The 221726-nt window shown below is 73.2% G+C and carries 215 protein-coding genes, 1 tRNA gene and 5 pseudogenes (1 of these 221 cut by a window edge); 103 read left to right on the top strand and 118 right to left on the bottom strand.

Annotation, left to right across the window (positions count from 1 at the left end; genetic code table 11):
- The 3 genes from ACFZAU_RS21410 to ACFZAU_RS21400 form a co-directional block, all read left to right on the top strand.
- Positions 1-58: the final stretch of a MarR family winged helix-turn-helix transcriptional regulator gene (locus ACFZAU_RS21410; protein WP_500553505.1), read on the top strand. 419 nt of this gene lie to the left of the window's left edge; only the last 58 of its 477 coding nucleotides appear in the window; its start codon lies beyond the left edge, outside the window; its stop codon occupies positions 56-58.
- Between the two features lie 114 nt (positions 59-172).
- Complete coding sequence (locus ACFZAU_RS21405) at positions 173-730, top strand: hypothetical protein (RefSeq protein ID WP_499610356.1); 558 nt, start codon at positions 173-175, stop codon at positions 728-730.
- A gap of 45 nt (positions 731-775) precedes the next feature.
- Entirely contained in the window at positions 776-1252 is a 477-nt protein-coding gene (locus ACFZAU_RS21400) for a hypothetical protein (protein WP_500553504.1), read from the top strand.
- 70 nt (positions 1253-1322) lie between these two features.
- Here the strand turns inward: ACFZAU_RS21400 and ACFZAU_RS21395 are convergent, their stop codons facing one another.
- The gene (locus tag ACFZAU_RS21395) at positions 1323-1490 is read right to left on the bottom strand and encodes a hypothetical protein (RefSeq protein WP_500553503.1); all 168 of its coding nucleotides are present in this window, start codon (positions 1488-1490) and stop codon (positions 1323-1325) included.
- Positions 1491-1601: 111 nt separating this feature from the next.
- On the opposite strand from ACFZAU_RS21395, the gene ACFZAU_RS21390 reads away from it, so the two are divergent.
- On the top strand, positions 1602-1904 hold the full coding sequence (locus tag ACFZAU_RS21390; RefSeq protein WP_500553502.1) for a hypothetical protein: 303 nt from the start codon (positions 1602-1604) through the stop codon (positions 1902-1904).
- A gap of 203 nt (positions 1905-2107) precedes the next feature.
- Here ACFZAU_RS21390 and ACFZAU_RS21385 read toward each other — a convergent pair whose 3' ends face one another.
- Positions 2108-3247, bottom strand: a complete 1140-nt coding sequence (locus ACFZAU_RS21385) for a winged helix DNA-binding domain-containing protein (RefSeq protein WP_500553501.1) — start codon at positions 3245-3247, stop codon at positions 2108-2110.
- 109 nt (positions 3248-3356) lie between these two features.
- Here ACFZAU_RS21385 and ACFZAU_RS21380 point away from each other — a divergent pair, with 109 nt between their 5' ends.
- Positions 3357-3524 carry a hydrophobic protein gene (locus ACFZAU_RS21380; RefSeq protein ID WP_245939318.1) on the top strand — a complete coding sequence of 56 codons (168 nt, stop codon included), beginning with the start codon at positions 3357-3359 and terminating at the stop codon, positions 3522-3524.
- Between the two features lie 190 nt (positions 3525-3714).
- A complete protein-coding gene (locus tag ACFZAU_RS21375) occupies positions 3715-4053 on the top strand; it encodes a DUF3040 domain-containing protein (protein ID WP_500553500.1) in 339 nt (112 codons plus the stop codon).
- 7 nt (positions 4054-4060) lie between these two features.
- Here the strand turns inward: ACFZAU_RS21375 and ACFZAU_RS21370 are convergent, their stop codons facing one another.
- Both ACFZAU_RS21370 and ACFZAU_RS21365 read right to left on the bottom strand, forming a co-directional pair.
- Positions 4061-8581: a cation-translocating P-type ATPase gene (locus ACFZAU_RS21370; RefSeq protein WP_500553499.1), complete on the bottom strand. Its 4521-nt coding sequence runs from the start codon at positions 8579-8581 to the stop codon at positions 4061-4063.
- A complete protein-coding gene (locus ACFZAU_RS21365) occupies positions 8578-9087 on the bottom strand; it encodes a hypothetical protein (protein ID WP_500553498.1) in 510 nt (169 codons plus the stop codon). Before ACFZAU_RS21365 ends, ACFZAU_RS21370 begins: the two co-directional genes overlap by 4 nt.
- A 210-nt stretch (positions 9088-9297) precedes the next feature.
- Here ACFZAU_RS21365 and ACFZAU_RS21360 point away from each other — a divergent pair, with 210 nt between their 5' ends.
- Positions 9298-9966, top strand: a complete 669-nt coding sequence (locus tag ACFZAU_RS21360; protein ID WP_500553497.1) for a haloacid dehalogenase type II — start codon at positions 9298-9300, stop codon at positions 9964-9966.
- 16 nt (positions 9967-9982) lie between these two features.
- On the opposite strand, the gene ACFZAU_RS21355 is transcribed toward ACFZAU_RS21360, so the two are convergent.
- Genes ACFZAU_RS21355 through ACFZAU_RS21340 form a run of 4 tightly spaced genes read right to left on the bottom strand, consistent with a single transcriptional unit; the run spans position 9983 to position 12364 of the window.
- A complete protein-coding gene (locus tag ACFZAU_RS21355) occupies positions 9983-10657 on the bottom strand; it encodes an endonuclease (protein WP_500553496.1) in 675 nt (224 codons plus the stop codon).
- 44 nt (positions 10658-10701) lie between these two features.
- Positions 10702-11427 (bottom strand): metallophosphoesterase family protein, encoded by a 726-nt coding sequence (locus ACFZAU_RS21350; RefSeq protein WP_500553495.1) that lies wholly within the window; start codon positions 11425-11427, stop codon positions 10702-10704.
- Positions 11424-11672, bottom strand: coding sequence for a BON domain-containing protein (locus ACFZAU_RS21345; protein WP_500553494.1), 249 nt, complete (start codon positions 11670-11672; stop codon positions 11424-11426). The genes ACFZAU_RS21350 and ACFZAU_RS21345 overlap by 4 nt, the downstream gene beginning before the upstream one ends.
- Entirely contained in the window at positions 11669-12364 is a 696-nt protein-coding gene (locus ACFZAU_RS21340) for a hypothetical protein (RefSeq protein WP_500553493.1), read from the bottom strand. Before ACFZAU_RS21340 ends, ACFZAU_RS21345 begins: the two co-directional genes overlap by 4 nt.
- Before the next feature lie 191 nt (positions 12365-12555).
- Between ACFZAU_RS21340 and ACFZAU_RS21335 the strand changes: the two genes are divergently transcribed.
- Entirely contained in the window at positions 12556-12744 is a 189-nt protein-coding gene (locus tag ACFZAU_RS21335) for a DUF2795 domain-containing protein (RefSeq protein WP_500553492.1), read from the top strand.
- A 68-nt stretch (positions 12745-12812) separates the two neighbouring features.
- Here ACFZAU_RS21335 and ACFZAU_RS21330 read toward each other — a convergent pair whose 3' ends face one another.
- Together ACFZAU_RS21330 and ACFZAU_RS21325 are read right to left on the bottom strand one after the other, a co-directional pair.
- On the bottom strand, positions 12813-13847 hold the full coding sequence (locus ACFZAU_RS21330) for a DNA topoisomerase IB (protein WP_500553491.1): 1035 nt from the start codon (positions 13845-13847) through the stop codon (positions 12813-12815).
- A gap of 246 nt (positions 13848-14093) precedes the next feature.
- A complete protein-coding gene (locus ACFZAU_RS21325; RefSeq protein ID WP_500553490.1) occupies positions 14094-14318 on the bottom strand; it encodes a hypothetical protein in 225 nt (74 codons plus the stop codon).
- Positions 14319-14683: 365 nt separating this feature from the next.
- Between ACFZAU_RS21325 and ACFZAU_RS21320 the strand changes: the two genes are divergently transcribed.
- Positions 14684-15133: a hypothetical protein gene (locus ACFZAU_RS21320; protein ID WP_500553489.1), complete on the top strand. Its 450-nt coding sequence runs from the start codon at positions 14684-14686 to the stop codon at positions 15131-15133.
- A gap of 47 nt (positions 15134-15180) precedes the next feature.
- Here ACFZAU_RS21320 and ACFZAU_RS21315 read toward each other — a convergent pair whose 3' ends face one another.
- Both ACFZAU_RS21315 and ACFZAU_RS21310 read right to left on the bottom strand, forming a co-directional pair.
- The gene (locus ACFZAU_RS21315) at positions 15181-15402 is read right to left on the bottom strand and encodes a DUF5133 domain-containing protein (protein ID WP_500553488.1); all 222 of its coding nucleotides are present in this window, start codon (positions 15400-15402) and stop codon (positions 15181-15183) included.
- A 100-nt stretch (positions 15403-15502) separates the two neighbouring features.
- Positions 15503-15988, bottom strand: coding sequence for a transposase (locus ACFZAU_RS21310; protein WP_500553487.1), 486 nt, complete (start codon positions 15986-15988; stop codon positions 15503-15505).
- A gap of 348 nt (positions 15989-16336) precedes the next feature.
- On the opposite strand from ACFZAU_RS21310, the gene ACFZAU_RS21305 reads away from it, so the two are divergent.
- Positions 16337-16807 (top strand): VOC family protein, encoded by a 471-nt coding sequence (locus ACFZAU_RS21305; RefSeq protein WP_500553486.1) that lies wholly within the window; start codon positions 16337-16339, stop codon positions 16805-16807.
- 519 nt (positions 16808-17326) lie between these two features.
- Here ACFZAU_RS21305 and ACFZAU_RS21300 read toward each other — a convergent pair.
- The 6 genes from ACFZAU_RS21300 to ACFZAU_RS21275 all read right to left on the bottom strand — a co-directional run bounded on the left by ACFZAU_RS21300 (position 17327) and on the right by ACFZAU_RS21275 (position 21674).
- Positions 17327-17527: a hypothetical protein gene (locus tag ACFZAU_RS21300; RefSeq protein ID WP_500553485.1), complete on the bottom strand. Its 201-nt coding sequence runs from the start codon at positions 17525-17527 to the stop codon at positions 17327-17329.
- A gap of 26 nt (positions 17528-17553) precedes the next feature.
- A complete protein-coding gene (locus ACFZAU_RS21295) occupies positions 17554-17733 on the bottom strand; it encodes a hypothetical protein (protein WP_500553519.1) in 180 nt (59 codons plus the stop codon).
- 308 nt (positions 17734-18041) lie between these two features.
- Positions 18042-18782, bottom strand: coding sequence for a class I SAM-dependent methyltransferase (locus ACFZAU_RS21290; RefSeq protein WP_500553484.1), 741 nt, complete (start codon positions 18780-18782; stop codon positions 18042-18044).
- Between the two features lie 91 nt (positions 18783-18873).
- Positions 18874-19755 carry an SDR family oxidoreductase gene (locus ACFZAU_RS21285; RefSeq protein ID WP_500553483.1) on the bottom strand — a complete coding sequence of 294 codons (882 nt, stop codon included), beginning with the start codon at positions 19753-19755 and terminating at the stop codon, positions 18874-18876.
- A gap of 16 nt (positions 19756-19771) precedes the next feature.
- Positions 19772-21238, bottom strand: coding sequence for an aminotransferase class I/II-fold pyridoxal phosphate-dependent enzyme (locus tag ACFZAU_RS21280; protein WP_500553482.1), 1467 nt, complete (start codon positions 21236-21238; stop codon positions 19772-19774).
- Between the two features lie 55 nt (positions 21239-21293).
- Positions 21294-21674, bottom strand: a complete 381-nt coding sequence (locus tag ACFZAU_RS21275; protein ID WP_500553481.1) for a hypothetical protein — start codon at positions 21672-21674, stop codon at positions 21294-21296.
- A 138-nt stretch (positions 21675-21812) separates the two neighbouring features.
- Here ACFZAU_RS21275 and ACFZAU_RS21270 point away from each other — a divergent pair, with 138 nt between their 5' ends.
- Positions 21813-22997, top strand: coding sequence for an amidohydrolase (locus ACFZAU_RS21270; RefSeq protein ID WP_500553480.1), 1185 nt, complete (start codon positions 21813-21815; stop codon positions 22995-22997).
- Between the two features lie 85 nt (positions 22998-23082).
- Entirely contained in the window at positions 23083-23643 is a 561-nt protein-coding gene (locus ACFZAU_RS21265) for a hemerythrin domain-containing protein (protein WP_500553479.1), read from the top strand.
- A 301-nt stretch (positions 23644-23944) separates the two neighbouring features.
- Here ACFZAU_RS21265 and ACFZAU_RS21260 read toward each other — a convergent pair whose 3' ends face one another.
- The 4 genes from ACFZAU_RS21260 to ACFZAU_RS21245 form a co-directional block, all read right to left on the bottom strand.
- The gene (locus ACFZAU_RS21260; RefSeq protein ID WP_500553478.1) at positions 23945-24910 is read right to left on the bottom strand and encodes an LLM class F420-dependent oxidoreductase; all 966 of its coding nucleotides are present in this window, start codon (positions 24908-24910) and stop codon (positions 23945-23947) included.
- A gap of 167 nt (positions 24911-25077) precedes the next feature.
- Entirely contained in the window at positions 25078-25251 is a 174-nt protein-coding gene (locus ACFZAU_RS21255) for a hypothetical protein (RefSeq protein WP_500553477.1), read from the bottom strand.
- Between the two features lie 21 nt (positions 25252-25272).
- Positions 25273-25476: a hypothetical protein gene (locus tag ACFZAU_RS21250; protein ID WP_500553476.1), complete on the bottom strand. Its 204-nt coding sequence runs from the start codon at positions 25474-25476 to the stop codon at positions 25273-25275.
- 91 nt (positions 25477-25567) lie between these two features.
- Positions 25568-26587 (bottom strand): NAD-dependent epimerase/dehydratase family protein, encoded by a 1020-nt coding sequence (locus ACFZAU_RS21245; RefSeq protein WP_500553475.1) that lies wholly within the window; start codon positions 26585-26587, stop codon positions 25568-25570.
- Positions 26588-26917: 330 nt separating this feature from the next.
- On the opposite strand from ACFZAU_RS21245, the gene ACFZAU_RS21240 reads away from it, so the two are divergent.
- The 10 genes from ACFZAU_RS21240 to ACFZAU_RS21195 are packed head-to-tail and all read left to right on the top strand — an operon-like array spanning position 26918 to position 37599.
- Positions 26918-27883 carry an NAD-dependent epimerase/dehydratase family protein gene (locus tag ACFZAU_RS21240; protein ID WP_500553474.1) on the top strand — a complete coding sequence of 322 codons (966 nt, stop codon included), beginning with the start codon at positions 26918-26920 and terminating at the stop codon, positions 27881-27883.
- Positions 27884-27939: 56 nt separating this feature from the next.
- A complete protein-coding gene (locus tag ACFZAU_RS21235) occupies positions 27940-29601 on the top strand; it encodes a carbamoyltransferase family protein (RefSeq protein ID WP_500553473.1) in 1662 nt (553 codons plus the stop codon).
- Entirely contained in the window at positions 29598-30656 is a 1059-nt protein-coding gene (locus ACFZAU_RS21230; protein WP_500553472.1) for a glycosyltransferase family 2 protein, read from the top strand. The genes ACFZAU_RS21235 and ACFZAU_RS21230 overlap by 4 nt, the downstream gene beginning before the upstream one ends.
- Positions 30653-31270, top strand: coding sequence for an HAD-IIIA family hydrolase (locus ACFZAU_RS21225; protein ID WP_500553471.1), 618 nt, complete (start codon positions 30653-30655; stop codon positions 31268-31270). The genes ACFZAU_RS21230 and ACFZAU_RS21225 overlap by 4 nt, the downstream gene beginning before the upstream one ends.
- Positions 31267-32298 carry a glycosyltransferase family 9 protein gene (locus tag ACFZAU_RS21220; RefSeq protein WP_500553470.1) on the top strand — a complete coding sequence of 344 codons (1032 nt, stop codon included), beginning with the start codon at positions 31267-31269 and terminating at the stop codon, positions 32296-32298. The genes ACFZAU_RS21225 and ACFZAU_RS21220 overlap by 4 nt, the downstream gene beginning before the upstream one ends.
- Positions 32295-33260: a glycosyltransferase gene (locus ACFZAU_RS21215; RefSeq protein WP_500553469.1), complete on the top strand. Its 966-nt coding sequence runs from the start codon at positions 32295-32297 to the stop codon at positions 33258-33260. The genes ACFZAU_RS21220 and ACFZAU_RS21215 overlap by 4 nt, the downstream gene beginning before the upstream one ends.
- The gene (locus tag ACFZAU_RS21210) at positions 33257-34504 is read left to right on the top strand and encodes a glycosyltransferase (protein WP_500553468.1); all 1248 of its coding nucleotides are present in this window, start codon (positions 33257-33259) and stop codon (positions 34502-34504) included. The genes ACFZAU_RS21215 and ACFZAU_RS21210 overlap by 4 nt, the downstream gene beginning before the upstream one ends.
- A 43-nt stretch (positions 34505-34547) precedes the next feature.
- Entirely contained in the window at positions 34548-35180 is a 633-nt protein-coding gene (locus ACFZAU_RS21205) for a D-sedoheptulose-7-phosphate isomerase (protein ID WP_500553467.1), read from the top strand.
- Positions 35177-36577, top strand: coding sequence for a PfkB family carbohydrate kinase (locus tag ACFZAU_RS21200; protein WP_500553466.1), 1401 nt, complete (start codon positions 35177-35179; stop codon positions 36575-36577). Before ACFZAU_RS21205 ends, ACFZAU_RS21200 begins: the two co-directional genes overlap by 4 nt.
- Entirely contained in the window at positions 36574-37599 is a 1026-nt protein-coding gene (locus ACFZAU_RS21195; RefSeq protein WP_500553465.1) for a glycosyltransferase family 9 protein, read from the top strand. Before ACFZAU_RS21200 ends, ACFZAU_RS21195 begins: the two co-directional genes overlap by 4 nt.
- A gap of 6 nt (positions 37600-37605) precedes the next feature.
- Here ACFZAU_RS21195 and ACFZAU_RS21190 read toward each other — a convergent pair whose 3' ends face one another.
- The 3 genes from ACFZAU_RS21190 to ACFZAU_RS21180 all read right to left on the bottom strand — a co-directional run bounded on the left by ACFZAU_RS21190 (position 37606) and on the right by ACFZAU_RS21180 (position 40698).
- Positions 37606-38808 carry a PP2C family protein-serine/threonine phosphatase gene (locus ACFZAU_RS21190; protein ID WP_500553464.1) on the bottom strand — a complete coding sequence of 401 codons (1203 nt, stop codon included), beginning with the start codon at positions 38806-38808 and terminating at the stop codon, positions 37606-37608.
- Positions 38809-39113: 305 nt separating this feature from the next.
- A complete protein-coding gene (locus ACFZAU_RS21185) occupies positions 39114-39329 on the bottom strand; it encodes a hypothetical protein (protein WP_500553463.1) in 216 nt (71 codons plus the stop codon).
- Positions 39330-39435: 106 nt separating this feature from the next.
- A complete protein-coding gene (locus ACFZAU_RS21180) occupies positions 39436-40698 on the bottom strand; it encodes an MFS transporter (RefSeq protein WP_500553518.1) in 1263 nt (420 codons plus the stop codon).
- A gap of 480 nt (positions 40699-41178) precedes the next feature.
- Here ACFZAU_RS21180 and ACFZAU_RS21175 point away from each other — a divergent pair, with 480 nt between their 5' ends.
- The 3 genes from ACFZAU_RS21175 (at position 41179) to ACFZAU_RS21165 (ending at position 45482) form a co-directional block, all read left to right on the top strand.
- Entirely contained in the window at positions 41179-41925 is a 747-nt protein-coding gene (locus ACFZAU_RS21175) for an SDR family oxidoreductase (protein ID WP_500553462.1), read from the top strand.
- The gene (locus ACFZAU_RS21170; RefSeq protein ID WP_500553461.1) at positions 41916-42725 is read left to right on the top strand and encodes an SDR family oxidoreductase; all 810 of its coding nucleotides are present in this window, start codon (positions 41916-41918) and stop codon (positions 42723-42725) included. The genes ACFZAU_RS21175 and ACFZAU_RS21170 overlap by 10 nt, the downstream gene beginning before the upstream one ends.
- Positions 42726-43226: 501 nt before the next feature.
- A complete protein-coding gene (locus ACFZAU_RS21165; protein WP_500553517.1) occupies positions 43227-45482 on the top strand; it encodes a catalase in 2256 nt (751 codons plus the stop codon).
- Between the two features lie 69 nt (positions 45483-45551).
- Here ACFZAU_RS21165 and ACFZAU_RS21160 read toward each other — a convergent pair whose 3' ends face one another.
- Both ACFZAU_RS21160 and ACFZAU_RS21155 read right to left on the bottom strand, forming a co-directional pair.
- Positions 45552-45893, bottom strand: coding sequence for a DUF3140 domain-containing protein (locus ACFZAU_RS21160; protein WP_500553460.1), 342 nt, complete (start codon positions 45891-45893; stop codon positions 45552-45554).
- 3 nt (positions 45894-45896) lie between these two features.
- Positions 45897-46112 carry a hypervirulence associated TUDOR domain-containing protein gene (locus tag ACFZAU_RS21155; RefSeq protein ID WP_500553459.1) on the bottom strand — a complete coding sequence of 72 codons (216 nt, stop codon included), beginning with the start codon at positions 46110-46112 and terminating at the stop codon, positions 45897-45899.
- A gap of 597 nt (positions 46113-46709) precedes the next feature.
- Here ACFZAU_RS21155 and ctaD point away from each other — a divergent pair.
- On the top strand, positions 46710-48434 hold the full coding sequence (gene ctaD / locus ACFZAU_RS21150) for an aa3-type cytochrome oxidase subunit I (protein WP_500553458.1): 1725 nt from the start codon (positions 46710-46712) through the stop codon (positions 48432-48434).
- Positions 48431-48802 (top strand): hypothetical protein, encoded by a 372-nt coding sequence (locus ACFZAU_RS21145; RefSeq protein ID WP_500553457.1) that lies wholly within the window; start codon positions 48431-48433, stop codon positions 48800-48802. Before ctaD ends, ACFZAU_RS21145 begins: the two co-directional genes overlap by 4 nt.
- 358 nt (positions 48803-49160) lie before the next feature.
- On the opposite strand, the gene ACFZAU_RS21140 is transcribed toward ACFZAU_RS21145, so the two are convergent.
- Both ACFZAU_RS21140 and ACFZAU_RS21135 read right to left on the bottom strand, forming a co-directional pair.
- Positions 49161-49916, bottom strand: coding sequence for a GNAT family N-acetyltransferase (locus ACFZAU_RS21140; protein ID WP_500553456.1), 756 nt, complete (start codon positions 49914-49916; stop codon positions 49161-49163).
- An 88-nt stretch (positions 49917-50004) separates the two neighbouring features.
- Positions 50005-51411 carry an amidase gene (locus tag ACFZAU_RS21135; RefSeq protein WP_500553455.1) on the bottom strand — a complete coding sequence of 469 codons (1407 nt, stop codon included), beginning with the start codon at positions 51409-51411 and terminating at the stop codon, positions 50005-50007.
- A gap of 451 nt (positions 51412-51862) precedes the next feature.
- Between ACFZAU_RS21135 and ACFZAU_RS21130 the strand changes: the two genes are divergently transcribed.
- The 6 genes from ACFZAU_RS21130 (at position 51863) to ACFZAU_RS21105 (ending at position 57097) form a co-directional block, all read left to right on the top strand.
- Positions 51863-52468, top strand: a complete 606-nt coding sequence (locus tag ACFZAU_RS21130) for a TetR/AcrR family transcriptional regulator (RefSeq protein WP_500553453.1) — start codon at positions 51863-51865, stop codon at positions 52466-52468.
- A gap of 686 nt (positions 52469-53154) precedes the next feature.
- On the top strand, positions 53155-53562 hold the full coding sequence (locus ACFZAU_RS21125) for a hypothetical protein (RefSeq protein WP_500553452.1): 408 nt from the start codon (positions 53155-53157) through the stop codon (positions 53560-53562).
- An 85-nt stretch (positions 53563-53647) separates the two neighbouring features.
- Positions 53648-54373 carry a DUF6766 family protein gene (locus tag ACFZAU_RS21120; RefSeq protein ID WP_500553451.1) on the top strand — a complete coding sequence of 242 codons (726 nt, stop codon included), beginning with the start codon at positions 53648-53650 and terminating at the stop codon, positions 54371-54373.
- Between the two features lie 208 nt (positions 54374-54581).
- Positions 54582-54824: an acyl carrier protein gene (locus ACFZAU_RS21115; RefSeq protein WP_499600300.1), complete on the top strand. Its 243-nt coding sequence runs from the start codon at positions 54582-54584 to the stop codon at positions 54822-54824.
- A gap of 508 nt (positions 54825-55332) precedes the next feature.
- A complete protein-coding gene (locus tag ACFZAU_RS21110) occupies positions 55333-55947 on the top strand; it encodes a flavodoxin family protein (RefSeq protein ID WP_500553450.1) in 615 nt (204 codons plus the stop codon).
- 193 nt (positions 55948-56140) lie between these two features.
- Positions 56141-57097 carry a TIGR03557 family F420-dependent LLM class oxidoreductase gene (locus ACFZAU_RS21105; RefSeq protein WP_500553449.1) on the top strand — a complete coding sequence of 319 codons (957 nt, stop codon included), beginning with the start codon at positions 56141-56143 and terminating at the stop codon, positions 57095-57097.
- 136 nt (positions 57098-57233) lie between these two features.
- Here the strand turns inward: ACFZAU_RS21105 and ACFZAU_RS21100 are convergent, their stop codons facing one another.
- The 3 genes from ACFZAU_RS21100 to ACFZAU_RS21090 all read right to left on the bottom strand — a co-directional run bounded on the left by ACFZAU_RS21100 (position 57234) and on the right by ACFZAU_RS21090 (position 58818).
- Complete coding sequence (locus tag ACFZAU_RS21100) at positions 57234-57455, bottom strand: hypothetical protein (protein ID WP_500553448.1); 222 nt, start codon at positions 57453-57455, stop codon at positions 57234-57236.
- Positions 57456-57854: 399 nt separating this feature from the next.
- Positions 57855-58085, bottom strand: a complete 231-nt coding sequence (locus ACFZAU_RS21095; protein WP_500553447.1) for a DUF6480 family protein — start codon at positions 58083-58085, stop codon at positions 57855-57857.
- 94 nt (positions 58086-58179) lie between these two features.
- Positions 58180-58818 carry a UdgX family uracil-DNA binding protein gene (locus ACFZAU_RS21090; RefSeq protein WP_500553446.1) on the bottom strand — a complete coding sequence of 213 codons (639 nt, stop codon included), beginning with the start codon at positions 58816-58818 and terminating at the stop codon, positions 58180-58182.
- Between the two features lie 58 nt (positions 58819-58876).
- Here ACFZAU_RS21090 and ACFZAU_RS21085 point away from each other — a divergent pair, with 58 nt between their 5' ends.
- Together ACFZAU_RS21085 and ACFZAU_RS21080 are read left to right on the top strand one after the other, a co-directional pair.
- Positions 58877-59107 carry an SDR family NAD(P)-dependent oxidoreductase gene (locus tag ACFZAU_RS21085; protein ID WP_500553445.1) on the top strand — a complete coding sequence of 77 codons (231 nt, stop codon included), beginning with the start codon at positions 58877-58879 and terminating at the stop codon, positions 59105-59107.
- On the top strand, positions 59104-59292 hold the full coding sequence (locus ACFZAU_RS21080) for a hypothetical protein (protein WP_500553444.1): 189 nt from the start codon (positions 59104-59106) through the stop codon (positions 59290-59292). The genes ACFZAU_RS21085 and ACFZAU_RS21080 overlap by 4 nt, the downstream gene beginning before the upstream one ends.
- A gap of 19 nt (positions 59293-59311) precedes the next feature.
- Here ACFZAU_RS21080 and ACFZAU_RS21075 read toward each other — a convergent pair whose 3' ends face one another.
- The 6 genes from ACFZAU_RS21075 to ACFZAU_RS21050 form a co-directional block, all read right to left on the bottom strand.
- The gene (locus tag ACFZAU_RS21075; RefSeq protein ID WP_499600307.1) at positions 59312-59467 is read right to left on the bottom strand and encodes a DUF6131 family protein; all 156 of its coding nucleotides are present in this window, start codon (positions 59465-59467) and stop codon (positions 59312-59314) included.
- A 50-nt stretch (positions 59468-59517) separates the two neighbouring features.
- Positions 59518-59844, bottom strand: coding sequence for a plasmid stabilization protein (locus tag ACFZAU_RS21070; protein WP_500553443.1), 327 nt, complete (start codon positions 59842-59844; stop codon positions 59518-59520).
- A 92-nt stretch (positions 59845-59936) separates the two neighbouring features.
- Positions 59937-60413 (bottom strand): hypothetical protein, encoded by a 477-nt coding sequence (locus ACFZAU_RS21065; protein WP_500553442.1) that lies wholly within the window; start codon positions 60411-60413, stop codon positions 59937-59939.
- A gap of 19 nt (positions 60414-60432) precedes the next feature.
- Positions 60433-61323 (bottom strand): Rieske (2Fe-2S) protein, encoded by an 891-nt coding sequence (locus tag ACFZAU_RS21060; protein ID WP_500553441.1) that lies wholly within the window; start codon positions 61321-61323, stop codon positions 60433-60435.
- A gap of 76 nt (positions 61324-61399) precedes the next feature.
- Entirely contained in the window at positions 61400-62557 is a 1158-nt protein-coding gene (locus ACFZAU_RS21055; protein WP_500553440.1) for a PP2C family protein-serine/threonine phosphatase, read from the bottom strand.
- A gap of 73 nt (positions 62558-62630) precedes the next feature.
- Positions 62631-64358: a SpoIIE family protein phosphatase gene (locus tag ACFZAU_RS21050; RefSeq protein WP_500553439.1), complete on the bottom strand. Its 1728-nt coding sequence runs from the start codon at positions 64356-64358 to the stop codon at positions 62631-62633.
- 176 nt (positions 64359-64534) lie between these two features.
- Between ACFZAU_RS21050 and ACFZAU_RS21045 the strand changes: the two genes are divergently transcribed.
- Both ACFZAU_RS21045 and ACFZAU_RS21040 read left to right on the top strand, forming a co-directional pair.
- On the top strand, positions 64535-65191 hold the full coding sequence (locus ACFZAU_RS21045) for a HemK2/MTQ2 family protein methyltransferase (RefSeq protein WP_500553438.1): 657 nt from the start codon (positions 64535-64537) through the stop codon (positions 65189-65191).
- Positions 65172-65396, top strand: coding sequence for a CDGSH iron-sulfur domain-containing protein (locus tag ACFZAU_RS21040; protein WP_500553437.1), 225 nt, complete (start codon positions 65172-65174; stop codon positions 65394-65396). Before ACFZAU_RS21045 ends, ACFZAU_RS21040 begins: the two co-directional genes overlap by 20 nt.
- A gap of 26 nt (positions 65397-65422) precedes the next feature.
- Here ACFZAU_RS21040 and ACFZAU_RS21035 read toward each other — a convergent pair whose 3' ends face one another.
- The 3 genes from ACFZAU_RS21035 to ACFZAU_RS21025 all read right to left on the bottom strand — a co-directional run bounded on the left by ACFZAU_RS21035 (position 65423) and on the right by ACFZAU_RS21025 (position 67078).
- A complete protein-coding gene (locus ACFZAU_RS21035) occupies positions 65423-66169 on the bottom strand; it encodes a phosphotransferase family protein (RefSeq protein WP_500553436.1) in 747 nt (248 codons plus the stop codon).
- A 125-nt stretch (positions 66170-66294) separates the two neighbouring features.
- Positions 66295-66444, bottom strand: coding sequence for a hypothetical protein (locus tag ACFZAU_RS21030; protein ID WP_500553434.1), 150 nt, complete (start codon positions 66442-66444; stop codon positions 66295-66297).
- Positions 66445-66586: 142 nt separating this feature from the next.
- Positions 66587-67078, bottom strand: coding sequence for a DUF6328 family protein (locus ACFZAU_RS21025; protein ID WP_500553433.1), 492 nt, complete (start codon positions 67076-67078; stop codon positions 66587-66589).
- Positions 67079-67339: 261 nt separating this feature from the next.
- Between ACFZAU_RS21025 and ACFZAU_RS21020 the strand changes: the two genes are divergently transcribed.
- On the top strand, positions 67340-67945 hold the full coding sequence (locus ACFZAU_RS21020; protein WP_500553432.1) for a flavodoxin family protein: 606 nt from the start codon (positions 67340-67342) through the stop codon (positions 67943-67945).
- 9 nt (positions 67946-67954) lie between these two features.
- Here the strand turns inward: ACFZAU_RS21020 and ACFZAU_RS21015 are convergent, their stop codons facing one another.
- The gene (locus ACFZAU_RS21015) at positions 67955-69145 is read right to left on the bottom strand and encodes a zinc-dependent alcohol dehydrogenase (RefSeq protein ID WP_500553431.1); all 1191 of its coding nucleotides are present in this window, start codon (positions 69143-69145) and stop codon (positions 67955-67957) included.
- A 409-nt stretch (positions 69146-69554) separates the two neighbouring features.
- On the opposite strand from ACFZAU_RS21015, the gene ACFZAU_RS21010 reads away from it, so the two are divergent.
- On the top strand, positions 69555-71363 hold the full coding sequence (locus ACFZAU_RS21010) for a thiamine pyrophosphate-requiring protein (protein WP_500553430.1): 1809 nt from the start codon (positions 69555-69557) through the stop codon (positions 71361-71363).
- An 85-nt stretch (positions 71364-71448) separates the two neighbouring features.
- Here the strand turns inward: ACFZAU_RS21010 and ACFZAU_RS21005 are convergent, their stop codons facing one another.
- The 6 genes from ACFZAU_RS21005 to ACFZAU_RS20980 all read right to left on the bottom strand — a co-directional run bounded on the left by ACFZAU_RS21005 (position 71449) and on the right by ACFZAU_RS20980 (position 76528).
- A complete protein-coding gene (locus ACFZAU_RS21005) occupies positions 71449-72288 on the bottom strand; it encodes a helix-turn-helix transcriptional regulator (protein WP_500553429.1) in 840 nt (279 codons plus the stop codon).
- Between the two features lie 199 nt (positions 72289-72487).
- Complete coding sequence (locus ACFZAU_RS21000; RefSeq protein WP_500553516.1) at positions 72488-73243, bottom strand: SDR family NAD(P)-dependent oxidoreductase; 756 nt, start codon at positions 73241-73243, stop codon at positions 72488-72490.
- Positions 73244-73426: 183 nt separating this feature from the next.
- On the bottom strand, positions 73427-74434 hold the full coding sequence (locus ACFZAU_RS20995) for an ABC-2 membrane transporter-related protein (RefSeq protein ID WP_500553428.1): 1008 nt from the start codon (positions 74432-74434) through the stop codon (positions 73427-73429).
- Complete coding sequence (locus ACFZAU_RS20990; protein WP_500553427.1) at positions 74431-75357, bottom strand: ABC transporter ATP-binding protein; 927 nt, start codon at positions 75355-75357, stop codon at positions 74431-74433. The genes ACFZAU_RS20995 and ACFZAU_RS20990 overlap by 4 nt, the downstream gene beginning before the upstream one ends.
- 41 nt (positions 75358-75398) lie before the next feature.
- Complete coding sequence (locus ACFZAU_RS20985) at positions 75399-75659, bottom strand: hypothetical protein (RefSeq protein ID WP_500553426.1); 261 nt, start codon at positions 75657-75659, stop codon at positions 75399-75401.
- A 227-nt stretch (positions 75660-75886) separates the two neighbouring features.
- Positions 75887-76528 (bottom strand): hemerythrin domain-containing protein, encoded by a 642-nt coding sequence (locus ACFZAU_RS20980; protein ID WP_500553425.1) that lies wholly within the window; start codon positions 76526-76528, stop codon positions 75887-75889.
- A gap of 72 nt (positions 76529-76600) precedes the next feature.
- Here ACFZAU_RS20980 and ACFZAU_RS20975 point away from each other — a divergent pair, with 72 nt between their 5' ends.
- The gene (locus ACFZAU_RS20975; protein ID WP_500553424.1) at positions 76601-77224 is read left to right on the top strand and encodes a TetR/AcrR family transcriptional regulator; all 624 of its coding nucleotides are present in this window, start codon (positions 76601-76603) and stop codon (positions 77222-77224) included.
- A gap of 17 nt (positions 77225-77241) precedes the next feature.
- On the opposite strand, the gene ACFZAU_RS20970 is transcribed toward ACFZAU_RS20975, so the two are convergent.
- The 3 genes from ACFZAU_RS20970 to ACFZAU_RS20960 all read right to left on the bottom strand — a co-directional run bounded on the left by ACFZAU_RS20970 (position 77242) and on the right by ACFZAU_RS20960 (position 80661).
- Complete coding sequence (locus tag ACFZAU_RS20970) at positions 77242-78108, bottom strand: helix-turn-helix domain-containing protein (protein ID WP_500553423.1); 867 nt, start codon at positions 78106-78108, stop codon at positions 77242-77244.
- A 594-nt stretch (positions 78109-78702) separates the two neighbouring features.
- Positions 78703-79677 carry an NAD(P)H-dependent flavin oxidoreductase gene (locus ACFZAU_RS20965; protein WP_500553422.1) on the bottom strand — a complete coding sequence of 325 codons (975 nt, stop codon included), beginning with the start codon at positions 79675-79677 and terminating at the stop codon, positions 78703-78705.
- Positions 79678-79776: 99 nt separating this feature from the next.
- Positions 79777-80661 carry a helix-turn-helix transcriptional regulator gene (locus ACFZAU_RS20960; RefSeq protein ID WP_500553421.1) on the bottom strand — a complete coding sequence of 295 codons (885 nt, stop codon included), beginning with the start codon at positions 80659-80661 and terminating at the stop codon, positions 79777-79779.
- Between the two features lie 197 nt (positions 80662-80858).
- Between ACFZAU_RS20960 and ACFZAU_RS20955 the strand changes: the two genes are divergently transcribed.
- Both ACFZAU_RS20955 and ACFZAU_RS20950 read left to right on the top strand, forming a co-directional pair.
- On the top strand, positions 80859-81911 hold the full coding sequence (locus tag ACFZAU_RS20955; protein ID WP_500553420.1) for an NAD(P)-dependent alcohol dehydrogenase: 1053 nt from the start codon (positions 80859-80861) through the stop codon (positions 81909-81911).
- Positions 81912-82033: 122 nt separating this feature from the next.
- Complete coding sequence (locus ACFZAU_RS20950) at positions 82034-83008, top strand: helix-turn-helix domain-containing protein (protein ID WP_500553418.1); 975 nt, start codon at positions 82034-82036, stop codon at positions 83006-83008.
- Between the two features lie 16 nt (positions 83009-83024).
- On the opposite strand, the pseudogene ACFZAU_RS20945 reads toward ACFZAU_RS20950, so the two are convergent.
- Positions 83025-84059 (bottom strand): annotated as a pseudogene (locus ACFZAU_RS20945) (alanine racemase); the annotation flags it as partial.
- Positions 84060-84156: 97 nt separating this feature from the next.
- A complete protein-coding gene (locus tag ACFZAU_RS20940) occupies positions 84157-84843 on the bottom strand; it encodes a helix-turn-helix transcriptional regulator (RefSeq protein WP_500553417.1) in 687 nt (228 codons plus the stop codon).
- Positions 84844-85138: 295 nt separating this feature from the next.
- On the opposite strand from ACFZAU_RS20940, the gene ACFZAU_RS20935 reads away from it, so the two are divergent.
- Positions 85139-85342: a hypothetical protein gene (locus ACFZAU_RS20935; RefSeq protein WP_500553416.1), complete on the top strand. Its 204-nt coding sequence runs from the start codon at positions 85139-85141 to the stop codon at positions 85340-85342.
- A gap of 24 nt (positions 85343-85366) precedes the next feature.
- Here the strand turns inward: ACFZAU_RS20935 and ACFZAU_RS20930 are convergent, their stop codons facing one another.
- Together ACFZAU_RS20930 and ACFZAU_RS20925 are read right to left on the bottom strand one after the other, a co-directional pair.
- Entirely contained in the window at positions 85367-85582 is a 216-nt protein-coding gene (locus ACFZAU_RS20930) for a hypothetical protein (protein WP_500553415.1), read from the bottom strand.
- 91 nt (positions 85583-85673) lie between these two features.
- A complete protein-coding gene (locus ACFZAU_RS20925) occupies positions 85674-86063 on the bottom strand; it encodes a winged helix-turn-helix transcriptional regulator (RefSeq protein ID WP_500553414.1) in 390 nt (129 codons plus the stop codon).
- 439 nt (positions 86064-86502) lie between these two features.
- Here ACFZAU_RS20925 and ACFZAU_RS20920 point away from each other — a divergent pair, with 439 nt between their 5' ends.
- A complete protein-coding gene (locus ACFZAU_RS20920) occupies positions 86503-88200 on the top strand; it encodes a SpoIIE family protein phosphatase (RefSeq protein ID WP_500553413.1) in 1698 nt (565 codons plus the stop codon).
- Between the two features lie 191 nt (positions 88201-88391).
- Positions 88392-88955: a hypothetical protein gene (locus tag ACFZAU_RS20915; protein WP_499600341.1), complete on the top strand. Its 564-nt coding sequence runs from the start codon at positions 88392-88394 to the stop codon at positions 88953-88955.
- 152 nt (positions 88956-89107) lie between these two features.
- Here ACFZAU_RS20915 and ACFZAU_RS20910 read toward each other — a convergent pair whose 3' ends face one another.
- Positions 89108-89599, bottom strand: coding sequence for an SPW repeat protein (locus tag ACFZAU_RS20910; protein WP_500553412.1), 492 nt, complete (start codon positions 89597-89599; stop codon positions 89108-89110).
- Between the two features lie 327 nt (positions 89600-89926).
- On the opposite strand from ACFZAU_RS20910, the gene ACFZAU_RS20905 reads away from it, so the two are divergent.
- Entirely contained in the window at positions 89927-93298 is a 3372-nt protein-coding gene (locus tag ACFZAU_RS20905; protein ID WP_500553411.1) for a S8 family peptidase, read from the top strand.
- Positions 93299-93365: 67 nt separating this feature from the next.
- Here ACFZAU_RS20905 and ACFZAU_RS20900 read toward each other — a convergent pair whose 3' ends face one another.
- The 6 genes from ACFZAU_RS20900 to ACFZAU_RS20875 all read right to left on the bottom strand — a co-directional run bounded on the left by ACFZAU_RS20900 (position 93366) and on the right by ACFZAU_RS20875 (position 99109).
- The gene (locus ACFZAU_RS20900) at positions 93366-93605 is read right to left on the bottom strand and encodes a hypothetical protein (RefSeq protein WP_500553410.1); all 240 of its coding nucleotides are present in this window, start codon (positions 93603-93605) and stop codon (positions 93366-93368) included.
- 196 nt (positions 93606-93801) lie between these two features.
- Positions 93802-94758 carry an endonuclease/exonuclease/phosphatase family protein gene (locus ACFZAU_RS20895; RefSeq protein ID WP_500553515.1) on the bottom strand — a complete coding sequence of 319 codons (957 nt, stop codon included), beginning with the start codon at positions 94756-94758 and terminating at the stop codon, positions 93802-93804.
- Between the two features lie 37 nt (positions 94759-94795).
- Positions 94796-95887 (bottom strand): D-alanyl-D-alanine carboxypeptidase family protein, encoded by a 1092-nt coding sequence (locus ACFZAU_RS20890; RefSeq protein ID WP_500553409.1) that lies wholly within the window; start codon positions 95885-95887, stop codon positions 94796-94798.
- 172 nt (positions 95888-96059) lie between these two features.
- The gene (locus tag ACFZAU_RS20885; protein WP_500553408.1) at positions 96060-97325 is read right to left on the bottom strand and encodes an ATP-binding protein; all 1266 of its coding nucleotides are present in this window, start codon (positions 97323-97325) and stop codon (positions 96060-96062) included.
- Position 97326: 1 nt separating this feature from the next.
- Entirely contained in the window at positions 97327-98091 is a 765-nt protein-coding gene (gene cseB / locus ACFZAU_RS20880) for a two-component system response regulator CseB (protein WP_500553407.1), read from the bottom strand.
- A gap of 148 nt (positions 98092-98239) precedes the next feature.
- Entirely contained in the window at positions 98240-99109 is an 870-nt protein-coding gene (locus ACFZAU_RS20875; RefSeq protein ID WP_500553406.1) for a DUF3152 domain-containing protein, read from the bottom strand.
- A 196-nt stretch (positions 99110-99305) separates the two neighbouring features.
- On the opposite strand from ACFZAU_RS20875, the gene ACFZAU_RS20870 reads away from it, so the two are divergent.
- From ACFZAU_RS20870 to ACFZAU_RS20860, 3 genes are read left to right on the top strand one after another with little or no spacing between them, the layout of a single operon-like run.
- Positions 99306-99995, top strand: coding sequence for a response regulator (locus tag ACFZAU_RS20870; protein WP_500459883.1), 690 nt, complete (start codon positions 99306-99308; stop codon positions 99993-99995).
- On the top strand, positions 99992-101677 hold the full coding sequence (locus tag ACFZAU_RS20865) for a sensor histidine kinase (RefSeq protein WP_500553405.1): 1686 nt from the start codon (positions 99992-99994) through the stop codon (positions 101675-101677). The genes ACFZAU_RS20870 and ACFZAU_RS20865 overlap by 4 nt, the downstream gene beginning before the upstream one ends.
- On the top strand, positions 101674-102264 hold the full coding sequence (locus ACFZAU_RS20860; RefSeq protein ID WP_500553404.1) for a hypothetical protein: 591 nt from the start codon (positions 101674-101676) through the stop codon (positions 102262-102264). Before ACFZAU_RS20865 ends, ACFZAU_RS20860 begins: the two co-directional genes overlap by 4 nt.
- 174 nt (positions 102265-102438) lie before the next feature.
- Here ACFZAU_RS20860 and ACFZAU_RS20855 read toward each other — a convergent pair whose 3' ends face one another.
- Positions 102439-102765: an XRE family transcriptional regulator gene (locus tag ACFZAU_RS20855; protein WP_500553403.1), complete on the bottom strand. Its 327-nt coding sequence runs from the start codon at positions 102763-102765 to the stop codon at positions 102439-102441.
- 507 nt (positions 102766-103272) lie between these two features.
- Here ACFZAU_RS20855 and ACFZAU_RS20850 point away from each other — a divergent pair.
- Positions 103273-106863: a S8 family serine peptidase gene (locus tag ACFZAU_RS20850; protein WP_500553402.1), complete on the top strand. Its 3591-nt coding sequence runs from the start codon at positions 103273-103275 to the stop codon at positions 106861-106863.
- A 117-nt stretch (positions 106864-106980) separates the two neighbouring features.
- Here ACFZAU_RS20850 and ACFZAU_RS20845 read toward each other — a convergent pair whose 3' ends face one another.
- The 5 genes from ACFZAU_RS20845 to ACFZAU_RS20825 all read right to left on the bottom strand — a co-directional run bounded on the left by ACFZAU_RS20845 (position 106981) and on the right by ACFZAU_RS20825 (position 112575).
- On the bottom strand, positions 106981-107892 hold the full coding sequence (locus ACFZAU_RS20845) for an NAD-dependent protein deacetylase (RefSeq protein ID WP_500553401.1): 912 nt from the start codon (positions 107890-107892) through the stop codon (positions 106981-106983).
- A gap of 122 nt (positions 107893-108014) precedes the next feature.
- Positions 108015-108803, bottom strand: a complete 789-nt coding sequence (locus ACFZAU_RS20840) for an alpha/beta fold hydrolase (protein WP_500553400.1) — start codon at positions 108801-108803, stop codon at positions 108015-108017.
- A 79-nt stretch (positions 108804-108882) separates the two neighbouring features.
- Positions 108883-111210 (bottom strand): AAA family ATPase, encoded by a 2328-nt coding sequence (locus ACFZAU_RS20835; RefSeq protein WP_500553399.1) that lies wholly within the window; start codon positions 111208-111210, stop codon positions 108883-108885.
- Between the two features lie 79 nt (positions 111211-111289).
- Positions 111290-112042 (bottom strand): SDR family NAD(P)-dependent oxidoreductase, encoded by a 753-nt coding sequence (locus tag ACFZAU_RS20830; protein WP_500553398.1) that lies wholly within the window; start codon positions 112040-112042, stop codon positions 111290-111292.
- 95 nt (positions 112043-112137) lie between these two features.
- The gene (locus ACFZAU_RS20825; protein ID WP_500459870.1) at positions 112138-112575 is read right to left on the bottom strand and encodes a TIGR03618 family F420-dependent PPOX class oxidoreductase; all 438 of its coding nucleotides are present in this window, start codon (positions 112573-112575) and stop codon (positions 112138-112140) included.
- Between the two features lie 389 nt (positions 112576-112964).
- Here ACFZAU_RS20825 and ACFZAU_RS20820 point away from each other — a divergent pair, with 389 nt between their 5' ends.
- The 4 genes and pseudogenes from ACFZAU_RS20820 (at position 112965) to ACFZAU_RS20805 (ending at position 116708) form a co-directional block, all read left to right on the top strand.
- Complete coding sequence (locus ACFZAU_RS20820) at positions 112965-114293, top strand: epoxide hydrolase family protein (protein ID WP_500553397.1); 1329 nt, start codon at positions 112965-112967, stop codon at positions 114291-114293.
- A gap of 222 nt (positions 114294-114515) precedes the next feature.
- Positions 114516-114884 (top strand): annotated as a pseudogene (locus ACFZAU_RS20815) (YbhB/YbcL family Raf kinase inhibitor-like protein); the annotation flags it as partial.
- A gap of 305 nt (positions 114885-115189) precedes the next feature.
- Positions 115190-116011: an MBL fold metallo-hydrolase gene (locus tag ACFZAU_RS20810; protein WP_500553396.1), complete on the top strand. Its 822-nt coding sequence runs from the start codon at positions 115190-115192 to the stop codon at positions 116009-116011.
- Between the two features lie 289 nt (positions 116012-116300).
- Entirely contained in the window at positions 116301-116708 is a 408-nt protein-coding gene (locus ACFZAU_RS20805) for a YciI family protein (RefSeq protein WP_500553395.1), read from the top strand.
- A 352-nt stretch (positions 116709-117060) separates the two neighbouring features.
- Here ACFZAU_RS20805 and ACFZAU_RS20800 read toward each other — a convergent pair whose 3' ends face one another.
- The 5 genes from ACFZAU_RS20800 to ACFZAU_RS20780 all read right to left on the bottom strand — a co-directional run bounded on the left by ACFZAU_RS20800 (position 117061) and on the right by ACFZAU_RS20780 (position 120043).
- The gene (locus ACFZAU_RS20800) at positions 117061-117954 is read right to left on the bottom strand and encodes an IS982 family transposase (RefSeq protein WP_500553394.1); all 894 of its coding nucleotides are present in this window, start codon (positions 117952-117954) and stop codon (positions 117061-117063) included.
- Positions 117955-118221: 267 nt separating this feature from the next.
- Positions 118222-118986, bottom strand: coding sequence for a PIG-L deacetylase family protein (locus ACFZAU_RS20795; protein WP_500553393.1), 765 nt, complete (start codon positions 118984-118986; stop codon positions 118222-118224).
- 112 nt (positions 118987-119098) lie between these two features.
- The gene (locus ACFZAU_RS20790; RefSeq protein ID WP_500553514.1) at positions 119099-119389 is read right to left on the bottom strand and encodes a hypothetical protein; all 291 of its coding nucleotides are present in this window, start codon (positions 119387-119389) and stop codon (positions 119099-119101) included.
- Positions 119349-119735: a hypothetical protein gene (locus ACFZAU_RS20785; RefSeq protein WP_500553392.1), complete on the bottom strand. Its 387-nt coding sequence runs from the start codon at positions 119733-119735 to the stop codon at positions 119349-119351. The genes ACFZAU_RS20790 and ACFZAU_RS20785 overlap by 41 nt, the downstream gene beginning before the upstream one ends.
- A gap of 74 nt (positions 119736-119809) precedes the next feature.
- A complete protein-coding gene (locus ACFZAU_RS20780; protein WP_500553390.1) occupies positions 119810-120043 on the bottom strand; it encodes a hypothetical protein in 234 nt (77 codons plus the stop codon).
- A 239-nt stretch (positions 120044-120282) separates the two neighbouring features.
- Here ACFZAU_RS20780 and ACFZAU_RS20775 point away from each other — a divergent pair, with 239 nt between their 5' ends.
- Complete coding sequence (locus ACFZAU_RS20775) at positions 120283-123669, top strand: S8 family peptidase (RefSeq protein ID WP_500553389.1); 3387 nt, start codon at positions 120283-120285, stop codon at positions 123667-123669.
- 87 nt (positions 123670-123756) lie between these two features.
- On the opposite strand, the gene ACFZAU_RS20770 is transcribed toward ACFZAU_RS20775, so the two are convergent.
- Complete coding sequence (locus ACFZAU_RS20770; protein WP_500553388.1) at positions 123757-124257, bottom strand: SMI1/KNR4 family protein; 501 nt, start codon at positions 124255-124257, stop codon at positions 123757-123759.
- A 76-nt stretch (positions 124258-124333) separates the two neighbouring features.
- Between ACFZAU_RS20770 and ACFZAU_RS20765 the strand changes: the two genes are divergently transcribed.
- The 4 genes from ACFZAU_RS20765 to ACFZAU_RS20750 all read left to right on the top strand — a co-directional run bounded on the left by ACFZAU_RS20765 (position 124334) and on the right by ACFZAU_RS20750 (position 126107).
- Positions 124334-124723, top strand: coding sequence for a hypothetical protein (locus tag ACFZAU_RS20765; RefSeq protein WP_500459851.1), 390 nt, complete (start codon positions 124334-124336; stop codon positions 124721-124723).
- Between the two features lie 172 nt (positions 124724-124895).
- Positions 124896-125294 carry a hypothetical protein gene (locus ACFZAU_RS20760; RefSeq protein ID WP_500553387.1) on the top strand — a complete coding sequence of 133 codons (399 nt, stop codon included), beginning with the start codon at positions 124896-124898 and terminating at the stop codon, positions 125292-125294.
- Positions 125291-125428: a hypothetical protein gene (locus ACFZAU_RS20755; protein WP_500553386.1), complete on the top strand. Its 138-nt coding sequence runs from the start codon at positions 125291-125293 to the stop codon at positions 125426-125428. Before ACFZAU_RS20760 ends, ACFZAU_RS20755 begins: the two co-directional genes overlap by 4 nt.
- 100 nt (positions 125429-125528) lie before the next feature.
- Positions 125529-126107, top strand: a complete 579-nt coding sequence (locus ACFZAU_RS20750; RefSeq protein WP_500553385.1) for a GNAT family N-acetyltransferase — start codon at positions 125529-125531, stop codon at positions 126105-126107.
- A 278-nt stretch (positions 126108-126385) separates the two neighbouring features.
- Here the strand turns inward: ACFZAU_RS20750 and ACFZAU_RS20745 are convergent, their stop codons facing one another.
- The 4 genes from ACFZAU_RS20745 to ACFZAU_RS20730 all read right to left on the bottom strand — a co-directional run bounded on the left by ACFZAU_RS20745 (position 126386) and on the right by ACFZAU_RS20730 (position 134014).
- A complete protein-coding gene (locus ACFZAU_RS20745; RefSeq protein WP_500553384.1) occupies positions 126386-127027 on the bottom strand; it encodes a hypothetical protein in 642 nt (213 codons plus the stop codon).
- A complete protein-coding gene (locus tag ACFZAU_RS20740) occupies positions 127027-130644 on the bottom strand; it encodes a S8 family peptidase (protein WP_500553383.1) in 3618 nt (1205 codons plus the stop codon). The genes ACFZAU_RS20745 and ACFZAU_RS20740 overlap by 1 nt, the downstream gene beginning before the upstream one ends.
- Before the next feature lie 155 nt (positions 130645-130799).
- Positions 130800-130970 (bottom strand): hypothetical protein, encoded by a 171-nt coding sequence (locus tag ACFZAU_RS20735; RefSeq protein WP_500553382.1) that lies wholly within the window; start codon positions 130968-130970, stop codon positions 130800-130802.
- Between the two features lie 110 nt (positions 130971-131080).
- Positions 131081-134014, bottom strand: a complete 2934-nt coding sequence (locus ACFZAU_RS20730) for a helix-turn-helix transcriptional regulator (RefSeq protein WP_500553381.1) — start codon at positions 134012-134014, stop codon at positions 131081-131083.
- A 331-nt stretch (positions 134015-134345) separates the two neighbouring features.
- Between ACFZAU_RS20730 and ACFZAU_RS20725 the strand changes: the two genes are divergently transcribed.
- From ACFZAU_RS20725 to ACFZAU_RS20710, 4 genes are all read left to right on the top strand, one after another.
- Positions 134346-134723, top strand: a complete 378-nt coding sequence (locus tag ACFZAU_RS20725; protein WP_500459844.1) for a YidB family protein — start codon at positions 134346-134348, stop codon at positions 134721-134723.
- 451 nt (positions 134724-135174) lie between these two features.
- Positions 135175-135579 (top strand): VOC family protein, encoded by a 405-nt coding sequence (locus tag ACFZAU_RS20720; protein ID WP_500553379.1) that lies wholly within the window; start codon positions 135175-135177, stop codon positions 135577-135579.
- Between the two features lie 88 nt (positions 135580-135667).
- Positions 135668-135805 (top strand): hypothetical protein, encoded by a 138-nt coding sequence (locus ACFZAU_RS20715; RefSeq protein WP_500553378.1) that lies wholly within the window; start codon positions 135668-135670, stop codon positions 135803-135805.
- A 397-nt stretch (positions 135806-136202) separates the two neighbouring features.
- A complete protein-coding gene (locus ACFZAU_RS20710) occupies positions 136203-136559 on the top strand; it encodes an STAS domain-containing protein (protein WP_500553377.1) in 357 nt (118 codons plus the stop codon).
- Between the two features lie 422 nt (positions 136560-136981).
- On the opposite strand, the gene ACFZAU_RS20705 is transcribed toward ACFZAU_RS20710, so the two are convergent.
- Positions 136982-137647 (bottom strand): nitroreductase, encoded by a 666-nt coding sequence (locus ACFZAU_RS20705; RefSeq protein WP_500553376.1) that lies wholly within the window; start codon positions 137645-137647, stop codon positions 136982-136984.
- A gap of 156 nt (positions 137648-137803) precedes the next feature.
- On the opposite strand from ACFZAU_RS20705, the gene ACFZAU_RS20700 reads away from it, so the two are divergent.
- Positions 137804-138457 (top strand): FMN-dependent NADH-azoreductase, encoded by a 654-nt coding sequence (locus ACFZAU_RS20700; protein WP_500553375.1) that lies wholly within the window; start codon positions 137804-137806, stop codon positions 138455-138457.
- 139 nt (positions 138458-138596) lie between these two features.
- Here the strand turns inward: ACFZAU_RS20700 and ACFZAU_RS20695 are convergent, their stop codons facing one another.
- From ACFZAU_RS20695 to ACFZAU_RS20685, 3 genes are all read right to left on the bottom strand, one after another.
- Positions 138597-138902: a MarR family winged helix-turn-helix transcriptional regulator gene (locus tag ACFZAU_RS20695; protein ID WP_500553513.1), complete on the bottom strand. Its 306-nt coding sequence runs from the start codon at positions 138900-138902 to the stop codon at positions 138597-138599.
- Between the two features lie 54 nt (positions 138903-138956).
- Positions 138957-139664 (bottom strand): B3/B4 domain-containing protein, encoded by a 708-nt coding sequence (locus tag ACFZAU_RS20690; RefSeq protein WP_500553374.1) that lies wholly within the window; start codon positions 139662-139664, stop codon positions 138957-138959.
- A gap of 130 nt (positions 139665-139794) precedes the next feature.
- A complete protein-coding gene (locus tag ACFZAU_RS20685; RefSeq protein WP_500553373.1) occupies positions 139795-140631 on the bottom strand; it encodes an EamA family transporter in 837 nt (278 codons plus the stop codon).
- 133 nt (positions 140632-140764) lie between these two features.
- Between ACFZAU_RS20685 and ACFZAU_RS20680 the strand changes: the two genes are divergently transcribed.
- A complete protein-coding gene (locus ACFZAU_RS20680; protein WP_500553372.1) occupies positions 140765-141349 on the top strand; it encodes a helix-turn-helix domain-containing protein in 585 nt (194 codons plus the stop codon).
- A gap of 37 nt (positions 141350-141386) precedes the next feature.
- Here ACFZAU_RS20680 and ACFZAU_RS20675 read toward each other — a convergent pair whose 3' ends face one another.
- Complete coding sequence (locus ACFZAU_RS20675; protein WP_500553371.1) at positions 141387-142448, bottom strand: hypothetical protein; 1062 nt, start codon at positions 142446-142448, stop codon at positions 141387-141389.
- Between the two features lie 148 nt (positions 142449-142596).
- On the opposite strand from ACFZAU_RS20675, the gene ACFZAU_RS20670 reads away from it, so the two are divergent.
- Positions 142597-143025: a pyridoxamine 5'-phosphate oxidase family protein gene (locus ACFZAU_RS20670; protein WP_500553370.1), complete on the top strand. Its 429-nt coding sequence runs from the start codon at positions 142597-142599 to the stop codon at positions 143023-143025.
- Between the two features lie 113 nt (positions 143026-143138).
- Here ACFZAU_RS20670 and ACFZAU_RS20665 read toward each other — a convergent pair whose 3' ends face one another.
- Together ACFZAU_RS20665 and ACFZAU_RS20660 are read right to left on the bottom strand one after the other, a co-directional pair.
- Positions 143139-144062 (bottom strand): NADP-dependent oxidoreductase, encoded by a 924-nt coding sequence (locus ACFZAU_RS20665; protein WP_500553369.1) that lies wholly within the window; start codon positions 144060-144062, stop codon positions 143139-143141.
- Between the two features lie 237 nt (positions 144063-144299).
- Positions 144300-144938, bottom strand: coding sequence for an HD domain-containing protein (locus ACFZAU_RS20660; protein WP_500553368.1), 639 nt, complete (start codon positions 144936-144938; stop codon positions 144300-144302).
- A 134-nt stretch (positions 144939-145072) separates the two neighbouring features.
- Between ACFZAU_RS20660 and ACFZAU_RS20655 the strand changes: the two genes are divergently transcribed.
- The 3 genes from ACFZAU_RS20655 to ACFZAU_RS20645 all read left to right on the top strand — a co-directional run bounded on the left by ACFZAU_RS20655 (position 145073) and on the right by ACFZAU_RS20645 (position 147834).
- Entirely contained in the window at positions 145073-146044 is a 972-nt protein-coding gene (locus ACFZAU_RS20655; RefSeq protein WP_500553367.1) for a GlxA family transcriptional regulator, read from the top strand.
- A 238-nt stretch (positions 146045-146282) separates the two neighbouring features.
- On the top strand, positions 146283-147155 hold the full coding sequence (locus ACFZAU_RS20650; protein ID WP_500553366.1) for an NAD-dependent epimerase/dehydratase family protein: 873 nt from the start codon (positions 146283-146285) through the stop codon (positions 147153-147155).
- Positions 147156-147261: 106 nt separating this feature from the next.
- Positions 147262-147834: an LOG family protein gene (locus ACFZAU_RS20645; protein ID WP_500553512.1), complete on the top strand. Its 573-nt coding sequence runs from the start codon at positions 147262-147264 to the stop codon at positions 147832-147834.
- Between the two features lie 12 nt (positions 147835-147846).
- Here ACFZAU_RS20645 and pdxR read toward each other — a convergent pair whose 3' ends face one another.
- Positions 147847-149298 (bottom strand): MocR-like pyridoxine biosynthesis transcription factor PdxR, encoded by a 1452-nt coding sequence (pdxR, locus tag ACFZAU_RS20640; protein WP_500553365.1) that lies wholly within the window; start codon positions 149296-149298, stop codon positions 147847-147849.
- Between the two features lie 47 nt (positions 149299-149345).
- Between pdxR and ACFZAU_RS20635 the strand changes: the two genes are divergently transcribed.
- The 3 genes from ACFZAU_RS20635 (at position 149346) to ACFZAU_RS20625 (ending at position 151913) form a co-directional block, all read left to right on the top strand.
- Positions 149346-149846, top strand: coding sequence for a carboxymuconolactone decarboxylase family protein (locus ACFZAU_RS20635; RefSeq protein ID WP_500553364.1), 501 nt, complete (start codon positions 149346-149348; stop codon positions 149844-149846).
- A gap of 187 nt (positions 149847-150033) precedes the next feature.
- Positions 150034-150915, top strand: coding sequence for an MIP/aquaporin family protein (locus ACFZAU_RS20630; RefSeq protein WP_500553363.1), 882 nt, complete (start codon positions 150034-150036; stop codon positions 150913-150915).
- Positions 150916-150926: 11 nt separating this feature from the next.
- The gene (locus ACFZAU_RS20625) at positions 150927-151913 is read left to right on the top strand and encodes an SLAC1 family transporter (protein ID WP_500553362.1); all 987 of its coding nucleotides are present in this window, start codon (positions 150927-150929) and stop codon (positions 151911-151913) included.
- A gap of 19 nt (positions 151914-151932) precedes the next feature.
- On the opposite strand, the gene ACFZAU_RS20620 is transcribed toward ACFZAU_RS20625, so the two are convergent.
- Positions 151933-152973, bottom strand: coding sequence for an alpha/beta fold hydrolase (locus tag ACFZAU_RS20620; RefSeq protein ID WP_500553361.1), 1041 nt, complete (start codon positions 152971-152973; stop codon positions 151933-151935).
- Positions 152974-153456: 483 nt separating this feature from the next.
- Positions 153457-154632, bottom strand: a complete 1176-nt coding sequence (locus tag ACFZAU_RS20615) for a TDT family transporter (RefSeq protein WP_500553360.1) — start codon at positions 154630-154632, stop codon at positions 153457-153459.
- A gap of 311 nt (positions 154633-154943) precedes the next feature.
- On the opposite strand from ACFZAU_RS20615, the gene ACFZAU_RS20610 reads away from it, so the two are divergent.
- The gene (locus ACFZAU_RS20610) at positions 154944-157889 is read left to right on the top strand and encodes a multifunctional oxoglutarate decarboxylase/oxoglutarate dehydrogenase thiamine pyrophosphate-binding subunit/dihydrolipoyllysine-residue succinyltransferase subunit (protein ID WP_500553359.1); all 2946 of its coding nucleotides are present in this window, start codon (positions 154944-154946) and stop codon (positions 157887-157889) included.
- A 96-nt stretch (positions 157890-157985) separates the two neighbouring features.
- Positions 157986-158060 (top strand) — tRNA-Trp (locus ACFZAU_RS20605).
- Between the two features lie 632 nt (positions 158061-158692).
- On the opposite strand, the gene ACFZAU_RS20600 is transcribed toward ACFZAU_RS20605, so the two are convergent.
- A complete protein-coding gene (locus ACFZAU_RS20600; protein WP_499600400.1) occupies positions 158693-159709 on the bottom strand; it encodes a GlxA family transcriptional regulator in 1017 nt (338 codons plus the stop codon).
- A 186-nt stretch (positions 159710-159895) separates the two neighbouring features.
- The gene (locus ACFZAU_RS20595) at positions 159896-160537 is read right to left on the bottom strand and encodes a TetR/AcrR family transcriptional regulator (RefSeq protein ID WP_500553358.1); all 642 of its coding nucleotides are present in this window, start codon (positions 160535-160537) and stop codon (positions 159896-159898) included.
- Positions 160538-160685: 148 nt separating this feature from the next.
- On the opposite strand from ACFZAU_RS20595, the gene ACFZAU_RS20590 reads away from it, so the two are divergent.
- Positions 160686-161219 carry a DUF6884 domain-containing protein gene (locus ACFZAU_RS20590; protein ID WP_500553357.1) on the top strand — a complete coding sequence of 178 codons (534 nt, stop codon included), beginning with the start codon at positions 160686-160688 and terminating at the stop codon, positions 161217-161219.
- Positions 161220-161268: 49 nt separating this feature from the next.
- Here ACFZAU_RS20590 and ACFZAU_RS20585 read toward each other — a convergent pair whose 3' ends face one another.
- Complete coding sequence (locus ACFZAU_RS20585) at positions 161269-161688, bottom strand: cupin domain-containing protein (protein WP_500553356.1); 420 nt, start codon at positions 161686-161688, stop codon at positions 161269-161271.
- Positions 161689-161854: 166 nt separating this feature from the next.
- On the opposite strand from ACFZAU_RS20585, the gene ACFZAU_RS20580 reads away from it, so the two are divergent.
- Entirely contained in the window at positions 161855-162598 is a 744-nt protein-coding gene (locus tag ACFZAU_RS20580) for an acetate uptake transporter (RefSeq protein ID WP_500553355.1), read from the top strand.
- A gap of 31 nt (positions 162599-162629) precedes the next feature.
- Here ACFZAU_RS20580 and ACFZAU_RS20575 read toward each other — a convergent pair whose 3' ends face one another.
- On the bottom strand, positions 162630-163583 hold the full coding sequence (locus tag ACFZAU_RS20575; protein ID WP_500553354.1) for an oxidoreductase: 954 nt from the start codon (positions 163581-163583) through the stop codon (positions 162630-162632).
- Positions 163584-163736: 153 nt separating this feature from the next.
- Here ACFZAU_RS20575 and ACFZAU_RS20570 point away from each other — a divergent pair, with 153 nt between their 5' ends.
- Complete coding sequence (locus ACFZAU_RS20570; protein WP_499600404.1) at positions 163737-164117, top strand: MerR family transcriptional regulator; 381 nt, start codon at positions 163737-163739, stop codon at positions 164115-164117.
- Between the two features lie 233 nt (positions 164118-164350).
- On the opposite strand, the gene ACFZAU_RS20565 is transcribed toward ACFZAU_RS20570, so the two are convergent.
- The 3 genes from ACFZAU_RS20565 to ACFZAU_RS20555 all read right to left on the bottom strand — a co-directional run bounded on the left by ACFZAU_RS20565 (position 164351) and on the right by ACFZAU_RS20555 (position 168701).
- Entirely contained in the window at positions 164351-164554 is a 204-nt protein-coding gene (locus ACFZAU_RS20565) for a cold-shock protein (protein ID WP_319133361.1), read from the bottom strand.
- Positions 164555-164859: 305 nt separating this feature from the next.
- A complete protein-coding gene (locus ACFZAU_RS20560) occupies positions 164860-165780 on the bottom strand; it encodes a LysR family transcriptional regulator (RefSeq protein ID WP_500553353.1) in 921 nt (306 codons plus the stop codon).
- 389 nt (positions 165781-166169) lie between these two features.
- Positions 166170-168701 (bottom strand): SpoIIE family protein phosphatase, encoded by a 2532-nt coding sequence (locus ACFZAU_RS20555; RefSeq protein ID WP_500553352.1) that lies wholly within the window; start codon positions 168699-168701, stop codon positions 166170-166172.
- Positions 168702-168939: 238 nt separating this feature from the next.
- On the opposite strand from ACFZAU_RS20555, the gene ACFZAU_RS20550 reads away from it, so the two are divergent.
- The 4 genes and pseudogenes from ACFZAU_RS20550 to ACFZAU_RS20535 all read left to right on the top strand — a co-directional run bounded on the left by ACFZAU_RS20550 (position 168940) and on the right by ACFZAU_RS20535 (position 172766).
- Positions 168940-169122 carry an aldo/keto reductase gene (locus ACFZAU_RS20550; RefSeq protein WP_500553351.1) on the top strand — a complete coding sequence of 61 codons (183 nt, stop codon included), beginning with the start codon at positions 168940-168942 and terminating at the stop codon, positions 169120-169122.
- Between the two features lie 55 nt (positions 169123-169177).
- Positions 169178-169957, top strand: a complete 780-nt coding sequence (locus ACFZAU_RS20545; protein ID WP_500553350.1) for an aldo/keto reductase — start codon at positions 169178-169180, stop codon at positions 169955-169957.
- Between the two features lie 23 nt (positions 169958-169980).
- A pseudogene (locus ACFZAU_RS20540) lies at positions 169981-171747 on the top strand (GMC family oxidoreductase); the annotation flags it as partial.
- 89 nt (positions 171748-171836) lie between these two features.
- Positions 171837-172766, top strand: a complete 930-nt coding sequence (locus tag ACFZAU_RS20535; protein WP_500553349.1) for an SDR family NAD(P)-dependent oxidoreductase — start codon at positions 171837-171839, stop codon at positions 172764-172766.
- Between the two features lie 41 nt (positions 172767-172807).
- Here the strand turns inward: ACFZAU_RS20535 and ACFZAU_RS20530 are convergent, their stop codons facing one another.
- A complete protein-coding gene (locus ACFZAU_RS20530) occupies positions 172808-173404 on the bottom strand; it encodes a TetR/AcrR family transcriptional regulator (RefSeq protein WP_500553348.1) in 597 nt (198 codons plus the stop codon).
- A gap of 377 nt (positions 173405-173781) precedes the next feature.
- On the opposite strand from ACFZAU_RS20530, the gene ACFZAU_RS20525 reads away from it, so the two are divergent.
- Positions 173782-174324 carry a GNAT family N-acetyltransferase gene (locus tag ACFZAU_RS20525; protein WP_500553347.1) on the top strand — a complete coding sequence of 181 codons (543 nt, stop codon included), beginning with the start codon at positions 173782-173784 and terminating at the stop codon, positions 174322-174324.
- On the opposite strand, the gene ACFZAU_RS20520 is transcribed toward ACFZAU_RS20525, so the two are convergent.
- On the bottom strand, positions 174321-175388 hold the full coding sequence (locus ACFZAU_RS20520) for a LacI family DNA-binding transcriptional regulator (RefSeq protein WP_500553346.1): 1068 nt from the start codon (positions 175386-175388) through the stop codon (positions 174321-174323). The two genes, ACFZAU_RS20525 and ACFZAU_RS20520, sit on opposite strands and share 4 nt — an antisense overlap.
- 204 nt (positions 175389-175592) lie before the next feature.
- Complete coding sequence (locus ACFZAU_RS20515) at positions 175593-176429, bottom strand: alpha-L-rhamnosidase-related protein (protein ID WP_500553345.1); 837 nt, start codon at positions 176427-176429, stop codon at positions 175593-175595.
- Here ACFZAU_RS20515 and ACFZAU_RS20510 point away from each other — a divergent pair, their 5' ends adjacent.
- Complete coding sequence (locus ACFZAU_RS20510; RefSeq protein WP_500553344.1) at positions 176430-176597, top strand: hypothetical protein; 168 nt, start codon at positions 176430-176432, stop codon at positions 176595-176597.
- Between the two features lie 73 nt (positions 176598-176670).
- On the opposite strand, the gene ACFZAU_RS20505 is transcribed toward ACFZAU_RS20510, so the two are convergent.
- Together ACFZAU_RS20505 and ACFZAU_RS20500 are read right to left on the bottom strand one after the other, a co-directional pair.
- On the bottom strand, positions 176671-177303 hold the full coding sequence (locus tag ACFZAU_RS20505; protein ID WP_500553343.1) for a carbohydrate ABC transporter permease: 633 nt from the start codon (positions 177301-177303) through the stop codon (positions 176671-176673).
- A gap of 29 nt (positions 177304-177332) precedes the next feature.
- A complete protein-coding gene (locus tag ACFZAU_RS20500; RefSeq protein ID WP_500553342.1) occupies positions 177333-177626 on the bottom strand; it encodes a hypothetical protein in 294 nt (97 codons plus the stop codon).
- 265 nt (positions 177627-177891) lie between these two features.
- Between ACFZAU_RS20500 and ACFZAU_RS20495 the strand changes: the two genes are divergently transcribed.
- The gene (locus ACFZAU_RS20495) at positions 177892-178929 is read left to right on the top strand and encodes a LacI family DNA-binding transcriptional regulator (RefSeq protein WP_500553341.1); all 1038 of its coding nucleotides are present in this window, start codon (positions 177892-177894) and stop codon (positions 178927-178929) included.
- Positions 178930-179110: 181 nt separating this feature from the next.
- Here ACFZAU_RS20495 and ACFZAU_RS20490 read toward each other — a convergent pair whose 3' ends face one another.
- Positions 179111-179560 (bottom strand): SRPBCC family protein, encoded by a 450-nt coding sequence (locus tag ACFZAU_RS20490; protein WP_500553340.1) that lies wholly within the window; start codon positions 179558-179560, stop codon positions 179111-179113.
- Between the two features lie 228 nt (positions 179561-179788).
- Between ACFZAU_RS20490 and ACFZAU_RS20485 the strand changes: the two genes are divergently transcribed.
- Positions 179789-180511 carry an HAD family hydrolase gene (locus ACFZAU_RS20485; protein WP_500553339.1) on the top strand — a complete coding sequence of 241 codons (723 nt, stop codon included), beginning with the start codon at positions 179789-179791 and terminating at the stop codon, positions 180509-180511.
- 82 nt (positions 180512-180593) lie between these two features.
- Here ACFZAU_RS20485 and ACFZAU_RS20480 read toward each other — a convergent pair whose 3' ends face one another.
- On the bottom strand, positions 180594-180767 hold the full coding sequence (locus ACFZAU_RS20480) for a CsbD family protein (protein ID WP_499600417.1): 174 nt from the start codon (positions 180765-180767) through the stop codon (positions 180594-180596).
- Positions 180768-180957: 190 nt separating this feature from the next.
- On the opposite strand from ACFZAU_RS20480, the gene ACFZAU_RS20475 reads away from it, so the two are divergent.
- Positions 180958-181812 carry an RNA polymerase sigma factor SigF gene (locus tag ACFZAU_RS20475; protein ID WP_500553338.1) on the top strand — a complete coding sequence of 285 codons (855 nt, stop codon included), beginning with the start codon at positions 180958-180960 and terminating at the stop codon, positions 181810-181812.
- Between the two features lie 66 nt (positions 181813-181878).
- Here the strand turns inward: ACFZAU_RS20475 and ACFZAU_RS20470 are convergent, their stop codons facing one another.
- From ACFZAU_RS20470 to ACFZAU_RS20450, 5 genes are all read right to left on the bottom strand, one after another.
- On the bottom strand, positions 181879-183351 hold the full coding sequence (locus tag ACFZAU_RS20470; RefSeq protein ID WP_500553337.1) for a glycerophosphodiester phosphodiesterase family protein: 1473 nt from the start codon (positions 183349-183351) through the stop codon (positions 181879-181881).
- 328 nt (positions 183352-183679) lie between these two features.
- Entirely contained in the window at positions 183680-184873 is a 1194-nt protein-coding gene (locus tag ACFZAU_RS20465; protein WP_500553336.1) for an ABC transporter permease, read from the bottom strand.
- Complete coding sequence (locus ACFZAU_RS20460) at positions 184870-185562, bottom strand: ABC transporter ATP-binding protein (protein WP_500553511.1); 693 nt, start codon at positions 185560-185562, stop codon at positions 184870-184872. The genes ACFZAU_RS20465 and ACFZAU_RS20460 overlap by 4 nt, the downstream gene beginning before the upstream one ends.
- A 38-nt stretch (positions 185563-185600) precedes the next feature.
- Complete coding sequence (locus ACFZAU_RS20455; protein WP_500553335.1) at positions 185601-186752, bottom strand: efflux RND transporter periplasmic adaptor subunit; 1152 nt, start codon at positions 186750-186752, stop codon at positions 185601-185603.
- On the bottom strand, positions 186736-187359 hold the full coding sequence (locus ACFZAU_RS20450; RefSeq protein ID WP_500553334.1) for a hypothetical protein: 624 nt from the start codon (positions 187357-187359) through the stop codon (positions 186736-186738). The genes ACFZAU_RS20455 and ACFZAU_RS20450 overlap by 17 nt, the downstream gene beginning before the upstream one ends.
- 123 nt (positions 187360-187482) lie before the next feature.
- Between ACFZAU_RS20450 and ACFZAU_RS20445 the strand changes: the two genes are divergently transcribed.
- Together ACFZAU_RS20445 and ACFZAU_RS20440 are read left to right on the top strand one after the other, a co-directional pair.
- Positions 187483-188181: a response regulator transcription factor gene (locus ACFZAU_RS20445; RefSeq protein WP_499600423.1), complete on the top strand. Its 699-nt coding sequence runs from the start codon at positions 187483-187485 to the stop codon at positions 188179-188181.
- The gene (locus ACFZAU_RS20440) at positions 188178-189983 is read left to right on the top strand and encodes a sensor histidine kinase (protein WP_500553333.1); all 1806 of its coding nucleotides are present in this window, start codon (positions 188178-188180) and stop codon (positions 189981-189983) included. Before ACFZAU_RS20445 ends, ACFZAU_RS20440 begins: the two co-directional genes overlap by 4 nt.
- A gap of 67 nt (positions 189984-190050) precedes the next feature.
- Here ACFZAU_RS20440 and ACFZAU_RS20435 read toward each other — a convergent pair whose 3' ends face one another.
- Positions 190051-192780 (bottom strand): glycosyl hydrolase family 95 catalytic domain-containing protein, encoded by a 2730-nt coding sequence (locus ACFZAU_RS20435; RefSeq protein ID WP_500553332.1) that lies wholly within the window; start codon positions 192778-192780, stop codon positions 190051-190053.
- A 1529-nt stretch (positions 192781-194309) separates the two neighbouring features.
- On the opposite strand from ACFZAU_RS20435, the gene ACFZAU_RS20430 reads away from it, so the two are divergent.
- Positions 194310-194504, top strand: a complete 195-nt coding sequence (locus ACFZAU_RS20430; protein ID WP_500553331.1) for a hypothetical protein — start codon at positions 194310-194312, stop codon at positions 194502-194504.
- Between the two features lie 117 nt (positions 194505-194621).
- Here ACFZAU_RS20430 and ACFZAU_RS20425 read toward each other — a convergent pair whose 3' ends face one another.
- Positions 194622-194873 (bottom strand): hypothetical protein, encoded by a 252-nt coding sequence (locus ACFZAU_RS20425; RefSeq protein WP_500553330.1) that lies wholly within the window; start codon positions 194871-194873, stop codon positions 194622-194624.
- A 989-nt stretch (positions 194874-195862) separates the two neighbouring features.
- On the opposite strand from ACFZAU_RS20425, the gene ACFZAU_RS20420 reads away from it, so the two are divergent.
- Positions 195863-196066, top strand: a complete 204-nt coding sequence (locus ACFZAU_RS20420; protein ID WP_500553329.1) for a hypothetical protein — start codon at positions 195863-195865, stop codon at positions 196064-196066.
- A gap of 101 nt (positions 196067-196167) precedes the next feature.
- On the top strand, positions 196168-199305 hold the full coding sequence (locus tag ACFZAU_RS20415; protein WP_500553328.1) for an ATP-binding protein: 3138 nt from the start codon (positions 196168-196170) through the stop codon (positions 199303-199305).
- Here ACFZAU_RS20415 and ACFZAU_RS20410 read toward each other — a convergent pair.
- The gene (locus ACFZAU_RS20410) at positions 199286-200077 is read right to left on the bottom strand and encodes an ABC transporter permease (RefSeq protein WP_500553327.1); all 792 of its coding nucleotides are present in this window, start codon (positions 200075-200077) and stop codon (positions 199286-199288) included. The genes ACFZAU_RS20415 and ACFZAU_RS20410 overlap by 20 nt on opposite strands.
- Complete coding sequence (locus ACFZAU_RS20405) at positions 200074-201039, bottom strand: ATP-binding cassette domain-containing protein (protein ID WP_500553326.1); 966 nt, start codon at positions 201037-201039, stop codon at positions 200074-200076. The genes ACFZAU_RS20410 and ACFZAU_RS20405 overlap by 4 nt, the downstream gene beginning before the upstream one ends.
- A gap of 331 nt (positions 201040-201370) precedes the next feature.
- On the opposite strand from ACFZAU_RS20405, the gene ACFZAU_RS20400 reads away from it, so the two are divergent.
- Entirely contained in the window at positions 201371-201640 is a 270-nt protein-coding gene (locus ACFZAU_RS20400) for a hypothetical protein (RefSeq protein ID WP_500553325.1), read from the top strand.
- 426 nt (positions 201641-202066) lie between these two features.
- Positions 202067-203629: a purple acid phosphatase family protein gene (locus ACFZAU_RS20395; RefSeq protein WP_500553324.1), complete on the top strand. Its 1563-nt coding sequence runs from the start codon at positions 202067-202069 to the stop codon at positions 203627-203629.
- Between the two features lie 75 nt (positions 203630-203704).
- Here the strand turns inward: ACFZAU_RS20395 and ACFZAU_RS20390 are convergent, their stop codons facing one another.
- The gene (locus tag ACFZAU_RS20390; protein WP_500553323.1) at positions 203705-204172 is read right to left on the bottom strand and encodes a GtrA domain-containing protein; all 468 of its coding nucleotides are present in this window, start codon (positions 204170-204172) and stop codon (positions 203705-203707) included.
- A 264-nt stretch (positions 204173-204436) separates the two neighbouring features.
- Between ACFZAU_RS20390 and ACFZAU_RS20385 the strand changes: the two genes are divergently transcribed.
- The 3 genes and pseudogenes from ACFZAU_RS20385 (at position 204437) to ACFZAU_RS20375 (ending at position 207161) form a co-directional block, all read left to right on the top strand.
- Positions 204437-204940, top strand: a complete 504-nt coding sequence (locus ACFZAU_RS20385; RefSeq protein WP_500553510.1) for an NfeD C-terminal domain-containing protein — start codon at positions 204437-204439, stop codon at positions 204938-204940.
- A gap of 136 nt (positions 204941-205076) precedes the next feature.
- Positions 205077-206485: pseudogene (locus tag ACFZAU_RS20380) on the top strand (flotillin family protein).
- 97 nt (positions 206486-206582) lie between these two features.
- On the top strand, positions 206583-207161 hold the full coding sequence (locus ACFZAU_RS20375; RefSeq protein ID WP_500553322.1) for a hypothetical protein: 579 nt from the start codon (positions 206583-206585) through the stop codon (positions 207159-207161).
- Between the two features lie 79 nt (positions 207162-207240).
- Here the strand turns inward: ACFZAU_RS20375 and ACFZAU_RS20370 are convergent, their stop codons facing one another.
- A complete protein-coding gene (locus ACFZAU_RS20370) occupies positions 207241-208329 on the bottom strand; it encodes a tellurite resistance/C4-dicarboxylate transporter family protein (RefSeq protein ID WP_500553321.1) in 1089 nt (362 codons plus the stop codon).
- Between the two features lie 56 nt (positions 208330-208385).
- Positions 208386-210350, bottom strand: a complete 1965-nt coding sequence (dxs, locus tag ACFZAU_RS20365; RefSeq protein WP_500553320.1) for a 1-deoxy-D-xylulose-5-phosphate synthase — start codon at positions 210348-210350, stop codon at positions 208386-208388.
- 392 nt (positions 210351-210742) lie between these two features.
- On the opposite strand from dxs, the gene ACFZAU_RS20360 reads away from it, so the two are divergent.
- The gene (locus tag ACFZAU_RS20360) at positions 210743-211114 is read left to right on the top strand and encodes a MarR family transcriptional regulator (protein WP_500553319.1); all 372 of its coding nucleotides are present in this window, start codon (positions 210743-210745) and stop codon (positions 211112-211114) included.
- Between the two features lie 110 nt (positions 211115-211224).
- Here ACFZAU_RS20360 and ACFZAU_RS20355 read toward each other — a convergent pair whose 3' ends face one another.
- Positions 211225-212706, bottom strand: coding sequence for a CoA-acylating methylmalonate-semialdehyde dehydrogenase (locus tag ACFZAU_RS20355; RefSeq protein WP_500553318.1), 1482 nt, complete (start codon positions 212704-212706; stop codon positions 211225-211227).
- A gap of 228 nt (positions 212707-212934) precedes the next feature.
- Here ACFZAU_RS20355 and ACFZAU_RS20350 point away from each other — a divergent pair.
- Positions 212935-213239 (top strand): annotated as a pseudogene (locus ACFZAU_RS20350) (ATP-binding protein); the annotation flags it as partial.
- Positions 213240-213258: 19 nt separating this feature from the next.
- Here ACFZAU_RS20350 and ACFZAU_RS20345 read toward each other — a convergent pair.
- The 3 genes from ACFZAU_RS20345 to ACFZAU_RS20335 all read right to left on the bottom strand — a co-directional run bounded on the left by ACFZAU_RS20345 (position 213259) and on the right by ACFZAU_RS20335 (position 216409).
- On the bottom strand, positions 213259-213786 hold the full coding sequence (locus ACFZAU_RS20345) for a GNAT family N-acetyltransferase (protein ID WP_500553317.1): 528 nt from the start codon (positions 213784-213786) through the stop codon (positions 213259-213261).
- Between the two features lie 479 nt (positions 213787-214265).
- Positions 214266-215708 (bottom strand): NADP-dependent phosphogluconate dehydrogenase, encoded by a 1443-nt coding sequence (gnd, locus tag ACFZAU_RS20340; protein WP_500553316.1) that lies wholly within the window; start codon positions 215706-215708, stop codon positions 214266-214268.
- Positions 215709-215986: 278 nt separating this feature from the next.
- On the bottom strand, positions 215987-216409 hold the full coding sequence (locus tag ACFZAU_RS20335; RefSeq protein WP_500553315.1) for a hypothetical protein: 423 nt from the start codon (positions 216407-216409) through the stop codon (positions 215987-215989).
- A gap of 636 nt (positions 216410-217045) precedes the next feature.
- Between ACFZAU_RS20335 and ACFZAU_RS20330 the strand changes: the two genes are divergently transcribed.
- The 5 genes from ACFZAU_RS20330 to ACFZAU_RS20310 all read left to right on the top strand — a co-directional run bounded on the left by ACFZAU_RS20330 (position 217046) and on the right by ACFZAU_RS20310 (position 221699).
- Positions 217046-218353: an epoxide hydrolase family protein gene (locus tag ACFZAU_RS20330; protein ID WP_500553314.1), complete on the top strand. Its 1308-nt coding sequence runs from the start codon at positions 217046-217048 to the stop codon at positions 218351-218353.
- 213 nt (positions 218354-218566) lie between these two features.
- The gene (locus ACFZAU_RS20325) at positions 218567-219331 is read left to right on the top strand and encodes an SDR family NAD(P)-dependent oxidoreductase (RefSeq protein WP_500553313.1); all 765 of its coding nucleotides are present in this window, start codon (positions 218567-218569) and stop codon (positions 219329-219331) included.
- Between the two features lie 155 nt (positions 219332-219486).
- Positions 219487-219894 carry a YciI family protein gene (locus tag ACFZAU_RS20320; RefSeq protein WP_500553312.1) on the top strand — a complete coding sequence of 136 codons (408 nt, stop codon included), beginning with the start codon at positions 219487-219489 and terminating at the stop codon, positions 219892-219894.
- A complete protein-coding gene (locus ACFZAU_RS20315) occupies positions 219891-221048 on the top strand; it encodes an RNA polymerase sigma factor (protein ID WP_500553311.1) in 1158 nt (385 codons plus the stop codon). The genes ACFZAU_RS20320 and ACFZAU_RS20315 overlap by 4 nt, the downstream gene beginning before the upstream one ends.
- Before the next feature lie 441 nt (positions 221049-221489).
- A complete protein-coding gene (locus ACFZAU_RS20310) occupies positions 221490-221699 on the top strand; it encodes a hypothetical protein (RefSeq protein ID WP_500553310.1) in 210 nt (69 codons plus the stop codon).
- Positions 221700-221726 lie beyond the last annotated feature (27 nt).

Genomic DNA, 221726 nt, shown 5'->3' with positions numbered 1-221726 from the left:
CCGCAAGGCCCTCACCCCGGTCGTCGAGCACCTGCGCGCAGAACGCGGCACCACCTGAGGGGCCTCTGACGTCAGGCGTGACGAATGTCCGCGCATGTGGCGTTTTGGAGGCCGGTCCGGGGGCAGGCGACCGCGTGAGGGGGGTTCCCGTGAGTGCTAGGGAGTCGACCCCATGTCAACAGGGACACTTCTGGCGATCATCATCCCCGTGGTGGTGGTACTCGCCCTGATCGCGGTCGCGTCCACCCTCTTCATCCGGCACCGGCGCCTGAAGAACCGCTTCGGCCCGGAGTACGACCGGACGGTCGAGGGTGCCGACAGCCGCATGGACGCCGAGCGGGACCTGGCCGCGCGCGCCAAGCGTCACGACTCGCTGGACATCAAACCGCTGCCGAGCGGCGTCCGGGACCGCTACGCGCGGGAGTGGACGAGCGTCCAGGAGGAGTTCGTGGACCGGCCCGAGGACGCCGTGCACGACGCCGACAGCCTCGTGGCCTCCCTGATGCGCGACCGCGGCTACCCGACCGAGGGCTTCGACCAGCAGGTCAAGGACCTGTCGGTGGAGCACGGCCGGACCCTTGACCACTACCGGGCGGCCCACGAGGTCAACGACCTCAGCACCCGGCACGAGGCCACCACCGAACAGCTGCGCGGCGCGATGGTGCACTACCGCGCCCTGTTCGACGAGCTGCTCACCGACGGCGGCGGGCGGCGCCACGCCCGGGCCTGACGAAGGGCCCGCGCCGACACATCACCCTGGAAAGGCGGATCCGACATGGAACGCGAGCGCGTCTCCCGCGGAAGCGGCCTGGCCACCGAAGACCTGGCGGAGACCCACGCGCCTCCCGGCCCCCCGCAGGACCACCCCGACACCGCGTCGAGGGCACCGGAGTACCCCGGCGAGAGCACCGGATCGCGAGGTGGACCGCCGCCCCCGGACGAAGCGGCAGGGGCTCCGCGGCAGGAAGCCACGGCGGACGAGGTTCCCGAACTCCTCAGCGGGCACGACGAGGAGGAATTCCGCGCCCGTTGGCAGCGGATACAGAGCGAATTCGTCGACGACCCGCGCGACGCCGTGCACGCCGCCGACGCACTGGTGGCGGATGTCATGCAGAAGCTGGCCTCGACGTTCGCCCAGCACAAGCAGGGCCTGGAAGGGCAGTGGACCCGCGGCGAGCAGGTCGACACGGAGGATCTGCGCACCGCGCTGAAGCGTTACCGGTCCTTCTTCAACCGACTGCTGACCACCTGAGGTCCCCACGAGTGGGGCTCCGCCGTGACGGCGGCGCCCCACTCGTCGCTGCTCCGTCGCCCGTCAGGGGCTAGAAGTCCTCCAGGCCGGTTCCCCGCTGCTTCTCGCGCGGCCGGATCCCCTGCTCTTCCGCTCGCGGCTCCTCCTCGTCCTCGCGGGCGGGCTCCGATCCTCGTCCGGCCGACTCGTCGGGATCCCGGTCCGGTTCCCTTCGACGGTCGCGCTCTGGGAGTCCCATGCGAATCCCTCCGGCTTCTCGGAAGAGAAACAAAATAAGCATTTCACTACGATGCCGATGATAGGCGCAAAGGATTCGAGCCGGAGATCCCCACCGGACCACGGTTGTGCAGTGCGGAAAACGCCGTTCGCCATGGCCGCCGTACACGTGCCGGAAGGCAGCGTGCCGGCCTTCTCCAGACGGGCCCTGCCGGTCACGGACGCCGCCGACGGGTCGGGGCCGCTGCGGGCGCTCTCCGGCGGGGCCCGGCCCCTGTCGGAGATCTGCGACAACCTGCGGTACGGAGGTGCGGCCCCCTCCGGCGCCCTGTTGCTCCTCGCCCGGACACGGGCCCAGTTGCGGGCCTGGGACGTCGATGACGAGACCGCGCACAACACGGGGTTCGTCGTCAGCGAACTCACAACGCCACCCTGACGTGCGAGGCCTGCGACAGCAGCCCCGCCGCACCGTTGCTGAGGCACGCCCGCACCGTCGACGAGGGCGGCCGTGGCCGTTCATCATCCCCCAACTCGCGACCGCCTGGGGGACGCGCTGCACCGCCGACGGCAGGACCATCTGGGCCGAGCAGCCCCTCGCCTGCGCGTGAGGCACGCGAGCGCCTGGGCCGACAGCCGCACTCACGCCGTGACGATCCGGCTCTCCACGCCCGGGAGCCCCTTGTCCCACCAGTGTCCGTAGCGCCGGTAGACGGCTGGATCGCGATCGGCGAGCAACGCCCGGAGCTTCACTGCCTCCGTGCAGAGGCCGTCCCACGCGGCCTTGCCCAGCGTGCGGAAGGCGGTCAGTTCCAGTCCACCGCCGGTCGCCCGCCACACCCCGGCGACCTGCCCGTCGACAAGCAGACAGGGCAGCGTGTCGCCGTTGCGCCGCACGACCACCGGCCGGTACTCCTCCGGCACGACCCGGCCGGCGCCGGTGTGGGCGAACAGGACGCTGTCCCACATGGGGAGCAGGCGCGGCGGCGCCGGCGTGTCCTCGTCCGGGACGGTGGCGCCCGCGAGGTCGTACAGCGGCGTGCGGCCGGGGCCCGCCACCTGCACCACCTCGTCGCCGAGGCCCTGCAGCGCCCGGGTGACGACGGAACGCTGGAGCAGCGTGAACCGTGCGAAGTCCTGGGCGGAGCCGGGTCCGAACGCGCGCAGGTAGGAAAGCAGGAGTTGCCGCACCCCGGCGTCCGTCTCCTCCTGCGTCGGCGCGGGGACGGCCGCGGCGGCCCGGTAGGTGTTCGGCTGCGCGAACGACCAGGGGCCGCCGGCCGGCACATGGTGCGTCGGCGCGTAGGTGCGCAGCGCCCACCACACCCGGTGGGCGTGCTCGCCGAACCGCGCCGTGACCCCGGCCTCGACCTCGGGGCCGGTGCGGGGCCGCGCGAGGAAGCCGGCGAGTTCGGGGAGGACCGCGTCGGCGTCCTCGGGGCGCAGCCCGGTCGAGCCATAGCGCCGGTCGTACAGCCGGGACGCCCGCAACGTGCGCACCATGGCGGCGTGGTGGCCGGCGTGGTCCTCGGCGTGGACGGCGTGCAGCGTGATCCGCATCAGGGTCGACTTCACTATCCGGCCGTCCGCGAACGCCGCGTCCAGGTCCTCCGGGGCGAAGTCCCGCACGCGGTTCCACAGCGCCAGGTACGGCGAGGCCGGGCTCTGTGCCTGCAGCGCGCAGACCCGGCGTACCGCCTCGGCCACGTCGAGGCGCCGGCGTTCGAGCAGGAGCTGACGGTCCAGGGTGGCGAGGGCGAGTTGCCGCGTGGTCAGGCTCATGGCCGGATCATGCCACCCGGGTCGGACAGGGCGTCCGGCCCGCCGCCCCGAATGCGCCGTGCATGCCGGCGCGACGGCGGGGCACACGCGGGGTCAGGAGGTTGATGACATGGTTCCTTTGCTGCTTGTCCTGCTGCTGGCCCTGATCCTCTTCGGGGCGGGATTCGCCCTCAAGGCCCTGTGGTGGATCGCGTTGGTCGTCCTGGTGGTGTGGTTGCTCGGCTTCGTGTTCCGGGCCGCGGAGGGTGGCGGGCGGCGCCGCTGGTACCGATGGTGACCTGACGTACGCACGCAGCATGCCGGGGTGCCGGCCGCGAACCGCGGCCGGCACCCCGTTCGTCGTGACCCGTTCGCCGAGGCGGTGTTATCCGGTCAATCCCCTTGCGGCAGCGGTCATCGCCGTCCGGCGGGGTACACGGGGCACAGATGGCCGGAGCAGCCCGGCCCATGCCTGCCAGGAGACGCCGATGCGGGAGGACTGCCGCCTCACCGTCCGGGAACGCGCGGCGCTCGACGGGATCGAGCGCCTGCTCCGCCATGACGACCGGACCCTCGCCCGGCGACTGCGCACGATGCGCCTCCACACACCCCTGCGGGAGGCCGCCGCCCGGTTCGCCCGGTGGCCGCGGGCCCTGCTGGTGACCTTCCTGGCCGGCACCACCCTCGCCCTGTTGCTGTCGGCCACGCTGACCACGTCACCGCCCCTGGTGTGGGCGGGCACCGCCTCGTGGATCGTCACCCTGCTCACCGCCGCCTGGCCGGTGGCGGGTGGCCGGCGCGTGCGCCGCGGGCGGCAGGCCGCGTGACGGCCCCTCAGCCGGCGGACGGTGGCCGGGGGGCCAGCGCGGCAAGGACCACCGCTGCGGTCACCCCGGCCCAGGCGACGGGACCGAGCGGGGTGCAGCCGAAGAACTGGCTCACGCCGGGGGTCTGGATGACCGCGATGAGTGCCGCCGCCGAGCCGAGCACCGTGAGCCACACCAGGGGGCTGTGACGGCGGCCGGTCACGGTCTGGGTGAGCTGGGCGCCCACCACCCCGCACAGGGCCATGGTGCTGGTGCGCCGAGCACTGCCAGGGGTGACGGTGCCGGCCAGCCAGGCGATCGTGGCGCCGAGGGCGGTGAGGATCCCGCGGTGTCGGATCTGCCGGGCCAGGGGCGCGCCAAGGGTCCCCAGACCCAGTGGAGCGGTGCCGGTCCTCGCCGCATCCTGCTCCTGCGGTCCGGATGCCTTCGCCTCGGCTGCCGTGCCCGTGGCGCCTTGCGGGGTCACGGCGACCGCCATGGCCGGGAACATGTCGGTGAGCAGGTTGACCAGCAGGAGTTGTCGGGTGGACAGCGGTGACGCACCGGAGACCAGCGTCCCGAGCAGGGAGAAGCCGATCTCGCCGGCGTTGCCTCCGATCAGGACGGTCAGTGCGTCGGCGACGCTGTGCCACAGGGCGCGGCCCTCGGCAACCGCCTCGATCAGCGCGGAGAGTTCGTCGCGCACGATGACGAGGTCGGCCGCGTTGCGCGCGGCCGCCGAGCCGCGGACGGCTATGCCGACGCCGACGTCCGCGGCCCGGATGGCGGCGGCGTCGTTGGATCCGTCACCGACCATGCCGACGACCCGCCCGGACTCTCTGAGGGCTTCGACGACCTGGAGCTTCTGTTCGGGCGCGACGCGTGCGACGACGCCGCAGTCACGGACGAGCGACGCCCGGCCGCCGCGGTCACGGGTGGCGAGATCGTCACCGGTGACGACGGAGACGCCCTCGGGCCAGCCGAGCGCGACGGCGACGGCGCGTGCCGTCTCAGGGTGGTCGCCGGTCAGCATCACCGGCCGTACGCCCGCCTGCCGGAGACCGGAGACCAGGGGTGCCGCGTCCGAGCGGGGAGTGTCGGCCAGGGCGATGAAGCCGGTGAGCCGCAATGGATGGTCCTCCAGGGGGCTTTCCAGCGCGCGCTCGAACTCATCGGGCTCCAGGCGTCGTTCCGCCACGGCCAGTACACGCAGGCCCTCCGCCGCCAGCCTCCCGGCCGTCTGCGTGGTGGTGTCCTCGACGTCGGGACAGAGGGGCAGCACCACCTCCGGGGCGCCTTTGACCACCAGCAGCGGCGTGTCCTGCGCGTCGTGCCCGGTGGCCGAGGCGTAGCCGCGGGACGCCTGGAAGGGCTGGGTGTCGCCGGGGGTCCAGTGCGGGTCGTCGGCGGCGGCCTCGAGCACCGCCCCGTCGGTGGCGTGGGCGTGGACGCCGTGGTCGTCGCCTGCCGGGGGGCAGGTACGGGCGGCCTGGCGCAGGATCGCGAGGCCCTCCGGGGAACCGGTCGCATGGTCGCCGCCGTCGGGAGCGGCGGTGCGGACCACGCGCAACCGGTTCTCGGTGAGGGTGCCGGTCTTGTCGAAGCACACCGTGTCCATCCGGCCCAGTGCCTCCAGGGTGCGCGGGGTGCGCACGAGCACGCCGTGTTCCGTCAGCCTGCGGGCCGCGGCGAGTTGAGCGACGGTCGCGGTGAGCGGCAGCCCCTCGGGGACGGCCGCCACGGCGACGGCGAGTCCTCCGGACACGGCCTGCCGCACGGGGGTCCCGCGCAGCAGTGACAGTCCGGTCACCGCGGCGCCGCCGGCGAGGGTGAGGGGGAGCACGGTGGACGTCAGTTCCCGGAGCCGGGCCTGCACGCCGGGCGCGGGCGGCATCCGTGCGGCCAGGTGGGCGGCACGGCCCGCCTCGGTGTCCTCGCCGGTGTCGACCACGACGGCGCGCCCTTGGCCGGCCACCACGGTGGCGCCCTCGAAGACCATGCAGTGCCGGTCGGGCACCGGCGCCCTGGGCGTGGCCGCGACCTGTTTGAGGGTGGGCAGGGACTCGCCCGTCAGGGAGGACTCGTCGACTTCGAGGTCCTCGGCCTCGAGCAGCCGCGCGTCGGCGGGAACCACGTCGCCGGTGTGGAGTTCGATGACCTCGCCGGGGCTGAGCCGTCCGGCCTCGACGGTGCGGGTGTCGCCGGTATCCGGGTCGACGACGCGGCGCGCCTGCTGACGTTGACTCACGGCCAGCGACGCCAGGGCCTGTTCGGCGCGCAGGCGCTGAATGCCGCCGACGAGTGCGTTGACGCCCATGGCACCGGTGACCAGGAGGGCGTCGACGGCCGAGCCCAGCAGGGCGGAGGCGGTGGCGCCGACGGCGAGCACGGGGGTGAGGGGGTCGTCCAGTTCGGCACGGACCGCGCCGACCAGGCGTCCGGTGAACCGCAGGGGGGCGGCGGCGGGTGACGCGGCCACGGCCCGGCCGAGGCGCGCGGCCGCCGACGGTGCCCCAGTGGCCTCCTCGCGGAGGTCGCGCTCCGCCTCCCGCAGTCGGTCGAGGACCTCGTGGGGTTCCAGGGCGTGCCAGGGCACGCGGGGCCGTGGCCGTGGCACGTCGTGGCGCAGGACGCGCCGTGCGCTGTGCCGGCCGTCGACGAGGGCCGCGGCGGCCGCCGCGTTGACCGGGCTGAGCCGCAGTCCCACCCGCCAGGCCGCGCGTCGTCCCCGCGAACCGCGGGTGAGCACCATCAGTTCCGACAGTGTCGCCCCTGCCTCGGCCAGCACCTTGGCGTGCCTGGCGGTGGCGCGAGAGCCCGGAACGGCGGCCAGCAGCCGCCAGACACCGCGAAGGTCGTCCAGGACGAGGGCGTCGGCCGCCCAGAGCACGGCACTGCCCGCGTCGACCACGGTCACCGCTACGTCGCTGCTCAGCAGTCCCGTCAGCACGTCGTCATCGGGTGTGGTTCCGGCCTCCGCCCGTGCGACGGTGAGGACGGTGCGCTGTGATCGACGGAGTTCGCGCACCACCTCGGTCAACGGGTCTTCCGGGGATACGAGTTGGTCGGCGAGCGCGCCGAACTCCCCCAAGGTGCCGTCGTCGGCGACGACGACGTGCAGGCCCGCGCGGCGGGCGGCCTCGAGCACCGCCTCCGCCAGGGGGTCGACCTCCCGGCCGACGAAGACGGCGCCCACCTCGCGGTTGTCCTCGTCCAGGACCGTCATCCGCCCCGTACGGGTGCCGGGCGCGCTGCCGGGGACGGGGCGCAGTCGCACCTCCGGGTCGCCTTCCCGCTGCTCGTCCTCAGCCCGGAGGGTGGCCGCGACGGCGTGCCAGAGCCGCTCGTGGTCCCAGTCGCCGACGGTGGGGCCGGCCTCCAGCACGGTGCGTCTGCGTCCGCTGAGTACGGAGTGGTGCAGCACGACGGTGTCGACCAGTTCCAGTTGCCGGATCCGCTCCATGTCGCGTACAAGGACCTTGCGTCGGGCAAGTCCGGTGCCCAGGGCCGCGGTGTACGCGACGGGCCCGTAGCGGGCGGCGCGCGGCGCGGCGGCCAGGACCGCCTCGGCGGCCTCGGCGCCGTCACGGGTGAAGGCCAGGGTCGCCGCGGCCCCCAGCAGCCCTCCGGTGACGGCCCGGTCGGCGTACTGCTGGGCGGGCATGACGTGCAGGCGGGGCCGCCGTACCTGTGGCGTCGGAAGACTGTGCCGCTCAGGGGTGCACAGCCGGTCGTGGACCTCGTCGAACAGCGCGGAACGAGCGACCGATTCGACGAGCTGACCCGCGCGCAGGGCCGCGTCCAATACCAGGGCGGTCGGGGACTGCCCGAAGCCGTGCGCGGCCGCGTAGGCGGCTGAGAGGACCACGTCCGTGGCCGGTTCCCCAAGTCGGTCCTGGAGCCAGGACCGCGGTCGCGAGTCCTCGCGCAGCGCCGTGACGGCGGCGGTCACCATGCGTGGGGAGCGGTTGAGCCGCAGGACTCGCGCGGTCGTGGCGGTGGCGATGCCCGCCACGTCGCAGCAGAGGGCGACGGCATGCACGCGGGCGCCCGGGGCCCGCCCCGGGTGGCCGTGCTCCAGTGCCGGTTCCCCGGGCGGCTCCAACTGCTCGTCGTCGGCCAGTTCGGCCGCTCGCGCCGCCACGCTGTCGGCGACCGCGTCCTCGGCCAACTGCACGACCAGTGACTCCAGACCGCCGTCCCAGTAGGCGGCCAGCACTTCGGGATGCCGGGCCAGTGACGCGGCGACCCTGCGGCCGGCCGCCTCCAGTTGCCTCGGGGCGAGGGCGGATCCGGGGCGTGGGCCCAATGGGACGTGCAGTCGGCGCACGCCGACCCAGCAGCGTCCCGGGTTCATCGCCTGCCGTGCGGCCCTGCCCAGCCGTACGGCGCCGCGCGAGGCGGTCGCCGCGCTGCGCACTGCCGCCCGCGCACCCGCGTCAGCCAGCGGAAGCACATGCCGCGCGACGTCGGTGGGGGCGGCCGCCGCGAGTCGCAGGCCCGCCGCGGGGAGTCCGATGAGCAGCCCCAGCCCGGTCGCCGGCCTCATGCGGTGGCGGCCTTCGCCTTCTTGCCCTTCGCCTTGGTCCGGCCCTCCTTGGCCTTGATCTTGGCCTTGCTGGGACCGCCCTCGGGAACCGGCAGCTCATCTGGCATCGTCATGGCGTCCGGTCCCTTCTCGGCCATCGGCGCCTCCCGCGTCTGCGGAGCGGACATGTGGCCCTGCGCGTGCGGGGCGGCCGGTACCCGGGTCTCCGGCGGGACCATGGAATCCTGCATTTCCGGTGTACCCGGCGCGCCTTGGGCCTCGGCCTGGTCCTGGAGCGGTGCCTGCCCGCGCCGCGCGGCGGAACGCTGCTGCGTCAGCCACACCGCGGCGGCTCCCGCAGCCGCCACCGGCCACTCGACGACTCCGGCGACGCCGAGGAGTCCCGCCCCCGTGTACGCGGCGACCCGTCGTGTCTGCGGCGAGACCACGCCCACCGTGTCCAGCACACTGTCGAACGCCCCCTTGACGGCGTCGGCACCCGGCAGCCGCTGCGCGGTCGACCTCATCGTGTCCAAGGGATGCGCCACGGCCTCCATCACGGCCGACGACGAATTACGACCACTTTCATCCATTTTTCTCACCTCATATACGTGCTGCCCAGAAATGCGGAGCCGAACATCCCGGGTCCGCCGGAGAGCGGCGGGGCCGCACGATGGAAGGAAGGCACCGACCCGTCGCTCCGGAGGCACCACATGGCGGCCGAGAACCCTGTCCGCGTGATCGTCTTCGACGTCAACGAGACCCTCAGCGACCTGACGCCGCTGGGCGGGCGCTTCGAGGACGTCGGCGTGTCGCGGGACGTGCTGCCCACCTGGTTCGCCGCGGTCCTGCGCGACGGCTTCGCACTGACGGCCGCCGGCGGGTACGCGGACTTCACGGAGATAGCAACGGAGAACGTCCGCGTGCTGCTCACCGCGTCGCCGGGCTGGAGCGGTGACGCGGAGGACGCCGCACGCCACGTACTCGAGGGCTTCACCGAACTCACCGTGCACCCGGACGTACCCGACGGCGTACGGGACCTGCGCGCCGCCGGCTACCGGCTGCTCACCCTGACCAACGGCTCGGCGGCGACCACCCGGCGCCTGCTGGGCGGTGCCGGCTTGCTGCAACACTTCGACGCCCTGCTGGACGTCTCGGGGTCCCGCTGCTGGAAACCGGCGGCGGCCGCCTACCACCACGCCGTCGACCGGGCCGGTGTGCGGCCCGAAGAGGCGCTGCTCGTCGCCACCCACCCATGGGACGTGGACGGTGCGCGGCGAGCCGGACTCGCGAGTTCCTGGCTGCGCAGGGGCACGGCCCACTACCCCGCCTTCATGACACGGCCGGACCGTGAGGCGGCGAGTCTGCCGGATCTCGCCCGCGCCCTCGGCGAGGCCGCCCACTGACGTCCGGCGGGTCCGCTCAGGGCCGCGCCTCGGCTACCTCCTCGACCACGTGCCGGTTCAGCGCCGCCCGCACCAGGGCTGCCGCGAAGACCGCGTACGCGGCCTCCGGCACCAGGTCGGCCAGTGCCTCCGGCCGTGCGGGCAGTCCGAGCCGTTCCGCGCCCTTGAGCGCCTTGTCGTCGAAGAGCGGGCCCGTCTCCGGCCAGACCGCCTGCACCTCGCGCAGGAAGATCTCCACACCGACGGGTCCCAGCCCGGGAACCTCACGCAGGGCGCGGCGGATCGCGTCCGGGTCGCCGTCCGCCTCGTCCCGCAAGCGGCGCAGATCGCCTCCGTAGCGGTCCAGGAGCAGCTGTGCGCCGTCCCCGAGCTGCGTCGCCGTGCGCTCGTCGTAGCGCCGGTAGTGGCCCCGGCCGAGGGCGTCGACCCGCTGCTGCCAGGTGGCGTCGCGCATCCTGCGGGGGTCGCGCATCCCGGCGGCGAACAGCTCGTGCGCCGCGGCGGTGGCCACGGACGCCTTGATGCGGGCGCTGAGCAGGCACGCGGCCACCAGCACCTGGTACAGCGGCTGCGGGGTGTGCCTCAGCTTGACGCCGGCGTCCTCGGCGTAGGTATGGCCTTCGTGGTCCAGCAGGGCCTTGACGGTCGCCTTGTCCTTCGTGGTGTCCCGGTCCCGGGTCGTCCCGGCCATCTCGCATCACCTTCTCGGGAAACGCAGTGTCCTCGTCGGGTCTGCTACCCGGTGTGCAGCCGGTAGACGGCGAAGGCGCTGTCGATCACGGGCTGGGCCACGTTGCGGACGCGTACGCCGCCCGCGGTCATGCCCCGCTCGACGCCCCGGTGCGCGTGGCCGTGCACCGCGAGGTCGGCTCCGCCTTCGTCGATCGCTTCCGCCAGGAGGTAGCTGCCGAGGAACGGGTGGATCTCGGGGGGCTCCCCGGCCAGGGTGTCGGCCACGGGCGAGAAGTGCGTGAGTGCCACCCGTACCGTGTGCGCGTCCCGCGGCAGTCGCTCCAGGGCGGTGCGCAGCCCCGTCGCACAGCGGCGCGTCAGGGCCACGAATGCCTTCATCTCCGGTTCCCCGAACTCACCGGCGCTCCGCCCGGCGAAGCCGCCGCCGAACCCCTTGGTACCGGCGACGGCCAGCCGCGTCCCACCCAGGTCGACGACCGTGCCCTCGCCCTCCAGGACGGTGACCCCGGAGGCGGCCAGCACGGCTGTGACCTCCGCCTCCTGCCCGCTGTGGTGGTCGTGGTTGCCGAGCACGGCCACGACGGGCACCGGTAGCCGGGCGACCTCACCCGCGACGACCTCGGCCTCCTCCACGGTTCCGTGACGGGTGAGGTCCCCGGCCAGCAGCAGGACGTCCGCGCACTCCCGCAGTGTCTCGAAGGCCGGCCGGAGCGTGTTGCGGCTCTCGAGGCCGAGGTGGATGTCGCCGACGGCGGCCACGCGGATCACGGCAGTTCCTCGGCGTGGTCGGGGGCCGCGACGCTGCTGATCCGCAGGTCGCAGACGACGGGTGAGCCGTCCGCCTCCTCCTCGGCGATCCGCACGATGGCATCCCGCTCGGGCACGTCGGACACGGTGCCCGACAGCACCACGGCCCCACCCCGCTCCTCGACCCGGACGCCCAGCTCGGCGACCTCGTCACCGGCCAGACGGCGACGCAGGCGCTCGATGAAGTAGTCGTCGGTGGCGCTCATGACAGGCCCTTTCCGGGGTCGATGACGCCGAGTCGTCCGAGGAGGTACAGGAACGCGTCGGGCAACGGCTCCGACTGGTACCGGTCACGGATCCGGCCCCAGTCGATGCGCTCGCGCAGGGTACGGGCCAGGGGCAGCAGGGCGGTGAAGTCGCAGTGCTGCTCGGTGAGGGCGCCGAGGAGGGTGCTCAACAGCTCGGTGGGCGGCAGGACGGGCATCCGCACGGAATCCACGGGCAGCACGGGGGCGTCGCGCAGGAGTTCGGCGGTCACCGGGCAGCGTCCGAGTTCGAAGATCAGGTCGATGTCCTCGCCGTCGGCCCGGGCCTTGACCAGCCAGTCCTCCGGGGCGGGCACGGCCTGGACACCGTCCTCGGCCAGCACCCTCAGCACCGCCTCGGCGTCCTCACGGCGAACGCAGAAGTCCGTGTCGTGCTGCAGGTTTCCCGGTACTCCGTGCGCGTAGGCGGCGACGCTCCCGGTCAGCGCGAACGGCAGCCCGGCCGCCTTCAGCACGGCCGCCACCCGCTTGGTCGTCTCCAGGATGGCCTGCGTGTGGTCCACCGGCAGGGCCTGCTCCGTCCCGGTCCCGGCGGGGGCGGCACTCCCCGGTCCGGCCTCACCGACCTCACCGGCCTCACCGGCAGCGAGTCGCAGCCGGCCCGGCGGCCGGCCGGCCTCGGCGTCGTTCATGAGCGGCCCTCCGTCCTGCCGCGCCCCGTGGACGTGCCCTCACGGGCAGCCGGGGCGCGCTCGTCCGAGCGCGTACCCGCCCACGCCCGCGGCACGCCCCTGAAAGCCTGCGTGAGCCTCGTTGACCCGATCGGCTGGACTTCGCGCAAGGAACGACGGCGTCCGAAGGCCCCCCGGGTACCGATCGCCCCATGAACGTGAACCCCATTGAGATGCAGAAGGCCCTGGGTGGCGTGGACTACCCCGCCTCGAAGCAGGACATCATCGACCGCGCGAGCAGCAACAAGGCGGACCGCGACATCATCGACGCGCTCGAAGGCCTTCCGGACCAGGAGTTCGGCTCGCCCGCCGAAGTCAGCCGGGAGATCGGCGGCAACTGACCGTCCCCTCACGTGCACGGCACGTCGCCCCGAGGCGGCGTGCCGTGCACCACGATGGCCGCCGGGCGTCAGTCGCCGCGCGGCAGGCGTCCGGTGCGGAGCATGCGCAGGACGGCGCGCTCGGCGGGGCCGTGGGTCGCGGGGACCCCGTAGGAACCCTGGTCGCCCAGATCGGGCAGGGCCGCCGCGATCGTCACGCCCTCCTCGTAGAGCTCGACGACCCGGGGGTTGATGTACGAAGCGCGGCAGACGGCGGGGGTGTTGCCGAGGTATCCGGACACCTCTCTGGCCGCCCGGGCGATCGCGCGACGACGGCCTGATTCGCTGCGCGCGACACCCTGCGAGACCGCGAGGGCGACCGCCGCCATGACGGTCGCGTGCCAGGTGCGGAAGTCCTTGGCGGTCGCCTCCGTCCCCGCCAGGCCCTTCAGGTAGGCGTTGACGTCAGCGCTGCTCACGTCCTGCCAGGAGGGGCGCTCCCAGTAGGCGAGCAACCGGTCGCCGCCCCCGCGCCGGTGCAGGAGCGCGTCAAGGCTGCGGTACGTCGGCCCGTCCACGACGCCCTGGACCCGCTCCTTGCCGTCCTTGGCAGGATAGGTGAACACCACCTCGCCGCGGCGGCAGCGGCCGTGTTCGCGCAGCAGCGTGGTCAGCCCGAAGGTGTCGTTGAGGTCGACGTAGCGGTCGCTGCCGATCCGGAAGAAGCCGAGGTCGAGCAGACGCACGGCCGTCGCCAGCACACGTTCCCTGGTGAGCCCCCGGTCACAGAGGTGGGCCTCCACGACTTCGCGCACCCTGGGGAGGCGCTCCGCGACGTCGAGGACGTGGTCGTGCTTCGCCTGCTCCTGCTCGGCGCGGAACTGCGGGTGGTAGAGGTACTGACGGCGGCCCGCGACGTCGGTACCCACCGCCTGGAGGTGCCCGTTGGTCCGGGTGCAGATCCACACGTCGCGCCACGCCGGCGGTATCACCAGCGCTTTGATCCGTTCGAGTTCGGCGCCGTCGCGCAACGCCGCCCCATGGGCTTCGAGGTACCGGAAGCCGCGTCCGTGGGGCTGGCGGGCGTAGCCGGGGTCGGTGGGCCGGCTGTGGTAGAGGCGCAAGGGGTCCTCGGAGAGCTCGTGTCGCCGCCCGGGCTTTCGCGCTCGCCCCGCCGGTCGGCGGGGCGAGCGCGCCGGGCCTGGTCCTTCAGCTTCGGTCACCCGGCTGCCCGGTCTCCAGTCCCGGCCGGACCGTTGCGGTCCACCGCCCGGACGGGGCACCCCGGTGCCGCCGGTGCAGCGGGCTACGGGCGTGCACGGACCGGCTGTACCCGGCCGACGGCGTCGATGCCGGATGCAGGGGCCGGCTCAGGTCTCGTCGTCGCGCTTCTCGGGTCGGTGCATCTCCAGTCCCTCGAGGGGGTTGCCGGCCAACGTACCGTGTTCCGCGGAGTAGCCTTCGGCGCCGGCGGCGGTGCCGCGGACCACCCGCTCGTGCGCCCGGTCCTCCTTGCCGCCGGCCGCGCCGGGCCCCCTGACGGCGGATTCCGCTGCTTCCTTGTCCCGCTTCTTGCCCATGGTCGGCCTCCTCATGTGTCGTCGCTCCTCGACGTGACGACCGAACAGGGCGCACCTGCCCGAGGCGGGTACGACAAAACACTCCCGGGCGACGCGAGCCTGACCACGGGTACAGGTTTTGCCGCAGTCGGACGGGCAAGGCGTCAGGTGCCACTGGGGAGTGCCGCCGCCGGCCGTCGTACGGGCCGGAAGTCGCTCGCCTGGAACGACGGTCGGCGGCCGGCCCCCGGACCGCCGCACCTGCGACAACAAGCCCGGTCCCGTCCCGGGCCCACCGGACGGTACCGGGCGCCGTAGGACTCACGGGAAGTGATCACCATGTCCGCAGGCTCGAGCCGCGATCGGGCGGCCCCGAAGGGCCGCCGGGGAGGGGCGCCGCCGTGACCGCCGACTGCCGGGTGATCGTCTATCCGCCGTCGGACACCGGCGGCCGTCATGTGCGCGTCGACGGGGAAATCCTCGGCGTCGCCTATGACATGCGTGACTTCCTGGAATTCCTGCGGCGAGCGGGTGTCAACCCCCTCGAGGTCAGCGTGACCGACCCCGACCTCGTCGAGTGGCGCGGCGCCGGCCCGTCGGTATGGCGGTGCGGTCACACCGGCCCCAAAGAGCTCGTTGCCGGGCACGGTCCGGGGCGGGAGGACGCGGAGGACTTCTTCCCGCCGGCGCACGCCGACATGGTGGACGTGACCCTGGACGGCCCTGCCGACCAGGTCTCACGCATCCGGGCGTGGATCGAGAGCCGTGCGGCGATCGGCAGCAGCATGCTCATGGAGTTGCCGGACGGCAACGTCCGCTGCCGGATCCACCTCCTGGCCACGGATGACTGACGGCGCTTCGGCACGACGTGCGGCTCCGCCGGGCGCCGTTGCACGGGTCAGGCGGGGACCGCGGAGTCGTCGTGCGGGCGGGCGCCCGGCAGGTGGAGGCGCGCGGCGATGAGGGCGGCGTCGACGTCGCTGGTTCCGGTGGCAACGCACAGCGTGTACGAGACGTCGTCGAGCCGCCGCCGTACCTCGGGGTCCTCGGGATCCAGCAGGCGGAGCGTCTGGTACCGGTCGACCAGGTCGTCCAGCACGGCTGGGTGGGCCATCAGCATGGCGTCTCCTCAGGTCGAAGTGGCACGCGTTCCCACGCCGCGCCTTCCCCGTCCGCGCCGGCGCATGCGCGGGCGCGAGGGCCGCTACCGAATGCGCTGGTCACCGCCGTATCCCGTCACCTCGGCGCGGTGTCTCCGCAACGGGTGGCCAGGTGGGAGCCGGAGCACCGGGACGGCCGCGTCCACCCGCTGCCCTCCGGCTCTGTGCCGGCGCCGCCATGCGGCTCCTCGCGAAACTCGCCCTTCTCCGCACGCCCGCCGCGTGCCGGTGGGCCCGGCTGACGCCGGGGTCGACGGCGGGATCCCAGGTGATCACGTCCGCCGCCCCCGCCCGGACCTGGAGCTGGGTGACGACCCGTTGCCAGGTGCCGTCCCTCTGCCAGCGGCGGAACAGGTCGTACACCCGGCCCCACGGCCCGTACCGCTCCGGCACCTCCCGCCAGGGCACCCCGGTGCGGACCCGGAACCGTATGCCGTCGATCAACTGCCGCCGGGTCCATGTCGCCGGCCGGCCGACCTTCTTGCGCACGGGCAGCAGCGGCTCAAGCACCGCCCACTGCTCGTCCGTCAGATCTCCACGAGCCACGAATCAAGATCATCCCATAGCAAGATCCATTGCCGTCACGCGCCCCCGGACGACGCCTACGCGCGATCACCCGCATCCTGCGTCCGGACCACTCGGGCGTGCTCACCGACGCGCTGCGGGAGCAGCAGGGTACGCCCTCGGGCAACCGGCCGGATGCGCGGGTCTGTTGAAGCCGGAACGGACGGATGGGGCTGCACGCCGGCCGGGTTTGCGAGCTGCGGCCGCGGCACCGGTCGACATAGCAACCGCGACGTGGCCGAGTCCGAAGCCGAGGCCCACCGATGAGTTCCGCCGGCTGGGCCGGTCCACCACGACGTACGCCATCGAGCCGCACCCTGGAGACCCGCCATGACCGATCCCGCACACCCCGGCCGCATGTTGTTCGTGAACCTCCCCGTGGCGGACCTCGAGCGCAGCAAGGCGTTCTTCGCCGGGCTCGGGTTCGCCTTCAACCCGGTGTTCGCCGACGAGAGCAGCGCCTGCATGCTGGTCGGCGAACACGCCTTCGTCATGCTGCTCGGCCGCGAGAAGTTCGCGGAGTTCTCGAAACTGCCGATGGCCGATCCCCGCACGCACGCGCTGGCGCTGTACTGCTTCAGCGTGTCGTCCCGCGACGAGGTCGACAGGGTCGGCGCCGCCGCGCTCGCGGCGGGCGGCACCGAGGCGGACGGCGCCGAGGACCACGGCTTCATGTACGCGCGCAGCTTCTTCGACCTCGACGGCCACGGCTGGCAGGTCATGTGGATGGACCCGGCGGCGGCGGAGCAGGGCCCCGAGGCGTTCGCGGCCTCCGTGCCGGACGCCGACACCCCGGCCTGACGCACGACCGCGTGCGCCGTCAGCCCCGCCGCGGCGGCTGCCTACGGTGTCCTGACGGCTGCAGATAGTGACGGCCGTTCCTCCTCCCCCTGGGGATCGTGGGCTTCGTGGCCCACGGCCGACGCTGTGCGTCGCGCCATCGCCGCGGGCCTGGCCTGACCCCCGCGCGGCGGGGGCCTACGACCTGTGGCACGCACGCCGGGTCGTCCCGGTCGGTCGAGCGGGGCGGCAAGGGCGTGTCGTCACATGAGCTCCCCCAGCTACCGCTGGGAGGTGCCCCCACCGCCCGAAGGGCGGGCCCAGCGGCTCCCCCGGCTTGCGCCGGGAGGTGCCCCCAGGTGTGGTGCATCGCAGGGCGGAGAGTCGTCCTCGTAGTGGGCTACTCGGACGATTCGACAACGCAGCGTGGGGGCACCTCCCAGCGGAGCTGGGGGAGTGCCGTGCCTGGGGGCACCTCCCAGCGCAGCTGGGGGAGCGTCGCTGGGCAGGCGGGCGTTTGACGACACGCCCTAGCTAGGGCTACTCCTCTTTGGTGACGACGTACATCCGGCAGCGGACGGTGCCGTCCGGCAGGTCCACCAGCAGGCTCCGGACCTCGGCGGCCCGGAACTCGATCCACTCCCGGAGCAGCGCGACCTCGTCGTCCGGCCCCTGGAGGACGGCCTCGACCATGCGTGGGTTCGCCGGCGGGGTGAAGTCTTCCTCGGCTTCGTGGCTCACGGTTCCCTGGTTCCTGTGGCTTGCCGTCACCACACGTCGGGGCCACCTCCGTGCCATTCGATGAGGTCCTCGTCGAGGAGGCTGATGCCGTCGGGGTCGAGGCCCGCGCGCCGCAGGAACTCCAGCAGGTCGGCCGTGCGGTACGCGGTACCGAGGACCTCGCCGTCGGCGCGGACGACCCGGCCCCCGGTGTCGGAGGGCGGCATCACGACTATGCGGTGTTCCACCTGCCCAGCGTGCCCCTGGGCGGGTGTGCCCGCACCCTGGAAGTGCGGCCCCGCTCCAAGCGGACGAGATTCAGCCCTCGCGGGCGGGGTCGCCCAGTGGGCGCGGCCCCGTCGACCTGTGCCGCACACACGCGACGGGGCCGCTCGTCCCACCTGTGCGCACTGCACCTGGGGAGCGTACGCCTGCGCCTGGGGCCCGACCGGCGTCTCCTCCACCGCTCCGGTCCCCGCTGCGGCGCCGCCCACGCCTTAAGTGGGGATGACTTCGTGTCCCGTCGCGGCGGAACCTACGGTTTGTGGGTCACCCACAGCACTTCCGCCGGCCAGCGGTGTGCCCAGTCCGGTGGGTCGGTTGCGTTGTAGCCGTTGTGCGTTCCGCGTTCGGGCCGCGGCTCGATGAGGTCGTCGATGACGAGACCCGCGCCGCGCAGGACCTTGACCCAGCCGCCGTAGGTGAGCTGGTAGCTGGTCGCGCCGTCGCCTTCGGCGATGGTGTCCAGCCCGAAGTAGTCCTGCTGCAGCGTCGTGGTCACACGACCGGCGGCTTCGTCCCAGCACGCTTCGAACCACGGGCTGGCGACGTTGAACACCAGGCGCCCGCCCCGGCCCAGGACGCGTGCGGCCTGCGGGACGGCCACGTGCGGGGGCGCCCAGCTGAGCCCACCGAAGTCGCAGAACACCAGGTCGAAGCTGCCGTCGGCGAAGGGGAGTTGTTCGGCGGCGCCTTGCACCAGCGGGTAGCGGGCCGCGCCCATCGCGTCGGCCGCTGCGGCGAGTTGGGCTTCGGACAGGTCGAGCCCGACCACGGTGGCGCCCTCGGCGGCGAGCGCCCTGGACCACTGGCCGGCGCCGCAGCCGAGTTCGAGGACGCGCTTGCCGGTGACGTCGCCCAGGGCGTGCAGGTGCGCGTCGGGGATGGAGTACATGCCCCACAGGCGCGGTGTGGCGCCGATTCGCGGGTCGTGCCGTTGCTGGTAGGCGCTGCTGATCCGGTTCCATAGCCGCCGGTTGGCGGGGATGCTGTCCACGTGCCGACTCCAGCACCGCTTGCCGGGGGCGGTCAACACGATCAGGGCTCTGGCCGGCCCTCGGTCCGGCCCATGACCCGCCGGACGAGCCCTACGGCAGCGGCGTGCCGCCGGTCGCGTTGACGACCTCCGCCGTGATGTAACTCGCCTCCTGCGAGGCGAGGAACACGTACGCCGGGGCCATCTCGGCCGGCTGGGCGGGGCGGCCGAGCGGTGACTGCTTGCCGAACTCCGTGGTGTCCGGCAGCGTCGCGGGGATGAGCGGCGTCCACACCGGTCCCGGGGCCACCGCGTTGACGCGGATGCCCTTCCCGGCGACCATCTGCGCCAGCGACTGCGTGAAGTTGACGATGGCCGCCTTCGTCATCGCGTAGTCCAGCAGGTGCGGACTGGGCTTGTAGGCCTGCACGGAACTGGTGTTGATGATGGAACCGCCGGCCGGAAGGTGCTCGAGCGCCATCTTCGACAGCCAGAACATCGCGTACAGGTTGGTCTTGAGCACGCGGTCGAACTGCTCCGTGGTGATGGCGCCGATCCCGTCCGGCTGCGACATCTGGTAGGCGGCGTTGTTGACCAGGACGTCGAGCCGCCCGAACTGGGCGAGCGCCAGGTCGATCACCTCACGGCACTGGTCCTCCTCGCGGACGTCGCAGGAGAGGGCGACGCCCTTGCGCCCGGCGTCCACCACGAGCCCCACGGTGGTGTCCGCGTCCTCCCTCTCCTCCGGAAGATGGGTGATCAGCACGTCCGCCCCTTCGCGGGCGAAGGCGAGCGCGACCGCCCTGCCGATGCCGGAGTCGCCACCGGTGATCACCGCGGCCTTGCCCTCGAGCCGGCCGCAGCCTTCGTACGAGGTCTCGCCGTGGTCGGGGGGCGGGTCCATGGGACCGGTCCACCCCGGGTGCGGCTGGTCCTGCGCGGGGAAGTCCGGCTGCGGGTGGCGGGTGACCGGGTCCTCGTTGCGGGAGGTCATGGGGGTTGTTCCTCCGTCACTTCTCGATGGCGACGCGGATGGAGCGCACCTGCTGGTCGGTGGCGTCGGGGACGACCATCCCGGCCTCGACCCCCGTGCGCAGGTAGTCCAGCACCTCCCGGTCGAGACGTTCGCCGGGGAGGGCTGCGGGGATGCCCGGCGGGTACGGCGTGAGCATCTCGGCGGTGATCCTGCCCTCGGCCTCGGCGACCGGGACCTGCTCAGTGGGGCCGAAGAAGGCGTCCCGGGGCAGGACGACCTGTTCCAGGCAGAGCTCGCCCGGGCTCGGGACGTCCACGGCCGGCGTGGGGCGCAGGTCGTCCAGGTGGTCGGCGAGGTCTGCCAGGGCGGTCACCAGCACCTTGGCGGTGTCGTCGTTGTCGGCGTGGGTGAGCTGGGCACTGATCCGGCGATGGTCGCTGACGTGCAGGTTCACCCCGTGGTGGGCGCGCAGCCAGTCGGCTGCCCGGTATCCGGTGACGCCCAGCGCGGAGATGTCGACGATCACCTGGAGCGGGTCCAGATCCGCGGCCCGGTCCGGGCCGCAGAAGTCCTCCCGCCCGTGCACGTGGTAGCCGTCGAGCCCCTCGATCTGGCCGCGCAGGGCGTCGGCCAGGGCGAGAGCCCGGTCGTACAGGGCGTGCCCGTGCTCGACCATCTGACGGCGCCAGCCGTCCAGAGCGGCGTACAGCAGGACCGACGGGCTGGTGGTGCCCAGCAGGTCCTCGCGGGCCTTGAGCACGGCCGGGTCGACCAGGTCGCCCTGGAGGTGGAAGACCGAGGTCTGCTCCAGGGCGGAGCCCATCTTGTGCACCGAGGTGACGCACACGTCGGCTCCGGCGTCCATGGCCCAGGTCGGCAGTGAGGGGTGGAAGGGCAGGTGTGCTCCCCACGCCTCGTCCACGATGAGCGGCTTGCCCTGCCGGTGGCACTCCTCCGCGATCGCGCACAGGTCCGCGCACGTCCCGTACGGGGTGGGGCTGGTGACCAGGGCGCCCTTGGCGTCGGGGTGGTCGCGCAGGGCGGCGGCGACCGCCCGCGGGGAGGGCGGGTGGGCCAGGTGGAGGTCCGGATCCCACTGGGGGCGGACCCAGACCGGTTCCTGGCCGGAGAGGATCAGCCCGGAGATGACGGACTTGTGGGCGTCCCGGCCGACGACGAGCTTCTCGTGCGGTCCGGCGACCGAGAGCATGGCCGACTTCACCGACAGCGAGCTGCCGCAGGTGGAGAAGAACGTGTGGTCCGCTCCCACGGCGTCGGCCATGAGCTCCTGTGCCTTCTCCAGGACCCCGTGCGAGGAGGTGCGGTCGTCGAGTCCGCTGGTGGCCAGGATGTCGCAGCGGAAGACGGACTCGCCCAGCGCTTCCAGGACGCGCTCGTCGGTGCCCCGGCCCTGTTTGTGGCCGGGCGGGGTGAACGGTGTCTGTCCGGTCGCGTGGTAGGCGGCGAGCGCCTCCAGGACCGGCGCGTGCGAATGGTCCATGATCTGCGGCTGCCCGCGCCCTCCAGGGGGAAACGCCCCGGGGACGGGACTCGGGTCAGCGGCCGCGGTGCTCGGTCTTGGGCTCCTGCGGGTCGACCCCGGTGAACTCGGAGGTGTCCTTGGCGCCGCTGGGACGGCCGGAGGGGCCGCGTTTCCCGGTGTCCTTGATCTGCCGCTTGCCGGTCTTGCCGGCCCGCTCCTCTCCGCTGCGCGAGACGTCGTGCGCCGGTGTGCCGGCTGTGGACTCCGCGATGTCCTTGGGGGACGGTTCGCGGTTCTTCCCGCCGGGTGCGTAGGTGTCCGGGTGGAACGAGCGGTGGCCGCTGGGGTTGTCCTGCTGCTTCTCCGCGTCCACGTCGGTGGCCCAGCCGTGCTGGTCGTCGCCCTTGTGGCGGCTCGGCCCCTCGCCGTGCGGAGGATGCTGCTTCTTCGTCATGGCGCTTCCCTCTCGAAGAGTACCTTTCGCATATTTCCTGCCTTTCGGGGCGCGTGCCCCGGCAGCGGCGGCTCATGCCTGGCGCGGTGCAGCGCACCGGCGCGGGTAGGCGTCCGGCACACATCCGGGAGGTCACCCATGGACGAGCCCTTGGACCAGGTGTACGCCCGCGTCGCGGAACAGCTCGCCGCCCGCGCCGGGCCGCTGTGGGAGGTGGCTTCGACGCTCCACGGGGACCCGGAGCCGCCCTTCGAGGAGCGCAGGGCGGCCGAGTTGCTGACCGGCCACCTGGAACGGGAGGGCTTCTCCGTCCAGCGCGCCGTCGCGGGCCTGCCGACGGCCTTCGTCGCGGCCGCCGGTGACGGCGGTGCCCCGCGGGTGGCGCTGCTCCTCGAGTACGACGCCCTGCCCGGGATGGGTCACGCCTGCGGCCACAACCTCATCGCTGCGGCGGGGCTCGGCGCCGGCCTCGCCCTCTACGGCGCCGTGCCGGACGTGCGAGGAACCCTGCTGGTGGTGGGTACCCCGGCGGAGGAGCGGGGCGGCGGCAAGGTCGTCATGGCGGAGGCGGGCGTCTTCGACGGGGTGGACGCCGCGCTGATGTTCCATCCCGGCGTGCACAGCTGGTCGTGGGCACCGCTCACCGCTTCGGCCCAGGTGAGGGTGGCCTTCCACGGCCGGGCCGCCCATCCCACGGGCAGTCCGACCGAGGGGATCGACGCGCTGGCCGCGCTGATCCAGTTCTTCAACACCCTGTCCGTGCTCAGCCGGCGTCTGCCCGCCGGATCGCACGTCCAGGGCATCGTCACCGAGGGCGGCGAGGCCACCAACATCGTCCCCGAGTACGCCGAGGGGCTGTTCGGCCTGCGCGGAGCCACCACGGCCGCCCGTGACGAGCTGGCGGACGCTCTGGCCGACTGCGCGCAGGGGGTGGCGCACGCCACCGGCACCCGGACGAAGGTCTCCCCCGTCGACGCGGGTTACGACCACTTCCGCAACAGCGAGGTCCTTTCGGCGCGGTTCACCGCCCATCTGGCACGGGCGGGCGTGCAGGCGGGCGAACCGGTGCCGGGAGTCCACCTGGGTTCGTCCGACGTCGGTACGGTCAGCAACCGCCTGCCGACCATCCATCCGTTCGTGGCGATCATGGACGCCGACGGCTCCGACCACACCCCGCGTTTCGCGGCGGCCGCGGCCACGCCGCGGGCCCGTGAGGTCATGCTGGCCGCCGCGCGGGCGCTGGCCTGCACGGCCGCCGACGTGCTGGCCGATCCAGCCGTCACGGCCGCGGCGTGGGCGGAGCACCGCCGTCCGGATGGCTGAGGAAAGGGGGCGTGCCCGGCGTGGGAGGGGGAAGCCGCCCGGGGAGAGACCGTCCACGCACACCGGAACGGAAGGGAGTCACGTGATGGGACACGGCGGAAACGTCATCGCGGAACTCACGGCCGACCACCGCGAGGTGGAGGAGTACTTCGCCCGACTGCGGGCCCTGCCCCCGGGCGACAAGGAACGCAGGAAGGTCATGGACGAGGTCACCATCGAGCTGGTGCGGCATTCGGTGGCCGAGGAGATGTACCTCTACCCGGCCGTCCGGGAGCACCTGCCCGGAGGGGACGCCCTGGCCGACAAGGAGATCGGTGAGCACGCCGAGGTCGAGCAGGTCCTCAAGGACCTGGAGGACGTCGACATCGACGACGCCCGGTTCGACCAGTTGGTGGGCAAGCTGATCACCGACGTCACCGAGCACGTCCAGGAGGAGGAGCGGCAGCTCTTCCCGAGCCTGGCGCAGGCCTGTTCGCCCGAGAAGCTGAACGAACTCGGCGATCAGGTGCGCAGGGCCAAGAAGGTCGCACCGACCCGGCCGCACCCCAGTGCGCCGGACACCCCGCCCGGCAACAAGCTGCTGGCGCCGGGTACCGGACTGGTGGACCGCGCCCGCGACTTCGTCACCGGCCGCGGCAAGTCCTGACGCGACCGGCCACGCCGGGGGCCGCCCACACGGGTCGACCGTGTGGGCGGGCCCCCGCGGGGGGCGGAACGGCGGGCCCCCGCCGGGGGGGGCAGGGGGGCCCCCCGCCAAGGTGACCGCACCCCGGGGGGGGCGGCGGCCCCCGGGGGGGTGCCCGCCCCCCCCCACTGCGCCCCGGGCGGGGCCCCCCCCGCCCCCCCCCCCCCCCCGGGGGGCCCCCCCCCGGGGGGGCCGGGGGGGGGCGCCCCCCGGCGTGGCTCTGACGGGCGGCCCCCGGCGTGGCTCTGACGGGCGGCCCGCGTCAGAGTTCACGGAGCGCGGGCAGGAGGGTCTTCTCGGCCCAGTCGAGGAAGGCCGGCTGCGTGTCGCCGCCGACCTGGACGAGGGCGATCTCGGTGAACCCCGCTTCCGCGTACGGCCGGACCGCCTCCACGAAGGCCTCCGGGTCGTCCCCGCAGGGAATGGACTCCGCGACGTCCTCCATACGTACGTTCTCGCTCGCGGACGCGAAGGCCGCCGTGCCGGGCAGTTCGGAGTTGACCTTCCATCCGCCGCCGAACCAGCGGAACTGCTCGTGCGCCCGCCGGACGGCCGTGTCCCGGTCGGGGTCGTAGGACACCGGCAGCTGCCCGACGCGCGGCTTGCCCGCGCCGCCGTGCTCGTCGAAGGCGGTCACCAGATCCGCATCCGGCTCCGTGGCGATCATCAGATCGGCCAGCCGCCCCGCCAGTTCGCAGGACTGCGCCCCCGACACCGCGACCCCGATCGGCGGCGGCCGGTCGGGCAGGTCCCACAGCTTCGCCGACTCCACGTCGAAGTGCTCGCCCCGGTGGTTGACGTAACCTCCGCCGAACAGCGCGCGGATGATCTCCACGGCCTCGGCGAGCATCGCCTGGCGGACGTCCACGGCGGGCCAACCGCCGCCCACCACATGCTCGTTGAGGTTCTCGCCCGATCCCAGCCCGAGCCGGAAGCGGCCGTCGGAGAGCAACTGCACCGTCGCGGCCTTCTGCGCCACCACGGCGGGGTGGTAGCGCACGGTCGGGCAGGTCACGTACGTCATCAGCGGGATCCGCGAGGTGGCCTGCGCCGCCGCGCCCAGCACGCTCCAGGCGTAGGGCGCGTGGCCCTGCTCGTCCAGCCAGGGGAAGTAGTGGTCGGAGGTCACCGAGAAGTCGAAGCCGGCCTCCTCGGCCCGGACGACGTGGGCCACCAGGTCCTTGGGGCCGGCCTGCTCGGTCATCATCGTGTATCCGAATTGCGTCATATGGGGCGGCTGCCCGGTCGATCACCGCGGAAACGGCCGCGCACGCGTGTGTGCGCCGGCGGATCAGGGGCACCCGGAAAGTGCGGTGAGGCAGCCGCATGGTGGGTGAACGCCCCGGACGCCGGACCCCCCTCCGGCGTCCGGGACACCCATGGACCCTCCCCGTCTCAGTCGGGCGGCTCCTGCGGCGGCACGTCGCGCGACGCCTCGACGTCCTCGCTCTGCCGGTGCTTGCGCTTCGCGGCGCCGGGATCACGTCCGCGAACCTGCCGCGGATCCTGCCGGTCCTCCGGGTGCGGCGTCGTGCGGGGCGCCTCGTCGGATGTCTCTTCGTGCTCCATGTCCTTCTCCTCGCTGCGCGGTCAGTCACGCTCCGAAGCCGCCCACGGCCCCGCGGGCGCGCCTTCGGCGCCCTCGTCGTCCTCGTCCCGCCGGGCGCGTTCCCGCGGCTCCGGCGGCGGTGCCGGCGCCAGGGGTGCCCCGGGGACCAGGCTCTCCGGTGACGCGGCGTCCGGCTCCTCGTCCCGGTTGCGGTCGGGAGCCCGGTCTCGATCCGGTGTGTCCATGGCCCTCGACTGCCCTGCGTGGCGACGGGCATACCTGCGCCGCGCAGGGGGCGCCGGGCACCGCGCGGACTCCTCCTGGGCAGCCGCCCGCTCATCCCTGGACGGGACCACTCCCCCGGGCGGCGGTGTCCTGCGGATGCTGCGCCCGGTCGGCCGCCGGGCCGGCGAAGTAGGCGATGGTGGTCTTCAGCCCGTCCGCCCAGGACACGCGGGGCCGCCAGCCGAGCAGTTCCCTGGCCAGCGTGGTGTCGGGCCTCAGGTGCTCGGGATCCCCCGGCGGCCGCTCGACGAAGTGCACCGGGGATCGTGAACCGGTCAGGTCGAGGACGCTGCGCGCCAGGTTCCCCACGGTCATCTCCTGCGTGCCGCCGACGTTGACCGGTCGTACCGAGCGGCTCGCCGCGACGACGAGGATGCCCTCGATGAGGTCGTCCACGTAGCACAGGCAGCGGGTCTGGCTGCCGTCGCCGGTCACCGTGAGCGGTTCGCCGGCCAGTGCCTGCCGGATGAAGGTGGGCACCGCCCGCCCTTCGTGCGCGGGCATGCGCGGACCGTAGCCGGAGAACAGCCGGACGATCCCCGCGTCCGTGCCGTGAGCGGCCGCGTGGGCGGTGACCATGGCCTCCGCGAAGCGCCGGGACTCGGCGTTCGGCGACCGCGCCCCGACCGGGTCGACGTACCCGGGGTAGTCCTCGCGCTGCGGGTGCGACCTCGGATTCCCGTAGACCTCCGAGGTCGACGTCAACAGCAGCCGTGCGCCGTCCCGATGCGCGACGGCCAGGGCCCGGCGGGTACCGTCGCTGCCTGTTTCCATGGCCCGGAGGGGGTCGGCGCGGCACTCGCCGGGGTCCGGCCAGGCCAGGTGGAGGACGACGTCGTACGGACCGTCGAGCACGTCCGGTGCGTCCGGGGCGGCGACGTCGCAGGGCAGGAAGCGGAAGCCCGGGCACGCGCCCAGGTGGTCGAGGCGCGGGGTGTCGAGGCTCCGGTCCGCGCAGTCGACGTCGACCCCGGCGTCGAGCAGACGCTCGCAGAGGGCGGAACCGAGGAAGCCGGCTCCCCCGGTCACCAGGGCACGCCGCCAGGGCGGGGGCGGTACGAGGGGCGTCATGCATGCCCCCTTCCGTCGTCGGGGGCCTGCGACGGCCGGGCCGGCAGAGCCCGGCGGCGTCCAGGACGGGCGGTACGCCTTTCGGGTTGCCCCGCCCGGTGCGGCTTCAACCGCCGCACCGGTACCGCGCCCGTCCCGCGCGCCCCGCTCTCGCTCTTCCGGTGAAGGCCCTTTGACCTGCGCTCATGCACGGAACGCGCCCCGGGAAACGACAGGCACATTCACCCGAACGGCCCACACGGGCGGGCCCCCGGGACCCCCAGGGCCGATGGTGAGGAGTGGCTCGTCAGCCGCGCACGCGGCGAGATCCACCCGACGGGAGGAAATCGGATGACGCGCACTTCCTCACCCCCCTGGGACCACGCCGTCGTCACCGGCGGTGCGGGTTTCGTCGGCTCCCACCTGTGCGCCGCCCTGCTGGACGCGGGTACGGCGGTCACCTGCGTGGACGACTTCAGCACCGGTCGCCGGGAGAACGTGGCGGCGCTCCACGGCCGTCCCGGATTCACCCTCGCCCCCGGCGACGTGACCGAGGGCCTGACGGTGGACCACCCCGCAGACCTCGTGCTGCACTTCGCCTCCCCCGCCTCACCGGCGGACTACCTCCGGCTGCCCCTGCACACCATGGAGACCGGCAGCGCCGGTACGCGCAACGCCCTGGCCCTGGCCCGCGACCACGGCGCCCGCTTCGTGTTCGCGTCCACCTCGGAGGTCTACGGGGACCCTCAGCAGCATCCCCAGAGCGAGCGCTACTGGGGTCATGTGAACCCGGTCGGCCCGCGGAGCGTCTACGACGAGGCCAAGCGCTTCAGCGAGGCGCTGACCACCGCGGAGGCCGAGTGCCACGGCACGAACGCGGGCATCGTGCGGCTGTTCAACACCTACGGCCCGGGCATGCGCGGGCACGACGGCAGGGCGGTGCCGACCTTCATCCGCCAGGCGCTGTCCGGGGAGCCGCTCACGGTGACCGGCGACGGCAGCCAGACCCGGTCGCTGTGCTACGTCGACGACACCGTGCGGGGCGTCCTCGCGCTGGCGGCCGATGGCATGCGCGGGCCGGTCAACATCGGCAACCCCATCGAGTTCAGCATGCTCGACCTGGCCCGGCTGGTGGTCGAACTCACCGGCTCCGCCTCGGACATCCGCTTCATCGACCGACCCACCGACGACCCGGCGGTGCGCTGCCCCGACATCACGCTGGCGCGCGACAAGCTCGGCTGGGAGCCGCGGGTGGCCGCCGAGGAGGGGCTGCGCCGCACCATCGCGTGGTTCCGCGCCGAACAGGCCGCCGCCTGAACACCGCGTCACCCGCGCCCCGTCGCCGTCCCGTCCCGTGAAAGGCCGGTACGCCCATGCGCATCCTGGGTATCAACGCGCTCTTCCACGACCCGGCCGCCGCCCTGGTCGTCGACGGCCGGACCGTGGCCGCCGCGGAGGAGGAACGCTTCTCGCGGCGCAAGCACGGCAAGCGTCCGGTGCCGTTCTCCGCATGGGAGTTGCCGGAGAAGGCAGCGGCCTGGTGCCTGGAGCGGGCCGGGCTGCGGCCCGCCGACCTCGACGCCGTCGCCTACTCCTTCGACCCCGCGCTGGCCCGGCCCGCCGAGGACATGGGCCTGGACGACCCCTGGGACCATGTCCGGCTGACCTACGCGCGACAGGCACCCGCCTTCCTGGCCACCGCCCTTCCCGGCCTGGACCCGCACCGGGTGCGCTTCGTGGCGCACCACATGGCGCACGCCGCCTCCAGCGCCTTCGCCGCGCGCGACGCCCGCTCCTCGGCGGTGCTGGTCCTCGACGGCCGCGGCGAGAGCGCCTCGCACCTGGCGGCCCGCCGCATCGGGGAGCGGCTGGAGCCCCTGTACGCCCAGCGGTTGCCGCACTCCCTCGGCCTGGTCTACGAGGAACTGACCGAGCACCTGGGCTTCCTGCGCTCCTCGGACGAGTTCAAGGTGATGGCCCTGGCCTCGTACGGCCGGCCGCGCATGCTCGGCGAGCTGCGCCGGCACGTGTACTCCACCGGTGACGGCGGCTTCCACGCGGTCGGCGTCCCCTGGGCCGGACTGTGCCCGGCCCGGGCCGCGGACGAGCCGTGGACCCAGGAGCACGCCGACGTGGCGGCCAGCGCCCAGGCGGTGCTGGAGGAAGTGCTGCTCGACCTCGTGCGCTGGCTGCACGGGCGCACCCACGACGGCCTGCTCACGATGGCGGGAGGAGTCGCCCTGAATTGCGTCGCCAACTCGCGGGTCGCGGCCGAGGGCCCCTTCGACACGGTGTGGGTCCAGCCGGCGGCGGGCGACGCCGGCACCGCCCTCGGCGGAGCGCTGTACCTGGCGGCCGCCGACGGCGACGACCCCGCACCGATGCCCGGCGCGGACCTGGGCCGGGAGTGGACGGACGCGGAGCTCGGCGCCTTCCTCAAGACGGCCGCGGTGCCCTTCGAACGCCCCGCGGACATCGCCGTCACGGTCGCGGAGGCGCTGGCCCACAACGCGATCGTGGCCTGGTTCCAGGGGCGTTCGGAGTACGGGCCCCGGGCGCTCGGCCACCGCTCGTTGCTCGCCCACCCCGGACATGCCGGCAACCTGGAACGCCTCAACGACATCAAGGGACGGGAGCAGTTCCGGCCCGTCGCTCCGATGGTGCTCGCCGACCGTGCCGCCTCGATCTTCCACGGCCCGCTGCCGAGCCCGTACATGCTGTTCGTGCACGAGGTCGAGCCGGCGTGGCGGGAGCGCATCCCGGCCGTCGTCCACGTCGACGGGACCGCCCGCATCCAGACGGTGGACCCGGCCGCCGAACCGCTGATGTCGCGTGTGCTGGCCCGGTTCGAGCGGCTCACCGGGCTGCCGGTGGTCGTCAACACCAGCCTCAACACCGCCGGCCGGCCCATGGTGGACGACCCGCGCGACGCCCTGGAGTGCTTCGGTTCCACCCCGGTGGACCTTCTGGCCATCGGACCGTACGCGGTACGCCGTGCGGAACTGTTCGCCGACGGCGAGGGCGGGCCGCGATGACGACGCACCGCCCGTACGGGCCGGAGTACGCCGTGGTCGTGCCCACCCTGGGACGGCCCAGCCTCCAGGTGTGCCTGCACGCCCTCGCCTCCGCCGAGGGGCCGTCGCCCCAGGCCGTGGTCCTGGTCGACGACCGGCCGGCCGGCGGGCAGTCCCGGCCGTTGAAGGTGCCCGCCGGGCTCCGTCGGCGCACGACCGTGGTGCGGGGCCGGGCGGCCGGCCCGGCTGCCGCCCGCAACATCGGCTGGCGGACGGCTGGTCCGGTGCCCTGGGTGGTCTTCCTCGACGACGACGTGGTGCCCGGACCCACCTGGGCCACGGACCTGGCGGCCGATCTGGCCGCCGCCAGTGGCGTCACCGCCGCCGTCACGGCCCGCATCGAGGTACCGCAGCCGTCCGGCCGGCCCGCCACCGACTGGGAACGCAACACCGCCGGCCTGGCCACCGCGCGCTGGATCACCGCCGACATGGCCTACCGCACCGACGCGCTGCGTGCCGTGGGCGGCTTCGACGAACGCTTCCACCGTGCCTTCCGCGAGGACGCCGACTTGGCGCTGCGCGTCCTGAACGCCGGCTGGTCGCTGGCCGGCGGGCGGCGCACGACCACCCACCCCGTCCGCCCGGCCGACCGGTGGATCTCGCTGCGCCTGCAGGCGGGCAACGCCGACGACGTCCTGATGACGCGTCTGCACGGCCGTCACTGGTGGGGCTGGGCGGGCGCGCCGCGCGGCCGACTGCGCCGTCATGTGCTGATCGCGGCCGCTGCCGCGGCGACGCTCCCGCTGGCGGCACTCGGCCGGCGCTCCGCCGCCGCGGGCTGCGCCGCGCTCTGGCTCGCCGGCACCGCCGAGTTCGCCTGGGCGAGGATCGCCCCCGGGCCGCGTTCACGCGCCGAAGTGACCGCGATGGTGCTCACCAGCGTGGCGATCCCGCCCGCGGCCACCTTCCACTGGCTCCGCGGCCAGGTGAAGCACCGCCATGCCGGGCCGCTGCGTCCCTCGCCTGGGCGTTCCGCCCCGGCGCAGGCCCGGCCGGCCGGGGAGGCCGGAACATGACCGCCCGGTTCACCGCCGGCTCCGCCCACGGACCGCCGCCACCGCGCGCGGGAGGGCCCTGGCTGTTCCCCGGCACTTCGACGCCTCCGCCGCGTGACTTCCCGCAAGCGGTGCTCTTCGACCGCGACGGCACTCTCGTCGCCGACGTGCCCTACAACGGCGACCCGGAGCGGGTGGTGCCCATGCCCACGGCGCGGGAGGCCGTCGACGCCGTACGGGCTCGCGGCATCCCGGTCGGGGTGGTGTCCAACCAGTCGGGTGTCGCCCGCGGCCTGCTGACGAAACGGCAGGTCCTCGCGGTGAAGCGGCGGACGGAGACGCTCCTCGGGCCGTTCGCCGTGTGGGCGGTGTGCCCGCACCTCCTCGGCTGCGGCTGCCGCAAGCCCGCGCCGGGCCTGATCCTGGCCGCCTCCCACTGGTTGGGGGTGCCGGTGTCGCGTGTGGCCGTCATCGGGGACATCGGTTCCGACGTGGCCGCCGCCGACGCCGCGGGCGCCCACGGCGTGCTGGTGCCGACGCCGGCCACCCGCCCGGAGGAGATCCGCGCCGCGAGGGACACCGCCGTCGACCTGCGCGGTGCGGTACGGATGGTGCTGGCGGGAGCCGTACGGTGACTGCGCCGCGTACCCTCGTGGTCAGGCTGGACAGCGCCGGAGACGTCCTGCTGGCCGGTCCCGCCGTCCGCGCCGTGGCCTCCGGCTCGGCGCGCACCACCCTGCTCTGCGGGCCCCTCGGCCTGCCGACGGCCCGGATGCTGCCCGGCGTGGACGAGGTGCTGGTGCACGACGCGCCGTGGGTGGGCCTGGACCCGGCGCCGGTCTCGGCGGAGGCGACGGGCGAGCTGGTGGAGCGGATCGGCGGCGGGCGTTTCGACCGGGCGCTGGTGCTGGTCTCCTTCCACCAGAGTCCGCTGCCGGTCGCGTTGCTGCTCAAGCTCGCGGGTGTCGGGCAGGTCTGCGCGGACTGCGAGGACTACCCCGGCTCGCTGCTCGACCTGCGGCACCGCAGGCGGCCCCGGCGCCACGAGGCGGACGCGGCACTGGACCTGGCCCGTGCCGCCGGGTTCCCGCTCCCGGAAGGCGACGACGGAAGGCTGCGGGTCGTCCGGCCGCCGGGGACGGCCCGTCTGACCGGACCAGGCCCGTACGTCGTGCTCCACCCGGGCGCGGCGGTGGGGGCACGGCGCTGGAGCGCCGGACGGGCCGCGCGCGCAGTGGCAGCGCTCTCCGCGGCCGGCCACCGGGTGGTGGTCACCGGCAGCCGGGAGGAGAAGCACCTGACGGCCGCGGTCGCCGGCGACCACGCGCTGGACCTCGGCGGCGCGACGGACTGGCCCCAGCTGGCCGGCGTCCTGCGGTCCGCGCGGGCCGTGGTGATCGGCAACACCGGCGCGATGCATCTGGCCGCCGCCGTGGGAACGCCGGTGGTCTGCCTGTTCTCCCCTGTCGTACCGGCAGGGCGGTGGCGCCCCTACAGGGTGCCCCACGTGCTCCTGGGCGATCAGGAGGCGCCGTGCGCGGGCAGCCGCGCCAGGCTCTGCCCCCTCCCCGGCCACCCCTGCCTGGACTCCGTGGACGACGCCGCGGTCCTGGCCGCCGTCGACAGCCTGACCGGCCGCACCCGAGGAGGCACACTCCCGTGAACATCCTGCTGTGGCACGTGCACGGATCGTGGACGACGGCGTTCGTCCAGGGACCGCACACCTACCTGGTGCCCGTCACCGACGGGCGCGGTCCCGACGGGCGCGGCCGCGCCGCGACGTTCCCCTGGCCCGCCACGGTGCGGGAGGTGACCCCGGCCCGTTTGCGGGAGGAACCGGTGGACGTGGTGCTCCTGCAACGACCGCACGAGCTCGACCTGGCCACCCGGTGGCTTGGGGGCCGTCGCCCCGGACGCGACGTACCGGCCGTCTACCTGGAGCACAACGCTCCCGCCGGGCAGGTGCCCTGCACCCGGCATCCCTTCGCCGACCGGGACGACCTCACCCTGGTGCACGTCACCCATTTCAACCGCCTGTTCTGGGACAACGGGACCACCCGCGCGGAGGTCGTCGAGCACGGCATCGTGGACCCGGGGCACCGCTACACCGGCACCGTGGCCCGCGCGGCGGTCGTGGTCAACGAGCCCGTGCGGCGCGGCAGGTTCACCGGTACCGATCTGCTGCCGGCCCTCGCCGAGGCGGCGCCGCTCGACGTCTTCGGCATGCGGACCGAAGGTCTGGCCGAGCACCTGGAAGTGCCCCCCGAGCGGTGCCGCACGGCCGACCTCCCCCAGTCCGAGTTGCACGACGCCATGGCGCGGCGACGCCTCTACCTGCACCCCGTGCGCTGGACGTCGCTGGGGCTCTCGCTGCTCGAGGCCATGCACCTGGGCATGCCCGTGGTGGCGCTGGCGACCACCGAGGCCGTCGAGGCCGTGACACCGGGCACCGGCACCGTCTCCACCCGACCGGAGGTCCTGGCCGCCGCGGCCCGCCGTTACCTGCACGAGCCGGCCGCCGCCGCCGCGGACGGCGCACGGGCCCGCCAGGCGGCACTCCAGCGCTACGGACTCGAACGCTTCCTGCACGACTGGGAGCGCCTGCTCAAGGAGGTGTGCTCATGAACGGTCACCACGCAGCCGACGCCATGGCGATCGCCCTGGTCTCGGAGCACGCGAGTCCGCTGGCCACCCTGGGCGGGGTCGACGCGGGCGGGCAGAACGTCCACGTCGCCCGGCTGGCCGCCGCGCTGGCCGGCCGCGGCCACCGTGTGACCGTCTACACCCGCCGGGACGCGCCCGACCTGGCGCATGTGGTGCCACTGTGCCCGGGAGTGGAGGTCCACCATGTGCCCGCGGGGCCCCCACGGCCCGTACCGAAGGACGAACTGCTGCCGCACATGTCCGAGTTCGCCCGTCACTTGGCCCGGTCCTGGCGACTGCGGCCACCGGACGTCGTCCACTCGCACTTCTGGATGTCGGGAGTGGCCTGCCTCCAGGCGGCACGGCAACTGGGCCTGCCGTTCGTGCACACCTTCCACGCACTGGGCACGGTCAAGCGGCGTCACCAGGGAGCCGCCGACACCAGTCCCGCCTCCCGAGTCCTGTGGGAGACGGAAGTGGGCATCGGCTGCGACCGGTTGATCGCCACCTGCCGTGACGAGGTGATCGAACTGGCCGCGATGGGGATACCCGGGCGGCACGTGAGCGTCGTGCCCTGCGGGGTGGACACCGACCGGTTCACCCCGCAGGGGCCCGCCGCCCCGCGCGGCCCGCACCGCCACCGCCTGGTGCAGGTGGGACGGATGGTCCCCCGCAAGGGCGCCGCCGTCTCCGTCGCGGCGCTGTCGCGGCTGCCCGGCACCGAACTTGTCGTCGTGGGCGGTCCTCCGCGGGAGCGCCTGCACGAGGACGCGGAGGTGCGCAGGCTGCGCGAACTGGCGCTGACGGCCGGCGTCGCCGAACGCGTGCGCTTCACCGGCGGGGTGCCCGGCGAGCAGGTCGCCCTGTTGCTGCGCAGCGCGGACCTGGTGCTCTGCCCCGCCGACTACGAGCCGTTCGGCATCGTCCCGTTGGAGGCGATGGCGTGCGGCCGCCCGGTGGTGGCCACGACCGTGGGCGGCCACCTTGACACCGTCACCGACCCCGGTACCGGACGGCTCGTCCCGCCCCGCTCCCCCACCGCCCTGGCCCTGGCCGCGCGTGACCTGCTCGCGGACCCCGCCGCCCGGGACGCCTGCGGGGCGGCCGGCCGCCGTCGCGTCCTCAGCCGCTTCTCCTGGTCCCGGGTCGCCGAGTCGACCGAGCGTGTCTACCAGGGGGTGCTCGCCCCCGGTGAGGTGACGCCGGCTGCCGCGGCCCGGAGCTGACCGGCCCGCCCCCCACCGACCCAGCCGACCAAGGAGGTTCGGGATGAGCGACTACGCGCGCGACTCCGTGCAGCGGCACTGCCAGTCCCTGCAGGAGGCCCTGACCCGGTTCCGCCGGCAGAACGTGGAACAGGTCACCGCCTGGGGCGCCCACCTGGCGGCGGTACTGCCGTTCGGCGGCCGTCTGCTCGCCGCCGGCAACGGCGGCAGCGCTGCGCAGGCCCAGCACCTGACGGCCGAACTCGTCGGCCGCTACCAGCAGGAGCGCCCGGCGTACTCGGCCATCGCCCTGCACGCCGAGACGTCCAGCGTGACCGCCATCGGCAACGACTACGGCTACCAGGAGGTCTTCGCCCGGCAAGTGGCCGCGCACGGCCGCCCCGGAGACGTGCTGGTGCTGCTGTCCACCTCCGGCCGCAGCCCCAACCTGCTCACCGCCGCCCGTACCGGACGGGCCGCCGGCCTGCGGGTGTGGGCGCTGACCGGGCCCCGGCCCAACCCGCTGGCTGACGCCGCCGACGAGGCACTGTGCGTGGACGCCGACGGCGCGGCCACCATCCAGGAGACCCATCTGGTCGCCGTCCACCTGCTGTGCGAGTGCTTCGACGACGCCCTCACCGCTCCCGGGGCCGAACCGTTCACTCCTGCCGCCGCCGTTCACCGGAGGACGTCGTGACCGCCCGCGCACCGCTGGTCGTCGTGGGCGACGCCCTGCTGGACCAGGACATCGACGGGGCCTGCGCGCGCCTGGCCCCGGACGCGCCCGTACCGGTCGTCGACGTCGCCCACGACCGGTACCGGCCCGGGGGAGCCGCCCTGGCGGCGGTGCTGGCCGCCCGCGGCGGCAGGCAGGTGCTGCTGGTCACCGCCCTCGGCGGCGACCCGGCGAGCACGGCCGTGCGCCGCCTGCTGACCCCCCGCGTAACGCTGGTGGAACTCCCCCTGTACGGGACGCTGCCCGTCAAGACGCGCGTCATGGCCGACGGTCGTCCCCTGGTCCGGGTGGACCGGGGCAACGGCGCCCCGGGCCGGCCGGGCCGGGCCGTCGCCGAGGCGGTGCGGCAGGCGCACACCGTTCTGGTCGCCGACTACGGCCGGGGCACCGCGACCGCCGTACGTGAGCAACTGGCCGCGCTGTGCCGCCGGGCGACGGTGGTGTGGGACCCGCATCCGCGGGGGCAGGCGCCGGTGCCCGGGGCGCGACTGGTCACGCCGAACGCCACCGAGGCACGCGCCTTCGCCGACGGTGCCGCGGCGGACGCGTCCCTGCGGGCCTGCGCGGAAGCGGGCTCCGAACTGGCCGGTCGCTGGCAGGCGGCGGCGGTCGCCATCACCCTCGGCGAACGGGGGGTCCTGCTGGCCCGGCCCGGAGCGGCCGCACCGATGCTGGTGCCGGCGCCGTACCGGGCGAGCGGCGACGCCTGCGGCGCCGGGGACTGCTTCGCCGCGGAGGCCACCGGGGCCCTGGCCGACGGCTGCCTCCCCGAGGAGGCCGTGCAGCACGGCGTGGCCGAGGCCACGGCCTTCGTGGCGGCCGGCGGGGCGGCGAACCCCGCCCTGTGGAGCAGCGGGCCCGCCCACCCGGCCGACCGCACCCGGGTGGAGACCGACCCGTTCGCGCTGGCCGAGCGGGTCCGTGCGCGCGGCGGCACCGTGGTGGCCACGGGGGGCTGCTTCGACCTGCTGCACGCGGGCCACGTCGGACTGCTGGAGAGCGCCCGCCGGATCGGCGACTGCCTGATCGTGTGCGTCAACTCCGACGCGTCGATCACCAGGCTCAAGGGCCCGGGACGGCCGCTGTCCCCGCTGGCCGACCGGGTGCGCGTACTGGCGGGGCTGGGCTGTGTGGACGCCGTCGCCGTGTTCGACGAGGACACCCCCACCGCCGTGCTGGGCCGGCTGAAGCCCCAGGTGTGGGCCAAGGGCGGCGACTACAACGCCGACGCGCTCCCCGAAGCCGAGGCCATACGGTGCTGGGGCGGCCAGTGCGTGGTCCTGCCCTACCTGGACGGCCGCTCCACCACCCAGCTCGCCCACCGTGCCGCCGCCAGCGTGCGGCCTCCCGCGTCATGACGGACGCCACCAAGCCGCGGCTCCTGGTACTGCGCGCCCTCGGCCTGGGCGACCTGCTGACCGCGGTCCCGGCCCTGCGGGGGTTGCGCCGGGCCCTGCCGGACCACGAACTGGTGCTGGCCGCGCCCGCCCGGCTGGCGGACGCCTGCGCCGCGACGGGGGCGGTGGACCGGCTGCTGCCGACGACTGCCCCGGGCCGCGCGGTACCCGCCGCCTTGTCGTGGCGCGCCCCGCCGCCCCGGCTCGCGGTGGACCTGCACGGCAACGGGCCGCCGAGTCACCTGCTGCTCCAGCGGCTGCGGCCGGAACGGTTGCTCGCCTATGCCCACCCGGCCACCCCCGACCTGGCCGGTCCGGTCTGGCACGAGGACGAACACGAACGCGCCCGCTGGTGCCGGCTGCTCACCTGGTACGGACTGCCCGCCGACCCGCTGGACCTCGCCCTGCCCTGCCCGCCCGTCCCCTCCCCCGCCCCCGGCGCGGTGGTGGTCCACCCGGGCGCCGACGCGCCCGCACGGTGCTGGCCACCCGGCCGGTTCGCGGCGGTCGCCGACCGGCTGCGCCGTACGGGCCACCGGGTGGTGGTCACCGCGGGAGCCGGTGAGGCCGCGCTGGCCCGGAAGGTGGCGCACCGGGCGGGCCTCGCCGCGGGCGACGTGCTGGGCGGCGACGCCGACGTGCCCTTCGCCCGCCTGGCGGCCCTCGTCGCGCACGCCCGGTGCGTCATCGTGGGCGACACCGGTCTGGCCCACCTGGCCTCCGCCTTCGGCACCGCCTCGGTGGTGCTCTTCGGCCCGGTGTCACCCCGTCTGTGGGGCCCGCCCGTCCGCCCGTGCCACCGCGTGCTCTGGTACGGGGAGCACCACGGGGCGGCCAGGCCGGGCGACGCGCACGGGCTGCGGCCCGACGAGCGGCTGCTGCGCATCACGGTGGACGAGGTCCTGCACGCCGCCCGCGAGGCAATGCGGTCGCCCCGGCCCGGCCGGGCCCCCGGCGAAACCGCCCGGGTCCGTACGTCCTGAACGTGGTCAGGGTCGCTGGGCCTGGCGCAGGGGGTGCCACTCGAAGAGCAGGATGGTCGCGTCGTCGCTCAGGCGCCCGTGCTGCGAACCGAGGATCGCGTGGACCAGACGCCTCAGCACTTCGGGCGCGGGCTCCCCGGCCGCGGCCGCACGGTTGATGTAGTCGATGAAGCGTTCCTCGCCGAAGGCGTTGCCGGTCAGCCGGGCCTCCGTGACGCCGTCGGTGTACAGCAGGACCCGGTCGCCCGGTTCCAGGCGCACCTCGTGCACCTGCCGTTCCCCGGCCGCGCCGAAGTCCATCCCCAGTGGCAGGCCGGGTTCCCGGAGGAACGCGCCGGGCACGAGGGCGTGGTCGCGCAGCAGGTAGGGCGGCGGATGCCCGCAGTTGACCCACCGCAGCCGCCCGGTCGTCATCTGGAGGTCGAGGAAGATCCCGGTGGCGTAGCGCTCCGGGAACAGTCGCTGGAGGTGTTCCCCGACGGTGTCCACGATCACCGGCAGATCGGCCCCGGTCCGTCGTGCGTTGCGGCAGACCGCCAGCACGACCGAGGAGGTCAGACCGGCGGCGAGGTCATGGCCCATGGCGTCGACGATGGTGGCGTGCAGGAGGCTGTCGACCACCGAGTGGTCGAAGGCGTCACCACCGACCTCGTAGGCGGGCTCGACCACGGCGCTCGAGGTGATCAGCTCGGTCCCGATAGTGCGGGGCGGCAGGAAGGCCCACACCATCTCCGCCGCCACCCCCATCGGCGCTGCGCGCTGCGTACGGGCCACCCGGTCGCTGTAGGTGCCCTTGGTCGCCAGGGCCATCGCCACCAGGGCGGCCACGGACTGGCAGCGACGGACCGTCGCCGCGTTCAGGATGCCCGTCTCCACCCTGAGCACGCCCAGTCTTTCGACGCCGTCGATGATCGGTACGAACAGCACCACGGTGTCCTGCTCGCCGGGCTGGATGCGCAGGGATTCGGACCGGTAGGCCCAGCCGGCCAGGCTGGCGTCGATGGGCACCCGCTGCGGCGGCCCCCCGCCCGCTTCGTCGGTCAGCGCCACGAGGACGTTCTGCTGGAGGTCGGCCACATAGATGGTGGTGCTGTCCAGTCCCAGGTCCGCGTAGTGCTGCTGCACGACCTGCGCCAGTCGCCCCGGCTCCGTACGGTGCAGCGCGTCCAGCAGCGCGTCCATGGCCGGGTCGCTCTGTCTCGCACCCATCCGTCCCGCCGATCTGCGACGACATCTCGCCCCCATCTCACGCCGGACCGGTCCCGCGTGCATCCGCTGTGCAGCGTTCCGGGCACATGGCCTCACCGGCGCGACGCCTCGTCGGCCCCCGGGGACACCGGACACGAACGCGGACGGCGAGTAGCGTGGAAGTCGCCGCCTCGCCAGGGCGTGCCGTCTCCTTCCCCCGATCCGCGCCCTGACGGGGGCGGGTTCGCGGCGGCCCTGCCCTTGCTCTCCACACCGACCCCGAGTGCGGGACCGCCTGCGGCAGCACCCGGCCCGGCCGACAGGAGTCAGCACCACTCGTCGGGCCCGCCCCCGCACCACTCGACCAGATCCGGGTCCAGCACCCGTGACGAGTCGGGGTCGATGCCGGCCTGCCACAGGAATTCCAGCAGATCGGCGAGACGACGGGCCGTCCCGGCGTACCTGCCCTGGATCGACACCCGGCGCCCGCCGCCCACCGGCGGGTGCACGATCACCGGGGCGGCGTGTTCCCGCGAGGCCATAGGGCCAGGATGACGCGGGCGGCGACCCGGCGCATCAGCGAACGGACCCGGTACGGCGGCGCGAACACCGCTGCACCCCCGCTACCGGGGGCCGCCGGGCATCCCGCTACGCCGCGGCCTTGAGCGCCGCCCGGGACGCGGTGCCGGCACGGGCCCACAGACGAACCGGCCGGGCCGTACGGCGCTGCCGCAGCAGACAGCCCGCCGCCACCGAGACCGCGATGAGCGCGCCGCCGCCGACGAGGGCGCCCCGTGCCCCCGCGAGCTCCATGAACAACCCCAGCGCCGGCGGTCCGGCCAGCCCGCCGAGGGTACGCACGCTCCCCCAGATGCCCAGTACCCGGCCCCGCAGGTGCGGCGGCGGGTCGGTCTGCAGCACCGTGGTGCCCGCGGTGTCGGACACCGACTCGACCAGGGCCATCGGCAGCACCATCACCAGCAGCAGCGCCAGCGACGGCGCCAGTCCCGCCACCACCTGCAGCAGGCCACCCACCGCGGCGAGCACGCCGACCAGCCGCACGGACGGCCGGCGCAGCCGGGCGCCGAGCACCGCACCGCAGATGCCGCCGAGCGCCAGCACCGTGGAGACCGTCCCGAAGGCACCGGCTCCGGCTGCGAGCGGCCCGGTGACCAGCACGGCGAGGGTCAGTTGGTAGTTGCGGCCGAAGACCGCGCTGAGCGTGGTGATGCCCGCCAGGGCCACCAGGCGCGGGCGGCGTACGAAGAAGGCCAGGCCCTGCCGTACGGACAGCGCCTCCCGCGTCTCGCCCTGCCGCGCCCGCGGAGCGGGACGGCCGGGCGCGGCGGCACGGGTGACGGCGCCGGCCACGGGGCGCAGGAAGGGGATGACGGCAGCGACGAAGCAGAACGACAGCCCGTTGGCCGCGTAGGCGGCTGCCGTGCCGAAGCCGGCGACGGCCACTCCCGCCAGGGCGGTGCCGGCCAGCCGTCCCGCGTTGGTGATGAGCGACCCCACGCCGATCGCCGAGGGCACGTCCTCCTTGTGCACCAGGTCGTTGCCCAGCAGCGCGCAGGCGGGCCCGTCGACGGTGGCGATGATGCCGGTGACCGCGGCCAGCGCCATCAGCACCCCCATCGAGAGACCGCCGGTGGCCACGAGGACCGCCGTGACGAACCCCACCGCGCCGAGCAGCAACTGGCTGACCCCGGCGGTGAGCTTGCGGGGCCAGCGGTCAACTGCCGCCCCGCCGGCCAGGCTCACCAGCACGCCCGGAGCCGCCTGGACCGAGATCGACAGTCCGGTGGCGGCGGCGGAGCCCGTGATCTGGAGCACGAGCAGGTTCTGCACGGTCAGCTGCATCCAGGTGCCGGTGTTCGACACGAAGTTGGCGACGGACCACCAGCGCATGCTCCGGTGGCGCAGGGAGCGCCACGGGGAACGGGAGTCGCTGGGAACGGCGGCGGACGGAACCGGGGAAAGGGGCATGGTGGTGTGATCGGGGGACGAGCCCTGCGGCGCACAAGGCGGGCGAGGGCGAAGGTCCGCAGCCCCGGCGGGAACACCGGAGCCCTCGGCCCCTCACCGACGGACGGATGCCTAGGCGTCGGGTCTCACCCGGCCACGGCGCCGCCCAGCGTGGCAGAGCACCCCCTGTGACCGGGGCCACCCCACAGCACATGCGCCCGGTTTGCCCACTGAATCCCCTGTGCGCCTTGGGGTCGGCGTCCCCGGGTGGGCTTGCTCACACGCGGGCACGGGTCGCCGCGGGGTACACACGGTTGCCCCTTCCGGCATGCCCGCGGACGTGACGGCGCCCACAGTGGAGGGCGACCGCGCGGCGCCGCCCCACCGGGCGGAGCGCGCCCTTCCCGAGCGAGAGGCAAGCACATGAGCAAGGCGGCCCACGTCGACCTGCACGGCCGGCAGGCCCTGGTCACCGGCGCGGCACGCGGTCTGGGCGCGGCCATCGCCCGCCGTCTCGCCGGTGCCGGCGCATCAGTCCTGGTGGCGGACGTACGCAAGGACCTGGCGCAGGAAACCTGCGACGGCATCGTGAGGGACGGCGGCACGGCACACGTCGTGGAGCTGGACATCCGCGACGCCGCGGCGGTCGCCACGGTCTTCCGCGACCTCGACGAGGAGCGGACGCCGGTGGACATCCTGGTCAACAACGCGGCCGTGGACGTGTCGAAGCCGGTCGAGCACCTCAGTGCGGAGGAGGTGAACGGGGTGGTCACCACGAACCTGCTCGGCCCGGTCTACCTGGTGCTGGAGGCCTACCGGCGCATGGTCGCCCGCGGGGGCGGCCACATCGTCAACATCCTGTCCACCGCGGCGACCCGCACCTGGACCGAGGCCGGTCCCTACGCGGCCTCCAAGGCTGGCCTGCGGGCCTTCACCCACACGCTGTTCCAGGAGGCGCAGCGCGACTGCCCCGGCATCGGCGTGACGGGTGTCGTCGCGGGCGGCATGCACACACCGTTCATCCTGGAACGGTTCCCCGACGCCGACGTCACCCTGCTGCAGAGCCCGGAGATCGTCGCGGACACGGTCCTGTACGCGTTGTCGGTGCCCGCGGGCAGCGCGTTGGCCGAGCTGGTCGTCGTACCCCGCAGGGAGCCCTCGTGGCCGTGACGACGGACGGGACCCGCCGCGTCGCGGTCGTGACCGGATCGGACTCCGGCATCGGCCGCGCCACCGCGGTACGCCTGGCCGCCGACGGCCTGGACGTCGGCATCACCTATCACCGCGACCTGGCCGGGGCGGAGGCCACCGCGGAGGAGGTCCGCCGGTACGGCCGCCGGGCGGAGGTCAGCCGGCTCGACCTGACCGCCCTGCCCGCGGCGGCCGATGTGCTCGACGAGCTCGTCGACCGCTTGGGACGCCTCGACGTCCTGGTGAACAACGCCGGCACGGGCACCATGACGGCGTTCCTCGCACTCGACCTGGCCACGATGCGAAGGGTGGTCGACGTCGACCTGGTCGGCCCCTTCCTCTGCAGCCAGCACGCGGCCCGTCGCATGATCGCCCAGGGGGACGGCGGGCGCATCGTCAACGTCACCTCGGTCCACGAGCACCAGCCGCGGGTCGGAGCCGCCCCGTACTGCGCGGCGAAGGGCGGGCTCGGACTGCTGACGCAGGTGATGGCGCTGGAACTCGCGGAGCACGGCATCACGGTCAACGCCGTGGCACCCGGGGAGATCGCCACCCCGATGACCGGCCAGGAGGACCAGGACGCCGGCGCCGAGGAGCGTCCCGGCATCCCCCTGCGCCGTCCAGGTGACGCCCGGGAGGTCGCCGCGGTCATCGCCTTCCTCGCGGGTCGCGAGGCGGCCTACGTCACCGGCGCCTCCTGGTCGGTCGACGGCGGGATGCTGCGCATGGGGCCCATGGCCGGTTCCCATCTCAGGGACGACTCCTGGCGGCGCCCCTGACGCACCGCGCGGCGCGACACGTCGATGCGTCCCTCGCGGGAGACCGACCCACGCAGCGCGGTGTTCCGTCCGCCGCAGCCGGACGCCGGATCCGGCGAGGAGAAGGACGAGGCGCAGGTCCCTGCTGTACGTCGCCGTGGCCCTGCTGCGCTGACCGTGGCGAGCCGCGCCACTGGCCGGCTCGCCCCGCCCGGTGTCGCCTGGCGGCCACCGCCGTCCGCGCGCCACTCGGCTCGGCCGTCACCACCGGGGGCCCGTGACGGGGCACCGCGTTCTGCACAGCCGGTGTCGTCCGCTGCGCGGCCTGGCCCGTGGCACCGGCGCCGCGCGCCCGACACGCACTCGGGGGCACATCCGCCGCGAACGGCGGACATCCCCGCGGGTCCCGTTTGTGCGCCGGCGGCACCGGTTACCGGCAGGCGAAAGGGTTTCCCGAGGACGAAGCAGGAGAGTGCCATGGCCAACGAGCCGGGCCCGGTGAAGAAGATCGTCGACAAGGTGATGGACGCGGCCGCCGAGCTGACCCCGGCGGGACGCGCGGAGATCCCGGGCGTGCCGGGCAGCATGCCGCCCACGGTCGAGGAACCGGTGGAGCCGCACCCGCCGCTGCCGCCCAAGCCCGATCAGGGTGTGCCCACGCCGCTCAGCGCGACGGGCCGCCCCGACGGCCCGTCCAAGACCGTCCGGGCCCAGGACGGGGCGTTCCTCACCACGGCGCAGGGGGCACGGCTGCCGGACACCGACCACTCGCTCAAGGCCGGACCGCGCGGCCCGGTGCTGCTGCAGGACCACCATCTGCGCGAGAAGGTCATGCACTTCGACCACGAGCGGATCCCGGAGCGGGTGGTGCACGCCCGGGGTGCCGCCGCGCACGGCGTCTTCCGCGGGTACGGCACGGCGGCCGAGGTCTGCAAGGCCGCCTTCCTCGCGAAGGACGTCGACACGCCGGTCTTCGTGCGGTTCTCCACCGTCCTGGGTTCGCGGGGGTCCGCCGACACCGTACGCGACACGCGGGGGTTCGCCACCAAGTTCTACACGTCCGAGGGCGTGTTCGACCTGGTCGGCAACAACATCCCGGTGTTCTTCATCCAGGACGCGATCAAGTTCCCTGACATCATCCACGCCGGCAAACCCCACCCGGACCGGGAGATCCCGCAGGCGCAGAGCGCCCACGACACCTTCTGGGACTTCGTCTCGCTGCACACCGAGGCCACCCACCACACGATGTGGAACATGTCCGACCGCGGCATCCCGCGTTCCTTCCGCACGATGGAGGGGTTCGGCGTCCACACCTTCCGCCTGGTCGGCGAGAGCGGCGCCACCACGCTGGTGAAGTTCCACTGGAAGCCGAAGGCCGGTGTGCACTCCCTCGTGTGGGAGGAGGCGCAGATGATCAGCGGCATGGACCCGGACTTCCACCGCCGCGACCTCGCCGACGCCATCGAGGCGGGCGCCTTCCCGCAGTGGGAGCTGGGCATCCAGACGTTCCCGGACACCCCCGAGCAGACCTTCCAGGGCATCGACCTGCTGGATCCGACGAAGATCGTCCCGGAGGAGCTGGCGCCGGTGCAGCCGGTGGGGCTGCTCACCCTCAACGCCAACCCCACCAACTTCTTCGCCGAGACCGAGCAGGTCGCCTTCCACGTCGGGCACCTGGTGCCGGGCATCGACATCACCGACGACGCGCTGCTGGCCGGGCGTCTCTTCTCGTACCTCGACACGCAAATCACCCGCCTGGGCGGGCCCAACTTCCCGCAGATCCCGGTCAACCGGCCGCACGCCGCCGTCAACGACATGCTGCGGGACGGCTTCCACCAGGACGCGGTGCACACCGGCGTCGCCCCGTACAAGCCCAACTCCCTGGACGGCGGTTGCCCGTTCTTCGCCGGCGCCGGGGACCGCGCCTACATCGAACACCCCACGCCCGTGGCGGCGGCGGCGAAGGTGCGCGAGGCGCCGGCGTCGTTCGACGACCACTTCAGCCAGCCCCGGTTGTTCTGGCTGAGCATGAGCCCCGCCGAGCGCGAACACATCATCGCCGCCTACACGTTCGAGCTGGGCAAGTGCTACGAGCAGGCCATCAGGGAACGCACCCTCAAGGTACTGGCGAACGTCGATCCCTACCTGTGCCGGCAGGTGGCGCAGGGACTCGGCCTCCCCACTCCCACGGCCACCGAGCCGCTCGCCGACGCGCAGCCCAGCCCCGCGCTCTCGCAGGTCGGCCACACCTGGCCGACCGACGGACGCGTCATCGGCATCGTCACGGACGGCACCGGTGACCTGGGCGCGGTGGACGCCGTCCGGCGCTCGGTGCTGGCGAACGACATGGTCGCGCTGGTCGTCGCGCCCACGGGTGGCACGCTCATGGGCGAGGGCGCCGATCCGGTCACCGTGCAGCGCAGTTTCGCCACCGCGCGCTCGGTGGAGTTCGACGCCGTGCTGCTGGCCGGGACCCCCGGGCCGGCCGCCGACGCCCAGGGCGGCCGTGACGCCAAGGCGGGCGCCCCGCCGCTCGCCGCGGCGCCGGTGGACCCCCGCATCGTGCTGATGCTGCAGGAGGCCTACCGGCACGCCAAGCCGATCGGGGCCTGGGGCGACGCGGCACCCGCCCTGCGCGCGGCCGGCATCGACGACGGGGCGCTCGGCGTCGTCACCGGCTCCGACGGCGAGGGGGTGCTGCGCGACGTGACGGCACTGCTGGGCGCGCACCGGGTGTGGGACCGCTTCCCGGCCCCGGCGGAGAGCGACGCGGTCTGAGTGCCAGGACCGACGCAAGCCACCTCGGCCGGTTCGCGCCGGCCGAGGTGGCCCCTTCACGGGCACCGGTCAGTCCAGCGGATCGTGGCCCCAGTTCATCAGCGAGTACCGCCATCGGGTGTCCGTGACGTCGCCGCCGGGACGCTGCTCGACGTGCCGGTGCACGTAGCCGACGACCTTGCGCATGTGCGCCAGGTCGCCTTCGCTCAGGTCGCCCTTCTTGGTGCGCAGGAGCGTGACGATGCGCCGCCCTGAGGCGTGTCCGACGCTCTCGCCGCCGTCACTCTGGCCGACGCTCTTCGACTCCTCGGTGGCGAGCCACTTCTCGAGCCGGTCCGCGGTCATGTTGACCGCCTCTTCGAAGGCGTCCACCGTCCGGTTCCGGTCGTCGTGCTTCTGGGCCTGGGCCATGGCTCATCCCTCCTTGCCGAGCGCTCCCGGCTTGTGCACGGCCGAGCGACCGCTCTTGTCGCTCTCCACCTCGTACTGCGGTTGCTCGCTCGACGCGTCGACGGTCCGGCCCGCGGCGCGGGTCCGTTTCGTGATCTTCTTCTTGACCTTTCCCGTCACCTTCTGGCCGTGGCTCTTCCAGGACACCTCGTCGCCCTTGCCGAGATCCCGTTCGCTCATGGCATCCTCCTCGGCTGTCGCCCCCGCACTGGTGCGCCTGCCCATGCCACCGCGTCCGATGCGGCATGTTCCGCCATGCCCGAGCAGGGTGACCGGCAGTGGCGCTCCCCTCACTGCCGGACGTCCGGCACCGGCCCCGGCGCACGGGGCCTGTCACGCTCCGAGGGTGTCGTCGTCCACGACCTCAAGGGCGGACGGCGTCCTCCGCAGGTCCCTCATCCGGCTCCGCTGCCCCACCGCTCGGGAGTCGGCGGCGCACTCGGCAAGGGCAAGTGCGCCGCCCTGCGGGACACCACCGGACCGGGCCGCGATCAACGGATACCAGAGCGGCAGGTCGTGACGTCGATCTGCGGGACGCCCCGAGAAGGGAAGTCACCCGTACGGCGCCTTCGCGCCCACAGCAGGCGTAGCGCACGGGTCAGGCGCCGACGCGGGGCTGCCGGGCCATCTCCCCGACCGCCGCGCCCACGGTCGGGGCAATCCGCTCCGGTCGCCGGTGGCCGCACTACGAAGGACCTTGGCAAAGGTGCCCGGACACCTTGAAGTGCGGGAAAGGGCAGCGGAAAACGCGAACGTGGTGGAAGGGCGGCACCAGGCATGGCTGTGCAGGTGGAACCGACACAGGGGGCGGAACGGGAGCGGCTCAAGCCGGGCGCCGTCATCGTCGACTGGCTGACGACGACGGACCACAAGAAGATCGGGTCGCTCTACCTGGGCAGCGCCTTCGGATTCTTCTTGATCGGCGGTGTTCTGGCACTGGTGATGCGGGCGGAGCTGGCCCGGCCAGGCATCCAGATCCTCTCGAACGAGCAGTACAACCAGGCGTTCACCATGCACGGCACGATGATGCTGCTGATGTTCGCCACCCCGCTGTTCGCCGGGTTCGCGAATGCCATCATGCCGCTGCAGATCGGCTCCCCCGACGTGGCGTTCCCGCGGCTGAACATGCTGTCCTACTGGCTTTTCCTGTTCGGATCGCTGATCGCCGTGGCCGGCTTCTTCACCACCCAGGGGGCCGCGGACTTCGGCTGGACCGCCTACACCCCGCTCTCCGGGGGCGAACGCACCCCCTACGCAGGGGGCAACATGTGGATCCTGGGCCTGGCGATGTCCGGGTTCGGCACGATCCTCGGCGCGGTCAACTTCATCACCACGATCATCTGCATGCGCTGCCCCGGGATGACCATGTTCCGGATGCCGATCTTCACCTGGAACATCCTGCTGACCTCGGTGCTGGTGCTGTTCGCGTTCCCGGTGCTGGCCGCCGCCCTGCTCGTCCTCTTCGCGGACCGCAAGTTCGGCGCGCACGTGTACGACCCGGAGAACGGCGGGCCGCTGCTGTGGCAGCACCTGTTCTGGTTCTTCGGCCACCCCGAGGTCTACATCATCGCCCTGCCCTTCTTCGGCATCGTCACCGAGGTCATCCCCGTCTTCGCCCGCAAGCCCGTCTTCGGCTACGTCAGCCTGATCGGTGCGACCATCTCCATCGCGGGCCTGTCGGCCACCGTGTGGGCCCACCACATGTTCGCCACCGGTGCGGTCCTGCTGCCCTTCTTCGCGTTCATGACCTACCTGATCGCCGTGCCGACGGGGGTGAAGTTCTTCAACTGGATCGGCACCATGTGGAAGGGGTCGCTGAGTTTCGAGACCCCCATGCTGTGGGCGATCGGCTTCCTCGTCACCTTCCTGTTCGGCGGCCTGACCGGAGTCGTCCTGGCCTCGCCACCGCTGGACTTCCACGTCACCGACTCCTACTTCGTGGTCGCCCATTTCCACTACGTCGTCTTCGGCACCGTGGTGTTCGCGATGTTCGCCGGCTTCCACTTCTGGTGGCCCAAGTTCACCGGCAAGATGCTCGACGAACGCCTGGGAAAGATCCACTTCTGGACCCTGTTCATCGGCTTCCACACCACCTTCCTCGTCCAGCACTGGCTGGGCGCCGAGGGCATGCCCCGCCGCTACGCCGACTACCTGGCCGCCGACGGCTTCACCACCCTGAACACCGTCTCCTCCATCGGCGCGTTCCTGCTGGGCCTGTCCACCCTGCCGTTCCTGTACAACGTGTGGAAGTCGGCCCGCTACGGCAGGCCGGTCGAGGTCGACGACCCCTGGGGCTACGGCCGCTCCCTGGAGTGGGCGACCTCCTGCCCGCCCCCACGGCACAACTTCCTCACCCTGCCCAAGATCCGTTCCGAGTCCCCGGCGTTCGACCTCCACCACCCCGACGTCGCCGCCCTCGACCAGGAACTCAACGCCGGCCGCCGCGACGTCGTCGAACCGGGCCAGGGCGCCGCGAAACCGCTCGGCGAGGGGCAGGGATGACGTGGCCGGCCGGTGGGGCCGGCGATCCCGCCGCAGCGGACGGCATCGCGCGGTGCGAGGACTTCCTCTCGTGGCATGCCGAGGCAGGCGACGCCAGGATCGCCGCGCGTGCCTTCGCCGACCGCATGCCATGGCTGACCGCCGGCCAGCGGGACGAAGTGCTCCGGCTCTACGTCGCCGACCGCCTGGAACTGGTCGGCGTGATGCTGCGGCGGACCTCCCGGCGCGAAGGGGATCTGCACAGCGAGTACGACCTGCGCCACCGGACCTTGCGGAACCGCCTGCTCTGCACGGTCGTCACCGTCGCCCTGCTGACGGCGGCGGTCTGCATCCCCGTGCCGCTGCTGTTGCTGCTCACGGGAGACTGAGCCCCGTTGCCCGACGACCCGTTCGGGCGTGCGGACCATCTGGTGTCGGCAGGTCGGCGCACACAAGCGCTGGGCCCTCGCCGCTCGCACGACGGGGGCCCAGCTCTCACACGGCACCGAGGGCTCATGGACGTAGGGCCCTCCAGCACTCACGACCAGTTTCGTCACGCCGGAGGCTGCGCGCGCCCGGGGCGGTCCGGGCGGGTGATCTTGACGGCCCGTCGGCATTCCTGCCGTCCGTCGCGGCCGAAGCGAGGGCAGGCGTGCGCGGCACGCCCGCCGTCGGCTGCGTTCGCACCACGCTGTGGACCTCCGGGGTCGGCGCCGTGGCCTCGGCCGGTGCCGGTCATCCCTGCCGTTAGGGGCGGGGCGTGAGCCTGGTGACTTCGATCGTGGTCAGTCGGCGGAACCCGATGCGCTCGTAGAGCGCCATGGCGCCCGTGTTGGTATCGATGACGTGGAGGAAGACCTCGTCGCCGCGGGCACGGATGCGGGCGGCGACAGCCCGCATCAAGCGGGTGGCCAGCCCCTGGCCGCGGAAGGCCGGGTCCGTGCACACCGCGCTGACCTCGGTCCAGCCTTGCGGGTTGCCCGTGGGTGCGGAGAAGCGTTCGCCGGCCATCGCGGCGAGGACGCCGTTCCGGCGGATGCCGAGGTATCCGCCCAACTCGATGGTGCGCGTGAGGAACGGGCCCGGTGTGGTCCGTGCGGCCAGATCCGCCATGGCCGGAACGTCGTCGGTGGTCAGTTCGCGGATCTCCGGGTCCTCCGCGTCCTCGGGGCCCGCGGCCAGTCCGGCTCCGGAGAACTGAACCACGTTCAACCGGTGGAGATCGATGTGGTGGTCGGCCGCCCAGGACTCGGGCAACGCCCCTGGCTCCCGGTGCAGGAGGGCGCCGCCCGTCCGGCGGGTGAGTCCGGCGAGGTCACGCCAGTCCTGTTCGGTGGCCTCGTCCGGAACCGCGGCGAAGGGAGCCACCGAGTCCAGATATCGCAGGGCCCGGCCCTCACCGTCCGCGAACCGCGCGTGCCGGCTGTTCAGCGCCGCGAACACCACGTTCACCAGCACCCTCGTGTCAGGGCTCGTTGAGGCGTCATGCAAGGGGGTGGTCATGACCATCCGGTCGGTCGGGGCGGCTTGTGCCGCGCGGTTGCGGTGGGTCGGGGTCGGTGCGCCGCTCGGCTCCCGCTCTCCCCCGCCGCTAGAGGGCGGGGTGCCGGTCGTGCACCGAGCTGAGTGTTTCCAGCAGCGAGGCGGCATGGAGAACAGTCGATTCCGCGTACGGGGCGGCCGCCAGCTGTACCGCGATCGGCATGCCGTCGCTGCTCGTGCCGAACCGCATCGACAGGGCCGGATGCCCCGTCAGGTTGAAGGGGACGGTCGTCGAGCTCACATGGAAGGCGCCCATGGTCCGGCCGTCGAGGGTGAACTCCTCCAGCTGGTGCCGGTGGGCCGGGATCGTCGTCACGGGGAGCAGCAGGACGTCGTACTGATGGAAGAACGTCGCCATGGCGTCCCGGAGGCGCTCGACGGCCTGCTCGGCCAGGACGAAGTCCTCCACCGAGGTGTCGGGCATGGTGGCCACGAACCTGGAGTAGCTGAACATCTGGTCCTCGTGGCCCGCGGTGACCTGGCGGAAGGCCGGCTTCACCTCCATGGTGCTCAGCTTGGTCCACAGTTCGAGCGGATTGTCCCGCTCGAACGCCGGGATGCTCACGGCGTCGACCCGGGCTCCCACCCCCTGCAGGGCTTCGGCGGCCGCCTGGACGGTCGCGGCGACCTCCGGGTCGGTCGGGCCGAGTCCCGAGTCGACCAGCCAGCCCACCCGCAGGGGCCGGTCCGGGGTGTCGCCCAGGCCGGTGTCGAACCCGGGTGGGACGGTGGCGAATCCGTCGGCGCCGTCGGGGCCGGCCAGGAGGGTGTAGGCGAGTGCGAGGTCGCGGATGCTGCGGGCCATGGGACCGACGTGCCAGTTGCGGCGGGGCTCGCGCGGCCAGATCCCGGTCATCGGGATGCGCCCGTGCGTCGGCTTGAAGGACGAGACACCGGTGTCCGCAGCCGGCCCGCGTACCGAGATGGACAGGTCGGTGGCGAGCCCGAGCGGCGACATCCCGGCGGCGATCGCGGCGGACTCACCGCCGCTCGAACCGCCGGGCGAACGGTCGACGTCCCACGGGTTGTTCGTCCTGCCCGTCAGGAGGTTGTCGGACTCGATCCAGTACGAGAACTCCGGGAGATTGGTCTTCGCCAGCAGGATCGCGCCGGCTTCCTTGACGCGCGCGACAGCGGTGGCATCCGTGTCGGGGACACGCCCGGCGAAAATGGGCGAGCCGCGCTGGGTGAGCACCCCAGCGGTGTCGAACGAGTCCTTGGCCGTGAAGGGCACGCCGTGGAGCGGTCCTACGTCCCCGCCCCGGGCGAGCTCGTCGTCCGCAGCCTTCGCGGCCTCCAGCGCACCGTCGACGAGCGTGACGATCGCATTGAGCCGCGGGTTGACGGCCTCGATGCGATCCAGATGCGCCTGCACCACCTCGACCGAGGAGACCTTCCCGGCACGGATCAGCTCGGCGAGCTCGTTCGCATCGGCGTAATTCAGGTCGGTGGTCATGATGCGTCCTTTCTGGACCGGTCCACTACTGCGCCCGAACCGGTCTGTGCGCGAGGAATGTGCGCGGACGTCGAGCAACGACAGGACAGGGCAGGCGCCGGCTTCGGGAACGGCCGTGCCGGTGTCGAGGACATCCGCGGCGGCAGAGGAGTTCTCCGGCGACGAGACAGCCACGTGACGCACAGCCCGTTCCGGCCGGCGATCGGGGCCGTTTCACCGGGGCCGCCCTGATGGACGATCAGGAAGTCCTTCATGCGCAAGCGAACGCCTCATGTGCGGCTCGCGGGACTGCTTCGAGGCACGTGGCAGGCCGGCCAGGAACCAGCGGAGTGTCGACGTACAGCATGAGGAGGACCTCCTCAAGACGGCCGGGACGGCCGCGCTCTTGGGATCTCGTCCGCGATCGGATACTATATAGGTCATCATACATCGCACAAGGAGAAGGCGCGGGATGGGCAAGCGGACGGACGCCAAGCAGAAGATGGTGCAGGCCGCCAAACAGCTGATCCGGCAGCGCGGCTACAACGGCACGGCCTTTTCCGACGTGCTCGAACTCAGCGGCACATCTCGCGGCTCTGTCTACTTCCACTTCCCTGGCGGCAAGACACAACTGGCCATCGAAGCCGCCGAAGCCCACGCCTTCGAGCAGGTGGAGATCATCGACCGGGCCGCGCACCAGGCGACCTCCGCAGTCCAGCTGGTCGAGCTCTACATCGACCTGGGTCGCGAAGGCATGATCGCCGGCGAATACGGGCGCGGCTGCGCCATCGCACCACTGATCATCGAAGGTGCCACACAGGAGTCGGCCGAGATCGCCGAGACCGGGCGCCGGGCCTTCTCGGAGATGACCGACAGGCTCGCCTTCCACTTCGTCGCCCTCGGCGTCGCGCGGACCTCGGCGAGGACTCTCGCCGAGGCCACGATCGCTGGCATCCAGGGAGCGATGATCACCTCACGCGCCCTGCGAAGCCCCACGCCGTACGAGTCCGTGCGCGCCGTACTCGTCAGCCATGCCGCGAGCGTGTCGCCGAAGAGCGGCGGACGCATCCGTACCTGACGGTCGCGGCACCGGCTCCACCCCAGGGGCCGGCAGCGTGCCTCCGGAGCCACCCCTCCCACGGAGGGTCGCTCGTCGCGTCCTTGTACTGCGGGGCCCGTCCGGTGCCAGTAGTATGCAGGGCGACATACATGTCAATCGTGCACCGGAAACGGGGCAGGCTACCGATCGGCGGTCGCAGCCCCGGTGTCCACCGCGGCCGCGAGGTGAGGGCGCCGACGATGGCGCTACCGGTCTAGGTGTACTCGGCCGACACCCCGGCCCCGACCTTGGGTGACGTTGGGGGGGACCACCACGGTGCCATGCCGCGCAAAGGCATGGGCCCCTGGAACCAGCCTGGTGAAAGACGCGGGACCGGACCGCCCCCATGGGCTCGACCGCAACAGAACCTGCTCGAACCGCGGCGCGCACGGGCAGCCCGCCAACCGGCGGACGAGCGTGTCGGACCACTGCGTACCACCGGCCTGGCCACCGTGGCCTGCAGTGATCCTGGACGCGCCTACGCGCCACTGCCGGGCGATCCCTGCGGCAGAAATTGCCGCTGCGGCGCATGATGGTACTGCGGTCCTGTCGTACAGACGAGCCCATGGCGGGACCGCTTGGCGCGTCACTTTCAGAATGCGGCGCCCACTGGGGATGTGAGGCAGTCGTCCAAAGGGACACAGGGCACCGCTCGAGGAGGTGGGATGCCTCGCAGGGGCTACCGGACGGTGGCGGCGATCGCAGTGTTCGCCGCGGTGAGTGCCTGCGGCACCCTGGCCGAGCGGCAGGACGCGGTGTCCACGACGGCGGTCCGTTTCGAGCGGGACCTGAGTGACCGGCGACCCGAGTCACTGTGCTCGGCGCTCGCACCCGTCACTCGTGACGAGCTGGAGCAGGCGGCGGAGCAACCGTGCCACGAGGCGATCACCGGGGAAGAGCTGCCCGCCGCCGGTGCCGTACGCCACGTGGACGTCTACGGCGGTCAGGCCCTGGTGGTCCTGGAGCACGACACCTTGTTCCTGGCGCACTTCCCCACCGGCTGGAAGATCAGCGCCGCCGGGTGCACGCCGGTGCCACAACAGCCCTACCAGTGCAAGATCAAGGGCAGGTGAGACCCATGCGGACGTTGTTCGGCGGCACCCTTCTGCTGATCGCGGTCGGCTTGGCGTACTTCATGGCGCTGGGGCTGATGCACCGATGAGCACATCCCCGGACGCCCGCCGAAAGGAACCCCCCGAGCGGCGGCGGGTGCGGCGCTTCCTGCGCGACAACAGCCTCGGGCTGGCCTTCATGTCGGCCTTCCTGCTCGCCCTCGCCGGACAGGCGGTAGCCGGCCACGCCGAATTCAACAACCAGCTCGTCACCGACGGTCTGGCTCCGGTGGGGTTCGCCGCCTACCTGGCGTCCTCGGACTTCGCCGTCGACGTGACGGAGAACTGGCAGTCCGAGTACCTGCAGTTCTTCCTCTACATCTTCGCCACCGTCTGGTTGCTGCAACGCGGTTCCTCCGAGTCCAAGGAACTCGGCAAAGCAGGCACCGAGTCCGACGAGGAACAGCGAACGGGCAGCCACGCCCACCGCGACTCACCCCGGCTGGCGGCGGAAGGCAACTGGCGCGGGATCCTCTACTCGCGTTCCCTCGGCCTGGTCATGGCGGTGATCTTCCTGCTGTCGTGGCTCGCCCAGTCCGTCGCCGGGGTCGCCGCGTACAACGAGACGCAGCTGCGCCAACTGCAGGCCCCGACCACCTGGTCCCACTACCTCTCGTCCGCCGACTTCTGGAGTCGTAGCCTGCAGAACTGGCAGTCCGAACTCCTGGCCGTCGGGTCCATGGCCATCCTGGCCATCTACCTGCGGCAGCGCGGTTCACCGGAGTCCAAGCCCGTCGGGGCGCCGCACGACGCCACCGGCGTCGAAGGCTGACCGGTGCCGGCGTCGGGCGGGCAGCGAGCACCCTGCTTCAGGCCGACCGGCGGGTGACCTCCGTGGCGGGAGCGGTCATCGGCTCGCCCACGCCCTTCCGTGTCTCCGCGGTGCCTCCTTCGGCGCTGGGCAACGAGGGGGCATGTGTGCCGTTTGTCCGATTTCGGCACGGGCAGGCGTGCAGTGTTCTCATGAACGGAGAAGAACGATGGCGACAGGTGAGACAGGATTCAAGGACGTGGCCTACGACTTGGTGTCGGTCCAATACCACTCACTGAAGGCGGGACACGACTACGGTCAGTACGTCAGGGACGCGAAGAGCGCCGGCGAGAACGACATCGCGGACTTCTTCCAGGACGTCATGCGGGAGGACTCCGAGCGTGCGGCTCGCTGCCACCAGTTCCTGTCGGAACTGGCCGAGAAGGGCGACATCGGCCCTGTCGCGTCCTGACCGCCGCACGGGTGCCCGGGTCCACCGCCCCGCGCGGCGGCGGACCTCCCGGGCGCCCGTGCGCCGCGGGTAGCGCCGGTAAGCCAGCGCCTCTGGTGTTGGTCACCGAGACAGTCGGAAGACCCGCTGGGGCGCGAGATGCCAGATTGCCTCGCTAGGCGCACGCTGTAAGCAATGAGGACAACCGCCGGAACGCCAAAGGCTCTCGCGGCCCTCAACTCCGATGGGCCGGTCCTTGTCCGTGGTGGTGTGACGGGACCGGCCCATTGGTGTGGGGCCGGGTCTGAACCGGTACGGGAAAGGGGCACTCAAAAGGAGCACCGCCATCGTCGAGGAGGAATCCACGGCCAAGCGTGATCCCCGTAAGGGCGACGAGGTGTCGTGGAAGAGCCAGTGGGCGAGTGTGTCGGCCACGCCTCGGGTCGGCGCATCGTCGCGCGACCGCGGGTTTCCCCGGTGTCGGTCTCGTCCCAGGTGTGGACCGGTCTCCATGGGTTAGCCGAGTCCCATGGAGAAGACACCCTTGCGAGCCCTGGCACTGGTTTGCACCCTCAGTCCTTCCCCGGCCCGCTCCAGCTCACAACTGCTGGCCGACCAGACACTCGAGGCACTGCGGTCGCACGGCGTAGCCGGCGAGTCCGTGCGCGTGGTCGACCACGATGTGCGCCCCGGCGTGGCGGTCGACATGGGTGACGGGGACGCGTGGCCGGCCATCCGGGAGAAGGTCCTCGCAGCCGACATCCTGGTGCTGTCGACCCCGATATGGCTGGGCCACCCATGCAGCGTCACCCAGCGGGTGCTGGAACGCCTGGACGGTGAACTCTCGGAGTCCGACGACCAGGGCCGCCCCCTGACGTACGGCAAGGTCGCGGCAGTATGCGTTGTCGGCAACGAGGACGGCGCGCACAAGGTCAGTGCCGACGTGTTCCAGGCCCTCAACGACGTCGGATTCTCCCTGGCCGCCGGGGCAGCCACCTACTGGGTCGGCGAGGCGATGCAGGGTACCGACTACCAGGACTTGGACAAGACGCCCGATGCTGTGGCCGCGACCACCAAGACGGTCGCCGCCAATGCCGCCCATCTGGCCCACATGCTGCGTGCTGCCGCCTTCCCCGCGGCGTGATGCACCACCGGCGGCGCACTCCAGGCCGGACACCCCACTCTGATGGCAGCGTGCACTGCGCACGAAAAGACACCCTGCGCGGAGGATCGGAGAGACCGGGAACGTGCGGTCTCCCGCAGAGGTGCTGCAAGGCATCGAGAGGACCGAACGGGCCCACCCCTCGTCCGATCATCAACATGTCAGAAGGAACCCCATGACCGCCTACGGATACTTCCTGTCCTCGGAAGAGTTCGCGCCGGCTGAACTGATCGATCAGGCACGCATGGCCGAGCAGGCCGGGTTCGAAGCCCTGGCCATCTCCGACCACTTCCACCCGTGGAACGACGAGCAGGGCGAAAGCCCGTTCGTCTGGTCCATGATCGGAGCACTGTCCCAGGTCACTTCGCTGCCGATCACCACGCTGGTCACCTGCCCCACGGTCCGTCTGCACCCGGCAATCAATGCCCAGGCCGCCGCTACAGCGGCTGTGCTCACCGACGGCCGCTTCCGCTTCGGGCTGGGGAGCGGTGAGGCACTCAACGAGCACATTCTCGGGGACCCTTGGCCCGAGGCCTCCGAGCGCCTGCAGATGCTGGAAGAGGCCGTCCACATCATCAGGAAGCTCTCCACCGGAGAGCGCGTCACCCACCACGGCACCCACTACACGGTGCAGAACGCCCGAATCTACACCGTTCCCGAGGAACCGGCACCGCTGTACATCTCCGGCTTCGGGCCGGAGGCGGCGGCCCTGGCCGGCCGCATCGGTGACGGCTTCGTCACCATGAAACCCGACGTGACGCTGGTCGAACAGTTCCGGCGAGCCGGGGGCGGCAGCAAACCGGTCATCGGCGGACTGAAGGTCTGCTGGGACACCGACCGGGCACGGGCGGTGAAGACCGTGCACCGGCTGTGGCCCAACGAACAGCTACCGGGCGAGCTGGCCCAGATCCTCCCCACTCCCGAACACTTCGAGCAGGCCGCCACTCTCGTCACCGAGGACATGATCGCCCACGCCATCGTCTGCGGCAACGCCCTCGACGACCACGTCGAGGCCGTCCGGGCCTATTCTCAGGCCGGCTTCGACGAGGTCTACGTGAACCAGATCGGCCCTGACCAAGACCAGTTCTTCGACTTCTACCGCGGGGAAGTCCTCCCCTGCCTGCGCGCGTGAGTCTCTTGGAGGGCCTGCGTTCATCTGGCGGGCTGCGTCTGGGAAGGTGCAGCCACGAGCTGGTCCGCGAAGACCGCCCCGAGTGATGATTCGGCGGCCTCATCGCCTTAGCGGTGGCGGCATGGGCCGCCGTCCGCTAGAGCTCCGACATGAGCCGCGCCGCCGCCTTGTCGCTGGCGTGCCCTTCAAGGGCGGCCCACTCTGCGACATCGAATGGCCACCGCCTGTCGGCGTAGGCGATGACGACGTGACAGCCGTCTTGGCGGACGGTGTGCCGGGCGTCGCCGGGTTCGGAACCAGCGGCCACGACCGCCGCAGCCGAGGCGGCGTTGCGGCACTTCAGGCGGGTCTTGGGCATGGTCAGCGCTCCTGCCTCGCTCGTCGACGCGTAGGACGGTGCCAATGCGGGAGCTTAGCCGCAGCAAAGATCAACGTCTTCCCATGGAGTGCATTCGGCGCAAAGACGCTGCCGTGGGTCCGAGCAGCAGCAAGAACGCCGCGCCCCTGGTTGCAGACGGCGGTAGTCACCTCAGAAGGCCCTGGGATGTGTCAGCAGGTCGGCGAGGAGGGGCCCCCTCTGAGCCTGGCGGAGGTTCTGGTGCGGTACCGAACGGCGCCGCAAAGGTCACTCTTGTAGCCGGGGACTCCGGCGGTGCTGAAGCCGTCTGGAAGCGGCGCGTTCGACTTCGTACCCCCGCATGACCCGCGTCCCGCTTCGCTGCGCGCCTCGGCGGACGGCCGGGGCCTGCGGGGGTGGCTAGGACGACAGGGCGACGATCATCGCGATGACCCCGGCGAGGAAGATCGCGACGACGCCGAGGATGATCACCAAGGGTGCGAAGCCCCATGCGTTGTGGAGTTCCGGTCGCTCGGGGAGGGAGATCCCCTCGGTGGTGCTGCTCTCAGCCGGGGGCGTCTCGGTGGGCGGCACCTTGTGATCGGTGCCGCTGTGGAGGCCGGATCGGTGGCCGGCAGGCGGCGTGGTCATGGCGCACCTCCCTGGGAAGGCGGTCAGTGCATCTGGTGTGTGATTTCCCGCGTACGGTCCGGGGAAACGGAGCCCCTCCCTCCGGGGGTCCGGGTCAGCCGGGTGCGAGCGCTTCGGCGACCACGCGCAGGTCCGCGACCAGCCCGGCGTACATCTCCTCGCGGTTCTCGCCGGCGCGCAGCACGGCGGAGGGGTGGACGGTGGCGAGCACGTGGGCGCCGTCGAGGGGCACGCCCGGTGTGAGGAGTCTGCCGCGCTGCCGGGTGACCCGGAACTCCGGGCCCATCAGCGCCTTGGCCGCGGTCGCGCCGAGCGCGACGACGATCCGCGGAGCGATCCGTTCCAGCTCGGCGTCCAGCCACGGCTTGCAGGCGGCGACCTCGCGGAGCGTGGGCTGCTTGTGGATCCGCCGCTTGCCGCCCTCGGGGACCGTGAACTTGAAGTGCTTGACGGCGTTGGTGACGTAGGCGTCGGCGGGATCGATGCCTGCCTCCGCCAGCGCCTTGTCCAGTACCTTGCCGGCCGGTCCGACGAAGGGGCGGCCCTGCCGGTCCTCCTGGTCCCCCGGCTGCTCACCGACCAGGACGACGCTCGCGGACGGCTCGCCCCGGCCGAAGACGGTCCGGGTCGCGTCCGCATGGAGCGGGCACCCCCGGCAACCGGCGGCGGCGCTGCGAAGCGCCGCCAGGTCCGCGTCCTCGGGGACGTAGGGCGAGGCGTCGTATTCCGCCATGTTGCGCGCCTACCCCCGCCATCCGGTACGAAGCGCCCGATCCGGGTAGCCGAGGCCCATGACGAAGCGACGACAGACCAGGACGGTCGTGGTGACCGGGGCCAGCGGTGGTGTCGGCAGGGCCGTGGCCCGCGCCTTCGCCGCCCGCGGGGACCGGGTCGCGTTGCCGGCCCGCGGGCGCACGGGGCTGGCCGCGGCGGCCGACGACGTCGTACGGGCCGGCGGCGAGGTGGCGCGTACGGGCTTCCGCTCGCAACCGCCGAGGAGGGCGATCCGGCGGCCCCGGTGAACCTGTGGTCGCCGGCCGACGGGGCCGGGGGGCACGATTTCGGCGCGCACGGCCGCTTCGACGAACTCGCGCACTCGTCGAGCGTCCAGTCCTGGGTGTCGCGTCACCACGCGGCCGTGGTGGCTGCGGCGCTGGCCGCCGCGGCCGCCGGGGTGGCGGTCGCGCGCGGTCTGCGTGGTGTCTGAGGGGAGCGACAGGCGCCGCCTACCAGTAGTGCCGGCGTCCGCCGACCTGGTGCCCCACGGCGCCCAGCACCCAGAGCACGAGGCCGATGATCACGAGGATGATCCCGATGGTCCACAGGATCGAGATCCCCGTGAGGAAGCCGATGATCAGCAGGATGATGCCGAGGATGAGCATGGTGTCCTCCGTTGGTCCGCTTGGGTCCCCTCCGGTCCGCCGTCGCTCGGTCAGCCGCCGTTCAGGGCGCGCTGGAGTTCGGCCTTGTTCATGTGGGAGCGGCCGTCGACGTTGCGGCGCTTGGCCTCGGCGTAGAGCTGGTCGTAGGTCGGTCCCTGCGAGCCCTTGCCGGAGCGCTGTCCCCCGCGCTTGCCCGAGGACATGTCCTGGGTGGAGCTGCGACTGGCCGTCTTGGACTCGCCCGCGCGGGCGCGTTCCTTGTTGACCGTGCGGGCGGCGATCTCCTCGGCCCGCTTCTCGCTCTCGCCCCGGTCCTTCGCGCTCTCCTTGATGTGCTCGTACTGCCGCTCACGCTTGCGGTTCGACCCAGCCGGCATTGGTTTCACCCCATTTGCTCGTTTGGTCCTGAGTAACGGCTACCCCGTACCGGCGAATCATCACCAGGTTCACCCCCGCGACCTCCCGGAGGTCAGCCCAGACCCGCACCCACGGCATCGCGGCGTACGGTCTCGACGGTGTCGATCTGCTCCTGCGCCCGGTCCAGCAGCGTCCGCAGCCGCTCCTCGTCCAGGTCCTTCTCCGGGGTGAGCGACAGCAGCGACTGCCACAGCAGGCTCTTGCCCTCGATGCCCAGGCGCAGCGCCTCGAGTTCGATGACCGTGCTCAGCCCGGAGCGGCGGATGACCCGTCCGTTGAGCTTGAGCAGACGCGCCTTCTCGGCGAGCCACCCCGCGTAGATCTTGTGCCGGTGTGCCGGGACGTCGAGGGACGCCATCAGGTCGAGGAGGCTCTGCCGGTCCTCCTCGATCTCGTCCGCCACGCGCCGCAGTTCGTCGCCGTGGGGCGCGGACTTGTGGTGCTCGGCGAGGTGACGGGACATGAGCTGCCCAGTGGTGGATCCGGCCAGATGGTCGTTCAGGTAGATCTCGAGGGCTTCCTGACTCATGGCGGCTCCCCCTCGTCGCTCAGGCCCGGGCGAGCCGGACCTCGACCTGCCCGTCCGGGGATATCCGGCAGTCGAAGCGGGGCTGCGGCGCGGTCGCCGGCCCCTGGACGTTGGCGCCGTCCGTGAGGCGGAACTGGCTGCCGTGCCAGGGGCATTCGAGGCAGCCCTCCAGGACCTTGCCCTCGTGCAGGGGGCCGTCCGCGTGGTTGCAGCGGCCGGCCAGGGCGTGGAACCGCCCGTCGTCCGCCCGGACCACGACCACCGCCACCTCGTCGGCCATGCGCTGTACGGGTTCGCCGAACGGGAACTCCTCCGGCGCCCCGACGCGGTGCCAGCCCGGCTCCACCAGGACGGGCACCGCCTCCGCGTGGTTCATGCCGGCGCCCTGCCGGTAGGCGAGGTGACCGCCCAGCACACCGCCCGCGGTGGCGAGCCCCATGCCGCCGAAGCCGAGGGCCCGCCCGAGCACGGGGCGGCCCTTGAACCGGTAGACGAGGGAGGCCGCGTACGCGGTGACGGCGGCGAGGTTCGCGGTCGCGTGCACCAGGCCCACACGGGCCTGCCGGGGGCGCTGCTCCGCCCAGTCCACCCAACCGGCCAGGGCCGCGGGCCCGGCGGACGCCAGGCCCACCGCCACCAGACGGCGGGCGGCGCGGCCCTCACCGGGAAGCAGGTCGAGTATTCCGGCGCAGGTCCAGGCGCCGATCGGCAACTGGACGAGCACGGGGTGCAGCGGGTGGCCCAGCCACAGTCCGCGCAGCACGTCGCGTCCGCCGCCCAGGGGTAGGGCGCGCACGGCCCTGCGGACGCCCGCGGCGACGGCATCGAGCCACTCCTGGCCTTCCAGGGCGTCCATCACGGCGGGCACCGGGCCGTTCGGGGAGCCCTGCTTTTCGCTCGTAAGCCTCATAAGCCTCATGTGGAGCGGCTTTCCGCCCCGCTCCGACACAAACCCGGCATACGGCGCTTCCGTGCGCCGCCTGCGCCTACCCGCGCCAGTCGAGGCACATGACCGTGGCGTCGTCCTCCAGGTGGCCGTGGCAGGCCACCGAGACGGCGGCGGTCATCACCTGGACCACCTCGCGGGGATGCTCGGCGGCGGACTCGCGGAGCACGGCCGCCAGGTCCACACTGCCGGCCTCGCGTTCCTGCATGCCGTCGGTGTACAGCACGAGCCGGTCGCCGGCCCGCAGGTCGATGTCCTGGACGCGGAAAGGGGGTGCGGTGGGCACTCCGAACGGGAGGTTGACACCGAGGTGCAGCTCCTCCACTGTGCCGTCCCGCAGGCGCAGCGGCCACGGATGTCCGGCGTTGACCAGCCGGCAACCGGAACCGTCCGTGGCGAGCCGCACGAGCTGCCCCGTGGCGTGGCCGGTTCCCCCGTACGTGCGGAGCGCCGTGTGCATCTCGAAGGCCTGTTCCGCCAGGTCGTGCCCGGCGCGCCGGGCACGGCGCGAGGCGTTGACCAGGACGGTGGCCAGTAGGGCGGATGCCACGTCGTGCCCCATGGCATCGGTGATGGACACGTGCAGGGTGTCGTAGTCGAGGGTGTAGTCGTAGGTGTCGCCGCCGATGGAGTCCGCGGGCACCAGGGCGGCGGCGAGGGTGAACTGGTCCGCCTCGCAGCTGGGGGCCGACGGCAGCAGCTGGCGCTGGATCTCGGCGGCCAGGGTGAGCGGGGTGGTGCGCCTGCCCCAGTGGTAGAGGTCCGTGAACCGGCGGTCGGTGACGACGATGTAGGCCAGCGCGTGCGCGGCATCGGCCACCTCGGTCAGCACCTCGTCGGTGACCTCGGGCAGGGTCAGCTCCAGCACGCCGACGGTGTCCCCGCGGTTGGTGACCGGCGCGACCACCTGGTGACCCGGTCCGTCAGCCGGCAACCGCACCAGCCGCTGGCCGCGCAGCACATCGTGGTAGACGCTGCCGTGCAGAGGAACCTGGTCGGCGCTGGTGCCCTGCTGCGACGCGACGTCCTCGCCCACCCGCACCATCTTCTGGCCGACGATGTCGGGGAACAGGAACGACACCGATCTGGCCCCGAACCGCTCCCGGAGGTTGTGCGCCACGACGTCCAGGGACTGCACGGGCGCGGCGGCCTCCGCCGCGGCGAGGACATCGTCGAGTCCGAGCTTGTCGTGCGACACGGTGATCTCCCTCGCTCACCCGACGCCTTCCCCGGATCGCCGCGATCACCCGCCACCACGGCACGGCCGGGTCTCACGCCGTGAGGTCGGGCGTGCGCAGCGCGAGGAAGGCGACGTCGTCGTCGTTGTCGGTGGGCCGGGCGCGGTCCAGCAGCGCGTCGCTGAAGGGGTCGAGGGGGCGCCGGGCCAGGGAGGCGGCGTGCTTGCGGAGGCGGTCGAGTCCGTCGTCGATGGAGTGCCGGGTCGACTCGACCAGCCCGTCGGTGTAGAGCACGAGCGTGGACCGCGGGGGCAGGGTGATGACGGCGTCCTCTCGGGGCCTCGTGGTGCCGGTGCCCAGCAGGATTCCGTGCCCGTCGGTGAGGAAGCGGGTCCGTCCGTCGTGGTCCACCAGCAGCGGCGGCGGGTGGCCCGCGTTCGTCCACCGCAGTCGCCACAGGCCGTCGTCCCCGCTGGTGAGGCGCGCGAGGAGGACGGTGGCCATCGGTACCTCGGCGATGTGCATGACGGCCTGGTCGAGCTGGGTGACGACGTCGCTCGGCGACTCCGGGTGCGACCAGGCGAAGGCCCGCAGCATGTTGCGGATCTGGGCCATGCCACCGGCGGCGTCGAGGTCGTGTCCCACGACGTCGCCTATGGCGAGTGCGGTCGCGCCGTCGGCGAGCGGGAAGGCGTCGTACCAGTCGCCGCCGACCTGTGAGGCCTGCGGCGCCGCCACGTACCGGGCCGTCATCTGCAGCCCCGGGATCGTCGGCATCTGGGGCAGCAGGTGGCGCTGCATCGTCTCGGAGACCTTGCGCTGCCGCTGGTACAGGCGGGCGTTGTCGAGCGCGAGGCCGGCCCGGCGGGTCAGGTCCTCCAGCAGCGGCAGGTCGGAGGCGGTGAAGGCGTCCGGGCGGGCGGCTCGGCCCAGCGTGAGCGCTCCGAGCACGTCCCGCAGGCCGCGGATCGGGGCGATGGCCGCTGAGTGCATGCCGGTCTCCTCGAAGAGCCGGTGCTGCTCGACGGCGATGCCGGAGTCGGGCGGGCCGTGGTAGGTGGAGGCGCTCGCGATGGTGGACGCGGCGCCACGCAGCGCCCGGGAGAGCGGCATCGGCGATTCCTGCGGGAGCGGCGGCATCGGCCCCTGCAGGTCGGCGCGCTCGATCAGCACGCCGTCCTTGTCCTGCACGACCAGCGCGCGGCGCACCTCGTCGTTCTCGGTGAGCAGGTCGACGACCGCCCAGTCCGCGAGCAGCGGGACGGTCAGGGCGGCCAGCCGGTGCAGCGCCTCGGTCACGTCCAGGGTCGAGGTGAGCCGGGTGGTGGTCTCCGCGAGCAGGGCGAGACGGTCGAGTTCCGTCAGGGTCCTGGGACGCTCCTTCCCGTCCTCGCGGTGCTCCGGGGCCTCGTGCCGCTGATAGAGCATGACGAGGGCGCCGGACCTCCCCGGGCCGAGGACGTAGGGGGTCAGGAACCAGGACAGCCCGAGCAGGGTGCCGTCGGCATGGGCGAACCACGCCACGTCGCTGTGGCCCGTGCGCTCCGTGAGGAGTACGTCACGCATCTGGCAACGGGACCGCGGCAGGGTCCGGCCATGGCTGTCCCGGTGCAGGAGGTCATGGGCGTCGTGGCCGAGCAGTGCCGCGGCGGGCCGTCCGACGAGGGCTTCGACCGCGCTGTTGACCGCGACGATGAGCCCCTCGCCGTCCACGACGTAGGCAGGCGCCGCCACGCCTTCCAGCAGCGCGCCGGGCGCGACTACTGCCACGGCCCGTCCGGCCGGAAAGGGCGATCCGGTGTCCGGTACGACGGCGTCCATGCTCTCCCGTCCTCAGGTGCGACCTTCGGTCCCTGGGCCTACCCAGGCACCAGGATCCCATGCGGCACGCCCCGACGACCCGTCGTGGCGCCGAAGTCCGACGCCTCGGTGGCGGTCGGACGCCGCCGGTTCGGACGAATGACGTTAGTCGGCGCATCGTGGGGTAGACGCGACCTATGTGGCTTTTGTGCCCGCCGGGGGTCTACCACCCCCAGGACGACACGCTCCTGCTGGAAGACGTGCTGAAGCGTGAGCCCCTCGCGTACGGCGCCGACGTCCTCGACTTGGGGACGGGCACCGGCGCGCTGGCCCTGACCGCCGCGGAACGCGGCGCCGCACAGGTGACGGCCGTCGACGCCTCCGTCGGCGCGGTGCTCACGGCCTGGCTCAACGCCCGGCTCAACCGCCTGCGCGTCAAGGTGCTGCGCGGTGACCTCACCGCACCCGTGACGGACCGGCGCTTCGACCTGATCATGGCCAATCCGCCGTACGTGCCGTCACCGCGGGCCCGCCCTCCCACCCGGGGCCGCGCCGTGGCGTGGGACGCCGGGACCGACGGCCGTGTGCTGCTGGACCGGATCTGCTCCGACGCCCCGCCCCTGCTGACGCCGGGTGGCGTCCTGCTGCTGGTCCACTCCGGCCTCTGCGGTGCCGACCACACCCTCGGTCGGTTGCGCCGCGCCGGGCTGCGCGCGGTGGTCACCGAACGGCGGTACATCCCGTTCGGGCCGGTGCTGCGCGACCGGTCGGCGTGGCTGGAGGCCCGGGGGCTGATAGCCGCGGGCGAGGAGAAGGAAGAGTTGGTGGTGATCCGTGCCCAACGTGGACGATGAACCGTCGCGGACCCGCGTGACGCTCACCCGTGACGGCCCGATCCTGATCGAGGGCCCCGTCGAGGTCGTCCTCGACGACGGCCGCGTGGTGTGTTCCGACCGCTTCGTCGTGGCCCTGTGCGCCTGCCGCCGCAGCCGGAAGTACCCGTGGTGCGACACCAGTCACCGCCGGCGCGCCCGCCCGTCCGCGGCCCGCGAGGACTGACGGTGCGAAACGCGTGCGAACCGGCATCACAGCCGGGACCTCAGCACGTCGACCTCACAGCCCGGGGCGAACGGGTCGAAGCCGTGCTCGGCGAGCCAACGGACCCCCAGCAGGCTTCGCAACGACCACCACGCGCGGATCACCTGGCGGTCGACGTCGGTGCCGTAGCCGGAGAGGACGTCGGCGAGGTGCTCCTCGTGCCCGAGCGTCAGGGTGGCGAGGTCGAACAGGGCGTCACCCCGGCCCGCCTCGGACCAGTCGATGACGCCGGTGACCTCGCCGCCGTCGACGAAGACGTGCTCGATCTGCAGGTCGCCGTGCGTGAACACCGGAGTCCACGGCCGGAGCGCGGCCTCGGCGACCTGGCGGTTGCGGGCCACCAGATCGGCGGGCAGGACGCCGTTCGTGACCAGCAACGCGCACTCGGCGTCGAGTTCCGCCGCAAACTCGCCGGGACTCCGGCGGCGCCGGCCGGGCCAGGGCGGCAACGGCGCCTCGTGGAGCGTCCGGAGGACGGCACCCACCGCGGCCCACGCCGACGGGGATGCGGTCGACGGCTCGCCGAGGCGGCCGAGCGCCGTCCCCTTGACCTCGGCGATGGCGAGCACGGGCGGCCTGCGCCACAGGACTTCCGGGGTCGGCACGGGCGCCAGGGCCATCGCGTCGACCTCGACGTCGACGCGCTCCTGATCGGCGTCCACCTTCAGGAACACGTCGCCGACGCGCAGGGTCGCCCGCTCTGAGTGGGCGACGACGACTTCGACCTCATCCATGGGCGTCCAGTATCCCGGCGGCGACCGCCGGCGTCGCCGGGTTTGCCAGGTGCCGAGAAGGAGCCCGTACGGCGAGCCGGCCGGGTGGACCCGCCCCGCCCCCGCCGGCCGGTCATGGGCAAGCCTCAGATGCGACGATCGGCCGCCTTCCCGGCGTCCGCGGGTCTCAGCGCGAGCAGCCCGCGGGCGCAGAGTTCCTGGACGACGAGCAGCAGCACGTTGCCTCCGTCCAGGTCGTGATCCCCCGGCGGCGGCAGGGGCGGCAGGGCTTCCACGGGGGACACGTCCCGTGGCCGCGGGACACGGGCCGTCTCGTCACGGAGATCCTCAGCGCACTTCCGCGATATCGGCACCGCAGCATCCGTCTTGATGCGGCATCCGGGTGATGCGGCATCCGGATGATGCGGCAGGAAGCGATCAGTGCTCGGTCAGGTGGATTCGGGCCCACAAGGGCAGCACGAACCAGCACAGCAGGCACCAGGCGAGGATCACCGCCACCAGGTACACCACGTGGGAGTCGTGGGTGGCCACGCGGAGGACGAGCAGCAGCGCGGACGTCATGGTGGCCAGCAGCAGGACGAGCCCCGCGAACGTGAGGCGGGCGGCCCAGCGGACCGTCTCCGGTTTGATGCGCCGTCCCGCGACGATCCGGTGGAAGGAGACCGGCCCCACCAGTGCCCCGGTGGCGGACGCGCCCAGGACGACCGTGAGGATGTAGATGATCTTGTCCGTCTCTCCGAGTTGCGGATAGCGCGGGGTGAAGACCACGGTCAGCAGGAAACCGAAGAGGATCTGCACGCCCGTCTGGGCGACGCGGACCTCCTGGAGGAGTTCCGTCCACTGGCGGTCGGCGCGCTCCTCCCGGCTCTCTTCGCGGCCCTCCCGTCGGCCGGCGCCCTCAGCAGGCATGTCTTCCTCCGTCGTCCGATCGTCCGGTGTCCCGTCCCTGTTACCCGCGGCGTGCACGGGCGTCCCGGCCCGGGCACCGCTTCGTCGCGCACCGTTTCCGGCGGGCCGTCACGGAAGCCGAGCCGTCGGTATCGCGCGTTCCGACCCTTGGAGGATCACATGTCCGCTGCCGTGACGACCGGGGCGCGGCCGGTACGGGCCGGGCGGGTGAGCGCGACGCTCTTGCGGGACGCGCCGCGCCGGTGGAGGTAGGTACAGGCCATGAAAGCCCTCGTGATCAACTGCACCCTCAAACGGTCGCCGCAGTCGTCCAACACCTACGCGCTGGCCAGGGTCGTGACCGACCAGCTCGCGGCCTACGGCGTGGACATCGACTGCGTCCGCGCCGTCGACCTGGACATCAAGCCGGGCGTCACCAGCGACGAAGGCGACGGGGACGCCTGGCCCGAGATCCACGGGAAGCTGCTCTCCTCGGAGATCCTGGTCATCGCCTCGCCCACCTGGCTCGGCAGGCCCTCGTCGATCGCCCAGCGCGTCCTGGAACGCATGGACGCCTTGCTGTCCGAGACGGACGAGCAAGGTCGGCCGGTGGCCTACAACCGAGTGGCCGGGGTGGTGGTCACCGGCAACGAGGACGGCGCCCACCACGTCATCAGCGAGATCTCGGGGGCCCTCGCCGACCTGGGCTACACCATCCCCGGCCAGGCCTGGACCTACTGGCACCTCGGCCCCGGCGCCGGCCCCGACTACCTCGACGACGAACGCGGCCACGACTGGTCCCACAAGACGGGCCGGGCCATGGCCGCGAACCTGTACGGGGTCGCCCAGGCCCTGGCGGCCGCGCCCCTCGGCGCGCCGCCCGGGTGAGCGCGGGCGTCACGGGACCATGAGCACCTTGATGGCGCCGTCCTCCTTCTTCTGGAACATCTCGTAGGCCTGCGGCGCCTCCTCCAGGGGGACGTGGTGGGTGGCGAACCCGTCCACGCCGAGCGGGTCCTCGTCGGTCAGGAGCGGGAGGATCTCGTCGCTCCAGGTGCGGACGTTGGCCTGGCCCATGCGCAGCTGGATCTGCTTGTCGAAGAGCGTGAGCATCGGCATCGGGTCGGTCATGCCGCCGTACACGCCGGTGACCGAGATCGTGCCGCCGCGCCGGACCATCTCGATCGCCAGGTGCAGGGCTCCGAGGCGGTCGACGCCGGCGGTCTGCATCAGTTTGGCCGCCCAGGCCCGTGGCAGCAGGCCGGCGGTCTGCTGGACCAGCTTGCCGAGCGTGCTGCCGTGGGCCTCGGTGCCCACGGCGTCGATGACGGCATCGGGGCCGCGGCCGTCGGTGGCGTCCCGGACGGCCTGCACGAGTTCGTCCTGGTCCTCGTACTCGTCGAGGCTGAGGACCTGGGCGCCGTCGCGACGGGCGCGGGTCAGCCGCTCCGGCACGTGGTCGATGCCGATGACCTTGCCCGCGCCCAGGTGCCGGGCGACCCGGCAGCACATGTCGCCGATCGGCCCCAGGCCCAGGACGGCCACGCTGCCGCCCTTCGGGACGTCGGCGTACTTCACCGCCTGCCAGGCCGTGGGCAGGACGTCCGAGAGGTAGACGAACCGGTCGTCCGGTGGGCCGTCCGGGACCTTGATCGGCCCGAACTGGGCCTGCGGCACCCGCAGGTACTCGGCCTGGGCGCCGGGGACGCGTCCGTACAGCTTGGTGTAGCCGAAGAGCTCCGCCCCGCTGCCGTACTCGGTGACCTGGGTCGTCTCGCACTGCGTCGGCAGTCCCTCGCGGCACATGTAACAGGTGCCGCAGGCGATCTGGAACGGCACCACGACACGGTCTCCCGGCGCGAGGTTGTCCACCTCGGAACCGACTTCCTCGACGATGCCCATGGGTTCGTGCCCGAGGATGTCGCCGGGCGTCATGAACGGGGCGAGGACCTCGTACAAGTGCAGGTCGGAGCCGCACAGGCCGGTGGAGGTGATGCGCACCAGCGCGTCGGTGGGCTCCTCGATCCGGGGGTCGGGCACGGTGTCGACCCGTACATCGTGCTTGCCGTGCCACACGGTGGCCCGCATGATCGATCACTTCCTCGCGGTTGTCTTTTCGCGGCAGGACCATCGGGTACCCGAGGGGCAGGGGGTGAACCGCGCATCCCTGTGGTCCCGCCGATCCGCGCCGTCGGAGGCGTTAGGGACGGGACGGTCCGGGCACGCGTGGGTGGGGTGCCGAAGCGGTTCACCGACGAGCGAAGGGCGGACGACGCACATGGCTCGCGACGCGGACACCCCGAGGCCCGGGCCACCGGGCCGGACGGGGCGGCAGACCTGCACACGGCCGACCCGCTGGACGGACGGCCGCTCGCCGCCGCGCGCGCCCTCACGTCCGTCGCCGTGCTCGCGGCCCGGGGCCGTCGCCGTACTGCGCTGTCACCGGCCACAGCACCGTTGAAGCCGAACGAAGCCCAACAAGGAAGGTGAGTCCCCCGTGTCCCTCAAGGTCTCCGACTACGTTCTGCAGCGACTGCGGGAATGGGACGTCCACCACGTCTTCGCCTATCCGGGCGACGGCATCAACGGACTGCTCGCCGCCTGGGGGCGGGCGGACGACAAGCCACGCTTCGTGCAGGCCCGTCACGAGGAGATGGCCGCCTTCGAGGCGGTGGGCTACGCCAAGTTCTCCGGCAGGGTCGGCGTCTGCGCGGCCACCTCCGGCCCCGGCGCCATCCACCTGCTCAACGGCCTGTACGACGCGAAGCTCGACCACGTGCCGGTGGTGGCGATCGTCGGGCAGACCAACCGCAGTGCCATGGGCGGCTCTTACCAGCAGGAAGTGGATCTGCTGAGCCTGTTCAAGGACGTCGCCTCGGAGTACGTCGAGATGGTGACCGTCCCCGAGCAGCTGCCCAACGTCATCGACCGCGCCATGCGGGTGGCGGCCGCGAAGCGCACCGTCACCGCCGTGATCATCCCGGCCGACGTCCAGGAACTCGACTACTCGCCGCCCGAGCACGCGTTCAAGATGGTGCCGTCCAGCCTGGGCATGCCGACCTTCGCCCCCGTCCCCGGCGACGCCGACCTGGACCGGGCGGCCCAGGTGCTCAACGCGGGCGAGAAGGTGGCGATGCTGATCGGCCAGGGCGCGCGCGGCGCGCGGCCGGAGGTGGAGCAGCTGGCCGACACCCTGGGCGCCGGTGTGGCGAAGGCACTCCTCGGCAAGGACGCGCTCTCCGACGAACTTCCGTACGTCACCGGGGCGATCGGCCTCCTGGGCACGCGGCCCAGCTACGAGCTGATGCAGGACTGCGACACCCTGCTGGTCATCGGCTCCAGCTTCCCCTACACGCAGTTCCTGCCGGAGTTCGGCAAGGCGCGCGCGGTGCAGATCGACATCGACCCGTTCATGGTGGGCCTGCGCTACCCGTTCGAGGTGAACCTGGTCGGCGACGCCAAGTCGACCCTGACGCGGCTGCTGCCGCGGCTGGAGCGCAAGAAGCACGGCAGTTGGCGGAAGAAGATCGAGAAGGACACGGCCCGCTGGTGGGAGGTCATGGAACGCCGTGCCGGTGTCGCGGCGGACCCGATCAACCCCGAGTTCGTGGTGCACGCCCTCGACGCGCTGCTGCCCGAGGACGTCGTCCTGGCCGCCGACTCCGGTTCCGCGGCCAACTGGTACGCCCGGCACCTGCGGATGCGCGGCGGCATGCGCGGTTCCCTGTCCGGCACGCTCGCCACGATGGGTCCCGGTGTGCCGTACGTGATCGGCGCGAAGTTCGCCCACCCGGACCGGCCGGCGATCGCCCTCGTCGGCGACGGGGCGATGCAGATGAACGGGATGGCCGAACTCATCACCGCCGCCAAGTACTTCCGCGACTGGTCCGACCCCCGGATGGTCGTCGCCGTCCTCAACAACGGCGACCTCAACCAGGTGACCTGGGAGATGCGCGCCATGTCCGGCGCCCCGCAGTTCCTGCCCTCGCAGGACCTGCCGGACGTCCCCTACGCGGACTTCGCGCGCTCCGTCGGGCTGGACGGCATGCGCGTGGAGAAGCCGGACGAGGTCGAGGACTCCTGGAAGCGGGCACTGGCCGCGGACCGGCCCTTCGTCCTGGACTTCCGCACCGACCCGGCCGTCCCGCCGATCCCGCCGCACGCCACGCTCGACCAGATCGAGGCGGCGGCCGCCTCCGTCCTCAAGGGCGACTCCGACCGGGCCGCGATGGTCCGGCAGGGCTTCAAGGCGAAGGTCCAGGAGATGCTGCCCGGCCGGGGACGCCACGGACACGGCGAACAGTGAGCCCGGCCGCCCTGGACGCGCCCGCGATCTCTGCGGGCACGGCGAGGTCGACCGTGGTGCGTCCCCGCCGGACGGCCCGGCCCGCTCAGATACCCGGCGGGCGGTCGCCGACGACGGGGAGGAGCCGCAGTTTCTCGTGGCTCTCCGAGCCCGGGGTGGCGGTGTAGACGAGCAGGGACTGGGCCTGGTCGGCGTCGTACAGCACCTCGCACTGCAGCTCCAGCAGGCCCAGTTCGGGGTGGACGATCCGCTTGACCTCGCCGCAGCGCACACCGATCTCGTGCGCCTGCCACAGCTCGCGGAACTCCGGGCTCCGCGCGAGCAGGTCCTCGACGAGGGCGCCGACCCGGGAGCCCGCGCCGAGCCGGGAGTAGACGGCACGCAGGTCGGCGACGAACCGGCGGGCCAGCCCCGGGCGGTCGTCCTCGTGGTAGGCCACCCGGGCGGCCGGGTCGGTGAACCAGCGGTAGACCATGCTGCGGGCCGGTCCGGTGAAGCGCGTCTCGTCGCCGATCAGCGCGACGGACAGCCGCGTCTGCAGCAGGGTCTCGCCCAGCGCGGTGGTCACCTGGGCCGGGGTGTCGGCCAGCCGGTCCAGGATGCGCAGCATGCCCGGGCTCACGTGGTCGGCGCCCGGGACCCGGCTGGGGGTGTTGTGCCCGGCCAGCCGGAACAGGTGGTCGCGTTCGTCCAGGGACAGCCGCAGCCCCCGGGCGATGGCCGCGAGCATCGGCTCGGACGGCTGCGGGCCGCGCCGCTGCTCCAGCCGGGCGTAGTAGTCCGTGGACATGCCGCACAACGCGGCGGCCTCCTCCCTGCGCAGGCCGCGGGTGCGCCGGCGGGGGCCGCGCGGCAGGCCCACGTCCTCCGGCTGGAGCGCCTCCCGCCGGGTGTGCAGGAAGTCCGCCAGTTGTGCTCGGTCCATGGGGGATCTGTCCTCGTCGCGGTGGAGCGGCCGGGGGCGCCCGGCCGCTCGGTCCGAAGGGTACGCCCGGCCGGAGGCGGGCGGCGGGGGCCCGGGCACGGTGGGCTTCGGGCGGGGGCCCGGGCGGGGACGGCCGGGCGCGGGACGGCCGGGCGCGGGACGGCCGGAAGCGGGACGGCCGGCCCGGGCCCCGCGGGGGTCAGAGCAGCGTGCCGCCGGAGGCCTCGACACGCTGGCCGGTGATCCAGCCGGTGCCCGGTGCCAGCAGCGCGGCGACCACCGGCCCGATGTCCTCCGGCTCCGCCACGCGGCCGAGCGCCGCCCGGGAGGCCATCACGGTGCGCAGTTCCTCGTCGTCACGGATCGCCCCGCCCGCGAAGTCGGTCGCGACCGGCCCCGGTGCGACCGCGTTGACACTGATGCGCCGCGGGCCCAGCTCCTTGGCCAGGTAGCGCGTGTACGTCTCGACGGCCGACTTGACCGCCGCGTACACCGACCAGCCCTCTCCCACGAAGCGGGTCAGCGCGGTCGAGGTGTTCACGATCCGGCCGCCGTCCGCGAGCAGCGGGAGCAGTTCCTGGGTGAGGAAGAACACCCCCTTGAAGTGCACGTCGACCATCACGTCGAAGGCGTCCGCCCCGGTGGCGCCCAGCGGGGAGAACGCCGAGGAGCCCGCGTTGTTGACGAGGAAGTCGAAGGTCTCGCGTCCCCAGGTGGCGCGCAGGGTGCCGGCCAGGGTCCGGGCGAAGGCGGGAAGGTCCTCGAAGGCGGTGGTGTCCAGCCGCAGCGCCGCCGCCTTGCGGCCCATCGCGGTCAGTTCCTCCACCACCTCCGCGGCCTCCTTCTCGTTGCCGCGGTAGGTGAGGACGACGTCCGTCCCCGCGGCGCCCAGCGCGAGGGCGGTGGCCCGGCCCAGCCCCCGGTTGCCGCCGGTGATCACCGCGATCGTGTTCACGCTCATGTCCAGCTCTCCTGATTCCTCGGTCCGCGGCCGGGGCCCGGTCGGGCCCCGAACCGCTCACCACCAGGTTCGGCGCGGGCGCGGCTCCGATGAAGGCATCACCGATCCAGGGAGCGCCGGTCCCTCCTTCGGCGCGCGGGCCTTCGGAGGGGCCGGCCCGGCCCGGATCCCGGATGGTCAGGCGGGGTTGCGCCGGGTCCACCACACGGCGACCGCGACGAGGACGGCACCCAGCGCCAGGCACAGGCCCGTCGCCGTCCACTGCAGCGGCCAGAGGTCGGAGGCGGGGTGGTACTCCGCCCAGTGGCCGGTGATGCCGTGCGAGGCGAGGCACCGCTTGGTGTCCGTGCCGGCGACGTAGCAGTCCAGGGCGTCGGGGACGCGGTGCCCGTCCGTGGACAGCGGGCCGTCCGCGAGTTGCCAGGCGTCGCCGGGGACCGGTGCGTCCGCGGCGTGCCGGGCGTACACCGTGCGGACGGGCCACAGGTGCGGCCGTACGGCATCGAGCAGGGCGAAAAGACCGGCGCCGACGACGAGCGTGGCGGCCATGGCCAGGACGGTACGGCGCAGGACGAGCCCCAGGGTCGCCCCCAGCAGGTAGAGCAGGACGCTCATGCCGACCACGACGGGCCCCACCCCGTAGAACGGGTACCACAGGTGCCAGGGGAACATCGGCCCCATCGCCTGGGCGACGGGGTGCCACCACCACGTCATCGCGGCGGCGATGACGCCGCTGACGACGACGGTCATGGCGAGCGGCACGCCCATCTTCGCCGCGAACCAGCGCGTCCGGGTCACCGACTGCGTGGCCACCGTGCGGTACGTCCCCGACTCCAGCTCCTGCGCGAGCTGCGGCCCGCCGAGGAAAAGGCCGAAGAGGAACGGCAGCAGCAGCATGGCCTGGAGCGGCCGCCGCATCGGGAACTGGTACTGCTGGCCGAAGGTGTTGAGCCTGCCGAGGCAGGGGGTCGTGAACTCGTGGCCGTGGCAGGCCTCGAGGTGCTGCGCGGTGACGGCCGCGGCGGCGTGCTGGTGCTGTACGGCCGCGTAGACGGCGACGGCCGCCGCGACCGCCAGTCCGGTCCAGAAGGCGGTGCGGTTCTGCCGCCAGATCAGCCAGGTCAGTCCGCGCAGCCGCGGTCCGCGGCGAACAGCGGTGCGGGGGCGGGTGGTTGCGGTGCTCATGCGGCCACCTCGATGCCGTCGGCGACCTGTGCGCTGGGGGTGAGGAGGGCGGGTGCGTCGGGCGTCCGGAGGTAACCGAGCACCAGTTCCTCGAGGGTGGGGGCACGCAGGCCGGCATCGGCCGCCGGCGCGTGGGTCGTCCGGACGAGCATGCTGCCGCCGTCCCCGCCGTCCTGGCCGCCGGAGGTGGCGATGACCTGGTGGGCGTCCGGGTCCAGTTCCTGCCGCCGGCGCGCGGTGAGCTGCCGGTGCCCGGCGAGGAGGAGGTCCACTTCGCCCGCCAGCCGGACGGTGCCGTTGTTGACGAGCACGAGGTAGTCGCAGGCGCTCTCCAACTCGGAGACCAGGTGCGAGGACATCACGACCGTCGAACCGTGCCGCCGGGCCTCGGCCCGCAGGATGTCGGTCATCTGGTGGCGCACCAGGGGGTCCAGGTCGGCCATCGGCTCGTCCAGCAGCATCAGCCGGGGACGCTTGCCCAGGGCGAGGGCGAAGGCGACGCGGGTGGCCTGGCCGCCGGAGAGGGTGCCGATCCTGGCGTCCACGGGGACCCCGCCGGCGTCGATGACGGACTCGGCGGTCTCCTGGTGCCAGGTGGGGTTGAGTTCCCGGCCCATGCGCAGGATCTCGCCGACGCGGAACCGCGGGTAGAGGGCCTTCTGCTGGCTCAGGAACGCCGTGCTCCGGCGGGCCTCGACGCTGCCGGGACGGTGCCCGGACAGCGTGATGGTGCCGGTGGTCGGTGCGATCAGGTCGGCGGCCAGGGACAGCAGGGTGGTCTTGCCCGCGCCGTTGGGGCCGACGAGCGCGCAGACGCGGCCGGCGGGCAGGCGGAACGAGGTGTCGCGCAGCGCCCACCCGCGGCGGTAGCGCCGGCCCAGCCCGACGGTCTCGATGGCGGGGAGGTTGGGGGAATCGGTCATGACGTGGTGGCCCGTGTGGTCTTCCTGTCCTGGTCCGTCGGTCAGTGGTCGTGGGCGGCCGGGGCCGCGCGGTGACGGAGGCGCCAGAGCACGGTGAGCAGCGCGGCGCCCACGGCGACGAGGACCAGGTGGGGCAGTCCGGGGACGGGCAGGGCGGCGCCCCACAGCGTCAGGTGGGCCAGGAGGCGTCCGGTGAGGGGCACGGCGCCCAGCAGCAGGAGCGCGAGGCCGGCGAGGCCGGCGAGCAGTCGTGCGGGGCGCTGGGTGAAGGGGGCGGTGTGCGGGTGCGGGGTTCGGTTCATGTCCCCGAAGCTATGGCGCGGGCAGGGGGCCGGGCTTCGGCAGAAAGTCTGCGTTCCGCGGGCGACGGAAGTAGCGGAGGCGCTGGGCACCTATACCTTCGTCTATCCCCCCGTCCGCCCGCCCTTGCGCGCCCGGCGTGTGCCGGACGCGCCCCGGGCGCACCCTGGAAGTGCGGCCCCGCTCCGGCTTGCCGAATCCGCCCTCGGAGCGGGGCCGCGCCGCGGGGTCAGGCCTGGGCGCCGCGCAGGGTCCGGAGGTCGTCCGCCGCCTGCGCGCGCATGGCGGGCAGCAGCGGCCGCACCGGCTCCGGCAGGGCCGCGAGCATCAGCCCGACCTCCTCGGGGGTGCCCACCTCGTCGAGGAGGCCGATCATGAGGTGGCCGGCCACGGGCGGCGTCGTGGCGATCACCCGCTGCGAGAAGTCGGCCCAGTACTCGGGCGTGACGTGCTCGCGCAGGGCGGGGAAGAGGACGGGCTCCTCGTGGGCCAGGTGCGCGTGCACGGTGTCGCGTACGGCGACGGCCGCCTCGTGCAGCGCGGTGCGGGCCCCGTCCGCGTCGTCGCCGAGCGCGACGGCCGCGAGCCGGTCGAGGGCCTCGTCGAGCTGGTCGTGTTCCGCGCTGAGTTCCTTCAGGGCGATCGCGGTGGCCGGCGCCGTCGCGACGATCCGCGGCCACAGGTCCTCGTCCTCGGTCTCGTGGTGGTGGCGCAGGTTCACCACGAGGAAGTCCCTCAGCTGGGCCAGGTCGCCCAGGGGTGCGGAGGGGCGGAGGGCCGCCTCCGCCAGCAGCGCGGTGCCCACGCGGTGGACCTCGTGGGCGAGCCGGGTCTCGATGACGGCCATGGGCTCGTGCGGGGAGTGGTTCATGGAGCGGAACATATTCATTAGAGGAAATTATTGTCAATATAAGCACTTACGGTGGAGGGGTATGCTGCGGCGGTGACGAGCCGGAAGTACCACTCCCCCCTCCGCGCCCACTCGGCGGCCGCCACGCGCGATGCGATCCTGGGCGGCGCGCAGGCGCTGTTCCTGGCGCGGGGCTACGCCGGGGTGACCATCGGGGAGATCGCGGAGGCGGCGAGGGTCGCCGTGCCCACGGTGTACAGCAGCGTGGGCAACAAGCCGAAGATCCTCACCGCCCTGCTGGAACCGGCCCTCACCGACCCCGCCATCGCCGACTCCCTCACCGCCGTCGACGCCAGCGACGACCCGCGCGCCGTGGTCGAGCTGACCGCCGAGGGCACCCGGCTCACGCACGAACGCCACTGGGAGCTGGTGTACGGGCTCTTCTACCGGAACCCGCCGGGGGAACCGGCCGTCAAGGCGGTGCTCGACAAGGGCGCGGACGACTACGTCCAGGCCCTGACCCGGGTCGCGAACCGCCTCGCGGCGCTCGACGCGCTCCGTACGGAGCTGAGCCGCGCCGAGGCCGCCGACCTGCTCTGGTTCCACCTCGGCCCGCACGCGTGGATCACCCTTGTCGGCGAACGCGGCTGGACCTTCGACCGCGCCCAGGACTGGACGGCGCGCGCCGCGCGCCGGGAACTGCTCCGGCGGCCCTGAGGCGGCCGCTCCGCCCGTCAGTCCGCGGGCGTCGCGGAGAGCGCCCGGTCGGCGGCCCACGAGGCGAGGATGCGCAGCCCGTCGTGGGTGGGCGAGCCGACCTCGGCGGTCCAGATCACGAGCTTCTGGTCGGGGTCGGTGGTGGCGGTCAGCGTGTCCCAGTCCAGGGACAGCTCGCCGGCCACCGGGTGGTCGAGCACCTTGGTCCCGACGGTGAGCGTGGCCACGTTGTGGGCGGCCCACCACGTACGGAAGTCCGCGTCCCGCGCGGACAGTTCCCCGACGAGCGCGGTCAGCCCGGGATCGCCCGGATACCGGGCCGCCTCCATGCGCAACTGGGCCACACAGGAACGGGCGATGGTCCTCCAGTCGGTGTACAGCGTCCGCATGGCGGGGTCCGTGAACAGGATCCGGGGATAGTTCCGCCGTGCCTCCGGCAGCTTCCCGAAGTCGGTGATGAGCGCCGCCGCGAGGGTGTTCCAGCCGATGACGTCCATGCGCCGACCGAGCACCATCGCCGGAACGGCGGTGAGGTCGTCCAGGAGCCGCCGCAACTGCGGCTGGACCTTCTGGCGCGCGTGGCGCCGGGGGCGCGCGGTCTCCTTGCCGGCGAGGCCGAAGAGGTAGTCGCGCTGGTCCTCGTCGAGGTGGAGGGCCTCGGACAGGGCGACCAGGACCGGGGCGGAGGCCTGCATCCGGCCCTGCTCCAGGCGCGTGTAGTAGTCGGTGGAGATCGCCGCGAGCCGGGCGACCTCCTCCCGCCGCAGCCCGCTCACCCGGCGGTTCCCCTCGCCGTCGGGCAGGCCCACCGTCCGGGGGCTGAGCTCGGCTCGGCGTGCCTTGAGGAACTCGCCCAACTCGTTGAGCCGTGCGTCCGGGGCCATGGATCCAGTGTGGCACCGGCGCGGGCACCGCCCGGCGGGGACGTTCCCTCAGGGGACGGTCCCCCCGGGGGCGCCACCCTGGACGGCATGGGCTCCGTGACGCTCCGGCCCACCGTCAAGGGCCCGGCCGACCGGTTCACCGGGGACGTGTGGTTCGACGGGGTCCACGCGGGCTCAGGACCCTCGCGGATGCGCACGAACACCGGGCGCTTCTCCCCCGGCGCCCACCTGCCCGGGCGACGACCGCCCGGCGACCACCTTGACCGGAGAAGGTCCGCGACGAGCAGTACGGCGCTCCGCGCACCCGGAGCCGCTGAGCCCCGCCTCCCCCTCCCCGGCTCACAGGCCGGCGTCGGCGAGGACCCGGCGCATCCGCTCGGGCGGCAGGGCCCCATGGGCGGCGGCCTCGGAGGCCCGGTTCGTCCCAGCCGAGTCGCGTGCGGATCCGGTGCGTCGACGAACCCACGCGGCGCGCGGGACGGGAACCCGCGCCGGTACTCGGCGCGCTGACCAGCACATACCGAACGCCCCATGACGCGCCGCCCCGGTACACCACGACGGCCGTCCAACGTGGTGGCTCGTCATGCGTCCAACCTACCGACGGGGCACGGGCTTTCCGTCGGTCAGTGCGGCCAGGACGGCTTCCGCCTCCCGCAGGACGCCGCGCAGGATGTCGGCGGCGGGGCGGATGTCGTGGACGAGTCCGGCCGACTGGCCCGAGAAGGGCAGGTATTCGTCGCCGCGTCCGCGGCGGATCGCCGCCAGCAGGCGCGGTACGGCCTCGCCGGGGTCGACCCGTTCGGGGTGGTCGCGGAGGGTGTCCACGAGTTCCGTGCGCAGGGCGCGCGGGACGCCGGTGCTGCCGGGCCGGGAGTAGGGCGGCAGGACCCGTTCGCTGTTGAGTGCCTTGACGGCGTCCCCCGAGTCCGCGTCGACGATCCGCCGCTTCCACTCGTCGGAGACGTTCATCTCGGTGGACGCCAGGAACCGCGTGCCCATCGCCACGCCCTGGGCGCCCAGGGCGAAGGCCGCCGCGACGCCGCGCCCGTCGGCGATGCCGCCCGCGGCGACGACCGGGGTGTCGCCCGCCATGTCGACGACCTGCGGCACCAGCACCATCGTGCTGACGTCGCCGCCGTGGCCGCCCGCCTCGCCGCCCTGCGCCACGATGACGTCGGCTCCCGCTTCGAGGGCCTGGGCCGCCTGGCGGGTGTCGGTCACCTGCTGGATCCACGTGATGCCCGCGGCGTGGGCCCGGGCGATCAGGTCGTCCGGTACGGCCAGGTGGAACGAGATGGCGGCGGGGCGCGCGTCGAGCGTGGCCTGGAAGGCCTCCTCGTCGAACGGCCGCGTGGTGTGGTTGATCGCGAAGGGGCGGCCGGTGAGTTCGCGCAGCCTCGCCCACTGCTCCCGGAGCTCGGGGACGGTCCGCGCCGCGGTGCCCATGCTGCCGAGTCCCCCCGCCTCGCAGACGGCGGCCGCCAGGGCCACCTCGTCCCAGGGACCGAACGGAGCGCAGACCACCGGCCTTTCGATGCCGAGCAGTTCGCACAGGGGGGTGTTGAACATGCCGACCTCCGGCGCTGCGACGATCGTGGAGGCCGCGGCCGGGCGGCCTCGATCTGTCCAGTATGCGCCTTTCACTCCGGCCCCACGTGGCGCGGCGGACTACGGGCGGATGCCCCGGGCCCGCTGCTCGTCCTCCTCGGTGAAGGGGGCGTTCCAGCTGGCCAGGATGCGCAGCTTCTCCTCCGACGGGGATCGGCGGTCCGCCCTGTAGACGACGACGCTCTGGCCCTTGCCGCCGGGCAGCGTCATCGCCTCGTAGTGCAGGGTCAGCTCGCCGACCGTCTCGTTGCGGAACCTCTTCACCCCGTAGGAGTGCTCGTAGAGCCGGTACTCCGCCCAGAACCGCGCGAAGTCCGGGGACGCGACCGCGATCTCCCCCACGAGCTGCTCCAGCACCGGGTCCGCGACGCGGTCCGCCGCCACCTGCCGCAGCGCCGCCGCGACCTGCGGCGCGATCGTGTTCCAGTCGGCGTAGACGGCCCTGGCCCGGGGGTCGAGGAACGTCCAGCGGGCGAGGTTGCGCTCCTTGACGGGCATGGCGTCGAAGTCGGCGAGGAGCAGCTTGGCGGCGTGGTTGACCGCCAGCACCTCCAGACGGGGCCCGTGCACCATGGCGGGCAGGTCCAGGGCGTGCACCATGGCGACGACGCCGGGCCTGGCCTTCACGGCGGGCGGCGCCGCCGGGGCGGGGGTGGGCCGGCTCCCCGCGTTCCGTACCAGCGTGCGGAAGTGCGCGCACTCCAGTGGATCGAGCTGCAGGGCCCTCTCGACCGCGCCGAGGACCTCCTCGGAGTTCCGGCCGATCCGCCCCTGCTCCAGCTTGGTGTAGTACGCCACGCTCACACCCGCGAGGGCCGCGACCTCCTCCCGCCTGAGTCCCGGTACCCGTCGGCTGCCGAGGCCGACGGGCAGTCCCGTCCGCCCGGGGTCGATCGCCGCCCGCCGGGAGACGAGGAAGTCCCGCAGGGCCCGCTCAGCGTCCATACCCCAGGTATAGCCGAGGCGCGCGCCCGCGGGGCGCCGAAGGTGGCTCTGCGAGTAGCACCCTCGGCACGGTCACGCCGCCCCTTCGCCCGGGGCCCCGCACCTGGTGCAGTCGAAGGGGAGAACCTCCCGGAAGTCCCTCGCGGTGACCCTCCGGACGTCCTCACCGACCGATCCCGCCCCACCAGGAGACACGCATGCCTTTCGCCGTCGCCGCCCTCGCCGCCGCCGGTCCCGACGCGCCCGTGGAACCCACCACCCTCGAGCGCCGCGACCCGGGCCCACACGACGTCGTCGTCGACATCGCCTACACCGGCATCTGCCACACCGACATCGCCCTCCTGCGCAACCACTGGATGGAGGGCCTGTTCCCCATGGTCCCCGGGCACGAGATCACCGGGACCGTCGTCGCGGCCGGCCCCGGGGTCACCCGCCACGCGGTCGGTGACCGGGTGGGCATCGGCTGCTACGTCGACTCGTGCCGTACCTGCGAGAACTGCCTCGCCGGCCATGAGCAGCACTGCCTGGAGGGCGAGGTGCTCACCTACGGCGCGCTCGACCACGACGGGCGGCCCACCTTCGGCGGCTACAGCCGCAGGATCGTCGTGGACGAGAACTACGCCCTCCGCGTCCCCGACGGCCTCGGTCTGGACGTCGCCGCCCCGCTGCTGTGCGCCGGGGTGACGATGTACGCGCCCCTGCGCCGCTGGGGCGCGGGGCCCGGCAGGAAGGTCGCGGTCGTCGGCATGGGCGGGCTCGGCCACATCGGCGTGAAGCTCGCGCACGCGATGGGCGCCGAGGTCACCGTCCTCAGCCGGAGCCTGTCCAAGCGCGAGGACGGCCTGCGGTTCGGCGCCCGCGACTACGTCTCCACCGAGGACGCGTCCTGGTTCCGGGACCACGCGCGCGGCTTCGACCTGATCGTCAACACCGTGTCGGGCGGCATCGACACCGACGCGTACCTCGGCCTCCTGCGCCTCGACGGCGTACTCGTCAACGCCGGGGTCACCGCCGAGCCCGCCGCCTTCCAGGGCATGCTGCTCGGCGCACAGCGCCGGATCATCACCTCGACGAAGAACGGCAGCCTCCGCGAGTGCCAGGACCTGCTGGACTTCTGCGCGCGCCACGGCATCGCCGCGGACATCGAGACCGTGCCCGCGGAGAGGGTCAACGGCGCCCTCGACCGGCTGGACCGCGGCGACGTGCGCTACCGCTTCGTGATCGACCTCGCCACCCTCGGGCAGGGCTAGGCGGTCCCTCAACCAGTCCGCTCAAAGTTCGGCAAAACCACCAGGAATGGATTATTTGCCGCAGTACGGTGGGAATCCGCCGCCCAATGCAGGCTCCGCGACCGGTTCAGGAGGAAGCCCGCATGGCAGATCGACTTGACGTGGCGTCGCTGGCTCCCGGCGATCGAGCGAATGCGATCCGTGAACTCTCGGGGTTCGTCGTCAACGGCCGCGCGGAGGTGGACCTTCCGTCGGACCCGAATCGCCAGCGGGCCCACGCGACCACCAGCGTGCTCGGGTCGGTGAAGGTCTCGGAGATCGACTGGAACGTGACCCGTATCCGGCGCACCGATGCCCCGGCGGACGCGGACACGGTGCCGCAGATCCTCGTCTCCATCCGGGAAACGGGCGTCTCCCGGTTCCACCAGGCGGGCCGGCACGGACTGATAAAGGCCGGGGACCTCATGGTGCTCGACAACGCGAAGCCCTACGAGGTCCTGTTCCACGGCCCAGTACGTGGAGTTCTGGTGAGCGTTCCCACGCACGTCCTGGGGCTGCCGCCGTCCCTGCTCGATCGGATCACTGCTGGTCCGCTCAGTTCGGAGCGGCCGGCCGTGGGCGCCACAGCGGCGTTCTTCACCCGACTGGCCCGTCATCGGGGCGCTGCCGGTGAAGCCGATACCGCCCTGTTCACCGAGCCCGGTGTCGACCTGATCAGGGCCGTGGTCACCATGGCCCTGTACGGGGACGACCTGACCGGAAGTCTCCTGAACAGCACGCTTCTTGAGCGTGTTCAGGAATACGTGCGCCTCCATTTGGCAGACCACGATCTGACGGCCGAACGTATCGCAGCGGAGCACGACGTTTCCGTGCGCTGGCTCTACCTGACCCTGTCCCGAGCGGGAATCACCCTGGGTGAATGGATCAGGATCCAGCGCCTCGAACAATGCAGGAGGGAACTGGCGTCGCCAGTGCATCGGTTCATGACGATCGAGGCCATCGCCCACCGGTGGGGATTCGCCGGCGCACCCCACTTCAGTCGCGTCTTCAAAGCGGCGTACGGCGTGAGCCCCCGCGACTTCCGGTCGGGTCGGAGTGGGCTTCCACCGGAGACATGACGGGGCCTGGGGTAGGTCACCAGCCGGTGATGCGCGGCCAGCGCGCGTGGATCACCGGGGCGGGCTCGGTGCCCTTGCCGCTGTCGACGACGTGGTAGCCGTGGTACTGGGCGGCGGTGGCGCAGGCGTGGTTGGGCAGGATGCGCAGCCGGGTGCCGACCGGCAGGTCGGGCAGGCCGGTGCCGTCGCGGGCGGTGAGGGTGCCGTGTTCCTGGCTCGCGGCCGTCATGACCAGGTTCGGGATGAGGTGGCCGGCCACGTCGGTGACCAGACCGTAGCCCTGGTCCTGGGCCTGGGCGGCGGTGCCGCGGTCGCGGGACATGGCCATCCAGCCGCCGTCGGTGACGACCCACCCGTACTCGGGGCGGTGGCCGATGACGGTGACGACCACCGACAGGGCGAGGTCCTGCACCTGGCAGACGTCGAGGCCGGCCATCACCAGGTCGAAGAACACGTAGTTGCCGGCCCGCAGTTCGGTGACCCCGGTGAGGTCCTCGGCCGCGTGCGCGGTGGGGGTGGAGCCCCCGCTGACGCAGGCCACGGGCAGACCGGCCGCACGGAGACGTTCGGCTGCACCGACCGCGGTGTCACGTTCGTTCCGCGCAACCAGGCGCTGTTCTCCGGCGCTGTAGGCGTAGTACGACTCGCCCGCGTGGGTGAGCACGCCGTCGAGGCAGGCCGCGTCGTGCAGGATGCGGCCGATCTCGGTGAGGGCGGGGTCGTCGGGCTTGATGCCACCGCGGTGGCCGTCGCAGTCGATCTCGATCTGGGCCGGGATGGGCAGGCCGGCCCGGCCGGAGGCTTCGGCGACGAAGGCGGCCTGCTCGGTGCTGTCCAGCAGGACCCGCACGGTCACGCCGCGGCGCAGGAGAGCGATGACGCGGGGGAGCTTGTGGGGATCGATGCCGACGGCGTAGGTGATGTCGGTGTAGCCGCCGTCGGCGAACGCCTCGGCCTCGGCGAGGGTGGAGACGGTGACGGGACACGTGTCGCCGTCGTTCAGGAGCGCGGCGACGTCGAGGCTCTTGGCCGTCTTCATGTGCGGGCGCACATCAGGCCACGGCCTGCGTCCGACGGCGGGCCGGAACGGGGCGGAGAAGCAGGTGCGGAGGGTGCGGCCGGTCCGGTGCCGGTCATGTACTGCCCTTCTACTTGGCGTAGTTGTAGACCGTGGCCCGGGACACGCCCAGCAGGTCCGCGATGGTCTGCGCGGCGTCGCGCCCCTCGAAGTAGCCCTCGCCCTGCAGCTGTCGGACGAGCGCCCTCTTGTCGTCCCGGCTCAGCGACCGGGGGGTGGCACCGCGCTCCGCGGCCAGCGCCTCCACCGTTCGGCGCAGCTCGCGCACGTTGCGGTCCCGCAAGTTCTCCAGCGGGTGCTCGCGGTGCTCGACATCGGTGGCCACGAGGTTCGACAACGCCAGCGTCACCGGCGACAGGACGGACACGTCGAGGTTCAGGCACAGGGCCGCGATGTACTGGCCCGCGGCGTTCTTGATGCCGATCGACGTGCTCTTCACCGGCCGACCGTCGGGAAACCGGTTGGGGTAGTTCTGGATCACGCTCGGGTACTGCGGATCCGCGATGCGGGCGAGGCCCAGCTCCGTGGCCGAATCCCCGACCTCCCGGCCGGAAAGGTTGTTCTCGATCACCCGGATCGCCTGCCGTGGGTCCCGCAGGTCGTGCAGCACCACCTCGCACAGCCCGGGAAACATGCGGCCCAAGGCCACAGCGATCTTCTCCGCCTCGCGGACGAGGTGCTCATCGCCCTCGGCCGCAGCGACGGCCGCGGGACCCCTGCGGTCGCCCTCCGGCCCCTCGGCCACGGGATGCTCCACGGCCCACCCTCCTCCACGCTGGACTAACATTCCATCTTTGGACGATGATGCTAAAGCATGCTCCGAGCCGTGTTCAACCCTGCCTGGGCCGTCGGCACCCGGGAGCACAGCGACAGGGACCGGGGCATGAGCCGGTCGTGGCCGGGAGCAGCACGGGTGTCAGGGTTCGGCTGCCCACACGTCGCAGCAAGCACCGTTGCGGGGACCAGCCGACGTGGCCGAATTCGGCGACCCCCGCCACGCCGCCGGACCCGTCCGCGGTGCGTTCCCGCCGGTGACTGGGCAGGCTGGGGATATGCGCACCGAGGGGCCGCCGGTGATCGTGGAACCGCCGCTCGACGGGCGGAGGGTCGTGATCCGGGGAGACTACTTCGGCACCGCGTACGCGCTCTCGGACCTGCTGCGGTTCCTGTGGCTCGCCGGGTACGACGCCGGCGCGATCAGCCTGACCGACCCCGCGCAGGTGGAGTGGCGCGGGGGCGGGCCGGAGGCGTGGTGAGGACGTGGCGGGCGGACGCGCGGTTCAGCGGGGCGAGACGTAGCGCGAGCCGGGGCGCAGCCGCACGGCCCTGGCGCGCGGGGGAGCCTCGGGCCGACCGGTCTGGCAGTCGGGGCAGAGTTCATGTCGGCCCTGGTCGGTGACGACGGTGCCCCAGCTGAAGCACGCACCGCACCCGCGGGCCAGGTCGACGTCCGCTCGGGGAGTGGGGTAGGGGGTTCCCTCGGCTCCTCGGGTCATGTGGCACCCCTCTGTGCTACCTCCGGAGATTTTGCGTAGTTATTACCCATCTGCCCCGGAATACACCCTTCCCGGGGCAGGTCTTTCCTGATCAGGTCCTTCCAGTGCGGCGCAGACGGCGCACGCTCCACTGCGCCAGCGGCTGCAGGGCGGCGATGAGCGCCTCGCCGTCCGGGGCCAGCTCGTAGCGGACCTGCACGGGGGTGCTCGGGATGACGGAGCGCACGATGAGGCCCTCGGCCTCGAGCTCCTTCAGCCGCTGGGCGAGCAGCCGGTCGGAGATGCCGGAGATGACGGCGCGGTACTCGCCGAAGCGGCGCGCGCCCTGGGACGCCGCGGACAGGATCGCCCCCGTCCAGCGGCGTCCGACGAGTTCGACCGCGCCCTGGAAGCTCGGGCACGCCTCGTCGTGGACGGAGCCGCGCTCCAGGCGCGCTGCTGGCGGCCGGTGGCCGGCCGTCCCATGGGATGCCGTGGTCATGCCTCGGAGCGTAGCCGCGTACGGCCGTGGGGCGGGGCGCCGTGCCTGGTCCCGCCGGTACCAGGACGGGCCCTCCCTGGCAGCCGGGGAGGCGCGCCCCGCGGCCTGGGACACGACCTGGCTCCGCGCCCCCACGGCGCGCCGGACCACACACCGCACCCACCACGACCACCGAGGACGACGCGCGGCACGGCATCCGCAGGCCGCCGGGGCCGGCCCCCGCCGGCGGCATGCGGGGCATCCCGACGGTCACCGCGATCGTTTTCACGGCCATGGCGGCGAGCAGCACGCCGCCCCGAGGCGTCGTGCCCCGCGTCTCGTCGTGTCGGCCGCGGCCGGGTTCGCTCACGCGGGAGCATGGAGGGGCGGTCGCCGTCCACGGGCACGCCCCGCACGGGCCGGCGCCGCACGGCGAACAGGGACGATCATGGAGGGCGCGGTGTCGGACGGGGCCGACGGGGGCCGGCAGTGGGCCTCCGAACCGGGTTTCTGGCGGCAGGTCGTCGACCATCTGGTGGTGTCGCTGGTCGTCGTCGGCCCGTCCGGGCGCGTCGTCGCGGCCAACCCGGCCGCCGAACGGCTGCTGAACCGTACGGCCGAGGCGATGACCGGCGAGGACTTCCACGACCTCGTGCACCGGCACGCGGACCCCGGGCGCACCGGGGCGCGGTGCGCGTTGCTCGAGGCACTGACCCGCCGCGAAAGCGCGGGCCGCGCGGACGGCGACAGGTACCTGTGCGCCGACGGCAAACTGGTCGAGGTCTCCTGGTCCGCCGCACCGGTGACGGACGGTGACTCGTTCAAGGGCACCGCGGTGGTGTTCGCCGCCCTCTCCGACGACCGCACCGAACGCGCCGAGCACATGCACGCCTTGGAGGACCTGACCGGCCGCCTGACTCTGGTCGCACAGATCACCGCGGTGCTCAGCCAGACCCTGGAGACGGACGAGGCGCTCGCCCGCCTCGGGCGCCTGCTGATCCCGGGCCTGGCCGACTGGGTGGCGGTCGACCTGCTCGTCGGCGACGACGAGACGCACCGGGTGGCGGTGACCGGGCCCGACGGCCGGGACCGCGGGCAGGAGGGCTGGCGCGCCCGTCTCCCCTCCACCGGTGAGTCGCGTTCCGCACTGGTCCAGGCGGTGCGCGGGGCGGTGCCCGTGCTCCACGAGCAGGCCGGGGCGGCGGCACGTCCGGACTCCCCGCTGGCCGCGCTGCACAACGGCTTCCTGCAGTCGGTCGGGGCGGCATCGGCGCTCACCGTGCCGCTGGGCTCGGGAAGGCATGCGACCGGGGCGCTGACCCTGGTCCGCACCGACCCCGCCGTCCCCTTCGGCAACGACGAGCTCCAGCTCGTCGTGGACATCGGGCGCCGGGTCGGCCAGGTGCTGGACAACACTCGCCGGTTCGGCCGCCAGCGGGACGTCGCCGAAGCGATGCAGCGCAACCTGCTCGCCCCGCTGCCCCGGCCCGGACGGCTGCTCATGGCCGCCCGCTACGAGCCCGCGCCCGCCGCTTCCCAGGTCGGCGGCGACTGGTACGACGCGTTCCAGCTCAAGGACGGCGTGACCGCGCTGGTCATCGGCGACGTCGTCGGCCACGACCTGACAGCCGCCGCGGGCATGGCCCAACTCCGCGGAATGCTGCGGTCCCTGGCCTACGACCGCACCGAGCCCCCCAGTGCCATCGTCGACCGCCTCGACGAGGCCATGCTCGCGATCACCACCGTCCCCATGGCCACCCTCGTCCTCGCCCGCGTCGAGGGACCCCGCAACGGCCCCTGGACCCTGCACTGGACGAACGCCGGGCACCCGCCGCCGCTGCTGCTCACGCCGGACGGCCACGGGCGCTACCTCGACGAGGCGCGCGGCCCGCTGCTGGGCGCCCGCGTCGCCACCCGCGACCGCCGGCCCGACGCCGCCACCCCCCTGCCGCCCGGGTCCACGCTCCTGCTCTACACCGACGGTCTCGTCGAACTGCCCGGCGTCGACCTCGACACCGGCCTCAGCCGGCTCCGCCGCAACGCCCTGGCGCTCACCGACGAGCCGCTGGAGGAGTTGTGCGACCAGCTCCTGGCCCGCATGCCGCCCGGCAACGTGGACGACATCGCCCTGCTCGCCCTGCGGCTGCCCCGGTCCTGAGCGCGCCAGGGGACGGCACATCACCCCTTCGGCTACCCAGGGTGCGCACAACGCAACCAAAAGTGATCCTTGCTGTGGGTTCGTCCCTCATGACAGGACAGTCCCCGCCGCGTACGGCGGGGTGGGCGGCACAGGCCGCCCGCGGAGAACCCATACCTGGAGGTGACGTGTTGTACCGAATAACCAGGCCCATGTCATCGGCACAGCGGCGCTTCGGCCTCGTCCGCGTGTGGACGGTCGCCGCGAGCGCGGCACTCGCGTCCTGCTTCGTGACAGGCACGGCGTACGCCGCCCCCGCGGACGGCGGCACCGCGGCGCCGAGCGCCGGGCAGCGGTCCATGCACCCGTGCTACCCGTATCCGACGCTCCCCAACTACTGCCTGAACCGTCCGGGCATCCCCGGCGTCCCGGGACCGCAGGGACCGGCCGGTCCCGCCGGTCCGCCCGGCCCGGCCGGGCCCGCCGGGCCCGCCGGACCTCAGGGCACCCCCGGCGTTCCGGGTGCCTCGGGCGGTCTCGCGGGCGCGAACACCCTGGTGCAGCTCTTCCCCGCCGACGGTCAGGACCACGCGCTGGCCTGCCCCGCCGGGCAGCTTGCCATCGGCGGCGGGTTCAAGGTCGTCACAGCCACGGTCGTGGGCAGCTTCCCGAGCGGGAATCCCTCCACCTCGTGGATCGTCAACGCGGTTCCCGCCGGGGTGGGCACCCCCGGCGTGTACGCGGTCGTCGTCTGCGCGAACAGGGCCACCCCCTGACATGAGCCGGCCGGGCCCGGTGCACCGCACGGTGCGCCGGGCCCGGCCGTTGCCCGGACGTTGCCAGGACGGCGCCGGGTCGCGCGGGCGCAAGGCACCGCGTGACCCGGGCAGTTGTGCCGGTCGGACGCCCAGGGGACCGAAGCGGCCTCCTACACCTTCCCCAGGCCTCCCGTCGAGCGCGACGCGTCGCCGCGACCGCGGCGGAGGCTGTCGGGACGGAGCGTCGCCGCCGCGAGAGCCAGGACCAGCCCGATCACGCCGACGACGACGTTGTTGGTGATGGTGCGGGTGGTGCTGACGTTGCCCGTGACGCACCAGGGCGAGATGATCGTCCACAGGGCGATCACCGCTGCCGCCCAGGCCCTGGAGTGGGTCCGCTCGAAGCCGCGTCCCACGCCTCCCATGAGGAGGGCGTACGCGATTCCGGCGATCAGGTTGTTCACGGCGATCGTCGACAGCGCGTTGAAGCCGAACAGTGAGTTGAAGCCCACGATCCACGGTGAAGCGGCCAGGTAGGTGCCCGTGAGCAGGCCCATGGCCGCGACGGCCTGACCGCGGTTGGTGGCGGTCGCGCGCTCGTAGTCCGCGCGCAGTTCGAGCAGATCGGGGTGCTGCTCGATGCCGGGTTGCGTCCGAGACATACGGACCATCTCCGTTCATTCCGAACATGTCACATAATCCCCATACCCGCACTCGTGCGTCCGAGTCCCGTCGAGCGACGTTCCGGGCCGGACGGTGCGATCCCGAAGGTGCGTGCCCCCGCCGCGGCGGCGGCGGTCCGCCAGGTCCTGGCGTGACGTGCCACGGCGACGCCCTCCGGGCGAACCGGTCACGGGCGAACCCGTCACGGGAGAACGGGAACCCGGCGGCCGGGATCGACAGGTAAGAGGCGACCACGTCAACCGCCCCGCGCGGTGTCCCCCTCCACCCACCGGCCACTTCGCCGTGCCCGGTAAGAAAGGCATGCCTTGACACACCAGAGACGAGCGCCGGCTGCGGCGTTCGCCCCGCTCATCGCCGTCACCGTCGCCACGGCCCTGCTGGCCGGAACGGCCGGCGTCGTGCAGGCCGCGCCGTCCGACGGCGCGGCCCGTACCGGATCGCTTCCAGGGCCCGCACCGGACGCCGGCGCCCCCACCGCGCGGACGGTCACCCTCGTCACCGGCGACAAGGTGAGCCTGGACGGCGCCGGCCAGGTCGTCGGCGTCCGGGCCGCCGAAGGGCGCGAGGGCATCACGTTCCGCGTCTCCCGGGCGGCCGGCGGGCACACCGTCGTGGTGCCGCGCGACGCCGAGCGGCTGATCGCCGACGGCACCGCCGACCCGCAACTCTTCGACGTGACCCGGCTGGTGGGCTTCGGGTACGACGACGCCTCCCGCCCCGACATGCCGCTGATCGTCAGCTACGCCAAGGGCCGCTCCGTCGCGGCGCGCTCGCTGTCGGCCGCCGGCGCCCGGGTCACCCGGGACCTGCCCAGCGTCAACGGCGACGCCCTGCGGGCCCGCAAGTCCGAGGCCGCCGCACTGTGGCGGACGCTCACCGGCAGTGGTGCAGCGCGTTCCGCGGCCGCCGCCACCTCGGCGGACGTCGAGAGGATCTGGCTGGACGGCACGTACGAGGCGAGCCTGGACCGGAGCACGGCCCAGATCGGCGCCCCCGCGGCCTGGGCGGCCGGCTTCGACGGCACCGGTGTCACCGTCGCCGTGCTGGACACCGGGGTGGACGCGACGCACCCGGACCTCCAGGGCCGCGTCGACGCGCAGGAGAACTTCTCCGATGCGCCGGACACCGTCGACCGCGTGGGCCACGGCACGCACGTGGCCTCGACCGTCGCGGGCTCCGGGGCCCGGTCGGGCGGGACGTACAAGGGCGTCGCGCCCGGGGCGCGCATCATCAGCGGCAAGGTCCTCGGCGACAGCGGATCGGGCAGCGCCTCCGGCATCATCGCCGGCATGCAGTGGGCCGTGGACCGCGGTGCAAAGGTCGTCAACCTCAGCCTCGGCATCGACGACTCCTCGGAGACCGATCCGGTCGAGCAGGCCGTGAACGAACTGTCGGCGGAGTCCGGCACCCTGTTCGTCGCCGCCGCGGGCAACAGCGGTCCCGGCGCGGGCACGATCGGTTCGCCGGCCAGCGCCGCCGCCGCGCTCACCGTCGGCGCGGTGGACCGTACGGACGCCGTCGCCGAGTTCTCCGGCCGCGGCCCCACGGCCGACGGCAGCCTGAAGCCCGACCTCACGGCCCCGGGCGTGGACATCGTCGCCGCGCGGGCCGCCGAGGGCACCGAGGGCGAACCGGCGGCCGACGGCTACGTGTCGATGAGCGGCACGTCGATGGCGACCCCCCACGTGGCCGGCGCCGCCGCGATCCTCGCCCAGCAGCACCCGGACTGGGACGGGGAGCGCATCAAGGCCGTCCTGACCGGTTCCGCCGTCGCCGCCCCCGGGCTCTCCGCGTACGCGCAGGGATCGGGCCGCGTGGACGTGCGGCGGGCCATCACCCCGCAGGTGACCGGCAGCCCGCCCTCGCTGGGCTTCGGGACGGCGCGCTGGCCCCACACGGACGACCTGCCCGTCACCAAGGAGATCGTCTACCGCAACGACGGCGACCGTCCGGTGACCCTCGACCTGGCCACCGAGGCCTTCAGTGACGACGGGAAGCCCGCCGCCGAGGGCATGTTCACCGTCTCTCCGGCGCGGCTCACCGTGCCGGCGGGTGGCAGCGCGACCGCGTCCGTGACCGCCGACCCCCGCGCGGGCACCGCCGACGGCGCCTTCGGCGGCTCGGTGACCGCGACGGCCGGGGACACCACCGTGCGGACCGCGTTCGGCGTGCACCGCGAGGTCGAGTCGTACGACCTGACGGTCAGGCACCTGGACCTGCGGGGCGAGCCCACCGGGGACGCCGAGACGGGCGTGTACGGGCTGGACGGCGACATCTGGCGGGACTACGCCGACCCCACGGACGGCGAGTTCACGGTACGGCTGCCCAAGGGCCGCTACACGCTCGAGGGCCGCGTGGCCACCGGAGCCGGTCCCGACGACGGGGAACTGGCCCTGCTGCTGCACCCGAAGTTCACCCTGGACCGGGACACCACCCTCGTCATGGACGCCCGCGAGGCCCGGCCCGTCCGCATCACCGTGCCCGACCGCGCGGCCCGGCACACCGACGCCATGCTCAACTTCGGCGTCGCCGTCGACGGAGCCGGCTACACCGCCACGTACGTCATGCGCGGCTTCGACGACCTGCGCGTCGGACAACTCGGGGCGCCCCTCCCGGCGGACGAGGCGTTCGCGCAGTACAACGGCACGTGGAGCCACGGCCCGGTGAACTACCGGCCGGTCTGGAACCGCACCGGCGACCTCTCCGGATTCACCGCGCAACTGCGGCGCCGGGACTTCGCCGAGCTGGCCGTCACCATCGGGGCACCCGCCCCGGGCAAGACCGGCAGCCTCAGCGCCGCTCCCCTGCTGCCCAACGGCTCGCTGTTCGACTTCTTCCCCGAGGAGGTCGCCCTGCCGCGCACCGTCACCGACTACGTCCTGCCGGGCGTGAAGTGGCAGTACGCCATCAGCCAGTACGGCGCTCCGGGCGCGGACGGCGAACCGCGGTGGGACAGCGGGCAGACCGTCACCCGCGCCAGGGCCTATACCGCGGGCAAGCGGTACGCGCAGCGGTTCAACGTGGGCGTCTTCGGTCCGCACCTCTACGCCGCGGGCGGGGAGGCGACCGGCGCGATCCGTGCCGGCGACGACTTCAGCGCCTACGTGCCGCTGTTCTCCGACGGCGCGGGCCACGCGGGCGTCTCCGACTACACCGCGGCCCGGAGCGCGCTGTACGCCGACGGCACCCCGGTGTTCACCGCCGGCACACCCCTGGACGGTGACACCCACACCCTGCCGCCCGGGCGGCGGGCCTACCGGCTCACCACGGACGTCACGCGCGCCCGGTCGAACTCCGCGGTCAGCACCCGGGTCACCGCGGAGTGGACCTTCCACTCCGCCCACGTGGCGGGGGACGACGTCGCCTGGCTGCCGCTGTCGGCGGTGCGCTTCACGCCCGAGCTGGGGGCGGCCAGCACCGCCAGAGCGGGCAGGGCCTTCACCGTCCCGTTCACCGTCGAGGGCGCGGCCACCGCACGCACCGCGCGCAAGCTGGCGGTCTCCGTGTCGTACGACGAGGGGAGGACCTGGCGGCCCGCCGAGGTCGCCGACCGCGAGCGGCTCGAACTGCGCCACCCCGCCCGCCCGGGCACGGTCTCGCTGCGCGTCGTCCTCACGGACGCGCACGGCAACACGCTGCGGCAGACGATCTACCGCGCCTACCGGACCACCGCGTAGCCCTCCGCCCCGCGTGGGCCCCCGGGCCGTCTGCCGGGGCCCACGCGCCGCCGCGGGCGGCCCGGTCTCACCAGCCCGGCAGCCTGGGCAACTCATCGACGTACGCCGCGTCGCCCGGCTCCGCCTCGGCGATGCGGCTGAGAACGCGCCTGAACTCCTGACGCTCCGCTTCGTCCATCGAGTCCAGTTCCGCCGCGATGTTCTCGAGCCCTTGGGAGGCGATGTCGCGATCGATCTCATCGGGCGACGAATGATCGCGCAGCACGATGGCGGAGAGCACTGCCCTTGCCAGGTGGATTTCGATCACCGATGTCCCTACCTCGCGGGGATGGTCGTGCCGGCCTGGCCGGCCGGCGGTTCGTGACCGTCGTCGGCGGCCGCCTGCGTGGGAAATCCCTGCACCGGCGTCAGCCCCCGTGTCACCGCGGCACCGCCGCCGGAGGGGCGGCGGTGCGGCCGGGCGGGCCGTGGGGTGGCGTCGCGGGCCGTGGGGGGCCGGTTGTTCACAGGCGGAACGAGGCCGCGACCGGGAGATGGTCGCTGCCGGTGGAGGGGAGGGTCCAGGCCGACCGCGGTTGCAGGCCGCGCACCAGGATGTGGTCGATCCGGGCCACGGGGAACGACGCCGGCCAGGTCAGACCGAATCCGGCGCCCGACTCGGCCTGCGCCGAGCGCAGTTGGGACGTGACCTCGGCCAGGGCCCGGTCGTCCGCGGTGCCGTTGAAGTCGCCCATGAGCACGGTGCGGGGCAGGGGTTCGGCGCGCAGGGCGGCGGCCAGGGCGCGCGCCGCGGTGTCCCGCCCGGCCGTGCCGAAGCCGTACAACGGCGTGACCCGGACCGACAGCAGGTGGGCGACGTAGACCGCGACGGGGCCCTTGGGGGTGCGGACGGTGGCGCGCAGCGCGCGCGGCCAGGGCGCGATGTCGACCGTCCGGGCGTCGGCGAGCGGGTAGCGGCTCCACAGGCCGACCGTGCCCTGCACCGACTGGTAGGGGTAGCGGGCGTGCAGCGCCGCACCGTACGCGGTCGCGTTGTCGCCGACCTCCTCGACGGCCACCAGGTCGGCGCCGGAGGCCGCCAGGGCACGGGCGGTGCGCGCCGGGTCCGGGTTCTCCTCGTTGGCGTTGTGCGTCACCACGGTCAGGTCACCGCCCGCCGCCCGTTTGTCGGCCAGCGTGCCGCCGAAGAGGGCGCACCAGACGACGGTGGGCAGCAGTACGGCCACCGCGGCCGTCGCCGAGCGCCGCAGCAGCGCGCACAGCAGCAGGACCGGCACGACCAGCCCGGTCCACGGCAGGAAGGTCTCCAGGAGGCTGCCGAGGTGGCCGGCCGCGTTGGGGACCTGGGCGTGGCCCAGCATCAGCAGCGCGGCCACGGCGGCGACGGCGGCCGGGACGCGGCCGCGCCGCCACGCGCCGGGGCGGCCGCCGGGACGGTCTTCGCCGTCGGGGTCCGGCAGGGCGCCGGGGATGCGCAGGAGGGTGGTCACGGACGGCTCACCTGGCCCCGGTCCGGGCACCGCGGGCCGCGGAGCCGGGGTCGGTCCCCGCCACCCACCGCCGTACGCCCTCCACCAGCGCGTGGCTCGCGCCGAGGGCGGCGTTCAGGCCTTCCTGCGGACTGGTGCCGGAGCGCTGGTGCAGGACCACGCCGAGGGCGAGATGGCCGTGCCCGTCGCGGTCGGGGGCGGTGGCGGCCCACATCAGGGCGCCGCCCGCGGGGGTGCTGGAGCCGGTCTTGAGCCCGATCACACCGGACGTGCCGAGCAGGGTGTTGGTGTTGGCGATCGGCCCGGGCACACCGGGCACCGTGGTGCTGGGGAGGGCGACGACGGCCCGGAAGACCGGGTCGCGCATGACCTGCCGGGCCAGCTTCAGCTGGTCGCCGGAGGTGCTGACGGTCGTGGGCTCGATGCCGCTGGCCCCGGTGTAGGTCGTCCGGTCCATGCCGAGGTCGTCGGCGGCGCGGTTCATCTTGTCGACGAACGCCTCCTGCGTGCCGGCGTCCCAACGGGCCAGCATGCGGGCGACGTTGTTGCCGGAGGGGATCAGCATCAGTTCCAGCAGCCGCCGTTCGCTCAGCCGCTGCTCCTCCCGGAGCGGCACGCTGGACTCCACGCCGGACACCGACTCCTCCGCGGCCTGCCGGTCGACGGTGATCCGGGGGCCGGTCGCCCCGCCGCGCAGCGGGTGGTCGCGCAGGACCACGTAGGCGGTCATCACCTTGGTGACGCTTGCGATCGGCACCGGACGCTGTTCGCCCCTCGTCCCGAGGTCGGCCAGCCCCTCCACCAGGACGCTCGCCTGCCCCTGGGACGGCCAGGGCAGCGGCACGGTCAGGCGCGGAACCGTGCGCCCGCGGTGGTCACCGTCCGTACGGGAGCGCCCGGCCCCGTGGCCGTCGTCCCCCGTGGTGACGACCAGTGCGCCCAGGCCGATCAGGGTGGCCAGGGCGGCGGCCCCGGCCGCGACCGGGACGGGGATCCGCCGCGGCGGACGCGACGCCCCCGGCAGGGGCCGCGGTCCCCCGGACCGCGGCGGCGGGGGACCTGGCGCTTCGTGCTCTCGGGGTTCGGGGACCGGGCGCATGGGCGGGGCACCTCCACGGGTTCACGGCGTGGCTCTCACGCACACCGCCCACCGTGGGGCGCGCCGGTGTCCGGCCGGCCGTCACCGTGTCTCCGTCACCGCTCTACCGGTCATCCGTCGTGTATCGACCCGGGCGCGCCCCGGCCCGGTCGCGCGCGGGCCCGGCGGCAGCTCAGCCGGAGGCCGGCAGCCGCAGCGTGGCGACGGCGCCGCCGTCGGGCGCGTTGGCGAAGGACAGCGACGCGCCGATGACCCGGGCCTGGCCGAGCGCGATGGTCAGCCCGAGGCCGTGGCCCCGCCCCCGCTCCGACACCCCGGTACGGAAGCGCTGGGGCCCGTCCGCGAGCAGTTCGGGCGGGAAGCCAGGACCGTGGTCCCGCACGGTCACGGTGGTGCCCGCCACCGCGACCTCGACGGGCGCGCCGCCGTGCCGGTGGGCGTTGACGACGAGGTTGGCCACGATCCGGTCGACCCGGCGCGGGTCGGTCCTCGCCCGCGCGGCGCCGTCCGGGGTGAACCGGGCCGGCAGTCCGGTGCGGGCCAGCGACTCCCCGACCACCTCGGCCAGCGGGACCGGTCTGGCTTCGGCCCGCTCGGCGCCCGCGTCGAGCCGGGAGATCTCCAGCAGGTCCTCCACCAGGTCCCGCAGCACCCCCACCCGGTCCCGGACCAGGTCGGTGGCCTCCCCCTCGGGCAGCAGCCCGCTCGCGGTGACCAGGCCCATGAGCGGGGTGCGCAGCTCGTGGGCGACGTCGGCGGTGAAGCGCTGCTCGGTCGTCAGCCGCCCGAGGAGGCTGTCGGCCATGGAGTCCACTGTGGCGGAGATCTCCGTGATCTCGTCGCCGCCGCGACGGCCGGGCGGGCCGGCGGCGGTCCGCGCGGCCAGGTCGCCGGCCGCGATGCGGCGGGCGGTCCGCGCCACGCGCCGCAGCCTGCGGTGCGGCAGCTCGGCCGCGAGCAGCGTCAGCGGTACGACGACGGCCAGCGCGGCCAGGGAGTACTTCCACATGTGCCGGTCCAGGGCACGCCGGGTGAGCAGGTCGGGCGTCATGTCCGTCGCGACCGCCACCGGCCGGTCCCGGTACAGCCGCGCCGCCCACATCCGCGGGTGGTCCCCGGGGCTGTCGCCGTCGTACCAGGTGGCGTAGCCGGCGCTCGGTCCCTGGCCGTGCCGCAGCCGGTCGAGCAGCTCGCCGGGCATCGCCTCCGGGACCGTCTCCAGCCCGTCGGGCGGTGTTCCCTCGTCCTTGTACGCGACCACGGCCTGTTCCAGCTGGGCCGCGGCCTTCGCGCCGCCGTCGTTCATCGACCGTGCCAGTGTGCTGCGGTGGACCAGCACTCCGACGGTGAGCGCGATCACGCAGCAGGCCAGGGTGACGAGCAGGGCGATCTTCCAGCGCAGGGAACGCCAGTTGAGCAACTCGCGGACGGTGTCCATGTCAGCGCCGCAACTTGTAGCCGAAGCCGCGGACGGTCTCGATCCGTTCGGCTCCGACCTTCTTCCGCAGCCGCTGCACGCACAGGTCCACCACGCGGCTGTCGCCGTCCCAGCCGTAGTCCCACACGTTGCGCAGCAGGGTGTTCCGGTCCAGCACCACGCCGGGGTTCGCGGCGAACTCCAGGAGCAGCCGCAGTTCGGTGGGCGCGAGCGCGACCGGTGCGCCGGCCCGGGACACCTCGAGGCCCGCGGTGTCGATCGTCAGGTCGCCGAAGACGAGGCGCGCGGGGCTCTCCGTCTGCTCGGGCCGGGCCGCCGGGGCGGACGGGCCGAGGCCGGACGGACCTGCGCCGGTGTCGGGGGTGAAGGTCGCCCGCCGCAGCAGGGAGCGGATCCGGGCCACCAGCACCGCGGTGTCCACGGGCTTGACCACGTAGTCGTCCGCGCCCGCCTCCAGGCCGGAGACCACGTCGAGGGCATCGCCGCGCGCGGACATCATCAGGATCGGGTCCATGCTGGTCTCCCTGACCCGCCGGCACAGCCCGATGCCGTCCAGGCCCGGCAGCATCACGTCCAGCAGGAGCAGGTCATGGCGGCCCTCCCGGAACAGTTCGAGTCCGGTCAGGCCGTCGGCGGCCGAGGTGACGCGGTAGCCGTAGCGCTCCAGCGCCATGGTGACGGCCCTGCGGATCACCTCGTCGTCCTCGACGAGCAGGACGGTCACGGGCGCCGGGGCCGCCGCCCCCTCTGTCACGGAAACCGACATCTCTTCCCATCGGACGCAGGTACAGGGCCTCCATCATGCGCGAGGCGGGTCCCCGCCGGGCATCCGCCGCCGCTCGGCCGCGCATCAACCGTGTATCAGCGGGCGCTGCGCCTCACGACCGCCCCACCGGCATCAGGCGTAACGGGGTTCACGGCACGTGCGGTCCTGTGACGAAGCGGTCGTGCCCGTCGTAGGGCCAGGCGTTGGCGACACAACCGTGCAGGCCCTTGATCTGCTGCATCATCACGGGGGCGAGTTGCCCGGGCCCCGCGCACGTCGTGTGCGTGTAGCCCAGGAAGTGCCCCATCTCGTGGTTGACGATCAGCGCCCGGTAGTCGTGGATCGGCCCCTTGAACGTGGGCGAGCCCTCGGCCCAGCGCTTGAGGTTCACCACGACCCCGCCGGGCACCTCGCAGTTGTACTCGCCCTCGGTGTCCTGGTGGATGCCCGCCCAGCACAGGGCGTCGGCCGTGCCCGGCGTGGCGATGCTCACCGTGAGGTCGTGGGGCTGTCCCGCGCCCACCAACTGGAAGGCGTAGGCCGGGTTGTGGGTCCAGCCGCGGGGCGCGGCGAGGATGCCGGCGATCTCGTCGGCGGCCTGGGGCGGCGAGACGTCGAGGCCGGTCTCGACCTTCACCACGTAGCGCAGCGGCCGCGGGCCGCGCCCGACCTTCACGCCGCCGGCCTGCGCGGTGACGAACGTGCCGCTGCCCGTCGCGGGGACACCGATCCTGGCGGGGGTGGGCTTCTTCGTCGGCTTCTTCGTCGGCTTGGGCTTGGGGGGCGGGGTGGGCGTCGCCGTCGGTGAGGGGGAGTGGGAGGGCGTGACGTGCGCCACGCTCCCCCGGTGCCGCGTCCCGTCCGAGGCCTCGCCGCGCCCGCCGTCGAGGAAGAACGCGACGGAGCCCAGCAGTCCGGCGACCGCCAGCGTGACGACCAGATAGCGCCGGCTCCGGCGGCGCGGACGGCGCCTGCGGCCCGAGGTGCGGTGGCGGCCGGCGCGGTGGGATGCATCCATGGCAGCTCAAAGTGGCCATCCGAAATGATCGCCATGAGCTCGCTGGATCACGAAACGGTAACGCACGCCTGCCGGAAGACCTCTCCGCCGGCGACGGAGCCGCCCCCGCGCCCCGGGTATGACCCTTCTGTAACAGCTCCCACGAGGGGCCCTTTCCCGGGACGGCCGCCGATCGCGATCTGCTTACACTGGCGAAGTGCCACGAGTCCTGATTGTCGAAGACGACCCAGATGTCCGTAAGGCCGTCCAGTTGGGGCTGCGACACCAGGGGCACGACGTCTTCGCCGCCGGAACGGGTGAGGAGGGACTGGAGCAGCTCCGCCCCTTCCACCCGGACGTCGTCGTGCTCGACCTGATGCTGCCGGGAATCTCCGGTCTCGACGTGTGCAGGCGCATACGGGAACGCGACCAGGTGCCGATCATCATGGTCACCGCCAAGGGCGACGACATCGACGTGGTCGTGGGCCTGGAGGCCGGGGCGGACGACTACGTCGTCAAGCCGGTGCAGGCCCGCGTGCTCGACGCGCGCATACGGGCCGTGCTGCGCCGGCAGGACGCGTCGGTCTCCGACTCCGTGCGGCCCCGGGCGGAGTCGCACGGGGAGCTGGCCATCGACCGGGCCGGCCTCGTGGTGACGCACCGCGGCGAGACCGTCGCGCTCGCCCCCTCCGAACTCCGGCTGCTGCTGACCCTCTCGGCCTCGCCCGGACAGGTCTTCAGCCGCCAGCAGCTCCTCGAAGCCGTCTGGGAGCACAGCTACTACGGCGACATACGGCTCGTGGACGCCTGCGTGAAGCGGCTGCGCGGCAAGCTCGGCGAACTGGGCGGCGCACCCCGGTACATCCAGACCGTGCGCGGCTTCGGCTACCGCTTCGGTACCGCGTGAGCCGCCGGGGACCGGCACGGGCGCGACGGGACGCCCGGGAGCACGGGAGCGCCGCGGCCCACGACGCCACGGGCTCCGCCCGTACGGGCTCCGCCGGCATGCCGTACGACGCCAAAGGCTCCGCCCCCACGGCCCACGACGCCCCGGCCGGGCGTCGCGGCCGGCGGCGGTTCCACCAGGCGGCACTGGAGAAGGTGCCGCTGCCACTGCGGGGGCTGCGCTCCCGACTGGTGGTGGCCTTCGTCCTGGTGACCATGGCCGGCGCCCTGAGCACCGGGGCCGTCGCCTTCCGGGAGGCGCGCACGGGGGTGCTGCAGCAGAGCCAGGACGCCGTCATCCGGCAGTTCCGGGCCGGTGTGAACGAGGCGGCCCTCAACATCCCCCTCCGGCCGGGCCAGTCGGACCTGGATGCGGCGGTGAACCATGTGCAGCGCGCGAACCAGTCCCAGCAGTGGCGGGTCATGGCGACCTACGGCGACCTGCGCGCCTGGGCGGTGGGCGCCCAGTTCGACATGCTCAGCCCCGAACTGCGCCGTTCGGTGGCGACCAAGCGCGCCGCCGTGTTCCAGCGGGTGAACGCCGACGGGCGCCCCTGGCTCGTCGTCGGCCTGCCGGTCACCTACGACAGCGGCGAGGCCAAGGAGCCCACGCTGTCCGGGCTCGTGATGTACCTGGCCGTGCCGCAGGACACCGAACAGGCCTACGTCGAGGCGATGGTCAGCGCCATCGAGCACGCCACCCTGGTCGCCCTGGGCCTCGCCGTCGTCCTGGCACTGCTGGCCGCGAGCGGAGTGCTCCGTCCCGTACGGGCGCTGCGCGGCGCGACGCGCCGGATGGCCGAAGGGCACCTCGACGTCCGGCTGGCCGTCACCGGGACCGACGAACTCGCCGACCTCTCCCAGTCCTTCAACCACACGGCGGCGGCGCTGGAACGGTCGGTCGCGGAGCTGCGCCGCATGGAGGCCCAGGCCCGCCGCTTCGTCGCGGACGTCTCCCACGAACTGCGCACCCCGCTCGCGGCGATGTCGGCGGTCACGGACGTCCTGGACGAGAACGCGCTGCGCCTGGACCGGGAGACCGGCGAGGCGCTGCGGCTCGTCAGCGAGGGGACGAGCCGGCTGAGCGTGCTGGTGAACGACCTGATGGAGATCTCCCGCTTCGACGCGGGCGCGGCCGAACTCAACGTGGACGAGATCGACCTGGCCGACTTCGTCCAGCACACCCTGGCCGCCCGGGGATGGCAGGGCGGGGTGGAGACCCACCTGCCCCCGCCCGGCACGCTCCGGGCCCGGGTGGATCCGCGCCGGCTCGACGTGGTGCTCGCCAACCTCGTCGGCAACGCGCTGCGGCACGGGGAGCCGCCGGTGCGGCTGACGGTGGGCGTGCGCGAGGATCCCGCGGGCGTGCCGTGGGCCGTCATCGAGGTCGCCGACAACGGACCGGGGATCGCCGAGGAAGCCATGCCGCACATCTTCGAACGCTTCTACAAGGCCAGCAGCTCACGCACCAGGAGCGAGAGCAGCGGGCTGGGCCTGGCCATCACCGCGGAGAACGTGCGCCTGCACGGCGGCCGCGTGAGCGCCGCCAACCTGCTGTGGGGCGGCGCGGCGTTCACGGTCGAGCTCCCCCTGCACGGCGCCCCCGGCGACCCCGCGGCCGACGACGACGCGGGTGCCCGGTGAGGCGGGCGCGCCTGTGGGCGCTCACGACCGGGCTCGCGGCGGCGCTCGCGCTGACGGCCTGCGGGGTCCCCCCGTCCGGGGTCATCGAGGCCGGCGAACCGGCGAGCGGCATGTACTCCCCCGTCCCGCAGAACGCGAAGCCGGTCCTCGTCTCCCTGTACTTCCTCGAGGACGGCAAGCCGAGGGCCTTCGTCCGCAAGGCGACCACCCCCTGGGACGTCGAGGCCGCCGTCCGCATGCTGTTCGGCGGACCGAGCCCCGACGAGGCCACGCAGGTCACCACGGAGCTGCCCCGCCTGAAGGACGGGCTGCAGGTGAAGACCGGCAGCGACGGCGTCTACGTGCAACTCCCCAAGGGCCTGCCCCCGTTCAGCCGCCGGGCCATGATGCAGCTGGCCTGCACGGTGTCCGGCGTGGGCGGGCCGTTCACCGCGTCCCGCTCGACGGACGCCGCCGGCGGCGCCGTCGGCGGCGCTGGCGAGCCCCCCTCCGACGCCCGCCCCGACGCCACAGTCCACGTCCTCGGCGACGGCTGGACCAAGACCCAGACAGCCGGCCCCTCGTGCCCCGCCCCGGCCGGGCAGTGACCACCGGGCGCCGGCCTACGACGGGGCCGAGGTCAGCCCGGCCCCTGCTCCCGTGATCCGGCACGGCCACGGGCGCCGCACCGTCCACGGCTGATGCGCGTCGGTCCGTCGGCGTCACCGGCATTCCGCTCGCCGTGACGCGGCGCCGTGTGACCCCGTGGACGTGACGGCACGTCAGTCAGCCGTGGCCGACCGGTGGTCACGGGCGATCGCTACCAGGTGCGCCGGCGCCAGCTGCTCCAGGGTGAGCCGGCTCGCGACGGCGACGAGTTCGCCGATCTCGGTCGCGACCCGGTAGGGGGCGGAGCGGCCGGGTGCCGGGGCGTCGGGCAGGCCCGCGATCACTCGCAGGTCGGCCACCGGCATCTCCGGCACGGGGCTGATGTCCTCGGTGATGCCGATCGTCGACCCGGCGCGTCCCGACGCCTGGGCGACGGCCTCGGGGGTCAGGCGTCGATGGTTCATCAGGCCTCGCAACACGTCGGCGAACCGTCCCTTCATCCCCGCAGGTTACGTCCCCGCGAGCCGGATGGCCACGGCTGAGAGGAACGAACAGTGTGATCCGGCACTCGACATCGCATCCTTGGCTCCGCGCGAGGCCGCGGCGATGCCGTGCCCCACGGTCGACCCGGCGCCGCGGCAGGTCGTACGGCACTTGGGCGGTCGGAACCGCACTCGACCGACCGCCACCCGGGCGGGGCGAGCACGAGGGCGGGCCACACGGTTCACAATGAACGGGCACCACTCTTCACAGCGAATTCATCCGTGCATATGATCACCCAGCCCAGGTGACGCCACCCCGCAACGGCCGGCGCCCTGGACGGCAGAGGACGGTCTCGTCCCCTGCCCGGACCCATCGCAGGGACACCGTTGAGATCACACGTCAAACGCTGGAGTGTGCCGGTCATCGCCGCCGCTTCGGCTCTCGCGCTCACCAGCCCGATCGGGGCTGAGGCAGTCACCCCCGTCGGCACCCCGGCTCCCCCGCCGGCGTCCACGGCGGACCATGTGCCCGCGGGGAACCACACCGTCACACTGATCACCGGCGACGTCGTGACGACCGGTCAGGCCGCCCGGGGCGGCGGCGGTTCCGGCGGTACCGTCACCGTCCGCGGGGCCGACGGGCTGCCGGCCCGGACGCGTATCGTGACGGCGGGGGACGACCTGTACGTCTATCCGGAGTCCGTGCTGCCCTTCCTGGCGCAGGGCACCCTCGACCGGCAACTGTTCAACGTCACCGGCCTGATCGCCGACGGTTACGACGACGCGCACCGCGACCGGCTGCCGCTGATCGTCTCCTACACCGAGCCCGGCGCCGCGCGCCGCGCGTCCGCCGTCCCCGAGGGCGCGCGCCGGGTGCGGAACCTCGACAGCATCCAGGGCGCCGCCCTCACCGCCGACCGCTCCCGCGCGGACGACTTCTGGGAGTCCGTCGCCGGGAAGGCGGCCGGCGACGGCGCCCGGGCGCGGAACACCCGGCCGTCCTTCGCCGGCGGCATAGCGCACATCTGGCTCGACGCCCCCGTCCACGCCGACCTCGCCGACAGCACCGCGCAGATCGGCGCCCCGCAGGTCTGGCAGGGCGGTGACACCGGGCAGGGCGTGGACGTCGCCGTCCTCGACACCGGCGTCGACGCGAGCCACCCGGACCTGGCGGACCGCATCGCGAACCGGCAGAGCTTCGTACCGGACGAGACCACCGACGACTACGCCGGACACGGCACCCACGTCGCGTCGATCATCGCCGGCACCGGTGCCGCTTCCGGCGGCAAGGAGAAGGGCGTCGCGCCGGGCGCCGGGCTGCACATCGGCAAGGTGCTCGACAAGTACGGCAGCGGACAGATCTCCTACGCCCTGGCCGGCATGGAGTGGGCGGCCGTCGACCAGCACGCCAGGATCGTCAACATGAGCCTCGGTGCCGGGGTGTCCGACGGCACCGACCCGATGAGCCTCGCCGTGGACCGGCTGACCGCCCAGACCGGCGCGCTGTTCGTGGTCGCCGCGGGCAACTCGGGTGCTCAGGGCAGCGTCGCGACACCCGGTACGGCCGCTTCGGCGCTGACCGTGGGTGCGGTCGACGCCACCGACGCGCTGGCCCCGTTCTCGAGCAGGGGCCCTCGTGTCGACGGCGCGCTGAAGCCGGAGATCACCGCCCCCGGCGTCGACATCCTGGCGGCCAACTCCCGGTTCGACGGCAACGACCAGGGCGCCTACCAGTCGATGAGCGGCACCTCCATGGCCACCCCGCACGTCGCGGGCGCCGCCGCCCTGCTCGCCGCGGCCCACCCGCAGCTCACCGGCCCGCAGTTGAAGGACCTGCTGGCCAGCAGTTCGCGGCGGACCCCGGCGTACGACGCCTTCGAGGCGGGGAGCGGCCGGCTGGACGTCGCCGCGGCGGCACAGGCCGAGGTCTTCGCCTCCGCGACCGCCTACGCGACCGCTTCCGCCGCGCAGGACGAGGGCGGCACCGTCCGGCGCCCGGTGACGTACACCAACACCACCGGCACACCGGTCGCGCTCGCGCTGTCCGTCGAGGCGCCGCAGGCTCCGGCCGGCATGTTCCGCCTGTCGGCGTCCGACGTCGTGGTCCCGGCACACGGTACCGCCGAGGTCACGCTGACGATCGACGGTTCCGCGGGCACCGCCAGGACCCACTACTCGGGCCAGGTGCTCGCGACGGACACCGCCGGCAGGGCCGTGGCGCACACCGCCCTCTCCCTCGGCTCCGCCACGATGCACCAGCTGACCCTCACCTTCAAGGACTCCGCGGGCAACCCGACGTCCGGCGACGTCTGGCTGCTGAGGGCCGGCCACGACGACCCCGAGATCATCGGTGTCGGGCCCTCCGGCACCGCGGAGTTGCTCCTGCCCGACGACGTGTACTCGGTGCTCTCCTACCAGGAGGTCGAGGGCGTCCACGGTCCCCATTCCCGGGGCCTGGCCCTGCTCGGCGACCCCGACGTCCTGCTGGACCGCGACACCACGGTCACGTTCGACGCCACCAAGGCCAAGCGCATCACGATGACCACCCCTCAGCGCAGCGACGTGACGTTCCAGAAGCTGGGCTACAACCGCGTCATGAACGGCGTCCGGTCCGGTCTGGCCGCCGACGGGCTGTACTACGACAGCATCTGGGCGCAGCCCACCACCCACAAGGTGACCCACGGCGACTTCGCCCTGACCGCCCGTTGGCGGGCCGAGAAGCCGGCGCTGGCCGTCGCCACGCGCACGACCGACTTCACGGGCATCCTGCGCCAGGAGGGCATCACCCCGCTGCCCGCGGGCACCCACAAGCTGCCCCTGGTCTTCGCGGGCCAGGGGTCGGCCACGGACTTCGCCCACCTCGACGCGCGCGGCAAGGCCGTCGTCGTCCGGCACAACGACGACGTCAGCGACTGGGACCAGGCCGCCAACGCGGTCGCCGCCGGCGCGAAGCTCATGCTCGTCGTGGAGAACGGGTACGGCCGGCCGCTGCGCTCCTACGCGCCCCCCGGCGAGCAGGCCGTGGCACTCGACGTCGGCCTCCTCGGCACCGAGGAGGGCGAGACGCTGATCCGGCAGGCCGCGGACGGCGGAACCGGGATCACCGTCGGGTCCGAGACCGCGAGCCCCTACGTCTACGACCTCGCGCACGTCTGGCACAACGAGATCCCCTCGACGATGACGGTCAAGGGCGACACCAAGGACCTGGCCCGGATCGACGTCACCTTCGCGAGCCCGAAGCACGACGTCCTCGGCAGCGAGTTCCGCTACGAGTGGCTCGACGGCGTCGACTGGTCCTCCGGCCCCCTCATGCCGGAGCCCGCGTACGGGAAGCGCACCGACTGGGTCTCCACGAGCGGCGTCCGCTGGCACCAGCAGGCGTACGTCCCGTACCTGGGCTTCGAGGAGGGCGCCAGGGCCGCCTATCGGGCGGGCAGCAGGCAGTCGGAGGAGTGGTTCAAGCCGGTCCAGCGCCCCTTCCTGAACGACACCTTCTTCAACAACCTCCCGCCCACCCGCCGCGGCGACCACCTGTACGCCGACATCCCCGCCTGGGGCGGCGGCGACCACGTCGGATGGAACCAGGACCCGGCCGGCACCCAGCGGCAGTCCCTGTACCAGGGCGGCACGGAGCTGGGCGAGGGCGGCGCCACCGACGTATGGGGCGACGCCCCCAGTTCCCGCAGGCTGCCCTACCGGCTGGTCGTCACCGGTGATCGCGACGTGACCTACACGCCGTACTCGTCGCGCACGCGCACCGAGTGGGACTTCGTCTCCGAGGCGGCGACCGACGGCGTCACCGTGGTGCTGCCGCTGGTGCAGCTCGACTACGGGATCGCCACGGACGCGGCGGGCCGCGCCGGGCGGCACGACACCTTTTCCGTCACCGCCGCCCACCTGCAGCGCGCGGGCCTGGCCGGCAGGATCGGCGCGGTGGGGCTCGAGTTGTCGTACGACGACGGCCGGACCTGGCACAAGGCCGACCGCGGCGGCGACGGACGGTTCCGCCTCGACGCCCCGCGCACGGCGTCCTTCGTCTCGCTGCGGGCGAACGCCGGGGACTCGGCGGGCAACTCCGTGCACCAGACGGTGATCCGGGCCTTCGGCCTGCGCTGAGGCGCACGCCCACCGGACCCGCGGCACATGCGGCCGGTCCGTCCGCGGTGGTCGACCCCCGCGGCCGGACCGGCCTCGTGCGCACTCATGCGACGGCAGGCCGGGACCCCGTGACCGTCACCCGATCGCCGGGGCCGCCTCCTGGCCGTCGAGGGGTACGTCCAGCCGGCCGGCCACGGCGGTCAGGGCCGGTCCGAGCGGGAGCGCGACCCGGGTGAGGGCGTGCCGGTCGCCCCGGGTCGCGTCGCGGTTGACGATCAGCACCGGCTTCCCGGCCTCGGCGGCCTGACGGACGAACCGCAGCCCCGACATCACCGTCAGCGAGGACCCGAGGACCAGCAACGCGGCCGCCCCGCGGACCAGTTCGCGGCACTGCTCGACCCGCGCGGGCGGTACGGCCTCGCCGAAGAACACCACGTCGGGCTTGAGGACCCCGCCGCAGACCACGCAGGGCACGACGTGGAAGTCCCCGACCTGGTCGTCGGTGAGGTCGGCGTCACCGTCCGGGTTGATCCCCGCGGCCACCGGCGCGAAGCCCGCGTTGGCCTCCTCCAGCCGCCGCGCGAGTTCGGCGCGCGGGCTGAGCGCGCCGCAGGTGAGGCAGACGACCCGGGCCAGGCTTCCGTGGAGTTCCACCACGTCCTCGCTGCCGGCGGCCTGGTGCAGGCCGTCGACGTTCTGGGTGATCACCCCCGAGAGCAGGCCGTGCCGCGCGAACGCGGCCACCGCCCGGTGTCCGGCGTTGGGACGCGCGCGGCCGAAGGTGCGCCAGCCCAGGTGGCTGCGCGCCCAGTACCGCCGCCGGGCCGGGGCGCCGCCGACGAAGTCCTGGTAGGTCATCGGGGTGTGCCGGCTCAGGCTCCCGCCCTCCCCCCGGTAGTCGGGGATGCCCGACTCCGTGGAGATGCCCGCCCCGGTGAGGACGAGTACGCCGCCGCCGCCCAGCGCGTCCGCGACCGGCCCCACGTCCGTGGTACCCGGCGGCAGGTCCTCGGTCGGGGTCCAGCTCAAAGTGGGGCGCATGCGCATGCCGCAAGGGTACGCAACGGCGTACCCCGCCCCACTTCCCCGGCCGCGGACCGCACCGCCGGGGCGGACCGCGCCGCCGCCGCACCGCCGCCGCCTCACCGCGCCGCCTCACCGCCGCCGCCTCACGTCAGGAGGCGGGCGACCTCCGCGGGGTGGGCGAGGTGCGGGAAGTGGCCGCTGCCGGGCAGCACGGTGATCGTGACGTCCGGCAGGGCGCCGGAGAGCCACGCGCGGTACTCCGGGTCGGGCTCGGCGCCCGCGACATAGTGGTACGGGGTGCCCCGGGCGGCGATGCGCTCCAGCCGGGCGGCGTTGCGCTCGTCGAGCGTCACGGGCGGGGTGGTCAGCAGCTCGTCCCAGTACGTCAGCAGCAGCTCCGGCGCGGGAACCGCGTCGGGCCGGGCGAGGGCCCGTGCCTCGGGCGGCAGGCCGTCGATGCCCATGCGGCCGAGCAGGCCGTTCCAAATGGCGTCGTGGCCGGGGCCGCGCAGCACCTCGGCGTTGCGCTGCAGCATCTCCGCGAAGCCCCCGACACGCAGCGGCTGGTCGATGTTGACGACACCGCTCGCCGGGTGGGCCGCGGCGTACGCGGTGGCGATGGCGCCGCCGAGGGAGTGCCCCACCACGACGGGCCGGGTCAGGCCCGCCTCGGTGACGGCCCGGTGCACCACGCCGGCGACGTCGTCCAGCCCGTGCCGGTCCAGCGGCGGCGACTGTCCGTGCCCCGGCAGGTCCACGACGAGGACGCCGCGCGCCGGGTCGAGGGCCCTCAGCTCCCGCAGCAGCGGGCCCCATCGGTGCCGGTCGTAGCTCAGCCCGTGCAGCAGGACGAGCGGCGGCCGCCCGTCCGGCTCGCCGTGGCGCTCCGCCCGCAGACCCGCGTACGTCGAGGGTGCTCCGCCGGTGCTCATGTGGGGTGTCCTTCCTGTGGTGCGTGCCGTACACCCAGGAGGCGTGACACCGCAGGGAACGATCGGTTCGTGACGGCCGTCACAGCCGCCAGCGGCCGGGACCGCCGGGGGCGGGCTGGTAGCGCATGACGCGGCCGGTGCGCAGGGACGCCCGCAGATGGGCGCCGGCGAGCGGGGCGGCGGCCTCGATGCGCCGGACGGTCCCCCACAGCGCCTTCGTGGCGCCGACCCGGGCCCGCTCCGCCTCGTTGCCGTGGGCGCGGGGGCGGCCGCCCAGACCGGCGGAGCGCCGTAGTTCCGCGAGGAGCGCTCCGCGCTCGGCCTGTACGGCCGCGGCGGCGTCGACGTCCCCGGCGCGGTCGGCCGCGTCGAGCCGCTCGTCGAGCACGGCGAGCCGCCGGCGGTAGGCGGCGCGGGCCGTGTCGTCCAGCAGCGGCTCGGCGGGCGGGGCAGCCAGCCCGGAGCCGCCCGCCACGAGGTCGAGGGCGGGGATCTCCGCACCGGGCGCGGCCAGCAGCGAGCGGAGGTAGCGGGGGCCGCGCCCGTCGGGGACGAGGGCCGATTCACCGCCGGCCTCCAGCCGCCAGTCCCGCCCGTCGAGCACCCAGTGCCACGGGCCGACGTCCGCTGCCGCCCCGGACGCGGCCGTCGCCGGGGACGCGGCGGAGGCCCGCGGGGTGCGGAGCAACCCGTCCATGCCCAGGCGCTCGGCGATCGACCGGGCCTCCGCCCGGTCCTGCGCCGCCCGCTCCCGGTCCCCGGCGGCGTCCCGCCGGCTCAGGACGTCCGCCCGCGCCGCCAGGGTCCACGCGAGCCAGGGCAGGGCACCAAGACGGCGGGACAGCTCCGCGGCCGTGTCGAAGTGGCCGAGAGCGGCCCCGGGCCTGTCGAGGCGTGCCGCCAGCCGGCCCAGGTAGTCGTCGACGGGACCGGTGATCGTGTTGGCCCCGCCCCACACGACCAGCCGTCCCCGGTGGGGCAGCAGCGCCTCGTACAAGGCCCCGGCGGCCGCCGGGCTCCCGGTGCGCGCGGCGACGGCCGCGAGGTCGGCCAGCGCGCCGGTCCAGCGCGGCCCGGTGCCGGCGAGGACCGCGGGCAGCAGCCGTTCGAGTTCCAGACCGGCTTCCACGTCGCGCCCCGACTCCAGCATCGCCCGCGCCGCCGTGGCCTCGAAGAAGTGCCCGGGCAGCCGGCGCGCCATCCGCTGCCAGGGTTCGACGGGGGCTTCGGCGCGCCCGCGTACGACGGCCACCTGGTGGCGCACCGAACCGGCCAGCCGCTCGGTGTCGCCCACGCCCGCCCTGCGCCCGGCCACGAGGACCTCGCCGGCGAGCGCCTCGGCCTCGTCGAACCGGCCGCGGACGGTGGCGAGCATCGCCTGCCGGGCGAGTGCCACCACGCGGGCGTCGGTCTGCCCGGCCTCTTCCGCGGCCCGCGCGTACACGCCGAGCGCCGCCTCGGCCGCCGCCAGGTCGCCGGTCTCGGCGAGCGCCACGAAACGCCAGAACAGGCCGCGGCTCTCGGCCGCCGCGTCGCCCGCCCGGCGGGCCCGCACGACGATCTCCTCGGCGGTGGCGAGGCGTTCGGCGGTGGCGGCCGGATCCCACAGCGCGTGCAGCCGGCTGTCGAGGACCTCGGCGACGGTCCCCGGGTCACCGGACGCGCGGGCCAGGCCGAGCGCGGTGTCCGCCAGGTCGCGGCGGCGCGCCACGGCTGTGGTGTCGGCGAGCAGTTCGCGGGCGAGGCGGGCCAGTACGCGGGCGCGGACGGCCGGGGCGAGCGGCCGCTCGGCGGCCGCCTCCAGCAAGCGGACGAGCCCGAGGTCGAGTTCGAGGAACTGGGCCCGTGAGGGGGCGACCAGCGCCAGGTGCGCCACCGGGTCGGCGCCGTCGTCCAGCCCCCTCAGCCGCGCGGCCAGCGACAACGCGGGGCCGGGAAGCCCGCCGGAGACCAGCCACAGGGCGTGCACGGCGTCGGTCGGCAGACCCGGCACGAGCGCCGCGAACTCCGCCCCCGGCAGTCCGCCCAGCCGCAGCTCCGTCCCGTGCCCGGTGAACTCCCGCGCGGCGGCCAGGATCGCCCGCGGCCCCGGGGGCGGGCCGGCACCGGGGGCCTCCTCCGCCGAGCCGTCACCGGTGCCGGTGCCGGTGCCGGCGTCGGCCAGGAGGAGGACGGGCTCACCCGGCCGTCGGGGCGCCGCCGCCGCAGGCCCGGTCGGCGCGCGGTCCCCGGTCCGTTCGACCCGGATGCCGCGCCGGGCGGCCAGCTCCGCCGCGGCGGCCAGCAGCGCGGTCTTGCCCACCCCCGGCGGCCCGGTGACGACCAGGCGCTCGCCGGCCCCCGCTCGCAGCCGGTCGAGGAGGGCCCCGATCGCTGAAAGCTCCTGGTCACGGCCGATGAGGGACACGCCCCAGCCTAACCGGGGCCGTGGCTGCGGCGGCGAGGCGACGGCGGATGCCCGCGGGTCCCGGGGCGGTCCGGCCCTGTCAGACCTGTACGGTGCCGCCGTCGACGAAGAGTTCCGTGCCCGTGACGAAACGGCTCTGGTCGGAGGCGAGGAAGAGGACCACGTCCGCGACGTCGTCCGGGTCGCCGATGCGGCCGAGCGGGATCCGGGAGACCAGGAACTCCTTCAGCCGCCGGCCCTCCTCCGTGCCCGCCGCGAGGGCCGCGTCGAGCTGGGCCGTGGCGATCGTGCCGGGGCTGACGGCGTTGACGCGGATGCGCCGCCCCTTCAGCTCGTTGGCCCAGGTGCGGGCGAGGGAGCGGATCGCCGCCTTCGTGGCCGAGTAGACGCCGAAGCCCTCGGGCCCCTCGACCGTCCAGATCGAGGCCGTGAGGATGACCGACGCACCGTCGTTCAAGAGCGGCAGGGCCTTCTGCACCGTGAGCACCGTGCCCTTGACGTTCACCCCCAGGACGAGGTCGAGGTGCTCCTCCGTGATCTCGGCGAGTGGCGCCCGTTCCCCCACCCCGGCGTTCGCGAACAGCACGTCGACGCGCCGGCCGTCCGCGGCGACGCGCTCGTAGAGGCGGTCCAGGTCGCCCGGGGCGGCGACGTCGCCCCGCACGCCGGTCGCTCCGGTCCCGAGGGACGCGACCGCGGCGGCGAGCTCCTTCTGCCGGCGGCCGGTGACGTAGACGTGGGCGCCCTCGTCGGCGAGACGGCGGGCGGAGGCCAGGCCGATCCCCGCCGAGCCGCCGGTCACCACCGCCGTCCTCCCGTCGAGCTGCCCCATCACGTCCTCCTGCTCCGGGCTGCCGTCGGCACCATGGGCACGGCCTACGGGTCATGGTGGCAAACATCATCCGGGGTCGCAGCCGGTGGACCGGCTCAGACGCCGTAGATCCGTTCGGGCCGCACGATCACGGCCGTGCGGCGGTCCGCGGCCATGACCCGGTCGTACTCGTCCCAGTCGTCGTGGGTGCCGCCGGCCGCGGTGAAGATCTCGCGGAGCAGCAGCCGCACGCCGTCGGCGTCGACCGCCGGGTGCGGGTCGTCGGGGCCGATGATCTCGGCGGCGCCCTCCACCGTCGCCCAGTGCCACCCCGAGCGGACGGAGGCGGCGAGCCGGGGGCGCTCCCTGAGGTTGCCGAGCTTGACCTTGCCGTAGGTCACGAAGGCCACCACGTCCGCGTCGGCGAGCGGATGCCTCATGACCGCGAGGTTGACCACCGAGGACTGGATGGTGCTGTCGGCGCGCAGCGTCGACACCGTGCCCAGGCCCTGTTCGGCGCGGGCGAGTTCCGCGAAGTCGTTCAACGTTGCCACGTCGGTTTCCCCTGCCGGTCTCTGTTCGGGTGCGGGGCCGCGGACACGACCTGTCGGGACGTCCGCGGCATGCGTCGGGACCACGATGACACGTCGTCACCCAGCGGACCCGTCGGGCGGTTCCGGGGCGGCGGTCACCAGGGCCGATCCCGAGTTGCGGGGTGACAGGGCGGCACATAGCGTCTCGTCTCGTCCGAACACCCCTATATCGGCCCTCGGCCCTCGGCTCACGTGCCGGCCCGCGCTCCCGGGCCACGGCGGCTCCCTGCCGGGCATCGGCGCCGGGCATCCGTGCCACGTATCCGCGCGGCGCTTGCGCCGTCAGCGATGAGGGACGCGCACGCCGACGAGACTTCCCTCCCGGGAATCGGGACGACCGGAGATCTGCCATGCCCGACCTTTCCAGTCTGCTATCTCGGCGAAAGATCCTGCTCTCCTCCGCCGCCGCGGCGACCGCGGCGACCACGGGCGCATTCGGCCTGGCCTCCCGGACGCCGGAGGCGGCGAAGGGGACGGCGGCGGCAGCGGACGCCACGGCCGTGCGGCCCTTCCGCATCGACATCCCGGAAGCGGACCTCGACGAGCTCCGCCGGCGCGTCGACGCCACGCGGTGGCCCGACCGCGAGACCGTTCCCGACCAGTCCCAGGGCGTCCAGCTGGCGACGATGAAGATGCTCACGCGCTACTGGGGAAAGGACTACGACTGGCGGAGGATCGAGACGAAGCTCAATTCCCTCCCGCAGTTCAAGACCAGGATCGACGGGCTCGACATCCACTTCATCCACGTCCGGTCGCGCCACGCGGACGCCCTGCCGATGATCCTGACCCACGGCTGGCCGGGCTCGGTGCTGGAGTTCCTCAAGGTCATCGGCCCCCTGACCGACCCCACCGCTCACGGCGGCCGCGCACGGGACGCCTTCCACCTCGTCATCCCCTCGATGCCCGGGTACGGCTTCTCGGAGCGGCCCACCACCACCGGCTGGAACCCCAGCCGCATCGCCCGCGCCTGGGCCGTGCTGATGCAGCGTCTGGGGTACACGCGTTACGTCTCCCAGGGCGGCGACTGGGGCTCGGTGGTGTCGGACAAGATGGCGGCGCAGAAGCCCCCCGGGCTGATCGGCATCCACGTCAACATGCCGGCCACCGTGCCGCCGGACCTCGCGAAGAGGCTCGCCTGCGGAGACCCGGCCCCGGCCGGCCTCTCCCCCGACGAACGGGCCGCGTACGACAAGCTCAACACCTTCTACAAGACGGGCTCCGGCTACTCGGCCATGATGGTCACCCGCCCGCAGACCGTGGGGTACGGGCTGACGGACTCGCCCGCGGGCCTCGCCGCCTGGATGTACGACAAGATCGCCGCCTGGACCGACAGCGACGGCGACCCGCTGCGGGTGCTCACCAAGGACGAGATTCTCAACGACATCAGCCTCTACTGGCTGACCGACACGGCGGTCTCCTCCGCGCGGCTGTACTGGGAGAACAACGCCAACAACTTCAACGCCGTGTCGGTGGACATCCCCGCGGCCATCACGGTGTTCCCCGGCGAGATCTACCAGGCGCCCCTGAGCTGGGCGGAACGCGCCTACCACGACCTCGTCTACTACAACAAGGTTCCCCGCGGCGGCCACTTCGCGGCCTGGGAGGTCCCCGGCATCTTCACCCAGGAGCTGCGCGCCGCGTTCTCGGGCCTGCGCGACGCCGGCACGCCGGGCAAGTAGCGGGGAGGCGGACGTGACCGGGCGCTTCGACCCTTACGGGGTGCTGCCGCCGGTGCCCGGGTTCACGCCGGCCGGCACGGACATCGCCGACGGGGAGACCCTGGGCGTCGCGCAGCGCAGCGGCATGTTCGGCAGGCCGGGCGAGGACCGTTCGCCGCGTCCGAGTGGAGCGGCCGGCCCGCCGGGACGCGGAGCTTCGCCGTTACGTGCTACGACCCCGACGCCCTGACCGCCGGCGGCTTCTGGCACTGGGCGGTGTACGACGTCCCCCCGTCCGTGGAGCACCTGCCCGCCGGCGCGGGCGACGAGGCCAGCACGGACATCACCGACGGGGCGAAGATGCTCGCCGACGACACGGGGCGACGCTGCTTCCTCGGCGGCGCGCCGGCGCCCGGCGACGCCGCGCACCGCTACATGTTCGTGGTCCACGCCCTGGACGTCCCGGCCCTCGACCTGAGCTTCGCCGCTTCCCGAGGCGGGGACCCGGCGAGGGGAAATGTGCGGCCCCGCGGTGGCTCATCACCGCAGGGCCGCGTCCCCATGCCCGGGCAAGGGGCGTCCCCACACCCGCAGTGCTTGCCCGGTCAATGAAGTAGAACATTGAACGTAAATACGGGCAAGTAGCTTGAGTTGCCATCAATTCTTGAAGGCCGTCTTCGGGCGGGACAGCACCTTCGAAGGCGCGCGTGCCGGCCGGCCCCGGAACCGAAAGGCATCAGGCCCTGTGACGGATCACCACGCGAACCCGCGGTCGTGGATCGCCCGCAACCACGGTTCCCGGCAGGCGGGCTGCGAAGCGCGGGCGCCAACTCCGGCGAAGGCACCGTGTGTGTGATGTGATCGCGTGGGGGCGCGGTGACGTGCCCCGAGAGCGTCCCGACAGGAAAGGTGCCGTCATGAACGACCGGGTCAGTCCCGTCCGCCGCCCTGAGGGGATCAGCGTCCTCGGGGGCCCCACCGCGGTGATCGACGTCGGCGGGCTGCGCCTGGTGTCGGACCCCACCTTCGACGATCCGGGCGACCACGGGTACCTCACCAAGACCGCGGGGCCGGCCGTCGGCGAGGACGCCCTGGGGCCGGTGGACGCCGTCCTCGTCAGCCACGACCTCCATCCCGACAACCTGGACACCCGCGGCCGCGCCTTCGCCCTCGGGTCGCCCCTCGTGCTGACCGGCCCCGCCGCCGCACGGCGCCTGGGCCCTCCGGCCGAGGGGCTCCCGGCCTGGGAGAGCGTCTCGCTCCCCCGCCCTTCCGGTGGCACCGTCACCGTCCTCGCCGTCCCCGCACAGCACGGTCCCGACGACGGCGAACGCGACGAGCAGGGGCACGTGAACTGCGAGGTCACCGGCTTCGTCCTGACGGGGGACGGGCTCCCGACCATCTACGTCAGCGGTGACAACGCCTCGCTCGCGGTGGTGGCGGAGATCACCGGGCGGGTGCCGCCCGTCGACGTGGCCGTCCTGTTCGTGGGCGCTGCGCGCGTGCCGTCGAAGATGCGCGGCAGGCCGCTGACGCTCACCGCGCAGCGGGCCAGTGCCGCGGCCGCGGTGCTGGGGTCGCCGGTGGTCGTGGCCGCCCATTGCGACGGATGGGCGCACTTCAGCGAGACCCGCTCCGACATCGAGCGGGCCTTCGACGACGCCGGCATCGCCGGCCGGCTGCGCACCGCGGGCAACGGCGAGTGGATCGACCTGGGCCACCCGGTCACCGCGCGCTGACCGGGGCACGGATCCCCCATCTGACTTTAAATGACGCACTCAGCCGTGATAGCTTCTGCCCCGGCAACGGGACAGGCCGCATCGGCGTAGACGACCGGTCACTTTCATCCTGTGGTGATCCGCTCGTCGCCGCTACGGGCAACGCGGCGGCCGGCGACCTGTCCCGCTGTCCCCCAAAAGGCGAGCCGGAAAAGAATTCTCGCGCGGGGACGTCGAGAACCCGTGACCCGCTCCGTCCCCGTGGTGAAGGCGGCCACAATGGGTCGCACCGGCACCGAGGAGCCCCACGATGGCCAAGTACCTCCTGCTCAAGCACTACCGCGGCGCACCGGCCGCGGTGAACGACGTGCCCATGGACCGGTGGACACCCCAGGAGATCTCCGACCACGTCCAGTACATGCACGACTTCGCCGCCCGCCTGGAGAAGACCGGCGAGTTCGTCGACGGCCAGGCGCTCGCCCCCGAGGGCGCCTGGGTCCGCTACGACGGCGAGGGCCGCCCGCCCGTCACCGACGGCCCCTTCGCCGAGACCAAGGACCTCATCGCCGGCTGGATGATCATCGACGTCGACAGCTACGAACGCGCCGTCGAACTCGCCGGGGAACTCTCCGCCGCCCCCGGCGCCGGCGGCCGCCCCATCCACGAGTGGCTCGAGGTCCGCCCCTTCCTCACCACCCCGCCCACCATCACCGAGTGACCGCCAGGGCGGGGCGTACGCCTTGGTCGCCCGCGCTGCCCGGCGCCCGCGATCTCCTGCCCGGATGCGGGAACTCCCGTGCGGAAAGCACACGTTGAGCGGTTGACCACGGGCTTGTCCGGGTCGACGGCCAGCGCATCGCGCGACAGTCAGGGAGGGTTCAGCACATGGACGACATCTTCGGGGAGATCGTCGAAGAGATCGTGGAGGAGACCGCCGAGGAGATCGGCGGGGAGGCCGCCGAGGACATCGTCGAGGGGCTCTTCGACTGACCGTGGACCCCACGGCATGCGGCGGCGGTCCGGCCGCCGCCGCATGCCGGGCGCACTAGACGAGTAAGTCCGAAGCCCGGTCAGTGGTCGTAGGCGATCAGTGACCGGGTGACGGGGGCTGCGGTGTGGTTGTTGTGCCAGATCGCGGCGGCCATCGCGAGGACGCGCTGGGCAACCCGGATCGCGACGCCCTCGAAGCTGCGCCCGCCGTGGTCTTCCAGGTCGAGCTGACCCTTGAGGGTGTCGTTGACCGACTCGATCAGCTGCCGGACCTTCTTGAGCATGGACTCGCCGTAGCGGGCCTTCTCGTCCTTGCGGGACGGACGCAGCATGGTGATGCCGTACTGGCCCAGCAGCGTTTCGAAATCCTTCCCGGCGAATCCCTTGTCGCAGATCAGGAGGATGCCGTCGTGCTCGGCAGCCACGCCGGCGTCGACTTCGAGCATCGCGGCCAGCACCTCCCGTTCGCCGATCTTCGGATTGGCCAGCGCCCATAGGATCGGCATCCCGGCCGGGGTGCATACCAGGTACAGCTTCAGCCCCCAATAGAACCGCGAGTGGCTGGCGCAGTAGCCGTAGCCCGCCCATCCGGCCAGATCCGAGCGCTTGACCGTGGGCCGGGACATGCCGCAGGGCCCCGGGGTGGAGTCCGCGATCCAGCAGTCGTCCAGCCAGAAGTCGCTGGACTTCGCGAGCATCCGGATGACCCGCTTGACCAGGCCAAGCGCGGCACGCAGCCGTTTGTTGTAGCCGGACTGCTGCGGCAGATAGGGAAACATGCTGGCCAGGTGCTTGCGGGCGTAGCGCAGCCAGTGCGCCTCGGAGGTGAAGCCGAGCATCGCCTGGGCGACCGCAACACACACCAGCTCGGAGTCGGTCAGCACCGGCGGTCTGCCCGTCCACCGCGGCACTCCCAACTCGTCATCGATCTTCACGTACAGTGCGGTCAAGAGGGTGTTCAGGTCTTGCGTCACAACATGATCTTGAACACCCTCTCTTCACGCCCGATCACCGGCCCGGGACATAGGACTTACTCGTCTAGGGCCTGTTTCGAAAGTAGCGTCGGCCGCCCGGAGGGCGGGTCCCGCGGCGTCTGGTGCGGTGCATCGCAAGGCGGAGAGTCGTCCTCGTAGTGGGCTACTCGGACGATTCGACAACGCAGCGAGGTGCCGTGCCAGGCGTCGCGGGACAGGCGGGACTTTCGAAACAGGCCCTAAGAGGCCGGGGCGGCGAACGCCCGGTCAGAAGGCCGGTTCCGGCCCGTCGTCCGGCGCCGCCGCCGAGAAGGGGGCGTGGCGGACGTACCACTCGGTGCCCAGCACCCGCTCCCGTGCCTCCGCGGGCAGGCCGGCGATCAGCCCCGGCAGTCCGCCGCGTTCGACCTCGCTGCGGTGCGCCAGCACGGCCGCGGTCTTCTGCGTCAACCAGGGACGGACGTCGACGGTCGAGGTGATCTCTTCGTCCGGCACGGCGTACACGGCCCTGCGCGCACCGATCACCTCCCTCAGCGAGGCCAATGCCGAGTGCGGATGGGTGGCCAATTGGAGTGAGCGCGGGCGCCAGGGAGGGCCGGCGTCGGGGTGGAGCCGGCCGAGCGCGGCCGCGTGGACGGCGAGCACGGTCACCCGGTGGGTGTGCACGTGGTCCGGGTGGCCGGGCAGTCCGCCGTGGGCGTCGTGGGTGACGACGACGTCCGGACGGAACTCCCGGATGTGCGCGACCAGCCGGCGCACCGCCTCGTCGAGCGGCGCGTCGCAGAACCTCGGGGAGCCGGGGGCCGACGCGGGCACCCGGGCGTCGGCGTAGCCGAGCATCCGCGGTTCGCCGGCGCCGAGGATCCGCAGCGCGTCGGCGAGTTCCGCCGCGCGTGCGGTGTCCGCGGCCCAGGTCGCCGTGACGACCGCGGTACGGGCGCCGGCGGCCGCGCTGCGGGCCAGCACTCCGCCCGCCGACAGCGACTCGTCGTCCGGGTGGGCGAAGACCCCGAGCAGGCTCGGCACGGGCATGGACGGACCGCCTTCCCTCGGGCTGCGGGCAGCTGCCCGAGGGAGCAGGCGCCTTCCGGCGTCGTCCGCTCCGGTGGGCCGCTTCACCCCTCGCGTCGATGGTCCCAGGGCGTCACAGGAGCGCGTCGAGGACCCACAGCTCGGCGAGGTGGAAGAGGAGGGCGCCCACCGGCGTGAGCGCGGCGCACAGCCAGTAGCGGCGCACCCCGGCGCGAGCCAGGCAGACGGTCAGGAGGGCGGTGAGCAGCGCGCCGACGGCCAGGAAGACGGTCGCCTCGCCCCAGTAGTGGAGGGTCAGGCCCAGCCAGAGCCCCTCCCCCGGCACCACCGTGCCGATCACGGCCCCCGCCACGGCCCGTACGTCACCCCGTCCGTGCCGCGCGGTCCATCCGGCCCACCCCAGCAGCGGCCCTCCGGCCAGCCCGGCCAGGCCCGGCGGCTGTGCCGAGCCCTCCGGCGCCGAAGGTGTCCCCGAGCGTGGACGCCGTGTAGTAGCCGGCGCACGTGGCGAGCATCATCACCGCTCCGGCCCAGGCGGCGAGCGGCCGTGAACGTATCAGGGCACCGGCCGCGGCGGTCCAGACGATCCACGTGGACGAGGAGTTGGTCGCCCGCTCGAGCAGGGGCGTGGTGCCGTGCAGGCCGTAGGTGGCCCAGCCGAGCAGCAGCCCGAAGACCACGGTGACGGCCAGGACGACGACGGCCTCGCCGCGTCGGCCGGGGCGGGACGCGAGGGATGCGGTAAGCATGGCGCGCACTATACAAGCCGTCTATACACGCAATGTATAGCGGGACAGGGGCGACGGCAGGGCGCGGGACGGACTCACGGCACCCCGGCCGGGTGTGGCACGCTCCCCCGGGCACTGTCCATGTGGTGCGCCCGGATGAAGACGAACAGCCCGGCCACGATGTCGTCCGACAGCCCGGCCAGCACCGAGGCCGGCGAGTCGTCGGTGGAGTGGGCGATGGCCTCCACGAGACGGGCGAGGTCGCCGACCGCGGCCGCCTCCACTCCCCCCGGGTCCGTACGGTCGTCGGCAGTCGGTCGGCCGGTCATGCTCCTCCTCCGGTGGGGGGCGGGTGCCCGCGTCCGCCCACGGGCCCTGCCGTGACATAGACGAGGCCGCCCGCGCGGGTGTGACAGCCCGAGGGCCGCCGCCGGCGCACTCGACTGTGCCGGTTTCATCGCCACTTGAGGCTTATCGGCCCCATCCTGCGTGGCGCAAAGGTGACTTGTCCTGTGAACGACAGCGCGACGGGGCTGACCGCGAGGAACACCCACGTCACGCTGCCCCCATGAGTCACATGAACAACAGATGGCGGGCGGGCGTCACCAGCCCCCGGCCGCAGCTCGTGGCGGCGACCGCTCTCGCAGCCCTGCTGGCGGGACTCGCCGTGACCCCCGGCGCCGCCCACGGGGCCGAACCCGCCGACGCGGCGGCGCGGCCCCGGGCCGCCGGCGTCCCGCCGACCGCCCGGCAGCAGGTCACCCTCATCACAGGTGACCGGGTCACGCTGGAGACGGACCCCTCGGGCAGGCAGAGCGTGTCGGTCGAGCCCGCCGAGGGCCGCGAGCACATCCGGTTCCTCAAGCGTCAGGACGGCGGGAAGTGGACGGTCGTACCCGTCGACGCGCTGCCGCTGCTCGCCGCGGGGCGGCTGGACCGGGCGCTGTTCGACGTCTCGGCCCTGGTGAAGGGGAAGTACGCGGAGCGCGGGAGCCTGCCGCTGATCGTCCAGTACACCGGTGCGGCAGGCACCGCCGTGCGGCGGCTGACCGCGGCAGGCGCCGGTGAGGTCGACGCCATCGCCGGGACCTCCTTCGCCACGGTGTCCGAACGCCGCCGGGACGCGGGCGCGTTCTGGAAGGCCATCGCTCCCGGCACGGCCGACGCGACGGTCCTCGGCGCGGGTGTGCGCCGGGTCTGGCTCGACGGTCGCGCCAAGGTGCAGCTCGACACGACGGTGCCGCGCATCGGCGCGCCGCATGCGTGGGAGAAGGGCCTGACCGGGGAGGGGGTCAAGGTCGCGGTGCTGGACACCGGCTACGACCCGAACCACCCGGACCTGAAGGGGCTGGTGGTGGACTCGGCGAACTTCACCGGTGAAGCGGACACCACCGACGGCCACGGCCACGGCACCCATGTGACCTCGACGGTGGCCGGTTCCGGTGCGGCCTCCGGAGGCCGCTACAAGGGCGTGGCACCGGGGGCACGGATCCTCGCGGGCAAGGTCTGCACGGCCGACGGCAACTGCGACGACTCCGCCGTCATCGAGGGCCTCGCCTGGGCCGCCCAGCACGGCGCGAAGGTGATCAACCTCAGTCTGGGCGACACCGACACCCCCGGGACCGACGCGGTGGAGGCCATGGTCGACACCGTGACGCGTGACCACGGCGCGCTGGTGGTGGCCGCCGCGGGCAACAACGGGTCGGGCAGCCGGGTCTCCTCGCCGGCCTCCGCCGACCGGGCGCTCGCCGTCGGCGCCGCCGAGGCCGACGACGACCGCGCGGAGTTCAGCTCGGTCGGCCCGCGCACCGGCGACTCCGGGCTGAAGCCGGACCTCATCGCCCCCGGGGTGAACGTCACCGCCGCCATGGCCGGCGGGACCACCGCCGAGGACGGCTACGTCGCGATGAGCGGCACCTCCATGGCCACCCCGCACGTCGCGGGCGCCGCCGCCATCCTCTTCCAGCAACACCCCGACTGGACCCCGGAGCAGGTCAAGCGGCGGCTGATGCAGACCACGGACGGTGCCAAGGAGCGCGGCGCCTACTACCAGGGCGCCGGACGCGTGGACGTCGCCCGCGCCGTCGACCAGCAGGTCACCGCCGACACCACCGCCCTCGACTTCGGCCTGGTCCAGTGGACCGACGGCGTGCGGAACCCGGTGAGCCGGACGATCACCTACCGCAACCCGGGCACCGCGCCGGTCACCCTGCACGTGACGCACAACGCCGGCCGCGGCGTCCGCGACGAGCCCGCCCCCCAGGGGCTCTTCCGGCTCGGCGCCGACCAGGTCACCGTGCCCGCCGGCGGCACCGCGGACGTCACCCTCACCGTGGACCCGCGCGCCACCACCGAGTACGCCGCCTACAGCGGCGTGGTCCGCGCGACCACCGCCGACGGGGGCGTGTCGGTCCGCGTCCCGTTCGGCATGGACCTGGAGCAGCCCTCGCACGAACTGCGACTGACCCTCAAGGACCGCGCGGGCAAGGCCCCCGCGTACGCCTACCTGCTGATCGACTCCGCCGACGGCGGGACCTACGAGCGGGAACTGCTCGGCGAGTCCGGCACCACGCTGCGCCTGCCGAACGGCACCTACTCCGTGAGCGGCTTCTTCTTCGACGCCGACTTCACCGAGGCGACCGTCGTGGGCGTCCCGAAGGTCGTCACGACCGCCGACCGTTCGGCGGTCATCGACGCGCGCGCCGCGGAGCCCGTCACGATCTCCGCCCCCAGCCGCACCGCCCGCATCCTCTCGACGGAGATCGGCACCATCAGCCAGGGCGACGAACTGCTGTCCGTCACCGTGAACGACGCGGTCGGCGACGACCACGTCGAGCACCTCTACGCCACTCCGACGGCCCGGCACAAGGACTCGAAGTTCACCTACCTCGTCAACTCCGTCTGGGGCGAGCCCGCCGCCGCCGGCGGCAACCCGCCGTCCGCGTACTACCTGACCCGGCCCGTGCACGGCGCCATCCCGGCCGACCCGGGCTACCGCCCCCGCAGGTCCGAACTGGCGCAGGTGAACACCACCTTCGCCGCCACCGCCCCGGGCACCACCGCGACGCGCCTGCTCTACATGTACGTCGACAACGTCCGCTTCGCCCTGCAGCGGATGGACGGGCTGCGCGTCCCGGACCGGCGCGTCGACTACTTCTCGGCGGCCGACGGTCTCAGCTGGCAGACCGGCTTCGACCAGTGGAACATCTTCGACCCCGACAGCCCGCGCGGGCAGATGTACCTCGGCACCCTCCGCGGCTACCGGAGCGGGGCCGAGTTCGAGGAGCGCTGGAACCAGGGGGTCCAGGCGGTCGGCTTCTCGCCCCAGTACATGGACACCTTCCGCGACGGCGACGACCTGTGGATCGGCGTCCAGGACGCCGCCAACGGAGGCATGGACCTGGTGGCCGGAACGTCGGCCAGCCGTGAGCCGAAGTGGGAGCTGTCGCGCAACGGCGAAGCCGTCCCGGACTTCTACGGCTTCGCCACGGTCCCGGGCGACCCCACCCCCGCCGACTACCGCCTGACGCTCGACCAGGACCGCGACCTGGCCCCGATCAGCTCCGTCTCCACGAAACTGCGGGCCGAGTGGCGGTTCCGGTCGCAGACCACGGCGACCCCGCAGACGCTGCCGCTGTACGCGGTGCGCATGGCCCCGGAACTCGACGAGTGGAACCGCGCCCGGGCCGGACGTGAGCTCCGCATCCCGGTCCTGATCCAGCGCCCGGTAGGTGCCGCCGGGATCGCGATCCGCACCTTCACCACCGAGGTCTCCTACGACGAGGGCAGGACCTGGCGCCCGGCGAAGGTCACCGGCGCCGGCACCGAGCGCACGGTGACCGTCGACCACCCGCGCCACGCGGCGGGCGGCTCGGTCAGCTTCCGCACGTACGTCAAGGACGCGGCCGGCAACACCTTCAAGCAGACCGTCGTCAAGGCCTACCTGCTCAAGTAGCCCTGCACCACGCACTGGCAGGGTCCGCCGGTTCCGACCGGCGGGCCCTGCCGCCGTGTTGTGCGGGCGGCCCCGCTGCGCCCGCGGTCACGCGAAGTCCGCGGAGGACACCAGGCCCTCGACGAACGACCGGAAGTCCGGGGCGAGGAACAGCTCCTCCTCGAGTTCCGCGTCGAGCCACGTCACGGAGGGTTCCCCGTGCGGCCCGCACACCCGGTAGTCCAGCGCGACCGAGCAGGGCCCGTTCCCCGAGACCAGCACCACCGGGGTGGGCAGCCCCCATTCCCGCGCCAGGTAGGGGCTGTCGAGCAGGGAGAGTGCTTCCCCTGTGCGCCCGATGCCCATGACGAACTCGAACGGGACGTGGTCGGCGCTCCACGAGGTCGGCGCGCTCGTGGGGAAGGCGTCCCTGGCGGCCGCGACCACGCCACCGTTCTGATGGCGCAGCAGGGCCTGCAGGGAGCCGGGAAGCGTGACGCCCAGCGCGTGCTCGGCCTCCGCGACGGCCCGGCCGGTCAGGGGCGGCTGCGTCCCGTACGGGTCGCCGGGGTCCCAGAGGGAGCGGAGGACGTCTTCGAAGCGCGCCATGGCCGGAATCGTAGGAGCCGCGGCCGCTGCTCCGGCGCGTGGTCCGGGAGCGGCGGCATTTCAGTAGAGTCCTTACATGCTGCTTTTCCACTTCACGCGGCCGGAGCGGTGGCCGCTGATCCTGGCAGACGCAGAGCTCAAGGCCACCTGGCCGACGGATCAGGAGGACCTGCCGGAGCTGGCGCGGAGCGTGCACCTCACGTCCGACCCCAGCCCCGCCTCGCTCCCGGAACCCTTCCGGGACTGCACGGTGCGGTTCACCGTCGAGGTGCCGGCGCCGGAGGCGCAGCGTTGGCACGCCTGGGCGGGGACCCGGCTGCCGGCCCAGACCGTCCACGTGCTGACCGCGACGCACTTCGGTGAGCGCCCCGACGAGTGGTTCGTCGTGGAGCGGGCGATCCCGTCGGCGGAGTGGGTGTCGGTCGTCGACCTGCAGGTGCAGAAGCCGCTCTGGCCCGGTCCGTAGGACCGGCGGCGGGCACGCGCCTGACGCGCCCGCGCCGCTCGCCGCGGGAAGCACGGGACACCGGCACTACGCAAAGGCCCGTCGCGCGTGCATGCTGGTGCCTGCCGGCGGAAACGGGGGGCCAGTGGGAACGACGACTCATGGCGTGGCGCGCGCCCGCGCGGGAGCGGCCTTGGCCGCGGCCTTCCTCCTGCTGCCCCTGGTCGGGTGCGGGCCGGCCGGGGCCGGTGTCGTCCCGGAGGGCGCGATCTCGCTCGGCCTGTTCCCGGCGATCGCGGGCGTCGTCCTTCTGCCCGCGTTGTGCGAGGAGCGACCCCCGCTCCGGCACTCGTCGTCGCGTCTGACCGCGCGCACCCTGACCGGCGAACGGTCGGTCGACCTCGACCGGATCACCGGCGTCCGGCTCCTGACGTCCTTCTCGGTCGGCGGCACGCAGCGGACCCTGCTGGTGCGCGACGCCCACGGTGTGCGCCTGGGGGCCTCACGACCGAGCGAAGCCGCAGGAAGCTGCGCCGGGCGATCGAGAAGGCGGAGGCGAACGCCGCGCGAGGAGTCCCCGGGCCCCGGGTGAGCCGAGCCGCCCGGACCCATCTGGGTCTCGCCCCGGGGCGTGGTCTCGCCGTCCACACGACCCTCGTCTTCCTCCTCGTGACGGTGTCCGCAAGCCTCTACGTGGCTGCTGCGCTGCGACTGGGCGGGCAGTAGACCTCGTCATACGATCTGCGGGCGCGCGGCCTTCGTCCGGACGTGACGGACGGAACGGTGCGGCATCCTCAGCCTTCATGGGCACGGTAGTTTGGCCCTCGTGAGGGAACCTGGACCGGTCGCCTGGCCGCCTGCTCCGATCAGGACCGAGCGGCTCGTGCTCCGCGAGTCAGCGGCCCGTGACCGTGCGGCGCTGATCGAGCTGTTCGCCTCGCCGGAGGTGGGCACGTACATCGGCGGTGCCCGGCCGCGTGACGAGTTGGAACGCGAGGTGCCGGAGGTGCCCGGGCGGCGCCCCGGCTTCTTCGTGGCCGAACTCGACGGAGCGGCGATCGGCATCGTCACGCTCGATCGGCACGCCCCGGAGCGCCCGGGTCACGTCCGTCCGGAAGACGGGCAGGCCGCCCTCGGCTACATGTTCCTGCCGCATGCGTGGGGACAGGGGTACGCCGCCGAGGCCTGTTCGGCGGCGCTCCGATGGTTCGCCGACACGCACCCGGGCGCACCCGTGGTGCTCACCACCCGGACCGCCAACGCCCGCTCGATGGGCCTCACGGCGAAGCTGGGGTTCACCGAGGTGGAGCGGTTCGAGGATTACGGCGCCGAGCAGTGGCTCGGCGTCCGGTCCCCGGTCACGCCGTCCTGGAAGTCCGTTCGTGGAGCGACGACGTCCAAGTGACGCCGGTGGCCGCGCTTCGCCGGTTGCGGGCACGCCCGTGGTCCGGAACGACCGGTACCCCACGGGCTCGGCGACACTGCCCGGCGCCCGCTGAGCGCTCCCGGTCGCCCCGCCCTCGGCGAGGAAATTTCACGTCAAGCACTCGGGTGCTTGTCTTGGCAAGAGATTCGGGGGCCCAGTGACGCGGCCGAAGTCCGGTGCTCTCCCCCGCGGCACGGGCGGCGGGGCGAGAACCGGTCTCGCCCCGCCCTGTCACCCGTGTCCGGGGGCGGGTGCCGTCAGCGCAGCGTGTACGCCGTCGGGATGGTCTGGCGGACGGTGTTGCCCTGGCTGTCGGTCGCGCTGATCCTCAGTCCGACCCCCCTGGCGGCCTGGTCCCGCCGGGGGTTCTTGATCGTCGTGGTGAAGGTGTTCCTCCCGGCGGCCCGGGTGGTGGCCGGGCGCCAGGTCCTGCCGCCGTCGAAGCTGGTCTCCGCCTTCAGGGACGTCACCTTGGGCAGGGCGGTGAGGCGTTCCTGGTAGTAGCCGGTGACGGTGACCTCGTGGGCCGCCCCGGCCTCGGCGGTGTTGTCCAGGGCCAGGCCGAAGTCGTAGCGCAGGAAGATCAGCGGCTCCGGCCGGCAGGCCGCGTCGTTGCTGCCGACCACGTCACCCATGCACGGGCTGAGCTTCGGCGCGTCGTCCTTGGCCGCCGTGGCGGAGGTGTACTGCCACACCGTCCTGACGTCGTTGGTCTCGGCCTCGAACGTGTACCGGGCCGACTTCGCCGGCAGGTCGTAGGAGACCAGGTCGCCGCCCTTGCAGCCGGACAGCGCCAGCATCACCGCGGCGGCCAGCACCATGAGGGCCCCCCTGCGGCGCCGTGCCGACGGCACAACGGTGTTCATCGTGTCGGTCCCCTCCAGGGTGTCGATTGCCATCACAGGGTCGTCCAGTTCTGGTCGGCGAGGTGCTCCTTGCGGCCTTCGACCTCGTCACCGGACGCGTCCAGCAGCCTGAAGTCGCAGGTGGAGTCGAGGTTCGGCACGGTGGGCAAGGGAACCCGCCCGCAGGACGGGATCTCGAGGAAGTCGTGCTGGAGGAGCTCGTCGTCGACGATGCCGATCAGCGCCTGGCGGCCGCCGCCGCTGCCCGTGAGGTAGACGGTCGGGTAGAAGGTGTCGCCCTGCCGGCAGCCCGCGCACGGTCCGGCCGCGACCGAGAAGCCCGACGCGGTCTTCACCTGCGGCACGGCCCCCGGTACGGCGGGACCCGCGTTCCAGTGGATCTCGTTCTCACCGGTGAGCACCAGGTCGTTCATCTCGGTGCGGTTGTGCTCCAGGAAGGAGTCCGCTCCCACGTCGGCCCAGGAGGCGGTGAAGCCGCTGATGGCGTCGTGCTGCCGCTTGACGAAGGTGGTCAGGGTCCGCTGCGTGGCCGGGTGCGGCAGGGACACGTACGACGTGATGGGGGTGGCCCGCAAGAACTGCCGCCAGCTCAGCTGGTGGACGGTTCCGGGCCGGGCCGCGTGGAAGTGGAGGTCGACCCGGTCGAGGTCGCCCTTGCCGACCCGGTAGTCGTTCGGCCGGATCTGTCCGTCGTCGTGGTACCTGGCGGCGTACGCCCTTGGTACGGCGCTGCCGCCGAGGCTGATCCTGACGTGCGACCGGTCGGCCTTGATCCGCTTGATCAGGTCTTCGGCCTCGGCGTAGGGCACCGACACGATGGGCAGTGCGGCGTACGCCCGGATCTCCGGGCAGCTCTTCGGCCCGTCCACGCACTGGTCGAAGGTCGCGGGGCTGCCCAGCGAGGTGAGGCCCGGTGCCGCGACCAGCACGCCGACGGCGCCGGCGGCGGCAGCGGCGGCCACCCGCTCGTCACGGAGCCTGGGGTGGTCGCAGGTGGTCCGACAGATGTCGGTCGGCGTCAGGAGCACGAGCTTGCCCCGCGCGTCGACGTCCGCGAGTTCGGCGGCGGTGCCGGTGCCCGCGTGGACCACCGGCAGACGGCCCTTGACGGGCAGCCGGGGAACCGCGATCGCCGCCTCGCGGGTGGTCGGGTCCCCGTTGTCGCGCAGCCACGCCTGCGACTCGCCCAGGGTGGCGTCCGGGCTCACGTAGCGGGCGGACAGGGCCGCGGGGGCACCGCCGCCCGTGGCGCGCAGGGTGACGACGGGAGTCGTCCGCGAGCTGTAGAAGTCGTGGGTGAAGGTGCCCTCGCTCACCTTGCCGGTGGGCAGGACCCACCAGTTCGGCTCGACGGCCCTGTAGTCGAACGAGAGCGCCGAGCCCATCGCCCATGCCCCGGTCGCCGAGACGCGGTTGACGACGTCGGTCGCGTTGTAGGTCTCGGTGGACTCCGGGTACTGCACGCTCAGCCGCTTGGCCTTGCGCAGGTCAAGGGTGACCGTGCTCTCCTTGGTCAGGCTGACCTCCGGCGCGATCGGTGTGGCCTGCTGCAGCTCACCGGCCGCGTCCCGCCAGGTCACGGGCATCTGCACCGCATAGGTGCCGCGGAAGAGCTCCTCGGTCACGGAGGCGGCGCCGTTCTCGAAGACCTGGCCCGCGTGCAGGTGGACCTGGTCGTCGACCGGCAAGAAGGCGGCCGTGCCGTACGTGACGTCGGTGGCACCCGCCGGGGGGACGACGTTCACCGTCAGCGGGAACTTCTGGGCCTCGAGGAAGGTGTGGATGCCCGAACTCAGCCGTATCGCGCCCTTGTCGTCCCGGGCGGTCAGCAGCCCGTTGTAGCCGCCGTAGGCGCCGTCGGTGCCCAGCACCCTGCCGTCGAGCGTCACGGACACCTCGGCGGAACCGGCCGCGGGGAGCACCACCGTGTCCGTGCTGAGGGTGAACAGCCCTGCCGCGGCCGGCTTGCCGTCGGCGAAGGAGACCGGCATCGTCAGGTGCAACGTGGTCGCCGCGTCACCGCGGTTGGTGTACGTGATCTTCTTCGTCACCGGCGCGTGCGGGTGGGCCAGGCGGCCGAAGTTCAGGTTGCCCTTCGGGACGACCAGCGGGTTGGTCGCGGTCGCGAGGTCGACCAGGCCCGTGCCCTGGGCGTACATGTCGTGCCCCAGGTCGGAGGCGGTGTCCATCAGCAGTGCCTTGATCTGCCGGCCGGTCAGCTCCGGGTGCTGCTGGGCGATGATCGCCGCGGCGCCGGCCACGTGCGGCGTGGCCATCGAGGTGCCGTCGGCCGCGGTGTAGTACTGGTCCACGGGCGTGCCCATGGCCGTTCCGGCGGCGCGTGCCGCGACGATGCCGACGCCGGGGGCCGCGATGTCCGGCTTGGCGGCGCCGTCCCCGATCCGCGGTCCGCGGTTGGAGAAACTCGCCATCGCGCCGTTCTTGTCGACGGCCGCCACGGTGAGGGCGTCGTCGGCGGAGCCCGGGGAGACGACCTTCTGGGCGACGAAGCCGGAGTTGCCGGCCGCGACGACGAACAGGGTCCCGGTCTCACGGCTGATCTCGTTGAGCGCCTGGCTGAGCGGATCGGTGCCGTCGGTGGGCTCCCCGCCCAGGCTCAGGTTGACGACCTTGGCCCCGGAGTGGGCGGCCCAGTCCATGGCCGCGATGATGCCGTCGTCGGGGCACTGCCCGTTGTCGTCGCAGACCTTGCCGACCAGCAGCTTGGCGCCGGGGGCGACGCCCTTGCGCAGCCCCTTGGACGCGGCTCCGCTGCCGAGGACGGTGGACGCCACGTGGGTGCCGTGCCCGTGGCCGTCCTTGGTACCCGTGGGGCTGCCGGTGAAGTCGGCCTGCCCGACGATGCTCCCGGACACGTCCGGGTGGGTGGCGTCGATCCCGGTGTCGAGCACGGCGACGGTCACGCCGCTGCCGTCGTAGCCGCGTTCCCAGGCGACGGGCGCGCCGATCTGCGGCACCGACTGCTCGAGGTCGACATGGGCCAGGCCGTTGAGCCAGACCTTCTCGACCCCGGCCAGCGAGCCGGCGGACCGGGCGGCAGCGGATGTGGCGGACGTCTTGCCCCGCACCTCCCGCCACCAGCGGCCGCCGTCGGCGACCTTCATCGAGCGGCCGTTGATGCTGGGGAGCGACCTGCCGCCGGACGCCCCGGCGACCTTGCGTGTCTTCTCGGCACCGGCGGTGCCGGTGTAGGTGACGAGCACCGGCACCGCGTCGCCCTTGCCCGCCGCGACCAGCGTCACCAACTGGCGCAGGTCGAAGAGCGACCAGTCGAGGAGTCCCTTGCCGACCAGCGCGAGGGCGTCGTCCGGGACGACGTACACCTTGCCCTGGCGGGTGATGGTGCGGAACACGACCGGGGTTCCGTCGGGACGTGCCGCGCTCTCGGTGTCGCGGACGACCGGCTTGCCGTCGCCGTCCACGCCGATGTGCACCGTGTCGCCGGTGATCAGCGTGACCGGGACGGACCCGCCGGACGCGGCGACGACGCGCGCCAGGTCGTCGTCGGCGATCGCGGTCGGGCTGTCCGTCCGTACGACGCCGGACGACGGGGTCTGCCGGGCCGGCTCGGCGGCCTGGGTCGCCGTCGTCGACACGACCATGCCGAAGACGGTCAGACCGACGGTCACCGCGCCAAGGCGTCTGCCGAGACGCTTCCTTGCTCTTGGCCTCATCTATGGGTCTCCTGTGCGATGGATGGCGGGCAGGATCGGGGAGGTCGGGAGGTACGGCGGGCAGGCTCGCGGGACAACGGCGTTCCGCGGCCGGCCGGGACCTTGTCGAGCTAGAGCGGTTCGTACTCGCCGGCAACGGCGGCATCACCCGCGTCCTCGGTGGTCGGGGCGTCGGCCGGCGCGGCCTGCGGTCCTGCCGGTACCGGTTCGCCCTTCGCACGGCGAGCCGAGACGGCCGGGTCGTCGGCCGTACGGGGTGTGGGCGGTTCTGCGGGCAACATGGGCACGAGTGTGCGACCGGGCCCGGCCCCGGCTCGATTGGTCGGATGCGGGATTTAATCCCGCCGCGCGCGCCCGGGCTTTTCTTCGTGCCCGGGGCGGCCCGCGGAATTCACTCGTCGACCGGGGACGGTTGCCTCAACTCACCGACCAGACCCGACTCGACCACCCTGATCGCGAGCGCCGTCCGCGACGTCACGTGCAGCTTGCGCATCGCCGACCTGACCTGACTGGCGACGGTCTGCGCCGACACCACCAACACGTCAGCGATCTGACGGTTCGTCATACCCTCGACCAGCAGGCGGGCCACCTCCAGCTCGCGCGGTGACAGCCGGTCGCCGTACCCGGGACGTCCTCGGCCTCGCGCCGCCGCGGGGGCGTCCCCGGCCCGTGTGCCGAGGAAGCGGGTGATGCGGTCGGCGTCGTAGTGGGCGCCGAGTTCCGACAGCGCCCGCGCGACCTCGGACAGCAGCGGCAGCCCGGCCTCGTCCCGGCCGTCGGCGAGCAGGCAGCGGGCGGAGCGCTCCCGGGCGAGCAGGGCGTCGTACGGGCGCGGCAGCGCCTCCCACGCGGCCGCCGCCCGGCGGAACAGCGCGGCGCCCTCCGCGAGGCCTCCACCGGCTTCCGCCACGATGGCGCGGCACAGGAGCAGGGACGCCTGCGGCGCGGGGGCGTCCCGGTCGCCCAGGGCCGCGGCGAAGGTGTCCACCAGGTCGGCGGCACGGCCGAGCCGGCCGGCGGCGACGAGGGCCGCGACGCGTGCCGGGGCGAAGTCGACGGCGCGGGACCAGAGTCCGCCGCCGACGGCGATCTCGGCCGGCTGGTCGGTGAGGCGGAGCGCTCCGTCGACGTCGCCGTCGCGCAGGCACAACTGGGCGAGCGCGGCGGCGGCTTCGATGCGTTGCTGGTCGTCGCGCCCGGCGAAGCGCAGATGCTCCTCCGCCGCCTCCCGGTCCCCGGCGGCGGCCCGCATCAGGCCGGCCACCAGGGCCGCCTCGCAGCGGTCCTTCAGCCGTACGCCGCTGTCGTCGTCGACCAGGCGTGCCGTCCGTTCGGCGAGTCCCGGCCAGGCGCCGGTGAACCAGTCGAGGTGGGCCCGGGAGGAGGCGATGCTGTCGAGGTAGTCCAGCAGCTGGTGGCGTTCCGCGAGTGCCCGGGCCCTGGCCAGTCGCGCCCCGGCCTCGTCGTACCGTCCCCAACGCATCGCTTCCTCACCGACGTTGGTGTGGCCGATGGCGACGATGGACGCCTCCCGCGGGTCCAGGACGTCGTCCGGTATCCGCCGGGCCGCCTCCCAGCCGCTCTCCTCGCCGAGCATCAGCAGCGCGAAGGCGCGTTCCACGGACAGCCGCAGCCGGTCCAGGGAGGCCATCGACCGTGCCGGGGGCGGTGCCTCCCGCAGCCACCGCAGGTGTTCCGCCACCGGCCGCGCGTTCCCCAGGGGCAGGGCGAGCAGGACGCGGGCGCGCGCCGCCTCCGGTGAGTCAGGCGGGAGATGGGGCACCGCCGCGAGGACCTCGCCGCGCCCAGCCTCGATCTCGCCGGCCACCATGAGCACCCGGCCGATCTGGAAGCGGAGCATGGCCTGCTGACCGGGCGTCAGGAGCTGGCCGGCGAGGGCCGACCGGAGCGAGTCGATGGTCCGCGAGTACGGGTCGGAGCCGGGCAGCGCCTGGAACTGGATCTTCGTCACGAGTCGCACCAGCGACTCCGCGGGGAGGGCCACGCCGGTGACCAGGCTGTGCAGCAGCAGAGCCGAGGTGGCCACGTCCCCGGACTGGAGGCAGAGCTCGGCCGCCCGCTCGGTGTACCGGCACGCCGGGCCCGCCTCGCCGGCCAGCCGGAAGTGCCGGGCCAGCTGTGCCACCGGCGGCACCGGCCACCGCTCCAGCGCCCGGCCCGCCCGCAGGTGCATGCCCCGCCGCTCCTCGGCCGGGATGGCGTCGTACACGGCGTGGCACGCCAGCGAGTGGCGGAACGACCACTGCCCGGGCCTGTCCTCACGCAGCAGGCCGCCGCCGAGCGCTTCGGCGGCCGGCGCGGCGAACCCGTCGTCGGGCAGGCCGGTGACGGCCCTCAGGGTGGCGTGGTCGGCCGGGCCCGAGAGCACCGACACCGCGTAGAGGACGGTGCGGGTCGCGGGCCGGAGCCGCTGGACGCGTTCGAGCATGGCGTCGCGGATCGTGGGCGGCACCTCGATGCGGTCCAGCCGGCGCCGTGCCCACCCGCCGTCCCGGTGGACCAGGTCGGCCCGGTCGTGCATGAGCCGTACCGACTCCTCCACCGCCAGCGGCACGCCGTCGGTGCGGGCGTGCAGGAACGCCGCGAACTCGGTCGAGACAGGGCCCCCGGTGAGCATCGACGACACCAAGGAGGCGGTCTCGCCGACGTCCAGGGGCTTCAGCGTCAGCCTCACCAGGTGCGCGCCGGCGGGCGGCCGCGAGGTCAGCCGCAGCAGCAGGGAATCGGCCGGCACTTCCTCCCGCCGGTAGGTCAGCACCACGCTGAGCGCCTGCGGCCGGCGGGAGAGCAGGAAGAGCAGGAACTCCAGCGTCGCCTCGTCGGCCCAGTGCACGTCCTCGATCACCAGCACCGCGACGTCGAGCCGGCCGAGGAGTTCGACGAAGGCGCTGAAGAGCCGGTGCCGGGCGGCGGTCGCGTCCTCCAGCGGCTCCGGCGCCGGGGGCAGCTCGTCGGCCCACTCGGGGAACAGGGGCCGCAGTGCGCCGCCCAGCCCGCTCAGCCGGAGCCTGGCAACGTTGTCAACGCCGCCACGCACGGCGTCCACGACCGCGCCCAGCGTGTACGGCACCCGCAGCTCCGGGCAGGCCCCGACCAGGGAGCGCCGCCCGCGTTCGGCCTGGACCGCCAGGAACTCGCGCAGCAGCCGGGTCTTGCCGATGCCGGCCTCGCCGTCGAGCAGGACCACCGCGGGGGTCCGCCCGAGCGCCGAAGCCAGCGTGTTCAGCTCCACGTCCCGGCCGACCAACCGCGGCGCGGACAGCGCCGGCAGGTCACCGACTTCGGTACGGACCCGTCCAGCCACCCTCGTGCCCCCTCAGTCGACCGCCGCCGCGCCAGTGCCGACCCTATCCGCGGGAGATCATCCGGGTGGCGGCATCGGCTCGGACAGTTGAACGACGGGTGATCCGGGGCCCCGCCGGAGCCCCCCCGGGAGCCCGGCGCGTCACCCGTTCGGCGTAATCGGCACGGCGGCCCGGGGCACCTCGTGCTGGCCTGGAAGGGGGTGTACGAGCGAGGCGACACCGTGCGCGACCTGCGACAACAGCATGTCGGCCCACCCCCGATGCCGACCGGCGCAGCGTCCCCCAGCGCCGCGCGTCGCCCGCGAAGACCACAAGCACGGGAGCAACCCCATGGCTGACCCCACCAGGAGCAGCGGCGGCGGCATGATGAGCGAGCTGCAAGCGCTGCTCGAAGGTGCGACGAAGTTCCTGAGCGACAGCGGCCTCAAGGGCGTCGTCGACTCGTGGCTCGGCAACGGCCCCAACGAACCGGTGACCACCAAGCAGATCGAGAACGCGTTCGGCGCCGACAAGGTCGCCGAAGCCAGCAGGCAGGCGGGCGTGAAGCCCGAGGCCCTCGCGGCGGAGCTGCCCGAGGTCATCGACAAGGCGTCTCCCGACGGCAAGATCGACGTTCGGAGCAGCAGCATCGAACCGTCCTCCATCGACGACCACAAGAAGTCGGTCATCGACGCACTGGGCCACTCGTTCGGCGACCGCCGCGGCTGACCGCCGGCATGGACGGCAGACAGCCGGAGGGCCGGCATCACCCATCCGTGACGCCGGCCCTCCCACGACCACCTCGGGGTGCATCCGCGATCCAAGTCCCCCGCCTCCGGGGTGGGTTCCGGCCGCTCCTCGCCGGGCGAGCAGGCGAATCGGTACGGCCTTGAACTGAAGAACGGCGCCGTCCGCCTCTTCGCGGTCAGGAATCCGGAGGGGCACCCCGACTTCGTGCCCCGCGAGGACGAGATGAAGGCGCCCTTCGGCGTCAACGCTCCCGCGTACGCCCACGCGATCCTGACCACCCGCGAATTCCTAAGCCGATGGCCTCATGAGCGGACGACCGGCCCTGCCGTGACGACCCGCGCGGCGAACCCCGGGGAACCGCCGGAGGGCGCGTCCGCGTCATCCGGATGGAGTGGACGGCCGCCCGTCGCGCCAGCCTAGACTGCCGGGCATGGCATGCCGCATCAGCGAGTTGGTCATCGACGCCGCCGACCCCGAACGGCTCGCGGCGTTCTGGAGCGAGGTCCTCGGCTACGTCGAACTCGGCCGGGAGGACGACGGAAGCATCGAGATCGGGCCGGCCGACGCCGGCTTCGGCGGTCCGCAGCCCACCCTCGTCCTCAGCCCCAGCAGCGATCCACGGGCCGCGAAGCTCCCGCTGCACTTCGACGTCAACGCCACCGACCGCGACCAGGACGCCGAGTTGGAGCGGCTGCTCGCCCTCGGCGCCACGCACGCCGACGTCGACCAGACCGGCAGCGAGGCCTGGTACGTCCTGGCCGACCCGGAGGGCAACGAATTCTGCCTCCTGCGCCGACGGCTGCGGCCCCTGCCCCCGCCCGCCCCGGCCGGGTGACGGAGGCGTACGGCCGCGGCCCGGAGGTCACCGGAACTCCGGTGGGCGCGGGCACTACGATCGCGCGCAGGGAGGGAAGGTGGAATCGATGGGACATGCCGTCGCCGCGCTCATCTACGGAGTGCCCGTTCTGGCGGGCCTGGCCCTGATCGTGGCCGCGATCGCGATCCCGCGATGGCGCCGCAGCGCGGTCGCCGCGATCGAACGCGACGAGGCCGTTCGGTAGAGGTGAGTGGGGGCTGCCGGGCCGAGGGACCGGGTGGGGGGCGGACGCGTCGCGCCGCGGATGACCCGTACGTAGGGTCAGGTCCTCGCTCGGGCGTTCGCACCGACCCCTCGACGACCCGTGCCATCGCAGCATGGCGGGACCGGCGCTCACAAGGAGGCCGAATGCCATGACGGCAGTCAAGGCGGTCTGGTACTTGTGGCGCCGGTGTGCAAGGGTCGAAATGACCAGCCTGGCCTGGTGAGGGACCCCGCGCTACCACATGGTCACGACGAGTGGCCGACGGATGGTACGGGTGGTCTTACTCGACTGTGGGCGGCACCAAGTCGCCTGCTTTACGGCCGCTTTCCGAGCGGGAGCCGACCGTGAGGGGCTCTGACCCGAACGGTGGCCTCCCATGCGACGTGCAGGCATCAGTGTCAGAGAAGTATCCACGCGGACGACCATCAGGCTGACCGGCGAACTCGACCTCGAGACGTGCCCCGGCATCACGGCGGTCACGGACGCGCTGCGCCTGGAGGGCAGGACCCTGCGCGTGGACCTCACGGGCGTCACGTTCGTCGGCTCCACCAGTCTCAACATGCTGCTGAACCTCCGCCTCCGCGCCGAGGCCGAGAAGGGCGCGCTCGAACTCACCGGCCTGCGGCACCAAGCAGAACGCGTTCTCGACCTCACGGGGACACGGGACCTGTTCCGCATCCTCCACCGCGCCGAACCCGCGGCCCCCGACAGCGCGGTCGGCGCCTGCTGTTGAGGGCTCGCGGCCCGCCGCTCACGCGACGTCACCCAGGCGCCGAGGGGGCGTTTCCGCGCCGAGTGCGGCATCCGGCAGGAAGGCGACCGCCCCTCGGACTAGGCTCCCGACGAGCACCGCCCGACACGCCGACCAGCGAACGTGGAGCGCTGACCATGCCCGAGACCCGCCTCAAGTGTCGCGACGCCTCCTCGGCCGCCGCTGTCGTGGCCGCCGGGACCGCGCCCGGCGACCCGCGCCACACCGTCCGGCAGGACGGCCGGCACGTCGTCATCGCGTACACGGACGCGGAGTGGCCCTTCGACGTCGCCGAGTGGGCGGCCCTCGAGGGATACGCCAGCGAGAAGGCCGCGGTCCGGGTCATGGCCCGGCTCCAAGCACGCCCGGACCTGCGCCGCCGGCCGCGGGGCGCCGTCCGCCCCTCAGTTCCCCAGCAGGGTGACCGTCTCGTCCAGCGGCGCCCGGCCCGTACGGGCGGACGCGTCCGACGCGTCCTCGAATCCGATCGACATGCCGCAGAAGAGGATGAGCCCGTCCGGGGGTGACAAGATCTCCGCGACCGTCGCGTGGTACTTCGCCCACGCCATCTGGGTGCAGCTGTGCAGCCCCTCAGCGCGGAGCAGCAGCATCACGGTTTGCAGGTACATGCCAACATCGGACCACTGGGGCCCGCCCATGTCGCGGTCGATGTAGCAGAACAGGGCGACGGGCGCGCCGAAGCACTGCCAGTTGGCGGAGGCGGCCCTGTGGCGCGCCTCCTGATCCTCGCGCGCGATGCCGAGCGCGCCGTAGCGCTGCTCGCCGAAGGCGGCTCGGCGCTCGCTGTAGGGGGGCTTCAGTGCGGGCGGGTACTGCTCGTACTCCGGCTCGTCCCAGGGTTCACCGGCGGCCAGGCGCTCACCGGCCCGCTTCTTCAGCAGCTCCAGCGGCTCGCCGGCCAGCACGTAGACGTGCCAGGGCTGCAGGTTCGACGCCGACGGCGCCCAGGCCGCGGTCGTCAGCACCCGTTCCAGCACCTGCCGCGACACGTGCTGGTCGCGGAATGCGCGCACAGCCCGCCTGCTCGTGACGGCCTCATAGACGTCCATGGATGCGCTCCCCTTCGTCGGCGCTCATGATCGTTACCCTTGGTACTGTAGTACGTGAGATAGTTTCATTCAACACGGTAGTGTGTTTGACTACCTCGGGTACGAACCCGCTGCCCGCGGTGACCACCCCGGGCCACCTGCCTTTGGAGCACGTCCATGGCCACGCTGTTGCACCTCGACTCATCCGTCTTCCCCGGTGAGGCCTCCTCCTCCCGTTCGGTCGCCGCCGCGTTCCGCAGGGCGTGGCAGGAGGAGGACCCGGAGGGCAAGGTCGTCCACCGCGACCTCGCCGCCGACCCGGTGCCGCACATCACCGCCGACGCCTGGTCCGCCGGCTTCCACGCACCCTCCGAGCACAGCCCGGAACAGGCGGCCGCGTTCGCCACGCGCCTGCAGCTCATCGAGGAACTGGAGCGGGCCGACGCGCTCCTGATCGGTGCCCCCATGTACAACTTCACGATCCCCTCGACCCTGAAGACCTGGCTGGACAGCGTCATCGTGCCCGGCCGCACCTCGGGTGAGAGCCCGTCCGCCCAGGGCAAGCCGGTCCTCGTCGTAGCCAGCCGGGGCGGCTCCTACGTTCCGGGCACTCCGCGTCACGGCTACGAGTTCGTGCAAAATTACCTGGAGGCGGTGCTGCACGGCTCGCTCGGCCTGGAGGTGGACTTCATCGTGCCGGAGCTCACGCTGGCCCCCCGCAATCCGGCCATGTCGGAGCTGATCCCGCTCTACGAGGCCTCCCGAAGGCGCGCGATCGAGGACGCCGGCGTCAAGGCCAGGGAGATGGCGAAGCGTCTCTCCGCCGCGTGACGCGGTAGCCCCGGCGCCCCGACCCGCCCCGGCCGTCCCGTCGCTCGCCCGCGCCGCGCCGCGCCCGGCGAGCACCCCTCGCCGACGACGGCGCTCCGTCCGGCGGGGCGGCAGGCGTGGGCCCGGGGCGCCGCGCGCTCTACGCTTCGCCGCCCCCCGGATGCGCGAAACGGGTCAGCAGTTCGCCGAGCAACTCCGGTTCACCGGGGCCCAGTTCGGCGACCAGGCGCTCGGCCGTCGGCGCGGCGGCCGTATGCGCCGCGTCGAAGAGCTCCATGCCCTGCGGTGTGATCTCCACGGCCCGCACCCGCCGGTCCCCCGGGACGGGCTTGCGCACGGCGAGCCCCTTGCGCTCCAGGTCGTCCACGACCCGCATGATCCCCGCCTTGTCGGTTCCGGTCGCGACCCCCAGGTCGCGCTGCACGGTCGGACCCCGGTCGGCCAGCCATGATTCCGTTCGATACCGTCTCGACCGACACCGAACCGCCTCCGCGACCGTCTACACGGAGACCCGTGGCCGCGCCGCCGTGAGGTGGTGCACGGCGGTCTCACCGGAGTGGAGGGCCAGCAGGCCGCGCAGTTCCTCGGCGGCGGCCTCGAGGAGGTCGCCGTCCCGCGAGCCGTGGAGGGTCTCGAGGATGAAGACGGCCCTCGTGGAGTCCTCGGTGACGCGGGTGTGGTGGGCGTCGCGGTGGTTCCAATGGCGTGTCAGGACCCGCTCGGCGTCCGCGTAGACGATCTCGCCGGGCTTCGGGTGCTCGACGGTGCCGGGTTCGCCGAGCGGGGTGAAGGTCTCCGTGCCGTCGGCGGGGCGGATGACGACGTCGCCGGAGACGTTGTCCAGGTCGAAGGCGCCGGCGGGCAGCCCGTGGTGGGCGGAGACGGCGTTGTACGTATCGACCGCGGGGTTGATGCGGGGCAGCGCGCCCCGCTTCGCGAGGCGGCGGCCGAGCGCGTCCACGCTGGGGCGGACACGGCGGGGGTTGGTGCCGAAGGAGCGGTAGGCGGTGTGCCAGGCCTCGACGCGGGGGTCGGTCTCGTCGGCGGGGTGCCATGTGCCGTCCCCGAGCCGCCGTTCCAGGTCCTCCAGGGTCGCGGTGGTCCGGGGCCAGGGTTCACGGCCGCGCAGTCCGGTGGCGGTGACCAGGGCGATGAGGGTGTCGGGGAACGCGTCGGCGACGGCGGGGTCGAGGCTGAAGGCGGTCATGTGCGGGGCTTCCGTTTCCTGGGTCGTGACGGGTATCGGGACGGGTCTCGGGTCGGGGCTTCGGGGGGCGCTGCGGGGCGGCGTTCCGGGGCCGGCGTGGTGGGCGTGGCCGTGCGGCGCGCGGGCTCGGTCAGGTCAGTGCGAGGAGGCCGACGGCCGCGGCGGCGGTGCCCATTCCGACGAGCTGGCCGCGGTGGATCCGTTCGTCCAGTACGCCGCGGGCGAGCAGGACCGTCCCGGCCGGGTAGAGGGCGGTGATCACGGCGACGACCGCCAGGTCGCCGCTGCGGGCGGCGAGCAGGAAGAGCAGGTTCGCCAGCGAGTCGAGTCCGCCCGCGGTGGCCGAGATCGCGTACGCGGGACGCTCGGGGCCCAGCGTGCGGGACAGCGCGCCGGCCGCCGCCAGGGTGACCGCGGAGGTGACCGCCCGGCCGACGATCAGCGGCGCGATGCCGCTGTCGGAGGGCGCCTGGTGCAGGCAGACCAGCTGGAGGGCGATCGCGGCGCCGGCGCCGAAGGCCATCAGCAGGGCGGTACGTGAGGGCCGCGCGGCCCCGGCCCCGTGGCCCGCACTGACGAGCACCACCGCCAGCAGCGCGAGGGGCAGGCCCACCAGGCCGGCCGGGCCCAGGTGCTCCCCCTGCAGCAGGCCGACCCCGACCGGCAGCACAGCGGAGACCAGGGCGGTCACCGGGGAGAGCACGTTCATCGGGCCGATCGCCAGCGTCCCGTAGAGCAGGGCGAACGCGGCGGCGGAGGCGACCCCGGACGCCGCGCCCCAGGCCGGCGCCCCGCCGCTGAAGGACGCGTCGAGGAACGGCCAGAGCAGCAGCTCGACGACGAGGCCGGCCGGGGCCGCGACCGTCACGGCGCGCAGCACATGGGCCTTGCGCGCGCCGAGGCCGCCGAGGAAGTCGGCGCATCCGTAGGCGAGCGAACTGCCGAGGGCCAGCAGCAGAGCGATCACGGCACATCCCTTACCATTCAGTGGAACGACCGAACCGTACATCGGATCGACCGCCACAGGCCAGTCAACCGACCGGACGGTTCATTCCACTGGTACGCCGACGATCGACGAAGACGGGAAACGGGGACGACGGATGGCCGAGGCCGAGACAGCACTGCGGACGCTCGCACACAACGTCCGGGCCGCCCGGACCCGGGCCGGCCTGTCCCTGGACGAACTCGGCCGCCGCGCCCAGGTCAGCAAGGGCGCGCTGGTCGGGCTGGAGAAGGCCCAGGGCAATCCGAACTTCGCCACGCTGGTGCGGCTGGCCGACACCCTCGGCGTCTCCGTCTCGGCACTGATGGAGGGCGGTTCCGAGGGCCGTGTCCGGGTCGTGTCCGCCGACGCCCTGACCCCGCTGTGGACCGGTGAGAAGGGCGGCCAGGCCCGCCTGATGCTGACCACGTCGGGGCCGGCCCCCGTCGAGGTGTGGCGCTGGCGGCTGGAGCCGGGCGAGGAGTACCCCAGCCACCCCCATCAGGCCGGCGTGGTGGAGACCGTCAGCGTCACCCAAGGCCGGATGACGCTGGTCGTCGACGGTACCGAGCACACCGTTGAGGCCGGGCAGACCGCCACCTTCGAAGGCGACGCGGCGCACGCCTACCGCGGTGCGGGCACGGAGACCTGCCACCTGATCATGACGGTGCACCTGCCGCCCGGCCCGCCCGCCGGCGCCTGAGGACGCGGGTCACGGGGGCGCCGAGGTCCGCGGCGCGTCAGCCGCCGGCCGAGGTGCGGGCGAACCAGGTGCGCGCCTCTTCGACGGGCAGGACGCGGGTGAGCTCGGCGGCCCCCGGGAGCAGCGGGAAGAACCGGTCGGCGGACCAGGCGCGCTCGTACTCGGGCGCGTCCAGCACGAGCAGGCGGCGTCCCTCCACCACGGGGATGTCGTCGGGCAGGCCCTCGTTCCAGATCCGCTCGCCGTCCGGGGCGAGGAGTTCGAAGGCCCCGATCGCGACGGCGTCGGTACGTCCCCGGGCCCGCCCGGGGTCCGTGGCCAGGCGGACGCTCTCGGGCGTGGGCGGGGTGCCGGGCACATGGCCGCCGCCGACGAGGACGTGGGCGAGCAGGGTGTGCAACTGGTGGTTGTCGCCGATGCCGCCGATGCGCACCTCGAACGCCCTCTTGGTGGGCCGGTGCAGCACGACCAGGGGCTCGTCGTCCAGCACCGACAGCGCGTGGACCAGGCACTTGAGGTCGTGCCGTTCCAGCGCGGCCAGTTCACGGGAGGCGGGGAGGCAGGTGGCCGCGTACCGGCGACGCACCTCCGCGCTGCGGCACAGCACCGCCAGCGCCGGCGGCTGCCACTCCTCGACCGAGCACCAGGCCAGCGCCAGGCGGGTGGCCTCGTGGGGGTCGCCGCCCAGGCGGGCCAGAAGCGCGTCGTCGATGATCTTCCCGTCGGGCTCGGGCAGTTCGTCCTCGGCGCCGCCGGACGCCGTCCAGCGGCGGGCGAACTCCATGGCGTCGAGCAGGTCCTGGTGGACGCCGCCGAGAACGGGCTCCGCGCAGGCCATCGGGTCGGCCCCGCTCTCGACGCAGAAACCGGCCGCCATCGCCAGCAGCGGCCGTGGGCCGGTGGGCGGGAAGGAGGGGATCAGAGCCGCCAACCGGGGCCCCGCCAGGACGCGTTCGGCATCCCCGGCCTGCTGTACGCCATCGATCGTGGCGGCGAAGGCGCGCTCGGTGCGGGCACCGTCGCGGGCGGCGACGGCCTCTTCCAGCTCCGTCACGACGGCGCCGAGGTCCGCGGACTTCTGCTTCCTCTTGAAGATCACCGGCACACCCTAGGCCAGGGGTGTGCCGACCGTCACCAGCCGGCGGCCGTGGCCCGAGCGGCCGTCAGGGGGGGTTGCCGGACCCGGCGCCCTGTCCCCCGTGCACGCGAGCGGAGGCACCGTCAGAGGGCGGGCCTACAGTCGGGGCATGGAACTTTCACGCGAGGAACGGGAGAGCTTTCTGTCCGAGCCGCACGTGGCGGCGCTGGGTGTCGCGGCCGGTGACGATCGCGGCCCGCTGATGGTCCCGATCTGGTACTCCTACGAGCCCGGCGGCCTGCCGTGGATCCTCACCGGCGCCGGCTCCCGGAAGATGACGCTGATCAGGGCGGCGGGCCGCTTCAGCCTGCTGGTACAGCGCACCGAGCCGACGCCCCGGTACGTCTCGGTCGAAGGACCGGTCACCGAGGTGACCGAGGGGAGCGGCGCGCTCCACCGCGCGATGGCCGGACGCTACCTCTCGGGTGGGGTCCTCGACAGGTTCGTGGCCATGGCGGAAGAGGAACTCGCCGATCACGTCGTGGTGCGCATGCGGCCGGAACGCTGGCTCTCCGCCGATCTGGGCACGGTCGACTGACCTCCTCCGGGGTGGGCAGCCCTCCGGGCCGGACGGAACCGTCCGGCCCGCGGGGGCCCGCCTCCCGCGGGCCGCGTGCGGCGCCGTCCGCGCAGCGAACCGCGCGCCCGGGCTCAGTCCTCGGCGATCTTGATGATCGTCTTGCCGGGAAGGCGGCGCCCGACGCGGGCGAAGGCGTCGGGGGCCTCGGCCAGCGGCCGCACGTCACCGACGACCGGCTTGAGCCGTCCGTCCCGCACCCGCCGGACGAGGTCGACGAGACGGGCCTGGTCGACCTCGACCACGAAGAACACGGCCCGGCCCCCTTCGGGTCGGACGGTCGGCGGCTCCGCGATCGTGACGACCGTGCCGCCGGTCCGCACCAGCGCCGTCGAGCGCTGGAGGATGTCGCCGCCGAACACGTCGAGGACGAGGTCCACGGCCCCGACGTCCTCGAGCCGGTCGTTCTGCAGGTCCACGAAGACGTCCGCGCCGAGGCAGTGGGCGGTGTCCCGGTCGGCGGCGCGGCCGGTGCCGATCACCCGGGCGCCCGCCTCGTGCGCGAGTTGCACGGCGAGGGACCCGACGCCGCCGGCGGCACCGTGGACCAGGACGGTCTGCCCCGCCTCGAGACGGCCGTGCTCGAACAGGGCCTGCCACGCGGTCAGTCCGGAGATCGGCAGCGCCGCGGCCACCGTGTGGTCGACGTCCGCGGGCAGCGGAGCGAGGTTGCGGGTCTCGACGGCGACGTACTCGGCCAGGGAGCCGTTGCGCGCCCAGTCAGCCAGGCCGAACACCCGCTGGCCCACGGTCAGGCGCGTGGTGCCGTAGCCCAGTTCGGTCACGACGCCCGACAGTTCGTGCCCGGGCACGGTCGGCGTGCGGTCGCGGCCGGCCCGGTCGGTCCAGGTGGCCGGCCAGTCGAGTTCCCCCGGGGTGAAGCCGGCGGCGTGCACCCGCACGATGACGTCGTTCTCGGCGGCGTGCGGGTGGGGCAGGTCCGTGAGGGCGAGCCCGCCGACGCCGGCGTCACGGTCCCGAACGGTGATGGCTTGCATGAGGTTTCCTTTCCGGGGGTTTCTCGAAGGGTGGCGCGGCGGCGTGCCGTCGGCGTCGTGACCGGGAGTCCCCACCGCTCCCGGTACAGGGGCTGGACCGGCGAGGGCGCGCTCCCCCTGGCCGCCGTCGCCACGGTGGCGGTGGCGAGCACGGTGCAGGTGGCGCCCCGCCCGGGGCGACGGCCGCAGTGGTGCGGACCTGCCGATCGCATCGTGTCGCCTTCCGTGGCCGCCTGCTCAGCTCGGCCAGGGAGCGCCGAGGATGCGCTCGACCGTGGTCGTGCGGCGGAAGCCGGGCACGAAGTGCTCCAGCACGTCCGAGTTCACCGTCCCGTTCGTGGTCTCCGGGCGGTGCTCGAGGCCGTCGACGAAGGCCTGCAGGAACTGGTTCTTGAAGTCGCCCCGCGGGTGGACGGCGGTGACCTCCTCGACCCGGGCGGGGTCCAGCTCGTCCAGGCCCAGGCCGAGCACGTCGGTCAGCACGCCGAGATTCGTGAGGGCGATCTCCGGGCCCATGCGGTCGGGGATCCCCGGCGTCGTGTGCAGTGCGATGGCGGTCCAGACCGTGTCGGCTGCGGCGGCCGGGAATCCGTGGTCCAGCATGAAGGTCCGCGCGTGGTCGGCCCCGTCGACCTCGAACCGCTGCTCCGCGTCGGAGAACGGCGTCATCAGTCCGGTGTCGTGGAACATCGCGGACAGGTAGAGCAATTCCGGGTCGGGCTTCAGGCCGAGCCGGTGGGCGTGAATGGCACCGAAGACGAAAACGCGCCGGGAGTGGTGGTAGATCAGGGGGCTGGTCATCTCCTCGACGAGGCGGGTCGCCTGGTCGGCCGCGGCCGTTTCGGGAATCTCCACCCCGGCGATGGTCTCGGTCATATCTGCACTTCCTCACCTGCGCGTGTTATCAATGGAAGGTGTTTCCGTCTTCCACACTGCCGACCACCGGGCCTTCCGCGCCACCCCGGTCGGGCCACGGTCCACACCTTTCCGGACGGGCGGGGAACGGGCCTGTGGACGCGGCCGCGCACCGGGTCGTGATCCTCGTCTACGACGGGGTGACGCTGCTGGACATGGCCGGCCCCGCGGAGGTGTTCGCGGAGGCGAACCGGCTCGGCGCGGGCTACGAGGTGGTGCTGGTGTCCCCGACCGGGGAGGACGTCACCTCGTCCATCGGGGTCCGGATCGCGGTCGCCGGCGCCGCCACCGACGCGGCTCCCGACACGCTGGTGGTGCCCGGCACGGACCGCTACCCCCGTAACGCCATCGGCCGTGACCTGGTCGAGGCGGCACGGGCGCTGGCGGTCGAGGCGGACCGGACCGCTTCCATCTGCACCGGGGCGTTCGTGCTCGGCGCGGCGGGCCTCCTGGACGGCAAGCGCGCGACCACGCACTGGAAGGTCACCCACGAACTCGCCGCCCGGTGCCGTACGAGCAGCGTGGTGCCCGACGCGATCTACGTCCGGGACGGCGCCACCTACACCTCCGCGGGCGTGACCGCCGGCATCGACCTCGCGCTGGCCCTGGTCGAGGAGGACCACGGCCCCGACCTGACCCGTGACGTCGCCCGGTCCCTCGTGGTCTACCTGCAGCGTTCGGGCGGCCAGTCGCAGTTCTCGGCGCCGCTGCAGGGGCCCCCGCCCCGGTCCCCGTCCATTCGGAGGATCGCCGACCTGGTGACGGCCGACCCCGCTGGGAACCATTCGGTCGGCGAGCTCGCCGAGCACCTCAATGTGAGTCCCCGGCATCTCACCCGGCTCTTCCGCGACGAAATGTCCACGACGCCGGCCCGGTACGTGGAAACGATCCGGTTCGACATGGCAAAGGCATTGCTCGACCAGGGGCACACCGCGACCCAGGTGGCATCGCTGGCCGGCTTCCCGAGTTACGAGAGCATGCGCAGGGTTTTCGCGAAGAGGATGGCCATCAGCCCCGCCGCATTCCAGCGCAGGTTCCGGACGGCTCATCGAGCCGAACCGGCATGACGCCGAGGCCGAACCGGGAATTCGCCGACGCGGGGCGATCCGACCGGCGAGGTCCGCGCGGCGGGAGGGAACGCGAGGCTCAGCCACTCCGGTGGTGATCGCCGTGGGCCCATTGGTCCGCCCTTTTCGACCCGGAATGGATCGGTCACCCGTACCACTGGCGCCGTAGCGTGGCCAGTACGACAAGGGGCCGTCCACTCCGAAGGGACGACTCCGCTCGATCACAGGAGCGTTGACCATGCGTGTCTTCGTTGCCGGCGCCACTGGCGCGGTCGGCCGTCAGCTCGTTCCGCTGCTGCTGGCCGAGGGGCATCACGTCACGGGCGTCTCACGGAGCGAGGCGGGTGCCCAGCGCATCCGGCGGCAGGGGGCGGCTGCCGTACGGGCGGACGTGCTTGACCGGGAGGCGCTGCGGCACGTCGTCGCCGAGGCCGCGCCGGACGCGGTCGTGCACCAGCTGACCGACCTGGCGGCCGCGGACGGGGAGGCGACGGACCGGCTGCGGCACGAGGGGACGGGCAACCTGGTGGACGCGGCCGTGGCCGCGGGCGTGACCAGGATCGTCGCCCAGTCGATCGCCTGGGCCTACGTGCCCGGAGAGGGGCCGGCGGACGAGGGCACCCCCTTCGACACCGGCGCGGCGGCGCCGCGCGGGCGGATGGTGGAGGGCGTCCGGGCCCTGGAGGAGAAGGCCGGCGAGATGGGGGCCGCGGTGCTGCTGCGGTACGGCATCCTCTACGGCCCGGGCACCTGGTACGCGCCGGGAGGGCCGGTCGCCGCGGCGCTGGCCGGGGACGCGTCCGCCCGTTTCCTGGGGAGCGTCGTGGCCGACCACTCCGTGATGTCGTTCCTCCACGTCGCCGACGCCGCCCGCGCCGCCGTCGCCGCGCTCGGCTGGCCCTCGGGCCCCGTCAACATCGTCGACGACGAACCCGCGCAGGCCCGCGAGTGGCTGCCGGCGCTCGCCCGTGCCCTGCGCGTGCCGGTCCCCGAACCCGTACCGGGGCGCCTGGACTGGGCGCGCGGCGCGTCCAACCGGCTGGCCCGTTCCCGCGGGTGGCGGCCCGAACACGCCTCGTGGCGTTCGGGGTTCGCGGCGCACCCGGCCTGAGGCCCCGGGCCGCGGATTGGTCCGTGATCGCGCCCCGCGATTGGACCACGTCCGAGGATGCGCCCCGCCGTAGGTTCGCGCCATGACGGCAACGGCTCCCGCCCCCATGAACATCTGCGTCTTCCTCTCCGCCGCCGACCTCGACGAGCACCACACGCGGCCGGCCCGCGAGTTCGCGCGGCTCCTGGGCGCGGGAGGCCACACCCTGGTGTGGGGCGGGTCCGACACCGGGCTGATGAAGGTGGTCGCCGACGCCGTGCGGGAGTCGGGCGGCCGTCTCGCGGGGGTCTCGGTCGGCTTCCTGCGGGAGTGGGCGCGGCAGGACGCCGACGACATGGTCTTCGCCGAGGACCTCGCCTCCCGGAAGGCGCGGATGCTCGCCGCGGCCGACGCCGTCGTCGTGCTGGCCGGTGGCGTGGGCACCCTGGACGAGGTCACCGAGGTCCTGGAGCTGCGCAAGCACGGGCTGTACGACAAGCCCGTCGTGCTGCTGAACACGGCGGGCTTCTACGACGGCCTGGTGCTCCAGCTCCGGCGGATGGACGCGGAGGGCTTCCTCCCGCTGCCCCTGGCGGACCTGGTCTTCGTCGCCGACACCGGCGCCGCCGCACTCGCCCACCTGGAGGGTCGCCCCGGGACGGCCCGCGGGGCCGCCCCCGTGGAGCGGACCGGCGGCTGAGCGCCCGCGGGCCTACGGCAGCACTCCGCAGAGGGTGTCCAGCGCGCCGGTCCACGCGCTGTCCGAGGGCGCCGCGTAGTTGACCACCAGGGCGTCCCGCCCGGGCGGGCGCCGGCCGGGGCCTGTCGCTTCGTGGGCGAACTCCCGCAGCCCGCTCACCGCGAGTCCCCGCCCGGCCGCGGCCCGGACGACGGAGGTCTCCGTCCCCCGGGGGAGTTCGAGGACGACCTGCAGCCCCGCCGCCATGCCGGTCGCGCGCACCCCGGGGGCCCGCTCCGCCAGGGCCGCGACGAGCTGGTCGCGGCGGCGCCGGTAGCGCTGCCGCATCGACCGCACGTGCCGGTCGTAGGCGCCCGAGACGATGAACTCCGCGAGCGTCAACTGCTCGAGCGTGCTGGACATGTAGTCGCCGAACCCCTTGGCCTCCACCACCTCGGGGACCAGGCCGTCCGGGACCACCATCCAGCCCAGCCGCACCCCCGGCGCGAGCGACTTGCTCGCCGAACCGAAGTACACCACCCGCAGCGGGTCCAGGCCCTGCAGGGCGCCCACGGGCCGGCGGTCGTAGCGGAACTCCCCGTCGTAGTCGTCCTCCAGGATCAGGCCGCCCGTCTCCCGGGCCCAGGCGACGGCGGCCGTACGCCGCTCGGGGCTGAGGGCGACTCCCGTCGGGTACTGGTGGGCGGGGGTCAGCAGCACCGCGCCCGCACCCCGCAGTCCGGGCAGGTCGCCGGTGCGGGCGCCGTGCCCGTCGACGTACAGGGGCGGGGTCCGCAGGCCGGCGCTGGTCAGCAGGTCGCGGTAGAGGTCCAGGCCGTACTCCTCGACGGCCACCGCCGGCACCCCACGCGTCGTGAGCACCCGCGCCATGAGCGCCAGTCCGTGGTGGAAGCCGGAGCAGACGACGATCCGTCCCGGCTCGGCGTGGACGCCGCGGGCCCGCGCCAGGTAGTCCGCGAGGGCGGCGCGCAGTTCCGGCCGCCCGCGGGGGTCGCCGTAGCCCAGGGCGTCGTTCGGCGCGGCGGTCAGGGCCCGGCGGGCGGCGGCGAGCCACTGGGTGCGGGGGAACCTCGCGAGGTCCGGCGCGCCGGGCTGCATGGCGTACCTGGGGCGCGGGGCCCGCGGCCTGACGGGACCGGTGACGGGAGCACCGGCCGGGGGGCCCTGCGGCTCCGCCCGGGGTGCCACCCGGGTCCCGGAGCCCTGCTGGGCGGTGAGCCAGCCCTCGGCGACCAGTTCCGCGTAGGCCTCGACGACGGTGTTGCGGGACACGCCGAGGTCCGCGGCGAGCGTACGGGAGGGCGGCAGACGGGTGCCGGGCGCCAGGCGCCCCGTGCGCACGGCCTCCCGCAGGGCGTCGGTGAGGCCCGTGCGCAGCTTCGTCCCGTGCAACTCCAGGTGGAGGTCGGCGCCGAACGAGGAGGACGGCGGTTCGGCGGCGGAATTGGTCTGGGGATCGCTCATGGAATTGGACCATACTCCCGTACCACCTCACGCCTAGCGTTGCCGGCATGACGATGAACGAAGCACACGAGAACACCATCCGTCTTCCGGAGCACACGGCGCGCATGGACTGGGCGAAGCTCGCGCCCGAGGCCTTCAGGGCGCTGGTCCGTCTGGACTCGGCGGCGGGCCGCGGCGTCGACGCCGGCCTGCTGCACCTGGTGAGGATCCGCGCGTCGCAGGTCAACCACTGCGCCTTCTGCCTGGACATGCACAGCAAGGACGCGCTGGCCGCCGGCGAGTCGGCGGAGCGGGTCGTCCAGCTCGGGGCGTGGACGGAGGCGAAGCACTTCTACACGGCACGGGAGATCGCCGCGATCGAGCTCACCGAGGCGATCACGGTGGTGACGGACGGGTTCGTACCGGACGGGGTGTACGCGAAGGCCGCCGAGCAGTTCGACGAGACCGAACTGGCGCACCTGATCGCCGCGATCGTCGCGATCAACGCCTTCAACCGCATCGGTGTCTCCACCCGCATGGTGCCCGGCCACTACACGCCGGGCGCCTGAGCCGCCGCACGCCGGTCCGCCGCACGCCGGCCCGCGGCGCGCATGACCTTCCACGCGCACGACCTTCCACGCGCCCGGAACGCCGGGCGCCCGAGACGCCCGGGGCCGGGCGGACGTCAGGTCCCGGGCGGACGTCCGCGCCCGGCGGGCATCCGTCCCCGGCGGGCACACTGACGAGGAGACCACCGTGGGTACCGCTCCCCCTTCCGCAGGCCGGACGCTCCGGCCCCTGGCGCGCGCCGCCGACGAGTTCGTGCTCACGACCGTCCTGCTGTTCCTGGCCGTGACGGTCGTGCGATGGCTGCGCGACCCCGGCTCGCCGCTGTGCGTCGCGGACCTGCGCGTCGCCCTCGTCGCCATCGGGGCGATCAGCGGTGCCGTCCTGACCGGCCTGATCCTCAGCCCGGCCGGGCGGCGCAGCGGGGGCCACACGAACCCCGCCGTCACCGTCGCCCTGTGGCTGATGAATGCCTTCCCGGGCCGGCACGTGCTGCCGTACGTGCTCGCCCAACTGGCCGGATCGGCCGCGGGGACGGGCCTCGCACGCCTGGTGTGGGGCCGGGCGGTCGGGTTCCCGTCCGTCTCGTACGCCGCGATCCGGCCCGCCCCGGCGTGGCAGCCGCTGCCGGTCCTCATCGCGGAGGTCGCAGGCATGCTCGGGCTGACCCTCGTCATCGCCTTCTTCGTGCTGCGCCCGCGCTTCGTCCGGGCTCTGGCCCCCGTCATCGGCCTGTCCGTGGGGGTGGTGATCGCCACCCTAGGCCCGCTCAGCGGGGGCTCGGTCAACCCGGCCCGGCAGTTCGGTCCCGCGGTCCTCTCCGGACAGACCACCGACCTCGCGATCTACCTGCTCGCACCCGTCCTCGGAGCGGCCCTCGGGGCCGGGATCCACCGGGTGTCCGTCCGGCTGTTCCTCACCGGCTCCGGCCTCCGGCCCGCGCCCGCATCCGTGCCCGCATCCGTGCCCGCGTCCGTTCCCGCGGGTCCGCCGGCGGGTCCGGGTTCCGCGAGGGACGCGCAAGCGGCCGCCGTCGTCCGGCAAACCACCGAGGGCAAAAGGGTGAGATAGTTCCCCATACCATGACAAAATGGCCGATTCCCCTGAACCTGTTCGGCATGCCCTTCGGTCTCGTCGGCCTCGCGGACGCCTGGCTCGTCGCCGCCGGCGCGGGCCGAGCGCCGCGGGGCGTGGCGGACGGGCTGCTGATCCTTTCGGCGGCCGTGTGGGTGCTGGTGACGGTCGCCTACCTCAACCACGCGCTGCGGACCCGTTCCCTGGCCCGGGACCTGACCGACCCGGCGGCCGGGCCGTTCGCGGCCCTGTGCGTGATCGTCCCGATGGTGATCGCCGCGAACGGCCTGTACGCCCACGCACCGACGGCGGGACGGGTGGTGACGGACGTGTTCCTCGTGCTCACCGTACTGCTCGGCGCCTGGTTCACCGGTCAGTGGATCTACGGGCGGGTCGACCTCGACCGGTTCCACCCCGGCTACTTCCTGCCGACGGTCGCCGGCGGCCTGCTGGCCGCGGCATGCGCGGGGGCGGTGGGGCAGCAGCGGCTGGGCCAGGTGATGTTCGGGCTGGGGACGGTGTGCTGGATGATCCTCGGCTCCGTGATCATGGGACGGCTGCTGTTCCGCCCGCTGCCGCCCGCCCCGCTGCTGCCGACGCTGGCGATCGAGGTCGCCCCCGCCGCCGTGGCCAGCCTCGCCTACTTCACGCTCTTCAACGACGCCATCGACGGGGTCTCGGCCTTCCTCGGCGGCTACGGACTGCTGATGGTGCTGGCCCAGCTCCGGCTGCTCCCGGCCTACCTGAAGCTGCCCTTCATGCCGAGCACCTGGGCCTTCACCTTCAGCTGGGCGGCCGTCGCCGCCGTCGCGGTCCACTGGGTGGAGCGCCAGCGCACGCCCGGGGCCGCCGCGTACACCTACGTGATCCTCGCCGCGATCACCGTGCTCATCGGCGGCATCGCCCTGCGGACCGTGGTGGCCCTCGCCCGGCGTCAGCTCCTGCCCCCGGCGCCGCCACCGCAGGCGACCCAGCCGCAGGGCGGCGGCGCCTGAGGCCCGTGGAGCCTGGGGCCTACTTCTGCAGGAAGGACTGCAGCAGGTTCGTCACTTCCTGGGGCTTCTCCTCCGTCACCCAGTGGCCCGAACCCTTGATCACGCGCCCGTCGACGCGCACGGCGTAGTCCCTCCACTGGTCGGCGATCCTGCCGCCGAACGACCCCTGCCCGCCGATCGCCAGGACCGGCATCCTCAGCTTGCCCTCGGCCAGGAACTTCTTGTTCTGGTCGACGTCACCGCGCAGCTCGCGGTACATCTTCATCCAGGCGAGCGTGCGGCCCGGTTCCTTGAGGTAGTGGGCGTAGAAGTCGTAGTCGGACGGCGTGAACGCGGACTTGTCCACCAGGAGTTCGCCGACGAAGCCCTGGACGAAGACCCGCTCGTGGCCGGAGATGAGCTGCTCGGCGAGCGGCAGCTGGAACAGGCCGAAGTGCCACATCGACGGGGTCTTCGGGTTCGCCTCCAGAGCCGGGAAGCGGTACAGGCTGTCGTCCGGGATGGGAGCCTCCATCACGGCCATCCGGCGGACCTCCCGCGGCCACTGGGCCGCGTAGGCGTAGCTGACCCACAGGCCGACGTCGTGCCCGACGACCTGGACGCCGTTGTTCAGCTTCAGCTTCTTCAGCAGTTCGTGCACGTCGTCGGCCATCTGCGCCTTCGAGTAACCGCCCTTGGTGACCTCGGAGTTGCCGGCGCCGCGAAGGTCGACGGCGATCACGGTGTGGTTCTTGGAGAGCGGGCCCATCTGGTCCCGCCACTCGGCCCACGACTGGGGGAAGCCGTGGATCAGCACGACCGGTGAGCCCTTGCCGCCCCGCAGGTAGTGCATGCGGAAGCCGTTCACCTCGGCGTACCGGGACGTGAAGCCGGACGGGGGTTTCGCCTGCGGGAAGTCCGAGGGCGACGGTGACCTCGCCACGGCCGCGTCCTGCCCGCTGCCGTCGTCCCGCCCGACGGCGCTCGCGCTCGCGTCCGGGGAGACCAGCAGGACGGCCGCCAGCACCGCGAGGAGCGCGACGAACCGGTGGCCGAGGCCCCTTCTCGCTGGGACATCCATGATTCACCCACCTGAAGTCATCATGCGATACACGTCGTTGGGCCGCCGGCCGCCCACCGGCGCGCGCTCACGGCGGAAGCGGCCCGCGGAATCCGGGCAGCGCGCAGGCGCGTTCCCCCGCGCGTCCCTCGTCCTCCCCGTGCGGCGGTGAACACCGCATGTGCGGGAGCGACGTGACCGCGCTCCGGGCTGTGCCCGCCACCGGAGGCAGAGCTGGACATCGGCCCTACCGCACCATCATGAGCACAGCCCGCGGGGATACGCCATTGGGGGGAAACATCCAGGTCGGGAGGCGTGCGCCCCCGCCGGCCGGAGGCCTCCGCGCGCTCCTCGGCCCTGGGACGGCGCCCCGCGCAGGGCTGCGTTCCGCCGGCGGGTCCGGCTGGGGGTGCCCGGTGACACAGACGCAACATGTGGCGCCGCGCACCCCGGCAGCCGGAACGCCGGTCCCCGGTGGTTGGCGGTCGTCGCCGCCTGCCCGCGTCACGCCGCGGGCCCCTGACCCGGACGGTGCCGGGGCGACCGCCGGGCGACGTGTCCGGCGGCGTGGCGAAGCGAACGCCACGTCACCGCCGCCCAGGCCGCCGCGAGCAGGACGTAGAGCGCCACCGCCGTCCACACGAGGAGCTGGGAGCCGGTGCGGGCGGCGAGGACGCCCGTGCCGGTGACGCAGGCGCCCTGCGGGAAGATGAAGGACCACCAGGTGGGCGCGAAGGGCAGTCCCGCCCTCAACTGCCGTACGGTGAGCGCGGTGGCGAGCGCCAGCCACAGCATCGCGAAGCCCCACAGCCCGATGCCGCCCAGGAGTGCGAAGGCGGCCGCGCCCCGAGCGGACGGGCCGGGCAGCGCGCTCGGCGCCGCCGTGGCCAGCGTGCCCATCGCCGTCACCGCCTGGTCGATCGCGCCCAGGCCGATCCACACCGTGGGCACCACGGCCCCGGTGGGCGCGTCGTGGTGGACGAGCCGGCTGTAGACCATCGCCAGCACCAGCAGCACCGCCACCAGGCCGAGCCCGAGCATCGCGTAGCACGCGAGCAGCAGGGCCAGCCGGGCCTGCCCGGCGGGGGCGTGCGGGACGAGCAGCGCGCCCGTCGCGGCGGAGACCAGCGGCGGCACCACCGGCATCAGCCAGCCGCCGAACGCGGCGTCCGGGGCGAAGCGGTGCCGGGTGACCATCAGGTAGGGCACGGCGCAGGCCGTGACGAGGCCGAGTGCGGTGCCCAGTGACCACAGCACCCAGTCGGCGGTCAGGGCCGCGCGAGCGCCGAACAGCCGTCCGCCGAGCAGCAGCGCCCCGGCCCCCACGGTGAGCAGGGCCATCGGCGGGGCGCCGAGGAACTGCGCCAGCGCCGGGTCCGCGGCGTGCGTCCGCAACGCCCGCTGCCGCAGGTAGCCGGCGACGAGGAGGGCCAGGAGCAGCGCGGCCCCCGCCCAGACCACCGTGGCGGCGTCACGCAGCCACGGTGAGCTGCGCGGCAGCGTCACCGCGGCGTTGGCGACGATCCCGGTGCCCATGACGGCGGCGAACCAGCCCGGGCCCAGATGGGGGCGCCGCGTCCCGGTCCGCGCGCCCGGCCGGGCACGTGGGGTGGCGTGCCGGGGTCCCGGGTCCCTCGGGGGCAGCAGGAGGGTCCGGGTGTCGCTGGGCTCGGATGTCACGGCGGAGAACGCTTCTTTCCTCGGATCGGGGATCGCCGACGGCACTCGGCGGAACGGCACCCCGGCCCGGCGGCTCACGGGCCGCGGCCGAAGCCGTGGGCTCGTCGGCGACCCTCCGACGTTACGGTGACACCCGGCTCCCACCGCATCACAGCGTGTGCCACGACGCCCTCACTTCGGGACGTCGGCCTCTTGCGCCGGACCGGTGCCGTGGGTAAGGGCCGGGGGCGCCCCGGTGCGAGGTCCTGATGTGACGCCTCCCGGGCACGTCGCGCTCTCCGCGCCGGTCCCGCACCGGCCTACCGTCGAACATGCCACACGGTCAGCGGTGCGCTGCCTCCTCCGGCACGCGGAGGGGACGCTCCCCCGCCGGGAGCGAGGCGCCGGAAGACGAGGTCCTCGGGCCGTGCCGGCCCGGGGACCACGCCCGCCATCGCTGTCCCGAACGAGGAAAGAAGGCGATCCACCCAGTGGCGTCGACATCAAGCGCCGAAGAGCCCGCACTGCGCGGTCCGGAGTTCGGCCTCAACGAATGGCTCGTGGACGAGCAGTACGAGCGCTACCTCAACGACCCCGGATCGGTCGACGCGAGCTGGCGGGACTTCTTCGTCTCCCCCGGCTCCCCGGCCGCGACGGCGGACCGGCGGGAGCGCGCCGGCACCGCGGCCCCCGGCGACGACGCACGGGACGCGGCGGTCAAGGCCGTCCGCGTGGCCGCCCTCATCCACGCCCACCGGGTGCGCGGGCACTTGGTGGCCGAAACCGACCCGCTCGCCGCCGGACCGGCGCCCGGGCACCCGGAACTGGACCTCGCGGCCTTCGGGCTGGGCGACGGGGACCTGGAGTCGGAGTTCGTCGTCGACGGCTTCGCCGGACGGACCACGATGCGCCTGCGCGAGGTGCTGGACGTCCTGCGCACCGCCTACTGCGGGACGGTGGGCAGCGAGTACATGCACATCCAGGACTTCGGGGAACGCCGCTGGGTCCAGGAACGGGTCGAGGCGCCCCCGCCGCGGCTGGACCGGGCGGGCCAGTTGCAGGTCCTCTACCGGCTGGGCGCGGCGGAGGCGTTCGAGACCTTCCTGCAGACCAAGTACGTCGGCCAGAAGCGGTACTCGCTCGAGGGCGGCGAGTCGGCGGTCGTGTTGCTCGACGCCCTGCTGCTGCGCTGCATCCGCGACGGGGTGGGGGAGGCGGTCATCGGGATGGCGCACCGGGGCCGGCTCAACGTGCTGGCCAACATCGTCGGCAAGTCGTACCGGGACGTCTTCCACGAGTTCGAAGACGCCGCGGACATCCTGTCCGCCCAGGGCTCCGGCGACGTGAAGTACCACCTAGGTGCGGAGGGGACCTACCGCGCCCTGGACGGCCGATCGATCCCCGTCTCCGTCGTGGCGAACCCCTCGCACCTGGAGATCGTCGGGCCGGTGGCCGAGGGCGTCGTGCGTGCCAAGCAGGACCTGGCCGGCGGGGACCGGGCGGACGGTGACGGGGAGCCGGGCGAAGGAGCCTTCCCCGTCCTGCCGGTCGTCGTCCACGGCGACGCCGCGTTCGCCGGGCAGGGGGTCGTCGCCGAGACGCTGAACATGTCGCAACTGCCGGGCTACCGCACCGGCGGCACGGTGCACGTCGTCATCAACAACCAGCTCGGCTTCACCACCGCGCCCGCCAGCGGCCGTTCCGGCACCTACGCCACCGCCGTGGCGCGGACGGTCGAGGCCCCGGTGTTCCACGTCAACGCGGACGACCCCGAGGCGGTCGTCCGGATCGCGCGCCTGGCCTTCGACTACCGCCAGGCGTTCCACAAGGACGTCGTGATCGACCTGATCTGCTACCGCCGCCACGGGCACAGCGAGGTCGACGACCCGTCCATCACCCAGCCGGCCATGTACGACCGCATCGACGCCCGGCCCTCCGTGCGCAAGCTGTACGCGCAGTCGCTGGTGGAGCGCGGGGATGTCGACGAGTTGCAGGTGGCGGCGGCCCTGCGGGACTACCGGGAGCGGCTGGAGCGGGCGTTCGCCGAGACGCGGGCCCTGCCGGCGCCCCGCTCCGGTGCGGCCGCCGGGCCCAGGGGCGTCCCCGGGGAGGACGCCGAGGCTCCCGTGCCGACCGCGATCACCGAGGCGACCGCACGCAGCGTCATCGCCTCCCAGACGGCCCAGCCCCCGGAGTTCACGGTGCACCCGCGCGTGCTGCCTCAGCTCCGCAGGCGCACCACGATGCCGGACGCCGGCACGATCGACTGGGCCACGGCCGAGACGCTGGCGATCGGCTCCCTCCTGTCGGAGGGGGTGCCGGTGCGGCTGTCAGGACAGGACTCCCGGCGCGGCACGTTCGGCCAGCGGCACGCGGTGCTCACCGACCGGCGCACCGGAGCGGAGCACACCCCGCTGAACGCCCTCAGCCCGGGCGCCGCGCGGTTCTCCCCCTACGACTCGATGCTCTCCGAGATGGCCGCCCTGGCCTTCGAGTACGGCTACTCGATGGAGCGGCCCGACGCCCTGGTGCTGTGGGAGGCCCAGTTCGGCGACTTCGCCAACGGCGCGCAGAGCGTCGTCGACGAGTACGTCGCGTCGTCCGAACAGAAGTGGGGCGAGCGCTCCGGGGTCACGCTGCTGCTGCCGCACGGCCTGGAGGGGCAGGGGCCGGACCACTCCTCGGGCCGGATCGAACGGTTCCTCCAGCTGTGCGCGCAGGGGAACATGACCGTCGCCGTCCCCACGCTGCCCGCCAACTACTTCCACCTGCTCAGGCGTCAGGCACTCGGCGAACGGCGGCGTCCGCTGGTCGTGTTCACCCCGAAGTCGATGCTGCGGCTGAAGGAGGCGACCTCCGCGCTGGCGGACTTCACCACGGGCTCCTTCCGTCCCGTCCTGCCGGACGCGGCGGCCGACGGTGCCGGGGTCCGGCGGGTGCTGCTGTGCTCGGGGAAGGTCTTCTACGACCTGGACGCCCACCGGCGGAACACCGGCGTGCGGGACACGGCGATCGTCCGCCTGGAGCGTCCCTATCCGTTCCCGGACGCGGAACTCGGCGCGGAACTCGCCCGGTTCCCCCGTGACGCCGAGGTGCGGTGGGTGCAGGAGGAGGCCGCGAACCAGGGCGCGTGGTCCTTCGTGAGGCCGCACCTCGAGCGGCTGGCCGGGCACCCCGTGAGCTGCGTCAGCCGGCCGCCCGCCTCGGCTCCCGCGGTGGGCTCCGCCCGGCGGCACGCGGCCGAGCAGCGGGAACTCGTGGAGTCGGCGTTCCGCTGACCCCGCGACGGGGCCCGGCGGGCCGGGCTGTGTCGTCACATCGCCGTCCCCGGCTTCCGGCCGGGGACGGCACTGCCTATCCTGTCGCACCGGGGCGGAGCCGTAGCGCAGAGGTAGTCGCGTGCGGTCTCCAGAACCGTGAGGACGCCGGTTCGATTCCAGCCGGTTCCGCCCTCCCGTACCCTCCGCTCCTGCGCTCTCCGCTCCGGGACCGGCCGCCGGGTGTCACGGTCGGGGTCACGGCCCTCACCGGCCAGGAGGTCGAGGCTGTGGCGGTCGCTGCGCAGGCGCCGGTACGTCACGGCGCCGGGTGCGAGCAGGCCGTCAGGGCGTCGCGCCCGGTCATCGAGGCGGCCGCAAGGACCCGCAGTTTCGCGGCCGCGACCGCCGGCAGACGCGTCCGGCGGGCCCCAGGCATGGTGGAGGCAGGGCGCCGGAACGCATCGAAAGCTCCGCGGTGGCCCCTGGCCGCCAGCCGGAGGAGGCGTTCCTCCGCCGGTTCGTGCAGCGCGTCGCTGCGCGATCCCGGGCCGGCCGGACGCCCGGGGTGCCGCCCAGGTCCTGAGGCGGCCGTGGCACCGCACCACACGTCCGTGCAGGCTGGGGAGAAGGCACGCGGGGCGGAAGGGAGGGGCGCTGCGCCCGCCCGAGGACGAACGAGCGCCACCGGGGCCGCGGCCGGGCCCGTCCGGCTCAGCGGCCGGCGGCGGGCGGACCTTCGCCGGCGGGCCAGGACACGCGAACGGTGCCGGCCCCTCCCCCGGCCCCGAAGCAGACCTGCCGGCAGTTAATGTGACGTCCCGTCACCGCGGTCCGGATCCGGCCGCTTCCGCGGTACCCGGGCCGGTCGTCCGGAAGCCGGCCCGGAAGGCGGCCGGGGTCACGCCCAGGTGGCGGACGAAGGCCCGGCGGAGCGACTCGGGTGAGCCGAAGCCGGTGCGCCGCGCCACGACGGCCATGGGGTCGTCCGCGGTCTCCAGCACCGCCTGGGCGGCCTCCAGCCGCACCTGCTCCACGTACCGTCCGGGACTCGTGCCCACCTCGTCGTAGAAGAGCCTGGTGATGTGACGGACGCTGACGCCCGCCCTGCGGGCCATCGCCGACAGCGAGTGGTTGTCGCCGGGGTTCTCCGCGACCGAGTCCAGGACCTCGCGCAGCATCTCCTGGCGCGGCTGCGGCAGCCGCGAGCGGGCGCTGAACTGGGACTGTCCGCCGGGCCGTTGCATGAAGACGACCATGTCCTTGGCGACCGCCCGGGCGACCTCCGCCCCGTAGTGCTCCTCGACGAGGGCCAGGGACAGGTCGATCCCGGCGGTGACGCCGGCGGAGGTCATCATCTTCCCGTCGCGCACGAAGATGGCGTCCGGGTCGACGCTCACGGCCGGGTAGCGCAGGCCCAGTTCACGGGTCTGCCGCCAGTGGGTCGCCGCTCGCCGGCCGTCGAGGAGGCCGGCCGCGGCCAGCAGGAAGGCGCCTGTGCAGACCGACGCCGTGCAGTGGGCCCCGTCGCTCAGTCCGCGTACGACGTCCAGCAGCGCGTCGTCCTTGACCAGGGTCTCCCACTCCGGGCCGCCCGGGACCACCAGGACGTCGCTGGGGTCGCGTACGTCGTCGACGGACAGGTCGGCGCTCAGACGCGTCCCGGCGGCGGTGACCACGTCCGCTCCGTCCTCGGAGACGACCTGCACCCGGTACGGGCCGCCCCAGTCGTTCGCCGAGGCGAAGACCTCGATGGGGCCCGTCACATCGAGCAGGCGCACCCCGGGGAAGACGAACACCCTCACCGTGAGCGGACCCGCTCCGGAGCGCTTGTGCACCATGGGACACCTCCCGGTCATGCGCCGCGCGCACCTCGCCCGCCGCGGCTCGTCGCCTGAGCGGGGGGAACCCGGGGCCGCCCCGGCGGCCCGGCGGTTCCCCGGTTTCCACCTCTCATCGTGCGCCCGCCGCCCTCGTCCCGGCCACGACCTGCTTGCTCCCTGCTGGGAGGCGGAACCTCCCAGTCCTCACTCCCGCACCGCGGGCCCGCGGTCGGTCGCGGCGGCCGCCCCCGAGCCGCGGGCGCCCAGCAGCGCGAGGCAGTCCGGCCACAACGGGCCGAGTCGCGCCGTGTCGCCGTACAAGGTGGCGAACAGGACCCGGCCCTCCACCTGGGCGAGCAGGGACCGGGCCGCCTCTCGCGGGTCCGCGACGCTCACCTCGCCCCGCACCCGCGCCTCGTCGACGACCGACTCGACCATGCCGACCTGGGCTTCGCAGATCTCCCGCAGGCGTTCCCGGACGGCCGCGGTCTGTCCGCCCGCCTCCGCCGCGAAGCCGGCGAACACGCGGACCGGGACCTCTCCGCAGTCCCGTCGCGCGTCGCGCCGCCGGACCCCCGCCGCCTCGAACAGGGCACGCAGGCGTGGCAACGGCTCGACGCCGGGCCCGAGGAGACGCAGCCAGGTGCGCCGTTGCGCGTTCCAGTGCTCGTCCACGACGCTGAGCGCGAGCGCCTCCTTGGAGGCGAAGAAGTAGTGGAAGCTGCCCCTGGGCACTCCGGCCGCCCTGCAGACCTCCGCAAGGCCCAGCGCCGCGTAGCCGCCCTGGTCGAACAACGCGTGGGCTGCGCGCAGAATCCGCTCCCCGGCACCACCGGCATGTTCCATGACGTCGACCATACGACCGGTCGCCTACCTCTTCGGCGGTCACGTCCACATCCGAGGGCCCGATGTCCTCCGATGCCGCGACCGGCCTCGCCCGCACGCGCGTTGCCCCTCACGGACGGGACGACGGAGACGAAGGGACGGACCGCACATGGACCCGGCAGGACCACGCACGACCCCGACGCAGGACACCGACGGCTTCCGGCCGGAACTGGTCGTCATCCCCTGCGGCTCCCGCAAGCTGGACCACCGGGCCAGGGCGGCCGACCTGTACACCGGCAGCTACCACCGGGCGTGCCGGAGGGCCGCCGAGGCGCTGCGCCCCGACCGGCTCCTGATCCTCTCCGCGCGCTACGGCCTGCTCGACCTCGACGACGAGATCGACCCGTACGACACCCCGCACGGGCATGCCGACGCGGTGACCGCCGCGCTCCTGCGCACCCAGGCGGAGGGCCTCCGGATCGCCGACGCCGACCCGGTGCTCGCCCTCGGCGGTGCCCGTCACGTCGCCCTCGCGAAGGCCGTGTGGCCGCACGCCCAGACCCCGTTGGACGGGACGCGCGGCATGGGTGAGCAGTTCGCCCGGCTCGCGGCGATGGCCCGCCTGGCGGGTACGCCGTCCCCCGCCACGGCGAAGGGACGCGACGCGCGACGGGCCGCGGCACGGCGCCGCCTCACCCCCTGACCGGGTCGCCGCGGCCCGCAAGCGGGGTCGCGGGGCCGGGCCGGTCTCCTCAGGCCGCCCTCGGATCGTCCTTCGGGTCGACGTACTCCAGGGAGATCGGGCCGATCGCCGTGACCTGCGTGATGTACTGCCCGGACTTCGCCCAGTGGAAGTGGGGGGTACCGCCCGGCAGCACGATGCCCGCCCCGGGTGGGTACGCCAGCAGCCCGTCCTCGTCGAAGGTTTCTCCGAGCCCGATGTAGAAGACGCCCGAGATGACCGTGTACACCCGGTCCTCTTCGTGCCGGTGCGGCATCAGCCTCTCGCCGGAGGGCAGTTTGACGCGGACCACGTAGGGCGCGGGCTCGGCGGGGTTCCCCACGACGACGGCGAGACGGGCCGCCGGCGGGAACGCCGGGAAGGTCCGCCACTCGACGTCCTGCGGCAGGAACGACCGGAACACCTCCTGGCCCGGCTGGTGGGTGACCATGGTCGGGACCTCCGTCCGCGAGGCTCTGGCTCGGCCCGCCCCGCTTCCCATGGTGCCCGCGGCCCACCCGGGGCTGCCATCCGGCCCCCGGGGGGACACGGCGCCGCCCGCCGTTGGGCCATCGGGACCGAGGCGCCGCGCCACGCGAGCGGGCAAGCGCGTTTCCTTGGCCGCCGGTGCCATCCTGCCGACGTCGCCGGCCGACGTCGCCCACACAGGAGCCCCCATCCCAGGACCCCCCACCCGTGTCGTCGCCGACCCCGCCCCGCTGGGTCTGGCCGCCTTCGGGGTGACGACGTTGATGCTCGGCCTGTTCAACGCCGGGGTCCGGCCGGAGCTGGCCGCCGCGGTCCTTCCGACGGCGTTCCTGTGCGGCGGTGTCGTCCAGCTGGTGGCCGGCGTCTTCGAGCTCAAGCAGGGGGGAACCTTCGGCGGCACGGCGTTCTCCCTCTTCGGGGCGTTCTGGATGTCCTACGCCGTGTACGCCCACGTCATCGAACCCACGCTGCCGCCCGACGACGCGCACATCGCCACGGGGGTGTTCGCGCTCCCCTGGGCGGTCGTGGCGGCCTACCTGACCGTGGCGACCCTGCGGACCACCGGCGTGCTCCTCGCCGTCTTCGTGAGTGCCACGACGACGCTCACCGTGCTGTCCGTCGCCGAGTTCGCCGACTCCGACCCCGCACGGCGGGCCGGCGGGGCCACCGGCCTCGTCAGCGCGGCGCTCGCCCTGTACGGATCCTTCGCCGGCGTGATCAACACGACCTGGGGGCGGCATCTGATCCCGACCTTCCCCGACCCGGGGAAGCGCCTCGCCCGCCTCGGGCGCCGGCGGAACCGCCCCGTGTCCCTCACGTCCTCCACCGGCGAACGGGAGACCTCCCTCGCCGAGGCCCGGCAGGAACGATGACGCGGGACCGTACCGGCGGCCTGCGACCCGGCTAGACCGGCCAGGCCGGCCAGGAGACGCCCGTCAGCTGCTGCGAGCGCTCCCACAGGCGGCGGCCGAGTTCCGGATCGCGGGCCGCTCCCGACAGTCGTACGGGAACGGGGTGCCCGGACCGTCCGCCCCGGCCGTCGGGGCCGATGTAGGAGCCGCCGGGGAGACCGGGCTCGGTCGCCGCGAAGAGCTGGGGCAGCGCTCCCATCTCCGGGCTCTGCGCGAAGAGCCGGCCGGAGACGCGCATGGCGATCCCCGTGAGCCCGGTGCCCTTGCTCTGCATCGGCGTGTTGCTGTAGCCGGGGTGTGCGAGAACGCTGGTGATGGGCACCGCCGACGACTGCTCGCGCCGGGCGAGCTCCGCCCCGAAGACGGCGTTGGCCAGCTTGGACGCCGAATAGCCGGCGAGCGGCGTGTAGGTACGGGACCACGCGACGTCGTCCAGGTCGAGTTCGGCCTTCTCGTGCAGGTACGAGGTCACCGTGACGACCCTCGGCGCGGCCGACCGGCGCAGCGCCGGTTCCAGCAGGGCCGTCAGCGCGAAGTGGCCCAGGTGGTTCGCGGCGAGGTGCCGCTCCGCGCCCTGCGGCGTCACGGAGTGCCCGACCATGGAGATGCCCGCGTTGTTGACGAGGACGTCGACGGACTCCTCCGCACCGATCTCCTCCGCCGCCCGGCGGATCGAGTCCGGGTCCAGCAGATCGAGCCGGCGCACCTCCACGTCGGCGCCGCGGTACGTTCCGCGCAGCGTGGACGCCACCGCCTCTCCCCGTGCCGCGTCACGGACGGCGAGCAGTACCCGGCCGCCGTGCGCGACGAGTTCGCGCGCCGTCACCAGACCGAGGCCGCTGGTGGCCCCCGTCACGACGAAGGTGCGGCCGTCCTGTGCGGCCATCCGGTCGACGGTCCACCCGCGACCCTTTTTGCCCGTGTTCGTTGCTGGAACCGCCGACATCTCCGGATACCGCCTTCTCGTTGACACGTCCCGCCGAAGGCCCGCAGCGCGGGCCCCGGGCCGTGCACGAAGCTAGACCTTGCCATTAATGTGAAGGTCAAGCGGTGACGGCGGGACACGCCGTCCGCAGGGACGCCGGAGAAGGAGAGCGCTGTGAAGATCGGGGAACTGGCCGCGAAGACGGGAGTCGCGACGCGGCTGCTCCGCTACTACGAAGAGGTCGGCATCCTGCACCCGTTCCGGAGCCCGAACGGGTACCGCAGTTACGGCGAACCCGCCGTCGACCGCGTGCTGCAGATCCGCGAACTGCTCGAAGCAGGTCTCACGACCGACATGATCCGCGAGGTCCTGCCCTGCCTCGAGGCCACGAAGGACGAATCGGACATCACGGAGTGCCCGGCGGCGGCGGACCTGGACGGGCTGCGCCGGCAGCTCAGCAGCATCGAACGGCGGATCGACGTGCTGCAGCGCAACCGCGACGCGATCAAGAGGTTCCTGCGGGCCTGGGACGTCGCCCGGCCCGCAGCGGACTGACCCGCGCCGACCGTTGCGTGCGGGCCCGTACGGCGAGCGGGCCGGCACGGGGCACAATGGCGCACGCGGGGCCGGCGGACGACGGAGGGCCCGGGCCGGTCGCGGCCCCCGAGGAGGCGCGCGGCCCCGGCGGGGCCGAGGGCGGCACGCGATCGGCGTACCGCCCTCCGCACGATTGCGCGTGGCTGCCGTCGCCGGGTGCGACGACGGCGGCCACGTCCGTGCCGCGGCGGTCAGCCGCGGACGATGTTCTCCGCCTGGGGGCCCTTCTGCCCCTGCGTCACGTCGAAGGTGACGTGCTCACCCTCCACGAGCTCGCGGTAGCCGTTGCCGGAGATGTTGGAGTAGTGGGCGAACACATCAGGACCACCCCCGTCCTGTGCGATGAAGCCGAAGCCCTTCTCCGAGTTGAACCACTTCACGACGCCAGATGCCACTGTGTTCGTTCCTCACATGCTGCTGATGCGCCGCACCCCGTGGTGCGCCGCCGGACCCCGTTGCTGGGCCCTGGCCTTACTTACCGGATGAGCCGCCCCTCGCGCCACCGATTACGCGCGTGTCCAGCATCTCTCCGGCGCGAGCTCCGCTGCCCGGGGGCCCGGTCGGGTGGCCGGAACGGCCTCGCGGGGCGCCGTTCGCGGCATTCGTCCGGACGTATCCGAAAGCCGCCGACGTCGGCCCTGTTCGTGCCCGCGTGCGCGTCACGAGGTCCCGGTGGAGTCCGGCCGGCGGCCGGCCCTCGTCATCCGGACATGTCTGCGAGGGCCGCGGCGCGCAGGGCGGCGGCGAGGCGGGCGACGGGTTCGGCCGGCGGCCGGGGAAGCCGAGCCAGGACGAGGCGCCGGTGCTCCTGCGGGCCGCCGCGCACGGGCAGGACGCGTACTCCGGGCGGCGCGGCCGGGGCCAGCGCGGACGGTACGGTCGTCAGCCCGCACCCGCCGGCCACGAGGTGGAGTTTCGCCAGCCAGTCACGGGCGGTGTGGACGATCTCGGGCCGTTCGTCCAGACCCGGCCACACGCCCAGAAGCCGGTCCGAGCCGGACGACGAACCGGCGATCCACTGCTGCCCCCGCAGGTCCTCGACGTCGACGAAATCGCCCCGGGCCAGGGGGTGTCCGGTCGGCACGGCGACGCAGAGGGCACGCTCCGAGAGCGTCCGCAGCACCAGTGGGGGCGACTCGTCGTCGGGTGCGCGGAAGGGCGGGGCCGAGGACATCAGAGCCAGGTCGATGCTGCCGGCCCGCAGGGCGCGCGCCAGCGCCGCCGTCCCGCCCTCGCGGCTGATGACGCGCACACCGGGCGCCTCGCGCCGCAGGGCGGCGAGGGCCTGCGGGACCACCGTCGTACCGGTGGTGGGCACCCAGCCCAGGCGCACGGTGCCGCCCTGCGGGGGCAGGCCGGAGAGGTCGCGTGCGGCCGCGTCGATCTCGTCGAGCACGACGGTCGCACGGCGCATGACGAGCCGCCCGGCCTCGGTCAACCGCACGCCGTCGGGCCGTCGTTCCAGCAGTTCCGCGCCCGCGGTGCGTTCGATCGAGGCGATCTGCCGGGAGACCGCCGACTGCGTGTACCCCAGCGCGGCCGCCGCCGCGGTGAACGTCCCCTGCTCGGCCACCGCCCGCAAGACGCGCAGGGAGGTCAGCGACACATCGGTGAAGTCCATGATGTCCACGGATACCACGTGTGCGGGACGTGCCGGCCCGGGGCGGGTCGCCGGGCCCGGAGCGGCGTCCACCGGCGGTCGGTCATGCCGTCCCGGCGTACCGCTCCCCCGCGCCGGCTTCCTCGCCGGCGGCGCGCACGGCGGCGAGCGGTGGGCCACATCACGGAGGGTGCGCGCCTCGCGGAGGGCGTCGCCTCACGGAGGGCGTCGCCGCGGACGGCGTCCGGGTTGGCGTCACCTGGCGCCGGCGGGCAACGTCACGCCTGGCCGGCAACCGGCCGGGCGCGACCCTTCTCGTCGTCGGCGATCCGGTTCCCGTGGAAGCCGAAGGGCACGCGTCGGGGCGGGTGCGGCCTGCCACCGGCGCGGCGGTGCCGGATCCGCGCCGCTCATCGTGCCGCCTTCCCGTCCGTGCCGTCCCGCCCCGGGCCGGCGGGCCCGAGGGGTTGTTCGGACCAGACCGTCTTCCCGCCCTTCCCGTAGCGGGCGCCCCACCGCTCGGCGAGCTGGGCGATCATGAACAGGCCGCGGCCGCCCTCGTCGGTCGTCCGGGCGTGCCGCATGTGCGGGGAGGTGCTGCTGCCGTCGAAGACCTCGCAGATGAGCGTGCGGTCGCGGATGAGCCGGAGCGTGACGGGGTCCGAGCCGTAGCGGATGGCGTTGGTGACCAGCTCGCTGACGACCAGCTCGGTGATGAAGCTGTGCTCCTCCAGCCCCCAGGCGGCCAGTTGCCGGACCGCCTCGGACCGGGCGGACGCGACGGCCGCGGGGTCGTGGGGGATGTCCCAGGACGCGACGCGCCCCTCCCCCAGGGCGCCCGTCCGGGCCAGGAGCAACGCGACGTCGTCCGCGGGCGTGCCGTCGGCCAGGCCCGCGACGGCGGCCTCGCACAGTTCCTCCAGAGGGGTCCAGGGCGCCGCGAGGGCGTCGACCAGGTGACGGAGCCCGCGGTCCGTGTCGAGCGAGCGGCTGTGGATCAGGCCGTCGGTGTAGAGCGCGAGGACGCTGCCCTCCGGCAGCGGGACGCAGAGCGCCTCGAAGGGCAGGCCACCGAGCCCCAGGGGCGGGCCGCTGGGAAGGTCGAGGAGCCTGGCGTCGCCGTCCGGGGTGACGAGCACGGGCGCCGGGTGCCCGGCGCGCGCGAGCGTGCAGTGCCGGGAGACCGGGTCGTAGACGGCGTAGAGGCAGCTCGCCCCCAGGACGCCGGACGGATCGGCGGCCCCCACGGCGATCCGGCTGACGACGTCGTCCAGGTGGGCGAGCACCTCGTCGGGGGCGAGGTCGATGTCGGCGAGGGTCTGCACGGCGGCACGCAGGCGTCCCATGGTGGCGGCGGCGTGGATGCCGTGTCCGACGACGTCGCCGACGACGAGGGCGACCCGGGCCACGGACAGCGGCAGGACGTCGAACCAGTCGCCGCCGACGCCGGCCTCCGTGTCGGCGGGCAGGTAGCGGTAGGCCGCCTCGACGGCGTTCTGCGCCGGCAGGTCCACCGGGAGCAGGCTGCACTGCAGGGTCAGTGCAGCGGCGTGCTCGTGGGTGTAGCGGCGGGCGTTGTCGATGCAGACCGCGGCGTGCGCGGTGAGTTCCTCGGCGATGTCCAGGTCCCCGGGCCGGAAGGGACCGGAGTCCCGGGAGCGCGCGAAGGTGGCCGCTCCCAGCGTGGTGCCGCGTGAGCGGATGGGCACGGTCATCCGGGAGTGGACGCCGAGGCGGCGCTCGTGGGCGCCGCGCACCGGGTCGTCGGCGTCGCGCCGGGGGTCGCCCGGGGCCACACGCGAGACGAGCGACGGAAGGCCGCTGGACATCGCACGCGTGGTGGGCGATCGCGGGGGGTACGGGCAGGGCCCGCCCCGCGGGACGGGCGGCGGGACGTCGCCGCGGGTGGAGCGGTAGCCGGCCGAGCGCAGGCTCGCCGCGGCGGCGGCGTCGGCCGGTCCCGGCGGCGGCTCCTCACCGCGGAGCACCGCGGCGAGGAGGTCGACGGTGACGTGGTCGGCGAGCCCGGGGACGGCCGCGTCCGCCAACTCCTGCGCGGCGGCGGCGACGTCGAGCGTGTTGCCCATGCGCTTGCGGGCCTCGTTCAGCAGCGTGAGCTTCTGCTGGGCGCGGTGGTGGTCGGTGGTGGACAGGACGATGTAGCACACGCCGAGCGCCCGCCCGTCCTCGGCCTCCAGCCGGAAGCACGAGGTGGAGTAGGCCACTTGGTCCGGATCCGCCAGGACGCGTCCGAAGTGCTTGCGGCCCGAGGAGGCGATCCCGGTCTCCAGGACCCGGCAGATCTCGGCCTGGGTGCGCGCCAGGTCCAGTCCTGGCAGGACCTCGGCCGGGCGGCGGCCGAGGAACCGCTCCCGGGGAACGCCGCACATCTCCCGCATGGCGTCGTTCACCCAGGTGAAGCGCAGTTCGGTGTCGAGTACGGCCATGCCCACCGGCGCGGTGGAGGTGATCCCCTCCAGCAGGGAGCGGCTGGCGCGGGCCCACCAGGTGCGGGCGGTGTCGGCCGCGAGGATCACGCGCACGGCCGGCCCGCCCGGGGCGGGGAGGGGCAGGATCTCGACCTCCAGGTCGAGGCGGCGGCCGTCCCCGCGGCGTACGACCTGCCGGCCCTGCCATCCGCGCTCCGATCCGAGCCGGCCGGCGAGACCGGGGGCCCCGGCCTCGGGGGCCCCGGCCTCGGGCGCTCCGGTCTCGACGGCTCCGGTTTCGACGGCTCCACCCTCGGACGCTCCTGTGCCCGAGGCCGGGAGGACGTCCGCCAGGGGCCTGCCCACCGCCTCGCGGGCCGGGCAGCCGAGGAGGGCCGCCGCCCCGTCGTCCCATCCGCGGACGACCGCGGCGTCGTCGACCACGATCACGGCCGTCGCCGGACCCAGGGGGGTACCCGCCGCCGTGGAGGGACCTCTCGTGGGAGCACCCATGCCGGCCATCCCTTGCAGCTGTGTCCCGGGTCGGACGCACCGCTCCCATCCGGATACCGAGCTCTTTCCACCCTAACCGGGGCAGGTCGCCCCGACCGCTGCCCCCACCGGCCCCGTCGCCCGGCCACGGCCGCCGCCACCTGCGCGCTTGCTTGTCCTCGGGTGAGGACTTACCTTTGTCCGCATCTGAGGACATCCCGTCCCCGCTGCTCACAGCGGCAGAAAGGCCGGCTTCGCCATGCCCATCCCCGTCCGCCACCTCGGTCCCGACGAACTCGCCGTCGGCGCCGTGGGTTACGGCGCCATGAGCTTCGCAAACCCCTACGGGCAGTCCGGCTACGACCCCGAGCGGTCCGCCCGGGAGATCGTCGACCGCGCGCTGGACGCCGGGGTCACCCTCTTCGACACCGCCGAGGGCTAACGGCGACAGCGAGGAGATCCTCGGCCGCGCGACGGCCGGGCGCCGCGACCGGCTCGTGCTCGCCACCAAGTTCGGCATCGTCTCGGGTCCCTTCGGCGGGTCCGAGGCCCGGATGGACGGCAGCCGCGGCTACATCCGCAAGGCCGTCGAGCGCTCCCTGAAGCGACTGGGCACCGACCGCATCGACCTCTACTACCAGCACCGCGTCGACCCCCGGACACCGATCGAGGAGACGGTCGGTGCGATGGCCGAACTCGTCGCGGAGGGCAAGGTCCTCCACGTGGGCCTCTCCGAGGCCGCGCCGGACACCCTGCGCCGTGCCGCCGCAGTGCACCCGATCACGGCGCTGCAGACCGAATGGTCGCTGTGGGAGCGCGGGATCGAGTCCGAGATCCTTCCGGTGTGCCGGGAACTCGGCATCAGCGTCGTCCCGTACAGCCCGCTGGGACGCGGCGCGCTCACCGGCACCATCACCTCGCGCGAGGAGCTGCCGGAGAACGACCACCGCCGCGCCCTGCCCTGGTACTCGGAGGCGAACTTCGACCGCAACATGCGGACGGTGCGGGCCGTAGGCGACATCGCCGAGCAGCACGAGGCGACCCCCGGGCAGGTGGCCCTCGCCTGGCTGCTGGCCAAGGCCCCGGACGTCACCCCCATCCCGGGCACCCGCCGGGCGGCCTTCCTGGCCGAGAACGCCGCGGCGGCCGAACTCGTCCTGACCCCGGAGCAGCTCGCCGCCCTCGACGCCCTCACCGTCACGGGCGACCGGGAGCAGGCCTCGGCGATGGCCGCGACCAACTGGTTCGACGGCGTCACGCCGCCCCTGCCGGCCTGACCGTCCGGCCGCGGGGGCCGGGTGTGCGCCGCGTCCTCCCGCGGCCGACCGGGATCCCGGGAACGGCCGGGCCTCATGAGGCGCACGCACAGGGGCGGTGCGCGTTCCTCATTGGACGCGTCAACCACGGGAATTTACCGTGGTCACGAGGGCCCCCGTCCGGGCCGAGGGGGCTTCTTCCCCCTGCGAAGGAGTACGTCCATGGCCGACAGCGCCACCGCCGGGGACCCGCGTGCCGCGGACGAGGTGTTCGACCACGTGATCGTGGGAGGAGGCGCCGCCGGAAGCGTGCTCGCGGCACGCCTAAGCGAGGAACCGCCGGTGCGCGTGCTGCTGCTGGAGGCCGGGCCGGCGGACACCGACGCGCGCATCGCGCCGCCGCACGGCGTGTTCCAGGGGCTGCTGCGCGGGGAACTCGACTGGAGCTACGACACCGTGCCGCAGCCCGGGCTCGGCGGCCGCGGTGTCCCCCTCTCGGCGGGGCGCGTCCTGGGCGGCGGCGGTTCGATCAACTACCAGGCCTGGTACCGGGGTCACCGCTCGGACTACGACGGCTGGGCCGGGCAGGGGATGAAGGGCTGGAGCTACGAGGAGGTCCTGCCCGCCTTCCGCCGCAGCGAGGACCACGAACTGGGGGCTTCGCGCCTGCACGGCGTCGGGGGCCCGATCCCGGTCACCACGCCGAAGGACGTCAGCCCGCTGTCGCCGGCGTTCGTCGCCGCCGGCGTCGAGTACGGCCTGCCGCTCAACCGGGACTTCAACGGTGCCGAACTCGACGGCGTCGGGCCGCTGTACAGCAACGTCCGGGACGGCGAACGGTACAGCTCGGCGCGCGGCCACCTGCGTCCCGCCATGGGCCGCCCCAACCTGACCGTCCGCACGGGCGCGCTCGCGCACCGCGTGCTGCTCGACGGCACGCGCGCGACCGGCGTCGAGTACACCGACGCCACGGCAAGCACCGTGCCCGCGGCCGCTCCGTGATCCTGTCGGCGGGGGCAGTGCGCTCCCCGCAGTTGCTGATGCTGTCGGGCATCGGCCCGGCCGCCCACCTGACCGCGTGGGACATCCCCGTGGTGCAGGACCTGCCGGGCGTGGGAGCCGGCCTCCAGGACCATCCCTCGGCCCTGGTCGGCTGGCCCGTGGTGCGCGGCTCCACGTGGCTCGACGCCCACAGCGAGGAGAACCGGGCCCTGTACGCCGCACGTCGCCGGGGACCGCTGGCCTCCATCGGCCAGGCCGGCGCCTTCCTGCGCTGCGGCGGCGGCGCCGAGGCCCCGGACATCGAGCTCACCCCGATGCTGATCGACCTGCTCGGCAACAGCGCGCCCGGGTTCTCCTGCCTGGTCACGCTGCTGGCCCCGGAGAGCCGCGGCACCGTGCGGCTCGCCTCCACCGACCCCGCGGCGGCGCCGCTCATCGACCCGCGGTACTACGCCGCGGCCGCGGAGCGGGAACTGATCGTGGCGGGGCTGCGCAGCACCCTGGAGCTGTGCGACAGCCCTGTCATGCGCGCCCTCATCGGCCCCGCCTCGTACCCCACCGCCAGGGACGACGCCTCCCTGCTGCGGTCCGCCCGTGAGTCCACGGTCTCCATCAACCACCCCGCGGGCACCTGCCGGGCCGGCGACGACGAGCAGTCGGTCGTCGACCCCGGGCTGCGGGTGCACGGCATCACGGGGCTGCGCGTCGTCGACGCCTCCGTGATGCCCGCCATCCCGCACGGCAACACGTACGCGCCGTCCGTGATGGTGGGGGAACACGCGGCCGAGCTCATCCGCCGAGCAGCCTGAACCCCGCACACCCCGACCGCTGAACCCCGCACACCCCGACCGCCGCGAGCGGCACCCCTGACGCCCCTTCACGAAAGAAGAGTCCACCCATGCCCGCCATCACCACCCCCTTCGGCTTCTCGAGCACGGCCGCGGACGTCGTACGCGGCGTCGACCTCACCGGCCGCCGCGCGCTCGTGACCGGTGCGTCGTCCGGCCTCGGCGCGGAAACGGCCCGGGCGCTGGCCTCGGCCGGTGCGGAGGTCGTCCTCGCGGTCCGCGACACGGCCGCGGGCGAGCACGTCGCCCGGCGCATCGCCGAGGGCACCGGGAACCGCGGCCTGAGCGTGACCCGCCTCGACCTCGCCGACCCGGCGTCCGTCGCCGCCCTCACCTCGGCGTGGCGTGGCCCGCTGGACATCCTGGTCAACAACGCGGGCGTCATGGCGAGCCCCGAGCGCCACACCGAGCACGGCTGGGAGTGGCAGTTCGCCACCAACCACCTGGGGCACTTCGCCCTGACGACCGGTCTGCACGAGGCGCTCGCCGCCGCCGGGGACGCCCGGGTCGTGGCGGTCAGTTCCAGCGGCCACCAGTTGTCCCCCGTCGTCTGGGACGACGTGCACTTCGCCTTCCGCCGCTACGACCCGTGGCTCGCGTACGGACAGTCCAAGACCGCCAACGTCCTGTTCGCGGTGGAGGCCACCCGCCGCTGGGCCGACGACGGCATCACCGCGAACGCCGTGATGCCCGGCGCCATCCGCACCAAGCTGCAGCGGCACATCGCGGACGCCGGCAGCAGGGTTCCCGCCGAGCTCATGAAGACCGTCGAGCAGGGCGCCGCCACGTCGGGCCTCGTCGCGGTGTCGCCGTCGCTGAAGGGTGTCGGCGGCCGCTACTTCGCCGACTGCGGCGAGGCCGCGGTCCTCGACCGCCGGGGCGCCCCGCTGCAGGGCGTCGCCCGCTACGCCGTCGACCCCGACAACGCGCGGCGCCTGTGGACCCTCTCGCAGCGGATGATCGCGAACGCCGGCCGTTGAGGCCCCGCCGCCGGCGGGGCCCGCTGCGTACGGGTATCCGGCTACCCCCGGTCCGCGGACGCCCCGGGTGCGACGGCGACGGCGTCGAGGGCCCGGTGGAGCAGCGGGATCAGCTCCTCGGCCTCCGGCTGGTTGAGCTGGGTGTTGCCCAGGACCAGGCGCGTGAGCAGGACGCCGGAACAGATCGCGACCAGGAGCGCCGCGCGGCCCGCGGTCCGTTCGCCGGGCAGCGCGTCGGCGAGCAACTGCTGGTAGTTCCGCTCGATGCCGTCCCTCATGATCTCCACCGCCCGCGGGTTCGTCGCGGACCGCAGCGTCAGCAGCAGCCCTTCCAGGGCGGACTCGTCGGATTCGAGCAGGAGCGCGCGGGCCGCGTCCGCGTTCAGCTCGGGCGTCATCATCAGCGTCTTCTGGTAGGCCAGGGCGACGACTTCCGAGAACAGCTGCTCCTTGGAGCCGAAGTAGCGGCCGATCAGCCGGGGGTCCACACCCACGGCCCCGGCGATCTCCCGTACCCCCGCGCCGTCGTAGCCGTGCTCGACGAACAGCCGCCGGGCGGACTGGAGGATCGCCGCCTTCGTGGCGGCGGCGTCCCTGCGTCGCGTGGTGGCCGGCCGGGCGCCGTCGTCGTGCTGCATGCGCACCAGGATACGGAGTGCGCGGGTGGCCGCCGCGCCCGTGCGTCCACCCGTCGCGGGCGGCCGGCGGCGTCAGCGGCTCGGACGCGGCCGTGCGCTCACGGGCTCCCCTTCGCGCCGCTGTCACAAAACCGTGGGCCGTCCGGTCTCCCCGTATGCAGGTCGTCCCGGGGCCGGAAGTCCGTGCCGGTACCCGGGCGGCCCGCACCCCGGCAAGGGGGCCCTCGGTTTCGCGTCCCCGCGAGCACGGTGGCCCTCGTCAGAGCCGCCGGACGCCTGCCCCACGGCGGCGGGGCGGGCGCTCGGTCCTGGTCCCCCCGTTCCGGTGACCGCAAATCGGTTTGCCGCCGGGCGTCCGGGCCGGATAGGAAGCTCGCATGCTACGAGGCAGCAAGGTCGGGCTGAGGGCCCGGCACGAGGAAGACATCCCGATCCTGCGGACCGAGCTCTACGAGGACGTGGCGGGCGCCTCCCGGGCCGAGGCCGGGCCGTGGCGGCCGGTCACCCCCGGCTCCAAGGATCCACGGCTCGTGGTGGACGACGAGGAGCACCGGCGCGTCCCGTTCTCCGTGGTGGAACTGGAGGGCGGCACGCTGGTCGGCACCGCGGCGCTCTGGGGCATCGACACCCACAACCGGTCCGCGCACGTCGGGCTGGGGCTGTTGCCGTCCTCGCGCGGCAAGGGCTACGGCACCGACGTCGTCGCGGTGCTGTGCGACTACGGGTTCGTCGTGCGCGGCCTGCACCGGCTGCAGATCGAGACGCTGTCGGACAACCTCCCGATGCTGCGCTCCGCCGAGCGCAACGGCTTTGTGCGCGAGGGCACGCTGCGCTCCTCCGCCTGGGTGATGGGCGAGTTCCTGGACGAGGTGCTGCTGGGCCTCCTCGCCCGGGACTGGAAGCAGGGCTCAGGGGCCTAGGTTCCGCCGGGCCGTCGGGCGCGGGCGACTGGGCGCGGGCAGCCGGTCGTCGGTCCGGACACGGGCAGCGAGGACGCCGGCAGCACGAGCTCCGGGGCGAGTCGCAGTTGGGGGCGGGCGCGAGGGTCCGCCGCGGGTGCCTCCCGGTGGCTCCCGGCCATCTGTGTGAAGAGCAGGTCGACCGCCGCCTCGCCCATCTCCCGGTACGGGACGCGGACGGCCGTGACGGGCGCCCCGGCCAGCGGCGCCAGTGCGGTGGCGTCGTAGCCGACGACCGGGACGTCCAGGGCGTCCGGGGCTCCCTGCCAGGCGGCGAGGGCCCGGGCGGCGCCGACCGCCAGGCCGCCGTTGGTGCACAGGAGACCGTCCGGGCGCTCCTGCGGGGGCCGTCGGGCGATGGCCTCGGCACAGGCGATCCCCGCGGTCAGGGGCGCACCGGCCGCGCGGATGACCTCCAGGGCGACACCCGGTGCGGCACCCAGGGCGGCCACGGCACCGCGCAGTTGGCCCTGGGACTGCCAGGCGTCGAGATCGTCCGAGACGAAACCGAGGCGCCTGCGCCCCTGACCGATGAGGTGCCGCACGGCGAGGCGGCCCGCGAGGGCGTGGTCCGCGGAGACGGACGGCTGGGCGGGCGATGTCGCCGGCCGTGCGATGACCACGCTGGGAATGCCGTGGGCGCGGATCCTGGCGAGTTCGGGTTCGACGTCTGCGACGGGGGCGATGACGATACCGGCCACGCGTTGCTGTTCGAACAGCCGGAGATAGGACCGCTCGCGCTCCTCGGAACCCGCGGTCGCGATGAGGAGGTGCATGTTCTCCTGCGCGATCCGCTGCTCGACGGCGCGCATCGTCTCGGACGCCCCCGCGCCGACGGGGTCGGCGGTGAGGTATCCGATCACGGGGTTCGTACCCGTGCGCAGCATGCGGGCCGCGTTGTTGGGGACAAATCCGAGGGCTTCCACCGCGCGGTGGACCCGCTCGAGGGTCGCGGTCGTCAACTTGCCCGGGTGGTGGAAGTAGTTGGAGACCGTGGAGGCGGACACGCCTGCCGGGGCGGCCACATCACGGATGGTCGTCTGGCTCAGCCGGTCCTCCCGGGTCTTCGGGACGGCGGTCCGCCGTCGTCGGGGCGTGGTGGGCGGGGGGACGTCCGGGGCCGCGGCCGGAACCGCACGGGGGTCGCCGCCCTCGTGCGGTTCCGGCCGTACGCTGTCCGGCCGCGCGCTGTCCGGCCGTCGGCAGTCGCCGGCCGGAGTACGGGAGCGCTACCCGGCCGGGTGCACGTCCCGGGCCACGAAGACGTACGTGCCGGAGGGCACGTCGTAGACCGCGCGGTCGCCCTCGACGCGCCGGAAGGTCGCGCCCTTCGGGACGTCGTGCGGCGTGCGGCCGCCCGTGGGGACCCGGACCTCGGCCGTGGTGTTCGGCGGCACCTCGACCTCCAGCCGGAAGGTGCCCTTCTGCAGGGACCAAGCGGACGCCACCTGCCCCTGGGGGGTCCGGTAGCCGCCCTCGACGTGGGTGAGGTCCCCGACGACGCGCGGGTCGATGACGAGGTTCCGGTAGCCCGCCGTGCCGCGGGCCTGACGGATGCCGGCGAGGCCGCTGTGGAACCACTCCTCTATCTGCAGCAGGATCATGTGGTTCTTGGAGTTGCCCATGTCCCACTGCTCGGGGTGGGTGGTGAGCCCCTGCGGGTTCGCCGTGGTCGGGGCCATGAAGTACCCGTAGCTCGGCCGGGTGTCCTCCTGCAGCACGTCCCACAGGACGTCGTCGCGGCCCCCGTCCGTCAGGGCGCGGACGATCGGGGCGAGGCCGATGGTGCCGCCGCTGAGGTGCGGTCCGCCGCCGAACGGCTGGAAGGCGTAGATCAGTTCGTCCAGCCCGTCCAGTACCCGTTGCCGTTCGCCCTCGGGGACCAGGCCTTCGTCGAGGGCGAGGGCCTGGGCGGCCTGGGTGGCACCGGTGGTGCCCGCGTCGCCCTGGGCGGTGTAGCGGCCGAGGGTCGTGTTGTAGAAGGCGTCGTTGAACGCGGTCTTGATGTTGGCGGCGAGGCTCCGGTACTCGGCGGCGTCGGCGTGGCGGCCGAGGAGGCCGGCCATATGACGGCCACGCTGCCGACGGTGACCAGCACGCTGTTCAGCAGCGCGCCGCCCAGTCCGCCCTGCTGCCAGGCCTGGGTGAAGTTGTCGAAGGTGGGCGAGGTCGTCGGACGGATCGGCGAGGAGGTGTCCGACGTCGGCCGCACAGGCAGGTTGACCAGGACGTAGACCGGGAAGGCGACCACCAGGGACACGGCGATCATGACCAGCTCCAGCACGAAGGTGCCCTTGCGGTAGCGCTTCACGAGGCGGCCCTCTCTCCGCGGGCCAGCGCCAGGTACTGCCCGGTCGACGCCACCGCCACGATGATCGTGAGGACGACCGCGAGAGCGATGCTGTATCCGAACTCGCCCAGGGTGAAGGCGTCTTTGTAGATCAGGGTGGACAGCGTGTCGGTGGCGTGGCCCGGGCCGCCGCCGGTCAGGGCGTAGACCTGGTCGAAGAGCTTGATCCCGCCGATGATCGACAGCATCAGGTTGATGGTGAGGGCCGGGGCCAGCAGCGGGCGGGTGATCGACCAGAACCGGCGGACCGGGCCGGCGCCGTCGATGTCGGCCGCCTCGTGGATCTCCTTCGGCACCGACTGCAGGCCGGCCAGGAAGATGACCATGGAGTAGCCGCCGAACTGCCGCACGACGACCCCCACGATCGACCAGAGGGCCAGTTGCGGGTCACCGAGCCAGTCCTGCCCGAGGGAGCCCAGGCCGACCGCGCCGAGGAGGCTGTTGACGGCGCCGTCCGGGCCGAGCAGGTTCCGCCACAGGTAGGCGGTCACGATCGGGGTGATCACGGCGGGCGCGAACAGCGCGACCCGGAGCACGTTCCGGGTCTTGATGAGGCTGTTGACCCCGAGCGCCAGCAGGAGCCCGAACACGTTCTGGATGACGGTGATCGATACCGCGATCAGCAGCGTGTGCCAGATGCCCGCACCGCGTCCGGGTCGTCCAGCAGACCGGTGAAGTTGTCGAAGCCGATGAAGGAGAAGTCCGGTGCGAGGCCGTCCCAGTCGGTGAAGGCGTAGTACACGCCCCGGGCGCTGGGCACCAGGACGACGAAGGCGAACAGCACCGTGGCCGGGACGGCGAACCACCACGGGGAGCCGGACCTGCGCCGGCCGTCGCGGGGGCGCCCGTCGCGGGGACGACTGGGGACGACGGCGGCCGGTGGCGGCAGCGGTTCGCGCGAGGCTGCGGGCATTGACGGCACGCGGCACCCCCATTCTTAAACGTTTCAATCCGATGGGTAACGTTTCCCAAAACGTGCGACCGACCCTAGGGAGGGGCCCGACGCAACGTCAAGATGTCGGACGTGATGCACCGGCGTTTCAGCGAGGAGGATCATCAACTTCCCCATGAGCTGCGGGAAAGCCCTGCCGGACGGTACGGTTCGCGGATGGGACGTACGCCGGTGCAAGATGCGTGTGCCGGGCAACGTTTCCCGAACGTGCCCTGGAGGGAGCCAGATGGAACCGCCCGCGCAGTCCAAGCGCGTCACGATCGTCGACGTCGCGCGGCATGCCCAGGTGTCCACGACCGCGGTGTCCAAGGTGCTGCGCAACGCGTACGGGACCAGCCCGCAGATGCGCGCGAAGGTCCGTCAGGCGATCGACGACCTGGGATACCGCCCCTACGCCGCGGCCCGGGGCATGCGCGGCCAGACGTACACGGTCGGGGTCATGCTGCCGGACATCCGCAACCCGTTCTTCCCCGAGATCCTCGACGGGATCACCGACGCCCTGTGGGACACCGACTACCAGGTCCTCATGGCCCCGGGGCGCAACGGCGAGGCGGCGGAGGCCAAGGTCACCGAGGCCATGATCGACCGCGGGATGGACGGCGTGATCCTCGTCGCGCCCGTCTCGTCACGGGCCCACCTCGAACGCGTCGCCGGCACGGTGCCGACCGTGGTCGTCGGCCGGCACGGCCAGTCGGCCGCCTACGACACCGTCTCCGACGACGACTTGGCCGGCGCCGCCCTCATCGTCGACCACCTCGCCGGCCTCGGGCACCGCCGGATCGCGCACATCGAGCACGACGAGACCGACCCCCGCCGCATGGAGGAGATGCCCAACGCCATCCGGGCCGACGGCTACCGGCGTGCCATGCGGGCCCGCGGCCTCGAGGACGAGATCGACATCGTCTCCACCACCTATACCCAGCAGGGCGGTTACCTCGGCGCGCGGCAACTGCTCGCCCGGACGCCGCGGCCCACCGCCGTGTTCGCCGGCGCGGACATCGTCGCCATGGGCGTGCTCCAGGCCGTCTCCGAGGCGGGGCTCAGGGTTCCCGACGACATCTCCATCGCCGGGTACGACAACACCACCTTCGCCGCCCTCGGCCCCATCTCGCTGACCAGCGTCGACCAGGCCGGCCGGCACATCGGCGCCAACGCGGCCCAGCTGCTCGTCGAACGCATCGGGGACCGTACCCGCCCCACCGCCCAGATCAAGTTCTCCCCCACCCTCGTCCCCCGGCACACCACCGCGCCGCCGGCCGGCTGACGCCCCGGGCAACGCCACCCCCCGCGGGACCTGCCGCCGGGAGGGCGTGCGTGCCTCCGTCCGGTCGCTCTGCCCCGGTCGCGCCCCGAAACCCCGGGGAACGACGGCCCGCCCGACGCCGTGCACGGCGCAGGTCCCGGACGCCGCCGGGCGTCCGGGACCTGCCTGTCGGGAAGGGCGCCTACACCTCGCCGCGCCAGGAGCCGCTCTCCATGCCGCGCGTCTCGATGTACTCCTTGAACCGCTTGAGATCGCCCTTGGCCTGGCGCCTGACGACGCCGAGCTTGTCGGCCACCGTGTCGGCCACGCCGTGCGGCTCGTGGTCGAGCTGCAGCATGACCTTGGTGTGCCGGTCGTCCAGGCGGTGGAAGGTGACCACCCCCGCCTGGTGGACGTCCCCGCCCACCGTGTTCCAGGCGACCCTCTCGTCGGGGATCTGCTCACTGATCTGGGCGTCGAACTCGCGCTTGACGCCGTCGACCTTGGCGACCCAGTGCGTCAGGGTCGGCGTACGCTGCTCGATCCGTTCCACCCCCTCCATGAACCGGGGGAACTCCTCGAACTGCGTCCACTGGTTGTACGCCGTCGTGACCGGCACCGCGACCTCGACCGACTCCTCAACCGTCGACATGTGCCCACCTTCCTGGTCGGCATCCGCTTCGGGATGCGGCGTCTGTTTCTCTCGTGGCCCGCGCCTGCCCGGGAGGACCGGGGGCAAACACCGCGCCGCGCTCCCCCGGCACACGGACCGGCCGGCCACGCCGCGCCCGCGCTGGCACCGGCCGCCCGCAGGTGGGACGGTGAGAAGGGAGCGGTACGCCGCGATCCTTGTCGTTCCTGCCGCGGTGTCGGCTCTCTGGTGGACCCGACGATCCTGGAGGTCGGGCGGATGGATCCCCGGCACGCACTGGCGTTGTTCGACTTGGACGGCACACTCGTGCGCCGGCGTACGTCGTTCAGCGACGCGGTGACGGCGCTGTGCCTGGAGCACGGCTTCGGGGTCGAGATCAGGGCCTGGATGCTCAGCGAACTCGCCGACCGTGCCAATGCCGACGACTTTGTGCGGCTGGGCCATGAGTACGCGCTCGACGGCGGGGCGCAGTTGTGGCGGGAGTTCGTCGACCGCATGGCGGACGCCGTCACCTGCGACCCCGCGGTCCTCCAGGGGCTGGAGCAGTTGCGGGCGGACGACTGGCGCATCGGCATCGTCGCCAACGGGGCCTCCGACGTGCAGCGCGCCAAGATCGGCGCGACGGGACTCGCCGGGCTCATCGACGGTGTGGCGGTCTCGGGCGACATCGACGTCCGCAAGCCCGACACGCGTCTGTTCGCGCTCGCGGCCGCGCGCTGCCGAACGCCGCTCTCGCCCGCGGCATGGATGACGGGCAACAGCCCCACCGCGGACGTCGGTGGTGGACACCGGGCGGGCATCCACACCATATGGGTTCGAGGACATCGGTGGCCGGACGGGTTCCCCGCTCCTTTCCACACCGTCGACGGTGTGACCGACGCGATCTCCTACCTGCTCCGCGACGGATGCCGCCACAGGGAAGGGGGCGGTCGGGAGCCGGGGAACCGGTGACCCGCACCCCGGCGTGCGCGCACGCGTGTGGGGCAGCCCCCGAGCGGCTGCCCCACGCGCCGGACCGTCCGGACGCCGCTGCTCAGTGCCGGCCGATGTCCTTGATCTTCTCCTTGGCCTGGCGGGCGTCGCCCTTGGCCTGCTGCATGCGGCCCTCGGCCGTCAGCCGCTCGTTGCCCACGGCCTCTCCGGCGGTCTCCTTGGCCTTGCCGACAGCCTGCTCGGTCTTCGCCTTTGCCTTCTCGTCCGCGGCCATGCTGCTCACCTTCCTGGCATCGGGATCATGTGCTGTGACCTCGTCTGACCGCTGTGCCCGGTCGTAAACACGGTGGTCCGAGCCGCTCGCGAGGTGCCCTTGTGACGATGTGGAGTGACCGGCTCCCGGGCGGGTAGACGGGCTCTGCGCCGAGGGCGCGGGTGCACGTACGGACGAGGAGGTTGCCGGGATGGGGATCGCAGTGGCCGGCGAGGATGTGACGGCGACGCGGGAGACGGGCTCCGCGCGGGTGCCGACCGGGGCGGCGGGCGTCATGACGCCGCTCGAGATCCGCCACGTCTCCAAGGCGATGTTCGCCCGCCTGCACACGCTCGAGGAGGGCACGCCCGAGTACCAGTACGTGCGCAACACCCTGATCGAGATGAACACCTCCCTGGTCCGTTTCGCGGCCCGCCGGTTCTCCCAGCGCGCGGACCAGATGGAGGACATCCTGCAGGTGGGGACAATCGGCCTGATCAAGGCCGTGGACCGGTTCGACCCCGATTTCGGCGTGGAGTTCGTGACCTTCGCGGTCCCCACGATCGTGGGCGAGATGAAGCGGTTCTTCCGCGACACGAGCTGGTCCGTCCGCGTGCCGCGGCGTCTGCAGGAACTGCGGCTGGAGGTGGCCAAGGTCACCGACGCGCTGGAACTCGACCTCGGGCGGGCGCCGACCGTCGCCGAGCTTGCGGCCCGGATGGGGATCGGCGAGGAGGAGGTGCTGGAGGCGATGGTGGCCGCCAACGCCTACTCCGCCTCGTCCCTCGACGCGCCGGCGACGGAGGACGAGGACGGCGGGACCGCTTGGGCGGAGCGCCTGGGCTACGACGACGGCGCGTTCGGCAGGATCGAGGACATCGAGGCGGTCAAACCCCTCATCCGGGAGCTGACCGAGCGGGAGCGGCTCATCCTGTCCCTGCGGTTCGGGGACGAGCTGACCCAGGCGGAGATCGGCGCCCGGCTGGGGATATCCCAGATGCAGGTGTCCCGGCTCCTGTCGCGGATCCTCACCCGCCTGCGCAGCCAGGCCCTGGCCGCCCGGTAGTCCGCCTCGCCCCGTCAGGTGCCGGGTCCCGGCCGGCCCCCCGCGGCGAGGGCCGGCCGGGGCGCGTCAGTGGCGGACCGGGTCCAGCTGGAGGTAGTCGAGGTTCCAGTTCTGGTACGCGTCCTGCGGGAGGCTGACGCGGAGGGTGTGCCGGCCCGCGGCGAAGAACTGCCGCACGCCACTGGTCTGGAGGACCTCCTTGTTGTGGCTCGTGGTGTTCCGCACCTCGACCCGGCCGCTCTCGGCGCCGCCGTCGAAGGAGACGGTGTACGTGCCGGCGGGCGTGTACGGCGAGGACACCCGGGCGGAGAGCGCGTAGGTGCCGGAGCGCGGGACGTCCACGCCGTAGGTCAGCCACTCGCCGCCGCGCATCCAGCCGACGCGGACGTTGCCGTCGGCGTCGTCGATGTCGACGTCCTCACCGGGTCGCATCTTCAGTCCGCCCGTGTTGCCCGCGTCGTTGTCGTGGTAGCCCTTGTCCCGGCCGGGCAGGAAGTCCTCGGCCTGCACGCGCACGGCGCCGCGGGGCAGGGGGTCGCCCTCGCCGGTGCGCAGCCAGGACTCGAACTTCTCGACGTCGTCCGTCTGGAAGACCGTGGTGCGGTAGCTGCGCGCCAGGGCCTCCCAGCCGCGCAGCGGGTCGGTCAGCGACGCCTCGTCGGTCATGTGGTCCGCCAGGCCGTTCCACATGGTGTTGTTCCAGACGCGGCTGCGGGCGGCCAGGGCGTCGAGGAACGGCCTGCGGGCGACGGCGTCCTGGACGCTGTCGTAGTTGACCTCGTAGGCCACCGGCTGGTCGTCGCCGAACTCGGCCACGGCCGAGAGGTTGGCGTCGGTGATCATGTGCATGTAGAGGGCGCCGTGGTGGGCCGAGCGGAAGGCCTCGACCTCCGGCACGGAAGCATCGCTCTTGTAGACCCCGTTGCGCACCGTGCCCGTCCGGGTCAGGACGTCCCAGACCTGCTCCCGGTACGGCCAGCCCTTGTCCAGGTTGACCAGGCCCCGGTTCCTGGCGAGTTCCATCGCCTCTTCCAGCGTCGGCACCCGGGCGTCGGTGACCGCCGCCTGGCCGCCGCCGAGTCCGGCCTTCAGACGGAGCTGCCTGATCTGGGCGAGCGTCATGCCCGCGACGGGGCCGGTGCCGTTGGTGGTGCGGTCCACGGTGGTGTCGTGCATCAGGACGGGAACGCCGTCCTGCGTCAACTGGATGTCGGTCTCGATGATCTCGGCGCCGTCGTCGAAGGCGGCCGTGAAGGCCGCCAGCGAGTTCTCGGGGGCATCGCGCCACTGGCCCCGGTGCGCCACGGTGAGGATCTTCGCGTTCGAGCCGTGGTCGAGCAGGTCCCGATGGGCGCGGACGGCGGCCGTACCGCCCGATCTGCCCGGACCCCCGAAGATGTACGACGTGCCGCCCGCGCTCCGGTCCGAGGCGAGGGCGACACCGGACGACGGGCGGTCGCCGGAGAACCCGGTGAAGCCGGCGACCACGGCCAGCGCGGCGGCAACTCCCGTGAGCTTGTGGATGGTTGATCTCCTCATGGCCCCGGACGGTAGGAAGGCGGCGGAAAGGAACGGAGTACGCCGCACGCCTCGCCGGCGTCCGGCCACCCAACAATCCAGGACCGCCGCCCGAAACCGCCACCCCACGGCACCCCCCTTCCGTCCCCGGGCACGGATCTTCCACCTCGCCCCGCGGTTGCCCGGCCACGGGGCCGGATGAGACCCGGCTGCCCGGACATCGACCAGTCACTGATCGTCGCCTGGGCTCACCGGTCGTCATCACCCGTCAGGTCGGCGAACGCCCTCCGGCGCAGCCGCGTCGCCACGTTGCCGGCGAACCGGGTGGCGGGTGACCGGGGAAGCCCGCTCAGACCGCCGAGAGGGCCTGTGTCGGGGGCAGGCGCGAGGCGCGCAGTGCCGGGTAGACGCCTGCGACGGCGCCCACGACGACCGCGCCGGCCAGTCCCGTTCCGAGTGCGAGGGGCGGCAGGACGGGCGGCCACGCCTGGGAGAGCGCGTAGCCGGCCGTGCCCGCCGCGCCGAGCACGGTGCCGCTCAGCCCGCCGAGGACGGAGAGCATGACGGATTCCGTCAGGAACTGCCCCCGGATCTGGCGGCGGTTCGCGCCGAGGGCGCGGCGCAGGCCGATCTCGCGGCGTCGTTCCAGGACGGAGACGAACATGGTGTTGGCCACTCCGATGCCGCCGACCAGCAGGGCGACCCCGGCGAGGCCCAGGAACAGGGCGGAGAAGGTGTGCTCGGTGGCGCGCTTGGCGGCCAGGGCGTCGGAGGGGCGGCTGACCTGGACGAGTCCGGGCAGTTCGGGGTTGACGGTGGCGGCCAGCACGGCGCGTACGGATTCGATCTGCGGCTCCCGTGCCTTCACGTAGACGACCGTGGGGTGGCCGTCGAAGGCGAGCCGGTCGCGTGCGGCGTCCCAGCCGACCAGTACGGAACTCTCCAGGTCGGGCGTGAGCGGCATCGGCCCGAGGACGCCGATCACGGTGAACCGGTGCGAGCCGATGGTCACCAGCGGCTCCCGGCCCGGGATGACGCGGTCGATGCCCAGGCGCTCCGCGGAGCGCCGGCCGAGGACGGCGGTCGGGAAGCGTTCGGTGGCGCGGTCGAGGAACCGGCCGGAACGTACCGTGCCGCCGACCGTGGCCAGCAGGTCGGTCCTGGCGGCGAGCACGCTGAGCCCGATCGAGTCGTTGGGGTCGGCCAGGTCGGAACGCCGCACGGTGGTGTGGGTGTTGGCCACCGCGGTGGCGCTGGTGACGGGGCCGATCCGGGCCGCCATGGCGTCGGCGGCCTCCGGGAGCAGCGCCTTGTCCCCGGCGTCGGGCTGCGGCTGGGCGCGCAGCATGTTGGTGCCGAGCGCGGACAGTTCGTCCATCAGGGCCCGCTGGCTGGAGGCGGGGATGCCGGTGACGACGACCAGGGTCGCGATGCCGATGGCGATGCCCAGGGCGGACAGCGCGGCGCGGGTCCTGCGGGTGCGCAGGCCCAGCAGGCCCAGGCGCAGGACGTCGAGGGGGGACAGTCTGATCGGCCGGTTCATGCCGGGCTCCAGGCGTCCGCGGAGGCGGGGGTGGGGGTGCCGGGAACGGCGGTGTCCGAGGCGATCCGGCCGTCGCGCAGCCTGACGCGGCGCGGAAGCCGGTCGGCGATGTCCCGGTCGTGGGTGATGACCGCGATGGTGGTGCCTTCCTGGTTCAGTCCGGTGAGCAGGTCGAGTACGGCGCGGCCGTTGGCGCTGTCGAGGGCTCCGGTCGGTTCGTCGGCGAGGACGAGTGCGGGTTCGTTGACCAGCGCGCGGGCGATGGCGACCCGTTGCCGTTCGCCGCCCGACAGCTGCTGGGGCAGGTGGCGGGTGCGGTGGGCCAGGCCGACCCGGGCCAGCGCCTCTTCGGCGCGGGGGCGCCGCAGCCGTCGTGGCACGCCCGCGTAGAGAAGTCCGGTCGCGACGTTCTCCGTGGCGTCGAGGCCGTCGGTGAGGTGGAAGTGCTGGAAGACGAAGCCCAGCAGCCGGGCGCGCAGTGCGGACAGCCGCCGGTCGGACAGTCCGGCGGCGGCGTGGCCGGCGATCTCGACCGTTCCGCTGGTCGGCCGGTCGAGGGTGCCCATGATGTGCAGCAGCGTGGACTTCCCCGAGCCGGAGGGCCCCAGGATGGCCAGGAGTTCCCCCTGCCCGACGCTGAGCGAGACCCGGTCCAGGGCGGTGACGTCGCCCGCGTAGGTCTTGGTCACCTCGTGGACGACGAGGGCGGGTGCCGGGGGTGCCGTGCTCACGAGGCGGTCACCACCGTCATGCCCTCGCTGACCCCGGCGCCGCTCACTTCCACCAGGCCGTCGGCGAACATCCCCGTCTCCACGGGGACCAGCGAGGAGTCGGGGCGCTGCAGCGCGTAGCCGCCCTCGCTGAGCGCGAGGAGCGCGGTGACCGGGACGGCCAGGACGCCCTTGCGGTCGGTGGTGCTGAAGCGGACCTGGACGGAGGCGGAGTCCAGCGCCTTCACGTCGGCGCTGTGCCGCGGCGTGACGGTGACGTCGACCGTGGGGGCTCCTGTCTGCGCGGTCGGGTCGTCGGCGGAGCCGCCCTGGACGGCGTGCGACACGGCGGTGACCGTGCCGGGGATCTCCCGGCTGTCGGGCAGGGTGATCGTGACGCTCTGCCCGGTGCGGAGCGCACCGACCTCGGCGGCGTCCACACTCACCGCGACCGACTTCGCGGTGGTGGTGTACGTCAGCACCTCGCCCTCGGCCGGGTCGCCCGGGACGGCGGTGACGGTGTTGACCCGTACCGGCCCCGGCAGCACCAGCGCGCGGCCCGGCAGGAGGGTGCCGGTCGCCTCCTGGCCGGTGTCGCGCTGCCAGCGCTTCAGGGCGGCGCTCAGGGAGGGGGTGAACTCCGAGCCCGGGCTCGCGAAGCGCGAGGGCGCGCCGCCGCGGGTTCCGCCCGTGCCGCTGCCGCCGCCGGTGTCGCCGACGTCGTAACCGAGGGCCCGCAGGTTGTCCGCGAGCACCGTGACGTCGTTGCCGCGCAGGCCCGGCTTGTCCAGCGCGCGGAAGAACGGGGTGTCGCCGAGGAAGACGACGACGGGCCGGTCGTCCACCCGGTACAGGGGCTTGCCGCGGACGGCCGTGGCGCCGGGCGACGGCAGTTCGGTGAGCACTCCGGTGCCGGTGCCCTTGAGCGTCCGCAGCGGGCCGTGGCCGAGGGTGCCGGGCAGGGTCCTGTCGCTGCCCAGGTCGGTCCTGGTGACCTTGACGGTGTCGAGCCGTACCGGGTGGTCCGGCGCCGTCCGCGGACTGCCCTGCCGGGCGCTCCAGGCGGCGGTGGCGCCGCCCGCGCCGCCCGCGGTGAGCAGGACGGCCAGGGCCACGGTGAGCCGGCGCCGGCGCCGCTTGGGGAGGCGGTGCTCAGCTGTGCTTGCCACCGAAGGCCTCCATCGTGCAGCTCTTGTCGACCTTGAGCCCCTCTTCCTCGCTCAGTGTGTTCTGGCCGTCGTAGGTCCAGCCGGAGTTGTCGGACAGCGAGACGACCTTGAGCCCGTGGGAGTTCAGGCACTTGATGTAGGCGCGCCAGTCGTCGTCGAAGTGCGGGTTCCTGTCGCGGTCCAGCTCGGGCGGCTGGAGGGGCAGCTTGCCGGCGCACGTCTTCTCGGCGGCCTTGGCGGTGGGGCTGTTGTCGTTCTGGTCGATCGAGTAGGGGCCGCGGGACAGGAGCATCTTGTGCCCGTGCTCCTTCAGGCAGGAGGCGTAGGCGTTCCAGTAGCGGTCGCGCTCGGCGTCGGAACTGTCCAGGCGGAGCTGCGGGCGGCCCTGCTCGCCGCCGGCGGGGGTCGCCGCCGTCGAGGACCGCGGCCCCGGCGCGGCGGGGCCGGTCGCCAGGGAGGCGACGTCGTGTTCCCCGGACCGGTCGCCGGACGCCGTGCCGGAGCCCTCGCCGGAGCCGCCGGAGCCGCCGCAGGCGGTGAGCAGGACGGCGCAGACGACGGCGGCTGCCGCGCCGGCCAGGCGGTGCGGGAAGTATGGGTGGGTCATGCCGACCGATCGTGGCCGGTGAATGTGGGGAACCTGTCAGGAAGCGATCGGCATCCCGTGGTCCCTCCAGGACGGGACCCCGACGCCGCAAATACGACACTTGCCGTACTTATACTCCCGGCCATGAGCGCACACATACTGGTCGCCGAGGACGACGAGAAGCAGGCGCAGCTGCTGCGCGTGTACCTCGAGCACGAAGGGCACGCGGTCACCGTCGTCCACGACGGCCGCGCCGCCCTGGAGGAGCTGCGCCGCGACCCGCCGCACCTGCTCGTGCTGGACGTGATGATGCCGAAGGTCGACGGGCTCGACGTCTGCCGCATCCTGCGCCGCGAGTCCGACCTGCCGGTGCTGATGCTGACCGCCCGCTGCACCGAGGACGACCTGCTGCTCGGCCTGGACCTGGGCGCCGACGACTACATGTCGAAGCCGTACAGCCCGCGCGAGCTGACCGCCCGGGTGCGCACCCTGCTGCGCCGCGCCCGGCCCTCCGGCCCGCCCGCCCCGGAACCCGACCCGACGCTGACCGTCGGCGGCCTGCGCATCGACCCCACCCGGCACGAGGTCACCTGCGACGGCAACGGCGTCGAGTGCACCCCCGGGGAGTTCCGGCTGCTGGAGACGCTGGCCGCCCAGCCGGGCCGGGTCTTCACCCGCGAGCAGATCCTCGGGCAGTTGCACGGCACGGGGCGCTACTTCACCGTCCGGACGGTGGACACCCACGTGATGAACCTGCGCCGGAAGATCGAACCCGATCCCGCCCGTCCGGTGCGGCTGCTCACCGTCTACGGGGTCGGCTACGTGCTGTCCGACGCCCCGTGAGCGGCCGCTTCCACAGCAGCCTGGTGGTGCGGCTGCTCGCGCTGTCGGTGCTGGTCTCCGTGTGCTCGATCGCGGCCACCGCCTGGCTCGCGGTCCGTACGACCACCCGGGCGATCCGGCAGGAGCAGGGCCAGGTCATCTCCGACGACGCCCGGATCTACGAGGCCCTCCTGGGCCGGGCCGCCGCGCACACCGACTGGCGGGGCGTGCAGCCGCTGGTGGACCGCCTCGCCCGCGAGACCGGGCACCGGGTCGTCCTCACCACCCAGGACCGCCGGCCGATCGCCGACTCCGCCGGCGCCGCCCACCGTACCCCGCTGCCGGACCGGGCGTCGGCGACCGTGGACCCGCTCGCCGTCGACACCGCCATCGCGGGGTCGGCGGGCGGCGACCGCATCGACTCCCGTGCCGTCGGTCCCTTCCGGCTGACGCAGGCGGAACGGACGCGGCTGACCGGCCTCGCACAGCGCCGCGTCGCCTGCCTGCGGGACCTGGGCCTGCCCGCGACCACCGTCACGGCGGCGAGCGGACGGCCCCGGGTGAGCACGCCGGGCTACAGCGGCGATCGCTGCGCCGCCGACGTCCTGGACCGGCCCACCCGCACCGAGGCACGTGCGCTCGGCCGGCTCGACGGCCTGGTCGACGCCTGCCTGGGCCGCCGGGGCAGCGGCCCCGTGGAGCTCGCGCCCGACCTCACGTGGACGCCCACGCGAAGCCGCGGACGCGTGGACCAGGGGCTGGTCTCCTCGTGCCTGGACAGCGCCCGCCGGGAGCAGCTCGCCCCCTACGTCGCGCCGCCCGCGCTGCTCTTCATCGGCTCACCGCGGGACGCGGCCGCCGCGTCCCCGTTCGACCTGTCCGCGCCGAACCGCCTCCGCATGGCCGGGGTCGTCGCCGGCGTGCTCCTGCTCACCGTCGTCGTCACCGCCGGCCTGGGCCTGCAGCTGGTCAGACCGCTGCGCGCGCTCACCGCGGCCGCCCAGCGCGTGAAGGAGGGGGACGTCGCCGCGCGCGTGCAGGTGACCGGCAAGGACGAGATCGGCCGCCTCGCCGAGGTGTTCAACGACATGTCGCGGCAGCGGACCGAACTGGAGCGGCTGCGCACCGAGATGGTGGGCGACATCGCCCACGAACTCCGCACCCCGCTGAGCAACATCCGCGGCTGGCTGGAGGCCGCCGACGACGGGGTCGTCCCGGCCGACCGCGCCCTCGTCGGCTCGCTGCTCGAAGAGGCGCTCCTCCTGCAGCACATCGTCGACGACCTCCAGGACCTGGCCGCCGCCGACGCCGGCGCGCTGCGCCTGCACAAGGTGCCGTGCGACGTCGGTGAACTCCTCCAGCAGGTCGCCACCGCGCACCGCGGACGCGCCGACCACGCTGGCGTCCTCCTCTCCGTCGACGCCGGCGCGGCGGACGCCGGCGGCATCGGCACCGTCGTCGCCGACCCCGTACGGCTTCGCCAGGCCGTCGCGAACCTCGTCTCCAACGCCCTCCGGCACACCCCGCCCGGCGGCACCGTCACGGTCACGGCGCGCCGGGAGGGCGGCACGGTCGCCGTCGCCGTCGCCGACACCGGCGGCGGCATCCGGCCCGAGGACCTGCCCCGGGTCTTCGACCGCTTCTGGCGCGCGGAGAAGTCCCGCAACCGGGGCACGGGCGGCAGCGGCCTCGGTCTCGCCATCGTCCGCAACCTCGCGCAGGCCCACGGCGGCTCGGTGACAGCCGAGAGCACCTACGGCAAGGGGTCGCTGTTCACCCTGCGGCTGCCGGGTGACGAGCGCGGAGCGGGTCGCACGCCCTGACCTGACGCTCCGCCTGCGACCTGGGGCACGGACCGGGGGCACGTCCCTCCCCCGGTCCGCGGAGGCCCTACGGTGTGATGCGCAGGGCGTCCACCATCCCCACCGACGTGCTGCGGTTGACGATGCGGATGGTGTGCGTTCCCCTGGTCAGGCCGCTGCGCTGCCAGACGGTCTGCTGCACCTGCCGCGCGCCGGAGACCCGCAGGTCCACCGTCGCCTGGAGGGCGCCGTCGAGGTAGACGTCGACCGGCCCCATGTCGCCGTTGCGCTCGGAGATGTAGGCGACTCCGGTGCCGGTGAAGGTGTACTGGGCGACGGCGTTCACCGTGGTGCTGTGGTGGGTGTCGTCGTTGTAGTCGCCGTAGCCCCGCCCACTGGTGGGGTGCCAGTTGCTGTCGTAGGTCAACTGGGTGTTGTTGACCATGGGGTTGGGCGTCTGGGCCATGCCCAGGGTGGAGGTGGTGCCGCTCAGGGTCTTCTCCCCCTGGTTCGCGGTGCCGGTGAGCCGTACGGGCGTGTAGGAGGAGAGCGGCTTGGCGGTGCGCTCCACCACGTAGACCCTTCCGGCGGCCGTGGGCAGGTCGAACTCGGCCGCGGTCGTGGTGAGCACGGTCGTGCCGCCGGTGACGTCGCGGACCCTCACCTGCTGGGTCCCCCACGGGTTCACGACCCGGGTCGTGTTGCCGTACAGGCTCTTGATGCCGACGTACTTCACCTCGCCGGCCTCGCGCTCCGAGCTGACGGTGAAGCCGCCCTTGGCCAGCAGGGTGAAGCGTCCGGTGAACGAGGAGTCGCCCGGCACCGCCGGGAAGACCCGGATCTTGTCGTTGTAGGACTGGAGCAGCGACTCGTTGAGGGCCGCGAGGTGCACCCCGAGGTACTCGAAGACGCCGTTGGTGTTGTCGGTCATGCCGTTGGGATAGGTCTGGTACTTGCGGAGCATCGTCTTCATGCCCTGGTACGCCTGGTCGCCCAGGCCCAGCCGGGCCGCCTGGACGGCGTCGTTGGCCCAGACGTTGCCGTACGGGAAGGGACGGGCGTTGAAGGTGTTCACGGCCTTCTGCTGGTCCGGGAAGCCGATGCCGGTGCGGTCGTAGGGCCAGATGATCTCGGCCGCCACGTTCTCCCCGTTGCGGGTCTGCGCGAGCGGCGGGGTGTGCGGCAGGTAGACGTCCGCGGTGGACGGGTAGGCGATCAGGTTGTCCACGATCCGCTGCCACTGCGGCCGCAGGTCGGCGTCCAGGCCCAGGGACTGGGACGCGCGGATCGCGAGGGGGAACAGGGTGCGCACGGCCGCGAGGTCGGTGATCGCGTTCGGCACGTTCCAGTACGTCTCGTGCGCGTGCGAACTCGCGACGAAGTACTTACCGGAGGCGGAGTCGAAGGACAGCTTCGCGGCGTAGAACTTCACCACGTCCCGCATGAACGGGTAGGCGGTGTTGCGCAGGTAGGCGGAGTCGTTGGTGTACGCGTACTGGAGGTACATGTTGTACGCGGCCTCGGTGCCCGTCGACCAGATGTTGTTGGTGAAGTCGCTGTTGACGGTGCCGCGGGCGTTGCCGTCCCAGCCCATGGTCTCCGGCACCCACAGCCCGTCGACGTTGTAGCGGGTCCTGGTGTACGCCTTCAGCGCCGCCGCGTTGCCGCTGTAGAGACGGTTGAAGCCGGCCATCAGGTCGACGTGGTTGGAGGCGAGGAAGGAGTTGTAGACGTCGCGCTGGTTCCAGAACCAGTACGCGTTGCTCCACTTGGTCTGGTCACCGGTGGCCCGGAAGACGCCGTTGATGAAGTGGAACGGATTGGTGCCGTATCCGCCGGCGGCGATCATGTACGTGCTCAGGTAGTAGATGTTCTCCAGGTAGTCCGCGTCCCCGGACAGCCCCGAGTACTGCACGAACGACTTGCCCCAGAAGTTGTGCCACCAGGACGTGTAGTCGCCGAGCGTCGCGCTGTAACCGCGGGTCTTGGCCGCTGCCAGGGCGCGCTTGGCCTCGGCCACCGAGTCGTGGGAGGGCGCGTTGAGCCGGGTGCTGGCGGTGAACCAGATGGTGTAGCTGCGGGACGGGGTGATCGACAGGCGGACGGTCCGGCCGTCGACGACCCGTGTGCTGTAGGCCGCCCCCTCCACCGTGGCCGCCAGGGTGTAGCCGAAGTTCTGCGGGTCGGACTGGCCGCGGCTGATGCCGGCTCCGGTGGAGTCGGCGTACGTCGAGACCGTCTTCCAGGTGTTCAGGTTGGGCACGTCACCGCTGTTGCCCAGCTGGGAGACGTCCCACAGGCCCAGGTCGAGGTTGACGGCGGAGACCCCGGAGCGCGAGTCCTCCACGTGCACGCCCATGACCTCGGAGTTCGGCACGCCCATCACCGTCACGGTGCGGTTGGCGTCGTAGGAGGTGGTGAGGGTGCCGTCGTAGAGCGACAGGCGCTGCTTGTAGGTGCTGTAGCCGCTCTCGAGCGCCGGGGTCGTGGACAGGTTGAGCAGTCCCGCGCCGAACGCCGTCTGCTGCGAGGTGTCCACGCCGGACACCTGCATGGTCAGCCCGTTGCTCTGCCAGGCCATCGCGCCCGTACGGCCGTTGCCGACGGTCAGCCCGTGCAGGGGGTCGGTGGTGGGCCGGTTGTAGACGACGTCGTGCTTGGACATGTAGGCGCCGCGGTCCACGTTCAGGGCGCCGGTGGCGGAGTCGAACGCGGCGTCCGTCGGTGCCGCCGCGGCCGGGGCCGAGAGGCCGACGGCGGTCGCGGTCATGATGCAGACGGCTGCGAGCGCGGCTCGCACGAGCCTGCGCAGTCTCATCGAATGCCCTCCCTACGGGTCATGGGGGTGAGGACCGGTGCGCGACAGCGCGCGGCTGGAGCGCGACCGGTCGAGGTGGAACCCGATTGATCGGATGACTCGCCCGGAACGCTTCGTCAGCGCACTCCCTTCCACGCACCGTGCGAGGGCACGCGGAAGCGGTGCGCAGATCAGACGCCCCAAAGCGCGCACGACAAGCCGGGGTACGACGCACGGGGGTACGACGTGACGTCGGCATGGCCGCGTCAAAGGAAGTGAACATCGGATGTCTTGGCCGGTCAACACTCAGCGCAAAACGTCCGGCCGATGAGGTCGGTCGGACGCGTCACCGCCGGCGGTCCGCCGTCAGGCGATGACCGTTGATCGAACTCCGCTGTACCGTGTGCCTGCGGATCGGGGGCGTTTCATGAGCGAGGGGGCTGTGATGCAGTGGGGTTCTCGTGCCGCTGCCATAGCAGCGGATGAGGCTGCCGCCCGACGTGGCGCGGGGCGACAGGTGTATTCGGTACTGGTCGAGCTGGAGCCGCTCGGGCCGGGACGACGAATGACCTCTCGGACGTGATCGAGCAGGTGGAAGCGGTGGGCTGGAGGCTGGACCACGTGGCGCCGGCGCCGCACGCCGCACATCCCCGTCCGATGACGCTCCTGGTGTTCCGTGTGACCGCGCTGCCGCGCACGCCCGGGGCCCACAGTGGAGAACCCCTCCCATGACGTTCTCGCCCGCCGGGACTGACGGGCTCTCGCCGCTCCGGCCTTCGCGGCCCTGCCGTGGGGCGCGCCCGCGACATGGTGCTGTCCCGCCACGCGGCCGCTCACTGTGCGGGGCACCGAGATGCCTCCCCGGGGCGCGGGCCGGCTGGGAGAACGTTGTCTTCCGATGCTTCGGTGGCCTGCGGGAGCACAACCGTCCCGCGCCGCCGTCAGGGCGCCAGCTCGCCCGATCCGCGGGGGATCAGAGGGGGCGGCCCTGCCGTGGGCCAGGTCGGTGGACTCCGGCGGGGCCGCGCGTGGGCCCGCCCGGCCGGCCCCGAGCCGTTGTGTGGCCGGGCGGGCGATCGGGGGATCGGACGGCCGCGGTCTCCGCTCCGCGCGGGAGGCGGAGGCTCCGGCCGCCGCCCGAGCAGTCGTCCGGGGCGGCGGGTGCGGGTCTGCTCGTCCGTCCCGGGCCTCCTCGCCGACCGAGGCCCTGAGTGGGCGGGACCCCGGTCCTCAAGGGCGCCGACCGCCGGGGGCGGGCGGCTCCGCCCGGTCGCCTTACCTCAGACCCGCCGCCGAAACCTCGGAGGGCGATCCGGCGCCGCAGGGGACCGTGAGCGGGAGCACACGATCGCGCGCCGGCATGCGCACCGCCAGGTCGCAGAATTTCCTCGCCTGGGGGTTTCGGCGCCGGGCGGGAGGCAAGGCGCCCTTCCGGAGCCCGCCCGCCCCCTGACGCACCCCCGGGCGGCTCTCCGAGAGCCCGTGCTCTCGGCGATCGGCGCCCTTGCAGACCGGGACCCCCGGGGGCCCCGGCCGGCGAGGAGGACATTGTGGATCTGAAGACCCGGATGCACCGACCCGGGGAGAAAGTCCCGGTCAGCGGCATCTACGAGTGCACCTGCGGCAAAAGCCACCGCTTCACCAGCACGGACGTGCAGGGACACACCTTCCCACCCGTTCCGGCGGGCTGTCCCGGCGTCCACTGGCGTCTGCTGACCCCCGCCCACGCGGAACGCAGCCCCTGACGCGTCCCGGACGCCCGCCCGGTCGCGTGCGATGACGGCACACGCGGCCGGACGGGCCACTATACGGCCCCACCGACGCTCCTTGCCCGAGCCCCGGTGGGGCCCCGCCCCCGGCGCCTACGGGGTGAGCGCGACGTAGACGGATCCCTCGGTCGCGGACCACGTGAAGCCCTGGTGCACCGTGCGGGCACCGTCGGTCAGGAGGCGGGCGGCCATGGCGGTGACCGCCTCGTCCAGGTCCGGGGTCTCCTCCGGCGCCCGCTCCCGGGCGCGGTCGGCACACAGGTAGAGGGTCCGCAGAGCGGCCTCGACGTCGTGCACCTGCTGGCCCGCGTGGGCGGCGGGCTTGATCTCCCAGCGCATCTGCATGGCATCGCCCCTCCGGAAGGAAGCGGACACAGCCACAGGATGCCGCTCGCCGGACCGGTGCGCATGCCGGGTGGCACGCCGAACGCCGTCGACCTGCTCCTGTCCCTGACCTTCATCAGGCGTCGTACTCCCGAGCGGGACGCCGCCGCTCTGCTCGAGGGCCAGGTCTTCGAGGCCGCAGCGGTCAGCAGGACCGTGGGTCGCGTCGTCATGCTGAACGCCGGCAAGGGCGGGCGGATACAGCACCTCAAGATCGGGTCACTTTCGTCGCCCAGGGACGGCCTCTGGTGTGGCGTGAGCGCCGCACGCGCCAGGAGACGGTGCTGGGCGGCCCCTTCGCGCTCAGGCGACTCGACAAGAAGGTCCCGCTGAACGGCAGGCTCGCCTTACACGAGCTGACCACGGCTGACGGAAGCCATGAGGTCGCGCTTCCCAAGAAGGACGCCCCGCTGTCTCGCTCGCGATGGGCCAGGACGCGCTGGCGGCACCCACCCCCGGATGACTCCCGCCGGAGGCCGGGGTTCACAGCCCGCGGGCCCGGGAAGGTGACGCTTGACATTCGGGGCGCCGACGGTGGGTCGCCGGCGGAACCCGCTCTACCCTGGCCCCAGGGCGGAGTCGCGCGGTGGGGGCCGATGATGAGGCGTACGTACGGAAAAGTCGCGGGAGCGGCCTACGTGGCGCTGGTCGCGGGTCTGGCCCAAGGTCGTGTCGTCAAACGCCCCCCTGCTCAGCGACGCCTGGCACGGCACCTCGCTGCGTTGTCGAATCGTCCGAGTAGCCCACTACGAGGACGACTCTCCGCCTTGCGATGCACCGCACCTGGGGGCACCTCCCGGCGCAAGCTGGGGGAGCCGCTGAGCCCGCCCTTCGGGCGGTCGGCGCTCGTTTGACGACACGACCTAGCGGGAGCCGTCGAGGAACGAGCCGTCTTCTACCTGTCCGCCGTCGCGTTGACCCTCCCCTCGGGCGCCGTCGCCCTTCCGGCGATGTACGCCGGGTATGCGGCGATCTCGGCGATCGGCTCGATCTGGGCGCCCGTCGCCCGGCCGGACGGAACGGAGGCCGGCTGGCTGGGCCTCGGCAGCGCGACACTGAACGTGACGCTGCTGGTCTGCGCCGCGCTCACCAATGTCGTTCTGCTGGAACGCATCGCACGCCGACGGCGCGGCGCCACGGCGGAAGGCCAGTAGCCCCGGCCCGCTGCGGGTCCGGGCCGGCCGCCGCCCCCTCCGCACCCTCAGCGGTCGCCCTCAACGACCGCCCGGCACACCCCTGTCGATAGCCTGACCGGGTGACGACCGACCTGACCCTCCTGTCCCGCGTGGCCTACCGCGGGCGGGAGATCACCGCGCCCCGGCTGCGCGGGCTGCTCGCGCTCCTCGCCGGCGAACTGCGCGCCGGTTGCAGCACCGCGCGCCTGGTGGACGGGCTGTGGCGGGACGAGCTGCCGGCCAACCCGGCGAACGCGCTGCGGATCCTGGTCTCTCGGGCCCGCTCGCAGCTCGGGCCCGACGTCGTGATCAGCACCCCGACCGGCTACCGGCTGGCCCTGGACGAGGAGCAGGTCGACAGTTCGGCGGTGCTGCGCCGCGCCGAGGCGAGCGCCCGGCACTCCCGGGCCGGGGATCACGCGGCCGCCCTGGCCGGCGCGCAGGAGGGCCTCGCCTTCTGGGACACGGCCCCGGACGCCGACGCCGCGCCGGGCGACCCCGTGGCGGAACTGCGCGCCGAGCGGGCACCGCTGTACGCCGCCCTCGCACGCTCCCGCGCGCTCGCGCTCGCCCGGCTGGGACGACTGGCCGAGGCCCTGACGCCGCTGGCCGAGGTCTTCGCCGGGACGCCGCGCGACGAGGAGGTGCTGGCCGAACTGCTGCGCGCCGAGGCCGCGACGGCCGGTCCCTCGGCGGCCCTCACCCGCTACGACGCGTACCGGCGTGAGCTCCGCGACGACCTCGGCACCGATCCGGGCACCGCGCTCAGGGCCGTGCACCGGGAGCTGCTGCAGACCGAGGCCCCCGCGGTCCGGTACGGAGTGCCGCACGACCCGAACCCGCTGCTGGGACGGGACGAGGACCTGGCGGCGGTGGACGGGCTGCTGCACTCCTCGCGACTGGTCTCGATCGTCGGTCCCGGCGGGCTCGGCAAGACACGGCTCGCGCACGCCGTCAGCCGCCGGGCGGAACAGCGGGTGGTGCACTTCGTCTCGCTGGCCGGCGTCGGTGCGGACGAGGACGTGGCCGGCGAGGTGGCGTCCGCGCTCGGCGGCGGGGAGGCGCCCCGCGGTGGCGTCGCGGCGTACGGCGGCGGGGCGGACGTGGCCGCCGGGATCGTGGCATCCCTCGGCGCCGGCCCCGCGCTGCTGGTGCTGGACAACTGCGAGCAGGTCGTCCGGGGCGCCGCCGGCCTGGTGCGGGAACTCGTGGCGCTCTCCCGTGACCTGCGGGTGCTGGTCACCAGCAGGGCAGCGCTGGGGCTGAGTTCGGAGGCGGTGTACCAGCTGCCACAGCTGAGCCTGGCGACCTCGGTCGCGCTCTTCGAGCAGCGGGCCCGGGCCGCGCGCCATCACGTCGAGCTGCCGGCCGACGCGGTCGCCGAGCTGTGCCGGCACCTGGACGGGCTGCCGCTCGCGGTGGAGTTGGCGGCGGCGCGGGTGCGGGTGCTGTCCGTTCCCGAGATCGCCCGGCGTCTCGGCGACCGCTTCACGCTGCTGCGCGGCGGGAGCCGGGACGCCCCCGAGCGGCACCGGACGCTCCTCGCGGTCGTGGAGTGGAGCTGGAACCTGCTGGAGGACGACGCGCGGGCCGCGCTGCGTGCGCTGTCGGTCTTCCCCGGTGGCTTCTCCGGCGAGGCCGCCGAACAGCTGCTGGCCGACGGGGGCGACGCGCCGTATGTGCTGGAGCAGTTGGTGGACCAGTCGCTGCTGAAGGCCGCCGACACGGCGGCCGGGATCCGCTTCCACATGCTGGAGACGGTGCGGGAGTTCAGCGCCGCCCGGCGGGCGGCCGCCGGCGAGGAGGACGGTGTCACCGACCGGTTCCTGGGCTGGGCACGGCGGTTCGGACTCGCCAACCACGATGTGCTGTTCAGCGCCGAACCGCTCCGGCACTGGGCCCGGCTGCGCGCGGAGCAGGACAACCTCGTCCTCGCCCTGCGGATCGCCCTGGCCCGCGCGGACCACGCCACCACCGCCGCGGCCGGCGCGGTGCTGGCCTGCGTGTGGCTGACCGACTCGGCGAGCTTCCACCGCGTGCTGACCCTGGCCGCCGACACCGCGGCGCCGCTGTCGCACTACCGCCCCGACGCCCCGCACACCGAGGTCACCCGCACCCTCAGCGCCGTGTGCACCGCGGGCCCGTTCATCGGGTTCGGGCCCGTCCGGCCGCGCCACCTCGTGACCCTGCGACGACTGCCGTCCGCGGAGCCCGACACGCTCCTGCGCGCGCTCGCCACGGTGCTGTGCGCCGTTCCGGACATGCGCCCGCCCGGCTACGAGGCACTGCGCAAGCTGTGCGGGAGCGACGCGCCGCTGCTGGCGGGCATCGCCGAGTGCGTGGCCAGCTACCTCTGGGAGTACGAGCACGAGCCGGAACGCGCGCTGTCCTCCGCCCGGCGGATGCTGGCCATGGTCGACGCCGTGCCCAACCCGTCGCTGCGGCTCCTCGGCCACTCCCGTTGCAGCGAGTTGTGCGCGGACGCCGGCCTCGGCGAGGAGGCGTACGGGCACCTGCTGGCGGCGCTGGACACCCTGACGCACCTGAGCGACCAGTCGCCCACGACGGGCCTGCGCCGGGGCCTCGTCCTGGCCTGCCTGCAGCGCGGTGAGCCGGACGAGGCCGAGGAATGGCTGCGGCGGGTGGAGCGGAGCGGGTCCGGGGAGCAGGCCGCCGCCCACACGCCCGACCTGGCGGCCTCGGCGGAGATCGCACTGGCCCGGGGCCTCACCGAACTGGGCCTGGGCCGCTGGCGGATGGCCGTGGAGCAGCAGCGCGCGGGCGACCGGCCGCCCGCCGACCCCACCATGGACGCGTGGGCGCAGGTGATCGAGGCCCACGCGGTGGCCGCGCACGCGTACGCCGGGCGGCTGGAGCCGGTCGCCGGCCTGGTGGCCGAACTGGACGGCCGGCTGCGCGCCGCGCTCGCCGACGGCTCCGGCCCGGCCGGGGAGGTACTGCGGCACGGCACCGGCGTCCTCGCCCTGGGCCTCGCGCGGCTCGCGGCGGGCGACGCGTCGGCGGTGCGCCTGCTGGCGCTGGCGGGACGACTGCACGTGTCCCAGGTGTTCCAGCCCACGATGTCCCTCGACCGTGCCCGGCGGGCCGCCGAGGAAACGGACGGGGCGGCGTACGCCGACGCGGTGTCGGAGTACGCCGCCCTCGGACGGGAGGGGCTGCGGGAGGCAGCCCGCGCGCTCATTTCGGGTCGCGGTTGAACTGCGCGGTCGACCAGAGGTAGCCGAGCACGGTCAGGCCCGCGCACCAGGCGACCGTGATCCACCCGTTGCCGCCGATCTCCGTGCCGAGCAGCAGGCCGCGCAGCGTCTCGATGGCCGGGGTGAACGGCTGGTACTCGGCGATCGGCTGGAACCAGCCCGGCATCGTGTCGGCCGGGATGAAGGCGCTCGAGATGAGCGGGAGCAGGATCAGCGGCTGGGCGCTGTTGGCGGCCGCCTCGGCGTTCGGACTGGCCATGCCGATGCCGACCGCGATCCAGGTGAACGCCAGGGAGAACATCACGAGCAGCCCGAACGCCGCCAGCCACTCCAGGGCCGTCGCGTCCGTGGACCGGAAGCCGATGGCGACGGCGACGGCCCCGACGAGGACGACGCTGGCCACGCACTGCAGGACGCTGCCGACGACGTGCCCGATGATCACGGAGCCGCGGTGGATGGCCATGGTGCGGAAGCGGGCGATGAGGCCCTCGCTCATGTCCATGGAGATGTACACGGCGGCCCCGATCACGGTGCTGCCGATGGTCATCATCAGGATGCCGGGGACGATGTAGGCGATGTACTCGGAGCGGTCGGCGCCACCGCCGCCGATGCCCGCGCTCATCACGTCACCGAAGATGTAGACGAACAGCAGCAGCAGCATGATCGGCGCGAGCAGCAGGTTCAGGGTGGTGGACGGGTAGCGCCGCGCGTGCAGCAGATTGCGGCGCAGCATGGTGCCGGAGTCGCGGACCGCGAGGGACAGGGTGCTCATCGGACGTTCTCCTTGGGCTGGTCGGGGACGCTGACGGGGCTGGTGAGGGCGAAGAAGACGTCGTCGAGGTCGGGGGTGTGCACAGTCAGCTCGTCCGCCTCGATGCCGGCCGTGTCCAGCCAGTCGAGGATCGAGCGCAGCTCGCGCTGGCTGCCGCCGCTGGGGATCTGCAGGGTCAGCGCCTCGTCGTCCCGGGTGGCCCCGCGCAGTTCGTCGGCGGCGGAGCGGTAGGCGGCGGGGTCGGTGAAGCGGAGCCGTACGTGGCCGCCGGGGATGAGCCGCTTGAGTTCCTCCGCGGTGCCTTCGGCGGCGATGGTGCCGTTGTTCAGGACCGCGATGCGGTCGGCGAGTTCGTCGGCCTCCTCCAGGTACTGCGTGGTGAGGAAGACGGTGACGCCGTCGGAGACCAGCTCGCGGATGATCTGCCACATGGTGTGGCGGCTGCGCGGGTCCAGGCCCGTGGTGGGCTCGTCGAGGAAGATGATGCGGGGGCTGCCGACCAGCGTCATGGCGATGTCGAGGCGGCGCTTCATGCCACCGGAGTAGGTCGACGCGGGCTTCTTGGCCGCCTCCGTGAGGTCGAACCGCTCCAGGAGCCCGGCGGTCACCTTCCTGCCCTCGCTCTTGGACAGGTGGTGCAGGTCGGCCATCAGCAGCATGTTCTCCTCGCCGGTGATCAGCCCGTCGACGGCGGAGAACTGCCCGGTGACGCCGATCGCGGCGCGCACCGCCTGCGGCTCGACGGCGAGGTCGTGGCCGCCGACGCGGATGTCGCCCGCGTCGGGGGTGACGAGCGTGGAGAGGATCTTGACGGCGGTGGTCTTGCCCGCGCCGTTGGGGCCCAGGAGGGCGAAGACCGTGCCCGTGGGCACGTGCAGGTCGATGCCCTGGAGGACCGGCTTGTCCCCGAAGGACTTCCGCAGCCCCGTGGCCGCGATGGCGGATGCGTGGGTCGTTGTCATGCCCCGGAGTCTGCGCGGGCCCGCGCTCAACGAGCTTTCAGCGCGGTTTCACCAACCACCGCCCACCGCCCACCCGGTGAAACGTGCTGTTCGGCGTGGCGCGTACGGCACGTCCGCCGCCCGCTCGCGCGCTCCGCGGCCGGTTGCGGCTCGATCCCCGACTCGGTCGCGGCACACCGCCACGCCGCCGGCGGGTACCGCGTGAAAGGGTGGCCGCACGCGCAGGTTCCCCGAACCGCCGCGACGGGCCGCGGGTGATGACAACGGGTACAGCGGACGGATCCGGCATGGAGGTGCTGTGGACGAGTTCACCTTCCTTGCAGGTGCACAGATGTCACCGCGAGGTGAGGCCGTCTTCCTGCTGCTCTTCGGCTTGGGCGCGACGTTCACGGGTCTGCTCACCGCTGCGAACGCCGACGCCATAGCCGCCCAGCACGACCAGATGCAGCAGGACTTCCACGACGCCTACAACCGGGGTGATCCTCCGGACGACCGCACCCGCAAGACCCGGCGCACCCTCGCGAGGACCGTCGGCTGGGTGTTCGCGATCATCGGCCCAGCCCTCGCGATCTCCGGAGTCGTGATGCTCGTCCGCCTGTAGCCCGGCGGGCTCCTGCGACATCGCCGCCGTACGACACCGCGGGCAAAGCTCGTTGCGACCGGGCACCGAAGGCACCGCGCGCCGGGCCGCAGTGTCGGCTTCGTCACGAGTGACGGGAGCGCGCCCGAACACCCCGATCTTTCCAAGAATTGGTCAAGACAGGGTCATGTCGTCCGGAATGGGAGTCCGTTGCGGTGACCGCCATCTGTCGTTCACGCCCGTCTCACCGCTCCGGTCGACCGTGCTTCCTAGCGTCCGTGAGTGCGCGCACCGCTGACCTGCCGCAGCCCGCTGTCAGGTTCGGAGCGCTGCAGTCCGGTCGGTGTGCGACTGCAACCGACGACGCGAAAGGCCCCCGGAATGCCGGAAGAACGCAAGCAAACCCGAATCTCTCGCCGCAACGCACTCGGCCTGTTCGGCGCGACCGTGTCCGGCGCCGCCGCCGGGCCGCTGGTCCTCGGCGCCGGAACCGCCGAGGCGGCCCCGGCGACGTCGGAGGTCACCGGTCTCACCACCGGCTCGCCCACCACCCCCGTCCAGGGCCTGCACCTGACCTTCGGCGCCGACCCGCGCAGCCAGATGGTCGTGTCGTGGATCACCGACGCGGCCGTCAAGAACCCGCGGGTCGTCTACGGCACGCTGAGCGGCGGCTTCGGCTCCACCGTGCACGCGAAGACGAAGACCTACGTGGACGGCACCTCCGGGCGGACCGTCTGGGCCCATCACGCGCTGCTCAGCAAGCTCAGGGCCGACACCGACTACCTGTACGCGGCCCAGCACGACGGTGCCACCCCCGACGCCGGCACCTTCCACACGGCCCCGTCGGGCAGGGCGCCGTTCACCTTCACCAGCTTCGGTGACCAGGGTGCGCCCAGCGTGACGTGGAAGACCGGTGCGAACCCGGCCGACGCCTCGGGCCGCGACTTCGAGCCCAACGCCACGCCCGCCGCCGCCGACATCGTCACCGGCATCGAGAAGGTCGGCCCGCTGTTCAACCTCCTCAACGGCGACCTCTGCTACGCCAACACCGGGCCGGACCGCGTCCGCGTCTGGAAGGACTTCCTCGCCAACAACAGCCGCTCGGCGCGGTTCCGTCCGTGGATGCCGGCCGCGGGCAACCACGAGATCGAACTGGCCAACGGCAAGCTCGGGCTCGACGCGTACCAGACCTACTTCGAGCTGCCCTCGACCGAGACCCAGCCCGAGCTCGACAACCTCTGGTACTCCTTCACGGTCGGCGCGGTGAAGGTGATCGTCCTGCAGAACGACGACATCGCGCTGCAGGAGGGCGGCGACATCTACATCAAGGGCTACTCCGGCGGCCGGCAGCTCGCCTGGCTGGAGAAGGAGCTCAAGGCGGCACGGAGTTCGAAGGACATCGACTGGATCGTCGTCTGCATGCACCAGGTGATGATCAGCTCGGCGACCGGCGCGAACGGCGCCGATGTCGCGCTGCGCGCGGCGTACGGCCCGCTGTTCGACAAGTACGGCGTCGACCTGGTGGTCTGCGGCCACGAGCACGACTACGAGCGCTCGTTGGCGGTGCGCGGCGTCGTCCCCGGCAGCGTCACCCTCACGCCCAACCCGAGTCAGGCCGCGCTCGACGTGATCGAGAGCGAGCACGGCACGACGCACATGGTCCTCGGCGGTGGCGGTGTGTCCGGCATCACCAACAACACCTTCACCACCGACGACGCCGACGGCCACGGGCACCACTCGGCGTACGTCCAGATGGAGCACGTCGGCAAGTACAACTCCGTCAAGGAGAAGGAGACGGCGGTCTGGATCGGCGTCCGTGACGCGGAGCACCCCTACGGCTTCGCCGAGTTCAGCGTCGACCCGGGCCGTCACGCCGGTGACATGACCCGCATCCACGTCACCTACTACAACATCATCACGCCCACCGGTGAGCTGTCGGTGTTCGAGAAGTTCACGCTGCAGCGCCGTCGCAGTGACGGCGGCAACGGCCACGGCCACGACCACCACTGACCCACCGCGACCAGCGGCAGTGGTCGGCAGCGCCTGGGGCCGGGACGTCGTCCCGGCCCCAGGCGCTGCCGGGGTTCACGCCGCCGCGTCGTACGCCGCACGCGCGCGGACACCGCGCGCCCCCCGCGTCCGAGGGGCGCGCTCCGCGAACACCGACAGCCGCAGCACGAGATAGCGGCCGATCCCGACGAGCGCGGTGGCCGACAGGTACACCGACTGCTGCAGGACGACCCCGGCGCCGGGGCGGAGCACGGACAGCGCGCCGACCGCGGCCGAGGTGACCAGCCAGCCGGCGGCGACGGTGGCCGCGCCCTTCACGTGGCCGGCCAGACCGGGCCGTCCGCAGCCGAACGTGACGCGGGCGTGCAACTCCGTGGCGGCCACCGAGGAGGCGACGGTGGTCAGCACGTTCGCCGCCATCCACGGGATCCACTGCGCGAGCAGGACCAGGGCCGCCGAGGACACCAGGGTGACTCCGCCGCCCAGCCCCGCGAAGCGCACGAAGGCCGCCAGGTGAGGGCGCATCGGTCGCAGGCCGTTCATGGGGGTCCCCTCCCGGGTCACCGGCCCTCGCGGGGCCGTCGTCGTCATGCGCAGATCGTGACCGGGCCCGCGTTCATCGCCGTTTCAGCGGGTTTTCAGGAGTGCCGGCGACGGTGAAAGCCAGGGGCGGACAGAGCGCCGGACGGTCGTAAAGAACGCGTAAAGACTGCCGGGATCCGGCAATGACCGGCTGCCGCGGCCCGTGACAGCATCGCGGTGTCTTCGGAAGGCCGGATCGGCGAACGGGCAGGGGGCGGGGACGCGATGGAGTGGTTCCTCGGGCTCGGCATCGCCGGTCTGGTGGTGCTGGCGCTGGCTCTCGTCTTCGACGGTGTCCTGGACGGGCTCCTCGACGGGCTCGGGGGCCTGGACGGCCTGCTGTCCCTGCCGGTGGTCGCCGGGTTCGTGTCGATGCTCGGCTTCTCCGGCGCGATCGTCCTCGGCACGACGGATCTCGGGACGGCGTCCGCCGCCGCCGTGGGGGTCGCGGCCGGGGGTGTGGCGGGATGGCTGACGTGGCGGTTCGGCCGGTCGCTGATGCGCGGCGGGGATTCGGGAGCACCGCGGGGCGACGACCTCGTCGGCGGTTCCGGCACGGTGGTCACCGCGATCCCCGCGGACGGCTACGGCGAGGTGCTCGCGTACCTGGCCGGTCAGCCCGTGAAACTCGCGGCCAGGAGTACCGTCCCGCTGCCGCGGGGCTCGAGGGTGTGGGTGGAGGCGGCGTTGTCGGCCACGTCGGTGGCCGTACGCCCCGTCGACCGCTGAACCCCCGCGCCTGAACGCCCCGGCGGCTCGCACCCCGTACCCCGTACCGCGTGCGCCGCGGCCGGGCCCCCGGCACCGCGCGTGCGGCACCGCGACTTCTTCCTCGTCAGTCCTGCTCCGACCAAGGGAATCCGGCATGAACTTTGTCCTCACCGCTGCGGTGGGCATCGTCGTCCTCGTCGTCCTGCTCGCCCTCGTCGTCGTCACCCGCTACAAGGTCGCCGGTCCCAGCGAGGCGTTCATCGTCACCGGGCGGCGTGGCAAGAAGTCCACCGACCCGGAGACCGGACGCGTCTTCACCGACAACAGCGGCCAGAAGGTCGTGGTCGGCGGGGGCGTGTTCGTCGTGCCCTTCGTCCAGCAGAAGTTCACCCTCGACCTGTCGAGCCGGCACATCCCCGTCGCCGTACGGGGCGCGGTCACACTGCGCGGGGTCAAGGCGCACCTCGAGGGCGTCGCGATCGTCAAGGTCGGGGGGACCGAGGACTCCATCCGCGCGGCCGCCCAGCGGTTCCTGATGCAGCAGGACGGCATCGTCGGCTTCACCCAGGAGGTCCTGTCGGGCGCGCTGCGCTCCATCGTCGGGCGGATGTCGGTGGAGGACGTCATCCGCGACCGCGCGGCGTTCGCCGGCCAGGTGGCCGAGGAGGCGGAGGCCAGCCTGTCCGGGCAGGGCCTGGTCCTGGACGCCTTCCAGATCCAGGACATCACCACCGAGGGCTCCTACCTGGAGGACCTCGGACGCCCCGAGGCCGCCCGGGCCCGGCAGGAGGCGGACATCGCCGAGGCCCTGGCACGGCAGGCGTCGGAGCAGGCCCGGCTCAAGGCCGAGGAGGAGATCGCCGTCGCCCAGCGGACGTTCGCGCTCAAGCAGGCCGAGATCAAGGCCGAGACGGACGAGGCCGCCGCCGGCCCGCTCGCGGAGGCCGCCCGCAACCAGGAGGTCCTCACGGAGCAGGAGAAGGTCGCCGCCCGGCAGGCCGCGCTGACCGACCGCGAACTCGACACCATGGTCCGCAAGCCGGCCGACGCCGCGCGCTACCGGGCCGAGCAGGAGGCCGAGGCCCGCCGGATCGCGCTGGTCAAGGAGGCCGAGGCGGACGCCCAGCGCTCCCGGCTCACCGGTGAGGGCGAGAAGGCGCACCGGGCGGCGCTGGCCGAGGCCGTACGCGTCGAGGGCGAGGCGCAGGCCGCGGCCATCGCGGCGAAGGGGTCGGCCGAGGCCGAGGCCATGCAGCGGAAGGCGGACGGAGTGCCCGGTACGGCGACGCCGCCGTGCTGCAGATGCTGGTCGAGGTGCTGCCGCAGGTCGTCGCGAAGGCCTCCGAGCCGCTCGCCGCCGTGGACAGGATGACCGTGATCTCGACGGACGGAGCGAGCCAACTGTCCCGCACGGTGGCGGACAACGTGGCGCAGGGCATGGAACTGCTCAGCTCCACCACGGGAGTCGACCTCGCCGACCTGCTCAAGGGCATCACCCAGCGCGGCACCACGGCGCCGGCCCACGCCGACACGTCCAACGGGAGGGTCGAGATCGCCGACTGACGCGGGGCGAGGGGCCGGCGGCGTCACACCAGGGGCCGCACCCGCCCAGGACGAGAGCAGGAGCCGTGCGTGACGGGATGGAACGGAGGATCGGTTCGTGAAGGTGGTCCCGGTGCGGACGAGGGCGATCAGGCGGCCCGTGTACGTATGGCTGCCCGTGGCCGGGGGTGTGGGGACCTACGCCCTGGCCGCCCTGTTCATCGGTCCGGTGCACGAGGCCCCGGGAGGGGCGGTCCTGCTCGGAGGCGTGGCCCTCTTCTTCTGGGCTCTCGGGTGGGACTCGGCGATCCGCAGCGGGCCGGACCGCTTGTCCGTCACGAACTTCCTGGTGACCTCGACCGTTGCCTGGACCGATGTGGACGAGGTGGCGATTCACGACGGCCTGACCGTCGTCCTGCGCGACGGACGCACGATCGAGTCGATCGCCTTCGGCAGTTCGCTGCTGGGGTCGTTCACCGGGTACCCGACCCATCGGAAGGCGCTCCGGAAGCTCCAGCAGGCCCACGGTGCGGCACTACGGGCCCACAGAGGCACGGACCAGCGCCCAGGCAGGAGCAGGGGCCGAGGCCCGGCCGGCCCGGTCCGGCTGACGACGTCCTTCGAATGGCGACGGCTCCTCTGCGCCCTCGTGGCCGTCTACGGCCCGCTCCTGCTCATCGGCCTCCTTGCGCGGTGAGGGCTCCGGCGTCGGCACGGCGGGCGCCCCGGGCCGACGGCGTAGCCCACGGGCGTACCTGCCCCGTACCGGGAGCGGATCACGCCGCGGCCGGGCCACGCCGCAAGAACCGGGAGCCCACCATCGCGGCGAACACGACGGCCCAGAACACCGCGGCGACCCAGATCTCCCAGCGGCCCGTGCTCGTCATCCACGAGGTGCCGGTCGCGCGTCCCAGCTCGTGCGTGGTGACGGCGTACATGCCGACCGGGAAGACGAGGTTCCACCAGCCGAGGTCGTAGCGCAGCGGAATGCGGCGCAGCGCGTGCCGCCATACGCCGAGGGCCAGCAGGAGCGGGACGAGCCAGCTGGAGAACGACCACAGGACGACGGACGTCCCGACGAGGACCTCGGTCGACAGGATGGTGCTGCCCGGCGGGAGGGCGATCAGCCGCACCGCGACGAGCACGGCGATCGCCGCCGCCCCCATGAAGATCCAGACGGACGTCATGAGGCCTTCCGGCCGGACGGGCCGGGCCAGCAGTCTGGCCAGGACGATCCCGGAGGTCAGCAGGTACTGCATCAGGCCGACGGCCCAGCACACCACCGCCAGCACGGGCAGCACGTCTCCTGCGGTCACCCGGGCCAGCGAGGCCGCCGCGAGTGCCACCGACTCCGAGCCCACGGCCCACAGGAACCATGTGCCGTTCACCTGGTCGAACGAGGGGCCCCGCTTCAGGGTGGTGATGAGCGCGAGCGGAATGCCGTAGCCCAGCACCACCCACCCCAGTGCCCCGAACGCCAGGAACGCCGCGGCGGCTGCCGTGTGGCCGTCCGGCGCGAGGCGTGATGCCAGCACGTTGGAGGAGATGGCGAGGGTGAGGAAGGCGAAGGCGCGCGGCCCGAGGAAGTCCGCGACGAACCGTTCACGCCTCCGCAGCAGCCGCAGGCCGTACGCGGGCACGAGTACCGCGAACCCGGCCAGGGCCACCCACAGCAGCGCTGCGGAGGCCGTGCGGGCGCCGCCTACGTACAGGGCCGTGGAGACGATGCCGGTGCCCATGACGAACGCGAGCGCACCGGGGTTGAGGTCCGCCACCGCGGCGGAGAGGGTTGCGCGGAGTCCGGGCGGCCGGGGATCGGGGCCGGACGTCCGCTCACCGGTTCCGCGGCGGATGATCTTCGACATGACACGCCCTCCGGCCGCTCTCGCGGTAGCAGCATTTTACTGATGTGCGCACTTCATCACCTTTCGGGCAGGGAGGCGGTCGGGGAATCGCCGGGCGACGCCGAGGCGGCGGCCTGCGTCAGCGCTTGGGTGACGGCGTCCGCGACGCCCCGCGCGGTCAGACCCGCCTCCGCGAGGATCTCGGCGCGGCTGGCCTGCCGGGGGAACCCGTCGGCCACGCCCAGGACCCGCACCGGGGTGCGGATGCCGGCCTCCTGCAGGGCCTGGACCACCGCGGTGCCCACTCCCCCGGTCCGCAGGCCGTCCTCGACCGTGACGACCAGGTCGTGCCCCGCGGCGAGGGCGGGCAGTTCGCCGGGGAGCGGCTTCACCCACAGCGGGTCCACTACGGTGACCCGCACGCCGTGCCCGGCGCAGAGCGCCGCCGCCTCCAGGGCGACCGGCGCCGTCGTCCCGACGGCGATCAGCAGCACGCCGCCGGTGCCGTCGGCCTCCCGCAGGACGTCGACCGCACCCGCGCGAGCCGCCGCCGGGATCTCCGGGCCGACCGCGCCCCGCGGGTAGCGCAGGACCGTCGGCGCGTCCGTGATCGCCACGGCCTCCCGCAACCGCTCCCGCAGCGTGCGCGCGTCCCGGGGAGCGGCGATGCGCAGTCCGGGCACGGCCTGGAGCATCGCCAGGTCCCACAGCCCGTTGTGACTGGGCCCGTCGTCACCGGTGACCCCGGACCGGTCGAGGACGAGGGTCGCGCCCAGACGGTGCAGCGCGAGGTCCATCAGCACCTGGTCGAGTGCGCGGTTGAGGAAGGTGCCGTACAGGGCGATCACCGGGTGCAGTCCCGACATGGCCATCCCGGCGGCCGAGGCGACCGCGTGCTGCTCGGCGATCCCGACGTCGAAGAACCGTTCCGGGTGCCGCGCGGCGAACTCGTTCAGACCGACGGAACCGGGCATGGCCGCGGTGATCGCAACGACGCCCGGGTGCGTGCCGGCCAGCTCCACCAGTTCCCGGCCGAACGCCGCCGACCAGGTCAGACCCGCGGGCCGCAGGGGGCGGCCCGTCCGCGGGTCGATGGTGCCGACGCCGTGCAGATGGTCCTCCTCGTCCTGTTCGGCGGGCGGGTATCCGAGCCCCTTGCGGGTCGTGCAGTGAACGACGACGGGTGCGCCATGGGTCCTGGCCCGCTCCAGGGCTGTCTCAAGGGCGCCGATGTCGTGGCCGTCGACGGGCCCGATGTAGTGCAGTCCCAGCTCGCGGAAGAGCGAGTGCGGCGTGACGGCCGAGTCGGCGGAGCCCTCCCCGAGGCTCGCCCTCAGCCCCTCCTTGAGGCCTTCCTTGGCCGCGTGCAGGGTGCGGTGCAGCGCCCGGCCCGGTGTCCCGGCGCCGTCGAGGGCCTGTTTGCCCCAGCCGGCCAGCCGCTCATAGCCGGCGTGGCCGCGCAGGGCGGCCAGGTGCCGTGCGAGTCCGCCCACGGTCGGCGCGTACGAACGGCCGTTGTCGTTGAGGACGATCACCACGGGCCGTTCGGGTGCCTCCGCGATGTTGTTCAGGGCCTCCCAGGCCAGGCCTCCGGTGAGGGCGCCGTCGCCGACGACGGCGACGATGTGCCGGTCCGCCTCCCCCGCGAGCCGTCGGGCCTTGGCCATGCCGTCGGCGTACGACAGGGCCGCCGAGGCGTGCGAGTGCTCGATGTGGTCGTGCGCGGACTCCTCCCGGCTGGGGTAGCCGGAGAGGCCGCCGCGCTGCCGCAGACCGGTGAACTCCCCGGCCCGCCCGGTCACGATCTTGTGGACGTACGCCTGGTGGCCCACGTCCCACAGCAGCCGGTCCCGCGGGGAGTCGAAGACCCGGTGCAGCGCCAGGGTCAGTTCCACGACGCCGAGGTTGGGCCCCAGATGACCGCCCGTGGCCGCGACGTGCCGGATCAGGAACTCGCGGATCTCCCCCGCGAGCCGGGCCAGCTCCGGATGGCTCAGACCCCTCAGGTCCGCGGGCTGCTTGATCCGTCCCAGCAGGCTCATGCCGCTGCTCCTCCTCGATGCCGCTGTACCGTCGGCGGACGCCCAAGGGGCGTCCGGCGCGCGGTGCACGGGCCGTCCGCATCCCCGGATCCGTCGCCCGTGCGCGCGGACCGAACCCCGTGCGTGCGCGTCGCGTTGACGACCGTAGGTCCGGGAGGGGCCGGGGGCCGACGGCCCGCCGTGCCACGCCGGCCTCACATCAGGACCTCGGGCGGGGCGGCCGGCCGGCCGCGAACCCCCGCCCCCGGTTCAGGGCGCGGCGCCCGCGGGCGGGCGGGTGTCCCGATCCGAGGGGTTCCTGGCCGACGGCCCGCCATCGTCCCCGGCGGCGATTCCGCTGAAGTGGGTACGGCCGCGCGCCCGCGGCCGCCGGCCCCACCCAGGGAAGAGACATGACCGAGGACCGCGATCCGGAGGACGCCGCACGCCGGCCACCACCCGTCCTGTACAGCCTGGGACTCCTGCACGGCGAACTGCGTGCGCGGCACCGTCTGTCGCTCCACGACCACCTCGTGCTCGGCGCCCTCGCCGGAGCCGAGGACCGCACGATGCCGGTGGTCCGGCTGGCGGCGTTCCTCGGAGAACCCGCACCCCGGATGGCACTGGTCCTGAAGGGCCTGGAGGCGGCCGGGCTGATCGAACGCCATCGCCGTGACAGGGACCGCAGGAAGGTCGAGGTGACCCTCACCGAGGCGGGCCGCGCCCGGTTCGCCGACGCGGAGCGGACCGCACGGGAACGGCTGCGCCGGCACCTCGTCCCGTGACCGGTTCAGGCCCGGGCCGTACGTACGAGGCCGGGGCCGAGGGGGTGCCCGCGCCCCTCAGCCCCTCGGCCCCTCAGCCCGTCAGCCCGTCAGCCCGTCAGCCCGTCGGCTCAACCGGCCGTCGCCTCCGCCGGGTCCGGCCAGCGGCTCGTGATGACCTTGCCGCGCGTGTAGAAGTGCACGGCTTCGCCGCCGTACATCCGGTGGTCGCCGAACGCCGAGTCCTTCCAGCCGCCGAAGGAGTGGTGGCCCACCGGCACCGGCATCGGCACGTTCACGCCCACCATGCCGGTCTCGACCTCGAGTTGGAACCGGCGGGCCGCGCCGCCGTCACGGGTGAAGATCGAGCTCGCGTTGCCGAACGGGGAACCGTTGACGATGCGCACGGCCTCCTCGTACGTCCCGGCGCGGACGACGCACAGGACGGGGCCGAAGACCTCGTTCCGGTAGACGTCGGAACCGGTGTCCACGTGGTCGAGGAGCGAGATGCCCATCCAGTGCCCGTTCTCCAGGCCCTCGACGGTGAAGTCCCGGCCGTCGAGCACCACTTCGGCCCCCTGGGCGGCCGCGCCCGCGACGTAGCCGGCGACCTCGTCGCGGTGCGCCCTGGTGACGAGCGGACCCATCTCGGACGCCGGGTCGTCACCCGGGCCGATCCTGACCTTCGCGGCCCGCTCGACGATCCGGGGCACCAGCGCGTCGCCCGCCGAACCGACCGCGACCACCACGGAGACCGCCATGCAGCGCTGGCCCGCGGAGCCGTAGGCGGCGGTCACGGCGGCCTCGGCGGCGGCGTCGAGGTCGGCGTCGGGCAGGACCAGCATGTGGTTCTTCGCGCCGCCGAGGGCCTGCACACGCTTGCCGTTCGCGGCCGCCCTGCGGTACACGTGCCGGGCGACCGGCGTGGAGCCCACGAAGGAGACGGCCGCCACGTCGGGGTGGTCGAGCAGTGCGTTCACCGCGGTCTCGTCGCCGTGCACGATGTTGAGCACGCCGGCGGGCACACCGGCCTCCGCCGCCAGTTCCGCGAGGAGCACGGAAGCGGAAGGAGCCTTGCTGCTGGGCTTGTGGACGAAGGTGTTGCCGCAGGCGATCGCCATGGGGAACATCCACATGCCGATCATCGCGGGGAAGTTGAACGGCGAGACACCGACGACCACACCGAGCGGCTGGCGGACCGACGCCACGTCGGTCATGCCCGACACCTCGGTGGACGTCTCGCCCTTGAGCGCCGTGCCGAGGCCGCAGGCCAGCTCGACGATCTCCAGGCCCCGGGCCACCTCGCCCAGCGCGTCCGCGTGGACCTTGCCCTGCTCGGCGGTGATCAGTGCGGCGATGTCGTCCCGGCGTGCGTCCAGCAGTTCGCGGTAGCGGAAGAGGATCGCCGTACGCTGCGCGAGCGAGGTCCTGCGCCAGCCGACGTAGGCCGCCTTCGCCGCGGCGACCGCGGTGTCGACCTCGTCGGTTCCGGCCAGCGCGACCCGGGTGGTGACCTCTCCGGTCGCCGGGTCGGTCACGGCGCCCCAGCTGCCGGTGCCTCCCCCGGCGTCCCCGAAGGGCCTGCCTCCGATCCAGTGCGTGACGGTCTTCATGGGCGCTGCTCCTCCAGGGACGACGACTGCAGTCGGATGCTCCGCGGCCATGGGCCCCGTGCCCGGGACGGCGGGACTGCTGACATCGAAGTTACGTCTCCGCCCCACGCCTTCCGGCCCTCCGGGGCCTCGCGGCCCGAAGTGCCCGGCTCCTGTCCGGAACTGTCGTGGGGAGGATCACGCGGGCAGCGCCCGGAGCGCCCTCGACGACCCCGTCGCCGACGCTGCGGTGATCCGGGGGCCGGTCGTGCGCCACGCGTGCGGCTGCCGCCAGACCGCCTCTTACTGATCATTTCAGCACCGGCAAGTCCCCGCGGCTTCCGCGTCCGCTACGTGCCGGCCACCAAGCTCGTCAACGAGCTCGTCGAAGCCGCCGACGAGAAGCAGCTGTCCAAGACCACCGCCCGCTACGGCCGCGTCGATCTTTGACGAACTCGGCTACATGGAGCTTGACGCAGGGGCGCTGAGCGCTGTTTCAGGTCCTGACCGAGCGCGAGGAGAAGGACAGTGTCGCCACCGCCTCCAACGAGTCGAAGCCAAAACGCACTCTGATCAGGTCAGCGCGGGCTCCTCGTCAGTGGCCAGACGGGCGTGACGTTCGACGTCATAACGCATGCCGTCGTACTCCAGCTTCTGGCGCTCGATTCCCTCCGAGGCAAAGCCCGCAGCCAGAGCCACCCGGCATGAAGCCGGGTTGTTGACTCGATGCCCCAGCTCCAACCGGAAAAGTCCTGCATCGTCGAAGGCCCAGCGGGCCAGCGCCTGGCAAGCCCCCGATGCGACGCCCCGGCCTCGCGCGCTCTGCGTCGTCCAGTACGAGACCCAGCCCGTCGCATGGCGCCGATTCACGGCGCTCACCGCAACGTTGCCCAGCACGCTGTCCTCGCCATCGACCACCGCGAACGCGAAGGCGGCCCCGCTGGCCCACTGATCAGACTGAACCGCCACCCAGCTTTCAGCATCGCCCAGCGACTCGATCGGCTCGCTGACCTGCCGCCTCATCACGGGGTCCGCGAAGGCGGTCAACACCGACCGCACGTCGCCGGCTGCCCAGCGGCGCAACCACAACCTCGAATTCACCGCTAAACGATCACGCACCCCGGGAGTCTCTCGCAGTCGGAGGCCCACGGCCAGCACTGCTTACTGCACCCCAACGGACGTTCCGGCTCCATCGCGGTGAATCGGGCGATCCCACGACACCCGAGTGACATCAAAAGTCACTGACATTGATCACGCCCCTGCCCGCCGCACAACGACTCCCGAAGTCACGCCGAAACGACTCCCTTTGGCACCGACACAGCCAACGTCAATTGCCCCGTCCCACGGATTGCCCGGCGCGGCCTCGTGGGTCAGCCGTACTGCGGGCGTCTCGGCGTCGGCGCAGAGGTCACGGGGGTTGTGGGGGTGGGGGGTGGCGCGGTCATGGCCGCGACGCGGGAGACCGCCACTCCCCCATCCCCACATAGCAGCATCAATCAGCAAGGTTGTCGCTCAGGTTGACAATGAACTGCGCGCCCTGCCGTGTCGCGGGCCCCGCGGGCCCGGAGGCGGGGCTGCGGTCAGGCGGTGGGTTCTTCGGTGCGGTCGGTGTCCCAGCGGGTGTGGTAGCCGCCGGGGCGGTCGGTGCGGCGGTAGGTGTGGGCGCCGAAGTAGTCACGTTGGGCCTGGATGAGGGAGGCGGGCAGGCGCGGAGTGCGCAGGGTGTCGTAGTGGGCGAGGGTGGCGGCGAAGGCGGGTGCGGGGACGCCGTCGCGGGTGGCGTGGGCGACGACAAGGCGCCAGGGCAATTGGGCGTCGCCGACTTCGCGGGCGAAGCCGGGGTCGGCGAGCAGACCGGGCAGGGTGGGGTCGGTGGTGTAGGCGTCGCGGACGCGGTCGAGGAAGTCGGCGCGGATGATGCACCCGGCGCGCCACACCGCGGCGACGACGGCGAGGTCGGTGGTCCAGCCGTAGGTGGTGGCGGCGGCTTGGATCTGGTGGAGGCCCTGGGCGTAGGAGATGACTTTGGAGGCGTACAGGGCCTGTTCGACCTGGTCGGTGAAGCGGGCGGCGTCGCGTGCGCCGAGGACGGTCGGGGTGGGGCCGGGCAGGGCGGCGCCGGTGGCGCGCAGGGCGCTGTGGCCGGACAGGGAGCGGGCGAAGACGGCTTCGGCGATGCCGGAGACCGGGATGCCGAGGTCGAGGGCGCTCTGCACGGTCCAACGCCCGGTGCCCTTCTGTTCGGCGGCGTCGGCGATGACGTCGACGAAGGGCCGGCCGGTGTCGGCGTCGTGGTGGGCGAGGACCTCGGCGGTGACCTCGATGAGGTAGGAGTTCAGGCGGCCGGTGTTCCACCGGCGGAAGACCTCGGCGATCCGCGACGGATCCCATCCGGTGGCGTGGCGCAGCAGGTGGTAGGCCTCGGCTATGAGCTGCATGTCGGCGTACTCGATGCCGTTGTGGACCATTTTGACGAAGTGGCCGGCGCCGTCGGGGCCGAGGTGTGCCACAGCCGGGGTGCCGTCGGGGGCGGTGGCGGCGATGTCGTTAAGGACGGGAGCCAGCAGCTCGTACGCTGCCCGGGAGCCGCCGGGCATGATGCTGGGGCCGTTCAGGGCGCCTTCCTCACCGCCGGAGATGCCGGTGCCGAGGAAGTGGATGCCGCGTTCGCGCAGGGCGGCCTCGCGGCGGCGGGTGTCGGCGAAGTGGGCGTTGCCGCCGTCGACGATGACATCGCCGGGTTCGAGCAGCAGGGCGTACTCGGCGATCACCTCGTCGGTGGCCCGGCCGGCCTGCACCATGACGATCAGGCGCCGGGGCCGCTGCAGCGCGGCGACCAATTCCCGCGCCGTTTCCGCCGCGATGAAGGTGCCCTCGTGGCCGAACTCGTCGACCAGCGCCATGGTGCGGGCGGGGCTGCGGTTGTGGACGGCCACCGCATAGCCGTGCCGGGCCAGATTGCGAGCCAGATTGCGGCCCATGACCGCGAGGCCGGTGACGCCGACGTGCGCGCTGGAGTACATGGTTCATCCTTCGGTTGTCATCGAGGTCGTGCTGGTTGAACCGGGGAGAGAGAAAGGCGGTCCGGAGTACGGGTGGGTGCCCGGCGTGGCTCTGGTGACGGCCCGTCATGACTCGGGGAAGTCATGGCGGGAGGTACGCCCCGCAAACGCCGCTCGGAGGGCCACCGCCGGCGCATGGAGCGCGCCGGTGGTGGCCACGCAAAGTCGGTAACACTTACGAGTGCCGAGGTAGTCGGAGCATCGCCGGGTCACGAAGCCGGGCCTTCCTTGCGCCGTCCTCAGGCGGCCTGCCGCGGCGGGAGGAAGGCTCCGGCCGTCTCCGGGGCGGGCCACGGCGTCACGGTCTCGCCGGCGACGAGCCAGCCGTAGGCGCCGCCCCGCTTCAGGCGCAGCTCGTAGAGGAACGGGGCGGCGGTGTCGCTCATGCGGCGGTAGAGGAGCGCGGTGGCGTGCTCGCCCTGGTCCTCGGCATGCAGGATCTCGTACTCGGTGGACAGCGGCGCCTCGCCCGCCTTCCCCCGGGCGGCGAACTCGGCGAAGACCTCCTCCCGGGGAGCTGCCGCGATGGATCCCTCAGCGGTGGGGAAGAGGATCGCCATGTCGTCCGTGTAGAGCTCCTCCATGGCGTTCATGCGGTAGTTGCTGCCGTCGTGGACGACGCGGGAGATGAAGTCGCGCATTTCCGCGGTGATCGTGCTCATGGCCGTTCTCCTTGTGGTTCGTTCGAAGGTGCGCCGGCGACCGCCGGCCCGGACCGGAATCGGCCGCCCGGAATGTTGTGTCACATATGGTGTTCGGGCGATCCGCTGCGTGTGACGGCGCGGGGAGGGCCGCTACGAGGGCCACCCGTCCTGCCGACGGCGCTGGGCCCTGCCGGGTACGACCGAAAACGATTGTTCGACGTACGACGAACAACGTAACACGGCCCATTTGTCGCGCACCTCCACCGCAAACGTGACGACGCTCTCATCGCCTGAAACACACGGTGTTACCAATAAGCGGGGCATCGGGGTGACTCATGCCACCTTCGCGGAATCCACGCAGCGCGCGGGAGCGATGTACGGTCGCAAGCAAAGTTCGACGGCTTACGAACAAGCGGGTCGCCACGGCCGCATTCCGGCGGCACCCGGCCCGGAGCCGTTCCTCGAGAACAGACCGTCCCCGTGTGCGGGAATTCGCGGCCGCCCCAGGTGAGACCACCCCACCCAGCGGCCTTGGAGGCGCCGGCGCGCCGGACACCGCACGGTTCGCGTCGCCGGACCACACGTCGCCGGACCACACGTCGCCAGACCACTCGTCACGGCACACCGGAATCCAACGATCGGAGTGAGCAACGCATGACGAGCCAGACGAACGACCTCAGCCGGCGACGGCTGCTGTACGCCATGGGCGCACTGGGCGCGGGGACCGCTGCGGCGGCGCTGACGTCCGGGGTCGCCGATGCGGCCGGGTCCGTCACGGGAACGGGCGCCCCTGCCGAGGGCCTTTCCCTGCCCACGGCAGGTCACGGGGCGGTCGTGCCCATGAGACTGCACGTGCCCGAGCGCATGCTGCGGGACCTTCGGCGACGGCTCGAGACGACTCGGTGGCCGGCCCAGGAGCTCGTGGACGATTGGTCGCAGGGCGCCCCGATGTGGCGGGTCAAGCGACTCGTGGACCACTGGCAGCGGCACTACGACTGGCGCAGGGTGGAGGCGCTCCTCAACGGCTTCGGCCAGTACCGGACCGTGATCGACGGCGTCGGCATCCATCTGCTGCACGCGAGGTCGCCCCATCGCGACGCGATGCCCATCATGCTCACGCACGGGTGGCCCGGGTCGGTCCTGGAGTTCCGGAAGGTGATCCGGCGCCTCACGCACCCGACGGAGTTCGGCGGCTCCGCGCGCGACGCCTTCCACGTGGTCACCCCGTCCCTGCCGGGGTTCGGCTTCTCCGATCAGCCGGACGCACCCGGCTGGGGCCGCGTACGGACGGCGAAGGCCTGGGCCAAGATCATGCCCCGCCTCGGGTACGACCACTACCTCTCCCAGGGAGGGGACTGGGGTGCGGCGGTCAACGTGCAGCTGGGGGTGCTGCGGCCCAAGGGCCTCCTGGGGATCCACCTCAACTTCCCCCAGATCGTCCCTCCCGATCTCGACGTGAACCACCTGACCCCCGAGGAGCGGGTGGCGATGGGCCAGCTGGACGCCCAGCAGAAGAGCGAGATCGGGTATCAGCTCGAGATGATGACCAGGCCCCAGACCGTGTCCTATGCGCTGGCCGATTCCCCCGTCGGCCAGGCCGCCTGGATCTACGAGAAATTCGGCGTCTGGACCGACAGCGACCGGAATCCGGAGTCGGTTCTGACGCTGGACGAGATGCTGGACGACATCACCCTGTACTGGCTGACGAATACGGCGGAGTCCGCCGCACGCTTCTACTGGGAGAACTCGGACATCACCATGAACGCCGTCAAGATCGACGTTCCCATGGGAGTCACACTGTTTCCCAAGGAGTTCTACACGCCGCCTCGCGCCTGGGCCGAGAAGGCGTTCCCCCATCTCGTCTACTGGAACAAGGCGAGCAGGGGCGGCCACTTCGCCGCCTTCGAACAGCCGAAGATCTTCGCGGAGGAAATCCGCAGGTTCGGCAGGCTGTTCCGCTGACGGGCCGCGGCCTCCGGGGACGGCCCGGCGCGGACGACGGCGGTGGCCGGTGTGAGTCCCGCCCTGCGGGACCGCACCCGCCGCGCCGCCCGCGATCCCCGTCCCTCACCCCCGCCGCGCCGGGAGGTGTGCCATGTCTCACCACCCGGGTCACAGCGTCCACACATGTTATGTTCGTAGTTCGTCGAACATCGATCGATATGGAGAACAACGATGACCAGCCCTTCGGACCAGCCCTTCTCCGGCCGCGTCGCGATCGTCACGGGAGCGGGGTCCGGCATCGGCCGCGCGACCGCGCTCGCCCTGGCGAAGGCCGGGGCGCACGTACTCGGCGTCGGCCGCCGGCAGGACGCCCTCGACGAGACGGCCCGGGCGCACCCGGACATCGAGGTCCTGTCCGTGAACCTGGTCGACGACGGCGCCCCCGCCCAGGTCGTCGGCACCGCCGTCGAGCGCTGGGGACGGCTCGACCTGCTGGTGAACAACGCCGGCGGCACGGCCGTCATGCCTCTGGCCGAGGCGGACAGGAAGGTGATCGCCGACCTCTTCGACCTCAACGTGGTGGTCCCGAGCATGCTCGCCCACGAGGCCCTGCCGCACCTGCGCACGTCCTCCGGCAGCATCGTCAACGTGTCCAGTACGTATGGACACCGTCCCATGGCCGGCGGATCCCACTACTCGGCCACCAAGGCCGCGATCGAGCAGATGACCCGCAGCTGGGCCCTCGAGCTCGCCGCGGAAGGCATCCGCGTCAACGCCGTCGCCCCCGGCCCCACCAAGACCGACGTCATGCTCGCCGCCGGCCTCACCCCCGAGGCGGTCAACGACATGTACGCCTACGAGCGGGACCGCATCCCGACCCACCGCATCGCGGACGTCGCCGACATCGCCCACTGGATCCTGCGCATGGCCGAGCCCGCCGGGCGCCAGGCCACCGGCCAGGTGATCACCGTCGACGGCGGCCTCGAACTCATCTGAGGCCGGCACCCTCGCGGCTCGCCCCGTCGGCCCGGCCGCGGAGGAATCCCGGGCGGGGAGGAATCCCGGGCGGGGACGTCGAGAACCCGCGGCCGGCTCCGTCCCCGGGGCGAGGGCGGCCACAATGGGTCGCACCGGCACCGAGGAGCCCCACGATGGCCAAGTACCTCCTGCTCAAGCACTACCGCGGCGCACCGGCCGCGGTGAACGACGTGCCCATGGACCGGTGGACGCCCCAGGAGGTCTCCGATCACATCCAGTACATGCGGGACTTCGCCGCACGCCTGGAGAAGACCGGCGAGTTCGTCGGCGAACGGGCGCTCGCGCCCGAGGGCGCCTGGGTCCGCTACGACGGCGAGGGCCGCCCGCCCGTCACCGACGGCCCCTTCGCCGAGACCAAGGACCTCGTCGCCGGCTGGATGATCATCGACGTCGACAGCTACGAACGCGCCGTCGAACTCGCCGGGGAACTCTCCGCCGCCCCCGGCGCCGGCGGCCGCCCCATCCACGAGTGGCTCGAGGTCCGCCCGCTCCTCACCACCCCGCCCACCGCCGCCGGATGAGCGCGCCCATCGACGAGGCCCGGCTCCGCGGCCTCACGCCCGGTGTCCTCGCCGTCCTCGTCCGCCGCGGTGCCGACTTCGCGGCGGCCGAGGACGCCGTGCAGGACGCGCTGGTCGAGGCGGTCCGGGTCTGGCCGCAGGACTTCCCGCGGGACCCGAAGGGCTGGCTGGTCACCGTGGCCTGGCGGCGGTTCCTGGACGCGACGCGCTCCGACACCGCACGCCGTCGGCGTGAGGACGTCCTCGACCGGGAACCGGCCGCCGGGCCCACGCCCTCGGCGGACGACACACTCCAGTTGTACTTCCTGTGCGCTCACCCGTCGCTGACGCCCTCGTCCGCGGTCGCGCTCACGCTGCGCGCCGTGGGCGGGCTGACGACCCGGCAGATCGCCCGGGCCTACCTGGTTCCCGAAGCGACCATGGCGCAGCGCATCAGCCGGGCCAAACGCACCGTCTCCGGCGTACGGTTCGACCAGCCGGGCGACGTGGCGACCGTGCTGCGCGTCCTCTACCTGGTCTTCAACGAGGGCTACTCCGGCGACGTCGACCTCGCCTCCGAGGCCATCCGCCTCACCCGTCAACTCGCCGCCGCGATCGACCACCCCGAGGTGGCGGGGCTGCTCGCGCTCATGCTGCTGCACCACGCCCGGCGCGCCGCCCGGACGGCGGCCGACGGGAGCCTGGTGCCGCTCGCCGAACAGGACCGCGGCCGGTGGGACACCACGGCGATCGCCGAGGGCGTCGAGATCCTGCAGGCCGCGCTCGCTCGCGACCGACTGGGCGAGTTCCAGGCCCAGGCCGCCGTCGCGGCGCTGCACGCCGACGCGCCCACCGCCGAGGAGACCGACTGGGTGCAGATCGTCGAGTGGTACGACGAACTGGCGGGCCTGACCGACAGCCCGGTGGTCCGCCTCAACCGCGCGGTCGCTGTCGGCGAGGCCGACGGGCCGCGCGCGGGCCTGGCGGCGCTGGCGGCCCTGGACGACTCGCTGCCCCGGTACACCGCGGTGGCGGCGTACCTGCACGAGCGTGACGGGGACCTGACGACGGCGGCGCGGCTGTACGCCGAGGCGGCACGGAAGGCGCCCAACCTCGCTGAGCGCGACCACCTGACCCGCCAGGCCGCGCGGCTCAACTCCCTGCGCGGCCGTTGACGGGTGCGGCCGCCCGGTCACCGCGGGGAGCGCCGCCGCGCGCCGAGTCGGGCGCCGGAGGCAACCATCTCCCCCGTACGCGGGCGACTTGACGCCGGCGGCCGGGTGCGCGCCCGTACCGCGGCCGCCGTTGGCCCCCGCGCCCGCCGGCCGGGCCGCCGGCGCGTGGTCGGGATGAAAGTCGGCCGACATGGGCGCACTCTGGAGACAGGCCTCGTTTCGCAGGTGCAGAACGGCCCCGGGACGGGGATGTGGTCGCCGGCCGCTGCCGCGCAATCGGGTCTCGGCCGGGGCCGCCCACGGGAGCTCGCAGGCCCCGGCAGACCGAGGGCCGCTGTGCCGTCTCGTTCCGGTCGCCGTCGAAGGTCTCTCCAGTACCCAGGCGCCGGTCCGGCACCGGCCCCGTGACAGGTACCGATCATGCACGGAAGGACATGCATCATGAGTCGCAGGACACTGATCGCGGCCGTGGCCGCTGCCGCCGCTCTGGCCGGAACAGCAGGCACGGCGACGAGCGCCGTCGCCGCCGCCGACCACCCGCAGAGCACGGTCTCCGTGGTCGCCGACGACGGAGACGACGGCGGGGACGACGGTGGGGATGACGGCGGAGACGACGGAGGCGACGACGGCGGTGGCGGCGGCGGCTACTGAGCCGGCGACGGTGACGGTGACTCCCGC

Source organism: Streptomyces sp. NPDC008238 (assembly GCF_042956445.1).
GTDB lineage: Bacteria > Actinomycetota > Actinomycetes > Streptomycetales > Streptomycetaceae > Actinacidiphila.
The sequence above is the reverse complement of the archived record's forward strand: the minus strand, read 5'-3'. Positions and strand labels throughout refer to the sequence as shown.

Excerpts from the sequence above, each read along its gene's own strand:
- ACFZAU_RS21405 (WP_499610356.1), top strand. The coding sequence starts at position 173 with ATGTCAACAGGGACACTTCTGGCGATCATCATCCCCGTGGTGGTGGTA.
- ACFZAU_RS21400 (WP_500553504.1), top strand. The coding sequence starts at position 776 with ATGGAACGCGAGCGCGTCTCCCGCGGAAGCGGCCTGGCCACCGAAGAC.
- ACFZAU_RS21395 (WP_500553503.1), bottom strand. The coding sequence starts at position 1,490 with ATGGGACTCCCAGAGCGCGACCGTCGAAGGGAACCGGACCGGGATCCC.
- ACFZAU_RS21385 (WP_500553501.1), bottom strand. The coding sequence starts at position 3,247 with ATGAGCCTGACCACGCGGCAACTCGCCCTCGCCACCCTGGACCGTCAG.
- ACFZAU_RS21380 (WP_245939318.1), top strand. The coding sequence starts at position 3,357 with ATGGTTCCTTTGCTGCTTGTCCTGCTGCTGGCCCTGATCCTCTTCGGG.
- ACFZAU_RS21375 (WP_500553500.1), top strand. The coding sequence starts at position 3,715 with ATGCGGGAGGACTGCCGCCTCACCGTCCGGGAACGCGCGGCGCTCGAC.
- ACFZAU_RS21370 (WP_500553499.1), bottom strand. The coding sequence starts at position 8,581 with ATGAGGCCGGCGACCGGGCTGGGGCTGCTCATCGGACTCCCCGCGGCG.
- ACFZAU_RS21365 (WP_500553498.1), bottom strand. The coding sequence starts at position 9,087 with ATGAGGTCGACCGCGCAGCGGCTGCCGGGTGCCGACGCCGTCAAGGGG.
- ACFZAU_RS21355 (WP_500553496.1), bottom strand. The coding sequence starts at position 10,657 with ATGGCCGGGACGACCCGGGACCGGGACACCACGAAGGACAAGGCGACC.
- ACFZAU_RS21345 (WP_500553494.1), bottom strand. The coding sequence starts at position 11,672 with ATGAGCGCCACCGACGACTACTTCATCGAGCGCCTGCGTCGCCGTCTG.
- ACFZAU_RS21340 (WP_500553493.1), bottom strand. The coding sequence starts at position 12,364 with ATGAACGACGCCGAGGCCGGCCGGCCGCCGGGCCGGCTGCGACTCGCT.
- ACFZAU_RS21335 (WP_500553492.1), top strand. The coding sequence starts at position 12,556 with ATGAACGTGAACCCCATTGAGATGCAGAAGGCCCTGGGTGGCGTGGAC.
- ACFZAU_RS21325 (WP_500553490.1), bottom strand. The coding sequence starts at position 14,318 with ATGAGGAGGCCGACCATGGGCAAGAAGCGGGACAAGGAAGCAGCGGAA.
- ACFZAU_RS21315 (WP_500553488.1), bottom strand. The coding sequence starts at position 15,402 with ATGCTGATGGCCCACCCAGCCGTGCTGGACGACCTGGTCGACCGGTAC.
- ACFZAU_RS21305 (WP_500553486.1), top strand. The coding sequence starts at position 16,337 with ATGACCGATCCCGCACACCCCGGCCGCATGTTGTTCGTGAACCTCCCC.
- ACFZAU_RS21295 (WP_500553519.1), bottom strand. The coding sequence starts at position 17,733 with ATGCCGCCCTCCGACACCGGGGGCCGGGTCGTCCGCGCCGACGGCGAG.
- ACFZAU_RS21285 (WP_500553483.1), bottom strand. The coding sequence starts at position 19,755 with ATGACCTCCCGCAACGAGGACCCGGTCACCCGCCACCCGCAGCCGGAC.
- ACFZAU_RS21280 (WP_500553482.1), bottom strand. The coding sequence starts at position 21,238 with ATGGACCATTCGCACGCGCCGGTCCTGGAGGCGCTCGCCGCCTACCAC.
- ACFZAU_RS21275 (WP_500553481.1), bottom strand. The coding sequence starts at position 21,674 with ATGACGAAGAAGCAGCATCCTCCGCACGGCGAGGGGCCGAGCCGCCAC.
- ACFZAU_RS21270 (WP_500553480.1), top strand. The coding sequence starts at position 21,813 with ATGGACGAGCCCTTGGACCAGGTGTACGCCCGCGTCGCGGAACAGCTC.
- ACFZAU_RS21265 (WP_500553479.1), top strand. The coding sequence starts at position 23,083 with ATGGGACACGGCGGAAACGTCATCGCGGAACTCACGGCCGACCACCGC.
- ACFZAU_RS21260 (WP_500553478.1), bottom strand. The coding sequence starts at position 24,910 with ATGACGCAATTCGGATACACGATGATGACCGAGCAGGCCGGCCCCAAG.
- ACFZAU_RS21255 (WP_500553477.1), bottom strand. The coding sequence starts at position 25,251 with ATGGAGCACGAAGAGACATCCGACGAGGCGCCCCGCACGACGCCGCAC.
- ACFZAU_RS21250 (WP_500553476.1), bottom strand. The coding sequence starts at position 25,476 with ATGGACACACCGGATCGAGACCGGGCTCCCGACCGCAACCGGGACGAG.
- ACFZAU_RS21245 (WP_500553475.1), bottom strand. The coding sequence starts at position 26,587 with ATGACGCCCCTCGTACCGCCCCCGCCCTGGCGGCGTGCCCTGGTGACC.
- ACFZAU_RS21240 (WP_500553474.1), top strand. The coding sequence starts at position 26,918 with ATGACGCGCACTTCCTCACCCCCCTGGGACCACGCCGTCGTCACCGGC.
- ACFZAU_RS21235 (WP_500553473.1), top strand. The coding sequence starts at position 27,940 with ATGCGCATCCTGGGTATCAACGCGCTCTTCCACGACCCGGCCGCCGCC.
- ACFZAU_RS21230 (WP_500553472.1), top strand. The coding sequence starts at position 29,598 with ATGACGACGCACCGCCCGTACGGGCCGGAGTACGCCGTGGTCGTGCCC.
- ACFZAU_RS21225 (WP_500553471.1), top strand. The coding sequence starts at position 30,653 with ATGACCGCCCGGTTCACCGCCGGCTCCGCCCACGGACCGCCGCCACCG.
- ACFZAU_RS21210 (WP_500553468.1), top strand. The coding sequence starts at position 33,257 with ATGAACGGTCACCACGCAGCCGACGCCATGGCGATCGCCCTGGTCTCG.
- ACFZAU_RS21205 (WP_500553467.1), top strand. The coding sequence starts at position 34,548 with ATGAGCGACTACGCGCGCGACTCCGTGCAGCGGCACTGCCAGTCCCTG.
- ACFZAU_RS21195 (WP_500553465.1), top strand. The coding sequence starts at position 36,574 with ATGACGGACGCCACCAAGCCGCGGCTCCTGGTACTGCGCGCCCTCGGC.
- ACFZAU_RS21190 (WP_500553464.1), bottom strand. The coding sequence starts at position 38,808 with ATGGGTGCGAGACAGAGCGACCCGGCCATGGACGCGCTGCTGGACGCG.
- ACFZAU_RS21185 (WP_500553463.1), bottom strand. The coding sequence starts at position 39,329 with ATGGCCTCGCGGGAACACGCCGCCCCGGTGATCGTGCACCCGCCGGTG.
- ACFZAU_RS21180 (WP_500553518.1), bottom strand. The coding sequence starts at position 40,698 with ATGCGCTGGTGGTCCGTCGCCAACTTCGTGTCGAACACCGGCACCTGG.
- ACFZAU_RS21175 (WP_500553462.1), top strand. The coding sequence starts at position 41,179 with ATGAGCAAGGCGGCCCACGTCGACCTGCACGGCCGGCAGGCCCTGGTC.
- ACFZAU_RS21165 (WP_500553517.1), top strand. The coding sequence starts at position 43,227 with ATGGACGCGGCCGCCGAGCTGACCCCGGCGGGACGCGCGGAGATCCCG.
- ACFZAU_RS21160 (WP_500553460.1), bottom strand. The coding sequence starts at position 45,893 with ATGGCCCAGGCCCAGAAGCACGACGACCGGAACCGGACGGTGGACGCC.
- ACFZAU_RS21155 (WP_500553459.1), bottom strand. The coding sequence starts at position 46,112 with ATGAGCGAACGGGATCTCGGCAAGGGCGACGAGGTGTCCTGGAAGAGC.
- ctaD (WP_500553458.1), top strand. The coding sequence starts at position 46,710 with ATGGCTGTGCAGGTGGAACCGACACAGGGGGCGGAACGGGAGCGGCTC.
- ACFZAU_RS21145 (WP_500553457.1), top strand. The coding sequence starts at position 48,431 with ATGACGTGGCCGGCCGGTGGGGCCGGCGATCCCGCCGCAGCGGACGGC.
- ACFZAU_RS21140 (WP_500553456.1), bottom strand. The coding sequence starts at position 49,916 with ATGACCACCCCCTTGCATGACGCCTCAACGAGCCCTGACACGAGGGTG.
- ACFZAU_RS21135 (WP_500553455.1), bottom strand. The coding sequence starts at position 51,411 with ATGACCACCGACCTGAATTACGCCGATGCGAACGAGCTCGCCGAGCTG.
- ACFZAU_RS21130 (WP_500553453.1), top strand. The coding sequence starts at position 51,863 with ATGGGCAAGCGGACGGACGCCAAGCAGAAGATGGTGCAGGCCGCCAAA.
- ACFZAU_RS21125 (WP_500553452.1), top strand. The coding sequence starts at position 53,155 with ATGCCTCGCAGGGGCTACCGGACGGTGGCGGCGATCGCAGTGTTCGCC.
- ACFZAU_RS21120 (WP_500553451.1), top strand. The coding sequence starts at position 53,648 with ATGAGCACATCCCCGGACGCCCGCCGAAAGGAACCCCCCGAGCGGCGG.
- ACFZAU_RS21115 (WP_499600300.1), top strand. The coding sequence starts at position 54,582 with ATGGCGACAGGTGAGACAGGATTCAAGGACGTGGCCTACGACTTGGTG.
- ACFZAU_RS21110 (WP_500553450.1), top strand. The coding sequence starts at position 55,333 with ATGGAGAAGACACCCTTGCGAGCCCTGGCACTGGTTTGCACCCTCAGT.
- ACFZAU_RS21105 (WP_500553449.1), top strand. The coding sequence starts at position 56,141 with ATGACCGCCTACGGATACTTCCTGTCCTCGGAAGAGTTCGCGCCGGCT.
- ACFZAU_RS21100 (WP_500553448.1), bottom strand. The coding sequence starts at position 57,455 with ATGCCCAAGACCCGCCTGAAGTGCCGCAACGCCGCCTCGGCTGCGGCG.
- ACFZAU_RS21095 (WP_500553447.1), bottom strand. The coding sequence starts at position 58,085 with ATGACCACGCCGCCTGCCGGCCACCGATCCGGCCTCCACAGCGGCACC.
- ACFZAU_RS21090 (WP_500553446.1), bottom strand. The coding sequence starts at position 58,818 with ATGGCGGAATACGACGCCTCGCCCTACGTCCCCGAGGACGCGGACCTG.
- ACFZAU_RS21085 (WP_500553445.1), top strand. The coding sequence starts at position 58,877 with ATGACGAAGCGACGACAGACCAGGACGGTCGTGGTGACCGGGGCCAGC.
- ACFZAU_RS21075 (WP_499600307.1), bottom strand. The coding sequence starts at position 59,467 with ATGCTCATCCTCGGCATCATCCTGCTGATCATCGGCTTCCTCACGGGG.
- ACFZAU_RS21070 (WP_500553443.1), bottom strand. The coding sequence starts at position 59,844 with ATGCCGGCTGGGTCGAACCGCAAGCGTGAGCGGCAGTACGAGCACATC.
- ACFZAU_RS21065 (WP_500553442.1), bottom strand. The coding sequence starts at position 60,413 with ATGAGTCAGGAAGCCCTCGAGATCTACCTGAACGACCATCTGGCCGGA.
- ACFZAU_RS21060 (WP_500553441.1), bottom strand. The coding sequence starts at position 61,323 with ATGAGGCTTACGAGCGAAAAGCAGGGCTCCCCGAACGGCCCGGTGCCC.
- ACFZAU_RS21050 (WP_500553439.1), bottom strand. The coding sequence starts at position 64,358 with ATGGACGCCGTCGTACCGGACACCGGATCGCCCTTTCCGGCCGGACGG.
- ACFZAU_RS21045 (WP_500553438.1), top strand. The coding sequence starts at position 64,535 with ATGTGGCTTTTGTGCCCGCCGGGGGTCTACCACCCCCAGGACGACACG.
- ACFZAU_RS21035 (WP_500553436.1), bottom strand. The coding sequence starts at position 66,169 with ATGGATGAGGTCGAAGTCGTCGTCGCCCACTCAGAGCGGGCGACCCTG.
- ACFZAU_RS21025 (WP_500553433.1), bottom strand. The coding sequence starts at position 67,078 with ATGCCTGCTGAGGGCGCCGGCCGACGGGAGGGCCGCGAAGAGAGCCGG.
- ACFZAU_RS21020 (WP_500553432.1), top strand. The coding sequence starts at position 67,340 with ATGAAAGCCCTCGTGATCAACTGCACCCTCAAACGGTCGCCGCAGTCG.
- ACFZAU_RS21015 (WP_500553431.1), bottom strand. The coding sequence starts at position 69,145 with ATGCGGGCCACCGTGTGGCACGGCAAGCACGATGTACGGGTCGACACC.
- ACFZAU_RS21005 (WP_500553429.1), bottom strand. The coding sequence starts at position 72,288 with ATGGACCGAGCACAACTGGCGGACTTCCTGCACACCCGGCGGGAGGCG.
- ACFZAU_RS20995 (WP_500553428.1), bottom strand. The coding sequence starts at position 74,434 with ATGAGCACCGCAACCACCCGCCCCCGCACCGCTGTTCGCCGCGGACCG.
- ACFZAU_RS20990 (WP_500553427.1), bottom strand. The coding sequence starts at position 75,357 with ATGACCGATTCCCCCAACCTCCCCGCCATCGAGACCGTCGGGCTGGGC.
- ACFZAU_RS20985 (WP_500553426.1), bottom strand. The coding sequence starts at position 75,659 with ATGAACCGAACCCCGCACCCGCACACCGCCCCCTTCACCCAGCGCCCC.
- ACFZAU_RS20980 (WP_500553425.1), bottom strand. The coding sequence starts at position 76,528 with ATGAACCACTCCCCGCACGAGCCCATGGCCGTCATCGAGACCCGGCTC.
- ACFZAU_RS20970 (WP_500553423.1), bottom strand. The coding sequence starts at position 78,108 with ATGGCCCCGGACGCACGGCTCAACGAGTTGGGCGAGTTCCTCAAGGCA.
- ACFZAU_RS20965 (WP_500553422.1), bottom strand. The coding sequence starts at position 79,677 with ATGTTCAACACCCCCCTGTGCGAACTGCTCGGCATCGAAAGGCCGGTG.
- ACFZAU_RS20960 (WP_500553421.1), bottom strand. The coding sequence starts at position 80,661 with ATGGACGCTGAGCGGGCCCTGCGGGACTTCCTCGTCTCCCGGCGGGCG.
- ACFZAU_RS20955 (WP_500553420.1), top strand. The coding sequence starts at position 80,859 with ATGCCTTTCGCCGTCGCCGCCCTCGCCGCCGCCGGTCCCGACGCGCCC.
- ACFZAU_RS20950 (WP_500553418.1), top strand. The coding sequence starts at position 82,034 with ATGGCAGATCGACTTGACGTGGCGTCGCTGGCTCCCGGCGATCGAGCG.
- ACFZAU_RS20935 (WP_500553416.1), top strand. The coding sequence starts at position 85,139 with ATGCGCACCGAGGGGCCGCCGGTGATCGTGGAACCGCCGCTCGACGGG.
- ACFZAU_RS20930 (WP_500553415.1), bottom strand. The coding sequence starts at position 85,582 with ATGACCCGAGGAGCCGAGGGAACCCCCTACCCCACTCCCCGAGCGGAC.
- ACFZAU_RS20925 (WP_500553414.1), bottom strand. The coding sequence starts at position 86,063 with ATGACCACGGCATCCCATGGGACGGCCGGCCACCGGCCGCCAGCAGCG.
- ACFZAU_RS20915 (WP_499600341.1), top strand. The coding sequence starts at position 88,392 with ATGTCATCGGCACAGCGGCGCTTCGGCCTCGTCCGCGTGTGGACGGTC.
- ACFZAU_RS20910 (WP_500553412.1), bottom strand. The coding sequence starts at position 89,599 with ATGTCTCGGACGCAACCCGGCATCGAGCAGCACCCCGATCTGCTCGAA.
- ACFZAU_RS20890 (WP_500553409.1), bottom strand. The coding sequence starts at position 95,887 with ATGCGCCCGGTCCCCGAACCCCGAGAGCACGAAGCGCCAGGTCCCCCG.
- ACFZAU_RS20885 (WP_500553408.1), bottom strand. The coding sequence starts at position 97,325 with ATGGACACCGTCCGCGAGTTGCTCAACTGGCGTTCCCTGCGCTGGAAG.
- cseB (WP_500553407.1), bottom strand. The coding sequence starts at position 98,091 with ATGTCGGTTTCCGTGACAGAGGGGGCGGCGGCCCCGGCGCCCGTGACC.
- ACFZAU_RS20875 (WP_500553406.1), bottom strand. The coding sequence starts at position 99,109 with ATGGATGCATCCCACCGCGCCGGCCGCCACCGCACCTCGGGCCGCAGG.
- ACFZAU_RS20855 (WP_500553403.1), bottom strand. The coding sequence starts at position 102,765 with ATGAAGGGACGGTTCGCCGACGTGTTGCGAGGCCTGATGAACCATCGA.
- ACFZAU_RS20845 (WP_500553401.1), bottom strand. The coding sequence starts at position 107,892 with ATGCGCATGCGCCCCACTTTGAGCTGGACCCCGACCGAGGACCTGCCG.
- ACFZAU_RS20840 (WP_500553400.1), bottom strand. The coding sequence starts at position 108,803 with ATGAGCACCGGCGGAGCACCCTCGACGTACGCGGGTCTGCGGGCGGAG.
- ACFZAU_RS20830 (WP_500553398.1), bottom strand. The coding sequence starts at position 112,042 with ATGGGGCAGCTCGACGGGAGGACGGCGGTGGTGACCGGCGGCTCGGCG.
- ACFZAU_RS20820 (WP_500553397.1), top strand. The coding sequence starts at position 112,965 with ATGCCCGACCTTTCCAGTCTGCTATCTCGGCGAAAGATCCTGCTCTCC.
- ACFZAU_RS20810 (WP_500553396.1), top strand. The coding sequence starts at position 115,190 with ATGAACGACCGGGTCAGTCCCGTCCGCCGCCCTGAGGGGATCAGCGTC.
- ACFZAU_RS20805 (WP_500553395.1), top strand. The coding sequence starts at position 116,301 with ATGGCCAAGTACCTCCTGCTCAAGCACTACCGCGGCGCACCGGCCGCG.
- ACFZAU_RS20795 (WP_500553393.1), bottom strand. The coding sequence starts at position 118,986 with ATGCCCGTGCCGAGCCTGCTCGGGGTCTTCGCCCACCCGGACGACGAG.
- ACFZAU_RS20785 (WP_500553392.1), bottom strand. The coding sequence starts at position 119,735 with ATGCTTACCGCATCCCTCGCGTCCCGCCCCGGCCGACGCGGCGAGGCC.
- ACFZAU_RS20780 (WP_500553390.1), bottom strand. The coding sequence starts at position 120,043 with ATGACCGGCCGACCGACTGCCGACGACCGTACGGACCCGGGGGGAGTG.
- ACFZAU_RS20775 (WP_500553389.1), top strand. The coding sequence starts at position 120,283 with ATGAGTCACATGAACAACAGATGGCGGGCGGGCGTCACCAGCCCCCGG.
- ACFZAU_RS20770 (WP_500553388.1), bottom strand. The coding sequence starts at position 124,257 with ATGGCGCGCTTCGAAGACGTCCTCCGCTCCCTCTGGGACCCCGGCGAC.
- ACFZAU_RS20765 (WP_500459851.1), top strand. The coding sequence starts at position 124,334 with ATGCTGCTTTTCCACTTCACGCGGCCGGAGCGGTGGCCGCTGATCCTG.
- ACFZAU_RS20745 (WP_500553384.1), bottom strand. The coding sequence starts at position 127,027 with ATGGCAATCGACACCCTGGAGGGGACCGACACGATGAACACCGTTGTG.
- ACFZAU_RS20735 (WP_500553382.1), bottom strand. The coding sequence starts at position 130,970 with ATGTTGCCCGCAGAACCGCCCACACCCCGTACGGCCGACGACCCGGCC.
- ACFZAU_RS20725 (WP_500459844.1), top strand. The coding sequence starts at position 134,346 with ATGGCTGACCCCACCAGGAGCAGCGGCGGCGGCATGATGAGCGAGCTG.
- ACFZAU_RS20720 (WP_500553379.1), top strand. The coding sequence starts at position 135,175 with ATGGCATGCCGCATCAGCGAGTTGGTCATCGACGCCGCCGACCCCGAA.
- ACFZAU_RS20715 (WP_500553378.1), top strand. The coding sequence starts at position 135,668 with ATGGGACATGCCGTCGCCGCGCTCATCTACGGAGTGCCCGTTCTGGCG.
- ACFZAU_RS20710 (WP_500553377.1), top strand. The coding sequence starts at position 136,203 with ATGCGACGTGCAGGCATCAGTGTCAGAGAAGTATCCACGCGGACGACC.
- ACFZAU_RS20705 (WP_500553376.1), bottom strand. The coding sequence starts at position 137,647 with ATGGACGTCTATGAGGCCGTCACGAGCAGGCGGGCTGTGCGCGCATTC.
- ACFZAU_RS20700 (WP_500553375.1), top strand. The coding sequence starts at position 137,804 with ATGGCCACGCTGTTGCACCTCGACTCATCCGTCTTCCCCGGTGAGGCC.
- ACFZAU_RS20690 (WP_500553374.1), bottom strand. The coding sequence starts at position 139,664 with ATGACCGCCTTCAGCCTCGACCCCGCCGTCGCCGACGCGTTCCCCGAC.
- ACFZAU_RS20680 (WP_500553372.1), top strand. The coding sequence starts at position 140,765 with ATGGCCGAGGCCGAGACAGCACTGCGGACGCTCGCACACAACGTCCGG.
- ACFZAU_RS20670 (WP_500553370.1), top strand. The coding sequence starts at position 142,597 with ATGGAACTTTCACGCGAGGAACGGGAGAGCTTTCTGTCCGAGCCGCAC.
- ACFZAU_RS20665 (WP_500553369.1), bottom strand. The coding sequence starts at position 144,062 with ATGCAAGCCATCACCGTTCGGGACCGTGACGCCGGCGTCGGCGGGCTC.
- ACFZAU_RS20660 (WP_500553368.1), bottom strand. The coding sequence starts at position 144,938 with ATGACCGAGACCATCGCCGGGGTGGAGATTCCCGAAACGGCCGCGGCC.
- ACFZAU_RS20650 (WP_500553366.1), top strand. The coding sequence starts at position 146,283 with ATGCGTGTCTTCGTTGCCGGCGCCACTGGCGCGGTCGGCCGTCAGCTC.
- ACFZAU_RS20645 (WP_500553512.1), top strand. The coding sequence starts at position 147,262 with ATGAACATCTGCGTCTTCCTCTCCGCCGCCGACCTCGACGAGCACCAC.
- pdxR (WP_500553365.1), bottom strand. The coding sequence starts at position 149,298 with ATGAGCGATCCCCAGACCAATTCCGCCGCCGAACCGCCGTCCTCCTCG.
- ACFZAU_RS20635 (WP_500553364.1), top strand. The coding sequence starts at position 149,346 with ATGACGATGAACGAAGCACACGAGAACACCATCCGTCTTCCGGAGCAC.
- ACFZAU_RS20625 (WP_500553362.1), top strand. The coding sequence starts at position 150,927 with ATGACAAAATGGCCGATTCCCCTGAACCTGTTCGGCATGCCCTTCGGT.
- ACFZAU_RS20620 (WP_500553361.1), bottom strand. The coding sequence starts at position 152,973 with ATGGATGTCCCAGCGAGAAGGGGCCTCGGCCACCGGTTCGTCGCGCTC.
- ACFZAU_RS20610 (WP_500553359.1), top strand. The coding sequence starts at position 154,944 with ATGCCACACGGTCAGCGGTGCGCTGCCTCCTCCGGCACGCGGAGGGGA.
- ACFZAU_RS20600 (WP_499600400.1), bottom strand. The coding sequence starts at position 159,709 with ATGGTGCACAAGCGCTCCGGAGCGGGTCCGCTCACGGTGAGGGTGTTC.
- ACFZAU_RS20595 (WP_500553358.1), bottom strand. The coding sequence starts at position 160,537 with ATGGAACATGCCGGTGGTGCCGGGGAGCGGATTCTGCGCGCAGCCCAC.
- ACFZAU_RS20590 (WP_500553357.1), top strand. The coding sequence starts at position 160,686 with ATGGACCCGGCAGGACCACGCACGACCCCGACGCAGGACACCGACGGC.
- ACFZAU_RS20585 (WP_500553356.1), bottom strand. The coding sequence starts at position 161,688 with ATGGTCACCCACCAGCCGGGCCAGGAGGTGTTCCGGTCGTTCCTGCCG.
- ACFZAU_RS20575 (WP_500553354.1), bottom strand. The coding sequence starts at position 163,583 with ATGTCGGCGGTTCCAGCAACGAACACGGGCAAAAAGGGTCGCGGGTGG.
- ACFZAU_RS20560 (WP_500553353.1), bottom strand. The coding sequence starts at position 165,780 with ATGGACTTCACCGATGTGTCGCTGACCTCCCTGCGCGTCTTGCGGGCG.
- ACFZAU_RS20555 (WP_500553352.1), bottom strand. The coding sequence starts at position 168,701 with ATGGGTGCTCCCACGAGAGGTCCCTCCACGGCGGCGGGTACCCCCCTG.
- ACFZAU_RS20550 (WP_500553351.1), top strand. The coding sequence starts at position 168,940 with ATGCCCATCCCCGTCCGCCACCTCGGTCCCGACGAACTCGCCGTCGGC.
- ACFZAU_RS20535 (WP_500553349.1), top strand. The coding sequence starts at position 171,837 with ATGCCCGCCATCACCACCCCCTTCGGCTTCTCGAGCACGGCCGCGGAC.
- ACFZAU_RS20530 (WP_500553348.1), bottom strand. The coding sequence starts at position 173,404 with ATGCAGCACGACGACGGCGCCCGGCCGGCCACCACGCGACGCAGGGAC.
- ACFZAU_RS20525 (WP_500553347.1), top strand. The coding sequence starts at position 173,782 with ATGCTACGAGGCAGCAAGGTCGGGCTGAGGGCCCGGCACGAGGAAGAC.
- ACFZAU_RS20515 (WP_500553345.1), bottom strand. The coding sequence starts at position 176,429 with ATGGCCGGCCTCCTCGGCCGCCACGCCGACGCCGCCGAGTACCGGAGC.
- ACFZAU_RS20510 (WP_500553344.1), top strand. The coding sequence starts at position 176,430 with ATGACGGCCACGCTGCCGACGGTGACCAGCACGCTGTTCAGCAGCGCG.
- ACFZAU_RS20500 (WP_500553342.1), bottom strand. The coding sequence starts at position 177,626 with ATGCCCGCAGCCTCGCGCGAACCGCTGCCGCCACCGGCCGCCGTCGTC.
- ACFZAU_RS20495 (WP_500553341.1), top strand. The coding sequence starts at position 177,892 with ATGGAACCGCCCGCGCAGTCCAAGCGCGTCACGATCGTCGACGTCGCG.
- ACFZAU_RS20490 (WP_500553340.1), bottom strand. The coding sequence starts at position 179,560 with ATGTCGACGGTTGAGGAGTCGGTCGAGGTCGCGGTGCCGGTCACGACG.
- ACFZAU_RS20480 (WP_499600417.1), bottom strand. The coding sequence starts at position 180,767 with ATGGCCGCGGACGAGAAGGCAAAGGCGAAGACCGAGCAGGCTGTCGGC.
- ACFZAU_RS20475 (WP_500553338.1), top strand. The coding sequence starts at position 180,958 with ATGGGGATCGCAGTGGCCGGCGAGGATGTGACGGCGACGCGGGAGACG.
- ACFZAU_RS20470 (WP_500553337.1), bottom strand. The coding sequence starts at position 183,351 with ATGAGGAGATCAACCATCCACAAGCTCACGGGAGTTGCCGCCGCGCTG.
- ACFZAU_RS20465 (WP_500553336.1), bottom strand. The coding sequence starts at position 184,873 with ATGAACCGGCCGATCAGACTGTCCCCCCTCGACGTCCTGCGCCTGGGC.
- ACFZAU_RS20450 (WP_500553334.1), bottom strand. The coding sequence starts at position 187,359 with ATGACCCACCCATACTTCCCGCACCGCCTGGCCGGCGCGGCAGCCGCC.
- ACFZAU_RS20445 (WP_499600423.1), top strand. The coding sequence starts at position 187,483 with ATGAGCGCACACATACTGGTCGCCGAGGACGACGAGAAGCAGGCGCAG.
- ACFZAU_RS20435 (WP_500553332.1), bottom strand. The coding sequence starts at position 192,780 with ATGAGACTGCGCAGGCTCGTGCGAGCCGCGCTCGCAGCCGTCTGCATC.
- ACFZAU_RS20425 (WP_500553330.1), bottom strand. The coding sequence starts at position 194,873 with ATGCAGATGCGCTGGGAGATCAAGCCCGCCGCCCACGCGGGCCAGCAG.
- ACFZAU_RS20420 (WP_500553329.1), top strand. The coding sequence starts at position 195,863 with ATGTACGCCGGGTATGCGGCGATCTCGGCGATCGGCTCGATCTGGGCG.
- ACFZAU_RS20410 (WP_500553327.1), bottom strand. The coding sequence starts at position 200,077 with ATGAGCACCCTGTCCCTCGCGGTCCGCGACTCCGGCACCATGCTGCGC.
- ACFZAU_RS20405 (WP_500553326.1), bottom strand. The coding sequence starts at position 201,039 with ATGACAACGACCCACGCATCCGCCATCGCGGCCACGGGGCTGCGGAAG.
- ACFZAU_RS20400 (WP_500553325.1), top strand. The coding sequence starts at position 201,371 with ATGTCACCGCGAGGTGAGGCCGTCTTCCTGCTGCTCTTCGGCTTGGGC.
- ACFZAU_RS20390 (WP_500553323.1), bottom strand. The coding sequence starts at position 204,172 with ATGAACGGCCTGCGACCGATGCGCCCTCACCTGGCGGCCTTCGTGCGC.
- ACFZAU_RS20385 (WP_500553510.1), top strand. The coding sequence starts at position 204,437 with ATGGAGTGGTTCCTCGGGCTCGGCATCGCCGGTCTGGTGGTGCTGGCG.
- ACFZAU_RS20370 (WP_500553321.1), bottom strand. The coding sequence starts at position 208,329 with ATGTCGAAGATCATCCGCCGCGGAACCGGTGAGCGGACGTCCGGCCCC.
- dxs (WP_500553320.1), bottom strand. The coding sequence starts at position 210,350 with ATGAGCCTGCTGGGACGGATCAAGCAGCCCGCGGACCTGAGGGGTCTG.
- ACFZAU_RS20360 (WP_500553319.1), top strand. The coding sequence starts at position 210,743 with ATGACCGAGGACCGCGATCCGGAGGACGCCGCACGCCGGCCACCACCC.
- ACFZAU_RS20355 (WP_500553318.1), bottom strand. The coding sequence starts at position 212,706 with ATGAAGACCGTCACGCACTGGATCGGAGGCAGGCCCTTCGGGGACGCC.
- gnd (WP_500553316.1), bottom strand. The coding sequence starts at position 215,708 with ATGTACTCCAGCGCGCACGTCGGCGTCACCGGCCTCGCGGTCATGGGC.
- ACFZAU_RS20335 (WP_500553315.1), bottom strand. The coding sequence starts at position 216,409 with ATGAGCACGATCACCGCGGAAATGCGCGACTTCATCTCCCGCGTCGTC.
- ACFZAU_RS20330 (WP_500553314.1), top strand. The coding sequence starts at position 217,046 with ATGACGAGCCAGACGAACGACCTCAGCCGGCGACGGCTGCTGTACGCC.
- ACFZAU_RS20325 (WP_500553313.1), top strand. The coding sequence starts at position 218,567 with ATGACCAGCCCTTCGGACCAGCCCTTCTCCGGCCGCGTCGCGATCGTC.
- ACFZAU_RS20320 (WP_500553312.1), top strand. The coding sequence starts at position 219,487 with ATGGCCAAGTACCTCCTGCTCAAGCACTACCGCGGCGCACCGGCCGCG.
- ACFZAU_RS20315 (WP_500553311.1), top strand. The coding sequence starts at position 219,891 with ATGAGCGCGCCCATCGACGAGGCCCGGCTCCGCGGCCTCACGCCCGGT.
- ACFZAU_RS20310 (WP_500553310.1), top strand. The coding sequence starts at position 221,490 with ATGAGTCGCAGGACACTGATCGCGGCCGTGGCCGCTGCCGCCGCTCTG.